Annotated in this window: 215 protein-coding genes, 3 tRNA genes and 2 rRNA genes (2 of these 220 only partly in view); 122 read left to right on the forward strand and 98 right to left on the reverse strand. The window is 44.6% G+C overall.

Translation table 11 applies throughout. The features are described 5' to 3' along the window. Together ACLWBD_RS06845 and ACLWBD_RS06850 are read left to right on the forward strand one after the other, a co-directional pair. Window positions 1–329, forward strand: the final stretch of a protein-coding gene (locus ACLWBD_RS06845) for a RelA/SpoT family protein (protein WP_413570212.1). It extends 1,888 nt beyond the left edge of the window; only the last 329 of its 2,217 coding nucleotides appear in the window; its start codon lies off the left edge, out of view; its stop codon occupies window positions 327–329. Further along, window positions 316–2,916, forward strand: coding sequence for an ATP-binding protein (locus ACLWBD_RS06850; protein WP_413570215.1), 2,601 nt, complete (start codon window positions 316–318; stop codon window positions 2,914–2,916). The genes ACLWBD_RS06845 and ACLWBD_RS06850 overlap by 14 nt, the downstream gene beginning before the upstream one ends. Here ACLWBD_RS06850 and ACLWBD_RS06855 read toward each other — a convergent pair. The 15 genes from ACLWBD_RS06855 to gspC form a co-directional block, all read right to left on the reverse strand. Then, complete coding sequence (locus ACLWBD_RS06855) at window positions 2,913–3,818, reverse strand: hypothetical protein (protein WP_063208277.1); 906 nt, start codon at window positions 3,816–3,818, stop codon at window positions 2,913–2,915. The two genes, ACLWBD_RS06850 and ACLWBD_RS06855, sit on opposite strands and share 4 nt — an antisense overlap. 9 nt (window positions 3,819–3,827) lie before the next feature. After that, window positions 3,828–4,220, reverse strand: a complete 393-nt coding sequence (locus ACLWBD_RS06860; protein ID WP_063208276.1) for a hypothetical protein — start codon at window positions 4,218–4,220, stop codon at window positions 3,828–3,830. A 196-nt stretch (window positions 4,221–4,416) separates the two neighbouring features. Next, entirely contained in the window at window positions 4,417–4,860 is a 444-nt protein-coding gene (locus ACLWBD_RS06865; protein ID WP_063208275.1) for a single-stranded DNA-binding protein, read from the reverse strand. Between the two features lie 158 nt (window positions 4,861–5,018). Continuing rightward, on the reverse strand, window positions 5,019–5,984 hold the full coding sequence (gene gspN / locus ACLWBD_RS06870; RefSeq protein ID WP_063208274.1) for a type II secretion system protein GspN: 966 nt from the start codon (window positions 5,982–5,984) through the stop codon (window positions 5,019–5,021). 2 nt (window positions 5,985–5,986) lie between these two features. After that, complete coding sequence (locus ACLWBD_RS06875) at window positions 5,987–6,673, reverse strand: hypothetical protein (RefSeq protein WP_413570218.1); 687 nt, start codon at window positions 6,671–6,673, stop codon at window positions 5,987–5,989. Further along, window positions 6,670–8,340 carry a pilus assembly protein PilM gene (gene pilM, locus ACLWBD_RS06880; RefSeq protein WP_413570220.1) on the reverse strand — a complete coding sequence of 557 codons (1,671 nt, stop codon included), beginning with the start codon at window positions 8,338–8,340 and terminating at the stop codon, window positions 6,670–6,672. The genes ACLWBD_RS06875 and pilM overlap by 4 nt, the downstream gene beginning before the upstream one ends. 277 nt (window positions 8,341–8,617) lie before the next feature. After that, on the reverse strand, window positions 8,618–9,883 hold the full coding sequence (locus tag ACLWBD_RS06885; protein ID WP_413570222.1) for a general secretion pathway protein GspK: 1,266 nt from the start codon (window positions 9,881–9,883) through the stop codon (window positions 8,618–8,620). Continuing rightward, window positions 9,831–10,685, reverse strand: a complete 855-nt coding sequence (locus ACLWBD_RS06890) for a type II secretion system protein GspJ (RefSeq protein ID WP_413570224.1) — start codon at window positions 10,683–10,685, stop codon at window positions 9,831–9,833. The genes ACLWBD_RS06885 and ACLWBD_RS06890 overlap by 53 nt, the downstream gene beginning before the upstream one ends. Window positions 10,686–10,687: 2 nt before the next feature. Continuing rightward, window positions 10,688–11,197, reverse strand: coding sequence for a prepilin-type N-terminal cleavage/methylation domain-containing protein (locus ACLWBD_RS06895; RefSeq protein ID WP_253721049.1), 510 nt, complete (start codon window positions 11,195–11,197; stop codon window positions 10,688–10,690). Next, entirely contained in the window at window positions 11,194–11,784 is a 591-nt protein-coding gene (locus ACLWBD_RS06900) for a Tfp pilus assembly protein FimT/FimU (RefSeq protein WP_063208464.1), read from the reverse strand. The genes ACLWBD_RS06895 and ACLWBD_RS06900 overlap by 4 nt, the downstream gene beginning before the upstream one ends. Window positions 11,785–11,788: 4 nt before the next feature. Continuing rightward, window positions 11,789–12,199, reverse strand: a complete 411-nt coding sequence (gspG, locus tag ACLWBD_RS06905; protein WP_063208268.1) for a type II secretion system major pseudopilin GspG — start codon at window positions 12,197–12,199, stop codon at window positions 11,789–11,791. 164 nt (window positions 12,200–12,363) lie between these two features. Then, window positions 12,364–13,581: a type II secretion system inner membrane protein GspF gene (gene gspF, locus ACLWBD_RS06910; RefSeq protein ID WP_063208266.1), complete on the reverse strand. Its 1,218-nt coding sequence runs from the start codon at window positions 13,579–13,581 to the stop codon at window positions 12,364–12,366. Between the two features lie 118 nt (window positions 13,582–13,699). After that, window positions 13,700–15,322 carry a type II secretion system ATPase GspE gene (gene gspE / locus ACLWBD_RS06915; protein WP_413570229.1) on the reverse strand — a complete coding sequence of 541 codons (1,623 nt, stop codon included), beginning with the start codon at window positions 15,320–15,322 and terminating at the stop codon, window positions 13,700–13,702. A 75-nt stretch (window positions 15,323–15,397) separates the two neighbouring features. After that, window positions 15,398–17,731, reverse strand: coding sequence for a type II secretion system secretin GspD (gene gspD / locus ACLWBD_RS06920; RefSeq protein ID WP_413570230.1), 2,334 nt, complete (start codon window positions 17,729–17,731; stop codon window positions 15,398–15,400). A gap of 55 nt (window positions 17,732–17,786) precedes the next feature. Further along, the gene (gspC, locus tag ACLWBD_RS06925) at window positions 17,787–18,701 is read right to left on the reverse strand and encodes a type II secretion system protein GspC (RefSeq protein ID WP_063208258.1); all 915 of its coding nucleotides are present in this window, start codon (window positions 18,699–18,701) and stop codon (window positions 17,787–17,789) included. A 173-nt stretch (window positions 18,702–18,874) separates the two neighbouring features. On the opposite strand from gspC, the gene ACLWBD_RS06930 reads away from it, so the two are divergent. Beyond that, complete coding sequence (locus tag ACLWBD_RS06930) at window positions 18,875–19,444, forward strand: hypothetical protein (RefSeq protein WP_413570232.1); 570 nt, start codon at window positions 18,875–18,877, stop codon at window positions 19,442–19,444. 84 nt (window positions 19,445–19,528) lie between these two features. Next, a complete protein-coding gene (locus ACLWBD_RS06935; protein WP_413570234.1) occupies window positions 19,529–21,007 on the forward strand; it encodes a methyl-accepting chemotaxis protein in 1,479 nt (492 codons plus the stop codon). Here the strand turns inward: ACLWBD_RS06935 and ACLWBD_RS06940 are convergent. Continuing rightward, the gene (locus ACLWBD_RS06940; RefSeq protein WP_413570235.1) at window positions 21,004–22,515 is read right to left on the reverse strand and encodes a hypothetical protein; all 1,512 of its coding nucleotides are present in this window, start codon (window positions 22,513–22,515) and stop codon (window positions 21,004–21,006) included. The two genes, ACLWBD_RS06935 and ACLWBD_RS06940, sit on opposite strands and share 4 nt — an antisense overlap. Before the next feature lie 163 nt (window positions 22,516–22,678). On the opposite strand from ACLWBD_RS06940, the gene ACLWBD_RS06945 reads away from it, so the two are divergent. Next, window positions 22,679–23,248: a hypothetical protein gene (locus tag ACLWBD_RS06945; protein ID WP_413570237.1), complete on the forward strand. Its 570-nt coding sequence runs from the start codon at window positions 22,679–22,681 to the stop codon at window positions 23,246–23,248. Here the strand turns inward: ACLWBD_RS06945 and ACLWBD_RS06950 are convergent. After that, window positions 23,245–24,372, reverse strand: a complete 1,128-nt coding sequence (locus tag ACLWBD_RS06950; protein WP_413570239.1) for a hypothetical protein — start codon at window positions 24,370–24,372, stop codon at window positions 23,245–23,247. The two genes, ACLWBD_RS06945 and ACLWBD_RS06950, sit on opposite strands and share 4 nt — an antisense overlap. Beyond that, the gene (locus ACLWBD_RS06955; protein WP_413570241.1) at window positions 24,372–24,947 is read right to left on the reverse strand and encodes a cob(I)yrinic acid a,c-diamide adenosyltransferase; all 576 of its coding nucleotides are present in this window, start codon (window positions 24,945–24,947) and stop codon (window positions 24,372–24,374) included. Before ACLWBD_RS06955 ends, ACLWBD_RS06950 begins: the two co-directional genes overlap by 1 nt. A gap of 67 nt (window positions 24,948–25,014) precedes the next feature. Between ACLWBD_RS06955 and ACLWBD_RS06960 the strand changes: the two genes are divergently transcribed. The 9 genes from ACLWBD_RS06960 to ACLWBD_RS07000 all read left to right on the forward strand — a co-directional run bounded on the left by ACLWBD_RS06960 (window position 25,015) and on the right by ACLWBD_RS07000 (window position 36,517). Further along, entirely contained in the window at window positions 25,015–25,827 is an 813-nt protein-coding gene (locus ACLWBD_RS06960) for an N-formylglutamate amidohydrolase (RefSeq protein WP_373999432.1), read from the forward strand. Between the two features lie 94 nt (window positions 25,828–25,921). Then, complete coding sequence (locus ACLWBD_RS06965) at window positions 25,922–27,343, forward strand: cytochrome c biogenesis protein ResB (protein ID WP_413570243.1); 1,422 nt, start codon at window positions 25,922–25,924, stop codon at window positions 27,341–27,343. Next, the gene (locus tag ACLWBD_RS06970) at window positions 27,340–28,977 is read left to right on the forward strand and encodes a cytochrome c biogenesis protein (protein ID WP_413570246.1); all 1,638 of its coding nucleotides are present in this window, start codon (window positions 27,340–27,342) and stop codon (window positions 28,975–28,977) included. Before ACLWBD_RS06965 ends, ACLWBD_RS06970 begins: the two co-directional genes overlap by 4 nt. A 184-nt stretch (window positions 28,978–29,161) precedes the next feature. Further along, window positions 29,162–29,692, forward strand: a complete 531-nt coding sequence (locus tag ACLWBD_RS06975) for a cytochrome c3 family protein (protein ID WP_063208232.1) — start codon at window positions 29,162–29,164, stop codon at window positions 29,690–29,692. A 16-nt stretch (window positions 29,693–29,708) separates the two neighbouring features. Beyond that, complete coding sequence (locus tag ACLWBD_RS06980) at window positions 29,709–32,846, forward strand: TAT-variant-translocated molybdopterin oxidoreductase (RefSeq protein WP_413570248.1); 3,138 nt, start codon at window positions 29,709–29,711, stop codon at window positions 32,844–32,846. Next, window positions 32,843–34,204 (forward strand): NrfD/PsrC family molybdoenzyme membrane anchor subunit, encoded by a 1,362-nt coding sequence (gene nrfD, locus ACLWBD_RS06985; protein WP_063208227.1) that lies wholly within the window; start codon window positions 32,843–32,845, stop codon window positions 34,202–34,204. Before ACLWBD_RS06980 ends, nrfD begins: the two co-directional genes overlap by 4 nt. Beyond that, window positions 34,204–34,728: a DUF3341 domain-containing protein gene (locus tag ACLWBD_RS06990; RefSeq protein WP_063208224.1), complete on the forward strand. Its 525-nt coding sequence runs from the start codon at window positions 34,204–34,206 to the stop codon at window positions 34,726–34,728. Before nrfD ends, ACLWBD_RS06990 begins: the two co-directional genes overlap by 1 nt. 2 nt (window positions 34,729–34,730) lie before the next feature. Continuing rightward, entirely contained in the window at window positions 34,731–35,309 is a 579-nt protein-coding gene (locus ACLWBD_RS06995; RefSeq protein WP_413570252.1) for a c-type cytochrome, read from the forward strand. Between the two features lie 8 nt (window positions 35,310–35,317). Continuing rightward, on the forward strand, window positions 35,318–36,517 hold the full coding sequence (locus ACLWBD_RS07000) for a molybdopterin oxidoreductase (protein ID WP_413570254.1): 1,200 nt from the start codon (window positions 35,318–35,320) through the stop codon (window positions 36,515–36,517). Window positions 36,518–36,580: 63 nt separating this feature from the next. Here the strand turns inward: ACLWBD_RS07000 and ACLWBD_RS07005 are convergent, their stop codons facing one another. Next, on the reverse strand, window positions 36,581–36,862 hold the full coding sequence (locus tag ACLWBD_RS07005; protein ID WP_413570256.1) for a hypothetical protein: 282 nt from the start codon (window positions 36,860–36,862) through the stop codon (window positions 36,581–36,583). A gap of 1,039 nt (window positions 36,863–37,901) precedes the next feature. Here ACLWBD_RS07005 and ACLWBD_RS07010 point away from each other — a divergent pair. The 3 genes from ACLWBD_RS07010 (at window position 37,902) to ACLWBD_RS07020 (ending at window position 39,878) form a co-directional block, all read left to right on the forward strand. Continuing rightward, window positions 37,902–38,459, forward strand: a complete 558-nt coding sequence (locus ACLWBD_RS07010; RefSeq protein ID WP_413570258.1) for a hypothetical protein — start codon at window positions 37,902–37,904, stop codon at window positions 38,457–38,459. Window positions 38,460–38,645: 186 nt separating this feature from the next. Beyond that, window positions 38,646–39,188 (forward strand): hypothetical protein, encoded by a 543-nt coding sequence (locus tag ACLWBD_RS07015; RefSeq protein WP_413570259.1) that lies wholly within the window; start codon window positions 38,646–38,648, stop codon window positions 39,186–39,188. A gap of 147 nt (window positions 39,189–39,335) precedes the next feature. After that, window positions 39,336–39,878, forward strand: coding sequence for a hypothetical protein (locus ACLWBD_RS07020; protein WP_081112232.1), 543 nt, complete (start codon window positions 39,336–39,338; stop codon window positions 39,876–39,878). A 43-nt stretch (window positions 39,879–39,921) separates the two neighbouring features. Here the strand turns inward: ACLWBD_RS07020 and ACLWBD_RS07025 are convergent, their stop codons facing one another. After that, window positions 39,922–40,218: a hypothetical protein gene (locus ACLWBD_RS07025; protein WP_063208209.1), complete on the reverse strand. Its 297-nt coding sequence runs from the start codon at window positions 40,216–40,218 to the stop codon at window positions 39,922–39,924. A gap of 161 nt (window positions 40,219–40,379) precedes the next feature. Between ACLWBD_RS07025 and ACLWBD_RS07030 the strand changes: the two genes are divergently transcribed. The 3 genes from ACLWBD_RS07030 to infC all read left to right on the forward strand — a co-directional run bounded on the left by ACLWBD_RS07030 (window position 40,380) and on the right by infC (window position 43,859). Beyond that, window positions 40,380–41,093 (forward strand): PilZ domain-containing protein, encoded by a 714-nt coding sequence (locus ACLWBD_RS07030; RefSeq protein ID WP_413570261.1) that lies wholly within the window; start codon window positions 40,380–40,382, stop codon window positions 41,091–41,093. Between the two features lie 103 nt (window positions 41,094–41,196). Beyond that, entirely contained in the window at window positions 41,197–43,173 is a 1,977-nt protein-coding gene (thrS, locus tag ACLWBD_RS07035; RefSeq protein WP_063208204.1) for a threonine--tRNA ligase, read from the forward strand. A gap of 14 nt (window positions 43,174–43,187) precedes the next feature. Further along, window positions 43,188–43,859, forward strand: a complete 672-nt coding sequence (gene infC, locus ACLWBD_RS07040; protein ID WP_301335620.1) for a translation initiation factor IF-3 — start codon at window positions 43,188–43,190, stop codon at window positions 43,857–43,859. On the opposite strand, the gene ACLWBD_RS07045 is transcribed toward infC, so the two are convergent. Next, a complete protein-coding gene (locus ACLWBD_RS07045) occupies window positions 43,856–44,191 on the reverse strand; it encodes a hypothetical protein (protein WP_413570262.1) in 336 nt (111 codons plus the stop codon). The genes infC and ACLWBD_RS07045 overlap by 4 nt on opposite strands. Window position 44,192: 1 nt before the next feature. On the opposite strand from ACLWBD_RS07045, the gene ACLWBD_RS07050 reads away from it, so the two are divergent. From ACLWBD_RS07050 to dtd, 3 genes are all read left to right on the forward strand, one after another. After that, window positions 44,193–44,609, forward strand: a complete 417-nt coding sequence (locus tag ACLWBD_RS07050) for a hypothetical protein (RefSeq protein ID WP_413570263.1) — start codon at window positions 44,193–44,195, stop codon at window positions 44,607–44,609. A 91-nt stretch (window positions 44,610–44,700) separates the two neighbouring features. Then, window positions 44,701–45,060: an ArsC/Spx/MgsR family protein gene (locus tag ACLWBD_RS07055; RefSeq protein WP_413570264.1), complete on the forward strand. Its 360-nt coding sequence runs from the start codon at window positions 44,701–44,703 to the stop codon at window positions 45,058–45,060. Then, complete coding sequence (dtd, locus tag ACLWBD_RS07060; protein WP_413570266.1) at window positions 45,060–45,497, forward strand: D-aminoacyl-tRNA deacylase; 438 nt, start codon at window positions 45,060–45,062, stop codon at window positions 45,495–45,497. Before ACLWBD_RS07055 ends, dtd begins: the two co-directional genes overlap by 1 nt. A 91-nt stretch (window positions 45,498–45,588) precedes the next feature. Here dtd and ACLWBD_RS07065 read toward each other — a convergent pair whose 3' ends face one another. From ACLWBD_RS07065 to ACLWBD_RS07140, 16 genes are all read right to left on the reverse strand, one after another. Beyond that, on the reverse strand, window positions 45,589–46,836 hold the full coding sequence (locus tag ACLWBD_RS07065; protein WP_413570267.1) for a hypothetical protein: 1,248 nt from the start codon (window positions 46,834–46,836) through the stop codon (window positions 45,589–45,591). Then, complete coding sequence (locus tag ACLWBD_RS07070; RefSeq protein ID WP_413570270.1) at window positions 46,833–47,870, reverse strand: hypothetical protein; 1,038 nt, start codon at window positions 47,868–47,870, stop codon at window positions 46,833–46,835. The genes ACLWBD_RS07065 and ACLWBD_RS07070 overlap by 4 nt, the downstream gene beginning before the upstream one ends. Beyond that, entirely contained in the window at window positions 47,867–48,610 is a 744-nt protein-coding gene (locus ACLWBD_RS07075) for an outer membrane beta-barrel domain-containing protein (protein ID WP_063245200.1), read from the reverse strand. The genes ACLWBD_RS07070 and ACLWBD_RS07075 overlap by 4 nt, the downstream gene beginning before the upstream one ends. Then, on the reverse strand, window positions 48,607–49,974 hold the full coding sequence (locus ACLWBD_RS07080; protein WP_413570272.1) for a hypothetical protein: 1,368 nt from the start codon (window positions 49,972–49,974) through the stop codon (window positions 48,607–48,609). Before ACLWBD_RS07080 ends, ACLWBD_RS07075 begins: the two co-directional genes overlap by 4 nt. Before the next feature lie 12 nt (window positions 49,975–49,986). After that, on the reverse strand, window positions 49,987–51,213 hold the full coding sequence (locus ACLWBD_RS07085; RefSeq protein WP_063208177.1) for an AgmX/PglI C-terminal domain-containing protein: 1,227 nt from the start codon (window positions 51,211–51,213) through the stop codon (window positions 49,987–49,989). A 15-nt stretch (window positions 51,214–51,228) separates the two neighbouring features. Next, complete coding sequence (locus tag ACLWBD_RS07090; protein WP_063208174.1) at window positions 51,229–51,504, reverse strand: hypothetical protein; 276 nt, start codon at window positions 51,502–51,504, stop codon at window positions 51,229–51,231. Then, on the reverse strand, window positions 51,501–54,461 hold the full coding sequence (locus ACLWBD_RS07095; protein WP_413570274.1) for a tetratricopeptide repeat protein: 2,961 nt from the start codon (window positions 54,459–54,461) through the stop codon (window positions 51,501–51,503). The genes ACLWBD_RS07090 and ACLWBD_RS07095 overlap by 4 nt, the downstream gene beginning before the upstream one ends. Continuing rightward, the gene (locus tag ACLWBD_RS07100; RefSeq protein WP_063208168.1) at window positions 54,458–54,952 is read right to left on the reverse strand and encodes an ExbD/TolR family protein; all 495 of its coding nucleotides are present in this window, start codon (window positions 54,950–54,952) and stop codon (window positions 54,458–54,460) included. Before ACLWBD_RS07100 ends, ACLWBD_RS07095 begins: the two co-directional genes overlap by 4 nt. 5 nt (window positions 54,953–54,957) lie before the next feature. Continuing rightward, window positions 54,958–55,425, reverse strand: a complete 468-nt coding sequence (locus ACLWBD_RS07105) for an ExbD/TolR family protein (RefSeq protein ID WP_253696815.1) — start codon at window positions 55,423–55,425, stop codon at window positions 54,958–54,960. A 2-nt stretch (window positions 55,426–55,427) separates the two neighbouring features. Then, a complete protein-coding gene (locus ACLWBD_RS07110; RefSeq protein WP_063245204.1) occupies window positions 55,428–56,117 on the reverse strand; it encodes a MotA/TolQ/ExbB proton channel family protein in 690 nt (229 codons plus the stop codon). 272 nt (window positions 56,118–56,389) lie between these two features. Beyond that, window positions 56,390–57,211: a hypothetical protein gene (locus tag ACLWBD_RS07115; RefSeq protein ID WP_413570276.1), complete on the reverse strand. Its 822-nt coding sequence runs from the start codon at window positions 57,209–57,211 to the stop codon at window positions 56,390–56,392. Between the two features lie 260 nt (window positions 57,212–57,471). Next, a complete protein-coding gene (locus ACLWBD_RS07120) occupies window positions 57,472–58,485 on the reverse strand; it encodes a cytochrome d ubiquinol oxidase subunit II (protein WP_413570278.1) in 1,014 nt (337 codons plus the stop codon). Beyond that, window positions 58,482–59,783 (reverse strand): cytochrome ubiquinol oxidase subunit I, encoded by a 1,302-nt coding sequence (locus ACLWBD_RS07125; protein WP_063208156.1) that lies wholly within the window; start codon window positions 59,781–59,783, stop codon window positions 58,482–58,484. The genes ACLWBD_RS07120 and ACLWBD_RS07125 overlap by 4 nt, the downstream gene beginning before the upstream one ends. Before the next feature lie 78 nt (window positions 59,784–59,861). After that, entirely contained in the window at window positions 59,862–60,902 is a 1,041-nt protein-coding gene (locus tag ACLWBD_RS07130) for a DUF4421 family protein (protein WP_063208153.1), read from the reverse strand. After that, the gene (locus ACLWBD_RS07135; RefSeq protein WP_413570281.1) at window positions 60,902–61,933 is read right to left on the reverse strand and encodes an alpha/beta hydrolase; all 1,032 of its coding nucleotides are present in this window, start codon (window positions 61,931–61,933) and stop codon (window positions 60,902–60,904) included. The genes ACLWBD_RS07130 and ACLWBD_RS07135 overlap by 1 nt, the downstream gene beginning before the upstream one ends. Before the next feature lie 31 nt (window positions 61,934–61,964). Then, on the reverse strand, window positions 61,965–62,519 hold the full coding sequence (locus ACLWBD_RS07140) for a hypothetical protein (RefSeq protein ID WP_413570283.1): 555 nt from the start codon (window positions 62,517–62,519) through the stop codon (window positions 61,965–61,967). A gap of 305 nt (window positions 62,520–62,824) precedes the next feature. Between ACLWBD_RS07140 and rpmI the strand changes: the two genes are divergently transcribed. The 9 genes from rpmI (at window position 62,825) to ACLWBD_RS07185 (ending at window position 70,349) form a co-directional block, all read left to right on the forward strand. Further along, a complete protein-coding gene (rpmI, locus tag ACLWBD_RS07145) occupies window positions 62,825–63,016 on the forward strand; it encodes a 50S ribosomal protein L35 (protein WP_011164102.1) in 192 nt (63 codons plus the stop codon). 83 nt (window positions 63,017–63,099) lie between these two features. After that, the gene (rplT, locus tag ACLWBD_RS07150; protein ID WP_063208145.1) at window positions 63,100–63,447 is read left to right on the forward strand and encodes a 50S ribosomal protein L20; all 348 of its coding nucleotides are present in this window, start codon (window positions 63,100–63,102) and stop codon (window positions 63,445–63,447) included. Between the two features lie 17 nt (window positions 63,448–63,464). After that, the gene (gene fni / locus ACLWBD_RS07155; RefSeq protein WP_413570286.1) at window positions 63,465–64,520 is read left to right on the forward strand and encodes a type 2 isopentenyl-diphosphate Delta-isomerase; all 1,056 of its coding nucleotides are present in this window, start codon (window positions 63,465–63,467) and stop codon (window positions 64,518–64,520) included. Next, entirely contained in the window at window positions 64,517–65,833 is a 1,317-nt protein-coding gene (locus ACLWBD_RS07160; protein WP_413570288.1) for a hydroxymethylglutaryl-CoA reductase, degradative, read from the forward strand. Before fni ends, ACLWBD_RS07160 begins: the two co-directional genes overlap by 4 nt. 8 nt (window positions 65,834–65,841) lie before the next feature. Continuing rightward, entirely contained in the window at window positions 65,842–66,741 is a 900-nt protein-coding gene (locus tag ACLWBD_RS07165; RefSeq protein ID WP_413570290.1) for a hypothetical protein, read from the forward strand. Beyond that, the gene (gene mvaD, locus ACLWBD_RS07170; protein WP_413570292.1) at window positions 66,738–67,718 is read left to right on the forward strand and encodes a diphosphomevalonate decarboxylase; all 981 of its coding nucleotides are present in this window, start codon (window positions 66,738–66,740) and stop codon (window positions 67,716–67,718) included. Before ACLWBD_RS07165 ends, mvaD begins: the two co-directional genes overlap by 4 nt. After that, window positions 67,708–68,595 (forward strand): mevalonate kinase, encoded by an 888-nt coding sequence (locus ACLWBD_RS07175; RefSeq protein ID WP_413570293.1) that lies wholly within the window; start codon window positions 67,708–67,710, stop codon window positions 68,593–68,595. Before mvaD ends, ACLWBD_RS07175 begins: the two co-directional genes overlap by 11 nt. 120 nt (window positions 68,596–68,715) lie before the next feature. Beyond that, complete coding sequence (locus ACLWBD_RS07180; RefSeq protein ID WP_413570294.1) at window positions 68,716–69,420, forward strand: DNA alkylation repair protein; 705 nt, start codon at window positions 68,716–68,718, stop codon at window positions 69,418–69,420. A gap of 92 nt (window positions 69,421–69,512) precedes the next feature. Then, window positions 69,513–70,349, forward strand: coding sequence for a trypsin-like serine protease (locus ACLWBD_RS07185; RefSeq protein WP_413570296.1), 837 nt, complete (start codon window positions 69,513–69,515; stop codon window positions 70,347–70,349). 18 nt (window positions 70,350–70,367) lie between these two features. On the opposite strand, the gene ACLWBD_RS07190 is transcribed toward ACLWBD_RS07185, so the two are convergent. The 4 genes from ACLWBD_RS07190 to rsmG form a co-directional block, all read right to left on the reverse strand. Continuing rightward, a complete protein-coding gene (locus tag ACLWBD_RS07190) occupies window positions 70,368–71,123 on the reverse strand; it encodes a TrmH family RNA methyltransferase (protein WP_063208122.1) in 756 nt (251 codons plus the stop codon). 11 nt (window positions 71,124–71,134) lie between these two features. Next, on the reverse strand, window positions 71,135–71,551 hold the full coding sequence (locus ACLWBD_RS07195) for a hypothetical protein (protein ID WP_063208119.1): 417 nt from the start codon (window positions 71,549–71,551) through the stop codon (window positions 71,135–71,137). Further along, entirely contained in the window at window positions 71,548–72,672 is a 1,125-nt protein-coding gene (locus ACLWBD_RS07200; protein WP_413570298.1) for a winged helix-turn-helix domain-containing protein, read from the reverse strand. The genes ACLWBD_RS07195 and ACLWBD_RS07200 overlap by 4 nt, the downstream gene beginning before the upstream one ends. A 75-nt stretch (window positions 72,673–72,747) precedes the next feature. Continuing rightward, a complete protein-coding gene (gene rsmG, locus ACLWBD_RS07205) occupies window positions 72,748–73,599 on the reverse strand; it encodes a 16S rRNA (guanine(527)-N(7))-methyltransferase RsmG (RefSeq protein ID WP_413570299.1) in 852 nt (283 codons plus the stop codon). Window positions 73,600–73,710: 111 nt separating this feature from the next. Between rsmG and pheS the strand changes: the two genes are divergently transcribed. The 4 genes from pheS to ACLWBD_RS07225 all read left to right on the forward strand — a co-directional run bounded on the left by pheS (window position 73,711) and on the right by ACLWBD_RS07225 (window position 78,153). Beyond that, window positions 73,711–74,736 (forward strand): phenylalanine--tRNA ligase subunit alpha, encoded by a 1,026-nt coding sequence (gene pheS, locus ACLWBD_RS07210; RefSeq protein ID WP_063208111.1) that lies wholly within the window; start codon window positions 73,711–73,713, stop codon window positions 74,734–74,736. After that, window positions 74,733–77,177 carry a phenylalanine--tRNA ligase subunit beta gene (gene pheT, locus ACLWBD_RS07215; RefSeq protein WP_413570301.1) on the forward strand — a complete coding sequence of 815 codons (2,445 nt, stop codon included), beginning with the start codon at window positions 74,733–74,735 and terminating at the stop codon, window positions 77,175–77,177. The genes pheS and pheT overlap by 4 nt, the downstream gene beginning before the upstream one ends. Window positions 77,178–77,303: 126 nt before the next feature. Further along, a complete protein-coding gene (locus ACLWBD_RS07220; RefSeq protein ID WP_063208455.1) occupies window positions 77,304–77,642 on the forward strand; it encodes an integration host factor subunit alpha in 339 nt (112 codons plus the stop codon). After that, window positions 77,599–78,153: a MerR family transcriptional regulator gene (locus ACLWBD_RS07225; protein WP_253696814.1), complete on the forward strand. Its 555-nt coding sequence runs from the start codon at window positions 77,599–77,601 to the stop codon at window positions 78,151–78,153. Before ACLWBD_RS07220 ends, ACLWBD_RS07225 begins: the two co-directional genes overlap by 44 nt. Window positions 78,154–78,182: 29 nt before the next feature. Here ACLWBD_RS07225 and ACLWBD_RS07230 read toward each other — a convergent pair whose 3' ends face one another. After that, window positions 78,183–78,914 (reverse strand): substrate-binding periplasmic protein, encoded by a 732-nt coding sequence (locus ACLWBD_RS07230; protein WP_413570304.1) that lies wholly within the window; start codon window positions 78,912–78,914, stop codon window positions 78,183–78,185. A 168-nt stretch (window positions 78,915–79,082) separates the two neighbouring features. On the opposite strand from ACLWBD_RS07230, the gene ACLWBD_RS07235 reads away from it, so the two are divergent. Continuing rightward, entirely contained in the window at window positions 79,083–81,137 is a 2,055-nt protein-coding gene (locus tag ACLWBD_RS07235; protein WP_413570305.1) for a S9 family peptidase, read from the forward strand. Window positions 81,138–81,175: 38 nt separating this feature from the next. On the opposite strand, the gene ACLWBD_RS07240 is transcribed toward ACLWBD_RS07235, so the two are convergent. Next, window positions 81,176–81,409, reverse strand: a complete 234-nt coding sequence (locus ACLWBD_RS07240; protein ID WP_413570307.1) for a hypothetical protein — start codon at window positions 81,407–81,409, stop codon at window positions 81,176–81,178. Window positions 81,410–81,622: 213 nt separating this feature from the next. On the opposite strand from ACLWBD_RS07240, the gene ACLWBD_RS07245 reads away from it, so the two are divergent. From ACLWBD_RS07245 to ACLWBD_RS07255, 3 genes are all read left to right on the forward strand, one after another. After that, a complete protein-coding gene (locus tag ACLWBD_RS07245; protein WP_413570308.1) occupies window positions 81,623–82,090 on the forward strand; it encodes a hypothetical protein in 468 nt (155 codons plus the stop codon). 3 nt (window positions 82,091–82,093) lie between these two features. Further along, window positions 82,094–82,321, forward strand: a complete 228-nt coding sequence (locus ACLWBD_RS07250; RefSeq protein ID WP_413570310.1) for a hypothetical protein — start codon at window positions 82,094–82,096, stop codon at window positions 82,319–82,321. 236 nt (window positions 82,322–82,557) lie between these two features. Next, window positions 82,558–82,634: transfer RNA gene (locus ACLWBD_RS07255), tRNA-Pro, on the forward strand. Between the two features lie 27 nt (window positions 82,635–82,661). On the opposite strand, the gene ACLWBD_RS07260 is transcribed toward ACLWBD_RS07255, so the two are convergent. After that, complete coding sequence (locus ACLWBD_RS07260) at window positions 82,662–83,558, reverse strand: LysR family transcriptional regulator (protein ID WP_413570312.1); 897 nt, start codon at window positions 83,556–83,558, stop codon at window positions 82,662–82,664. A 96-nt stretch (window positions 83,559–83,654) separates the two neighbouring features. Between ACLWBD_RS07260 and ACLWBD_RS07265 the strand changes: the two genes are divergently transcribed. The 5 genes from ACLWBD_RS07265 (at window position 83,655) to ACLWBD_RS07285 (ending at window position 87,119) form a co-directional block, all read left to right on the forward strand. After that, a complete protein-coding gene (locus tag ACLWBD_RS07265) occupies window positions 83,655–83,942 on the forward strand; it encodes a hypothetical protein (RefSeq protein ID WP_413570314.1) in 288 nt (95 codons plus the stop codon). A 260-nt stretch (window positions 83,943–84,202) separates the two neighbouring features. After that, window positions 84,203–84,715: a mobile mystery protein A gene (locus tag ACLWBD_RS07270; protein WP_413570316.1), complete on the forward strand. Its 513-nt coding sequence runs from the start codon at window positions 84,203–84,205 to the stop codon at window positions 84,713–84,715. Further along, a complete protein-coding gene (locus ACLWBD_RS07275) occupies window positions 84,672–85,259 on the forward strand; it encodes a mobile mystery protein B (RefSeq protein ID WP_413570318.1) in 588 nt (195 codons plus the stop codon). Before ACLWBD_RS07270 ends, ACLWBD_RS07275 begins: the two co-directional genes overlap by 44 nt. 56 nt (window positions 85,260–85,315) lie before the next feature. Beyond that, window positions 85,316–86,065 (forward strand): tyrosine-protein phosphatase, encoded by a 750-nt coding sequence (locus ACLWBD_RS07280; RefSeq protein WP_413570320.1) that lies wholly within the window; start codon window positions 85,316–85,318, stop codon window positions 86,063–86,065. 64 nt (window positions 86,066–86,129) lie between these two features. Beyond that, a complete protein-coding gene (locus tag ACLWBD_RS07285) occupies window positions 86,130–87,119 on the forward strand; it encodes an HD-GYP domain-containing protein (RefSeq protein ID WP_063245232.1) in 990 nt (329 codons plus the stop codon). Here ACLWBD_RS07285 and ACLWBD_RS07290 read toward each other — a convergent pair. Next, window positions 87,116–87,634 (reverse strand): hypothetical protein, encoded by a 519-nt coding sequence (locus ACLWBD_RS07290; RefSeq protein ID WP_063245233.1) that lies wholly within the window; start codon window positions 87,632–87,634, stop codon window positions 87,116–87,118. The genes ACLWBD_RS07285 and ACLWBD_RS07290 overlap by 4 nt on opposite strands. Before the next feature lie 100 nt (window positions 87,635–87,734). On the opposite strand from ACLWBD_RS07290, the gene ACLWBD_RS07295 reads away from it, so the two are divergent. Continuing rightward, a complete protein-coding gene (locus ACLWBD_RS07295; protein ID WP_413570323.1) occupies window positions 87,735–90,065 on the forward strand; it encodes a fatty acid cis/trans isomerase in 2,331 nt (776 codons plus the stop codon). On the opposite strand, the gene ACLWBD_RS07300 is transcribed toward ACLWBD_RS07295, so the two are convergent. After that, on the reverse strand, window positions 90,050–90,643 hold the full coding sequence (locus tag ACLWBD_RS07300; protein ID WP_413570326.1) for a histidine phosphatase family protein: 594 nt from the start codon (window positions 90,641–90,643) through the stop codon (window positions 90,050–90,052). The two genes, ACLWBD_RS07295 and ACLWBD_RS07300, sit on opposite strands and share 16 nt — an antisense overlap. Before the next feature lie 54 nt (window positions 90,644–90,697). Between ACLWBD_RS07300 and ACLWBD_RS07305 the strand changes: the two genes are divergently transcribed. Both ACLWBD_RS07305 and ACLWBD_RS07310 read left to right on the forward strand, forming a co-directional pair. Then, on the forward strand, window positions 90,698–91,423 hold the full coding sequence (locus tag ACLWBD_RS07305) for an EI24 domain-containing protein (protein ID WP_413570327.1): 726 nt from the start codon (window positions 90,698–90,700) through the stop codon (window positions 91,421–91,423). Window positions 91,424–91,458: 35 nt separating this feature from the next. Beyond that, entirely contained in the window at window positions 91,459–91,908 is a 450-nt protein-coding gene (locus ACLWBD_RS07310) for a Fur family transcriptional regulator (protein WP_063245236.1), read from the forward strand. Here the strand turns inward: ACLWBD_RS07310 and ACLWBD_RS07315 are convergent, their stop codons facing one another. Further along, window positions 91,909–93,417 (reverse strand): PAS domain-containing protein, encoded by a 1,509-nt coding sequence (locus ACLWBD_RS07315; RefSeq protein WP_413570330.1) that lies wholly within the window; start codon window positions 93,415–93,417, stop codon window positions 91,909–91,911. Window positions 93,418–93,532: 115 nt separating this feature from the next. On the opposite strand from ACLWBD_RS07315, the gene ACLWBD_RS07320 reads away from it, so the two are divergent. The 4 genes from ACLWBD_RS07320 (at window position 93,533) to pstB (ending at window position 97,169) form a co-directional block, all read left to right on the forward strand. After that, entirely contained in the window at window positions 93,533–94,531 is a 999-nt protein-coding gene (locus ACLWBD_RS07320) for a PstS family phosphate ABC transporter substrate-binding protein (protein ID WP_063208059.1), read from the forward strand. A 72-nt stretch (window positions 94,532–94,603) separates the two neighbouring features. Further along, a complete protein-coding gene (gene pstC / locus ACLWBD_RS07325) occupies window positions 94,604–95,479 on the forward strand; it encodes a phosphate ABC transporter permease subunit PstC (RefSeq protein WP_413570332.1) in 876 nt (291 codons plus the stop codon). After that, window positions 95,479–96,396 carry a phosphate ABC transporter permease PstA gene (gene pstA / locus ACLWBD_RS07330; protein ID WP_063208053.1) on the forward strand — a complete coding sequence of 306 codons (918 nt, stop codon included), beginning with the start codon at window positions 95,479–95,481 and terminating at the stop codon, window positions 96,394–96,396. Before pstC ends, pstA begins: the two co-directional genes overlap by 1 nt. Window positions 96,397–96,401: 5 nt before the next feature. Continuing rightward, window positions 96,402–97,169: a phosphate ABC transporter ATP-binding protein PstB gene (gene pstB, locus ACLWBD_RS07335; RefSeq protein WP_063208451.1), complete on the forward strand. Its 768-nt coding sequence runs from the start codon at window positions 96,402–96,404 to the stop codon at window positions 97,167–97,169. Window positions 97,170–97,225: 56 nt separating this feature from the next. On the opposite strand, the gene ACLWBD_RS07340 is transcribed toward pstB, so the two are convergent. Both ACLWBD_RS07340 and ACLWBD_RS07345 read right to left on the reverse strand, forming a co-directional pair. After that, entirely contained in the window at window positions 97,226–98,173 is a 948-nt protein-coding gene (locus ACLWBD_RS07340) for a hypothetical protein (RefSeq protein ID WP_413570334.1), read from the reverse strand. Between the two features lie 30 nt (window positions 98,174–98,203). Next, window positions 98,204–98,587: a hypothetical protein gene (locus ACLWBD_RS07345; RefSeq protein WP_413570336.1), complete on the reverse strand. Its 384-nt coding sequence runs from the start codon at window positions 98,585–98,587 to the stop codon at window positions 98,204–98,206. A gap of 337 nt (window positions 98,588–98,924) precedes the next feature. Here ACLWBD_RS07345 and ACLWBD_RS07350 point away from each other — a divergent pair, with 337 nt between their 5' ends. Both ACLWBD_RS07350 and ACLWBD_RS07355 read left to right on the forward strand, forming a co-directional pair. After that, entirely contained in the window at window positions 98,925–99,236 is a 312-nt protein-coding gene (locus ACLWBD_RS07350; RefSeq protein ID WP_413570338.1) for a hypothetical protein, read from the forward strand. Beyond that, window positions 99,237–100,310 carry an NAD-dependent epimerase/dehydratase family protein gene (locus tag ACLWBD_RS07355; RefSeq protein ID WP_413570340.1) on the forward strand — a complete coding sequence of 358 codons (1,074 nt, stop codon included), beginning with the start codon at window positions 99,237–99,239 and terminating at the stop codon, window positions 100,308–100,310. It abuts the gene before it with no gap. Window positions 100,311–100,341: 31 nt separating this feature from the next. Here the strand turns inward: ACLWBD_RS07355 and ACLWBD_RS07360 are convergent, their stop codons facing one another. Then, complete coding sequence (locus tag ACLWBD_RS07360; protein WP_413570341.1) at window positions 100,342–101,142, reverse strand: phage tail protein; 801 nt, start codon at window positions 101,140–101,142, stop codon at window positions 100,342–100,344. Between the two features lie 257 nt (window positions 101,143–101,399). Here ACLWBD_RS07360 and ACLWBD_RS07365 point away from each other — a divergent pair, with 257 nt between their 5' ends. The 5 genes from ACLWBD_RS07365 (at window position 101,400) to ACLWBD_RS07385 (ending at window position 108,404) form a co-directional block, all read left to right on the forward strand. After that, on the forward strand, window positions 101,400–103,067 hold the full coding sequence (locus ACLWBD_RS07365; protein ID WP_413570343.1) for an LTA synthase family protein: 1,668 nt from the start codon (window positions 101,400–101,402) through the stop codon (window positions 103,065–103,067). Between the two features lie 364 nt (window positions 103,068–103,431). Next, window positions 103,432–104,598, forward strand: coding sequence for an MBOAT family O-acyltransferase (locus tag ACLWBD_RS07370; RefSeq protein WP_413570345.1), 1,167 nt, complete (start codon window positions 103,432–103,434; stop codon window positions 104,596–104,598). Between the two features lie 7 nt (window positions 104,599–104,605). After that, a complete protein-coding gene (locus ACLWBD_RS07375) occupies window positions 104,606–105,610 on the forward strand; it encodes a hypothetical protein (RefSeq protein WP_413570348.1) in 1,005 nt (334 codons plus the stop codon). A 74-nt stretch (window positions 105,611–105,684) separates the two neighbouring features. Beyond that, window positions 105,685–106,854, forward strand: coding sequence for a glycosyltransferase 87 family protein (locus ACLWBD_RS07380; RefSeq protein ID WP_413570350.1), 1,170 nt, complete (start codon window positions 105,685–105,687; stop codon window positions 106,852–106,854). Window positions 106,855–106,859: 5 nt separating this feature from the next. Next, window positions 106,860–108,404 (forward strand): glycosyltransferase family 39 protein, encoded by a 1,545-nt coding sequence (locus ACLWBD_RS07385; protein WP_413570352.1) that lies wholly within the window; start codon window positions 106,860–106,862, stop codon window positions 108,402–108,404. Here the strand turns inward: ACLWBD_RS07385 and ACLWBD_RS07390 are convergent. The 4 genes from ACLWBD_RS07390 to ACLWBD_RS07405 all read right to left on the reverse strand — a co-directional run bounded on the left by ACLWBD_RS07390 (window position 108,401) and on the right by ACLWBD_RS07405 (window position 113,245). Next, the gene (locus ACLWBD_RS07390) at window positions 108,401–109,138 is read right to left on the reverse strand and encodes an SDR family oxidoreductase (protein ID WP_413570354.1); all 738 of its coding nucleotides are present in this window, start codon (window positions 109,136–109,138) and stop codon (window positions 108,401–108,403) included. The genes ACLWBD_RS07385 and ACLWBD_RS07390 overlap by 4 nt on opposite strands. After that, the gene (locus ACLWBD_RS07395; RefSeq protein WP_413570357.1) at window positions 109,135–110,487 is read right to left on the reverse strand and encodes an FAD-binding oxidoreductase; all 1,353 of its coding nucleotides are present in this window, start codon (window positions 110,485–110,487) and stop codon (window positions 109,135–109,137) included. The genes ACLWBD_RS07390 and ACLWBD_RS07395 overlap by 4 nt, the downstream gene beginning before the upstream one ends. After that, the gene (locus tag ACLWBD_RS07400) at window positions 110,439–111,854 is read right to left on the reverse strand and encodes a UbiA family prenyltransferase (protein WP_413570358.1); all 1,416 of its coding nucleotides are present in this window, start codon (window positions 111,852–111,854) and stop codon (window positions 110,439–110,441) included. The genes ACLWBD_RS07395 and ACLWBD_RS07400 overlap by 49 nt, the downstream gene beginning before the upstream one ends. 113 nt (window positions 111,855–111,967) lie before the next feature. Continuing rightward, complete coding sequence (locus ACLWBD_RS07405) at window positions 111,968–113,245, reverse strand: O-antigen ligase family protein (RefSeq protein WP_413570360.1); 1,278 nt, start codon at window positions 113,243–113,245, stop codon at window positions 111,968–111,970. Window positions 113,246–113,689: 444 nt separating this feature from the next. On the opposite strand from ACLWBD_RS07405, the gene wecB reads away from it, so the two are divergent. From wecB to ACLWBD_RS07490, 17 genes are all read left to right on the forward strand, one after another. After that, complete coding sequence (wecB, locus tag ACLWBD_RS07410) at window positions 113,690–114,814, forward strand: non-hydrolyzing UDP-N-acetylglucosamine 2-epimerase (RefSeq protein ID WP_413570725.1); 1,125 nt, start codon at window positions 113,690–113,692, stop codon at window positions 114,812–114,814. Beyond that, entirely contained in the window at window positions 114,798–116,045 is a 1,248-nt protein-coding gene (wecC, locus tag ACLWBD_RS07415) for a UDP-N-acetyl-D-mannosamine dehydrogenase (protein WP_413570361.1), read from the forward strand. Before wecB ends, wecC begins: the two co-directional genes overlap by 17 nt. Next, window positions 116,042–118,180 carry a bi-domain-containing oxidoreductase gene (locus tag ACLWBD_RS07420; RefSeq protein ID WP_413570363.1) on the forward strand — a complete coding sequence of 713 codons (2,139 nt, stop codon included), beginning with the start codon at window positions 116,042–116,044 and terminating at the stop codon, window positions 118,178–118,180. Before wecC ends, ACLWBD_RS07420 begins: the two co-directional genes overlap by 4 nt. Before the next feature lie 2 nt (window positions 118,181–118,182). After that, window positions 118,183–120,087, forward strand: a complete 1,905-nt coding sequence (gene asnB / locus ACLWBD_RS07425; protein WP_413570365.1) for an asparagine synthase (glutamine-hydrolyzing) — start codon at window positions 118,183–118,185, stop codon at window positions 120,085–120,087. Between the two features lie 4 nt (window positions 120,088–120,091). Next, entirely contained in the window at window positions 120,092–121,744 is a 1,653-nt protein-coding gene (locus ACLWBD_RS07430; protein WP_413570367.1) for a glycosyltransferase, read from the forward strand. Then, window positions 121,734–123,017, forward strand: coding sequence for an oligosaccharide flippase family protein (locus tag ACLWBD_RS07435; protein WP_413570369.1), 1,284 nt, complete (start codon window positions 121,734–121,736; stop codon window positions 123,015–123,017). Before ACLWBD_RS07430 ends, ACLWBD_RS07435 begins: the two co-directional genes overlap by 11 nt. Window positions 123,018–123,031: 14 nt before the next feature. Next, window positions 123,032–124,432 (forward strand): hypothetical protein, encoded by a 1,401-nt coding sequence (locus ACLWBD_RS07440; protein ID WP_413570371.1) that lies wholly within the window; start codon window positions 123,032–123,034, stop codon window positions 124,430–124,432. 154 nt (window positions 124,433–124,586) lie between these two features. Next, entirely contained in the window at window positions 124,587–125,807 is a 1,221-nt protein-coding gene (locus ACLWBD_RS07445; RefSeq protein ID WP_413570373.1) for a hypothetical protein, read from the forward strand. After that, the gene (locus ACLWBD_RS07450; protein WP_413570375.1) at window positions 125,800–127,041 is read left to right on the forward strand and encodes an oligosaccharide flippase family protein; all 1,242 of its coding nucleotides are present in this window, start codon (window positions 125,800–125,802) and stop codon (window positions 127,039–127,041) included. The genes ACLWBD_RS07445 and ACLWBD_RS07450 overlap by 8 nt, the downstream gene beginning before the upstream one ends. Before the next feature lie 47 nt (window positions 127,042–127,088). Then, on the forward strand, window positions 127,089–127,598 hold the full coding sequence (locus tag ACLWBD_RS07455) for an acyltransferase (RefSeq protein WP_413570377.1): 510 nt from the start codon (window positions 127,089–127,091) through the stop codon (window positions 127,596–127,598). Between the two features lie 16 nt (window positions 127,599–127,614). Beyond that, window positions 127,615–128,574, forward strand: a complete 960-nt coding sequence (locus ACLWBD_RS07460) for a GDP-mannose 4,6-dehydratase (protein WP_413570379.1) — start codon at window positions 127,615–127,617, stop codon at window positions 128,572–128,574. Beyond that, window positions 128,571–129,650, forward strand: a complete 1,080-nt coding sequence (locus tag ACLWBD_RS07465) for a DegT/DnrJ/EryC1/StrS family aminotransferase (RefSeq protein WP_413570380.1) — start codon at window positions 128,571–128,573, stop codon at window positions 129,648–129,650. Before ACLWBD_RS07460 ends, ACLWBD_RS07465 begins: the two co-directional genes overlap by 4 nt. Continuing rightward, window positions 129,647–130,618, forward strand: coding sequence for a methionyl-tRNA formyltransferase (locus ACLWBD_RS07470; protein ID WP_413570381.1), 972 nt, complete (start codon window positions 129,647–129,649; stop codon window positions 130,616–130,618). Before ACLWBD_RS07465 ends, ACLWBD_RS07470 begins: the two co-directional genes overlap by 4 nt. Continuing rightward, window positions 130,611–131,756, forward strand: a complete 1,146-nt coding sequence (locus ACLWBD_RS07475; protein ID WP_413570726.1) for an N-acetyl sugar amidotransferase — start codon at window positions 130,611–130,613, stop codon at window positions 131,754–131,756. The genes ACLWBD_RS07470 and ACLWBD_RS07475 overlap by 8 nt, the downstream gene beginning before the upstream one ends. Further along, window positions 131,756–132,376 carry an imidazole glycerol phosphate synthase subunit HisH gene (gene hisH, locus ACLWBD_RS07480; RefSeq protein WP_413570727.1) on the forward strand — a complete coding sequence of 207 codons (621 nt, stop codon included), beginning with the start codon at window positions 131,756–131,758 and terminating at the stop codon, window positions 132,374–132,376. Before ACLWBD_RS07475 ends, hisH begins: the two co-directional genes overlap by 1 nt. Continuing rightward, window positions 132,377–133,153, forward strand: a complete 777-nt coding sequence (locus tag ACLWBD_RS07485) for an AglZ/HisF2 family acetamidino modification protein (RefSeq protein ID WP_413570383.1) — start codon at window positions 132,377–132,379, stop codon at window positions 133,151–133,153. Then, entirely contained in the window at window positions 133,146–134,201 is a 1,056-nt protein-coding gene (locus ACLWBD_RS07490; protein ID WP_413570384.1) for a glycosyltransferase, read from the forward strand. The genes ACLWBD_RS07485 and ACLWBD_RS07490 overlap by 8 nt, the downstream gene beginning before the upstream one ends. 6 nt (window positions 134,202–134,207) lie before the next feature. Here the strand turns inward: ACLWBD_RS07490 and ACLWBD_RS07495 are convergent, their stop codons facing one another. Then, entirely contained in the window at window positions 134,208–136,292 is a 2,085-nt protein-coding gene (locus ACLWBD_RS07495; RefSeq protein WP_413570386.1) for a heparinase II/III family protein, read from the reverse strand. A 47-nt stretch (window positions 136,293–136,339) separates the two neighbouring features. Between ACLWBD_RS07495 and ACLWBD_RS07500 the strand changes: the two genes are divergently transcribed. Together ACLWBD_RS07500 and ACLWBD_RS07505 are read left to right on the forward strand one after the other, a co-directional pair. Then, entirely contained in the window at window positions 136,340–138,445 is a 2,106-nt protein-coding gene (locus ACLWBD_RS07500) for a bi-domain-containing oxidoreductase (protein ID WP_413570388.1), read from the forward strand. Window positions 138,446–138,447: 2 nt separating this feature from the next. Continuing rightward, on the forward strand, window positions 138,448–139,692 hold the full coding sequence (locus ACLWBD_RS07505; protein WP_413570390.1) for a glycosyltransferase family 4 protein: 1,245 nt from the start codon (window positions 138,448–138,450) through the stop codon (window positions 139,690–139,692). Here the strand turns inward: ACLWBD_RS07505 and ACLWBD_RS07510 are convergent. The 3 genes from ACLWBD_RS07510 to ACLWBD_RS07520 are packed head-to-tail and all read right to left on the reverse strand — an operon-like array spanning window position 139,685 to window position 141,723. Continuing rightward, complete coding sequence (locus ACLWBD_RS07510) at window positions 139,685–140,551, reverse strand: NAD-dependent epimerase/dehydratase family protein (RefSeq protein WP_413570392.1); 867 nt, start codon at window positions 140,549–140,551, stop codon at window positions 139,685–139,687. The genes ACLWBD_RS07505 and ACLWBD_RS07510 overlap by 8 nt on opposite strands. A 7-nt stretch (window positions 140,552–140,558) precedes the next feature. Beyond that, window positions 140,559–141,122 (reverse strand): sugar transferase, encoded by a 564-nt coding sequence (locus ACLWBD_RS07515; protein ID WP_413570393.1) that lies wholly within the window; start codon window positions 141,120–141,122, stop codon window positions 140,559–140,561. A 22-nt stretch (window positions 141,123–141,144) separates the two neighbouring features. Then, complete coding sequence (locus ACLWBD_RS07520) at window positions 141,145–141,723, reverse strand: hypothetical protein (RefSeq protein ID WP_413570395.1); 579 nt, start codon at window positions 141,721–141,723, stop codon at window positions 141,145–141,147. A 127-nt stretch (window positions 141,724–141,850) separates the two neighbouring features. Here ACLWBD_RS07520 and ACLWBD_RS07525 point away from each other — a divergent pair, with 127 nt between their 5' ends. Next, entirely contained in the window at window positions 141,851–143,722 is a 1,872-nt protein-coding gene (locus ACLWBD_RS07525; protein ID WP_413570396.1) for a polysaccharide biosynthesis protein, read from the forward strand. Here ACLWBD_RS07525 and ACLWBD_RS07530 read toward each other — a convergent pair. From ACLWBD_RS07530 to nrfH, 5 genes are all read right to left on the reverse strand, one after another. Next, entirely contained in the window at window positions 143,719–144,180 is a 462-nt protein-coding gene (locus tag ACLWBD_RS07530; protein WP_413570398.1) for a hypothetical protein, read from the reverse strand. The genes ACLWBD_RS07525 and ACLWBD_RS07530 overlap by 4 nt on opposite strands. 147 nt (window positions 144,181–144,327) lie before the next feature. Then, on the reverse strand, window positions 144,328–149,121 hold the full coding sequence (locus ACLWBD_RS07535) for a hypothetical protein (RefSeq protein ID WP_413570400.1): 4,794 nt from the start codon (window positions 149,119–149,121) through the stop codon (window positions 144,328–144,330). A gap of 73 nt (window positions 149,122–149,194) precedes the next feature. Continuing rightward, window positions 149,195–150,526, reverse strand: coding sequence for a cytochrome c biogenesis protein ResB (locus ACLWBD_RS07540; protein WP_413570401.1), 1,332 nt, complete (start codon window positions 150,524–150,526; stop codon window positions 149,195–149,197). A gap of 38 nt (window positions 150,527–150,564) precedes the next feature. Then, entirely contained in the window at window positions 150,565–151,953 is a 1,389-nt protein-coding gene (locus tag ACLWBD_RS07545; protein WP_063209678.1) for an ammonia-forming cytochrome c nitrite reductase subunit c552, read from the reverse strand. A gap of 9 nt (window positions 151,954–151,962) precedes the next feature. Beyond that, window positions 151,963–152,409 (reverse strand): cytochrome c nitrite reductase small subunit, encoded by a 447-nt coding sequence (gene nrfH / locus ACLWBD_RS07550; protein WP_253696981.1) that lies wholly within the window; start codon window positions 152,407–152,409, stop codon window positions 151,963–151,965. 226 nt (window positions 152,410–152,635) lie between these two features. Between nrfH and cysK the strand changes: the two genes are divergently transcribed. Next, window positions 152,636–153,625: a cysteine synthase A gene (gene cysK, locus ACLWBD_RS07555; protein ID WP_413570404.1), complete on the forward strand. Its 990-nt coding sequence runs from the start codon at window positions 152,636–152,638 to the stop codon at window positions 153,623–153,625. A 3-nt stretch (window positions 153,626–153,628) separates the two neighbouring features. After that, window positions 153,629–154,420, forward strand: a complete 792-nt coding sequence (locus tag ACLWBD_RS07560; protein WP_413570406.1) for an endonuclease/exonuclease/phosphatase family protein — start codon at window positions 153,629–153,631, stop codon at window positions 154,418–154,420. 1 nt (window position 154,421) lies between these two features. Here the strand turns inward: ACLWBD_RS07560 and ACLWBD_RS07565 are convergent, their stop codons facing one another. From ACLWBD_RS07565 to ACLWBD_RS07575, 3 genes are read right to left on the reverse strand one after another with little or no spacing between them, the layout of a single operon-like run. Beyond that, the gene (locus ACLWBD_RS07565) at window positions 154,422–154,913 is read right to left on the reverse strand and encodes a hypothetical protein (RefSeq protein WP_413570407.1); all 492 of its coding nucleotides are present in this window, start codon (window positions 154,911–154,913) and stop codon (window positions 154,422–154,424) included. Between the two features lie 31 nt (window positions 154,914–154,944). Next, window positions 154,945–155,478 carry a hypothetical protein gene (locus tag ACLWBD_RS07570; protein ID WP_413570409.1) on the reverse strand — a complete coding sequence of 178 codons (534 nt, stop codon included), beginning with the start codon at window positions 155,476–155,478 and terminating at the stop codon, window positions 154,945–154,947. Window positions 155,479–155,487: 9 nt separating this feature from the next. Continuing rightward, window positions 155,488–156,021 (reverse strand): RNA polymerase sigma factor, encoded by a 534-nt coding sequence (locus tag ACLWBD_RS07575; RefSeq protein WP_253696982.1) that lies wholly within the window; start codon window positions 156,019–156,021, stop codon window positions 155,488–155,490. Window positions 156,022–156,091: 70 nt separating this feature from the next. On the opposite strand from ACLWBD_RS07575, the gene ACLWBD_RS07580 reads away from it, so the two are divergent. The 5 genes from ACLWBD_RS07580 to ACLWBD_RS07600 all read left to right on the forward strand — a co-directional run bounded on the left by ACLWBD_RS07580 (window position 156,092) and on the right by ACLWBD_RS07600 (window position 160,271). Then, window positions 156,092–156,721: a hypothetical protein gene (locus tag ACLWBD_RS07580; RefSeq protein ID WP_413570411.1), complete on the forward strand. Its 630-nt coding sequence runs from the start codon at window positions 156,092–156,094 to the stop codon at window positions 156,719–156,721. A gap of 48 nt (window positions 156,722–156,769) precedes the next feature. After that, window positions 156,770–157,039, forward strand: coding sequence for a heavy-metal-associated domain-containing protein (locus tag ACLWBD_RS07585; protein WP_063209692.1), 270 nt, complete (start codon window positions 156,770–156,772; stop codon window positions 157,037–157,039). Further along, on the forward strand, window positions 157,017–157,394 hold the full coding sequence (locus ACLWBD_RS07590) for a hypothetical protein (RefSeq protein WP_063209693.1): 378 nt from the start codon (window positions 157,017–157,019) through the stop codon (window positions 157,392–157,394). The genes ACLWBD_RS07585 and ACLWBD_RS07590 overlap by 23 nt, the downstream gene beginning before the upstream one ends. 113 nt (window positions 157,395–157,507) lie before the next feature. After that, a complete protein-coding gene (locus ACLWBD_RS07595) occupies window positions 157,508–159,574 on the forward strand; it encodes a sodium-translocating pyrophosphatase (protein WP_413570413.1) in 2,067 nt (688 codons plus the stop codon). Window positions 159,575–159,749: 175 nt separating this feature from the next. Then, window positions 159,750–160,271 carry a hypothetical protein gene (locus tag ACLWBD_RS07600; protein WP_413570415.1) on the forward strand — a complete coding sequence of 174 codons (522 nt, stop codon included), beginning with the start codon at window positions 159,750–159,752 and terminating at the stop codon, window positions 160,269–160,271. Between the two features lie 5 nt (window positions 160,272–160,276). On the opposite strand, the gene ACLWBD_RS07605 is transcribed toward ACLWBD_RS07600, so the two are convergent. Continuing rightward, the gene (locus ACLWBD_RS07605) at window positions 160,277–160,603 is read right to left on the reverse strand and encodes a TMEM165/GDT1 family protein (RefSeq protein ID WP_413570416.1); all 327 of its coding nucleotides are present in this window, start codon (window positions 160,601–160,603) and stop codon (window positions 160,277–160,279) included. Between the two features lie 32 nt (window positions 160,604–160,635). Here ACLWBD_RS07605 and ACLWBD_RS07610 point away from each other — a divergent pair, with 32 nt between their 5' ends. The 3 genes from ACLWBD_RS07610 to ACLWBD_RS07620 all read left to right on the forward strand — a co-directional run bounded on the left by ACLWBD_RS07610 (window position 160,636) and on the right by ACLWBD_RS07620 (window position 162,988). After that, the gene (locus ACLWBD_RS07610; protein ID WP_253696984.1) at window positions 160,636–161,229 is read left to right on the forward strand and encodes an exopolysaccharide biosynthesis protein; all 594 of its coding nucleotides are present in this window, start codon (window positions 160,636–160,638) and stop codon (window positions 161,227–161,229) included. Between the two features lie 106 nt (window positions 161,230–161,335). Then, on the forward strand, window positions 161,336–161,713 hold the full coding sequence (locus ACLWBD_RS07615; RefSeq protein ID WP_413570418.1) for a cysteine rich repeat-containing protein: 378 nt from the start codon (window positions 161,336–161,338) through the stop codon (window positions 161,711–161,713). Window positions 161,714–161,731: 18 nt separating this feature from the next. Continuing rightward, window positions 161,732–162,988, forward strand: a complete 1,257-nt coding sequence (locus ACLWBD_RS07620) for an MFS transporter (RefSeq protein WP_063209701.1) — start codon at window positions 161,732–161,734, stop codon at window positions 162,986–162,988. Here ACLWBD_RS07620 and tsaA read toward each other — a convergent pair. Genes tsaA through ACLWBD_RS07640 form a run of 4 tightly spaced genes read right to left on the reverse strand, consistent with a single transcriptional unit; the run spans window position 162,957 to window position 167,342 of the window. Further along, window positions 162,957–163,736, reverse strand: coding sequence for a tRNA (N6-threonylcarbamoyladenosine(37)-N6)-methyltransferase TrmO (gene tsaA / locus ACLWBD_RS07625; protein ID WP_413570419.1), 780 nt, complete (start codon window positions 163,734–163,736; stop codon window positions 162,957–162,959). The genes ACLWBD_RS07620 and tsaA overlap by 32 nt on opposite strands. Further along, a complete protein-coding gene (locus ACLWBD_RS07630) occupies window positions 163,721–164,500 on the reverse strand; it encodes an RNA methyltransferase (RefSeq protein ID WP_413570420.1) in 780 nt (259 codons plus the stop codon). The genes tsaA and ACLWBD_RS07630 overlap by 16 nt, the downstream gene beginning before the upstream one ends. Then, on the reverse strand, window positions 164,500–166,578 hold the full coding sequence (gene metG, locus ACLWBD_RS07635; RefSeq protein ID WP_413570728.1) for a methionine--tRNA ligase: 2,079 nt from the start codon (window positions 166,576–166,578) through the stop codon (window positions 164,500–164,502). The genes ACLWBD_RS07630 and metG overlap by 1 nt, the downstream gene beginning before the upstream one ends. After that, window positions 166,578–167,342, reverse strand: coding sequence for a carbonic anhydrase (locus tag ACLWBD_RS07640; RefSeq protein WP_413570422.1), 765 nt, complete (start codon window positions 167,340–167,342; stop codon window positions 166,578–166,580). Before ACLWBD_RS07640 ends, metG begins: the two co-directional genes overlap by 1 nt. A 120-nt stretch (window positions 167,343–167,462) precedes the next feature. Between ACLWBD_RS07640 and ACLWBD_RS07645 the strand changes: the two genes are divergently transcribed. After that, the gene (locus ACLWBD_RS07645; protein WP_413570424.1) at window positions 167,463–168,437 is read left to right on the forward strand and encodes an aminotransferase class IV; all 975 of its coding nucleotides are present in this window, start codon (window positions 167,463–167,465) and stop codon (window positions 168,435–168,437) included. Here ACLWBD_RS07645 and ACLWBD_RS07650 read toward each other — a convergent pair. Beyond that, a complete protein-coding gene (locus tag ACLWBD_RS07650) occupies window positions 168,434–169,477 on the reverse strand; it encodes a rod shape-determining protein (RefSeq protein WP_063209710.1) in 1,044 nt (347 codons plus the stop codon). The two genes, ACLWBD_RS07645 and ACLWBD_RS07650, sit on opposite strands and share 4 nt — an antisense overlap. A 2-nt stretch (window positions 169,478–169,479) precedes the next feature. Next, complete coding sequence (locus ACLWBD_RS07655; protein WP_253720933.1) at window positions 169,480–170,139, reverse strand: hypothetical protein; 660 nt, start codon at window positions 170,137–170,139, stop codon at window positions 169,480–169,482. A 46-nt stretch (window positions 170,140–170,185) separates the two neighbouring features. Here ACLWBD_RS07655 and ACLWBD_RS07660 point away from each other — a divergent pair, with 46 nt between their 5' ends. The 11 genes from ACLWBD_RS07660 (at window position 170,186) to ACLWBD_RS07710 (ending at window position 178,694) form a co-directional block, all read left to right on the forward strand. Beyond that, window positions 170,186–170,953: a glycosyltransferase family 2 protein gene (locus ACLWBD_RS07660; RefSeq protein WP_413570426.1), complete on the forward strand. Its 768-nt coding sequence runs from the start codon at window positions 170,186–170,188 to the stop codon at window positions 170,951–170,953. Next, window positions 170,928–171,899: a hypothetical protein gene (locus tag ACLWBD_RS07665; protein WP_413570428.1), complete on the forward strand. Its 972-nt coding sequence runs from the start codon at window positions 170,928–170,930 to the stop codon at window positions 171,897–171,899. Before ACLWBD_RS07660 ends, ACLWBD_RS07665 begins: the two co-directional genes overlap by 26 nt. 83 nt (window positions 171,900–171,982) lie before the next feature. Beyond that, window positions 171,983–172,058 (forward strand) — tRNA-His (locus ACLWBD_RS07670). Between the two features lie 335 nt (window positions 172,059–172,393). Further along, window positions 172,394–172,690 (forward strand): helix-turn-helix domain-containing protein, encoded by a 297-nt coding sequence (locus ACLWBD_RS07675; protein WP_413570429.1) that lies wholly within the window; start codon window positions 172,394–172,396, stop codon window positions 172,688–172,690. Further along, window positions 172,687–173,583 carry a hypothetical protein gene (locus ACLWBD_RS07680; protein WP_413570431.1) on the forward strand — a complete coding sequence of 299 codons (897 nt, stop codon included), beginning with the start codon at window positions 172,687–172,689 and terminating at the stop codon, window positions 173,581–173,583. Before ACLWBD_RS07675 ends, ACLWBD_RS07680 begins: the two co-directional genes overlap by 4 nt. Window positions 173,584–173,636: 53 nt before the next feature. Then, window positions 173,637–174,533 (forward strand): ion channel, encoded by an 897-nt coding sequence (locus tag ACLWBD_RS07685; RefSeq protein ID WP_413570432.1) that lies wholly within the window; start codon window positions 173,637–173,639, stop codon window positions 174,531–174,533. 158 nt (window positions 174,534–174,691) lie between these two features. Then, on the forward strand, window positions 174,692–175,384 hold the full coding sequence (locus ACLWBD_RS07690) for a hypothetical protein (protein ID WP_413570434.1): 693 nt from the start codon (window positions 174,692–174,694) through the stop codon (window positions 175,382–175,384). Between the two features lie 116 nt (window positions 175,385–175,500). Further along, entirely contained in the window at window positions 175,501–175,686 is a 186-nt protein-coding gene (locus ACLWBD_RS07695) for a helix-turn-helix transcriptional regulator (RefSeq protein ID WP_413570435.1), read from the forward strand. A 129-nt stretch (window positions 175,687–175,815) separates the two neighbouring features. Next, window positions 175,816–176,490, forward strand: coding sequence for a DUF559 domain-containing protein (locus tag ACLWBD_RS07700; protein WP_413570437.1), 675 nt, complete (start codon window positions 175,816–175,818; stop codon window positions 176,488–176,490). Further along, window positions 176,487–177,812 carry a tyrosine-type recombinase/integrase gene (locus tag ACLWBD_RS07705; RefSeq protein WP_413570438.1) on the forward strand — a complete coding sequence of 442 codons (1,326 nt, stop codon included), beginning with the start codon at window positions 176,487–176,489 and terminating at the stop codon, window positions 177,810–177,812. Before ACLWBD_RS07700 ends, ACLWBD_RS07705 begins: the two co-directional genes overlap by 4 nt. Before the next feature lie 60 nt (window positions 177,813–177,872). After that, window positions 177,873–178,694: a hypothetical protein gene (locus ACLWBD_RS07710; RefSeq protein ID WP_413570439.1), complete on the forward strand. Its 822-nt coding sequence runs from the start codon at window positions 177,873–177,875 to the stop codon at window positions 178,692–178,694. Window positions 178,695–178,736: 42 nt separating this feature from the next. On the opposite strand, the gene ACLWBD_RS07715 is transcribed toward ACLWBD_RS07710, so the two are convergent. Continuing rightward, a complete protein-coding gene (locus ACLWBD_RS07715) occupies window positions 178,737–179,438 on the reverse strand; it encodes a hypothetical protein (RefSeq protein WP_413570441.1) in 702 nt (233 codons plus the stop codon). Continuing rightward, complete coding sequence (locus ACLWBD_RS07720; protein WP_413570443.1) at window positions 179,416–180,759, reverse strand: hypothetical protein; 1,344 nt, start codon at window positions 180,757–180,759, stop codon at window positions 179,416–179,418. Before ACLWBD_RS07720 ends, ACLWBD_RS07715 begins: the two co-directional genes overlap by 23 nt. Window positions 180,760–181,048: 289 nt before the next feature. Here ACLWBD_RS07720 and ACLWBD_RS07725 point away from each other — a divergent pair, with 289 nt between their 5' ends. Both ACLWBD_RS07725 and ACLWBD_RS07730 read left to right on the forward strand, forming a co-directional pair. Continuing rightward, window positions 181,049–182,137: a tyrosine-type recombinase/integrase gene (locus ACLWBD_RS07725; RefSeq protein ID WP_413570444.1), complete on the forward strand. Its 1,089-nt coding sequence runs from the start codon at window positions 181,049–181,051 to the stop codon at window positions 182,135–182,137. 53 nt (window positions 182,138–182,190) lie between these two features. Continuing rightward, a complete protein-coding gene (locus tag ACLWBD_RS07730) occupies window positions 182,191–182,952 on the forward strand; it encodes an SWIB/MDM2 domain-containing protein (protein WP_413570446.1) in 762 nt (253 codons plus the stop codon). 149 nt (window positions 182,953–183,101) lie between these two features. On the opposite strand, the gene ACLWBD_RS07735 is transcribed toward ACLWBD_RS07730, so the two are convergent. Together ACLWBD_RS07735 and ACLWBD_RS07740 are read right to left on the reverse strand one after the other, a co-directional pair. Next, window positions 183,102–183,731, reverse strand: coding sequence for a hypothetical protein (locus ACLWBD_RS07735; RefSeq protein ID WP_413570447.1), 630 nt, complete (start codon window positions 183,729–183,731; stop codon window positions 183,102–183,104). Between the two features lie 8 nt (window positions 183,732–183,739). Continuing rightward, a complete protein-coding gene (locus ACLWBD_RS07740) occupies window positions 183,740–184,363 on the reverse strand; it encodes a hypothetical protein (RefSeq protein WP_413570449.1) in 624 nt (207 codons plus the stop codon). Window positions 184,364–184,497: 134 nt separating this feature from the next. Between ACLWBD_RS07740 and ACLWBD_RS07745 the strand changes: the two genes are divergently transcribed. Next, window positions 184,498–187,479, forward strand: a complete 2,982-nt coding sequence (locus ACLWBD_RS07745; protein WP_413570450.1) for a fibrinogen-like YCDxxxxGGGW domain-containing protein — start codon at window positions 184,498–184,500, stop codon at window positions 187,477–187,479. A gap of 34 nt (window positions 187,480–187,513) precedes the next feature. Here the strand turns inward: ACLWBD_RS07745 and ACLWBD_RS07750 are convergent, their stop codons facing one another. The 4 genes from ACLWBD_RS07750 to ACLWBD_RS07765 all read right to left on the reverse strand — a co-directional run bounded on the left by ACLWBD_RS07750 (window position 187,514) and on the right by ACLWBD_RS07765 (window position 193,513). Continuing rightward, complete coding sequence (locus ACLWBD_RS07750) at window positions 187,514–187,960, reverse strand: hypothetical protein (protein WP_413570451.1); 447 nt, start codon at window positions 187,958–187,960, stop codon at window positions 187,514–187,516. Continuing rightward, complete coding sequence (gene pgaC, locus ACLWBD_RS07755; protein ID WP_413570453.1) at window positions 187,944–189,173, reverse strand: poly-beta-1,6-N-acetyl-D-glucosamine synthase; 1,230 nt, start codon at window positions 189,171–189,173, stop codon at window positions 187,944–187,946. The genes ACLWBD_RS07750 and pgaC overlap by 17 nt, the downstream gene beginning before the upstream one ends. Continuing rightward, window positions 189,170–190,816, reverse strand: coding sequence for a poly-beta-1,6-N-acetyl-D-glucosamine N-deacetylase PgaB (pgaB, locus tag ACLWBD_RS07760; protein WP_413570455.1), 1,647 nt, complete (start codon window positions 190,814–190,816; stop codon window positions 189,170–189,172). The genes pgaC and pgaB overlap by 4 nt, the downstream gene beginning before the upstream one ends. A 297-nt stretch (window positions 190,817–191,113) precedes the next feature. Further along, window positions 191,114–193,513, reverse strand: coding sequence for a tail fiber domain-containing protein (locus ACLWBD_RS07765; RefSeq protein ID WP_413570456.1), 2,400 nt, complete (start codon window positions 193,511–193,513; stop codon window positions 191,114–191,116). Window positions 193,514–193,720: 207 nt separating this feature from the next. Between ACLWBD_RS07765 and ACLWBD_RS07770 the strand changes: the two genes are divergently transcribed. From ACLWBD_RS07770 to ACLWBD_RS07785, 4 genes are all read left to right on the forward strand, one after another. Next, window positions 193,721–194,533 carry a DUF4423 domain-containing protein gene (locus ACLWBD_RS07770; RefSeq protein WP_413570458.1) on the forward strand — a complete coding sequence of 271 codons (813 nt, stop codon included), beginning with the start codon at window positions 193,721–193,723 and terminating at the stop codon, window positions 194,531–194,533. Beyond that, entirely contained in the window at window positions 194,530–195,585 is a 1,056-nt protein-coding gene (locus ACLWBD_RS07775) for a hypothetical protein (RefSeq protein WP_413570460.1), read from the forward strand. The genes ACLWBD_RS07770 and ACLWBD_RS07775 overlap by 4 nt, the downstream gene beginning before the upstream one ends. A gap of 188 nt (window positions 195,586–195,773) precedes the next feature. Further along, window positions 195,774–196,640, forward strand: coding sequence for a hypothetical protein (locus ACLWBD_RS07780; protein WP_413570462.1), 867 nt, complete (start codon window positions 195,774–195,776; stop codon window positions 196,638–196,640). Further along, complete coding sequence (locus ACLWBD_RS07785; protein ID WP_413570463.1) at window positions 196,640–197,074, forward strand: hypothetical protein; 435 nt, start codon at window positions 196,640–196,642, stop codon at window positions 197,072–197,074. The genes ACLWBD_RS07780 and ACLWBD_RS07785 overlap by 1 nt, the downstream gene beginning before the upstream one ends. 20 nt (window positions 197,075–197,094) lie before the next feature. On the opposite strand, the gene ACLWBD_RS07790 is transcribed toward ACLWBD_RS07785, so the two are convergent. The 8 genes from ACLWBD_RS07790 to ACLWBD_RS07825 are packed head-to-tail and all read right to left on the reverse strand — an operon-like array spanning window position 197,095 to window position 206,038. Next, on the reverse strand, window positions 197,095–197,499 hold the full coding sequence (locus tag ACLWBD_RS07790; protein WP_413570465.1) for a hypothetical protein: 405 nt from the start codon (window positions 197,497–197,499) through the stop codon (window positions 197,095–197,097). Continuing rightward, the gene (locus ACLWBD_RS07795) at window positions 197,490–198,644 is read right to left on the reverse strand and encodes a hypothetical protein (RefSeq protein WP_413570466.1); all 1,155 of its coding nucleotides are present in this window, start codon (window positions 198,642–198,644) and stop codon (window positions 197,490–197,492) included. Before ACLWBD_RS07795 ends, ACLWBD_RS07790 begins: the two co-directional genes overlap by 10 nt. A gap of 51 nt (window positions 198,645–198,695) precedes the next feature. Continuing rightward, the gene (locus tag ACLWBD_RS07800; RefSeq protein WP_413570468.1) at window positions 198,696–199,454 is read right to left on the reverse strand and encodes a hypothetical protein; all 759 of its coding nucleotides are present in this window, start codon (window positions 199,452–199,454) and stop codon (window positions 198,696–198,698) included. After that, window positions 199,454–201,028, reverse strand: a complete 1,575-nt coding sequence (locus ACLWBD_RS07805) for a hypothetical protein (RefSeq protein ID WP_063209759.1) — start codon at window positions 201,026–201,028, stop codon at window positions 199,454–199,456. Before ACLWBD_RS07805 ends, ACLWBD_RS07800 begins: the two co-directional genes overlap by 1 nt. Window positions 201,029–201,085: 57 nt before the next feature. Then, window positions 201,086–202,102 (reverse strand): protease, encoded by a 1,017-nt coding sequence (locus ACLWBD_RS07810; RefSeq protein ID WP_413570470.1) that lies wholly within the window; start codon window positions 202,100–202,102, stop codon window positions 201,086–201,088. A 28-nt stretch (window positions 202,103–202,130) separates the two neighbouring features. Next, complete coding sequence (locus tag ACLWBD_RS07815) at window positions 202,131–202,715, reverse strand: cation-transporting ATPase (protein ID WP_413570472.1); 585 nt, start codon at window positions 202,713–202,715, stop codon at window positions 202,131–202,133. Further along, the gene (locus ACLWBD_RS07820) at window positions 202,712–205,444 is read right to left on the reverse strand and encodes a hypothetical protein (RefSeq protein ID WP_413570473.1); all 2,733 of its coding nucleotides are present in this window, start codon (window positions 205,442–205,444) and stop codon (window positions 202,712–202,714) included. The genes ACLWBD_RS07815 and ACLWBD_RS07820 overlap by 4 nt, the downstream gene beginning before the upstream one ends. 60 nt (window positions 205,445–205,504) lie before the next feature. Then, the gene (locus ACLWBD_RS07825) at window positions 205,505–206,038 is read right to left on the reverse strand and encodes a protease (protein WP_413570474.1); all 534 of its coding nucleotides are present in this window, start codon (window positions 206,036–206,038) and stop codon (window positions 205,505–205,507) included. An 818-nt stretch (window positions 206,039–206,856) separates the two neighbouring features. Between ACLWBD_RS07825 and ACLWBD_RS07830 the strand changes: the two genes are divergently transcribed. Genes ACLWBD_RS07830 through ACLWBD_RS07840 form a run of 3 tightly spaced genes read left to right on the forward strand, consistent with a single transcriptional unit; the run spans window position 206,857 to window position 210,991 of the window. After that, window positions 206,857–209,424 carry a hypothetical protein gene (locus tag ACLWBD_RS07830; RefSeq protein WP_413570475.1) on the forward strand — a complete coding sequence of 856 codons (2,568 nt, stop codon included), beginning with the start codon at window positions 206,857–206,859 and terminating at the stop codon, window positions 209,422–209,424. Then, the gene (locus ACLWBD_RS07835; protein ID WP_413570476.1) at window positions 209,421–209,912 is read left to right on the forward strand and encodes a type II secretion system protein; all 492 of its coding nucleotides are present in this window, start codon (window positions 209,421–209,423) and stop codon (window positions 209,910–209,912) included. Before ACLWBD_RS07830 ends, ACLWBD_RS07835 begins: the two co-directional genes overlap by 4 nt. Further along, window positions 209,909–210,991, forward strand: a complete 1,083-nt coding sequence (locus ACLWBD_RS07840) for a type II secretion system protein J (RefSeq protein WP_413570477.1) — start codon at window positions 209,909–209,911, stop codon at window positions 210,989–210,991. The genes ACLWBD_RS07835 and ACLWBD_RS07840 overlap by 4 nt, the downstream gene beginning before the upstream one ends. On the opposite strand, the gene ACLWBD_RS07845 is transcribed toward ACLWBD_RS07840, so the two are convergent. From ACLWBD_RS07845 to mbhE, 6 genes are read right to left on the reverse strand one after another with little or no spacing between them, the layout of a single operon-like run. Further along, on the reverse strand, window positions 210,951–211,310 hold the full coding sequence (locus tag ACLWBD_RS07845; protein WP_413570478.1) for a cation:proton antiporter: 360 nt from the start codon (window positions 211,308–211,310) through the stop codon (window positions 210,951–210,953). The two genes, ACLWBD_RS07840 and ACLWBD_RS07845, sit on opposite strands and share 41 nt — an antisense overlap. Then, the gene (locus ACLWBD_RS07850; RefSeq protein WP_413570479.1) at window positions 211,310–211,564 is read right to left on the reverse strand and encodes a monovalent cation/H+ antiporter complex subunit F; all 255 of its coding nucleotides are present in this window, start codon (window positions 211,562–211,564) and stop codon (window positions 211,310–211,312) included. The genes ACLWBD_RS07845 and ACLWBD_RS07850 overlap by 1 nt, the downstream gene beginning before the upstream one ends. Beyond that, a complete protein-coding gene (locus tag ACLWBD_RS07855) occupies window positions 211,561–211,905 on the reverse strand; it encodes a Na+/H+ antiporter subunit E (protein WP_063209776.1) in 345 nt (114 codons plus the stop codon). Before ACLWBD_RS07855 ends, ACLWBD_RS07850 begins: the two co-directional genes overlap by 4 nt. Beyond that, window positions 211,902–213,359: a complex I subunit 5 family protein gene (locus ACLWBD_RS07860; RefSeq protein WP_413570481.1), complete on the reverse strand. Its 1,458-nt coding sequence runs from the start codon at window positions 213,357–213,359 to the stop codon at window positions 211,902–211,904. The genes ACLWBD_RS07855 and ACLWBD_RS07860 overlap by 4 nt, the downstream gene beginning before the upstream one ends. Then, window positions 213,356–213,625 (reverse strand): sodium:proton antiporter, encoded by a 270-nt coding sequence (locus ACLWBD_RS07865; RefSeq protein WP_063209779.1) that lies wholly within the window; start codon window positions 213,623–213,625, stop codon window positions 213,356–213,358. The genes ACLWBD_RS07860 and ACLWBD_RS07865 overlap by 4 nt, the downstream gene beginning before the upstream one ends. Further along, window positions 213,622–216,195 (reverse strand): hydrogen gas-evolving membrane-bound hydrogenase subunit E, encoded by a 2,574-nt coding sequence (gene mbhE, locus ACLWBD_RS07870; protein WP_413570483.1) that lies wholly within the window; start codon window positions 216,193–216,195, stop codon window positions 213,622–213,624. The genes ACLWBD_RS07865 and mbhE overlap by 4 nt, the downstream gene beginning before the upstream one ends. 178 nt (window positions 216,196–216,373) lie before the next feature. On the opposite strand from mbhE, the gene ACLWBD_RS07875 reads away from it, so the two are divergent. Further along, complete coding sequence (locus ACLWBD_RS07875) at window positions 216,374–217,264, forward strand: universal stress protein (RefSeq protein ID WP_413570484.1); 891 nt, start codon at window positions 216,374–216,376, stop codon at window positions 217,262–217,264. Here the strand turns inward: ACLWBD_RS07875 and ACLWBD_RS07880 are convergent. Then, the gene (locus ACLWBD_RS07880; protein WP_413570485.1) at window positions 217,244–217,813 is read right to left on the reverse strand and encodes an NADAR family protein; all 570 of its coding nucleotides are present in this window, start codon (window positions 217,811–217,813) and stop codon (window positions 217,244–217,246) included. The genes ACLWBD_RS07875 and ACLWBD_RS07880 overlap by 21 nt on opposite strands. An 89-nt stretch (window positions 217,814–217,902) precedes the next feature. Here ACLWBD_RS07880 and ACLWBD_RS07885 point away from each other — a divergent pair, with 89 nt between their 5' ends. From ACLWBD_RS07885 to ACLWBD_RS07900, 4 genes are all read left to right on the forward strand, one after another. After that, window positions 217,903–218,289: a hypothetical protein gene (locus ACLWBD_RS07885; protein ID WP_063209785.1), complete on the forward strand. Its 387-nt coding sequence runs from the start codon at window positions 217,903–217,905 to the stop codon at window positions 218,287–218,289. A 63-nt stretch (window positions 218,290–218,352) separates the two neighbouring features. Beyond that, entirely contained in the window at window positions 218,353–221,478 is a 3,126-nt protein-coding gene (locus ACLWBD_RS07890; RefSeq protein ID WP_413570486.1) for an efflux RND transporter permease subunit, read from the forward strand. 15 nt (window positions 221,479–221,493) lie between these two features. Beyond that, window positions 221,494–221,898: a hypothetical protein gene (locus ACLWBD_RS07895; RefSeq protein WP_413570487.1), complete on the forward strand. Its 405-nt coding sequence runs from the start codon at window positions 221,494–221,496 to the stop codon at window positions 221,896–221,898. Window positions 221,899–221,907: 9 nt separating this feature from the next. Then, on the forward strand, window positions 221,908–223,161 hold the full coding sequence (locus ACLWBD_RS07900) for a TolC family protein (RefSeq protein WP_413570488.1): 1,254 nt from the start codon (window positions 221,908–221,910) through the stop codon (window positions 223,159–223,161). A gap of 34 nt (window positions 223,162–223,195) precedes the next feature. Here the strand turns inward: ACLWBD_RS07900 and ACLWBD_RS07905 are convergent, their stop codons facing one another. Next, window positions 223,196–224,158 (reverse strand): quinone oxidoreductase family protein, encoded by a 963-nt coding sequence (locus ACLWBD_RS07905; protein WP_216635275.1) that lies wholly within the window; start codon window positions 224,156–224,158, stop codon window positions 223,196–223,198. A 38-nt stretch (window positions 224,159–224,196) separates the two neighbouring features. Beyond that, the gene (locus ACLWBD_RS07910; RefSeq protein ID WP_063209792.1) at window positions 224,197–224,535 is read right to left on the reverse strand and encodes an FKBP-type peptidyl-prolyl cis-trans isomerase; all 339 of its coding nucleotides are present in this window, start codon (window positions 224,533–224,535) and stop codon (window positions 224,197–224,199) included. A gap of 116 nt (window positions 224,536–224,651) precedes the next feature. Between ACLWBD_RS07910 and ACLWBD_RS07915 the strand changes: the two genes are divergently transcribed. From ACLWBD_RS07915 to ACLWBD_RS07940, 6 genes are all read left to right on the forward strand, one after another. Beyond that, window positions 224,652–225,329 (forward strand): hypothetical protein, encoded by a 678-nt coding sequence (locus ACLWBD_RS07915; protein WP_413570489.1) that lies wholly within the window; start codon window positions 224,652–224,654, stop codon window positions 225,327–225,329. Between the two features lie 319 nt (window positions 225,330–225,648). Further along, on the forward strand, window positions 225,649–225,993 hold the full coding sequence (locus tag ACLWBD_RS07920) for an Hpt domain-containing protein (RefSeq protein ID WP_413570490.1): 345 nt from the start codon (window positions 225,649–225,651) through the stop codon (window positions 225,991–225,993). Between the two features lie 239 nt (window positions 225,994–226,232). Then, entirely contained in the window at window positions 226,233–227,762 is a 1,530-nt protein-coding gene (locus ACLWBD_RS07925; RefSeq protein ID WP_413570492.1) for a methyl-accepting chemotaxis protein, read from the forward strand. Window positions 227,763–228,349: 587 nt separating this feature from the next. Further along, window positions 228,350–229,863: ribosomal RNA gene (locus tag ACLWBD_RS07930) — 16S ribosomal RNA — on the forward strand. Between the two features lie 162 nt (window positions 229,864–230,025). After that, window positions 230,026–230,102, forward strand: a tRNA-Ile gene (locus ACLWBD_RS07935). A 110-nt stretch (window positions 230,103–230,212) separates the two neighbouring features. Beyond that, window positions 230,213–230,686 (forward strand): 23S ribosomal RNA (locus ACLWBD_RS07940); it runs 2,467 nt beyond the window's last position. The 16S and 23S rRNA genes sit together here with 1 tRNA gene alongside, the layout of an rRNA operon.

The raw sequence follows: 230,686 nt of genomic DNA on the forward strand, positions 1-230,686 counted from the left end.
ACCGTAGTGACTGTCGTAAGGCTTTTGAGTTCGATCAACTTCGCAAGGTCGATGTCACTTGGAATGTGAAACAAGCCGGTGACGGCCAAGAGCGCATTGTCCGCTTGAAAATTATTTCTCAAGATACGCCAGGTCTTTTAAAGCTGATGTCAGAAGCTTTTGCGCAACAGGGAATCAATATCCAGTCCGCGCAAATCCGTACGACTAAGGATAAAAAAGCCGTCTGTCATTTCGAAGTCAGTGTGAAAGACGCAAGTCAGGTCAACCAAGCTATCTACGAGATCCAAAAGATCAAAGGTATTATTGGTGTCACTCGTGTCATCCAATAAAATTTCAAACCGCCTGCACCTAATATTTGCTTTCGTAACCTTGGCTTTAGGACTCATGGTCATGACGGGATGGTGGATAAAGAATCTAACCATCGTGCAAATTCATGCCGACTTCGCGCCGATGGTTTTTAATACGGCTTTTTGTTTTGCCGTAATTTCTTTAGGTTTTCTTTTTTCAGACCGTAAAGATCAAACTATTTCCAAGACCTGTTCCGCAATAGTATTTCTTGTATCAGGCTTGACGCTGGTGCAGTACCTAACAGGTGTCAGCTTAGGAATAGATAAACTTTTTGTAGATCCTTTCGTGAGCGTGGGCTCTGTGATCTCCGGGCGCATGGCGATCAGCACGGCGATTTGTTTCATCATGATTTCGCTATCGCGTTTTTTTAAAAAACGTGATTTTTCGTCTCACATCATTATCGTGACGGTTTCTTCATTGGTTATCGGATTTTCCCTGATCGGAATTTTTGGTTACGCATTTGGCTTTAATTCTGAATACGGCTGGGGAAGTTTTTCTCGTATGGCGGTTCATACTTCCATCGGGCAAGTGCTTCTTGCGCTTGCAATGCTTTGGCAGCTTCGCGTGGAAAACCGCCAGTTACCCGAGGCCCGCCGTCGTACTTCGGTGCCATCCTATGTTCTTATCGTGGGAATTTTGACATCCATTTTGATTTGGCATCTTTTAATTCTGCGCGATCAAGACAGAAATCGCCGTGTGGTGCAGATTCAAGCAGAAAGCATTAAAGCTAATATCACAAATATTTTTGCACCTCTAGAAAAAGCCTTGCAGCACATGGCTCGTCGATTTGCTGCGGGTGCATACGAGAATGAAAAAATGTGGTACGCGGATGCAGAAAGTTACTTCACCGAGTTTGAAGGATTGCGTCGTCTTCTGTGGGCAGATGAAAAACACATCGTCCAGTGGGTGTATCCGTTAGATCGGGGAGGAAGCAAGCTTATTAAAGCCAATGTTTCGACAGATGCGGCGGTGAAAGAACGCATGGCGATTGCTGAAAGTGAACACCGCGCTTATCTTTCTAAGTTCATGGAACTTAGAACGGGCGGCAAAGGCTTTGTGATGTTTGCCCCGATCTACAACAAGGATAAATATCTTGGGACCATTCGTGGAGCTTTCTTAGCAAAACCTGTATTTGAAAAAATCATCGACCTCAGTGGTTATCACGTGACGATTTATGAAGATGGTCACGAAGTTTTTTCCACTGGTACGGCTGACGCGGTTTTCGCGCGCGACTGGAAAACAAAATCCCGCTATCACTATATGGGAGCGGAATGGGAGATTCTATTAATCCCATCCCCTGAAGTCATTCGTGAAAACACGTCTTCATTACCCAACCTTGTTCTTTTCTTTGGGGTGAGTATTTCTGTTCTTTTGGGAATCGCTTTGAGCTTTTTCACGCGCGCTCGTGATTCAGAAAAAGCAGCTAAAGAGGCCTTCGAGTGGAAGCAAGCCGGGATGAACAGTGTACCGCTTTTGATGATCTCTTTAGATGAAAATACGTTCATTCGTGAAATGAACTCGGCGGCGGAACGAATTCTTGAATACTCGACAGATGAAGTGAAAGGGAAAGAAACTCCAGCTATTTTTCACGACCTCAATGAAGTCGTCGCTTTCCGCGATAAAATGGCCTTGCAGGTCGGAAAGAACATCGAACTAGGGCCTGAATACTTCGAATACTTTTTTAAGCTTGGCTACAATCGTGCTTCCGAGTGGACGATTATTTCGAAAACGGGCCGAAGATATTCAATGGTGCTTTCGTTAAGTAAAATTCTGGATGAGCAAGGGCGTATCACTGGTTATTTAGGTATTCTTGAAGACGTCACACAGCTGCGTGAAAAAGAAAAGCTGTTGAAAGAACAAGAGCTGAAAATTCTGGCGTCGTCTCGTTTGGCTTCACTCGGTGAGATGGCCGCAGGTATCGCCCACGAAATCAATAATCCTTTGGCTATTATCAATGGTCACGTCAGTGTTCTTCGTCGCGTCCTAACTCAAAAAGGGGTGGCGCAAGATGGAGATGTGACGAAAAAATTGGATGCGATTGAATCGGTGATTCAACGGATTGCTAAGATCATTCGCGGAATGCGCAGCTATGCTCACGAAACGGATCTGACAAATGAAGAAGTGATTGCCGTGGAGTCCTTGTTTGATGACACTTTGGCATTCTGTCACGAGAAATTTAAATCTGAAGGCGTTGAGCTGGCCGCGCAAATTCAGCCGGACTTAAAAATCCGTGGTCGTCCTTATCAGATTTCTCAAGTTCTTTTAAATTTATTGAATAATGCCATGGATGCCGTGGCGGTAAGTCCGGTAAAAAAGGTCTCTTTAGAGGCGTCCCTGCGTAACGGTGGTGTTGAAATCACTGTTTCCGACACCGGCCCGGGTGTACCTTATCATCTGCGATCTAAAATCATGGAACCTTTTTTCACAACGAAAGAAGTCGGTAAGGGCGTAGGTTTGGGATTGAGCATCTCGCAAGGAATTGTGCAGTCTCATGGGGGTAAATTCTATCTTGACGATAATTCGACCAAGACACGTTTTGTGATCTGGTTGCCTCAAGAAAAGGCCTAGAGATTCCAGGCCCATCCTGCTTTAAGTAAAATCTGACTGGCTTTCACAGTGCTCGAAGCAGGAAACATATTGTATTCAAGACTGACAGGGATATAAGTTTTGCGATCCATTTGGATATCAGTTCCAAAGGCCGCTGTAATTACCGAGTTGGTCGAAATCTGAGACTGATTTAAGGCTGTGCTGGATTTTGAAACTGCCAACAAATAACCCATTCCGCCGCCGATCCAAGGACGGTACTTCCCGATGTAGGGATACCATTTCGCAAGGCCGTACACAGAGAGATAGTTGATCTTAGCATCACAGTTTGTTGAACCAGAGCAGGCCGCAGAAGAAGCCGTGCCCGCAACATTGAACTGTTCAATGGCGGCGTATCCTCTTCCCACAAAAGAAGGGCTGAAAACATAGTCATAAAATCCACCAACGCCAAAACCGGAACCACTCATTTTGACGGCGGCTTTTTGTGTGATGCCAAAGCCATCTTTATAACTGACGTCTGCATCCATAGAGTTCATTAAATAGCCACCGAGAATGCCGTAAGAGTCTTTTAATACACGAGAAATATTTGTAGTCGGACGAGGAGTGTTCTCTTCGCTCTCTTCGGTGGGCGTGACGTCGGCACTCATTTTCGAAGCCGCTTTGGCTTGCAGAGTGTATCCGCTAGCAGCACGTCCTTTTAAGATTTCGCCCAGGGCTTTATTGCCTTTAACTTGTTTGACGCGAATGATGGCCGTGCGTTTTGTCGTGCCCGGGTTTACCAGAAAGAACTCATCGCCTTCCATGACGGATTCACCGTCCAGAGTAATTAGAACTTTTTGTCCTTTGACGGCGGAAACCGAAGCGGCGAACGCGGAAGAACATCCTAATAAAAATACAAGTGCAGCAAAGAACTTTCTTCCAAACATCAGCGCTTCCTATTCAAGAGTCATCACGTTGTCTTCAAGCTCGCGGATAAAAGAATCTTTATAAAGGTTCCAGACGATGTCATTCGCGAATTCATAAATACAAGAATGAACAGAGGTTTCTGATTTTTGAATGGCTTTGATTTCAACTTTAGAACCACGGTGCGTGCGCCAGATTTCCAGATCATTTTCCATCACGACCATTTCGTAATTGGATGACGGAAACTCTTCATGAAACCAAGTTTCAATGCGGCTTTCTTTTTTGCAGCTTTTAAGTTCGAAGTTGGAAGAGGTAGAAACTTTACCGGGAGCTTCAGATTCAAATTGCTTACGACCTTCCGAACGGTAGATCGTACAACCACTTAAAGTAAGAACCATGAATGCAGTAAATAAAGCACACTTCATAGATCTATAATTATAGGGGAGACTGGACTAAATAAAAAGCCCCGATATCTCTTCGGGGCTTTTGACTGGTAACCTTTGCGCCGCCAGACAAGCTTTCTCTGCGTTGCTGCGTCGGCGCTGTACGGTGTGCAGCTTTCTCCTTGCGCCTTGATAAAACTTATCTGACAGCGCAAAGGAGTATTGCGTTTTATTAAAATTAGAACGGAATTTCGTCGTTCGAATCAAAACTTGGTTCTGGTCCGAAATCTTGGAAATTGTAATCATCACCGCCACCAGAAGATGAAGAAGAACGGCCAGAGCCAGCTTCCGCACCTGCAGAGCCCAAGAATTGAACTGTGCTAGCAACGATCTCCGTCGTGTAGCGTTTTTGACCTTGTTGATCTTCCCACTGACGAGTTTGCAATTTACCTTCAACGTAAACTTGGCGACCTTTTGAAAGATGCTTACCGCAGATTTCTGCAAGTTTGCCCCATACCGTTACACGGTGCCACTCTGTACGTTCTTGTCTTTGACCGTCTTTCACCCATGATTCGCTTGTTGCGATGTTAAGGCGAGCGACAGTGCTCCCACTTCCGATTGCTTTCACTTCTGGATCAGCACCTAAACGACCTACAAGAATAACTTTATTTACTCCAGACATTTTCCCTCCAATAACCACTTGGTTTTTTGTCAGATTAAGAGTGAAGTCAATAAGGACTTCAGCTCTCTATTATTTGCTGTGGAGTGTGAGCAATTCTTAGGCAGACCCCTTGCTCAGTTTAAATATAGCAGGGGTCACTTGAAGGGAACGGATCTCGACTAACGCGCGGCGCCGAAGCTGGGCGGCATCATGGGATTTGTCGCTGAAATCTTGAATTTATACTGAGCGCCTTCTGGCGTTGGCGTTTTATAGCCATCAATGAAGCCTAAGAATAAAGCGGCGCGATCTTGAAAGCTGCGCTTTGCTCTTAAATCGATTTCAAAATTATAAGCACCAATTTGCTGACCGAAAGAACCTCCGCGGTTCACGATATTAAGACCAATATTGCCTTTAATCGTGCCGTAAAGCTCATCGCCCGGCTTCCCAATAGTTCCCGTCTCGATCACGAAGCGACCCGCCGCCAAGCGACCTTTAAGCTCCACAGAAGTCAGTTTTAAATCCGGCAACGTCAAAGGACCCATCGGTGTATTCACATTCGACGGAGGAAGCTCAAACTTACTGATCGTCATGTCGATCTCGACATCCGGTTGTTCTTGAAAAGAAAGATCGGCAAGGGCTGTCGTCTCTAAGTTCAACTGACCTTTTAAAAGAATGGGAAGGTTTGCAAGCTCACGCAAATCATGCAAAGAGACTTTTTGCGCTTTCACTTCAATCTTCTGTCTTTCAATGCCGTTGTCAGACTTCGCACCTTTACCCACGACCAAGTCAACATCGCCTTTTAAAAGGCCCTTGGCAGAAACATGACCGTAAGGTTTTTGCGCGATCAATCCCGAAACTGACGGAGTGATCACAAGTTCTTGTGCAGAAAGAGCAGGGGTGCGAAGAGATTCAATATAGACTTGATCCATTTGCACACCCGGTTGCGGAAAGACACTCATCTTCAAGCGTTCAAAAGTCAAATACACAGAGTTATTTGTCAGACGAGATACTTGCGAAGAAATAAGATCACTTAAGTCATCAAACGGAAACAACATGAAAAGGAAAACAAACGCTGAAACCACCATGACGGCGATCTTGCCTTTGCTTTCGCGAATCAGTTTCAGAAGCTGACGGAACTGTTCCATGATTACTCCTCGTCCGCCGGTGGGGCGTTACGATTGCGAGAACCTGAACGAGTCGGCGCTTCAGCGGGAGGTTCTGGTGGAGCAGGGACCGCTAAAGCAATCAATTTGTAAGTCACATCGAAATAGCGAGGATCTTCGGCGTTCGCCGTCATCGCCATGTCTTTTAGTTTCACGCTTGCATTGATGCTTTGAAACTGATGTCCCAAATCCAAAGCTTGGCGGATATTCAATTTCGTCAGGCTGACCTGAAGCATGCCTTCTGTCAGGTTTTGCGGAACGATTTTAGAATCATTCGTCAAAACTTCGGTGCCTTTCATTTGCTCAGGCAACAGATTTGCGGCAGTGAGCTGGTTTTGGATATTATTACGAATCATATCCATGCTAGGGGCTTGCGGGATTTGTGGAACATCGGCAGATTCGCGACTGACTTTTAAAAGTTCACGAATCGTCATGCGTTTGCTTTCAAATTCTTCCACATAAGTTTGGGACTGATTGAAGGCGCCATAGGGAATGCTAAGAATCATAAATGCGATTAAAGCGACAACGCCAACGACTGTTAGTTTTTGCGTAACAGGCGTCATGTTTTCATAACGGTCGCGCAACTGGTTGTAAGCCGCGCTATCTTGGACTCGTTCCCAAGTTTGACGGGCATCACTGATAAATCTGTCCTTTAAATCGTCTAAATTCATCTTGTCACCTTTTGGATTCCGCGATCGACATTAAAGCTGAATGAAAAAGCTGTACGTCCGCTCATGGGTTTTAAGGTAGAGCGTTGAGTTCGTACTTGGCCATCGGAAGTGATGTTCGTCAAAGACTGCTGAAGTAAAGACGCCTCTTGCGGTGTATTTACATAACCTTGCATTTGCACTAAAGCATCTGTCACCGAAAGCTGCTGCACATCTAAAGTCACTGCGGTCTTTGCTGGAGTCGCATCATTCACCTTTTTAATCACATCCAAAGCAGAGTTCATATTAGCCACGCTGGCCAATGTTTTTAAATCTGCGGCACGTTTTTTATTGTCACGAATGTACTTGCGGATGCCATTTTCAGAGGCGTTTCTTCCACGAAGTCCGGCAACCGTCTTTGCTTGATCTTTTAAAACTTCTTGAGTGCGGTCCGCCAAACTGACAGAGAAACTTTCACGCAAGGACGTGTAGACAAAAAGAACTAGAACGGCGGCAGTTAGAACTTTTGCAGTGTGACCCCATTTTTCCCAGAACATTTTCATCTGGTGATTTTCTTTCGCGAACTCGCCGCGAAGGAAATTCACCGGAGGGTTTCTTGGCTTTTTAAAGCCTTCAATAGCTAAGCCCAAAGCCACGCCAGCCTTAGCGCCGTTGTAAGCCGAGCGTTCAAAGAGGACGTTGGGAATAAGATCTAAAGTGGAAGTACGATTCACCGGAACTTCCAAAATTTGAGTTAAAAATGGTCCGATGTTCTGGATTTGCGAAACGCCCCCAGTTAATCCGATAGAGCCGATCTGAGCATTAAACTCACTCTTCAATTCCAGGATAGAAAGCTGAAGATCGCGGGCTAGCTCACGAACACTTTTAGCAATCGTATCTGAGAACGTGACTTGATCAAAAGTCGCACCTTGTTTGTTTGTTAAGATGAAAGCTTTTGTCTGCAATTCTTTGATGGATTCTAAGAAAGGGATTTCGTATTTTTTTGAAATCGCTTCCGCAATATTTTTACCACCCCAAAGAACCGAGCGCACCGCGATCAGAGAGTTTCCTTCAAACGCACTGACCAAAGTGCGCGAGTGACCGATATTTAAAATCAATTGCACATGACGAACGGGACGGTTGTCTTCGTCATTCAAGGCGATTGTCGGAGGAAGAAGAGCTGGAGGAGCTTCATTCCATTTTTCAAAAACGTTCGCAAGTGCTGTGCCTTCTGCCGAAACAATCGCAGGATCAATGCCGGCATCTTGGCCACGTTGAATGCAATTTTGTACGTGAACTTTCGGAGCCGCACACGCCAGAACTTCAGCGCCGCCACCGACGGTGCGAACGATCTTCGCATCAAACACGGCGTTTTCAGAAGAGAAAGGAAGATCTTCTTCCAACTCAAAAGCCAAGCTTTTGGAAATTTTAATTCGATCATTGAACGGGAAGAACTTATTGCGAATCGCCACACGATCTTGACGAAGCGCTAAAACAAACTTCGTTTGATTCGGATCGTAAGTCGCCGTGAAGTTTCTTAAAAACTCGATGACCTCAAGCTCTTGGTCTGCGCCTGGAGCGATATTCAAGGCATGTTCAATGAATTGAGTGACCTGAAAGCCTTTGGACGAGCTGGTCATCTCGACAATTTTGATACTGCTAGAGCCTATGTCTATGCCTACTGACTTCACCGTGAATTCCTCCATGAATCCTTGGACTTAAGTTTATGCGAGGTTCGGCCTGCTGTATAGCTTTTTAAGTTGTCGGCGCGCCTTCCGGGCTCGGTCGGTGCCGAAGCTTCGCTTCGGTTCGCGCCATCGTGGCGCCACCGAAGGCCGCTAATTTAAAATGCTATACACCAAGCCTAATCGATAAACTAAGAGTCGCGTCCTCGGTGTTTTTTGGGCGCCTTGGCGGCGCCGTGGGAGGAGGATTTTTCAGAGGAGAAATGGACGTTGGTCTAGGTGATTAGCGTTCTTGCCAGAAGACTATTCTTGGGGGGCCTTTTTGGACTTGATTGGTGTTGGCGTTGTTATTGCCGCCCGTCGGAGTTTTTGGTTTGTTAGGGTCCTCGGGCGGGGCATTGGGATCCTGTTTTTCTTTGTCTACGAAGGATTTGATTTTCGTAGCGGCGCGGTTCAAGTCCATCACTATTGCTGTGATTTCTCTTGTGGCTCCGGCGAATTCGCCTGTGCTTCTGATTTTGAAATTCATGACGGTGTCGCAGGTCATGGGGATGTCTTCAGGATTTCCCATGATGCGGATGCCTTTTTGTTGTACGAAGCTCCAGAAGTCTTGGCTGCCGCCGTTTTGGTCGCACTTAAAGGGGCCGCCTTCTTCTTCGGTTTCGCGGCGTTTGATAATTTCGGCTACGACTTCGTCGGTCATTGCGGGGTCTAAAGATTTTAAAACTTCTTTGGTTGCTAAATTTGGATTGATGCCCTTCATTCCGTAGATGGTGATTCTGGGTTGAAGTAGATCAAAAAAAGTATCATTCATTCCCGGAACCATGTGCAGTTCAGCAATCGTGCGGAACGCGCGGTTCGGTGGGTAGTAGTCGGTTTGGGACAGTTGATTGAGTTCGGCGTAGTTGGCTCTTTTGTCGCCGCCATTTAAGGATTGAGATTTGGGGCTCATCCAGTCGGCGATGTTGTTGATCAACTCTTCGAAGCGGACGTTGCTGTATTCGCGAGCGAATTCTTCGTCTTCTTGTTTCTTTTGTTCAAAGATGTTTAAGAGCTGCTTCTTAGTCATGTCCTGCAAGGTCTTTGAAGGAGAGTTCAAATCATTCAAATCGATTTTTGAGCCTTCATCTTCAATCGTGACGATGTAGCTGGAGTCCATCGCAGATTCTTTAAAGATTTTTTTGAAATTATCTTTGTCGACGGCGCTCAACTCATCAGGGATGGGCATCGGCCAGGCGAAAGGAAATTTCCAGATTTGATCTAGCATGGGGCTATTGCCTAATTGCGCGCCGAATTTGCTTTGTGCTTGCTGATAGATTTTGATGCGCAGAAGGCTTAACTGCATTCCGGATTTTGCCGCGTAATAGGCTTTTACTCGATTCAAGCTTTGCGAGTTCACTAAATATTCCACGTTAGAGTCGTAAGAGACTTCCATCGCGAAATACATGATCAGCATAATACAAGCGACGGCCACCATCATGGCCACGCCCCTTTGATTACTGAGTGGCGCCGCCAGATTGCGGCCAAGAACCTTGATTTCCTTGCGCATTTGCTGCCTCCTCAGGATTGTTAGGGAAGTGGATCGGGACTATCGCTTGCATAGAGTATTTTTTAGATTTGCCTTTTTCTTTTTTCTCAACCGTTAAAGAAACTTCCACGGCCTGCGGGAACTTTCCTTTGGTTGCGCCGTCACCTTGGGCATCGGTGCGCCAATCGCTGACCCAGTCTTGCTTGCCTTTACCCATGTAGCGAAGTTTGAATTCAGAGACGTTTTCAAGAAGAACAACTTCGTCGCCACCTTTAGTGACATCAAGATCCACATAGGGCGTACTTCGTCTCCACAAACATTTTGATGACGTGGAATCATTGCGCAAGTTTTTGCAGTCTTTCACGGAATAACCGACTTCAAGAAAATCGGCTTGAGCAGTGTTGCGAGTGGTGCGCGCATTGTTCATCGTCACCAGATTTAAACTTTCGCCGTTGCCGACAAAGTGAGTTGCGGGATCGCGGCGAGGGACTTCACGGCGGTTGTTGGGATCTTGGTTAGGATCGGGAATGACAGAAGGGTCCATCCCTCCGGTGCCACCACCATTACCATTCGTGGAGTTTTTCTTCTTTAAGATCTGCTCCATCTCTTTTTCAAGATCGCGATAATGATAAGCTAAATTGATATCTCTTTCCACCAAGCGCATAGCATCGCGCATGCGGGACACATCGTCGATTTGATCTTGCAGCTTACCTTTGGCTTTGATGGCCTGAGTGATCGACTGCGCCGTTAAGACGGTGAGGGTTGCAAGAATTGCAACCGTGATCATCAGCTCAATCATGGTGAAACCTTTATTGTTTCTCATGATTAGCCTCCCGCACCTGGGATGGAAGGAAGTGGCAGTTGTTTATCGTAGTCGACGAAGTATTGAGTGGCAGAAAATTCTAAAGGTTTCTTCGCGCCTTTGTAGATCACGGTGACTTTGACTTCCTTGATAGATTTTCCTAAGTGCTCGGCCAAAGTTTTCATGATCGTCAAGGTCAGTTCGTCCGCACCGCCCGCTTGGGCTGTCAGCGTTGCTGAAAAATCCGGAACTTCAAATTCTTTTGAAGTCATGCGCCAAGAGTACTGAGGATATTCGGAACCAAAATCGTCTTCTTTTTCTTCCGGGATGGAGTCTAAGGGCTTACCTTGATATTCCATTTCAACTTCAACCATTTTGCGTTCAAGGAGGGCTGAAACTTCCGTGGAAAGCTGGGTTTTACGAACACGCATGAAACTGCCGCTCCAAGAATTTGCTAGCAAAAGCAAACCTGAAGACAGGATGACCAGCGCCATCACCGTTTCAATAAGTGTAAAACCTCTTTTATTTCTCACCGTTGGACATCCTTTAACGAAGAAGCTTTTTCTATAATATCAGCTTGACCCGTTAAAGGATTAAAAACAAGAGTCCAAGTTAAATTATTTCCGTTCGTGATTTGCACGGCGGCGGCTTCCACAAAGCCTTCAGGGAAGAAGTGAATATACGCGAGACCCGAAGTAATCGGAGACTTCATATTGATAGTTTCCACAGAGCCAAACCTCAGGCCGCTGGGAAGTTTTTTTTCTGATTTTGTGAGGGATTTATCCATCTGAAAAAGGGGCGGTGGGGCGTCCTCTTTCTTTTCGGAATCTTTCTTTAAAGCCTCTTCGTACATCTTAGGATCGACAGGTTGAGGACCATTGGCTCTTTCGACCCAATAAGCTTCATCTTGCGTGTCCATATTGATAACTAAGCGATACGTGGAATTTGTAAGGCGGGCTTTGTTGCGGATTTCCTTGCTCAGAACAATGAAGCTCCGAGCAACGGCTTTGATATTTCCATCTCTTTTGACGAAACGGGGGGCTACCAACGCTACGACCGCGCCAAGAATTGCCAGCACGATCATGATTTCAATTAGCGTGAAGCCCTTTTGCGAACGCATGAAATTACTGAACATCCTCTAGAGTGATGTCTTTGTCATTACCAGAACCACCTTCACGGCGGTCTTTACCCAAAGATTTCAAGGTGTATTCAGAACCTTCGCGCTCATAAACCAGTTCATTTCCAAATGGATCTTTAAGATCTTTTTTGTAGTAAGGCTCAGGACCCCAGTTTGAACAATCTGGATCGGCCTTCGCCAAACCTTCCAAAGATTGAGGGTAGTGACCACAATCTGTGTAGTACATAGAAAGAGCATTCACAACTTGAGTCAGCTGAATTTTAGCTTCTTTCACTTTGGACTTATCAAGCTGTCCTGTGATGTTAGGAAGAAGAAGAGCTGCGATACTACCGATGATCGCAAGGACGATCATGATTTCGATCAACGTCATACCCTTGCGGTTTTTGAGAAGAGACATTACTTACTCCTTATGTTTAACAGATGTTGAGGATAGCAGAGGTCCTATCCCAGGTAAAGCACACATGCGGCTTTACCCAGAATGAGATCTGACAGGGACCCAAAATATTTTGGACCCGACTTAAGAAGAGATACAGACTTTAGTTGATGTTGTACTTTAACTATTTAGCCAGCGATGTTGGCCATTTCAAACATAGGCACCATCACAGCGACTACGATCATACCGATAGCAAAACCCATCATAACGATGACAACGGGGCCCATCAGACTTGTTAAGCCTTCCAGTTTTGTTTTCACTTGGAAGTCATAGGCGTCGGATACTTGTGACAACATGTTTTCTAGTTCACCGGTCTTTTCACCAATGTTCACCATGTGAATTACAATCGGTGGAAATTGACCCGATTTTTTCAAAGGACCCGCGATGGATTCCCCCTCAGAGATGTTAGAGCGGGCTTCGTCAATCGCCTGCGCCAATACGTGGTTATTCACAACGTTACGTACGATGTCTAAAGCTGCTAGCATTGGAACGCCACCGGTTAAAAGTGTCGCCAAAGTTCTCGTAAAACGAGAAACAGCCACCATGCGAACAGTGGGGCCTACAATCGGAAGCTTCAACGAGATCGCATCCCATTGATTGCGTCCTGCTGGCGTGTTTTTCCAGTTTTTGAATAGAAGATACAAAATCAAGGCACTTCCGACGAGGAGGTACCAATAGTTTACAACAAACTGACTGGCATCAATCAAAGTGACCGTGTACCAAGGAAGTTGCAGATTCGGCGCGGATTCAAAGACAGTCACCATTTTTGGAATCAAGAATACGAAAAGGAAGCCTAATAGACCCAAAGTCACGACCATCATGATGATCGGGTAGGTCATGGCACTGCTGACTTTCGCACGCAAATCAGCTTGCGCTTCGGTGAATTCCGCAAGGCGCATTAAGATAACATCCAAACTTCCTGACATTTCGCCGGCTTCAACCATTGAAATATAAATATTTGTGAAGATGTTGGGATATTTTGCCAAGGCTTTATGAAACGGGGAACCCTCATTCACCATGTTTTTACAATCTGCAATGGCTTCAGAAAGAGCCGCATTTTCAACTTGCTCGGAAACGGCAGTTAAAGCATCGACAAGAGGGATGTTGGCTTTGATTAAAGTCGCTAACTGACGAGTCATAAGCGCCAGTTCTTTTACGCCCACTTTCGCGCTGGATCTAGCACCCGATTTCTTTTTAGGATCGACTTTCTTTTTGTCACGGATATCGACGACGTAAATATTGTCTTTTTTAAGCTTCGTGCGAGCCGCGCGCAGGTTTTCTGCGTCGACAACACCTTTTACGTTTTTTCCGTCTCGAGAGAGACCCTTGTATTCAAAAATCGGCATTTGCTTATCCTAAAAAATGCTGCTTCAGTTTCGCGCCTCTGGCGCTGCGCTCTGCGACCTCGCGGCCCTGCTTCAGCCTGCGCGCCCGAAGGCGCTTCGGCTCTGACGGCTTCCGCCGTTAAATATCCAATTGCGTATTGGAAGCAAGTTCTTCAATAGTCGTAATTCCCGCAAGGACCTTTTGGACCCCGTGATCGCGGAAGGTTTTCATACCGTTGGCGACAGCTTGCTTCTTAATTGAGTTACCGTCTTTACGCTGCATGATCAAAGAGCGAACGTCGTCAGTGACAATCAAAAGCTCACTGATCGTCGTACGGCCTGAGTAACCTTTTTGACCACAGTGATTGCAACCCATCGCGCGGCAGATGTGCGAATTTTTAGCTTCTTCACGGGTGACGCCGATAGTTTGCAATTCAAAGTCAGAAGGTTCATAAGGTGCTTTACAATGCGGGCAAAGAACACGCACCAGACGTTGAGCGACAACACCTTGAATCGATGTTGCGATCAAGAAAGGCTCCACGCCGAAGTCAATCAAGCGGGGGAAGGCACCGGCAGAGTCATTCGTGTGCAGAGTAGATAAAACCAAGTGACCTGTTAATGACGCTTGGATCGCAAGTTCGGCTGTTTCCAAGTCACGAATCTCACCGACCATGATGATGTCAGGGTCTTGACGAAGGAAAGATCTTAATCCCGCAGCGAATGTTAATCCGATTTTAGAGTTCACTTGCACCTGACCAATCCCATGGATACGTTGCTCCACCGGATCTTCGACGGTCAGAATGTTTACGTCAGGTTTATTTAATTTTGAAAGAGCTCCATACAAAGTCGTCGACTTACCGGAACCCGTAGGACCCGTGACCAGAAAGATCCCGTAAGAGCGCGCTAAAAGATCATCCAAACGATCTAAGTTCTCTGTCGAAAAACCGAGTTGTTGAAGTTCTAGAACGATGCTCGATCTATCTTGAATACGCATCACCAGACGCTCACCGTGAGCCGTCGGCACCGTTGAAAGACGGATATCGATATCTTTACCGCCGACTTTCAAAGGAATACGACCGTCTTGCGGCAGACGTTTCTCCGCGATGTTTAAGTTCGCCATAACTTTGATACGGGACGTGATCGCGTTTTGAAGTTTCTTAGGTGGTTTAAAGACGTCGAACAAAATACCGTCCATGCGAAAGCGCACGACCATGTCTTTTTCATAAGGTTCGATATGGATATCAGAAGCTTTTTCTTTCACGGCACGGAACAGAAGACTGTTCACCATCTTGATCACCGGCGCATCATCTTCGCCGGCTTCAAGAAGATCGACGATAGGGTCGTCGAGGTCGTAATCTTCTTCTTCAATTTCATCTAGGCCCGAAAGATTCGCTGTGCTTTTTTCGTAAACTTTATTGATCGCATCTTGAATACGACTTGTCGTTGTCACTAGGGGACGAACGCGCTTACCGAAAAGAACTTTCAAATCATCAAGCGCTTTCAGATTCACCGGATTGCTGGTTAAAGCAATCAGTGTCTCGGATTCTTCCTTGTAAGGCAGAACATTGTGTTGTTTTGCGTAGTTGATAGGAAGATCACGGATCAAGTCGACGGCGATATCACTGACAGGAATGTCGCGGATAAAATCCAAGCCCAATTCCTTACACAAATCGGCGACCACTTCATCCGCCGTGGAAAATTCTTTCGCTGCCAAGGCCTCACCCACGGTGACGGGTCTCACCACCGAGGGATTGTTAAGCACAGAACGGATTTGGTCCTGTGACAGGGAGGTCGCTTTTGACAGTATCGTTTGAATATCCACGGAGGCCATGTTTTCTTATTCCTCTTCAATTACAGGTTGGGATGTTTCAGGAGGGACGGCGTTGTTATTGCCATTCAGGCCCGCACGCGCCTTCTGATGAATCGCATCCATCTTTTTACCATAAGGATCGACTCCGCCCTGAGCTTTGATGAAATCAATACGTTCATCCAGCGTTCTATTTGTAATAGCATTCGTATCTGCAGAGTTTTTCACGATTTTCGGAGTCAAGAACACAACCATATTCGTTTTATCTTTCGAAATCGTGCGGGACTTGAACAACCAACCCAAAATAGGGATGTCGCCGAGAAGAGGAACCTTGCTGATAGATTCAATGTCTTGTTCTTTCATCAAACCACCCAGAATCGCTGTGTCGCCGTTATTCACGTTGATCACAGTTTTGATCGAGCGCTTCGCCAAAGGCTGAGTTGAATCTTGGAACGCCTTCGGAGTACTTGCCGTAGAAAGCTGTGACACTTGCTGTTTGATTTCCATGCGGATTTGATTTGTCGCTGGGCTGATATAAGGCTTCAGCGTCAATTTGATCGTCGCATCTTCAAACGTTGGCGTCGTGATCGGAGAGCCATTTGTTGGTGTCGTTGTTGTTGAGCCTGTCACGACTTTATCACCGACTTCTAGTTCGCCCTCTTGATTGTCCAAAGTCATCAATGTTGGAGTCGAAAGGATGTTGGCTTTTTTAGTTGTTTTCAAGAAGTTGATGAAACCAACTAAGTTCGGAATCTTGATCGTTGATTTAGAAACAGGATCCGTCACTTCAACCACATCACCTTGACCGAAGCCGATCACGGCACCCGCACCACCTGTTGGGCTTAGCAAGCTGTTGATATCCAGACCGCCGTTGAAGCCGACTTTACCATAACCTGTATCACCGTACTTATAGTAACCCACGCCCCAAGTATTACCGTCGTTCGCGCTCATCTCCATGATGATAGCTTCAACGAAAACTTGGTCACGAGGAGTATCGATTTTGTTTAAAAGACTTAGAACCACTTCGTAGTCTTGTTTACTAGCTGTGATAATAAGGCTGTTTGTTGTTTTATCGCCGACGATTTTAACATCGCCACCGAAGATCTCTTGCGGAGCCTGCATTTGACCGCCAGCGCCGATAGGAGATAACAAGCTGCCACCTGTTTGAGGTTTTGGAGCTGCATCCTTCGTCACACCTTGAAGAGTTTGCGCCAATTTTTCCGCATCACCGTTTTTCACGTGGTATACGTAAACGCCGCCAGATTCTTCAGGACGGATTTTGAAATCAAGCTGAGAGATCAATTTTTTAATACGAACGATGCCGGATTTATTGCCGACAACGATGATCGAGTTTGTGCGATCATCTGGAATCGCCATAAAGAAACTTGCACCTTGTTGGCTAGAAGCTCCCGCGGAACGAGAGAATCTTGGAACGCCCGCGGAGAATGTCCCTGGAGCTGAACCTTGAGTTTTATTCCCTTTATTGACGATCTTATCTACCAGGTCTGCCAAGTCTTTCGCTTTTGCGTACTTAATAGGAATAACTTCAAGTTGTTCTTCAAATCCCGGAACGTCCAACTGACTGATGATTTTCATCACGCGATCAATGTTAGAACCGTAGTCCGAAATGATGATCGAGTTTGTCGGCTCGTAAATATTCATCTCACCATCTTTAGAAGGAAGGATGCGAAGGTCTCTATTTACTTGAGCGGCTGAAATATGTTTCAAGTGGATGATACGAGTGATCATCTGATCGCTGTTCGGATAGTAAGCGCCCGAGAACGTCTCGATATTATCACGTTGCGCATTTCTTGCTGATTTTACTTTTAAGAAGCTGCCCGAAGGAACCACCGTAAAACCATTGATTGCAAGTGCTGACAAGAAAGCCTTATAAGCTTCCGCCACTGTGATCTTACTTGGAGCTGTGATCGTGATCTTTCCGCGCACGCCCGGATCAATGATAAAGTTCTTACCCGTCAATTCACCGATAGCTTTGATCAGATCTGTGATTTCCACATTCGGGAAATCGAAGGACTCAATCGTCTCAGGAAAATTTTGACTGTTGATATCTTCAATAGGAGCTTTCGCAAATTTATCGCGGGCATTCTTGCTAAGCACATCCATGCCACCCGCGGCATTTCCACCGCCACGAGAACCGCCCGCACTCGGGCCATTGCTTGGAAGTGAAGGGGCAGAAAAAGCATCATTATTAGCTGGTGGAGGAGGAAAGCCTGAATCGTCACTAAAATCCGAAGACGGTGGTGGCGGTGGAGGCGGGAAGTCCTCAAACTGCGCATTCGCGGCAGGGCCGACGAGCTGTGCGGTCATCAGTGAAGCAAGTCCTATGCTGACAGTCTTTTTCATATATCCTCTCCTTGAGGAGTTGTAAAATCCAGTTGCTATATCTTTCGCGGAGATCTTATTGAATATTGTAAGTCATCGTCTCCGTTTTACCGTTGCGCTCAATTTGCAAAGACACTTTCGGTGAATTTTTCAATGTATTATAAAGTTCCATGGCTTTCGCCGGACTGTCGACAGGAGTTCCGTCAACAGACTTAATCACGTCCATACGCTGCAAACCCAGTTGCTCGTAAATACTGCCGGGTTGCATGTCTAAAAGACGGAAGCCATTAATCGCGCCGGTTCCAGGTTCACGATTAGGAACCGCGCGCGCTTGCATCAAGATGCTGGAAAGATCATTTGTGTATTTCAATAAATCAGCACGTTTGATGACGAAATTGTTGTTGCCGACAGATTGAACTTCTTTGCCTCCAGCGGCCGCCGGGCGACCCGCGCCGAAAGCCACTTTGCCAGCGTCTTTTTTCATCTCAATATATTCCAAACGATTGGAATTGAGATTGCGGAAAATAACTTTTTGGCGCTCTACACGAATAATAGAAGCCATGCCTTCAATTTCTTTTCCGGGACTGTAAGAGACAACTTGGTTTTTTCCGCGCACATCAATAGCGGCCAAGGATTTATCAGGGTTTGAATGCACCAAGGTGCCAATCAAAGTCAGAGGCAATTGTGATGGAACCGGATCGGCTTCTTTCTGCGCTTCGGCACCTTTGGACTTATCCACCAAGGGCTCAGGAATTTGTCCGTTGGAGGCAAACATATTGCGTGTCGTAATGGTGTTGTAAGCGCCGCGACTGACAGACATGTCAGCTGCCGGCGGTTTGGGGCGAGCCGCAGGGGCGGATTGAGGCAACATGCGGTCGCGATAAGCCAGAATGGCGAGGTCTGCGATGCAATAACCGACAAACGCAAAAAGAATATAGGAATATAATCTTTCAAAAGGGGGGCGTTGATTCTTCGGGTTACGTGAAATCACAGTTGCACAATCCTTTGTTTTATACCGGCATAATTTGCCGAGACCTAGTCCTTGGGCCTCGATCCATCCTATCAAAAAGGCGGGGGGTCTGCACGAAAAAATACAAGCTGGACCATGGTCTTGAATGCTTAAAAACCTACACACATTTCGAAAAGATAGGTCATGATAAGGATATGAGAATTCTCTACTTCACGGATGGAGCAGGAATTGATCTTCAGGGTATTCGCGAATCGGTTTTACGAATTCCTGAAGTCCTCACCTCTCTTCGTCGCGGCCAGGAACAGGCTCGCTACGTAGATTTGATGCAGGTGATGGGATTACCGGACGAAGATTTTCGTCAGGTGTCTTCGGTATTGCGCAACTTCCTGATTAATTTAGTACAAAGAGGTCTGCATCAACGATGGATCAACCGTGATCATCGCGCCGATCTTATTCTTCGCCGAATCAATCATCGTAATTTTTCTGATATCAAAAACGAGGTCTTAAACTTCATCCGCGCGAAGTCCGCGGGTCAGGATGTGGCGACCCAGGACCTTCATCTGCTTCATTTTTTAAGTCATGTAGAAATCACGATCATCGGCCCAGGTTACGACGAAATTGAAATCTGGCTGCGCCGAGAAATCTCAAACCGAAGCGATATCAAAGTCCTGATTAAGGATGTTATTGCGTCGGATCCACAGCTTGACTGGTTCTGGCCGCAAGTGCGCGAAGCCGTGACTAGCAACGAAATGCCTCTTATCTAACGTGAGTAAACAAAAACACCTGCTTTAGAGAAAAATTTGGGATCCGAAGAGCTTCCCAAATAATTCTCACAAGAGGTTCTCACAATGAATGTTTTCGCCAAGGTACGTTTTTTCAACTTCCTGTCCTTCGGATTGGTGATCGCACTTTATATCTGTATCGGAAGCGCTTATTACTACCAAAAAGAGCTCGACGCCGCTCATGCATCGAAATTCGTGTCTATTCAGTTAGCGCAACAGATGCGCGATGACTCTGCGAATTTAACTAGGACAGCTCGTACCTTTGTGGTTACCGGCGATGAAAAGTACGAAAAAGAATATTTCGACATCATTGCAGTTCGTAATGGCGAGATGGCGCGTCCTGATGGCAGAAAAGTTTCATCGACGCAGCTTATGAAAGAAGCGGGCTTTACAGACAAAGAATTTGCTTTGCTGGCAGAGGCGCAAAAGCGTTCCAACGATCTGGTGGTGACTGAAACTATCGCCATGAACGCGGCGAAAGGCCTTTTTCAAGATGCTTCCGGTAAATTCACTGTTCATAAAGAGCCTGATTTAGAGTTGGCGCGTAAACTCATGCATGATGAAGCTTATCATAAATTCTTAGTGACGATTGGCGAGCCCATCAATCAATTTGAGAAAGAATTGCAGGTCCGCACAGACGGAGCGGTTGAAAAAGCGTTGCGTTTTGCTCAAATAGGTATGGCCAGTGTCGCGCTGATGATTATCGGTCTTTCCTTTTCGATGTTCATGTCGTCACATGCTTTAAAGCAAGGTATTCGTCTGCAGACAGAGGCTTTATCTAAAGCTTATGGAAAGATTCGTGACCTCGTTTCAAACTTATCTTCTTCAAGTTCGGATTTGTCTGCGGCTTCAACTGAATCAGCAGCTTCATTAGAAGAAACCGTGGCTTCCTTGGAAGAGTTATCCAGCATGATTAAACTGAATGCTGATAACGCGAAGTCAGCTTCAGAATTATCACAGACATCTAAGATTTCGGCAGAAGAGGGTTCACGAGAAATCGCATCGTTGATGAACTCGATGAATGAAATCGCGTCGTCATCAAAGAAAATCGAAGATATTATCAACGTGATTGATGATATTGCCTTTCAGACCAACTTATTAGCGCTGAATGCGGCAGTTGAAGCAGCTCGTGCGGGTGAGCAAGGAAAGGGCTTTGCCGTTGTTGCGGACGCGGTTCGAGCCTTGGCACAAAGAAGTGCGACTTCGGCGAAAGAGATTTCCGATCTTATTTCTGAAAGCGTTGCTCAAGTGGAAAATGGTCAGAAGGTCGCAGATTCCAGTCACGAAGTTTTAAAGCGCATCGTGGATTCTGTTAATAAAGTGGCGGCATTGAATGATGAAATCGCGACAGCGAGTGTTGAGCAAAGCACGGGTGTAGGACAGATCACTCAAGCCATGAATCAACTTGATCAAGCGACTCAAACTAACGCGGCTTCTTCAGAGACGATTTCTCAGGCGGCGTCCAGCTTGAATGAATCAACCGAAGGTCTGACAGAGACGATTGTGCATTTAGAAACTTTGACGGGCCTTAAAAAGTCCGCTTAGTCGCAGAAGTTTTGAAAAGAAGATTTTCCTTGAGGCAGGGGTTGGCAAACGCCCGCGGCGAATTGCGCTCCTGCTAAGTGCTGAGAAACCGTCCAGTCAAAATCCACTTCCCAAGTACGCAAAGTGTTTAAAGCTTTGCGACAGCTTTCTAAAGACAGTCCTTTTCCGCAGATATTTAAGGGCAAATGGCCTTGTCCCACGAGCCATTTCATAAATGGATGAGGGCCAAAGAGTTGGTCGCGCGTGCAAGGAATGCTGATGCCCGCGACTTTTCCAGTGATATTCCAAGAAGTGTAGACTCCACTGGGGATCATCATATCCAGATACTTATTGAGCTGTTCTTCGGCGCGGGCCGCCGCACGAGGCGACGTTAAGTCAAATCCCGATCCCACTTTATAGAGCAGTTCACACAAAGGATCTGTTTCGACCTTTTTCATCGTGCATTCTTTATTTGTACCGCGATCTAAAGCCTTGCGGATCACGGCTTGTTCAAAGGTGTAGGAGTGAGGACGACGTAGTAATTCCGGCATTTTTTGAAGTTTCCAGAAGAGGCTTGCCGGAGCTTCAATGTTTTGACACAAGCGGATTCCGCGATACAGATTCGCGGCCGTGGTTTCTACTTGAATAGCCAGATAGGGATTTAAGCCTGCTTCAATCATCTGACACGTCATAAAGGCAGCACCCAGAACGTGATAGTTTTTAGAGGCGATTTGTTCTGCTTTTTTGCCGGGATATTGAACGTCTAAAATACGACGTTTTAAACTGTCACTAATATCGGATTTTTTCGATAAAGAGCGCGCGATATAAAAATCGGACTCACGGGGAGGACAAAAAGTTTCTTCTTCGCCCGTCGTATCGGGATCTAAATAGAGATCCTCCCATTTATAGCCTTGCGCCAAAAGTTTGTCTTCGGCCTCTTGATTGAAGGCCGTTCCTTGAGCAATATCATCGTGCCCACAAATCCCGATCAAGCTTAAAGCGGCGTTCGGGTTTCCTTTTGTAAAAGTCAGAGCTTTTTGGAAGAGCCATCCTGCAGGTAGGTCTTTGCGTGTTCCGCCAGCCGTATCACCTAAAGAAGTTCGACTGTGGCGTTGCATTTGCGGATCTGGTCTTTGGGTGTTTTTCGTGTTGGATCTTATATCGTGATAAAAGCGCAAGGTCTTTTCAGCAAAGCAAGCATTGCCTTTGAATTGACGAGCGAAGTACAGACTTAAACCGGAATTACTGAAGGCCACTTCGGCATCAGCCTCATAGGCGCTGGGGTTGATGATTTCATAGTAGCGTTGCAGGCCTTTTTTTACGCCGGATTCAGGTAAAGAATTAATAAGAATGTTAGCGATGCGATCCGCAGAAGAAAGCTTTTGATTTCCCGGATCAATCTGGACAGCCTCTTGAGCGAACGTAGCTCCCGAAAAGAGGAGAATTGCGAGGAGCAAAGCTCTCGCAGAACGTTTCAAAATGAGACAGTCTGAAAACATTGAAAACATATCATCGAAAAGAGCAAACATGAGGCCGACCTCATTGCGCTTAAGATCTCTATGACAGCGGAAACTTTAGTCAGGGTGCCAAAAATTAGCCAGGGCTTCTGAAGATTGCATAATCGAAACACTACTTAGCTTTCTTTACTCCTATGATGGGATGATGTTTTTTAGAGGGGCTTAAGTCAGTTTTATGTATTTCACTTCAGCTAAAGAAAAAGAAAATTCCGTTAAAGCCACGGCTATGGCCGCGCAAAACAGGATTGGTTTTTACTTTTCACTTGTTCAGTGGATTGTATCGACGATGTTTTGCTCTTATTACCTGACGATGGGAATTGATTTGTGGGCGGTTGTCCTCGCTGTCGTAGTGTGCTCTGCAGGTCAATTAGGTTCGGCTTACCTTTTCCTGAAACAGAAAAACTATCTCGCGGTTATCGTGTTATGCGTGCTGACTCAGATTTGCAGTGCGCAGGTCTTTTTCTTTCCCGAGATCGGAAAAGAGATCAATATCTTCCTGGCACTGGTGGTTCTATTTCCGCTGTTCTTATTGGAAGAGATTGATCACACCGTGGTCTTTTCAAATTTCGCAGGCTGTATGGTGCTCTTAGTCTGTAGTGAGCTTTTAAATTACCAAGACGTTTCTGTTTCCAAACAGATATTTTCATTCCTTGTGAAATTCACGCTGATTATCTTCAATTTTGGTCAGGTGTATTTTCTTCGGACTTATCTCGAGCAAAAACGCGCCAGCGCTCTTGAGGATTAAAGAGCAAAGAACGGTTCCATTTCGATGGATTTTTCGTTCGTCGGATGCAGGAATTCAGGCGGTTCCTGATCCGGCATCAAAAGTACGTAAACCCCAAAAGGCATCTTCGCTGAAATCCAGTTGCGTGGGCGGCGATAGATGAATTCTGAGCGGCTTTGGTTGTAAACGATAAATTCGTTTTCATGGGCTTCATCGTAAGCTCGCCATAAAAGACTTTCAAAAATATCGCCATTATCAGCGAAAAGAAAATTCAGATATTTGAAATTCAATCCCGCTTCGACTTTCAGACGCGAATAAGGCTTCGTCAGAGTCCGTGTCCAACCCAGGGTTTTCCCGAACTTCAAAAATTGACGAAAATTATGAGCACGCAGGGAGTAGGACATCGGAATAAATTCCTGCATTCCTCCTGCCGACCAAGGTGCCGCGCAGCCAACGATATTGTCGTCTTTATCGAATGCAATCAGGAAGTCTTCAAGCTTTAAGCCTTTCCAACGTTCCAATTTATCGTGGAAGCTTTGTGCATCCCACACCGTCGCTAAATCTCTTTGTCGAGATTTTTGAATGATATAGTAAATCAAGGCATCGACATTGGCAGCACTGCCACGACGAATGCGCAAATGCGGCAAAGGAACAGAAGCCCACGGAAGTTTTCCGTGCACCGAAACCATATTAAAGCGACGATAGAGATAGTAATGCGGTAGCGGACGCTTCATCGTGCGTGGTCGCACGAAGGCATTCAAAGCTTGCGCATCGCTCAGACTTAAAACCGAAATTAGATGCTTACATCCGAAAGTATGAAAGACTTCTTCCATCACCGGTAAAAAGTGTTGGGACCATTCCAGAATGGCGCGGCGGTTGGAAGAAATACGTAAATCCCGACCGAAAGCCACAGGGCGAACTTTGTTATTCAAAAGAACATCCCGTACCACGAAGCTGGCAATACCTTCGATTTTTTCTTCTTCCTTCAGTTGATACGTCAAATATTGATCGGATTGAACCGCGTAAGGCGCAAAAAAATCCTGACCACGATCGGTTTTCATTTCAAGCAGGCCGCGTGTCGGAAAGGTTTTATAGAATTCAGCCAGAGCGGCTGCATCTTCGGGCTTGGCAATCTCTAACTTCATTAAGTCTTCTTCCAAAGGACATCGTGATGGCCCGTTTTTAGGTTCACCCATCGGGCAGCGACAAAAAGATAATCGCTCAAACGATTTAGATACTGCAAGGCTGAAGCGTAACGCTCGTCTTTCACTGCAATTTCAGCGGAACGTCTTTCGCTGCGACGGCAACTCGTGCGCGCCACGTGAAGGTGAGAGGCGACGATATGGCCGGCCGGCAAAATAAAGTTACGCAGTTCGGGAAGTTCTACGGTCAAAGCGTCAATTTGTTTTTCTAAATGGCGAATCTGTTCTTCTGTGATTGGCGGAAGCATTTTAAACACTTCATCTTTTTCCGTCGCCAGAAGGCTTCCTATGTTGAAAAGCTCGTTTTGGATTTTTTCTAAGGTGTGATCCAAAGATTGCACTTCGGGTACTGAAGCCATGGCAGAGCGCACGACTCCGATGAAACTATTCAGCTCATCCACCGTTCCGTAAGCTTCAACACGAGGATTGAACTTTTCGACGCAGGAGCCATCGACAAGCCTTGTCGTTCCTTTGTCACCAGTTCGTGTATAAATCTTTGCTTTCGGAGCGTCCGTCATAATAACCTCTATTAAAGTTTTGCCTATGCCTGTAAAGAGGTCAAGGTGGAAGCACAAGGAGTAAAGCATGGCTGAAAATGAAGTTCCTTTGATCGTGACAATTCCGCATTCGGGCGAAAAGGTGCCGCCGCAGACGCCATGGTTGAATTCATTGCCGGAAGAAATTTTGATGTGCGATGTGGATCGTTATGTCGATTTTCTGTATGAGCCCGCTTTACACAAACTGCACATCCCTTTGGTGAAAACAGAATGGCATCGTTATGCGGCAGATTTAAACCGCATCCCTGACGACGTGGACGCATCATCGGTGGTGGGGCACGCCAATGCTGCGGGAATGCACAATCGAGGCTTTCACTGGGTTATTACGACTTATAAGCACGCATTGATGAAAGAGCCGATGAGTGTTGAAACTCATAACGAACTGGTAAAGCTCGTTTACGAACCCTTCCATGCCGGCGTTCGTCAACTTTACCAAGATCTTCACGCCAAGGGTTTTAAAAAAACCTTTCACATTGATGCGCACAGCATGCCCTCTGTAGGGACGAGTGAACATCGCGATCCAGGGGAACACCGCGCCGACATCGTCGTCAGTGATAGCAAAGGAAAAAGCTGTGATCCGCGATTCAAAGACTTGGTCATAGCCGCTTATGTGACGGCTGGATTCAAAGTCGGCTACAATTGGCCGTATTTTGGTGGGCGTGTCACAGAGCAGTATGGTGATCCTCGTCGCGATCAGCATACGCTGCAGGTGGAGATGAACCGCGCTCTTTACATGGATGAAAAAACCAAAAAGCTGAAACCCGAAGAAGCGAAGAAAGTTCAGGAGAAAGTTCTGTTTGCTTTGAGCTACATCCGCAACAATCTGATGCACATAATGTAGGGCGTCGAACGGAAAAAGGCGTAGTCACCAAAGCCGACTTAAATTATTGATAGCAGTGAAGAAATACTACTGGCTTTCAATAAGGATTTTCTCTTTGAAAAAAGCGGACTCATCACTGCTGTCGACAATAAAAAAGTACAACCGTCCGTTGGCTTCTTTGAAGCTGGCCGTTTTCATCATTCTTTCAATTGCTGTGATCACGGCGGTCGGAACTTTTGTTGAAGCCAAATACGATGCGTATGCGGCCCGCAAGCTTGTGTACGACACCTGGTTTATGTACACGATCATGGGCCTTTTGGTGATCAACCTGATTGCGGTCATGCTCGATCGTTTTCCGTGGAGAAAACGTCACGCGGCTTTTGTGCTTGCTCACATCGGTATCATCATTCTTTTGGCGGGTGCTTATCTGACGATGGAGTTTGGCCTTGATGGATCAATGCGCGTGGGGATTGGTGAAACCAACAACTTCGTGCAAACTTCCGAGACCGATTTAGTCGTTTACACATCCTTTGATGGGGATCGCTACTCAAAAACTCTCGAACAAGAAGTGGATTTTTTCAGAAATCCTCCTTCTGAAAAAAAGCCTTACGTGATTCCGGCTTACGAAGGTGAAATTCGTATCGTCGACTACAAAAAATATGTGATTCCTTCAAAAAAAGTTTTGCCAGGCGATGAAGGAAAAAACGGAGCGGGTTTGCGCTTCCAACTGCAAAATCCCAACGTGAATGTGATCGAGTGGTTGGTGCAAAAAAAACCAAACAATCTGACGTCACATAATTTCGGTCCCGCGCAAATTCACTTAGGTCCCGCGCCTGAAAAACCGCGTGGTGCCAACGAAATCTTTTTAACTCCTGAAAAAGACGGTCTTCGTTATGTGGTTTTCCAGAAAGACTCTGACAAGCCTTTGAAAAAAGGTTTTGTGAAAGAAGGGGACGTCTTTGATCCGGGCTTTAAAATGGCCTTGTCGTTCCGAGTTCTGCGCTATCTTCCAACGGCGAAAGAGGATTGGGATATTCAAACCCTGGAAAGACCCACGCCAATGACGACGGCGGCAATTAAAATCATCTTTGACGGTAAAGAGAACTGGGTTCTTCTGAACGATATGGTGAAACTTTTCACCACGAACTCCGTCTATCTTTTGACGTATGGAAACCGTCGCATTGATATCGGTTTCCCTCTGAAACTAAATAAGTTTCAAGTGAGCCACTATCAAGGCACCATGCGTGCGATGGCGTACGAAAGTTTAGTGCAAGTTCCAGATATCGGCGAGCATGTGATTTCAATGAACGAACCATTGAAGTACAAAGGCCTTACGATTTATCAAGCCAGCTTCCAAGAGGACAATGGTCAACCGGTGGCCTCTGTGTTTTCTGTCAATCATGATCCTGGTCGTTTCTTAAAGTACCTAGGGTCTTTGATTTTGAGTTTGGGAACTATTTTACTTATGTGGTTTAAGCATCTGGATTTTAAAATTGCGCGCAAATCCCAAAAGAATGACGACGGGGTGAATTCATGAAGAAGATCTTATTAGTGGCCATGACTTTATTCATGGCGGTTTCGGCTTTCGCCAAAGATGGCGATGCTTTGAAATATCTGCCGGTTCAGGATGGTGGACGTATTAAACCTTATGACAGCTTCTCTCGCGAGATGTTGGAAATCGTTTACGGAAAAACGAAGTATGAAGGTCGGGCGGCGACGGAAATCGTCATGACGTGGATGCTTTCTCCGCAAGCGTGGCAAGATAAGAAGATTTTCGAAGTTCGTAATCACCAAGTTTTAACTTCGATGAATCTGCCAAAAGATCAACGCTATTTTTCTGGTGAAGAGCTTTTTGCTGGAGATCGTTTCAATCTTCTTCGTCAAGAGTTGCAAGCAAAACGTGACACGAAAGAAAAACTAAATCCTTACTTCCAAGCTTTGCAACGCCTGGAAAATCAGTACTTCGTGTTTCAAGAAATTGCGGCAGGCCGCATGTTGAGGATCGTTCCTCCGAAAGAAGGCGATGCTTGGATTTCTGTCGCCGATATGGATGCGACGATGCAAGAACAGTTCATGGACTTCACAAAAGCCTTTGTGAATCACATTGGTGCTGTGGCTGCGGCCTCTGATACCAGTGCGACAGGTAAAGAATTAGATGCGAAAGTCGCGGCCTTTGAAGAAGCGGCGAAAGCAAATAATCCTGCGCTTTACGATCACGCGACAAAGATTAAAGCGGAAGTTCACTACAACAGTTTTCATCCTTTCCGTTGGGCCTACATCTTTTACTTCTTAGCATTCATCGTTCTTCTTTTAGTCTGGACGCTAAAAAAAGAATCCATGATGAAAGCGGCGTGGGTCTTTATCGGTTTGGGTTTCATTCTAAACACTTACGGATTCGTTCTGCGCATGTACATCATGGATCGTGCGCCGGTGACGAACATGTATGAGACGGTCGTGTGGGTCGCATGGGGAACCGTGCTGTTTGCCGCGATATTGGAAATCATTTACAAGTTCCGTTTGATTCTTGTCGCGGGAACTTTGGTCGGGACTTTTGGATTGGTGATTGCGGATTTTGCTCCGGCGGTTCTTGATCCAACGCTTCAACCACTTGAACCTGTTTTGCGCAGCAACTATTGGCTGACGATCCACGTGATGACTATCACTATCAGTTACGCCGCGTTTTTCTTAGCGTTTGGTTTAGCCGACATCGGTCTTATCTATTACTTGCGTGGCGAAGAAAAATTCCAAAAGGAAATTCGCGCGATTGTTTCAGGAATCTATCGTTCGATGCAAATCGGGGTGGCGTTCTTGGCTCCAGGAATTATCTTGGGTGGTATCTGGGCCGACTATTCTTGGGGACGTTTTTGGGGTTGGGACCCTAAAGAGACGTGGGCGTTGATTGCCTTGCTAGGTTATCTAGCGGTCCTGCATGCTCGCTATGCGGGATTCATCAAAAATTTCGGTATGGTTGTTACGGCGGTGATCACGTTCTCGCTTGTTATAATGGCTTGGTACGGAGTGAACTTTGTCCTTGGCGCAGGGCTTCATTCGTACGGCTTTGGTGCAGGTGGAGTCGAATATGTCTCGGCATTCGTAGCAGCACACATACTTCTCGTCATCTATGTAGGCATAGTACGTCGGGGAAAACAGACAACACAAACAACAAACTAAGTTGGTGACCGCTGAAACTTCGGTTGAGGCGGGTGCTTAAGGATTGAGCGGAAAAGTTCGAAGTCTCCCTCTTTTTCAATATGCTTGCAAAAAGAATATGGACAACTGGACTTTTCCACCATTAAATAAGAGCAAACTAAAATTAGGACAGCATTCGTTTGTCTTTGGCAACAAGAAGCGAAGGATGATTATGCATCGAGGTTTCAATATAGTCGCGTTGTTAAGCGCGCTCATGATTTCAACACTTCTCACGGGTTGTAAATTCCAGCCTGGGTTTGGTTACAATAAAGGATATGCTCCAGAACAGCCGATTCCTTTCGATCACTCTCTGCACGTGGGAACTCACAAAATTCAATGTCAGTATTGCCACAACCAAGTGGAAAGAACGAAGCATTCGAATATTCCGGCTCTTTCAACTTGTATGAATTGCCATCTTCAAGTTGCAACTGACAAACCAAGCATTCAAAAACTTCGTGAAGCTTATGATAGCGGCGGCTCTGTAGAGTGGGTTCGCGTTCACATGCTTCCTGACTTTGTTCACTTCAATCACAACGCGCACATTGCTAAAGGTGTGAACTGCCAAACATGTCACGGTCCTATCGAGACAATGAAAAAGGTAGAGCAGTTTTCAGACCTTTCAATGGGATGGTGTGTGAACTGCCACCGTCAGCCTGAAAACAAAGCGCCGATCAACTGTTCAACTTGTCACTACTAAGGTTTCGGAAGGTACCATGTCTGAAATGCATCATGACCATGATAATGAATTAGAAATGAAAAAAGCGCTTCGTCCTAAAATCGAGCGCGACAACAAGTATTGGCAAAGTCTTGAACAATGGAGCAATGATCCTGAGTTCAATAAAGCTGCTGAAACTGAGTTTATGTCTTCACCTCTTCGTGAAAAAGACGGGGAAGATGGCTGGGCACGCCGTGAATTCTTGAAATTGATGGGTGCTTCTATTGCGATGGCGTCAGCGGGTTGTATCCGTCGTCCTGTGCAAAAAATCGTTCCTTACAACAAACAACCTGAAGAAGTAACTTTGGGTATTGCGAACTACTACTCATCAGCTTACTTCGACGGTAACGATGCTTTGGGTATGTTGGTAAAAACTCGTGAAGGCCGTCCTATCAAGATTGAGCCGAACGAAGGTCACCCTTTCAGCCAAAGTGGTTTGAGCATTCGTTCTCAAGCTTCTGTTTTGCACCTTTACGATCCAGAAAGATTGAAGGGTCCGCAACGCAATCTTTTCAATGAAAAGAAATCCAACAGCCAAGTTATCGACGTAAAATGGGAAGAGTTGGATAAAAAAGTTGTTGAGCAACTTCAAAAAGGTGGCGTGACTGTTTTGACGGCGCCTATCGCTTCTCCGGCAACTCGCGCGGTGATTGGTGATTTTGCTCAAGGTTTCAAAGCCAACCACGTAGTATGGGATGCATTCTCAAACGAAGACGTGCGTGAAGGCCAAAAAGCTTCTTACGGAGATGACGTCGTTCCAGCTTTCCGTTTTGATAAAGCGAAGATGATCGTGTCTATTGACGCGGACTTCTTGGGCACTTGGATTTCTCCAACAGCATTCACGAACCAGTTCGTGAATGGCCGTAAAGATATCAAAAACATGAATCGTATGGTGTCTTTTGACTCCAACTATTCATTGACGGGTGCAAATGCGGATATTCGTTTCAGAATCAAACCTTCGCAACAACTTGATGTTGTGATGGGTCTTCTTCACGAAATCATCGTGAAAAAAGGTGCCACTGGTTACGCAGGCAATGCGTCTGTAAAGTCAGCTTTGGCTCCATTTGCAGATACAGCGAAAAAATTGGGTTTTGATCCAGAAGCTTTCGCAAAAGTAGCTGCAGATCTATTGGCAAACCAAGGCGAGTCTTTGGTTGTTGCTGGTGGTATCCAAACTTGGACTGAAAAATCTCGTGAACTTCAAATTGCAGTGAACTTCTTGAACACTGTCTTGGGTAACGAAGGTAAGACCGTTGAAGCGCGCGGTGGAAATCCGGCATTAAAAGGTTCTTACGCTGATTTGTCCGCTCTTATTAAAGACATGAAAGATGGCAAAGTTAAGACTTTGATCATCCACGGTGTGAACCCTGGATTTGTATTGCCTGCGGAAATGGGCTTTGCAGATGCCGTCAAAAAAGTGGAAATGGTTATCTATACAGGTGACCGTATCGACGAAACAGGTGTTTTTGCGGATTACATCACTCCAGACAACCACGCATTGGAATCTTGGAATGACATGGAATTGACAGCGGGAGTTTACTCTATCTGTCAACCAGCGATCCGTCCTATGTATGACACTCGTTCTTTCCAATTGTCATTGATGACTTGGGCGTACCTCGCGAACCAAGGTCCATCACGTCTTCGTGATTACGAGACGTTCTATGACTACCTCAGAGTTTTCTGGAAATCAGACATCATGCCTAAAGTAGGCAAGGGTGACTTCGAAGATTTCTGGCAACAAACTTTGCAAAAAGGTTACGCGGGTCAATTGAATTCGGGTTCATCGGCTCGTTCTTTCAAAACAGATGCTTTCACGGCTATTAAGCCAGCGAACGCACAATCTGGTTTTGAATTAGTTCTATACTCAACCCCACAAATGGGCGACGGCTCTTTGAACAACGTTTCTTGGTTGCACGAGCTTCCAGATCCTGTAACGAAAATCGTTTGGGATAACTACGTGATGGTTTCTTTGGCTGCGGCTGAGAAACACGGTTTGAAACAAGCTTCTGTCGTTGAATTGACAGTGGGTGGAAAGAAACTGGAACTTCCGGTTCACATCCAGCCAGGGTTGCATGACGAAGTTCTTGCAGTAGCCGTGGGTTTCGGACGTACACGCGTAGGTAAAGTTGGTAACGGTATCGGTAAGAATGCATTTGAGTTGGCAACAACAAAAGCCGGCCAAATGATCTTTGCTGGTCAAACAGCGACTTTCACAAAAACAAATAAAAAATATGAACTTGCTTGCACGCAAGGTCACCACTCTATGGAAGGCCGTAACATCGTTGCGGAAGCAACGAACAAAGACTATGCGAAGAGCAAGTCGGCGGGCATCCACAGACATCACACCTGGTCTATCTGGTCAGGTCACGAATACAGCGGCCACAAATGGGGTATGGCTGTAGACCTTCACACTTGCACGGGCTGTTCTTCTTGCGTGATTGCATGTCAATCCGAGAACAACGTTCCTGTAGTAGGTAAAAAGTACGTTCTAGAAGGTCGTGAAATGCACTGGATCCGTATTGACCGTTATTACACGGGCAATCCTGCGGAAGCTGAAGCGGTTTTCCAACCAGTTATGTGTCAACACTGTGACAATGCTCCGTGCGAAACGGTGTGTCCGGTTCTTGCGACTGTTCACTCTGATGAAGGTCTCAATGACATGGTTTACAACCGTTGCGTTGGAACTCGTTACTGCGCGAATAACTGTCCTTATAAAGTTCGTCGTTTCAACTGGTTCAACTATGCGAAACACATCGAAAAGCCACTTCACATGGCTTTGAACCCTTCAGTGGGCGTTCGTACTCGCGGGGTTATGGAAAAATGTACGTTCTGCGTGCAAAGAATCCAAGACGCGAAGACAGTGGCTCGCAATGAAAAACGTCAGTTGAAAGACGGAGATGTTAAAGTAGCTTGCCAAACTGCATGTCCTGCAGGTGGTATCGTATTCGGTGACTTGAATGATCCGAATTCACAAGTGGCGAAGATCTTTAAATCAGAAGAACGTGCTTACGCTCTTCTTGAAGAATGGCATGCGGCACCTGCTGTGCGCTACCTTTCTAAGATCCGTAACAATGATAAAGAATCAACTGGTGGCCACAAAGGTCACGGTACTGCAAAACAAGGTGAGCACTCATGATGAAGCGTAGCCCATTAGTCCTTGGCAATAAGACTTTAAAAGACGTTACAGACGACATCTGTGCACCGGTGGAAAGATTCCCATCCAAAGGTTGGGTGGGAATGTTCCTGGGCGCGAAGACGTTGTTATTATTCTACATCGCGATCTTGGCGAGCGTTGTGGGTGTCGGTATCGGTTTGCTGGGTGTTAACAGCCCGGTATTCTGGGGTACGATGATCGTTACTTTCGTATTCTGGATCGGTATCGGTCACGCCGGCACTCTGATTTCTGCGGTTCTTTTCTTGTTCCGTCAAAAATGGAGAACGTCAGTTGCGCGTACTGCGGAAGCGATGACGGTCTTCGCCGTTATGACGGCGGGTCTTTTCCCGTTGCTTCACACAGGTCGTCCTTGGCTTGATTACTGGTTGTTCCCATATCCGAACCAACGTGGTCCATTGTGGGTGAATTTCCGCTCGCCACTTCTTTGGGACGTTTTCGCCGTATCTACATACGCGACGGTGTCGATGGTGTTCTGGTACATCGGTTTGGTTCCTGACTTTGCAACTATCAAAGACCGTGCGAAGAACAAACTTCGTCGTACCGTTTACGGCGCGCTTTCTTTGGGATGGCGTGGAACTGCGAAGAACTGGTCACACTATGAAATGGTGTACTTGATCCTTGCAGGTCTTTCGACTCCGCTAGTTCTTTCTGTACATACGATCGTATCCTTCGACTTCGCGGTTTCTAACTTGCCAGGTTGGCATACAACGATCTTCCCTCCATACTTCGTTGCCGGAGCGATCTTCTCTGGTTTCGCGATGGTTGTGACTTTGATGACTCTGGTGCGTATCGGATTCCCTGAATTCAAAAACTACGTCACTCTAGATCATATGGAAGTCATGAATAAAATCATCATGACGACAGGTATGCTAGTTGGTTACGCGTACGCTTCTGAGTTCTTCATTGCTTGGTACTCTGGTAACCAATACGAGCGTTTCGTATTCGTCAACCGTGCCTTCGGTCCTTACGGTTGGTCTTACTGGGTGATGGTATCATGTAACGTTTTGATCCCTCAGTTGTTCTGGTTTAAATCAATGCGTCGTTCAATCCCAGTGATGTTCGTTGTTTCTATCTTCGTAAACATCGGTATGTGGTTTGAGCGTTTCGTAATCACGGTGACTTCTTTGCACCGCGATTTCTTGCCTTCAAGCTGGGGCATGTACGCATGGTCTTGGTTCGACACGGGCGTCCTCGTGGGCTCGTTCGGTATGTTCCTGACCTTGTTCTTGTTGTATCTACGTTTGTTCCCTGCGGTTTCTATCGCGGAAGTGAAGCCTGTACTCCATGTTGGTTACGATGAAAAAGGAGGGCACCACTAATGGCTAATAATTATACAAAAGGTATCGCTGGTATCTGGGAAGAAGAACATTTGATCTTGAAGGCCGCTCGCAAAACTCGCGAAGCGGGCTTCACAAAGTTCGAAGCCATCTCTGCTTATCCTGTTCACGGTATGGAAGAAGCTTGTGGAATCAAAAGATCTTGGATTCCTTATGTGACTTTCACCGCAGGTTGCGTGGGTCTTTTGGCAGGTCTTGCATTGACGTATTGGACGTCAGCAGTGGACTGGGCAGTGAACGTGGGCGGTAAGCCGTTCTTCTCATTGCCAGCCTTCATTCCTATCATGTTCGAATTAACAATCTTGTTTGCAGCTCTTTGTTCAGTGGGCGCTTTGTTCTATGCGTGCAAAATCCCACGCATCGATCCACCAAGCATTGACCCTGATTTGAGCTCTCATAAATTTGCGATTTTCATCCCGCACAATGACATTGGCTACGATGAAACGAAGATCGAGAGAATGTTCAAAGAATTGGGCGCAACTGAAGTTAAGAAGACGGAGTACTAATAATGAGAAGCCTCGTGAATTTATCAGTAGGAATTGCGGCAGCAGGCTTGGCAGCATTGGCCTTGTCTAGTTGTGGTCCTCGTGGCAACAAAGCCAACGTAGAACTGATCCAAGATATGATGGAATCTCCGGCAATCAAAGCTCAGGAGTACGACGAAACATCTCCTCATCACAGCGGTATGCGCGTTCCTCCTGAAGGAACTGCTCCGGTAGGTTTTGAACCGTACCGTTACGCGACCGATGTTGAAGGTGCATCTAAGAATTTGAAGAACCCACTTGCGGGCCAAATGGATGAGACGACTTTGCTTGTAGGACAAAAATACTACGAGACGAACTGTGCGATCTGCCACGGCTTTAAAGGTGAAGGCGGCGTTGCTGCGAAATCTTCAGTTTCTGAAAAAATGGCTTTGAAACCACCAGCGGTTGTCAGTGATAAAGTGAAAGCATGGCCAGATGGACATCTTTACCACGTCATCACGATGGGCCAAGGTGTGATGGGTCCTTACGCGGCTCACATCCCGCAAAAATACCGTTGGCAAGTTGTTAACTACATTCGCTTCCTAGAGAAGCAATCTAAGTAGGGTTGAAGATGGGCGAACATAATCACGTAAACCTTCATGTATCTAAATTCGAAGCTCCCGCGAAATTGAAAACGTTGAGCTTCGCGCTGATCGCGATCGGTCTTTTGACTTTCGTTGTTGGCTTGATGAAAAACCAAGAAAGACTTTGGACTTCGTACCTAGTGGCTTTCTTCTTCTTCGCATCTATGGCGGTGAGTGGACTTTTCTGGGTGGCTATCAATAACGTAGCTAAAGCCGGTTGGTCAGTCACTATCCGTCGTTTTGCTGAAGCAACAACTTCGTTCATTCCAGCGATCTTGATCGGTGGATTGGTGTTGTTGGTGGGTTTCAAAACTCTTTATCCTTGGGCGAACCAAGAAGTGCTTGATGCAAGCCCGGTAGTAGCTGCAAAAACGGCTTACCTAAACACCGGCTTCTTCGTAGTACGTCTTTTCATCTTCGCTTTGGGTTGCATGCTTTTCCGCTACATCATCGTTGGAAATTCATTGAAGCAAGACCAAACAGGTGACGAAAGCCTAACGACGAAGAACGTTTCTCCAGCAGTGGCATTCATCGTGTTCTTCGCTTTAGCGTTCTCTTTCTTCAGCGTGGATCTATTGATGTCGTTGTTGCCTACTTGGTACTCAACGATCTTCGGTATCTACACGTTCTCTGGTATGTTCCAAGCGGGAATGGCTTTCTTGGCGATCGTGATTGTTCTTATGAGACGTCATGGTTTTGTTAAAGGCTATGTCACTGATGAGCACCAGCACGACGTTGTGAAGTATCTTAAAGGCTTCTCAATCTTCTGGGCCTACATTGCGTTCTCTCAATTCATGTTGATTTGGTACGCGAACTTGCCGGAAGAAACTGAATACTACATCATGCGCTCTCAAGGCGGATGGATGGGTGTTTCTTTGGCCCTTTTGATCTTCCGTTTCGTAGTTCCGTTCTTGGCGTTGCTTCCTCGCGGAGCTAAACGCAATGGCAACCACGTGATCCTGGTATCTACGATTGTTCTTATCATGCAATACGTAGACATTTACTGGATGGTGTATCCGAACTTCTTCGACGGTCATGTGACTTTCGGTTTCTGGGAGATCGGTATCTTTGCTGGATTCGCAGGCTTGTTTATTCTGACTGTTATGTCTTTCTGGAGTAAGCATAGTTTGGTTCCTTTGAAGGATCCTAGAATTCATGAGGCGATCAACCACCACGTCGCGTACTAAGCGACTCGGGACGGGCTTGGGCAGAGGCTTTCTGCTTTGAAGTCCTTCGGACACATCCTCGCGCTAAGGGAGCTCTTTGTAGCTCCCTTTTCTTTTTTCTTTTGTTTTCTGATTGCTAGTTTGGATTTTCGGGCGCTGCGGAACTTGGGCTTCAAAGCAGAAAGCCTCTGCCCAAGCCTGTTCCCGGTGCTTTTGCGTTGTTTTTTCTTCGAGGGGTTTTAGCGGGCTTTTCGGAGGGTAGAGGCTTCGTGCAGATGCGCTTTCGCGCGTATGTGGGTTCGGCGGGTAAAGGTACCTGTTTCCTTTTGTTTTGAAAGGGTGCTGGTAATCTTTTTTTACTTCCACCGTGGAAGTAAACTTTCTAAAAAAGTTGCTTCCCTTTGTGCTCGTTCGAAGGGTGTCACAGTCTCTTTCTAGAGATGAAACCGGCTTTTTTTGCGTGCTAACGGTACTCAGTTCTTTTCAATTAAAAGATAAGTGCTTTCCTATTGTTTGAAGATGGTAGATTGATTTTTTTACTTCCATCATGGAAGTAACTTTCTGCGTTTCTTTCTGGATTTCCCATTTGTATTTGCCAATGTCTAATGGCGGAACGGCTTGAGTGTATGGCGCTTAAAAGCACTTCTATCCTTGACGCATGTGCTTACTGCCACGATGGCAGTAAGTTTCTTCTCTGGAGAGACCCGCTTCGTATCGTCAGCGGTTGGAGCGAGTACGGTACTCAAAGGTACCTGCTTCCCTTAGTAATGAAAATGTACCAGGTTCCTTTTTCTTTAGAAGGTGCTTGTTTTCTTTGAAGATAACTCTGCTATCGCTCTGACTTGCACGATGGAAGTAAGCTATCGCTTCTTGTCTCGAAAGGGCGTGTTTTTGATTCGTATTTAATAGGCACTTACCTGAACAAATCGCGCTCGGCTCTTCAATTTAGCATCAAGAAGGTCTTCTCAATCCGTCTTAACGCATTTGCTTGCCGCCACGGTGGCGGTAACTGTCTCTCTTAAAAAACTGGTCGTATCGTCATAGTTGGACCGAGTCGATATTCGTTCCTCACTTGAATCGTGGTGGTTACTAATTTCTCCTCATCGGAGATGAATGCGCTTTCGGATATACAAAAGTACCGACTCTTCTCATCGGAAAGTGCCGAGTTCAATAGCTATTACGTCCCTTTTGTAAGTTAACTTCCCCTCGTTCGCTCAGAGACGGCTGGCGCTTTTTCGTAGGTGTCTAAATTGTTTTCGGTTGAGGGTTTGGGGGCGAAGTCCCAGATAGCTTCTATTGATTGTGAGGTTTATTTTTTCCGGTTTCGTTGTGGCCTCTTTATTGCTCCTTGGGGTTCCGGATTATTTTTTTAGGTCGTTAACCAATTCTTTACTAGGGAGCGTTTATGATTACTGGTTTTAGGAAAGCCGTCGTTTTGGTGCTAGGTTGTTGTCTTCTACTTGGAGTGTCTGCGCAGGCGCAGAACCGTGGTGATCGTGAGTCCGAGCGTGTTCGTATTCTTGAGTCGAAGGTTCAACAGCTTGAAAGCCTGATTTACAATTTGAATCAGCGTGTTTCTAATCTTGAGTATCGTGGGACACCGACTTTGCCTCCTCCGCCGGTGCCGGTTTCCGAAGTGGCTTGTATGATTACGGATAGTGGTTATGGCAAGGTGTTCTTGGGGAAGGGTCGCACGAAGCTTGAGGCGGAAGCTAAAGCAAAAGAAGTGTGCGGAGCTAACGTGCATGCTACTTACTGCAACAATACTTTGAAGTGCAGTGATCCGGTACAAGATCGCGTTATCCAAGGCGCTATCTGTGTTGTTACCGATTCTGGTTACGGTAAGACGTTCAAAGGTGAAGCTAAGAGCGTTCTTGAAGCTGAGTACAATGCTCGTAAGGCTTGTAACAACGCGGTTCACGCCACGTACTGCAACACGAATGCCCGTTGCGATACATTCTAATTTTCGTCGAAATTCTCTTCTTCAAAAGCCTCACCGAATCGAACGGTGGGGCTTTTTTATTTCCCACATGAACTGGTAAATGCCGGTGTATTTTTGACTCTTTCGTACTTGGCTTTGTTATTGCTTTAAGGGATTTTGTCTTACTTCTTGGTGAAGTTTGGTAACCACTGTCCTTGGGGGATCTCAATGTCTGTACTTAGAAAATCACTGGTTTTGGTTTTAGGTTGTTGTCTTTTGCTGGGTGTCTCTGCTCAAGCGCAAAGTCGCGAAGCCGAGCGTATTCGCATTCTTGAGACGAAGGTGAGTCAGCTCGAAGGACTGATCTATAATTTGAACCAACGTGTTTCTAATTTGGAATATCAAAATCCTCCCATGCCGCCGCCTCCGCCTCCGATTGTGGAAGTGGCTTGTATGACGACGGATACGGGTTACAACAAAGTCTTCTTAGGAAAAGGTCGCACGAAGCTTGAAGCTGAAGCGAAGGCGAAAGAGTCTTGCGGCAATTCGGTAAATGCCGTGTATTGCAATGGCGCGGTGAAGTGCAGTGATCCGGCTCAGGATCGCCTGACTCAAGGGGCTCTTTGTGTTCTTACAGATACGGGATATAACAAAATCTTCCGTGGAGAAGGGCGTTCTTCAGTGGAAGCAGAGTACAATGCGCGCAAGGCTTGCGGAAACTCTGTGAACCCCGTGTACTGCATGGCCTCTGTTCGCTGCGAAACATTCTAATAATGATGCTTTATTCATTTTTCCAAAAGCCTCCTTCACGGGGGCTTTTGTCGTTCTTCGCCTAGACTGCTGTATTTTTCCCTAAGAAATCCCTGACTCTTGAAACCGCCCGTCGTCATCAACGACCATGAAAGAGCAGGGGGGATCATGCGTATAGCGTTGTCTGTTTTCTTTATTTTATCAGTCTTACTGACTATTGAAAGTGTGGCCGCGACATCTCAGAAAACTCAACAGCTTGTCGATCAATATCATTCTGAAAAGGCTCTTTGGGCAGTGATGTTAAACGCGCCACGACCGCGTCCACTTCCTGATGAGCCTTCTCAACCTGCTCCGCCGACAAAGCCCAATCCTCCGCCAAATCGGCCACCGAATTGTCCTCCTCCCGGGGGCTTTCCTAGTGACTGTATTGAGGCCGTTTGCAATCAGATGAGTCGCTTTGAGTGTGATGACCGTCAAGATATGCTCGAGGTCGCGCGGGCCTGCCATAACGTAAACGGAGATTGCATTCGCACGGTCTGCGGAAAGGTCAGTCGTTTTGCTTGTGATGAGAAGTTAGAGCTCTTTGAAGTCACATCAATGTGCCGAGGACTTTATGATTCATCTTGTATTGAGTATGTCTGCTCACGTGTTTCTCGCTTTGATTGCGACGAGCTTTCAGAGATTCGCGAAATAGCGCAACAATGTCGTTAAGGGAAAGTACGAAAAGCCGAAGGCCTTTCGTACTTTGATCCAGCTATTCAGAAACTTTGTCTTTCGTGTTCTTTACGCCATCGCCGACAGCGTCAGCGCCTTCCTCAACACGATTGCCTGCTTTTTTAGCAGCGCACTTCACATCGCCTTCCATGCACACCGCTTCTTCAACGCGGTTGCCGGCTTTCTTCGCGGAAGACTTCACTTTGCGGCCCGCTTTTTTTGTGGTGTCTTTCGTCGACTCCGCAGCGTTGTCCATTTTCTGGCCCACAGTTTCTTCCGCATGAACCACAGAGCCTGTCATAAAGACTGCGACCAAAACGGCAAAAATAGTTTTCATGTTTTCTCCTTTGGTTGTTTACATGTTTTATCGTGTGGGGACTTTTTGTTTTGGTAAATCAGTAATTTAACAATGTTGTTTAAAGCTTTCTTTTCACCTGTCCACAGCGTAGACGGTGAAAGACGGATCATTTTGATCTGAGCTTGGGCTTCAAGATTGCAATGCATTCATCCATGCAGAAAAAGCCCGTGAAAGACCTGATCTATCTCAGTTCGAGTCAAAGTACTGTTCCCGGATTGGCGTCAATTCCGGCTTATCTGCAAGGGATTCAAGGCGTGCGCTGGCACTTGGCTCCGCCGCCTGAACTCTTAAAGGATTTCTTAAAGTCGCAACCTGGGGAGCTATTCGTGATTGTTCACTCAAAGTCATTATCCACCAAAGTCGCCGAAGCCTTCTTAGCTTGGACGAAAACAAAAGTTAAAGTGAGCTTTATCTTTATCGCGCAAACTATTGAAAAGGCGGCATTTCAGTTGTCGCACACCTTTCCCCAAGCTCTCTTTCTTTACGAATCAGAGGGCCTGCGTATTAGTGAGATTGTGACTCGTCGCCTCCAGGGAAAGCCCGTGAAAAGCCGTAAGCAAGAGCGCATGCGCGTGCAGTCCGAAGTGATGCTCAAGAAGTCAGTGACAGCCGAAGCCTCGCCAACGGGGGCGTCTGTGCAGTTCCTGAAAGAGGGTCACATGCAGGACTTCTCCCAAGGAGGAGCCCAAATCACCGTGGAAGAGGGCGAGATCAGCGTGAAGGACTTTATCAGCCTGATGTACAAGAACCGCCACGGCCGTTGGGTCTCTGTGGAGTCCCAAGTTCGCTGGGTTGTGTCGACCGCACCGGGGGAGCAAATTATAGGTGTGCAATTTCTCGCTGTGAGTGCTTGACCCTTCGTGGCTAGGGGATTACTAATGATGTGATGCAAATGCATATTTCTTCATCACATTCTCTAACAATCTCAGGTCGTTTCGCGACGACCACTCTATCGTAATGTCACAAACTACTATTATTCTGCCGGATAACTCGACGAAGGTTTTTGACCACGAACCGACAGCGCTGGAAGTGGCGCAGTCCATCGGTCCTCGTTTGGCTAAAGAAACCCTTGGTGTACAACTCAATGGTTCTAAAGAGATCTCGGATCTTAGAACCCCACTTAAAGATCAAACTAAAATCGCCCTGATCACCACGAAAAGCCCAGAAGCGGTGGAAGTGATTCGTCACTCTTGCGCGCATATCATGGCTCAAGCGGTTCAAGATATTTGGCCGGAAGTGAAAGTAACCATCGGTCCGGTGATCGAGAATGGTTTCTATTACGACTTCGATTCTCCGTTTGCCTTCACCGAAGAGCATTTCGAGAAAATCGAAAAGAAGATGACCGAGATCGTGAATAAAGATCTTCCTATCACTCGTGAAAACTGGCCGATTGCTAAAGCTATTGAAACTTTCAAAGGCATGGGCGAGCGCTTCAAAGTCGAGTTGATCGAAGACCTGGCGAAAAAAGGCGAAACTGTTGTCGGTATCTACCATAATGGCGATGCTTGGTTTGACCTGTGCCGTGGTCCGCACATTCAAAGCACTGGACAAATCAAAGCCTTCAAACTTCTTTCCGTAGCGGGAGCTTACTGGAGAGGCGATGAAAAGAATGCCATGCTTCAGCGTGTGTACGCGACAGCGTTTGGCGATAAAAAAGAGCTGGATCAATATCTTCACAATATCGAAGAAGCGAAAAAGCGCGACCATCGTAAGTTGGGTAAAGAGTTAGGTCTTTTCCATTTCCACGAATGGGCTCCAGGTTCTCCGTTCTTTACAGGAAAGGGTGCGGTTGTTTACACAGAACTGCAAACTTACTTGCGCGAACTTTATTTTGAAACGGGTTACCAAGAAGTTATCACTCCACAAATTTTTGACGTGAACCTGTTCCATACATCAGGTCACTATCAAAACTATAAAGAGAACATGTTCTTCACGAAAGTGGATGAGCGCGATTTTGCTTCAAAACCAATGAACTGTCCTTCGCACTGTTTGCTTTTCAACTCTGAAAAGTATTCTTACCGTGATCTGCCAATCAAAATGGCGGACTTTGGACGTTTGCACCGCTTTGAAAAATCGGGCGCTATGCACGGTTTGACTCGTGTTCGTACATTCTGTCAGGACGACGCACACATCTTCTGCCGCATGGATCAGTTGCAAGACGAGATCGCGAAGTTCATGCACTTGCTGAATCGTGTTTACGATAAGCTGGGAATGAACAACTACAAGATCTATCTTTCCACTCGTCCCGACAATCGCATGGGCAGTGAAGAGTACTGGGATATGGCCGAAGGTGCTTTGGCTGAAGCCCTTAAAACTTTGAATTTGCCATTCACGATCAATCCCGGTGACGGCGCCTTCTACGGTCCGAAACTGGATATCATGTTCGTTGATGCTTTGAACCGCCCTTGGCAGTTGGGGACACTTCAAGTGGACCCGAATCTTCCCGAGGCTTTCAATTTGAAATACACGGGCGAAGACAACAAAGAACACCGTCCGATCATGCTTCACCGTGCGATCTTGGGTTCTTTAGAGCGCTTTATCGGTGTTTATATCGAGCACACGGCCGGACATTTGCCTCCATGGTTGTGCCCGACTCAAGTGGCGATTTTAAACGTTACAGACCGTGTGAATACGTTCTGTGAAGATTTAATGAAACTTCTTAAAGAGCATAAAGTTCGTGTTGAATTTGACCGCCGTAATGAGAAGCTTAATTACAAGATCCGCGAAGCTCAGATGCAGAAAGTTCCATACATGGTTATTGTCGGGGATAAAGAAGCCGAGACTAAGACCGTGTCTTTGCGTTTAAGAGATGGCTCTGAACACAAAGGTTTGACTGTGGATCAGTTAATGAAAACAATTTTAGACGATATTAGTACAAGAAAGTTGCAATCTTCACTTGCGAAGGCTGCGACTGTAACTGAAAGTCAGCCATAGGCTGGGAGGTTCCCATTAGCAAGTTCGAAGGTAATTTTAGAGGTGGCGGTGGTCGTTTTGATCGCAACAAGAAAGACTCTAAAGACTCTTTAAGAGTAAACCGTGAGATTCGCGCTCAACAAATTCGTGTTATCGACGACGAAGGTAACATGTTGGGTGTGATGACTGTTCCTGAGGCGTTACGTATTGCGGAAGATAGAGGCCTCGATCTTCTAGAGATTGCTCCAACGGCGTCTCCTCCTACTTGTAAAATCATGGATTACGGCAAGTGGAAGTACGAAAATAAAAAGAAGGCCACGGCCGCTCGTAAAAAACAAACTGTCGTGACAATCAAAGAGATCCAAATGCGTCCACGCACGGATCAACATGACTTTGAAACTAAGATGAACCACGCTCGTCGTTTCCTTTTGGACGGCGACAAAGTGAAAGTTTCATTGCGTTTCATGGGTCGTGAGATGGCCCATCAAGAGTTGGGTATGGAAGTGATGCAGAAATGTATCGCCTTCGTAAACGATCTTGCGATGGTAGAGTCTCAACCGAAAATGGAAGGTAAGAACATGTTCTTAATGTTGGGCCCAGACCCACTTAAGATCAAAGAATACCAAAAACTTCACCCTAATAAGTCGAAGCAAGACACCAAAGAACTTGCCGATCTAGAAGAAGTCGAAGAAGAAGACGAAGACTAAAAAAAAAGGAGCCCACAAGGCTCCTTTTTTTTTAGGTGCCTGCTTCTTTTCTGTAATCCACCGCATAATTTCGATTTTTTCCAAAAAAATGCCAGGAGATATTCCAACCGTCGCGCGTTCAACGCCATTTGGTTGAAAATATCCCTGGCATCTTTCGTTTTTACCTCTGCCGGATTTTCAGCAGCGGGTGAGTTGGCGGCAGTGGAGACTGTCGAATCCTCGTCAGGTCTAGGTTCAGCTGTTGTTTTATTCGATTTGGCCCTTATTTCCGACGGCACAGCCGGTGCAATCTTCTTTTGGTGTGAGTTCAACAAAACAACAAAAGGGGACATTATGAAAATCAAATCTAAAATTTTAACTCTGGCACTTCTTGGAATCCTTGGCGCAGTGACTTTCGCAGCGAAGCCGGCAAAAGCAGACATTCTGCCTTTGCCGACCGCGAACCTTTCTAACAGATCTGTTTGGATCACTGTTTACAGTCTGGTGACGCACCAGCAGCTCGACTGGGGTTGTCTGCCAGCGCAAAGTCAGCGTACTTGGTGGAGTGGAAACTACGTGGTCCTTGTCCCTTACTATGTTCGTGGTGAAGTGAAAGAAAACGCGGATTGCAGTGGCAGAACAATTGGTGACAACGGCACGCAAATTCAACTTCCAAGCTACGCGTGGATTGATCAGAGCTTCAATTGGCATACAACGCCGACTCCTCCGATGTCTCACGATGCCGATCCTCAATACATGGACGCAGAATAGTTAAGAAAAGCCCAAAGGTGCCAGGGATTTTTGGTTGAATTTCGGCAAAAATCTTCTAGCACCTTATGGGGTTCCGTCTTATTTATGAGGGATGGAAAAATGGATTCTTTATCACAACCCGAAGTGCAGTAAAAGTCGTGAGGCTTTAACTCTTTTGCAATCTCAATCGGCGGCGTTTGAAGTCGTTGAGTATCTTAAAAATCCTCCTAGCGAAAAAGATCTGCGTGCGATCGTCGCAAAACTTCAAGGTCCTCTTTCGGCGCTTGTTCGTACGAAAGAAGAAGAGTTTCAATCGGCTCCTTTTGATGTCCAGTCTGAAGAAGTCGTGATTCAAAAGATCTTGCAACAGCCAAAATTGCTGGAGCGTCCTTTGTTGTTAACTCCCAGTGCGGCTGTCATCGGTCGTCCGCTTGAAAATATCGAAGCCGAAATTAAAAGAGCGGGCAAATAATGAAAGCAGTCGTGCAAAGAGTTTTGAATGCATCAGTCACGGTGGATGGAAAGTTGATTTCTTCCGTCGACAAAGGCTTTCTAACATTGTTAGGTGTGGCAAAAGGCGATACCGAAGAGCAACTGCAAAAGCTCATCAACAAAATCATCGCACTACGTGTGTTCCCAGATGAAAACGGCAAAATGAATTTGTCATTAAAAGACGTCGGCGGGCAGCATCTGATCGTTTCGCAATTCACCTTGTTAGGTGATGCCTCAAAAGGGAATCGTCCCAGCTTTATCAATGCGGAGGCGCCTGAAATCGCAAATGCTCTGTATGAAAAAGCTCTTGAACTCAGTCGAGCGCAAGGAGTGCCCACTCACGGCGGCGTCTTTGGTGGCGATATGAAAGTTAGTTTGGTCAATGATGGTCCGGTGACTTTGCTTCTTGAAGTTTAAGAAGGCAAAACTAAGACGACGTGATGGAAAGTCCCCATAATGAAAAAAGCCGCTTGATAGCGGCTCTTTTATTTCGATATATGCGAAGAAACTAATTTTTTAAAGTCAAAGGAACAAGGTCGACAGAGAATCTGGCGCCTTCAACGTATTGATAGTCGATATCACCGGAAAGAACGATCGAGTTGTCTTCGGGATTGTACAACCAGCCACCCTTTGCCTTTTGCGGAATGACTTGTTTACCGTAACGAACGCGCACCATCAACTGGCCATTCTTATCTGCGCGAGGACGTTGGCTTAAGAAGATCTCCTTCGACAAAGTCTTGACCGTGATGTCGGAACCGATCTGAGCCAACTCGTCACCAAACTTAGGGCTGACGATGCTCATGATGTGTTTTGCGCGAATTTGTTCTGGCGTGCCTTCGTTCGGATTAGCTGCGACAATCAACTGCTCTAAACGTGCAGGACCGAAACCAGTACACTTGCCGTTGTTCTTTGGAGTTTTCTGATTCATATCGAAGCACTCAGGGTGGTACTTCGGATGAATACGCAAATCCCAGTCTTTGTATGTGTCAGGATCTTGCGGGCGTACAAGCACACCGTACACAGCGACTTTTTCAGTGCGGCCGCCTTTAAAGTCGATCAGTTTTTGCGCCATTTCTTCCGGGTTTAGGTTTTTAGAAGAGTCGTCAGCATCTGTCAAAAGAACCACAACAAGTTGCGCGTCCTTACGGAAGAACCCTTCGTTAGAAGCACCGCGACCTGTTTTTTCCAAAGCCGCCGCCAAAGGCGAGAACAACTCTTCAAACTCAGGTCCGCCTTGAGCATACGGAGTCACACCGATATTCAAAGTAGAAGCGATCAATTTGCTGTTATTGTCAGATTTAGCCACGAAACGTCGGCTTTGTGATGTCTGACCTTGAGTGTTCTTAATGTAACGAAGGTCACCAATTTGGTAGATATCCTTCTTAGTCTGCGCATAACGATCTGAACTATCCCATACAGAGATTACGCCGATGTGGTAGTCGATCATTTTATTTTTCAAAATACCCGCAGTAAAACGATCAATATTGCGCAACAGATTGTCTTGCGCGGTTTTCATACTGTCGGAGTTGTCCGTCACAAAAAGAATGTCCACTTCAGGATTGAAGTCAAATTGGCTTTGACCGCCATCTTCAGTGATCCACTCAAAAGTTTGAGCAGGGATTTGCTCGTACTGAGGGATTTGAACTTGCTCTTCAGCCAAAGGTCTTTCAACTTTTAAAGTCGCGGACTCTGGGCTGCACGCAGAGACCAACATAAATGCTGTAAAATAAATTGCTACGATAACGAGGTTTCTCACATTTTCCTCCTGATCCCTTTGGCGCAAGTTTTTGCCGCCACTTCGAACTTATCTAGTTCGTCGATCCAAGGTCTGCCGTCATCCATAAAAACCAGCTTGTCGTCGCCAACTTTTTCAAAGTTGTTTTTCTTGTACATGCTGTCAGCCAGTTCCATATCCGTGTGAACACGTTGGATGGCTTCCACCTCAACAAGGTTGAGCTTTTGAATGACGTTGAAGTTTTCATTCGTTTCTTCTTGAGCCAATTCTTGAACACGTTTTTTCAGTGCAAGGAAACTTTGAGTATTGGCTTTTTCCAATTGATCCTTAGCACGAACAGAATCTGCCAAAGCAATGGCTCTTTCCGAAGCTTTAAAACGCAAAGCCTGCTTCTGGAATTCCACGTCTTTATAAATTAATAAAGGCAGGCGTTGGACCGCATCGCCCATATCGTCCAAAGTGAGTGGAAACTTATCAGCTTTTTTCAAAACTTGTGTCAAAGCTTCATTCCAACCAGTTTTAGCCAACTGCTGAACTTCCATGATACGGTTCTTCTGTTTCTCTTTGAAAATCTGGTGAGTTTCAAAAACGCCTTTGTAATCGCAGATCTTCAATTGAGTTAAAGACTGAAGTAAGAAGGCCTCTGAATTGGAAATCTCAGCGAACTGGGGAGCCAACAAAGTCTTAGTTTGCGCCAAAGTCTTTTCATAATCTTCCTGACGGAAGTATGCCCAACCTTTTTCCTCCACCGCTGACAACCAGTAAGTATTTCCGCGAGGAATTTCATTGTAAGTGCGAATGGCTTGTTCAAATTGGCCTTTTGTGAAAAGCTTACGGCCTTCACTCAGCGATTTTTTGTTTTCGCAATCACTGCAAGTGCCTAAAGCTTTTTTCTCGAGGTCCGAGGTGCTAAACGCGATATTCTTTTTAGCAGCTTTGTCGGACCAGGACTGAGCCCAGTCTTTAACCGACACGCGATCCTGAGCAAGAGCTTGCGTCGACAAGCTCAGGCTTAGAAAAGCCATTGTGCTAAGAGCGACGAAAGACTTCATCATAAGATCCATCCAAGGCCAAGTGAACCAGTCACAACATCCAACTTGCGAGCTCCAGTTGCAATTTGATCTTCATAAGTTTGGTAACGAATTTCCGCACGAGCAGAAACGTGTTTTGTGATCCAAGCACCTAAACCCAAACCACCAGTCATAACCGATGTCGAACCGCTAGAAAGAGTGATCGAACCGCCACCTGCTAAAAGGTAAAGGTCAAACTGAGTCACACCCATATCATAGAAGCTTGTCTTACCGTAAACAGGATACCAGTTCACAACCGCAATAGTAGAGTTCAACGGGTAGTCGATATCCACAGGAAGAGCACGACCGCCAGCTTGTTCTGCTGCTTTAGCATCGTCATAAATACGTTGACCTTCTGACGTCAAACTGTTACCGAAATCGTAATAACGAACACCCAAAGACCAGCGAGGAGTGATGTGGTAATCCACTTGAGCACCCAAAGCTTGAGTTTTAACGTAAGCATCACCACCGAAAACAGAACCGTAAGAAAGACCGAACTCTAAAGTGTTGCGGCGATCTACGATACGCTCTTGAACGATACGAGAACGGCTCGTGGATTTAACTTTTTCAGCCATCTCCATCAATTCTCTGTTGCCACCTAAAGTATCGATGTCCTCATTGGCATTGATTTGTTTTGCTGAAGACTTCGTAGAAGCTGCGAAAGTTGAAGTCGCCGTCAAAGAAATCGCAAGGAAAGCGATTGTTAGTAAATTCATAGTTTTCATTGTGCAGCCTCCGTAGCGCAAAGTTTTTTGTCTTCAGTCGAAGCCACTACTTTAAGCTTATATGGGGTAACATCCGAATTTCTGCCGTTGATAACGGCTTGAGCATTCATTGTGATCTCGCCGTTCAATTGCTCAGACTTAGCGTCACACGGAACATTCCACGTTAAAGAGCATTCCTGTTTAGCCGCCGTCGTAGCTGAATTCTTACATTCAACCGCCGGAGAACCAGGCAAAGTTGAGGCTGCAGATTCTACCTTCACCAAAGCTTGGCCATCAGCAGAAGACACCGCAAATTTCAGATTCACAGATTGACCTGGGCTAACCACCAAACCTTGTTGTCCCAAACCTGAAAGGTCAAAGCGGGGAGCTTGGATAGCTTTTGTGTAGCGAACTTTAACCTGAGTCAAAGATTCAGGTGTCGAAAGACCGTAGGGGCTATAAACTTTAAAGCTCAAACGAACACGCGTTCCATCGGCAGAAGCCATGATAGCGCCATCTTTAGCAAGCTGAGGTTGAACAGAGATATTTTTAGTATCAAAGATCAAAGTGAACTTCCAATTAGAGTCACCAAGATATTCAGCGTCTTTTTTATTCAAGTCAGCTACGACATAACGAGCCCCATCCAGTTCAAGGAAACTGTTACCAGCCGTGTAGCTTACGCCGTCATAGCTCACAACCAAACGTGGTTTTTGAGCCGCCTTGTTATCGATGCCTGGAATTTTAACTGTTACAGTAAAAGGAACTAAAGTTCCTTCATTCACTTCTGAATTCAAACCCGTCACAGTCAAACCTGATGGAGCTTCCTGATTGCGGAACAAGAAGATGTTAAATTCTTTTTCGCGAACTAAGCCTTTGAGTTTGTCGGCCTCGGCTTGAGAGTTGGCTTTTGAAACTTCCGCGACAACTTTCGCAGTGTAGCTTTTCATAGCCGCATTTGCAGGAACTGTGTAAAGAGCCGGATTCCAAGTTAAGATATAAAGATCTTTTTCTTGAGTGGATTTCTCTAAACGTGCGCCTTCAGGCAGGCCTTGCGCAGTTAGTTTAATCTCGATACCTGGCACAAGGACACGTGCGCGGATTTTAAATTGAGCTTGTTGACCTTCATTGAAAGTCATTTGCGCGTCAGGAGTAATAACGATGAATTTTTCGTCGATTGTGGATTCTTCTTTAACAACCAATACTGGTTTTTCAACCACAACTGTTTTTGTGATCTCACGAGGTTTGTCTGGACCTTGCTGAGTTTGAACTTTTGCGTTCTCGCGCATAGCCGCAAGACCTGGAGCCGGGTCTTTTTGATATTCGCCACAAGCGGCTGTGAAAAGACTTAGTGCGATAACGGGGATTAGGGTAGGCATGTGTTTCATTGTCATCTCCTCTTATCGAGCGCTCACGCGAGTCAATTCAAATGGGTAAAGCACGTCGACGTTAACTTGTCCTACAGGACGAGGGAATTGCCATGTTTTCATTCTTTGCAGCATGCAGCTTTCAACCATGCGCGAACCTAAAGAAGATTCCGCTACTTTAGCTGTTGTGATGCGACCGGAAGCGCCGATTACGAAACTCACCGCCACGCGACCACCGATAGAGGGTTGAGCTTGCAAGCCTTTTTCGTAGCAATAAGTAATTTGACCTTTGTTACGGTTGATAACGGCGATGATTTGGTCTTGATCCAAACCGCCTTCAACAGAAACTTCTTCGTCTAGCGGCAAGCTGACAGCAGAAGTCCCGCCAACCAAGGAAATCTTTCCGTAACCAGCACGACCGCCACCAGATCCACGAGTTCCGTAACCGCCCGCACCTTGAGCGCGAGCGCCTTCACCTGCAGAGCCCGCGATAAGACCGTTACCAGTCATATATCCACGAGCACCACCACGGCCGGCGTTACCGATACCGCCGCCGCCAGCACCTGTGCCAGCAGCGCGGATGTTTTTAAGAGATTGCATATCCAAGCCTTCAGCACCTTTGTGGCCGGTTTTTAGACCACCCAAGGCAGCTAAGGCGCCAACACGGCGAACGTCACGTGCTTTAGCCGTGTTGACTTTGTAGGGCTTTGTTTTCAATTTTTGAGCAACCGGGCGATAGATCTTGTTGCTCTTTTGAATTTTCGTTTTAGAAACCTTCACTGTCGGACGAGCTTTTGGCTCTGGTTTCACGATTTCTTCTTTTGGAAGCATGATTGTCACAAGAGGTGGTTCTTGAGTTTTCATGAAGTAGTTTGTGTAGATCCAAGATCCAACAAGTAACAAGAAGATGGCGGCTAAATGGCCTGCCGTCGTTTTTTGAAGAATAGTCTTAAGCTGTTCTTCGTCTTTTTCTTCAGGAAGTGTGTGCGTCGGGCTGTTTTTAACTGCCGCATTCGGGAACGCTCTTAAGCGACCCAAACCTTGCAACTCGAAACCTTCTTCAGAAAGCTCCGAGATATCAATTTGTTTTAAAAGAGTGTAAGCGATCTTGTTGTCATCAAGAGCTTGAAGGTCGGCAAACGCTTCGATACGGCGACTTTCTTTCAGGTACACAAGATTCATCGTAGTCGCTTGTACCGCGAAAGTGCGAACCTTTTGCCCCATTGTGTTTTCAAGAATCAGAAGTTTCGCTGCGCTCATATGTCTTTCTGCCTTCTAGTTACGTTCAGTTTCTTTTGCCTGACGATCGTTAAAGTGCGTTCGTCCTTTCAAAAGATCTTCTAACAGTTTATCGTTTTCGACCGTAGCTGCCGTACCCATTGAACTTTGGTACTTACCTCTCAGAGTAGAACCGTTAAATCTAAACGAGGTTCCTAGCTGAGATTTTTTAGCTGCGGGCTTCACAGATTTTCCATCTTTTCCCGCTGCCACGGACACTTCGGTCGTTAACAGAGATAGCAAAACCAGGGCCAAAGAAATTACTGATTTCATAAGCTTTTTCCCTTCTGAAGATGGCTTATACGCGCTTCCAAGTAAGAAGGCATAAGGGGATGGCCAATTTTCGTCTCGATCAGTTTCAAATTTTCAATTTCACGGATGTTTGCAGGGTCATCTGCAACAGATTTGCGGGCAGACACTAAATCACGTGACGAAAATGGTCTCTCGTCCATAGCGTCTTCTAAAGCCGACTTCATAGCGCCTTTACCCGGGATCTGGTTGAGTAATGTCAATTCACGCGCTAGCAAAGGACGAAGTTCAGCACGAGCCGTTCTGTAGTCCTTGATAGTTTGCGCCAAAGCCGAGGATTTATTCCAGATTTCCTGTTGTTTTTGCTGAGCCACGCGCGCCTTATACAAGAACGGCTTAGACTGAGCTTTCAACAAAGAAATATACTGATTTTGCTCTTGCGGAGTCAGATTCGCAGGGAGTGGTAGTCCCGCTAAATCACGAACCATGCGCTCATTTTCAGAAGACACAAGGTTCAAAGACATCATCTGTGCTGTTACATCTTTCAATGTCAAACTTTCAGCCAATAACTTATCTGCCTTTTTAAGCAATGACACGCGCTCCGCGATGGTCTTTTGTAAGAGACGGTCTTTGCTCGAATTCAACTGGTGCGATGAAATAGAAGCCTTTGCTTGCAGAACCTTTTCGTAAAAATCTTGTTTCTTCACGAAAACAGGTGCTGATTGTTTACGAAGCTCTTTCATTTCAAGAACCGACTTCATCGCAGAAGCGTTTTCTGTTTTGGCGTAAACCAATAAAGCCGTTTCATTTAAAAGAGCCGGTCTTTGCTTAAGCTCAGGCGCTTGAGCTTTTAATTCTTTAACCGGGTTTTCAGAAGTCAGTACCAAACGCGAACGAATGATCAATGATCTTTCACCACGCAGACCCGCATCCAAAGATTGGCGGTAGTGTTTAGAGGCGTTTAAACCAGCCAAGTCCGCCAATGTTCCAAGACGGAATTCTTTTTCTTTTTCAGAAATCTTAGATTGCTCCATACGAAGTGCCGTCGCATAGGCATTTCTGAAGTCCAATTTCTTCTCGTAGTAGCCTGTCAATTGCTCTAAAGCAGATTCACGTTGGGCGGCTGTTAAACCCGGAACGGCCATCAACGAAGAAAGTGCGCTAACATAAGTTTTTTCTTCATCTAGTTTTTTGGCTAAAACAGCCTGGTTATTAAAGAACAGGATCTTTTCCTGGTTGCTCGCATTTTTAACTTTATCTGTATCAAGGCTGTTTAAAGCCTTCTTCAAATCAGAAGAGCTGGATTTAGGGTCGTTTGCGACACGCGCTACGCGATTCATCAAAGACTTACGCGCAATTCCTTCAAACTCCACGCGATTAGACGGGAAGATCTCGGAATAATCCCAAGCAAGGTCTTCAAGAACTTTTTCGTTTTTAAGCTGCGCCAAGGCATCTAAAGAAAGATCCGCAGATTTCTTGCGAAGGTCAGCAGTTCCCGATTTGTCCTTAGCCAATTCTTCAAAAGACTCTGCTGCATCCGCGAATTTCTTTTGCGTGTAACTTAAGTAAGCCAATTGATATTTCACCTCAAAAGACTTCGCATCGCGAGGGGCGTACTTCAAATAGTGCAGATAAGCTTCGCGCTGCAACTGTGGATTTTTAGATTTTTCCGCAGCAGAAACTTCATTTAAAAGAGCCTCGTTGCGCTCTTTTTGAGAAAACTGACGACTTTCACTTACGGTACGGTAAAGAGCTACAGCAATAGGGAAGTTGTTAAGCTCCATTGCCACGGAAGCCCCACGTTGAGTCATCTCCATATCAGACGGGAAGGTTCTGTTATAGGTGATGTAAGCGTTCATCAAATCTTGGTCAGGCTTTAATTTTTTTGAACGATGAAGTTCTGTTACATAACGTTTCATCGACTTTTGGAGTTCCTCACACTTATCACCCGAGCAGCCGGATTTTTGTAAAGCCAAAGCTGCCTTGGAAAACTCCGCCACAGACTCTGTTGTTTGGCCACGATCATAGTTGATTTGCGCCAACTGAATCGAAGCTTCGATACGCTCTTCTTTAGATAGCGCACTGTGAGCCAAATAACGGCTCATGATTTCTTGAGCGGCTTTCTTCTGACCGATACGATCTGTTTCTTTTGCGAAGTGCAAAAGAAGATCTTTACGTTTTTCTTCGGGAGTTAACGATTCAAATTTAGCGATTTCACGAGAAGTGACATCTTGCTTAGTATAGAACATCGCCAGATCACGTAGAACGTCAGTGTGGAAAGGGGCGTCGTACTTGGAACCCTCTTCCGTTTGACGTGTGATTGCCGAAGGGTCTTTCAAAAGATCCTCAAGAGTCGCAATCGCTGATTTCAAATTATCTGTGTTAAAGTCACACCAAGCGACATTGTAGATCGTTAAATAACGGTTTTCCAGATTCTTATCTTTAAGAGCGATTTGATAATTTTGTTTGGCTTCAACAAAACGACCTTTCTGGAAAAGAAGGTCGCCTAAGCCCACGTGGGAACGAACCACGATGTCTTGATTGATATTTTTCTTTTTTGCGTCTTTGATGATGTTTTCATAAAGAGCAATGGCTTTATCAACTTGGCCAGCCATCTCATAAAGATGGGCCAGTTGGAAAAGAATAGGCCCGTGTTCATTCAGTTTTACTTCTTGCAGAAGCATTTCATAAATACGAATGGCTTTCTGGCGATCGTCTTTAGAACCTTTGCAGCCTTCACAGTTGGCTTCCACTTCCAGCATAAAGCGAGTGCGGGCGCGCTCAGAAAGAAGATCCGCCAGACGCTGCTGGCTTGCAAGCCATGCCGGATCAGACTTATCTAAAGCCGATAAGACACGCTCCATTTTTTTGATAACGAGATCCTGAGTACCTGCCGCCATTTTTTCGGCAAATGCCGGAGGAGTACTCAAAATACCGCCTAAAAATGCTCCAAGAACTAGGATATCGTTAAGTGTTTTCATCGTGCTGGTACCACCGCAAATTTCATTTTCTCAAAACCCGATTCGGAACTTGCTCTTAACAAAGGATCCAAATCTTCGTACTTCATCTCTTGGTCTGCCTGAACTAAAAGTTCAACCAACTTTTCCTCTGATTTCGCTTTAAGCTCCGTCAGCTTCTGACCTAAAGCGCGCACTGGAACGACTTCGTCATTCAGGCGGTAAACACCTTTTTGAATTGTCAAAATAGGTGTTTCCTTGTCGATACCGACACTGTGCTCTGCCATCGGCAAGGACATCTTCGCTGGAACTGTCGACTCAATACCGCTGTTTTGAGTTCCGATCAGAAGATAGATCACGATGATTGAAAAAGCGTCGATCAAAGAAGTTAAGGGAAGTGCCAAAGCTAGATTGCTTGCTGCACCTTTCTTTTTCTTCATTCCCGGCTTTAGGTTTTGTAAGTCACCTAAAGGAGATCTTTTTTTACCAACGTTAGCAAAGGACGATGTTTTCATAAGTCCTACCCAAGTGGGGATAAACCCACACCTTCAAATTGATTCTGTTTCAGTTTGTCCATAATACGAATCACATCACCATAAGAGGCTTGTGCTTCGGGACGCACTACGCCTGTTTTTAGATCAGGCCATTTTGCACGAAGCGCTTGAAGTTTTTGTTCAAGCACGGCCCAGTTCACACTGCGACCTGAAGCCTGAATTTGCTCTTCGTGAGTTTTAGCATTGGGCAAATCGCGCAAGGACAGTTGAACTGCACCCTGTGTGTTTACCGTGATCCAAAGGGATGGAGGATTCTTTGCTCCAGCCACAGAGTTATCACCGATCGCTTGGCGCGTATCGATTGTTCCAATCTGAATCCAAACCGCTGTTAGAAGAAGGAAGCAGATAAGAACCGATAAAATGTCCAAGATCGGTAAAATATTAAGTTCAAAGTTCAAATCTTTGTCGTCGCCCGATCCGCCCATCATGCTCATAACTATCTCCCAGAGTTAGCAGGAACTTCTTTAGTAGTAGAAACCGGCTCGTAGTGGAAACCTAACTGAATGAAAAGGTTCAAAGCGCCTTTATTCAAATCATCCGTCAAACGAGACGCACGGTTTTGCAAGACCGCATACATGATCAAAGCAGGAACTGCCACGATCAAACCGTAAGCTGTCGTATTCATCGCTAAAGAAATACCTTGAGAAAGGATTGTCGCTTTTTCCGCTGGGTTTGCATTTGAAATACCCGCGAAAGAGTGGATCAAACCTGTGATTGTACCTAATAGACCTAATAGAGTTGCTACGTTGGCAAACATCGCCAAGAAACCAATGCGTTTTTCTACGCGAGAGTTTTCTTCAAGAAGAACTTCATCCATTTTAAGTTGGATTTCTTCTTTTCCGCCCATATCCATTGCTGCTTGGATACCCGCTGCGGCAACAACACCCAATGGTTCTTTTGTACCCATTTGAAGTGAGCGGCGCAGAGCTTTTTCTAAGTTTCCAGAGCGAATATCTTCCGCCAAAACCTTGGAAAGTTCTTTTTGATTTGTTTTACGAGCACCGAAAAGGGCAAAAGCTCTTTCCGCGATGATCGCGATAGAAACGATTTGTGCTGCCAAGATAGTCCACATCCAGATTGCATCTGCTGATGTAAAGCCACGACCTAATGATAATAAGAATTCCATAATAATTTATCCTCCACGGTAAATTCTGAAGCCTTAAGAGCAACTAGGGTGCCAGAAGTGGCGTCGAAGTTTTTGACACTTCTAAAAAGTGACAAAATAAGGCTCATGGAACAGCGGGAAGCATTAGTTTTGAGATCACACAAAAAAGAGGGGGGAGGAATTTCCTAAATCATTCCTTAATGATTTTGCTAGCAGGAATTCAGGTTTCCAGACGGGGAAAGAAATTATACTTAGTTCACACCAGAGCCGCAAATTGGCGCAAGCTGAGGTGCTTAAGGAGTTTTAAACCAGCAGGCAGGCCGTGCTGAAACACCGAGGGCGCACGATTTAAGAAGCATGTCTTTTCGTGCATAATCCAAGGGCAAAACATCTTTGCAAAGAGCTCCGGCAAGAAGAGTGTCCAGTCGACATTGTCGGGAAGGGTAGCTGTCAGCGATAGTAGTATCGACCACACTATTATCGGGAGTGTTAAAAGAAATAGGAAAATCCATCACCATCGTCAGGAAACTAAATCCGGCCAAAGCCGCTCTTTGACAGAGATAGGAGTCCGAAGTGCGTGAACCCCAGACCGAGTCACACAGAGTGGTTACGCGCTGAGGGATTTCTTTTCCGCTGAGCGCGGATCGATGGTCTTCGCCTTCAACCATTTTCCTAAAGCAGGTCGCTGTCGAATAGTAATCAGCCTGTCCTTCAGAAGTTAAAAGACTTTTGCCGGTTTCGTCAGAAGGGCCTTCCCATTCTGCGGGAAGGCTTCTTAAGGGTCGACCTCCAAAAAGATGTCCCGCTTCATGACAAAGCGTTAAGGCAAGTGCATCTTCGTTTACGCGCGAAGAGGTCAGCATTCCGACATCGACCCCAATTCCATACTTTTTCAGTTCGTTGCGCACGGCTTGTGCGGAAACTGTGTTCCGATCCCAATGGATTTCTAAGAAGAACTCTTCTCCTCGAGCTTTCGCGATGGGCTCAAACAGACTTTTCGTTTTTGTGAACAGAGCCTGAGCTTTTTCAGGAGAGACTGAGGTCTGTGCATTGGCCTGCGCACTTAAAAGAAATATCACCAGAATGAAAAACGAACCTAAGAGTCTCAAAAGCATACATCTCTTATCGGAAGATTGTGCTTATCAGATCACTGGACTTAGTGCCGTAAAGCATGTCTATGCAGCTACTTCATGTTCTTTATCCTGAACACAGAAAATTTGATTGAGGCTTCGCGCGAATTTTTCAATCCTATTTGTGGGCAGCTCTAAAGAGTTTCGCCCGTTTCACTTCGAGGGAAGATTGTTGGATAAGCAATCAGTCACCGACGGTGAGCCTTGGGGGAGGCAAATTGACCATGGACGGTCAATCCTTGCCGTTACATTTCCTCTGTCGTTCCGGTCTTAAAGACTTTCATCAAATAGAACAAACTTGGAAAGATAAAAAGGCTCCCCACTAAAAGTGCTATCACTAACTGCCACAGTGTTGCTAAAGGAGCTGCTGCTTCGTAAAAACTGATCGGTCCTTGCACTGTCAAAAGGGCATTCGGTGCATTGAGCACATACCATCCAGCCAAGATCAAAGTGATTTGTCCGGCTGCCACCGTGCGAGTTAACAGAGTTTGTCTTTTCCGAATAAAAAACCAAAGCGCGATGAACAGGATCGTTGCCGCAAGCATAATTGCCATAGTGATCTTGCTTTCAAAGAAATCAGCAAACAAAGGCGTGCGCTCATCAGCGGAAGCCGCGAAAACAAAGGCGCCCGAAAGGACGACTAAGTAATTAAGAATAAAAGCGCGCTTAATGAACATCTTTTTAAGATCCAGATTTTCAGTTTCGCCGATCAAATAGACGCTGGCTAAAAAGGCAAAGATGCAAACTACAAAAATTCCCATGCAGAAAGGATAAATTCCCCACCAGGGAGCTATATAGGCTTCGTGAAAGTCGGTGCTTAAAGGATCAATCAAGCCTCGGTTCAAACTTCCGGCAATGATACCAAGCCACATCGCCGTCCAAAGGCTCGAAGTGCCAAATAGAACAGTGTACACGTTTTGTGATTGCGGTGCTTGAACGGCATCGTAATGCCTAAAAGTGAAAGCACACCCACGAACAACAATGCCGAAAAGCAGAGCCACCATCGGAATATGTAGCGAGGTCATAAGAAGCGTGAAGATCGCAGGAAATCCCATGAAAAGTATCACGACAACTAAGATCAGCCACATGTGATTGGCCTCCCACACGGGCCCCATCGCATCGTTGATAACTTTTTTCTGTGAATCTCGTAAACTGTCTGCAGGGAGAAGCTCTAAAATACCGGCTCCGTAATCGGCGCCACCAAATAGAACGTAAAGTAAAAGCGAAGCTCCAATAAAGAAAAGAAGAATTTCAATCATCGAACCTCAAACTTTCTTTGTGCCGCAACAACTTGTCGTTTCAGCAGCCAGACAGTGACGAAGCTTAAGAAGAGATACAATGCTAAGAATAAAAAGAAATGATATTTCATTCCGGGCACGGGTGTGACTGCATCGCGTGTTTTTAAAATCCCGTAAATGATCCAAGGTTGTCGCCCCACTTCAGTGACGATCCATCCAGCTTCCATCGCCACAAATCCCAAAGGCGAAAAGGCGATGATGGTTTTTAAAAGCCAAGATGGGAAAAAATTTTTCCGTTGATAGACGAAAAATAGCACGGCAATCAGAGCCATCGCGGTCCCAATGGCCACCATGATCTGAAAACTGATATGAGTGATCACCAGTGGAGGCCACAGCTCCCGAGGGACTTGATCTAAACCCATCACCTCGGCATCAAAATCGTTAAACGCCAAGAAGCTGAGCATGCCGGGAAGGGGGATGCTATAGTCCATGGTTTGGGTTTCGGCATTGGGAATGCCCCCGATGTGCAACGGCGCTTGTCGCTCGGTTTTAAAGTGACCTTCCATCGCGGCGAGTTTCACGGGTTGCAAAACGGCGACACGCTGAGCAGCGAAGTGTCCAATGAAAGGTTGGGCAATAGAAGCGGCGGCACCAAAACACATCGCAATCTTAAAAGCCTTCAGATGAAGTTCCTGTGCACGACCGCGAAGATATAAAAACGCATGAATACCTGCGACGGCGAAGCCCACGGCTTGCAAAGCCGCAAACTGCATGTGCAAGGTTTGATGAAGCCAGGCCTTATTAAACATCGCGGCTACAGGATCAATATTCATCGCTTCGCCATTCACCCAATCAAAACCTGCAGGTGAATTCATCCAACCATTCGCCGCGACGACGAAAACGCCCGAAGCAAAGCCGCTAATACCCACCATTAAACCCGTGCCCCAGTGAACCCACGGTCGCATCTTCTTCCATCCATAAAGAAAAAGACCAATAGCAATGGCTTCTAAAAAGAAAGCGGTGCCTTCCCAGGAAAAAGGCATTCCTATGATGGGGCCGGCGTATTTCATAAAGCCGGGCCACAAGAGTCCTAACTCGAACGACAAAACTGTTCCCGAGACAGCGCCGACAGCGAATAAAATCGCGACACCTTTCATCCACATTTTAGTGAGCTCGAGATATTCAGGATTTTTCTTCTTCAAAAAAAGATAGTGAGCGGCCGACATAAAAAAAGGCATCGTCATGCCAACCGCAGCAAAGATTATGTGAAACCCTAAAGAAAAAGCCATCGTTGAGCGGGCGGCCATCAGGTCTGTCATGGCTTCACTTTATTCAATTCAAAATCTTAGGTCAAAGTGAACCTAAGGCCGCAACTCTGTGTTGCTCTACACAAGGAGCTAATCAAACCAGCTTGAAACTTCGTTGGCAGGAGGAATGTTGATGCCTTCAAAACGATAGGAATAAAACACCATAAGCTCGATATTGCTGGATTCGATATTGCCATCTTCAATCGTCGTACTGACAGCATCGGAGATGACCTGGAATCCAGCAGAATGTCTTTGTCCATTGTATCCAAGGCCCAAGCGCCCCGTACTAAAGCTGCCAAGGGATTCGCTGGTCTCATCATCCTTCACCACGTATTCCAAATTCACCCTTTGATAGCCTAAGCCCAAGCCCACAAAAGCGGTGGCGTAAAAATTTTGATAAACAGCAATGCCTCCGATGGCAATGCCAGGCCCCGCGGTATCTCTTTGCATTCCATCAAGGTCACTTAAAGATCCAAATTGTGAAGCTGAGGCTGCAGGGATAAAAGCTTCTTTAGCGGCAATGGAATTTCGACTTGCATGAAAATAAGCGGACAGGCCCCAGTCACTTTCTTTTTGAAAACCCGCTTGGTCAAAAGCCATGGCTTGCGAAAAGTTTTCTTCATCGAGATTCCAATAGAAGTTAAAACCAAAATTGCGTGTCTTAATATCATCGCGAAAGATTTTCTTTGATGAGTTCGCAAAAGAGGGATCTAGTTCCGCTGAATTCTCAATGTAGTAACCATCATAAGCTTGCAGAAAGAATTCATAGGTGCGCTTTCCAAAAAAACGCAGTTGAAAATCCACTGCCGAGGAAGAACCGTATTTTTCCTTATCTTCCGTTTCAACCGGGTTTTGTACCGAAGCCGTAAAGCCCAAATTGCGGTAAGAAAAGCCAAGACTGGATTTCGACGGCGAGTTCGGTAAGAACTTCGCATCCGTAAGACCCGACGGAGCTAGTATCGTGAAATTGTAGCGAGGAACAGCCACTCCGAATTTCACTTTCAAAGTGTCCTTCGATTGCGGTGTCCAACTCCAATCTTCAAACTCCTGGTTCGTCAATTCTTCAGAAGGAGTTTGAGCGACAGCGAAGGAGGAAGTTAAAAGGATGACTAGGGGAAGAAGGCACTTCATCACGCTCTCCATAGAGAGGAAAGCCATTTCCATACTTCGACTCTGCGTTCTCCGATATCGAAATGATTTCCGTCGAACTCCACATACTCGTGAGCAATGCCACTTTCACTCAGGAACTTTGATATTTGTCGGCTTCCGTACTGGAGATGGAAGTTGTCTTTGCTTCCGACATCCAGATAAATTCCAGACAGTTTTTTTAAGTGAGAAAGCCGTTTGGGCAAAAAATGGACAGGGTCGTGTTTGAGCCATTGCTCCCAGAGAGCCGGAATTTTTTCGGCCGTGCGAATATCCAAAGGCCAATTAAATTCTACGCCAACGCCTTTCGCCGAATAGCAGGAGGCCATTCCAAAAGCATTGACGACAGAATGCCAGTTCTTAGCCTTCATCAATTTCTTATTTCTTAGTTCTTCAAGGGCTCGAGTGGCAGACTCTTTATATTTTTCCCAAAAAGGATGGGCCTGATAAAGTTCCGGTAAGAGGCTGGCTTCAAAAAAACAATCCGGTGCAATCGCCGCGACATAACTGAAGATCTCTGGATACTTTGATCCTAAATGAAGGGCGCCATAGCCTCCGCTAGATCCTCCCATCACGCACCAGTCTTGGGCGTTATGGGAGACAGGGAAGTGTTCTTTTAATGCGGGGATGATTTCTTTTACAATATAATCTTCGTAGTTTCCTGTGGCCGCAGAATTTATAAACTGAGAACCACCCCAAGAAGTCAAAGCGTCGATAAACACATACAAAGCTTCAGGGGCCTCACCACGCTCGACGGCCTGATCAATCACCTGTACGGCATTTTGTTCATTAAACTTAGGATTGAAATAAAAAGGGGAGTTACCAGTAAATCCACCTAAAACCATGATGACCGGCCAAGGGCCTTCATGGCGGGGGAGAAGAAGAGGATTAAAGCGTGTCGCTGGATCTTTGAGAGGATTGCTTTTAAGCGCAGCACTTTCAATTTTAAGAGTTTCAACTTGAAAGTGCTGTACTTCGTAAGCGCGATAATTTTTTAAAACTTCAGAGGTGATCATGAAAAAAGTCTGTCACCTTCCGAAACCTCAATCAATGCTTATCGTGGTGTGAAAGGGGCAGGCGTTCGGCTTTTTCCAAACGCAGGTCTTTCGTGATAAATCCTGTGTAATTCATGTCACTGTCGACGACGGCTTCGGCCGATTCGCTTAAGACCACCATGTGTGTAGATTCAAAAAAGCGACCCGTGCCATCAAAGCGAAAGCCGACAAACAAAGTGTAAGCCGCGCCCGCCGACATCCAGCCACCGCGACCAAAAGATGTTTGTACTAAGTCTGTCCATTCGACAGCCCCACACTGAGGGATGTAACCGTCGGGGGTGGTGCTAGTTTCTTGGCAGTTTTCCATCTCAAGCTCGTGTTTAATCTTGCTCAGTTCGGAAGTGGGATCGTTCAGCATGATCTGGATGAATTCAGGCATTTCAGAGGCATCAATGTAGGCGGCGACCTGAGTTCCTTCTTTTTCTTCTGTTTCGATGCGTACGGTGGCGCTATTAGCGCTGGTCTTTAAGATTTTCTTAGGTTCGATCGCGTGAGCGGATAAAGAAAGGGAAACGAGCAATACGACAGCTGAAACAAGTTGGTTCATACAAAGATCCTCTTTGAGTAAGTGGGTTTATCGCCTTATTTTTAAGCAAAAATCTTGTATCAAAGAATGCTTTGGAACTCTTTAAAATTTTCTAAAATCTGTCTTAAATTATTGAAATTATGGGGAAAATTAAATAACTTGGCTTTTCCGCAAGCCGGCCTTTAATTCCAGCTAACCCCTCAAAAAAGCTTGCTTTTACCCGACATGCGACATAAAACCATGAGTCCATAATTATGACTGTCTAAGGCAATGGTTAAGAGCTGTCCCCAACGGGAGAGACGCCTTATCGGTGGAAGGTAAACATTATGAAAATGCGCACTCACTCAGGCGCTAAAAAACGTTTGAAAGTTCTTTCAAGCGGTAAAGTTAAGAAAAAAAGCACTCGCATGCGTCACTTGAACTCACACATGAGCTCAAAAACGAAAAGACAACTAGGTAAGACATCATACGTAGAAGACGCGAACATGTTACAAGTTCGTCGTTGCTTGGTGTTCTAGGAATTAATCTAAAAATTTTAAATGTCTTTTCCGTACGTAACTTCGACGAAGTTCGAAGATGTACAGTAAATTTGAGGTAGAAAATGGCTCGTGTAAAAAGTGGTAAAACAAATCGTGCTCGTCACAAAAAGGTTCTTAAAAGAGCAAAAGGTTACTATTCAGCTGGTTCTCGCGCGTACATCCACGCGGTAGAGAAAAATGACCGTGGTATGGCGTATGCTTACCGCGACCGTAAAGCTAAAAAACGTAACTTCCGCACATTGTGGAATCAACGTATCAATGCAGCAGCTCGTTTGAACGGAACTACATATTCTCGTTTGATCGGTGGCTTGATTAAAGCTGGCATCCAAGTGGACCGTAAGATCTTGGCTGACCTTGCTATCAACGATGCAGCAGCATTCACTGCTCTTTGCAAACACGCTTTGGCGTAGGTCTGCAATAGCAACCCATGGAAGAGTCTAATAGCCAATTTGAACAAAGAAAGCGCGATCACATAAAAATCGCGCTGGATCCAAGGTCACAGACTGAGGGACAAAATGGTTTAGACTCGATCGAATTAATTCATGAGGCTTTGCCTAATTTGGATTTTAAAGAGGTCGATATTTCGACCTCTTTCTTTTTAAAAGATCCTGTCACTAAAGATTCTATTTCTCTTTCTTCTCCTATTTTTATTTCTTCGATGACTGCCGGCCATGAGCAAGGACGTGAAATCAACGAGGCTTTGGCTCGTTTGAGTGACCGTCGCCAGATTCTTATGGGCGTAGGTTCGCAAAGAAGAGAGTTGGAAGATTCTAATGCCGCTGAAGAGTGGAACCGCGTGCGTCGTCAGGCACCGAAGGCTCTGCTTTTGGGAAATATTGGAATCGCTCAACTGATCAAAAGTCCGATCGATAAAGTCCAACGTCTGATTGAGTCCACAGAGGCTATTGCGCTTTTCGTGCATGTGAATCCTCTTCAGGAAGCTCTTCAGCCAGAGGGCACTCGTGATTTTCGACATGGAATAGAAGCTCTAGAAAATCTGGTGAAAATTGCAGGGGTTCCCATAGTAGTGAAAGAAGTGGGCTGTGGGTTTTCCGTTGAAACCCTCAAACGCCTCGAAAATATAGGAATTTACGCCGTCGACGTTGCGGGTAAAGGTGGAACTCATTGGGGTCGGGTCGAAGGATACCGTTCGCAAGAGAATGATTTACTGTATAAAGTCGCGCAAACTTTCGCAAATTGGGGTATTAGTACAGTACAATCTGTTTTGAATGCCAAAGAGGCCCGTGTGAGTTATGAAATCTGGGCTTCGGGTGGCGTCAGAAACGGACTTGAAGTCGCAAAACTTTGCGCTTTAGGTGCTAACAAAGTAGGGCTCGCAAAACCCTTTTTGGAAGCGGCTCTGAAAGGCGATGAGGCCTTGGAAGAGCTTATAAATAAATTAGAAACTGAACTTAAGATTGCTTTGTTCTGTACAGGTTCAAAAAATCTTAAAGACCTTCAAACAAAGAGGGTGATTCGATGAAAAAGCAGCTTCTAGACATCTTTAAAGGTTTCTCAAAACTTTCTCGCGAGGAAAGATTGAAAGCGTTGATGGACGTTGGCGTTCTTCATGATTCCGACGTTGAGTATCTGTCTAAGGGCGGATTGCGCGACACTTCTTTGGGCGAAAAGTTTATCGAAAACGTCATCGGCTATTTCCAGCTTCCTTTGGGGGTAGCAACTAACTTCAATATCGATGGCAAAGACTACGTGATCCCGATGGCGGTGGAAGAAACTTCTATCGTCGCGGCGGTCTGTAAGTCCGCAAAATGGATTCGTGAAACAGGTTCCATCACAACGGAAGTTGTGGGGAACGATATCATCGGTCAAATCCAATGCGCAAAGATTCAAGATTTTGCGAAATTTGAAAAACAAATCCTGTCTCAGAAAAACTTCTTAATTGAAATCTCAAACCGTGAAGTGGCGTTCGGTCTTGTTCGTCGTGGCGGTGGTGTCCGTGATATCCAAGTTCGCCGCGTGCCTCGTGGTGATGGAACGGACATGGCCGTTGTTCATGTGTTGATGGATCCATGCGATGCCATGGGTGCCAACATCATGAACCAAGTTTGTGAGTTCCTTAAAGAACCGATCGAACAGTTTACTGGTGAAAAAGTGACGATGTGTATTCTTTCGAATCTTGTCGATTCGAAAGTCACTCGCGCGATTGTTCACATCAAAGACATCGACCCTGAACTTGCTGAAAAAATTGAAGAAGCTTCTTTGTTTGCTCAGCAAGATCCTTATCGTGCAGCGACGAACAATAAAGGCGTTCTTAACGGGATTGACCCGGTTCTTATCGCGACGGGAAATGACTGGCGCGCGGTAGAGGCGGGTATCCATGCCTATGCTTCACGTGATGGACAATACCGTTCGATCACTCGTTGGTTCCGTGATGGAGAGGGTGGACTTAAAGGTATCTTTGAAGCTCCTTTGATCGTGGGCACCGTCGGTGGCGTAACAACTCTTCATCCGACAGCGATGATGTGTATGAAGATGTTGGGAACGACTTCGGCAAACGAACTTTCGCGCGTTATTGCCGCAGTTGGATTGGTGCAAAACCTAGGGGCTTTAAAAGCCCTAACTACTGTCGGTATCATCGAAGGTCATATGAAACTTCACACGAAGAATTTGGCTTTGGGTGCGGGTGCGGAAGAAAAAGAAATTCCTCTTGTACAAAAGAAGCTTGAAGAAATCTTAGCAGTTCGTAAACGCATCTCTTTAAGCAATGCGATTGACGTGCTTAAAGAACTTCGTTCTTCGCAAAGAGCGACGACGACAACACACACTCACAGCTAGGAGAGGCCATGTCCCTGGTCTTCTCCGTTCCCGGCAAAACTTTTATCGCGGGTGAATACCTCGCATTGCAAGAAGGACCGACCCTGGTCCTTTTGTCGCAGCCTTGTTTTGAGCTTGAAGCCCATAAGGGAAGCGGCAACCTGGGCTCGATTCATCCCGAGTCTCCAGCCGGTCTTTTTATTCGTAAGCATCAAGACTATTTCTCTCAATTTGATCTTGGTTTTAAAGATCCTTACGCGGGTAAGGGCGGCTTTGGTGCTTCTACGGCGCAGTTTTTAGGTGTCTATGCTTTGTGGCTTTATAAAGAGGCCCCTCAACAGGACATGGAAAAGCTTCTGGATTTTAAACATCTTTTAGAAGCCTATTACGAAGTCGCATGGAATGGTGAAGGACAGCGTCCTAGTGGTGCTGATCTTGTGGGACAGCTCAAAGGCGCTTTAACTTTCTTTGAAAAGCGCAAAGGTCTGATTTCGGTCAAGAGCTGGCCGTTTGAAGATTTGGAACTGCATCTTCTGCACACCGGAAATAAAGTCGCCACCCACGAGCATCTGAAGAATTTAAAATCCTTTGATGCCAGCTCTTTAGAAAAAAGTTTCGCGATGATTCGCGAGTCTTTTGATACTCAAGACAGTTCTATTTTTGTTTCAGGTATAAATGCCTATGCGGATTCTTTAAAGTCCTTGGGCTTTACCTGCAATGAAACTTTATCTTTGTTAAATGATATCAAGCAAATTTCTGGCGTCGTGGCGGCCAAGGGCTGTGGAGCTTTAGGTGCCGACGTGGTCCTGGTTGTGACTCGTAAAAACGAGTCCGAAGAGCTAAAACAGTTCTGCCAACAACGCCAATTATCCTTAATGGCTTCTTCGCAAAAGATCGCCAATGGTTTGCAAGTTCGAGGAACTCTATGAATCAAGTTTTAGTGTCTGCGCCTTCTAATATCGCTCTGATCAAGTACATGGGTAAAATCGAAGGTTCCGGTAATAAGCCAACGAATGGCTCCTTATCTTACACTCTGGAGAATTTAAGAACCTTTGTTCGCCTGACAGAGATTGAGGGTGGTAAGGATCAATGGAAGCTCTTGGTTCGAGAAGATCTAGAAAAAATGGATCTTTCTGAAAAAGGGCAGCAGCGCTTTTTAAAGCACCTGCAAAATTTAAAAGACAAGTGGGGAGTTACGAAAAACTTCCTCGTGGAGTCAGCAAATAATTTTCCTTCCGATTGCGGTCTTGCTAGCTCCGCTTCAAGTTTTGCTGCGTTGACTTTGGCTGCTGCGCAGATGTTTCAAAAGATCCATCCGCAACCGTGGGGCGAGGATAAGAAAGTCTTGTCCGAGCTGTCTCGTCAGGGATCGGGATCGTCCTGTCGTTCTCTATTTTCTCCGTGGGCAATTTGGTTGCATGAGTATGCAGAACCAATGAATCTTCCGATAAAGGATATGCATCACATCGTGGTGGTGGTGGAAGACTCAAAGAAGGAAGTTTCTAGTTCGGAAGCTCATAAGCTTGTAACAACAAGCCCCCGTTTTGAAGGTCGTGTTGAACGTGCCGAGATTCGCTTGAAAGATCTTTCTCAAGCTTTGCAATTTGATGACTGGCATATGGCTCGTCAGATTGTCTGGGATGAATTCATCGATATGCACCGTTTGTTTGAAACAAGCACGCCTTCTTTTAGTTACATGACGGACGCTTCTAAAAAAGTTCTGGAAGAGTGCCAAAAGCTTTGGAATAAGTGGCAGGATGGTCCTTTGGTGACAATGGACGCCGGGGCGAATGTGCATATGCTTTTTAGAAATGATCAGAAGAAATCTTTCGAAACTTACCGTGAACTTTTTAAAAATGAATTCAAAGTTTTGGCGTTTGAAGGTGTGAAATCTGATGTCCATTGATTTTACTTGTAAATCTTTTGGAAAATGGATCCTTGCGGGCGAACACGCGGTACTTCGCGGTGTTCCTGCGTTGGTTTTTCCTATTCAGTCGCGCAACTTAGAACTAAGTTACACGCGCACGGAATCCGCTTTAGAACTTCGTCTGGTGGGAGACCATGGTAAAGACCTGCAGCTTCTGGTTTGGGGAGTTCTGGAAAAAGCTTGTGAGCTTAAAAAAATCTCTCGCCAAGAACTCAAAGGTATTCTGCTTTTGGAATCTTCTATCCCAGTGGGCGCAGGTATGGGGGCGTCGGCGGCTCTTTGTGTCGCGCTCACGCGGTGGTTGGGCTATTTGGGATACGTTGAGGAAAGCGAATATTACGAATTTGCTCGCGATTTAGAAAATCTCTTCCACGGCGAAAGCAGTGGGGTTGATATCGCCGTTGCCTTGTCGGGCGAAGGTTTGTATTTCGTTCGAAATGGCGAGCGTAAGCCATTATCAGCGTCGTGGAAACCGCACTGGTATATTTCCTATTCGGGCAAGCGTGGCGTAACGGTGGATGCTGTGAACAAAGTTAAAGATCTTCTTTTGCAGAATCCCGAAGTCGGTGAAAAAATCGACAAACAAATGGCCGAAGCCGTGGCCACAGCCGAAAAAGCATTAAAGCTCGATATGTCAGAGGGGCTTCCACTTTTAGCTAAAGCCATAGAAGAGGGTGGAGACTGTTTTGAACAATGGGGCTTGAATGAAGGGGCGCCAGGAAAACATATCCAATGGTTGAAAGAAAATGGCGCTATAGCCGTGAAACCAACGGGGTCCGGTGGTGGGGGTTACGTCCTGTCATTGTGGAATAAAGTTCCATCCGAGGACGTCCTTGAAAAATTGATTCCTTGCTAAAAGAGCACAGACTTCTAAGAAACAGAAGTCTGTGCCTTTGGAAATATTCTTTCGAGCTAAAAGATAAACGAGAAATACTAGAGTGTTGCGCTGACAAGGCTTCTCTCGTACCCTCAAGAAATGTTAGCGATCCAAAAAGACATTCTTAAGAAAAGAAAACCTGCCCGCGCTAAGACTCTGCAACGTTTCTTTAAGACGGGGCCTGGCGACTATGCGGAAGGGGATATCTTCTTAGGTTTGACTGTGCCGGAAAGCCGTTTGATAGCTAAGAAGTACAAGGATCTGCCACTGAAAGAAGTCAGCCTTCTGGTTAAATCCCCGCATCATGAAGAGCGCCTGATTGGTCTTTTAATCTTAGTAAGCCAATTCCCGAAAAGTTCTGAAGTAGAGCAAGAAAAGATCTATAAGTTTTATCTAAAACACACGAAATATATCAACAATTGGGACCTCGTTGATTCTTCGGCAGAATACATCGTCGGTGCTTTTTTGTACAATCGCGACCGCAAGATTTTGCAGAAGTTAGCAAAATCAAAAAGTCTCTGGGAGCGTCGGATCGCCATGCTATCCACATTTCACTTCATCAAAAAAAAGGAAGTGAAAGACGTATTTAAAATCGCAAAAATTCTAATGAATGACAGTCATGATTTGATTCATAAGGCCAGTGGTTGGATGTTGCGAGAAGCAGGTAAAAGAGTCAGCGAAAAAGATCTTCGTCATTTTCTTGATCTTCACGCTGCAAAAATGCCTCGAACCATGCTTCGTTATGCGATTGAAAGACTTCCTAAAGAGGATCGTCTTTACTATTTATCGCTCAAATCTAATTAATGAACATTGGCGGTGATCACGGGTGTCATCGCCGCCTTTTTTGGTGACCTGGCTTGAGAGCTGAAATAGCTCCTTCTTTCAGAGGGGGCTCTATGAAGATTTTCTTATTCACCATGCTGCTAGCGACACAATCTTGGGCTTTAACTAATGCCGTTCCTGCGGAAACGCCAGAGCTTGAATCCGTCGTTTTCTTCAGCGCCTTAGGATATGACCCCGACAGCAAAGACACTGTTTCCGGCATGTGTAATGGAAATCTTTTGTCGGACCGAGTGATGGTGACCGCGGCCCACTGTGTTTATCAATCCGAAGTTTTGAAGTCCTGGGAAATCGACATCCAAGTCGGTGAATACATCTATCGTAAAGCGCCGACAGGCGAAACTCGCCGCATCGGCTATATGACAAAATACCGTGAGACTGTGAAAGCGAGATTTATATATTCCGCGGATCTTAAACGTCGTTTGGATGTGCAAGGCTTGCGTTTGCGAATTGGTCCTGCGGAGGATATCGCGATTGTTATTTTTGAAAAGCCATTGGCGCTGAAAGCAGAATTTCAGTTTACTCAAGTGATCTCGCAGAAGGAGCTTCCTTCCATTCACAGTCAACTTCTCAAGTATTGGCCCACAGTTGTTACGATCAATCCCATCGAAGAAATCGCAACGACGGACACAAAAAGAATGGCACGCTTAGATCGTATTACAAAAAGCTCTAGCACTTACGAATCTAAATCCACATCGCGGGTACAACCCGGCGATAGTGGGGCACCACTATTTGCCCGCGTTGGCACTCAGTGGAAGCAGATCGGTGTGACCAAGGGCCGCGCCGAAACTTTATTTTCGAATTGGGACGTCTATGGAGTCTTAGACCAAAAGATCTGTCAGATGGCCCAACAGATCCCTGAAGCTGAAATCAAAAGTTTACTGTGTAAATAAGCTGCCTTCAAACGCCGCTTATTTCTGAGAAACAGAATAGCTGAAAAGAGCAATGCTTGCCGCCACGGTCGCATTCAAAGATTCCACACTTTGAGTCGCGACTGACAAGCGTTTTAACCCCTTAAGGCCGCTGAACCCCGGACCTTCTTCGCCAATTGCCAAGCGGATGTTCTTGGGCCATTTGAAAGTCGCCACATTTTCGCCCTTCATATCCAAAGCATAAACATCTTCATTGCCAGCAACAAAGTCGGTGAATTTACCAACGCGATAAAGCGGCAATTTTAAAAGAGCTCCCGCCGAAGATTTAATCGCTTTCGGGTGAAATGGATTGCAACTTTCTTCAGTCAGAATCATTTTGCTCGCACCAAATGCCAAAGCCGAGCGAGCTAAAGCGCCCAGATTCGATGGGTCTCCTAAAGGGGAAAGCACTTCCAAACCTTGCGTTTTCTCTGCCGACAAAGCGGGGATTTCTTTCGGCTCTAGAACCAAAAGATTATAGTGTGTGCCAATCACATCGACTTCGTTAAAAAGAGCTTTGGGAAGTTTGAAAACCGGAATGCGCTGACCTTTTAAAGAGGCCGCCGTCATCGTCAAAGACTTCAGATCTTCATGAACCAGTTCTGCCTTCACTTTGAAATTTGGGTTTTCTAAAAACTCACCAATCAGTTTTTCTCCCATCAGGATAAACTCGTGGTGTTTTTTGATTCCGCGGGCAGAAGATAAATCCACCCAGCGGCGAAAGTGGTCGTTGCTTTTCGAACTGATCTCAATCACGGCGCAAATCCTTATTTCTGACGATACAGCTTCACGTCAACGTAGCGGTTGTGACCTTTGGCAATACGGAGTTTCGTGCCTTCATAGTCTTTGTAAAGAACGATGGCCGCCGAGTGATTGGCATCCATAACCAGCTTACCCCAGAAGACGTTGTCTCCACGGTAAAGGGAGCCGACAGCTTTGTGTGTGAAAACAGCACCAGAAGAAATCGCGATGGAAGCGCGTCCGATTTCTAAAGGGTCTTTTTGAATATTGATATACCAAACGGCATTGTGTTCGTAAGCGACCCAATCACCATAGATGGTCGTTTCATTTAAGGCTTCGCGCACCACGCTGGTTGGCCAAGGAACGATAGGTCCATCGCCAGGTCCGGCAAAGCTGAAAGAGGTCATGATGAAGACGGCCATAAAAGAGCTTAGGAGTTTCATAGTGGAGCTTCCTCTAAATTCTTAAAATGAACATGGGTTTGTGAGTTGAAGTAATAACCTTTGCGATCACGCAGGATGTAGCGCGGACTTTCTAAGTCCGGCTCTAGCAAAGTGCGCAGACGTTTGATCGAAACATAGATCAAATTGTCATGCAGATCGGGGTCGTAAACTTGCGACCAGATTTTTTCCGCTAAATCTTCCTTCGAATAGCGTTGGCCTGGATGTTTGATGAACATCAAAGCCATATCAAAAAGAATATGCTGATTCTTAAAATCAATCGGGCCTTTAGTTCTTTCGCGCACAAATCGATTTTTTTCGTCGATCTCAAAGTCATAGTGAGCTTTATGATTGCGCTCGCTTTCCGGATAGACTTTGAGGATGCGTTTATAAAGGCGTGGCGTCTTTTGCGGATTTAAACCTTTTAAGGCCAGCTCGGCATAAAGGCGGTAGTGCTCGTGCTGTTGTTGTGCGCGGGCTACGAGTGCCAGCTCTCCTAAAACAGAGGAAATCGACGTTTGGTAACCATGACGTTTTGCCGTCTCATAATTTTTCCAAAGCGTGTTTAAGGCTGCTTCGTACTGTTGAGATTCAATATAAATATAACCGCGAACATTGTTTGCAATCAGGGAAAGCTCGGGATTTTCTATTTCCGCCAGCAGAGTTTCGATCTTGCTTAAAAGCTGAAGGGCTTGCGTGAAAGTTTTTTGATTGAATGACAGTTGGAATGCATTGATTAAAAGCGCTCTTGCTAGAACTTCAAGATCGCGACTGTGGGTTGCTTTGTTGATCGCCGAATCCAGATAGGCTTGTGATTCAGCCGCTTTTCCCTGAGCTAAAAACCAAGAGGCAATCAAAGTCTGCACAGAGGCTTGAAGAGACTCAGAAAGTTTGCCCGAAGCCAAAAGCTCCAAAGCTTCGAGCATGACTATTTCTGCCGTGGCAACTTCTTCAAGTTCAATGCAAGATTGAAGGTAAACTCGCGCGCTTTCAATCCAGAAGGAATGTTGTTCCGTCTTCGCAAATGTATGCAAAGCTTCCGCCGCCGTTTCACGAGCCTCTGGCATATCCCCATTACGGCACTGCAGTTTGGCTAGTTGTAAAAGGTGGGGAAGATTTGTCATCGTTCGGGTTTCTATTTCTATGGGGAAAGAGAGTCAATTCTTAAAATTTCTTACTTGCCGCGAGGGAGGCGTGGGTTAAGTGTATTTGGCCCAGCGTCTTTTCTCGTCTCCGGAAAGTTCGTCAAATAAAAGCTCTTCGCCTTCATCCTCTTCAGGCAGAGGCTTGTTTTTGATCTTTTCGTAAACAACCAAGCGACGCTCATGCGGAGTTTGGGGAAGAGTGTAGGCGACGTCTTCAACAAGTTTGTAATACTCAGACCACTCAGTTTCTTTAAAGGCTTTGATTTCTGGATCAACTCCAGGGCCTTTCATGAAATAAACGCGACCGCCCGTTTGAAGGCAACTGATCACGTTCCCCAAAGTATTGCCGATATCTTCCACCGCGCGAGTAATTGCTCCATTCACAGGATACATGCAGTGTTGGTTGATGTTACGGCCCAAGATATCCAGATTTTGCAGCTTCATTTCAGAGCGAACGTGTTTTAAGAATTCCACCCGGCGCTGAACGCCTTCCCCTAAAAGAATCTTTTCTTCCGGAAGCATGATTTTTAATGGAATTCCCGGGAAGCCTGGGCCCGTGCCTACGTCTAAAAGCGGAAACTGGAGTTTCGTGTATTTCAGGATGATGATGCTATCGATGAAATGTTTAATAGCGACGTCGCGCAGTTTCAGCAGGCGAGTGAAATTCTCTTTTTCCTGATTTAACATCAAAAGACGGTAAAAATGTGCCAATTGCATGCGCTGCTCGTGGTTCACCATATCGAAACCGTGATTGCGGAAGACATCGGCCAGGCGGTCGTTGGCCTCATTGAGCTCATAAATCAGCTCAGGCTTCTTATGACGACCCATGTTCGAAGGGGAGAAATTGCCGCGGGCTTCTTGACGAGCTTTATAGGGACTGTAGTTCGATTTATTTTTATGCGCCATAAGGGTCCTGGGAAGATAGGGTGAAAGCCCTGAAACCTCAAGGATTTTCTGCGCTGTGTGTAAAAGCTAAATGCTTGAAAATACGGGCCTCTGAGGTGATTATGAGACCCTATGTCCACGACCAAACTTGATTCCATCAAAGATACAGCCCTGGCGGCTTTTAAAGCTGCTCCAACATCTAAAGACCTCTACGACCTCAAGGTTCAATACCTGGGGAAAAGCGGTTCACTTACAGAGATCATGAAAGAAATGGCCTCTTTGCCGAAAGAGGAAAAGCCTCTGTTTGGTAAAAAAGTGAACGAGGTGAAGCAGCTTCTTGAGGCGGCTTACACGGAAGCGGAAGACACTCTGAAGAAAAAAGAGATTTCGGCAAAAATGGCGGCCGAAGAAATCGATCTGACTTTGCCTGCGGCTTCGCAAGCAAAAGGTTCGGCTCACCCAGTGAATATCGTCGTGGAAGAAATCTTTACGGTGATGGCGCGTTTGGGTTACAGCGTGCGCACCGGTCCACTTATCGAAAAAGATTATTATAACTTCGAGGCTTTGAATATTCCTGCCGATCACCCTGCGCGTGATATGCAAGATACTTTCTTTATCGATAAAAGCCATGTTCTTCGCACGCACACATCTCCGATTCAAATCCACTCTTTGGAAACCGAACAGTTGCCATTGCGTGTGATTGGTACGGGCCCTGTGTTCCGTTGTGACAGCGATATTTCACATCTTCCAAACTTCCATCAAATTGAAGCTTTGTGTGTGGATGAGAAAGTTTCAATGGCCGATCTTAAAGGCACGATCAGTTTCTTCGTTCGTGAGTTCTTCGGTCCTGGTTTGAAAACAAGATTCCGTCCTAGTTTCTTCCCTTTCACCGAACCTTCGGCAGAGGTGGATTGTTCATGCCCCATCTGTAAGGGCAAGGGCTGCAGTCTTTGTAAACAATCGGGCTGGATTGAAATCGGCGGTTGCGGTCTTGTGAATCCGAAAGTATTCCAAGCGGCGAAAATCGAATATCCAAAATGGCAAGGTTTTGCGTTCGGCTTCGGTGTTGAGCGTATGGCGATTATTAAATACGGCATCGAAGACATTCGTTTGTTCCCTGAAAATGATGTGCGTTTCTTAAGGCAGTTTGTAAAATGAAGATCAGTTTAAAATGGCTCCAAGATTATGTTGATGTGACTGAGTTCTTTCAAAAACCGGAAGAGTTGGGTGAAGCTTTAACTCGCGCCGGTCTAGAGGTGGAAGAAATCACCAATCGCGCGAAAGACTTTAACCATGTGGTTGTGGGTCACATCTTAGAAAAAGATAAACATCCCAATGCGGATAAACTTTCTTTGTGTCGCGTTTCTACAGGCGAGGGTGTGGTTCACCAGATCGTGTGTGGAGCGCAAAACCACAAAGCAGGTGACCGTGTGATCGTGGCTTTGCCGGGAGCTGTATTGCCAGGTAACTTTGCGATTAAAAAGTCGGCGGTTCGTGGTGTGGATTCGGCGGGAATGCTTTGTTCTTTGAAAGAACTCGGCTTAGCGAAAGAATCTGAAGGTATCGCGATTCTTCCCGCAGATGCTCCGGTCGGAAAACCTTACGCAGAATACGCGGGTTATGACGACATCACTTTCGAATTAAAAGTGACTCCCAATAGAGCGGACTGCTTAAGCCATTACGGTTTGGCGCGTGAAGTGGCTTGCCTGTATGGTAAAGAGTTGAAAGTTCCAAAGGCCGAACCAAAAGTAAATTCGCAATCGACTAAGAGTGAAATCTCTTTGGATGTGAAGGCTTTTGATTTATGTCCTCGCTATACGGGTCGTTACCTAAAAGGCTTGAAAGTCGGTCCATCCCCAGAGTGGTTGGTAAAGCGTCTTGAAAGTGTGGGTATGAACTCTATTAATAACATCGTCGACGTGACAAACTATGTGATGATGGAATTAGGTCAGCCTCTTCATGCTTTTGATGCCGCTTTCATTGCCGGTAAAAAAGTGATCGTGGATCGCGCGACAAAAGGTGAAAAGTTCATCACTCTTGATGGCTCTGAAATTACTTTGACGGGTGAGGAACTCACAATTCGTGATACGACTCATCCCGCATGTCTTGCCGGTGTGGTTGGTGGAAAGAACTCGGGCGTCACGGATTCTACGACGGAAGTTTTCTTGGAATCTGCTTACTTCCTACCGATGAGTGCACGTAAAACATCTCGTACACATGGTATTGATACGGATTCAGCTTACAGATTTTCTCGCGGTGTGGATCCAGATGGTGCACTTCGTGGGTTGAATCGTGCGACGGCTTTGATTTTAGAAGTTGCGGGTGGTGAAGCTTTCGGTGATCACCATGACTTCTATCCAAATCCAGTGAAAAAAGCTCCGGTGACGATCTCTGTACAAACGGTGACGGATCGATTGGGCTACCAGGCGGAAGAACACAAATTTGTGGATTTCATGAAGCGTTTGGGGTGCCAGCTTGAACAGGTAGGAACGGGTTCTTATAAAATTCTTCCTCCGACATTCCGCTTTGACCTTGAGCAAGACATGGATTTGGTTGAAGAGTACGCTCGGTTGAATGGTTATGAGCACATCCCGGAGTCTTTGCCGGTGTTTAAGACCATGCCGTCTCATCACGACAAAGCATTTATGCTGAATCGCACGACGAGCGAGTTGATGCGTGCCGAAGGTTTCCAGCAGGCCGTGAACTTTGCGTTCGTGGGCTCTAAAGCTGAAAAAGCTTTCTTAGGTTCTGTGGAAACTTTGAAAGCAGCAGGCTTGTCTGTTTCCGAAAAAGAAATCCGCATCATGAATCCATTGAATGAAGAAATGGATGTGATGAGAACTTCTTTGAGCTTCGGGCTATTCAAAAATCTGAATACGAACTTCCACGCAGGCAATATGCAGGGTCGTTTGTTTGAGATCGGAAACTCGTTCTTTATGAAAGAGGACGGTGGATACGGCGAAACAAGCCGTTTGGCTTTAGCTCTTTGGGGACGTGCTTCCAATCTTTGGAATAAATCTTTGGATTATCCTGTGGTGTTCGAACTTAAAGCAGCCGTTGAAGTGTTGCTGAAGTCTTTGAATATTTCTGCTTACACGTGGGTGACACCAGCAAACAAAGCAGAAGTGCCAGCTTTCTTGCATCAAGGACAATATGCTCAACTTTTAGTTGAAGGTAAAAAGGTGGGTTTCATCGGAACTCTTCATCCGGTTCTTTTGGATGATAATAAGATCCGTGTACCTGCGGCCTTGGCAGAGCTTGATTTAGATCTGCTTTACAAAGGCCAACCTCGTCCTTACCGCATCCAAAGTATTTCAAAGTTCCCGGTGGTCGAGCGCGACTTTGCGTTTGTGATGCCGAAAACTTTGAAAGTCGGCGATGTGCTTAAGGATATTCGTAAGGCTGCGGGTTCATTGCTAGTGAATGTGGACGTCTTTGACTTGTACGAAGGCGAAAAGATGGAGGCGGGTAAGAAATCCGTCGCGATCCGCCTCTGGCTGCAAGATAAAAATGCCACACTGCAAGAAGCGCAAATCGCAGAGACGACAAACAAGGTGCTTGAGAGCTTGAAAAAGAATTTTGATCTTTCTGTGAGATAAATTCTTGATTGTTTTCAGTTACTTGTTACCCTTTGTAATAGAAATGGTTAATCCCGCCAAAGCACGGAGTGCGAAGGCGGAAATGGAGTATAAATCATGGCTGGCCAGAACTTAGGTAAATCAACGGTGACTAAGGCCGATATCGTCGAGAACGTGTATCAAAAGATCGGTTTCTCGAAAAAAGAAGCTTCCGAGCTTGTTGAGCTTTGCTTCGATACTTTGAAAGACGTTTTACAAAACGGCGACAAAGTAAAAATCTCTGGTTTTGGTAACTTCGTTGTTCGCGGCAAAAACGAACGTATTGGTCGCAACCCTCAAACAGGGGAGCAGATCAAGATTTCCGCTCGCCGTGTTCTTACGTTCCGTCCTTCGCAAGTTTTAAAAGCGATGTTGAACGGTGAAGAGTACGCTCACTTAAAAGATGAGGACGATGATGATGACGACGACTATGATGACAACGAATAGTGAGCCAGAACAACTCGAAATGGATAGTTCCGAGTTGTCTCTTGGTGATAGCCACGTTGATTTCATTGAAGAGTCCGCAGCTGCTCCGGTGACTGCGACGGCTCCGATCTCGATTCCGGCAATGCTTTGTGATGACAAGCTTTTGGAAGAGATCAATGCCATCCCGGATAAAATGGGATTTAAAATCGGCGATGTTGCTGAAATCTTGGGTATCAAACAGTATGTTCTTCGTTACTGGGAAACAGAGTTTGAGATCCTCCGCCCTAAAAAAGCCTCTAACAACCAACGTATGTACACTCGTAAAGATGTCGAAAATGCGTTGTTGATCCGTAAGCTTTTGCACCGCGATCGTTTTTCAATCGAGGGCGCAAGAAATGCGATGAAAGAACTTAAAGCTCATGTTCGCAAAGAAAAAGATATGAGCCAGGTGATTCATAAGCTAGAAAACTTCAACGAGACGGTTGAAGAGTTGATTATGGATATTCGCCGCGTAAGACAAATGTTTAAATAGAAAGAGGCCTCGTAAGAGGCCTTTTGTTTTTAAGGATCTTTATTCAAGTTGTCGGAGATCTGTGGATACTGACGAAGGTCGCCGCGCAGATGTTTGACCAAGGCTCTTTCGATTTTTGGCATGTCTTTGCCGTGTTTTTTGTGGAAGGTGAGATAAAGAGGGACTTCTTTAAATACCTTTTCGCTGAAAACGATTTTGTTTTTCGCCTCGGGGTGTGAGTTCACTGCGCTTTTTCCCACTTCCTCAATCGCGATAAAGTAATCTGCTTTACCTTCTAAAACCGCAGTTACGCTCTGCAGAGGGCTATTCGAGTTTATAAAGTTGAGTTTTTGGCGAAGAGCTTCTTCTTCGATAATCTTATTGGCGGAAGAAACACAGCCTTTCAGAGTCGCCAAGTAGCTACTCGAAAAATTCTTATCTTTGAATTTTGGATTTTCTTTTAGGTAAAAGAAACGGCTTCGCGTGTTTATTAAGGGAAACGAAGTGCTCACGGTTTTTTTGCGCTCTTTTTTAATATGAAGGTCGTCGTAAAGAATGCCGTCGATTTCTTCAGAAAGCATTTCTTCATAGGGGACCTTACCGGAAGTGACCTTAATGCGGGCCTCAAAGCCCGCGTCCTTCAAAGCCTTTTGCACGAAGTTTTGATACTCTATGATCGAGGTCACTCTTTTTACATGATACGGAATTCCCAAAGTCAGTGATTTTTCCTGAGCATAGGCCGTGACGTTCCAGAGTAAGAAAATAAAAAATAATGTCCTCACAAAAGTTAGTTTACACGGAAGTAGGCGCGGATTCAATTTGTCTTCTATAAAAGAAGAGGAAGTTTTTCTCCGGCTCCCATTGGTTTTTTTAATCGAGCATAGTAATTTACACTGAGATGTTTTTTGATTCTCATTGAGTGTCCAATTTCTTGTGTATAGAGTAGCAACATGAAAAATAAAATTTCCATTCCTAAGGCACCTCAAAAGTTAAAAAATCTTGAACTGCACGGAGATATTCGTGTGGATCCGTTCTTCTGGTTGCGCGAAAAAGAAAATCCCGAGACGTTGAAATATCTGAACGCCGAAAATGCTTATTATGAGGCCCATATGAAACCTTTGGCTTCACTGAAAGATAAGCTTTTTAAAGAGATGAAAGCGCGAATCAAAGAGGATGATTCTTCTGTTCCGGCACCATACGGCGAGTATCTTTACTACACTCGTTATAAAAAAGGGAAACAGTACTCTTATGAATGCCGTAAGTTGAAAGCCGGTGGCAAAGAGCAGATCCTTCTGGATAAAAATGTGCTGGCGAAAGGGAAGAAGTACTGTGATGTCACTTCAGTGAAAGTGAGTCCAGAGCATGATCTTCTTTCTTACTGTGCGGACTTCGACGGCTCGGAACGCTACACGGTTTATTTTAAAGATCTAACCACTAATAAACTTCTTAAAGACACTATTCCAAACTGCAATGGGGCCGTGGCTTTTGCAGAAGACAATGAAACTGTTTTCTACGTGCGTTTGGATGAAAATCTTCGTCCTTATCAAGTGTATCGTCACAAACTGGGAAATCCGGTTGAACAGGACGAACTCGTTTATCATGAAAAGGACGCTAAGCAGTTTTTGGGTCTTAGTAAGTCCGCGTCTCACAACTTTATCTTTATCGGTAGTTACGGAAAGATCACGTCAGAAGTTTGGTACTTGGATGCTCATAATCCAAGCCTGCCAGCTCGTTGCATTCAGCCTCGTATCGAAGGTCTTGAATACGACGTCGATCATGCAGGAGATAAATTCTGGATTCGTACGAATCTAGAGGCGCAAAATTTTAAGATTATGACAACCAGTCTTTTGGCGACAGAAAAAGATCATTGGAAAGACTTTGTTCCGCATAAGCCAGAAATTTTTGTGGGTGAGTTTCATCTGTTTAAAAACTTCCTGGTGCTTGGCGAGCGTGAAAACGGTCTTCCTCAAGTTAGAATTTTTGATCTGCAAAAGAAAAAAGATCATACCATCAAGTTTAAGGATGCGGCTTTCAACGTCAGCATCACTCCTGACAATTATGAATATAAGACTGAAAACTTACGCTTGAACTATTCGTCCCCCATCACGGTGCCGACAATTCTTGAATACAATATGCGTACTAAGGCGACAAAGACCCTTAAGACAAAACAAGTGAAAGGTCATAAGTCGACAAATTACGTGTGCGAGCGCGTATGGGTGACAGGTCATGACGGAACTCAAATTCCCATGGTACTTACTTACAAAAAAGGTCTTAAGAAGAATAAAACCAACCCGACTTATCTTTATGGATACGGCTCTTACGGCGCGATCATTCCCGACTCCTTCCCAGAAAGACGCGACATCTTCCGTTTGGTAGATCGAGGTTGTGTCTTTGCTATGGCTCATATCCGCGGTGGTGGAGAAATGGGTCGTCAATGGTATGAAGACGCTAAGTTCTTGAAGAAAACAAACACTTTTAAAGACTTTATCTCTTGTGCGGAATACCTCAAGTATAAGGGCTATTCTCATCCACAGAAATTGGCGATTGCCGGCGGCAGCGCGGGTGGAATGTTAATGGGTGCTTGTATGAACATGCGTCCTGATCTTTTTGACGTTGTCGTGGCGCACGTTCCCTTCGTGGACGTCGTGAATACAATGCTAGATAAAGATCTGCCTTTAACTCAAACCGAGTACAAGGAATGGGGCAATCCCGAGGATCGCGAGTACTACTTCTACATGAAGTCTTATTCTCCGTATGACAATATCGAAGAAAAGAATTATCCGACTTTGTATGTGACTTGCGGCCTCAATGATCCGCGTGTGACTTATTGGGAACCAGCAAAGTGGGTTGCGAAACTTCGCGATAAAAAGACGGACGATAATCTGATTATTTTTAAAACGAATATGGGGGCGGGACACTTCGGAAGTTCAGGTCGCTTTGACCATCTTTATGAAAACGCGGAAGAATACGCTTTTGTTTTAAATCACTTCGGAATTAAGAAGTAAAAACGAAAAAAGGTCTCTGGAAGCAGAGACCTTTTTCTTTATAGAACCATTGTCAGTGAATGAACCAAAGAAGCTGAAAATAATAAAACCAGAGTTACGTGGCCGATTTTATTTTTTAAGGACTTCTGTTTAGTTTCCTCCCATGGCGGCAAATACGCCAAAGCTAGTATCATCATCGCAATTTGTAAGCCTTCTTGAGCGTCGCCTTTCACAAAAATAGAAAGGGCGAAAAGCGCGTAGTAGGGGGCGTATTTTAGAATTCTTTCTTTCATAACGGACTCCTTTAGTTCTTACGAAAGGTGTAAAGCGACAACCGTGCCCCCGCATCGGGTGTTCATCTCGTATAGATTTTATTTGGCGCTGAATGAGTCTGAATTTCCGGATGACTTTCCAGATTCCGCCACATGACTTTTGCTAGTGAGCCCGAGGAGTTCTTGCGGGTCTTGGAAAAGATTCCCATTCTGGATTGAGAAAAGGGAGTTTTTATGTTCTCTAAGATTTGCGTTTTCGCATTTTCGATTTTCTTTTTGTCTTTGTCTGTACAAGCCGACTGCGGAGACGAAGTCACTCGCGAATTTTCCGGGGATGAAGCCGTGACCATGGCCTATCTTCTGAAAAACACCAGTTTCGCGAAGAAGACAAACGAAGGATACGTCGCGACTTGGACATTGCCAGACCTTCAGTGTGTGCAAACAATTCGCGGCGTGAACCCGGATGTACTTCCTACTTTCACTTGCACAAAACCAGCGAAAGTCGGGCTGATTGCCGCCAAAGATTTTTTCGATGCCTTGGCCGAGTTAGGTGTTATGCCCGAGGGTGGAATGAGTCATGTAAATATCAAAGCCAAGAATATCATTTGCAAAGTTCATCGCAAAGGGGAGGGCGGATATGCCGTGAATCCTCGATGCTCCGTCACCGCCAAATGGGGTGATGAGTGTGGGTATGAGAGGTAGCTGATGCCTCGATATAAAAATCAAAGTGGGAACTCCGGTGTGATCGCCTATGAAATTAGAAAAGATTCGATCCTTGTGACTTTCGCGGGCGGTGATGTATATGAATACTCCTACCAGTCGACCGGAAAAGAAAATGTGGAGGCCATGAAGGCCTTGGCACTGGAGGGAAGAGGCCTTAGTACTTTTATCAGCACTCGAGTCCGTGAGAAGTATGCTAGGAAAATCGCTTAAAAACTTCTGAAGTTTCCGGCACGAGGACGGATTATCACCAACCGCAGATTGGTATTTTCTGAGGCAAAACAACAGTGCCGTATCCACAGTTATGAATATAGATGTTTGACGCTAATGCTTAATGCCACCGTGGCAGTAAAATGAGCTCTGTTAAGTTCGCTTGCGCAACCAATGACGACCGGCGCGAAAACTTGTGCGCTGATTTTTCCTTTAGTAAAGTTTTACACAGCAATCGTCTGCGTGTGGCTCAGCTTGGTAGAGCACTTGCTTGGGGTGCAAGAGGTCGCTGGTTCAAATCCAGTCACGCAGACCATTCTCTTACAACAGTATAGATACATTTCTAAAGTTGATCCCATAGCTTGTTCAGCCATCCTAGTGCGGACGGATCTTTAGTGATTAGTCGGACATTTTGATGGCAAGAGTACGGATAACCAGGCACTTTCAGCACTTCTAAATCAGCACTTTTAACAAAGTAATCAGGCAAGTAGGCAAGAGCCGCACCCGTGCCGACTAAGTTCTCCATCAGCTTAAGACCGCACACCTTGTAGCGAATTTTTCTTGGAAATTTGTCGTCTCTCCAGCCGTCAATCGAATCCGATTTTGTTATTTTTCCTAAAACCGCAGAGTCTGGTGAAACGAATGAGTGCTGAAGCAGCTCTTCGGGGGGGATGGCTTTTTGAGATCCGTACTTTTTGTAGAGTGGATGCACTTTCGACGCCGTCGTTTTGAACTCGACTTTTGCGATGAGTTTTGAAGAAAGCTCTATAGGACTTTCTGAAGTGATGAGAGCTAAATGGGCTTCGCCATTTTTGACCTGCTCAATAGCGCTTTCGTCAGAGCGGATTAAAAACTGGATTTTTGCTTGGGGATAAATTTTCGAGATTTTTTGAACGATCTCAATACCGAAGTAACTTTGTAGGATTTCTTCAGAAGAAATAAAAACATTGAGACTGCCGGACTCTTTGCCACGCAACTCAAGCTTTGCATCTTCCTCCAATTGAAGTATTTGCGCGGCTTTTTTCTTCAATACAAGACCTTCTGGTGTGAGCTTAATTCCTCTGCCAGTTTTGAAGAATAGAGGCGTTTGCAGCTCGTCCTCAAGTCTTGAGATAGCTTTACTCAGAGAGCCAGCTGAAACGTTGATAGCTTCGGCCGCACGGTTGACGTTTTCGGTTTGAGCGACGGCAATAAAATAGCGAAGTTCGAATATTTCCATAATCGAAATGAATATTTCCATTTCATTTCTTTTTCAATGAGATCATTTTGGCTATAAGAAAAAACCTCGATACCGAGAATTAAATACTTGGAAATAAACTAAAACAAAGGAGATAAGATGAAAACATTCGCTATTCTTTTAACGATTCTCTCAGGCAGCATCAGCTTCGCAGGAGGAGTCACTTGTACACAATGTCCAGCCGAAAGCACAATGTGCGCCCCAAGAGCCGATTGTGCCGAAGATACGCACACAACTTTCCACTGCCGATTCGAGGATTCAAATGGACAATTTCAACTTTTATTAACGAGTGGAGCGGGTCGTGACCTACGTGTGGATACCCTGAAGGGCCGCTATGTTTCCGAAAGAAACTCCTATGCAACCTTCAGATGCCTTGAAGTTCGATAAGCGTCAAACATCCTTTTGCGGTCTCAGCCGGGGCCGCAGACCTAGACCTTTCATTTTAATTACACATAATTTACATATTCGTTTGACACTTGTTTTTGCGGTGATTACCGTAAAGAAGTGCTCAGTAAGAGCTAATTACATCTCAAACCCACACATTTCGTCTATATATATGTAGATATATTTATCTAAAGGTCTACCTATATGTAGACGATAATGTATAATATGTCTATATATAGGTAGACTATAGAAGCGAGGACCGCGTGGGTGCAAAAACAGCAAAACTTCGTCGACATCAGTTGGATCGTTTTTTCCGACAAAGCACGGCCGTGCTCTCCGTACCGGCTCCCAAGTACGGGTGGGTGAAGGAGATCCGCGAAGCTTTAGGAATGACGATGCAGGATTTAGGTGAACGCTTAGGTGTAATCAAGCAACGTATCGAGCGTATAGAAAAAGACGAAGTGGCTGGCAAAGTGACGCTGCAAACTCTCAGCGACGCGGCGGAAGCGCTTGATTGCGAGCTTGTGTATTTCTTTGTCCCGAAAGGTCAGGGCTTGCAAAAAAACTTAGAGGCTCAAGCTTTGAAAGCCGCACGTGAAATTGTCAAGAGCACCGAGCACACCATGAGTCTCGAGGCTCAAGACACTTCTAAACAAGCGCAACAGCACTTGCTTGAAAGTGTCGCGCAAGAACTTTTGTTGAAAGAAGATCGCAGAATATGGAGAACGAAGCGTGAAAATTCAAAGTCCTCCAGGGGCCACACCTCTCGACGATGAAACTTTGCAAGGATTGATTCCAGGACTGACAACTCATCGAGAGCTGGATGAGTTTGAAGCTGCCGGGATCGCCCGCGCTCTTCTTTGGGCTTTTAACAGTCGCACTCTGAAAAAAGATCTGCTTTCCGCTTCGGGTCTTTGTCTTTTGCATCGAAGAATGTTTCAAGACACCTGGGAGTGGGCGGGGACTTTCCGTCGACGCGAAACAAATATCGGCGTTTCTCCAGAAAATATCCAAAACGAATTAGGTCAGCTGCTGGGAGATGTAAAGTACTGGCTTACTCATAGCACATTTTCAACAGAAGAAATCGTTGCGCGCTTTCATCACCGCCTCGTATGGATTCATCCTTTCCCGAATGGAAATGGACGTTTTTCTCGACTGGCGGCGGATCTTTTGATGGAGCACATTGGATTGTCTAGACCCACGTGGGGGCAAGTGAACCTTGGACAGAGGGGACAGAAGCGAGCGCAGTACATTCAAGTGCTTCAGATTGCAGATCGCTCTGAAAACTACGCACCGCTCATTGAGTTTATGAAAAGTTAGAATAGTGAGTCCCACCCACATCTTGTCGTGATATGATTTTCTTTTAAGGAGAATTCATGAGACTTGAAGGTGGAATTAATTTTAGAGACATGGGTGGATATGAAACCTTGGATGGACGTAAAGTCAAAAAGGGTTTCTTTTTTCGCTCGGGTTCTTTGTCTCGCTTAACGCCCCAAGACTGTGAATACCTCAAAGCCTTTTCGATCGAACACATTATCGATTATCGTGATCAACACGAATCGGCGAAGGACAAAGACATTTTGTGGGAAGGCGTGCAGTACGAATGCTGTCCGGCAAATCCCGCAAGCCACGCAACGAATGCAGATCACGGTGATTTTTTTAGCTCTGAAAGCTTAGAAGCTTTGCCTTCTGATTTCATGGAGACATTATATCGCCAACTTCCCTTTGGGAATTCCGCTTATAAAAAACTTTTTCATAAAGTGGACTCTTTAAATCAAGGAGCGCTCGTGCAGCACTGTGCGGTGGGTAAAGATCGCACGGGTGTCGGTTCTGCCTTATTGCTTTTGTCTTTAGGCGTTCCGCAAGAAACAGTAGTTCAAGATTACCTCGTTACCGAACAAACTCTGTTGCCCTTTAAGCTAAAAATCTTAACGACTATTGAGCCGCGTTTAACTGCGAAAGCCAAAGAGCGCTTCGAGTATATGATGTCAGCCAATGAGAATTTCTTGCATACGGCATTGCGAGAAATCACTTCTCGTTATGGCAGCTATGAAAGCTTTTTTGAGCAAGAATACGCCCTAACAGCTCTTAAACGCGATCAGTGGAAAAAGCGTTTTTTAGAGTAAAAAAGAATGTTCTAAATTGAGACAAATCCTCTAGGAAGCTTCATCTAGTGCCGATAAGTTTCCTATGGATGCGAATATCAATCAGGAAGATTACGTTGCAGTATCAAGGGACGAGTTCGTAGCTGGCATGCAAGTGCCGGTGGATATTTTTCTTAAACTCTCTGAAACAAACTATGTGATGATTTTAAAGGAAGGCGCGAAGGTTCACTTCGAGCAAATGCACTTTCCTGAAAAAGCAGAATGGCTTTATGTTCGTCGCAGCGATTATCACAAATGCGTGGGACAAAATCTCAGCATCGCAGGGATCGTCTTAGAAAGTGATAAGATCAGCTTTGAAAAGAAGACGATCTTTCTTTCAAAAGCTGCAGATTCTATTTTTAAAGAGATTGAGCATTTAGGCTTTGATCATCAGGCGCTAGAACATTCAAAAATCGTCAGTCGTTCTATTCAGACTCTGGTCGACAATAAGCCAGATATTTCTGCCGTTATTAATATGATGTCGAATCTTAACGACGAGTTGATTCGCCATGCGATGATGGTCTCTGCGATTTCGGTGATCATCGCGAAGAATATGAAATGGACGCTCGCGCAGAATTTAGAAAAGTTAGCCTTAGGGGCTCTTCTGCACGACGTCGGCATGAAAGAGCTTCCGGATGAGATCCTGGAAACTCCTAGGCATGCTATGACCCGCGACCAGACGGCAGCTTATGAGTCCCATGTCTACCGTGGAGTGGAAATCTTAAGAAGCATGCCTTCCATCTCAGACGACATTATAGCCATCGTCTTAGAGCATCATGAAAATGCTCCCGGCCAAGGGTATCCTCGAAGATTAAGGGATATTAAAATGAATCCATTTGCAAGAGTGGTGGCGCTAGCTGATTGCTTTGCAGATGTGGTGATGGAGTCGGTGAATAATCCCCATCCTAAAACGCCAGCGCAGGCCGTGGCGTACATTGAAATCACTTTGGGACAGCCTTTTCATAAGCCGGCATTCCAGGCTTTGAAGCAGGCCCTGCAAGGACCTGCTCCGATCGCCGTCAAAAAAGTGATTTAGTGACGAACTAACTCAGGGGCTTTTTCGTTAGCAAGCTCATGCAAGCAATCTACAAAGAATTTGCAGATGATGAACAAGTGAACTTGTTCATTTGCGGCAAGACTTGGTTCCAGCTCTGGAGACATGAAAAGCTCTTCAATGATGTAGTTCAAAATCTCGGGTTGGCCTTCGGCCGCTGATTTTGTTTGAAGATCCGCAATCATATCGTCATTCAAAGCCAAGTATTTTTCAAACTCAGCTTCGTTCTTTTCAAAGCGAGAGATCACTTCGTCTTCCGTCATCGCGCGAAGATCTTTATACTGATCTTCAAAAGAGCGATTCAAGATCAACGCCATCATGAAGCCCAAGTCTTGAGCGCCTTCGCTCATGTCTTCGATGAACTCCATAAAGAAACCTGCAAGATCGGGTTGCACGTCAAAAAGATGCTGCGACGCTTTTTCAAGATCACTTTCTTCCGTGATGCCGCAGATATCATCAATTGAATTTTGCACTGTTTGAAACGGAATTCTATCCATCGTCGACCTCTTTTATTTGCGCGTTTTTCTAGCTATTAAACTCTTTCCATTAAACAAGAAAGAGCTTTATAGTTGCAGAATACACGGGGAGTAAGGTTGTATGCAATTTATTAACATGCTTGTGCTTTGTTTTATTTCAGTTGTGATGACAAGCGTCTCAAAAGCAGATGAACCAAATTTCGACCTGTATACTCGCAAAGTGCAAGCTATTTTCGACAATCGCTGCGTGGCCTGCCATAGCTGCTTTAATGCTCCCTGCCAGTTGAATTTGCAGAACTTTGAGGGCTTCCAGAGGGGTGCCAGCAAGCTGAATGTATACGATGGGACTCGTATTAAAAGCGTTGCCCCGTCACGCCTTTGGATTGATGCTCACGGCGCTAAAGCGTGGCAGGAAAAAGGCTTTTTTGATTTGAATAACACTCGAAAATCAGAGGGAAATCTGTTTTTGAGTTTTCTCAATTTACGCGCGGAAAAGCAAAACGTCGAAATTGAAAAACAGGTGGCGCAGACGCAGATCTGTGCTTCACCGACAGAAGATTTTAAAAAATTGCAAAAGCAGGCTCCCTATTTAGGGATGCCTTATGGTCTGCCACCTTTAAGTGCCATGGAAATAGACACGATCCAAACCTGGCTTGAAGGGGGAGCGCCGGGACCCAACTCTGAAGCTCAGAAAGAACTTGCTCGGGTGCATGTAGAAATACAGAAACAAATTCAAGTTTGGCAGAAATTTCTGAATCAAACGGACCCAACGCATAAATTAGTCAGTCGTTATTTGTACGAGCACTTATTCTTAGCGCATCTTCATTTCCCTGAAAGCAAAGACACGTTCTTTCGCTTGGTGCGCTCGCGAACAAGTTGCCAGGAAGGTGTTCAGGAGATTGCAACTCGCAGGCCCAATGACGATCCGGGAGTTAAAAAATTCTATTACTGTTTTGCCAAATTTCCGGGCGCGATCGTGATGAAAACCCATATTCCCTATGCTTTAAGTCCCGCAAAGTTAGAGAGAATTAAGAAGCTATTCTGGGGAGAGTCTTGGAAGGTCCGCGTGATGCCGACCTATGAGCCGGGGGTTGCAGAGAATCCCTTCATTGCATTTAAAGATATTCCAGTGAAAGCCCGCTATCAGTTTTTGTTAGATGACGCTCAATACCATGTAAGCACTTTTATTAAGGGGCCGGTCTGCAACGGCAGTATGGCGGTGAACTCGATTCAAGAGCAGTTCTATGTGTTTTTCATGACTCCTCAGTCCGACAATATGGTTCTTTCAAAAGAGTATGTGGGAAAAGTAGAAGGTCTTTTGATGCTGCCGGGGGTTTTTGGAAGTGACGTGGATATTAAAGAGACACCTGTCTTCTATAAGAAACTTATTGATCACCGAGAGAACTATCGAAAAGCACGGACTGATGAACTAAAGAAACTAAAACCCCAAGGTTATGCCCTGTCTGATATTTGGAATGGCGACGGAGTAAACCCCAACGCCGTGTTAACAGTGTTTCGTCACGACGATAATGCAGTTGTTTTAAAAGGTGCTGTCGGGGATCTTTCAAAAACGGTGTTTGTTTTGGATTATCCTTTGTTTGAGCGTTTGGTTTATAACTTGGTTGTGAACTTCGACGTTTTTGGAAACGTCAGCCATCAGCTCTTGACCCGCGTCTACATGGACATGATTCGAATGGAGGCCGAAGAGTTATTCCTGATGTTCCTGCCGCCAGAGCAACGCCTTCTATACCGTCGCGAATGGTATAAGGGGCTTTTGACTCAAGTTAAAATGACTTATGTCTTTCCGACGATAGGTTCATCAGAGCCGACGTCAGTTCGCTTCACTGATGAAGGAAACACGAAAAAGCAAATGGTCGAAAAAATTCTTTTCTTTCACTTGAACGAAAAAGCGCGGGGGAGTTTTGATACCGTGAACTGGAAAGCTCTGCAAGTTCCTGAAAGCATGCAGTCGCAATTTCGAGTCGAGGGTTTACCAGCCGAGTTAAGAAAAATCGCTGCAGTGAAGGCGGAAGCAAAAACACCTTTTGCGCGATTTTTTCCCGACGTGGCTTATCTTAAAGTCGTTATGAACTCGGGCGATCTGAAAGTCTATTCCTTGATTCATAATAAAGAGCACGAAAGTGTTTCTTGGATTTTAGCTGAGTCTTTAAGAATGGCGCCGAAAGAAGATTCTCTGACTATTTATGAAGGGTATTGGGGGCCTTATCCCAATATGATTTTCGATGTGAAAGAACAGGATCTTTCTACGTTTGTAACCGCTGTGCAAAAGATGAAGTCTGAAAAAGACTATCAAAAACTTGTGACGACTTTTGGAATTCGACGCTCCAATCAAGGATTCTGGACACATTACGATGAATTGACAGCGCATTACCGACGGACGGATCCCACGAACTTTGGGTATTTGGACCTGACTCGCTACGAATTGAAATAGAATAAATCTTTTTCAGAATCCCATTCCACTTTGTAAACCACACAGTTGGGGATGGGTAAAAGCTCTTGAAGCTCCGGCCGAAGGCTGTGCAGAAACCGCCGCATAACTAACCCGTGTGTGCAGAGGCCGGCGCTATTAAACTCATGCCGCATGCAAAAATCTTTCAGAGCTTGAGTGAAACGTTCAACAGACTTTCTTGCAGACTCCGCTTTAGGAAAGCAGAAATCTGAATGGACGGGATCTACCGAGACCCATTTTTGCCATGACTCCATACCAAATCTGTCATGGGCTTCTTGTAAAGTCAGACCTTCCAGTTCTCCTAAGTTCACTTCACGAAATGCGGGTGACACATGCAAGGGCTTTGCTAAAAGTGAATTGGCAATACGAGCCGTCTCATGTGCGCGCACAAGGTCGCTTGTCATAAATAAATCGACTGAATTTTCTTGAAAATAGGATTGTAAACTGAGGGCTTGGTTTTGGCCTTCTGAATTCAAAGGAATATCAGTATGCCCTTGAATACGACGAATCGCATTCCAGTCAGTTTGTCCATGACGAAAAAGATGGATGGTTTTCAACATAGTGTCCTTATTGAATCACTTGCATGTCTTCGCATAAAGAGAAAAGATTTGAATATGAGCAGCATTTTGACTTCTTTGCAGCAATCTCTTCGGGCGTTGGCAAGACCGCGTATGGCTTTATTGATATTTCTGCCTCCGGTATTGTCGTTTGTATTTTTATTTGCCCTCTTCGTCAGCTTTTGGGCGGGCTGGATTTCCGGGCTGACGGGATTCTTTTCATCGTTGACCGCCGTGAATTGGATGACGACATTAACGGGACTTACGGACTTTGCCTATTGGTGCAGTGTCGTATTTTTGATTCTGTTATTTATTCCGATGGTGTTCCTGTTTGCCGTCTTAATGACGTCACTTTTTGTGATGCCCATAGTTCTAAAGTGGGTGGGCGAGGTCGACTTTCGCGGATTGCAGAAGAAAAAGGGCGGTTCACTTTTAGGAAGTATTTGGAATACTTTATCGGCGACCGTGATTTTTGTGATCCTTTTTTTAGTGACCTTGCCGCTTTGGTTTTTGCCGGGCTTGCAGATTGTCGTGCCACTGATTTTGGCCTCGTGGCTGAATAAAAAAGTATTTCTGTACGATGTTCTTCAAGATTATGCGAGCAAGGAAGAGCGCCATCTGATTGAGCAAAAAAGCTCTAAGGACCTTTATGGGTTGGGGCTTTTATTAGGGCTCCTTTCATATATTCCTTTGGCATTCTTCTTTGTGCCGGTTCTATTAGCTCTTTCTTACACGTATTACTGTCTAAATGCTTTACAGTCCCTGCGAAAGGGCGAATCCTAGTGGATTTCCGGGGGTAAGTGGTGTATTTATCCCCCATGTCTAAGTGTGGCAGTGAACGCAAAAATATCGATATCGACTCTTTAAACGAAAGAGTTCGTAAAGCTGGGATGAAGCTCACCCAGCAGCGTACACAAATGCTAAAAATTCTCTTAGCCCATCCAGATCCCATTTCTGCCGACGAAATCTTTAAAAAATTCGATGATAAGTCCGACGGAATGGATCTTGTGACGATCTATCGTATTCTGAAGAAATTTGAAGAGGCCGGCATCGTGTCTCGTCTTGAGTTCGGTGATGGTGTGGCGCGCTTTGAGCTCGCTCTTGAATCAGGACATCACCACCACCATGTCATCTGTCGCCAGTGCCAGCGCGTGGAGCCTATTCATATCTGTGATTTAGATCCGCATATTAAGATGGTCGAGACGATGGGTTATAAACAGGTTTCCCACCGCCTGGATTTCTTTGGTGTGTGCTCTCGCTGCCAGTAATCAGTCTTGAAATTTAGGAAGTGTGAACACGAAGGTCGTGTTTGTCGCATCCTTATTGAAGTTTAAATGACCTTTGTGATTCTTAATAATCCCTGCCGAAATTGAAAGCCCTAAGCCAGTTCCTTTGCCGACATCTTTGGTGGTGAAAAAGGGAAGCATGATTTGTTCGGCAATTTCATCGGGTATACCGGTTCCGGAATCAATCACGTGAAATTCCACGGAGTCTTCGGTCTCTTTGATCTGGATGCGAATCCATTTTTCATCAAGCTGAGAAATGGCATCAAAAGAATTGTTCAGAAGATTTAAAAGAACCTGCTCGATTTGAATAATACGACATTCAATTTCGAGTTCCGGGTCCACATCGGGAACCTCCACCTCAACGCCGTGATTGTAAAAGCGTGTTCGGCAGAATTCTAAAGTTTCTTCGACGATCTTTTTAACCGGGACGATTTCAAAAGGATCTAGTGAGCCTTCGCGCGCAAAAGAGCGCAGTGATTTAATAATACGTGCGATTTTATCAGCTGTACGACTGATGCTTTCTGCGGCTTGTTTGATCTTTTCAGGTTCTAATTTGTTGCTTTCAACCATTTGCGTAAGTTGAAAGGCGCGGGCCTGAATGACGGTCAGGGGATTATTGATCTCGTGAGCGATACCGCCGGACATTTCACCGAGCGCTGCCATTTTTGTAGCAGAGATAAGCTTTGCCTTGGCCTCAGCGATCTGTTGCTCGGTCAAAACTTCTTCTGTCGAATCCCAAGCGACACCATACATTCGAGAGTCATCATCTGTCATAAATTTTCCGTAACAGCGGATGTGATGCACTTCTTTGTTTTCCCAAGTGATGCGATAGGTGACATAAAAGTCTTGATGTTTTTCAGCGGCTTCGCGCACGCGCAAGTTGACCACTTCCATATCCGTGCGGTGAGAGCGCTTCCACACCTCTTCCAAAGGGGCCAGATCAGGATTGTAGGGGATGCCGTGAATGCGATACATTTGCGAATCCCAAAGAAGCACATTTTTTTCTAAATCCCACTCCCAGGTTCCCATATTGGCGGCGGAAAGAGAGAGGTTCAGTTTTTGAATCGTCTTCTTAAGTGTTTCTTCGTAAGCTTTTCGCGCGTCGACGTCAGTGGCGACTCCGAGCAATGTGGCGACTTCACCTTTGTCGTTCCGAGAAAAAACGGTGATGCGATCACTCAGCCAGTGATAGTTGCCGCTATGGTCTTTGAAGCGGTATTCGACGTTGAGGACTTCGCCGTCTTTGAGGTCTTTGGATTTTTTAACGCTTTGGCGAAGTGAGTCGAGATCTTCAGGATGCATGGTGCGGGAATAGTACTCTGGCCCCATCTTGCGAATTTCATCCAGAGTGTACCCATAGCGAGCCACGCCACGCTCGTTGATCCATACTAGGTTCTCTTCATTCACGTCGAAAATGTAAACGCTGTCAGACATCGTTCTGTGAATCTGTTCCAGAAGACTTGCTTGTTCTTTAGGCGATTTTGTATCCATACTGATTGGAGTTTACTCTAGCATTAGGTAACGCGAAACGGCTAAATCTAAATAAAACCTTAACAATACAGGGCAGCAATCTAGTGCTAGACCAATATCTTATACAGGAGTGTGTATGATTAAGAATGCAATTCTATCATTGTGTGTGGTTCTCGGTGCGTCCGCAGCTCACGCGCAAGTTCCAGTTATTAAAATCGATGGATCGAGCACTGTGTTTCCAATCACAGAGGCGATGGCTGAAGAATTCCAAACGGCCCAAAAAGGGAAGGTTCGCGTTACTGTGGGTATTTCCGGTACAGGTGGCGGCTTCAAAAAATTCTGCCGTGGCGAAATTGATATCCAAGATGCGTCTCGTCCGATTCAATCTTCTGAACTTGAAGCTTGCCGTAAAGCGGGAATCAAATTCCTAGAGCTAGCCGTTGCTTATGACGCAACAGCTGTGGTTGTGAACCCAAAAAACAAATGGTTGAACTCGATTTCTGTGGCCGACCTAAAAAAAATGTGGGAGCCCGCAGCTCAAGGTAAAATCCAAAAATGGAGTGATATCAACCCAGCTTGGCCTAAAGAAAACTTGAAACTTTACGGAGCGGGTTCTGACTCTGGGACCTTCGATTACTTCACGGAAGCTATCGTCGGTAAATCGAAGTCTTCTCGTGGTGATTACACTGCCAGCGAAGATGACAACACGCTTGTAACGGGTGTTTCAAACGACCTTCACGCTTTGGGTTACGTTCCTCTTGCTTATTATGAAGAGAATAAAGCTAAGCTTAAAGTCGTTGGTATCATCGGCGGCGATAAAGCTCCTAAAAAAGAAGCGGTGACGCCCTCTCGTCAAACAGTAGAGGCGGGTACTTACTTCCCACTTTCTCGCCCGATCTTCATTTATGTGAATGAAGCTTCTATGAAGAAAACGGAAGTTAAAGACTTCGTGAACTTCTATTTAAGCAACGCAGCTTCCATCGTTCCTGAAGTAAAATACGTTCCACTTCCGGCAAAAGCCTACGAATTAGGCAAAGAACACGTGAAAAAGAACAAACTGGGAACAGTTTTCGGTGGGCACTCTGAAGTAGGTCTTAAAATTGAAGAGTTGCTGAAACGTGAAGGTTCGTTGTAGTTTACGTCTGTGAATAAGAATCAACTCAAAAAACTAAATGAGTTTACATCCGCCGACCACCCGGTACGGCGGATGCGTCGTTTAAGAGAACGCGCTATCGAAACAGTTTTGTTTTTGGCGGCGGCGTCTTCTGTTTTGGTAACTATCGGTATCGTCGGTATCCTGGTTACGGAAAGTCTTCCATTTTTTAAAACTGTGTCGATCGCTGAATTTTTAACGGACACGCAGTGGACTCCGCTTTTTGAAAATCCTCGTTATGGCATTTTGCCTTTGCTTTGCGGAACCTTTCTTTCAACGATCATTGCTTTGTTAGTAGCCATTCCACTGGGAACAGTGGCGGCAGCATTTTTAAGTGAATATGTTCGTCCTTCATTCCGTGAGATTTTAAAACCGATTCTGGAGCTTTTGGCGGCGGTGCCAACGGTTGTTTACGGATACTTTGCTTTGCTTTTTGTAACACCTCTTTTGCAAAAACTGATTCCTTCTTTAGGCGGATTTAACGTCCTTAGTGCGGGACTTGTTATTGGGGTGATGATTGTTCCTTATGTCAGTTCTTTAAGTGAAGATGCCATGCGCTCGGTGCCCGGGCATTTGCGAGAGGCTTCTTTCGCCGTGGGTGCTTCACGCATGCAAACGGCTTTCCGCGTGGTGATTCCGGCAGCCTTTTCGGGAATTACTTCTGCTTATATTTTAGGTATCTCGCGGGCGTTGGGTGAAACCATGGTTGTAGCAATTGCTGCCGGCATGCAACCTAATCTAACGATGAATCCGACAGAACCAGCGGCAACGATCACCGCATTCATCGTGCAAGTGAGCTTAGGAGATCTTCCTCACGGCTCTATCGGTTATCAGTCTATTTATGTTGCTGGTTTAAGTCTTTTGGTTCTGACTTTGTGCTTTAATATTATCGGACTTTATCTTCGTAAGAAGTTTCAGGAGAAGGAATAATGGAAGTCCAACAAGATATTTTGGCGAATATCAAACGCCGTCAGATGTGGGACTTTGTTTTTGCTTTGTGCGGGCTGATGTCTTTATTGTTCGCACTTATTACGCTTCTGACTTTGATCGTGGATCTTTCGATGACGGGTGTAGCGCGTATTAACTATGACTTCTTTACGAACTTTCCGTCTCGTTTCGCTGATCGCGCGGGGATTTTATCTGCGTGGGTAGGATCTTTCTGTATCATGTTGACGACGGCGTTTTGCGCGATTCCATTAGGGGTCGCGGCTGGAGTTTACCTTGAAGAGTACTCTAAGAAAAATTGGATTTCCCAAATCATTGAACTGAATATCATCAATCTGGCGGGCATTCCTTCGATCACTTATGGTCTAATGGCCTTAGGTCTTTTCGTATATAAATTGAAGTTAGGGCAGAGTATTTTGACGGCAGGCCTGACTTTGGGTCTTCTCGTATTGCCCATCATTATCGTGACCACACGTGAAGCGATTCGCGCGATTCCTAATACCATTCGTGAGGCAAGTTACGCGATGGGCGCTTCTAAGTGGCAGACCATTCGCTACCATATCTTGCCTTATTCTTCTGGCGGTATTTTAACGGGTGTTATTATTTCTTTATCTCGTGCCATCGGTGAAACAGCCCCTTTGATTACGATTGGTGCTTTGACGTTTATTGCTTTCTTGCCTACGCCTCCGATTGAGGGGCATTTTCCTTTTGTGAACTTTAAGTGGCTCATGGATCCGTTTACTGTGATGCCGATTCAAATGTTTAACTGGTTGTCGCGTCCTCAGCCGGAATTCCACGTGAATGCAGCGGCGACAGGGGTTGTGCTTTTAGTGATGACCCTGATTATGAATGGCGGAGCGATTTATTTACGTTCTCGTTTCCGTAAAAAGATGAAATGGTAATAGATATGGAACTACAGCTTCGCGCCGAAGTTAAAAATTTGCTTTTCTCTTACGGGGATAAAAAAGTCCTTAACGGAGTCACTTTACCTATCTACGAAAACCGTGTGACGGCTTTGATCGGTCCTTCGGGTTGCGGTAAGACGACTTTGCTTCGTTGCTTTAATCGTATGCACGACCTTTATGCCAATGCGAACTATCAAGGCGAGATCCTTCTGCACCCGGATAAAAGAAATATTTTGGGTAAAGAGATCGACCCGATGGAAGTGCGCATGCGTATCGGGATGGTTTTTCAAAAACCAAATCCATTTCCAAAAAGCATTTATGAAAACGTTGCTTACGGATTGAAAGTTCGTGGCGTGAAAAAGAAGAGCTTTATTGAAGAACGTGTTGAGCGTTCTTTACAACAAGCCGGTCTTTGGAATGAAGTGAAGGATCGGTTGTCTTCTTCGGCGACAGCTTTGTCGGGTGGTCAGCAGCAGCGTCTTTGCATCGCTCGTGCTTTGGCGACAGAGCCTGAAATCTTGTTATTGGATGAGCCCACGTCGGCGTTGGACCCTATTTCCACTCGTCATATCGAAGAGCTTATCGGGGAGCTTCGTCGTGACGTGACGATTGCGATTGTTACGCACAGTCTGCATCAAGCGGCGCGCGTTTCTGATTATACGGCGTTTATGTACTTAGGGGACTTGATTGAATTTGGGGCGAGTGATCAGATCTTCACGAATCCAAAAGATCAACGTACCGAGAATTACATTACGGGTCGTTTCGGGTAAATCTTCTCGAGTCACTCTGAAATTGCGAACCAGCCGGGTGACGGCTGGTTTTCTGTCTAAAGAATAAATCTTAAAGAAAGCTTAAAGTAGTAGGCGTTTCCAATCGACACCGCGTTGTCTGGATCTGGAACATAGTTTTCATCGATGAAGAAGCGGCGATCAAAAGAATGTCCTGCTTCAAGGTCGGCGAAGATTTGTTTTGTGATCGGGGATTTGATTCCTACGAAAAGTTTTTTGTCATCGTAGAAAAGACGATCTTCTTTATTTTGTCTGCCGTAAAGATAGTAAGTGATTTGAGAAAAATCGACTCCGGCATAGAGTTTCGCAAAGTCCGTAACTTTATAGTATACAGAAGTTTTGACGATCCAAGGAACAAGGGTAAAGAAATCCCAACCGTACTTTTCAGCAAATTGCCAGTTAAATGTGGCAAACGGAATTCCCAAGACAGACCGAAACTCTTTTGAAGGATTGTAGAAGTAAGCAAAGCCCGGAAGTGGAATGTTATTTAAGATCGGGCGATTGTTTGAATAGTCGACAAGCAAAAGCCAGCGACTGGATTCATCATCGGGGTAAGAATAAAATGCGGTGACTCCCAAAGTGGTGACGTCGGCGCTTTCAAAAGGTCTGTCACTTGCGGAACCGTAGCGTGCATTGACGGACCATAGGCGCTTATCATCAATCACGCGCGTATATCCTAAGCCAAATTTAATATCGTAAAGGCCGTAGATTTCATTTTGCGCGGGATCAACGAGATATTGAGAGCCGCTTAAGTTCAAAGAGACCGACTGCAAGTCAGTTTTATAAACGGGCGTGGTAAAGTCGAACGATTGATAAGATGTCGATGCACGCTCTTGCGGGAACTCCGCTTTATCAAAAAACAAACCTGTATACGAAAGAATAGTTCGTTGTTGGCCGGGGGGAGTAAGTCCCTCCATCATTCCTTGAGAGTAAGCTTGGGATGTGAAGAGTAACAAATAAACTAAAATGCCAAAAGCGTGTTTCATGCTTTGTCAGCATAGAAGTTTTTTGCGTACTTACACAACAGATTTTTCCATTCTGACTACGCGAGCACAATTCTGGCAGATCTCTGAAATCGGCCACTGAAGCTCCGCCGGCTTCACTTGGACTTCGTGTAAACAGTGAGGGCATGGAACCGCGCCACTTAAAACTTTTCCTTCACTCTTGTAGCTTCGGAGGGCGAAGAAAATTCCAAGGCCAAAGAATAAGGGCACACTTACAAAGTGAAAGACGGGGATTAAAACAGAGACCAAGGCGACTCCCCAAAAGAGTGCGAGCTTTTTTAAAGCTTGAGACATCTTTTCAGGTGGCGCGAACCACTTGATGTAAACGACTCCATTTTGAATTCTTTCGTCACCGACGTTGGCGGTGACTTGGATTTTTTCTCCGGTAGTTTCCATGACGTCCTCCGTGATGAACACTTCAAGATTATGGGACGATTGACAAAATGTATTGGTCCCAAAGAGTAGTCCTCACTGCTGACCTTTGGCAACCGTCAACATCCTTACAGGAACTTAAGTACTCTTTTCGGATCGGATCCCGTACCGTAGTTAAGTATTTCTTGGAGTCCGCGCGACACAGCCACGGAAGTCGAAGCTATTTGCGAAGACTTAAATGTTTCGCCTTGTCGGGTTGTCGTCGTAAGCTCCAGGAAAGTCACCTGGCGGTGGTCCTGCTGCGATGTTTCCTACCGAAAAAGATACCTCCCATACATTTCCCTCGATAACCTAAATATCTATGAAGTCACTGCACTCTGATAAATATTTTATTCGCGAATCGCTTTACAACTTGGTCGAGCTTTCTTTGTTGGCTCGTCTTTATGAAGAGCACTGCATTCCGGCGGCAAGTACCGGAAGTCTTAATCAAGAATCTCTTGCGCAGACTTTGCTTAAAATGAAGGCAACTGAAGGTAAGGGCGAGCTTCGCGTGGCTATCTTTGATACAGATCCGATTGGATTTTACTGGGAGTTTCAGGGGCAGGTGCTTGCGCACTGGGTGCATCCGGAACATCGTAATCAAGGTGTCGAACAGGGACTTTTAGGTTCTTAGATGAATTCTTCAACGTCCGCGGCTTTTTGGAAAGGCAAACGGGTTTTTTTAACTTACCCGAACTCTTTTTTAGGAGCGTGGACGGCTTTATCTCTTCAGCACCTCGGAGCACAAGTTTTTGGTTTTGGTGAATCTTTAGAATCTTCGCCAAATCTTTTTGATCTTACAAACCTTGGACAGACCATTGCTATGACGTACGGAGATCTTCGCAACGAAGAATCTTTGCGTCAGGCTTTGCAATTTGCGCAAGCCGATGTCGTTCTTCACCTTGGTGAGACGGGATTTTTAAAAGACGGGGAACAACGGCCATTAGAGTTGATCTCTAAATCTGTGTTGGGAACAGCGCAGTTGATGGAGCTTCTTCGTGAGACGGCGTCGGTTCGATCCGTTGTCGTGTTGGGTACAGATAAAGCTTATGTCCGTGCTAACGATAATGCAGCGGTGAATGAATCATCTGCGGTGGGCCCTTCGGGAATTTTTGCGACGTCGAAACTTTGTTCTGAGTTTATTGCGCTTTCGTATCGTGATTCGTTTTTCTCTCCAGAGAAATATAATAAACATAAAGTGGCTATCGCGACAGCGCGGATTTCTTCGGCCATAGGTGGCGGGGATTTTTCTTCTGAAGGTTTGATTTTTCAAGCGGTGCAAAGTTTTTTGGGAAAGAAAACTTTTGAAGTTCGCAATCCTCAATCCGTCCGACCTTGGATCCATGTTTTGGATCAGGTTTCGGGGATTTTGTCTGTGGCTCAGGGGCTTTTTGAAAAAGGCCCTAAGCTTTCGTCGGCGACCTATAATTTGGGCGCCTCCGAATATGAGTCGGTTGGCGAAGTGATGAAAGAGTTTAGTGAGGCGTGGGGGAAGACTTGGTCTTCGGTCTCTGTCGCGGATTCCCCGAAATCTCTTTCGATTCATGGTCAGTTGAATAGTGAGCAGGCTTTGACGGATCTTGGTTGGAAACCGCAGTGGGATTTGTCTCACGCGCTGGTTGAGACGGCGAAATGGTATCAGGGTTATTATGCGGGGCACTCGTCGGTGGAGGAGTTGACGGGCGTTTTGCGGGGGTATTTTAGTTAGGGAGTTGCGAATACAACTCCCCTCGTAGACACTAGCGTTTAATAATGTAGTTCACGTATACATTTTTAGGGCGAGTTTCTGAAGAAGTTCGCGCCACTCTTGACGCATCAAATCTCAAAGCCGATGTCGTAGATGCTCCTGAAAGCTGTGCGGTGTTTCCGCCTGCAGTTGGATTATTTCCCTGAAAAAATGCTCCATCCAGTGAGCCTGCTGACCGATCAACACCGAATCCGCCAGTGATATTTTGTAGAGCATCCGTCTGAACAGAGCCAACTCTGTTATCTTCGAATCCTCCTACATTTGATGCGACACGATCATTTATGGCGGGATCGCGCGGAGCTGTTAAAGAAGGAAGTTCGGTAGCACTCCCGTTGACACCTCGGAGAAAACGACCTCTTAAGTCGGGAAGATTGAATGCATCACCTGCAGCATATGAAGATAGAGTTCCATCAGCATTTCTGGTTCCATTTCCGAAGGCTTCTTTAATGGCATCGTACAATGCTTCGTTACCAGCTATAGGCAGAGCTCTTCCATCTGCAAAGTAAAACCCCGGAGGTTCTGATTCACCGCCATAAGGTAAAATAATTCCCGGCGGCAAGATGGATTCGCCAGCGGAAAGTGGTACCCAGCCGACATCAGTCTTTCCATAGAATCGGCGGTCATTCCCTGCAGCCTCGTAGATGATTTCTCCCTCTTCAGGTTGAAATACACTATTTCTGTCCATAATTGTCGGTGCGACAAATTTTAAACCCATCGCAGTAAGGTCTTCTTTGTACTTAAAACCCAATGCTGGAACAGCGAATAACAACATGATCAATAATTTTTTGTTCATCAGAACTCCTTTTCTGTGTGTTGGAAGTTTAATTACAGACCGAATATAAATCAAATTAATGTTTGTTTTATAAATAGAGAATGGTTTTCTTGCTTCTTTCGTCGTGATTTTTCTCGCGGACTACTTGGACTCGGTGCGAAACACCTAGACTAGCGTCGTAAGAAGGTTCACGAAATTTGAATAGATATTTCGATGTGATTTTTTTGACTTCTTTGATTTTGCATCAAATTTCTGTAAGATTTTCTTCTAGGTGAAAAATGCACATTAAACTTTTTGATAAAGGGCAAATCTTTTGGGGACTTCTATTATTGAGTTTCTCGAGTCTTTTTATTCAGTGGTTTGTATTTGATTATATCTTGCCCACGAAATTGCTTTTGCCGTTGTTGGTATATGCGTCTCTGCTGCTTGTACTCCGGCCTTATTTTGCCGCCGCGTTCGTTCTACTGCTAGAGGCTTTGTTATTACGAATTCACATAATGAAACTTTCATACACGAATACTGCATTGGAAGCTTCGGATATTTTTGGTTGGAAACAAGCGCTTTTTTTAAAGAGCTATACAGATTTTTTGATTCCTCTTTTATTGGTTGGAATGCTTTGGTGTCTTTTCAAAGGCTTTACGATAAAAAAACGTCAGTTCGTTTTCCTTCCAGTTTTGTTGTTAGTTACGACTTCATGTATGCAAGAGCGAAGACCGACAGATTCATCGGTGAATTTGGTCAGTTATTTGTTTCGTGTCGCGAAAGTTCATTACGTTGATTGGAACTTTGCCACGAATATCAAAGAGAATGGTGTTTTAAATCATCTGTTTTTAACGCTACCTATGGGGCAAATTCCCGCTAAGGGGAAGATTCGTCTAGGTGAGCGAAAGGTTGCAACGGTTCATAACGCCAAAGATATGCCAGATGTTTTTCTGGTTCTTTGCGAGTCTTGTTACACAAGCACCTCTGCAAAATTTGTAACGCCGATGGCTGATCTTGAGAAAGCGGGATTCGCGCGATCCACCATGATTTCTCCGGTCTATGGGGGTATGACTGCAGAGGCAGAGTTTGAAGTTTTAACTGGATTGCCAAGCCAAAGATATAAAGGGATTGATTTCCAGTACTTCGCAGAAAGTTATTCGGAACACGCAATGGCGCTGCCAAGAGTTTTCTCAGAAAACGGTTATGCTACTTTTTCTTCGCATAACAATCGCGCCTTTTTTTGGCGCAGGGATGTTGTGCATCCTAAATTTGGTTTTGAGAAATCTATCTTTCTTGAGCAAATGAATTGGCCAGACATGTCTATAGTGCCGAAGGATGATATCCTTTTTAGAAATGCACTGGCACAATACAAGGCTAACTTAGATGGAAATAAAAAGACTTTTTCTTTCTTAATCACCATTCATACCCATGGCCCCTATAAAGATGTGAATGGTGATGGGGGAGAAGCGGATTATAAAGCCAAATTACAAGAGTCTCTAAGCGAATTTTTGAGTTTTCAGGCGCAAGTTCATGAGTTAGCTCAAAAGAATAAGCGTCCTGTTTTGTTTTTGATTTTTGGTGACCATAAACCTGCTATGACAGTTTCATTCTATAAAAAACATGTCTTCAGTGATGATTTCTTCACTGAAAAAGGCGAAAAGAGCGAGGGTTTTCGGTTTTCATCTTTGAACGATTCGCAGCGTTTAACCTATGGAAGAGTCCCACTTTTTGTTAGCGCATTTAACACTAAAGGCTCTGGTCTAGCGGAATCTATTGCACGTGAAATTCATGACAAACCAATCTACTGTCTTCCGGGAGTTCTTTCTGAATCAATTCCCATTTATCATGAGTTTTACGGCTACCTTAAAGATGTCTGCAAACGTAGTTCAGAAGAACTTGTTGATAAGAGTGTGATAGATACCGTATTTCCAGAAGAGATATACGGGAATCTACTATTCGACTGATAGCTATTAGTGCCAAATATGCCCATATTTAAGTCATTTTTATCGGTGAAGCCTTGCAGCAAATGTCAAATTGGTTTGTTGCTTTGCAAGGCCGCCGCTTTTCTATTATTCATGCGTAATGCTTTTTAATTCGTATATTTTCTTATTCTTGTTTTTGCCGTTAACGCTTTTGGGTTATTACGTAATCAAGAAAAAGAAGATTCAGTTATGGTTTCTGTTTTTATCCAGCGTGTTTTTCTATTGCTACTGGAGTGCGACGTACGTTTTTTTGCTGCTGTTCACGGTCGTGCTGGATTTTTATATCGCGAAGGCTATTTATTATGCGCAAACTCAGAGGCACAGAAAAATACTTCTAATAACCTCCATGTCCGCCAATTTGGCGATTTTAGGTTTTTTTAAGTACTACAATTTTTTTGCTGATACATTGAATAGCTCAGTAACCGCATTCGGCGGCGCCTCCGTGCTGCCGGCTTTACAGCTCGTGTTGCCTATTGGAATTTCGTTCTACACTTTTCAATCAATGTCGTACGTAATTGATGTTTATCGAAGGACATCAGATGCTCATGCGCATTTACTTGAATTTGCAGGGTATGTGACTCTATTCCCACATCAGATATCCGGACCGCTGGTTCGTCATAACCAGATCGTACCCCAGCTTGAAAGTTCCTCTACCTATGTTTTCCATGCTGAGAACTTTTGGAAAGGTTGTTATTTCTTTATTTTTGGCCTCTCTAAAAAGATGATGATCGCCGACAGAATAGCTGCAGTTGTTGATCCGTTAGTAGGGAATATGGCCTCTGCATCAAATGCAGAGGCCTGGCTCGCGATGATAGGGTACACGATGCAGCTCTACTTTGATTTCAGTGGATATTCCGATATGGCGGTAGGCTTAGGCCTTATGATGAATATTCAGTTCCCAGCTAACTTCCAGTCACCTTATAAGTCTAAATCTATAACTGAGTTCTGGCAGCGATGGCATATTTCATTATCTTCCTGGTTGAGAGACTATCTTTACATCTCTTTGGGTGGAAATAGGGAAGGTAAACTTAAGACCTATAGGAACCTACTTTTAACCATGGCAATTGGCGGTCTGTGGCACGGAGCAAGTTGGACATATGTAGTTTGGGGCGTATTACATGGTGGTGTCCTTGCTATGGAACGTTTCTTTAAAGATAAAGGCTGGGATCTATTAAGGTTCAAATCTTTAAAATGGTCTCTAACTTTTCTTTTTGTATGCGTGGCGTGGGTGTTTTTCCGAGCGCCAAATTTTCATGAAGCGAGTCTTTGGCTGCAGAAGGTGTTTTTCTTAAATACGGATATCTCTTGGGATATCATTCTTATCCCTGTGCGACATAAAGACCGATTTATAGCGGCGCTGGTAGTAGCATGTGGTGCTGCGTTTTTTATGCGCAACACTTGGGAGATCCAGTTTAAGCCTAAGCTTCGGAACGCTCTTCTTTTGGCTGTGTTATTTGTGATTTGCCTTTCGTACATGGGTGAGGAGTCACCATTTCTGTACTTCCAGTTTTAGGAGCCACATGAGTTCAAAGAATTCCATAGTTGTGTTTGGATTAATGTCAATTTTGCTGCTCATGTTGGTCGGTGCGATTAATTATTGGGTAGATCCGCAATGTTACTACCGATGCGAAACTGTCGATTCCTCAAAGAAGACCTTAAATACCTATTATCAAGCAGCGCAAAGAATAATGGCATTTCCGGAAACAGAGCTGGTTATTTTGGGTTCGTCTCGAGGTGAAACTACGTCACCATTATGGATAGAACAAGAAACGGGTTTGAAAACTCTGAACCTATCCGTTTCCGGTGCCGAGCTTATAACCAAATTAACTCTTTTAAAGATTGCTGAACAAAATGCGAAATTAAAGAAGGTCATTTGGCTCGCGGACTATTTTGATTTAATTGGAGAAACCACAGATTCGAAAATTAAGAATACGCCAGCGCTCAGAAAGTATTTTTTGAGTAAATCAAATGACGAAGGGGCCTTTCAAAAACTGAAGTATCTGCAAAGTCTGGTCGATCACAATACCTTAGAAGCTTCGTTACACTTTATTAGTAACAAAGAAGCAACCAAGATCACTAAAGGCGCCGGCAGTGAACTCAATTTGTCCGATTGTGAGTCCGAAAATTTTGCTGGAAAAGAAACACCGGAGAGTCTTCGTAAAGAAGTAGCTTTATTGTATCAAAATTATTCGCAAGGTGTCTTGAGACCATCACAAAATCCTGATTCGATGAGGACGTTCGCCAACGAGATGAAACGTCTTAAGCATCAGGGAATAGATGTGATTATACTTATCACGCCATATCATCCAGAGTTTCTAAATCGACTTAAGACGGAACACGTCGACATTTTTGAAAGGCACCAAGAGTGGATTAGGGAACTAAAAACTCTTGAAGTTGATGGAATTAAAATAAAGGACGCTTTTCAAGGGATGAGAGCGGACGACGGATCCCCGAAGTATTGGAATGATGGAGTTCACTTTACATGTCATTATTCTATTATGATGCTCAAGGCATTGCTTAGGTAAGGTTTAGATTGCGGGGCGGCATTGTTGTTCCTTGCATACCGAAGCAAATACGTGTTGGTTATAAATCAGAGTCAATGATGGTGAATTCACGATTTTTTAGTCTTTTTAAGTATCTCATATTTGGAGTAATTGCTCTTGCGGTTCTTCAGACACCCCTGAAAGTTTATTTTTCCAACAAGGGTGGATGGGATCATCATATATACTGCGAAGCCATTAAAGTTTCCGATAAGGGACTAGACCCATACATTACCGCGAATCTTGGCTCTGAATTATCTTTTACTTACCCTGCTATCTTCCTTGAAGCATATAGACCGTTCTGCGTTGGCGGGCCTAAAGCATATTTAATTTTTCATTTTGCTATTCTTTTATTTATCAGTTTCGTTTTGATTCGAAAGCTAAAGTGGGACCCTTATTTGACCATCACGTGGCTATTCTTAGGCTATAATGCTGCTTTTTCAAATTATAACACGGGTAATATTGGGATCTTTGAAGCCCTTTTCTTCGTATTATTTCTTTGGTGTTTTAAGGCAAGAAATTATCAAGGGGGTATATTATGGCTTTCACCCTCGGCTTTCGTTAAAGTCGTACCTTCACTAATGGCAATTCCTGCAATTTTATTGGCAGGGGACACCGTTAAGCAGAAAGTAAAAGCCTTTTTCGTTTTTGTTACAGGCGTATTGAGCTTAGTCGTTATAAACTTCTTTTACTCTCAGGAACTGTTTTATAGTTTTTTTAGACAGATACTCGGAAAATATTCCAATCAGCACAGCCCTATCAATGAAATTGAGTCGAACGCATCTAATATTACGATTCTACTTTTCTTTAAAAATCTCAGTGAAAAGTTATTGAATGATTTCTGGATCGCGGGCGCACTGTTCTTTTTAATCTTACTCGCGTACTTGTCTTATTTTGTGTGGAAAAGTGTGATTAAAACTGAGCGAGATAAAATCGTTCAGCTATGTTGGAGCTATCTGTTGTTAATGCTTTGGCTTCCACGTTTAAAACCGTATTCGTTGCTTATTGTATGTATCGTAATGATTCCAATACTAAAAAAGCTAGGACGTCGTACGGCGACTTTACTGCTGCTTACTACAATATTTCATCGAAGCTTAAATGGAGATAAGTCAGACCCTTGGATAGATTTCTTTATGAATAACTCCGCTGTGTATGCATATATCGGGATATTGATTTATCTTGTTATCCGATTAAGAAATCGCACTGATCACGTGAATGGTAAGGAGTGAGGTCGGTGCCTATTTCTTCGCTTCTAATTAATTTTTTATTGCTGCTGGTTCTTTCTTACTGGATTCGTGAAAACGCGAAAGCTCAGAAATTCATGTCGTTTGCTGCTAGGGCGATACTGATAGTGGCATTTATTTGGTTATCATCAAGTGCGCTGGCATATCTTATTACACCGTTGTTCTTCGATCATGCTGAGGCGAATATCGCTTCTGTAGCTGCTTTATGGAGGAAGGGATATCCTATTTACAGCGAGTTAGATTCAGAAAGCCGATACTCGCTACTTTATGGCCCTTGGCCTTATTTAGTTAACGCGTTTTTTCAGTCCAGTGGATTGCCCGTTATTTTTGCTTCGAAGCTTGCGGGTTTGGCTAATTTGGCATTTTTGCTATTAGGTACAGTCTTGTTGGGCCGCGATCTAAAGCTAACCAAAAAGGATCAGTTTTATTCGGTAGCTATGATTTCAGTGGTTCTCCTGGGATTTTACAATTTCAGCTACTGGAATAGACCGGATTCGTTCCTAATGACGTATGTGTTTTGGTCGTTGTTGCTGGTTACTAATAGAAATGTAGCAGGAACTTGGGTGATGTATTTAGGGCTAGGGATCTTGGGTGGTATTGCCGTCAACAGCAAGCTTCACAGCTTGTTGTATTTTGCGCCAATCGTTGCTTTGTATTGCGACGAAAAGAGACACCAAATTTCAGCTAGGAAGATAGTGGTAGGGGTTTTGGTATTCTTGTTGGTGGCGATGGCACCGTTTCTTTTGCCCGAAGTAAGTAAAGATTCTTACCTCGTTTGGCTAAAAATGGCTTCTAGACACGGATTAGTACTAATGGACTCAATAAAGAACGCCACCTTTATTGCTTGTTTTCTTCTTTTGTTAGTACTTATTAAATTTTCCCAAAGATATAAAATTACCTTCATTGTTCTTTGTCTGTCATCGCTACTTATCGCTATTGCTGCCAGTAAGCCGGGAGCTGGGCCACATCATTTTTTGCCGTTGATTCCTGTAATATTATGGCTGGCCATTAAAGAATATTTTGGCAAACCAACCGAAGAACGACCGGTATATAATTATATTTTTGCAGCTTTCTTATTAACAGTTTCCTTAAATGCCGTTAACCGACAAAAGCGTGTTGTGGAACTCCTATCTGAAACCACAAAACGAATTGAAGAATATAGTGATCTTAAAGCGTTATTACAAAGGCTACCTGCTGGTCGTATAGAGTTTGGGTTCACTGACAATAAAAATTATGAGTCTACATTTTATAAAGCATATCTAGTTAACGAAAATCGAAGCCTACTTATTGACGGAGCCGCTTTGATGGATATGAGAGCCTCTATGATAGATCTGCCTGAATCAACTTTAGAAGCACTGAAGAATTGTAAGGTTTCCTACATCGTGTTTCCTAAGAGCGGAGAGCCTTGGAGTATTCTGAGCTTTTATAAAGATATCCCTCTATTTTCAGAGGAATTTAAGGATCTCTTCAACGAGAAATTTCAGCTATTATACTCCACTGATCATTTTACTATCTATAAATGCCGGTCGCACTAAAGCCTAAGACGCTTGAATACAGTCTCTGGAATGCATTTAATAATGATCATAATTAATCGCCAGACGGTAGGTAAATAGACTGTATTCTTCTTTTTCTCGATGGCCACAATAATACCTTCTGCAACCTTCGGCGCTTTGCCAAACAAAGCCGTTTTTTTGTGATCTTTGGTCATCGGGGTGTCTACGGGGCCTAACTTTAGGTTCAGTACATGGACGCCGGTAGAAAATAATCGATTTCTTAGTCCGTCAGTATATGCAGTTACGCCAGCTTTTGCTGATCCATAAACGTAGTTTGATTGTTTTCCTCTGTCGCCAGCGACAGAGGAAATCACAGCAATTGTCCCATAGCCCTGACGCTGCATTTTTTGAGAGATATAGGTAAGTAACGAAGCGTAAGAAACAAAATTACTGTTTAGAATATGCAGCATTTCCCCTTGATCTACTTCAGCTTTTCTTGGATCTCCAAGGACACCGTGGGCGAGTAATACTATGTCAATTTTGGAATGTTTTTCCCAAATCTCATTAACTTTTGATTCATGTATCTTTAGGTCATTCAAATCGTGACTAATTATTGAAATCTTCGGACTTCCGCGGACTGAAAGATCTTGTGAGATAATATCGAGCATCTCGGTATTGCGCCCCCAAAGGATCATTTCTTCTTTAGATTGAGCATACAATTTTGCGACCTCTTGTGCTATCGCTGAAGTGGCGCCGATGACTAAGATTTTTTTCATTTTACACGTCTCCAGAAGCTAGAGGAAAAATTCGGATCAATATACTTTTCAAATTCATTCATTCGGGGATAGAACTCAGCAAAACTTTCTTTGCTCATACGAGCGTCTTTCGCTGGATATACAGCACCTTTCACGGAGCGAACGATCTGATCACACTGTTCGAGCGTTCTGTAAAGCGTTTCTCCATGATTTGGAAAATCAAGTGCAAGTGTCACGCCTTCTTTCGGGAAAGAGAGCAATCCTTCCGACGGAATGGAGCCAAATGTTTTTAAAACCGCTAAGAATGACCCCATTTGGCTTCTTTTAAGTAGATTAAAAATTTCTTTGAGAGCCGCACCCGCATCTTGTTTATATGGAATGACGAATTGGTATTGCAAGAAGCCCCTTTTTCCGTAAATTTTGTTCCAGTTATGGATAGAATCTAACGGATAAAAAAACGGTTCGTAGTGAACAATACTCCTTTTGTGGGAAGTAAGATTTTTTCGATAATAAAGTTCGTTGAATGCACGTATCGAAAAGCTATTTAAGACCCAATTAGGAAAAAACAAGGGAACGCTTTTGAATGTTTCTGTTTTGTGCACCGAAAGATTATTGGATTCTGCGGAGTCAGAATGATTTCCGCGAATAAAAATCCCACGCACGTCTTTGCTATCGGTTACACAGTCCACCCAAGATACAGTGAACTCAAACTCTTTCTCTGATTGCTCCGACAGCGCAAAAAAATCACTCAAGGAATCGAATTGGATTTGTTCCTGCGTGATTGAAGAAGAGTGGATTTTCGTGAGTCGAAATTCAACCCAGGTTATTAATCCAGTTAATCCCAATCCGCCAATCGTAGCGAAAAAGAAATCACTATGATTGTCACGTGAGCAAATTATTCTTTCGCCTGTGGAACGAATCAGTTCAAACGATAAAACATGATGTCCAAAGTTCCCTGCGCGATGATGGTTCTTTCCATGAACATCGTTAGCTATTGCTCCGCCAACAGTCACAAACTTTGTGCCAGGAGTGACGGGGAGAAACCATCCCCGAGGGACTGCAAACTGAAGAATTTCATCGAAACTTACTCCGGCCTCACAGCGAAGTAGGCCGGTGTTATCATCGAACGAGATGAAGTGGTTTAATTGACTGGATAACAGTAAAGTACCATCTTCATTTAGACATGAATCTCCGTAAGAGCGTCCTAGCCCTCGAGGCAGGTAGGAAGAACTCAAAGAAGGAATCTGTGCATTTCTGCTTGGCACAGAATAAACACTTTGATTTTTTATGAAGGGATAAAAACCCCAGCTTGGGTAATCCATTACAAAGCTGTCCCGAATACAAGACCCAATATTGCCAAACAAATCCAACTGATTTTGTCCTTCACTGCGAAGACAACGGGGTCATCATGAATCTCATCGCGATTGGTCAATATCCAGATGCGAGAGATCCAGAATAACAGTACCGGAGTGGCGAACCAAAGATTTTGGGGAGTGTTATAAAGAGATCTAACATCGCTGCTCTGGAGGTAGAGCAAGACGATCAAAACGGATAAGAGCCCGGACCCCACTCCCAAACCTTGAACCATGGGATAGTCAATTTGCCGGTAGCCTCGTCCATCCAAAGTGATCTTGTTTTTGCTGCGTATAATCTCCGTATATCGTTTTACACAGGCGAGGCTGAAGAAAAACAAGGTGGAAAAGCTTAGTAGCCACTCAGAGACGGGAACACTTGTCGCGGCTGAACCTGCAAAAATGCGCAACGTGTACATCATAGATAGAATTAAGATATCTACAACGACACTTTGTTTGAGATAAAATGAGTAAGCGAGATTTAGTGTTAGATAAGTTATTATCCAACCGGAGTACTGAATTGGCAAATACGATGAAATTAAAGCAACTCCGAATAAAAGCGACGATAAGAGTATAACACCCCATTTTATCTTTAGGTCCCCGGAAGCGAAGGGACGATGCTTCTTGGTGTGGTGATTTCTATCAGATTTTAGGTCAAGAAGGTCGTTCAATACGTAAACGAACGAAGCCGCCAGGCTAAATCCCGCGAATGCCAACAAGCCCAGAAGTACAGTTTGATAATTCAGGAATTTGTGTCCCGCCAAGGCGGGTAAAAAAACCAAGATATTTTTTATCCACTGATGCGGTCGAATTTGCTTGGCTAGCAACTTCCAAGTGGGTTTCGTTTCGTCTTTGAGAATGGTTGTTGGCTTATTTAACTTTGCAATCTGATGCTGTAGAGCCTTTGAAGGATTTACGGCAACGACTTCCGTAGACTCGCGCCAGATAGCTAGATCCGCAAATGCATCGCCCACGTACGAAAACGGTGTTGAGCCTATGGAGCTTTTAATCGCATTCAACTTCTGTAAGCCTTTTAGGTTTGTGTTTGCGTCGCTTCCAATAACATGGCTAAAAAGGTCTAGCCGTTGAGAGATCTCGTTTACCCAAACATAGGGACTAGCTGAAGCGAGTATCAAGTCACATTTATTTAGATCGCGTTGCTCCTTCAAATAAGTGACAACATCATTTCGAAGAGGAACGAGGTGTGGAGTTTGAGGAACGTGTTGTGCGAGTTTCGCCTTAAAATGGGCCTTACCGTAAAAGAGCCAGAACGGGCTTGCCAAAAATACCAGAGGCTTTGATTTAAGCAGTACAAGCCATTGTTCGTATAGCAAGTCCGTTTTTAAGAGGCAGTCGTCCAGATCACACACAATGAAATGTTTCATTTAGTGAATTTAGATATTAGAGCGAGTTTGAGCAAGGTAAAATCACTCATGAAAAACAATGCTGCGGCATTCAATGGCCCCGAGATGAAAGGGCAAACTTGATGTTATTTTTCTTATTTAGAAGTAGGTCCGTTTATTTTGTTTATCTTTATTGAGACTTCTTTTTCGGATGCAAGCCAAATTAATATCGCCCAGGAAATTACGAGCCAATTGCGTGCTGCATGAATCTCGAAATTATTGTCGGCTAAACCCGCAATCAAAAATGCAGGTTGTATAACGATAGCGCCTAGAAGTAATCCTCTTTTTACTGCCTCCTTTTTAGGGGTGAGGTTGAGAGTTTTTACTCCAAGTAAAAAGAACAGAACAAAGAGGCCTAAGTAAAGCAGAGTCCCGACGATTCCCGTTCCGGCCAAGAACGATAGAATTTCGTTATGTGAATGCGTGTCGAACTCGGTTGTGATGTTTGTTTCGCCGTATTTCTTCAAATACATCAAAATATCGCGTTTGTTGTTCATGTAGCCAACGCCTACAACGGGGTTGTCGAGAAAAATTTTAAAGGACGTCTGCCATAATGTAAGTCTTATCGTGTCTCCAGGATTAGTTGTGAGGGTGTTGGTGATTCTGTCTCTTGCCCCTCCAATGTCAGAAATAAATATTGCGCCAAAGAGAAGGCACAAAGACAAAAATACTCGGAGTGCCATTTTTCTGTTGGCGAAAAAAAACAGTATCGGAATTGAAAGAATGATTGAAAACCAAATGGTACGAGTGAATGTCAAAAGTAATGCAATGAAGACTGTTATAACAGTAACGGCGAGAAGTGAAGCGAGACCTTTTTCATTATTTTGAAGATGTGCAACGAAAAGCCCTAGAGCGAGCAGGAAAACCAGAAAATAGGAATGAGCCAAAAAGTTGATGTTTGAGAACGTTCCCTGAAGTCGATTCGGATAACCAAAGTACTCTGAGTTTGCAGGCATCAGAAAGTAATGGGCGATAATGCATATCATTGACAGAGATGTCAGAATTGCAAAAGCCGGCGCAAAGTATCGGTCAAGACGAGATAAGGAAAAGATTCGAGAGAAAATAGGAAGGGCGGGAATCCACAGAAATTCCGGTAGATAACTGAAGCTTTGGAGTTGTATAGGCGGATTCAAGAGTAGGGTCACTAGTATCCAGAAATAGAATAAATACAGCCAATTATAGAAACCAATATCGTAGTATAGTTTCTTCCAACTCCAAGGGGCTTGTTTTCGAAATGTCACAAAAAGAACAAAAAGGATTACAATATCAAAAGAGTATTCCCCCAAATTTCTTGAGAATAAACTGACGAAGAAACAGACTATAACAAGTATCGTCGCAGTACTCGATACCCATACGTTTTTTGAGTTAGACATATTTGTAATTCAGTAAAAAAAATTTAGTGCGAATGAATTTAAGTTTTTTTAATGCAGATAGCACTGGAATTGCGCGTTGCTGCGGTGAGTTGTTTTGTAATGCAGTGTGTGATTTTAAGAGTTTCAACTGTCCTTCGTGATTTGAAATGATGGAAGGCTTTAAAGCGGCCTATGTTTAAGAACATTTTCTTGTTTAAAGGGGCACTCCGGAGACCTTCTTCGATGGAGCAAAAATAATCAGCACTGATGCGATAATTATAGCGAGAAATTCCCTAAACACATGTCTCTGAAATTCGCGTCCAAGTTTGAATCGGCATCGCCCTCAGGTCTTATTACTCTTAGTCTGACGCGTAAGTTAAAACTTAATATTAATTGAGAATCCAGTTGTAACTTAGTTAAATACGAATCTTTAGAAATCTATGAGTGAAAGTGAACTGAGTGAAAATTAAGTTGTTAGTTGTCTTTGGAACAAGGCCTGAGGCCATAAAAATGGCTCCCTTGATTTTGAAAGCTCGTGAGTCTTTACATTTCGACATCAAGGTCTGTGTTACTGGGCAGCATCGTCAGATGCTGGATCAAGTTTTAAAACTTTTCAATATCGTTCCAGATTTCGACTTGAACATAATGCATCCTAAGCAAACTCTGAATGATATCACGAAGAATGTTATCGAAGGCTTAGATAAAATACTCAAAGAGAATATTTTTCATTGCGTTCTCGTTCATGGAGATACGACGACGACGATGGCTGCGAGTCTAGCAGCATTTCATAACAAGGTTTTTGTTGGTCATATAGAAGCTGGGTTGAGAACTCATAATATCTATTCTCCTTGGCCAGAGGAAATGAATCGGCGAGTTGCTGGATTGCTTGCTCGTTGGCATTTCTCGCCGACTGTATCCAGTCAAGCAAACTTGTTATCCGAGAAAGTTCCTGCGGAAAATGTTTTCGTAACTGGAAACACCGTAATTGATGCGCTTCAACTGGTTGTTCAAAAAATAGAAACTGAGGCGGCTCTTAGGCAGACGTTGGAAGCGAATTTTTCGTTTCTGGATTCTCGTAAAAGGATGATTCTTGTTACTGGGCATAGACGCGAAAATTTTGGTGCTCAGTTTGAAGATCTTTGCTTGGGCCTTAAACGCATCGCTGTTAATCATGATGTACAGATTGTTTATCCCGTGCATCTAAATCCCAATGTTCAGGAGCCGGTGAATCGAATTTTGGGTGATCTTGAGAATGTTCATCTGTTGGACCCTCAAGAATACGTGCCATTTGTTTTTTTGATGAAAAAAGCCCATTTAATTGTAACCGATTCCGGCGGGGTTCAAGAAGAGGCTCCCTCTTTAGGTAAGCCTGTTCTTGTGATGCGAGAAACAACGGAAAGGCCCGAGGCGGTAACTGCGGGAACCGTTAAATTGGTTGGGCCTGTAGGAGATAGAATCTATCAGGAGACCTCACTTCTTTTGAGTGACGAAAATGAGTATTTAAAAATGAAGATGTCGATCAATCCTTACGGTGATGGACACGCATGTGAGAGAATTTTGGAGATACTGAAAAATGAAGTTAGAATTTAACACAGTCTGTGTCGTGGGCTTAGGATACATTGGACTTCCTACTGCTGCAATTTTAGCAAGCCGTGGTGTTGACGTCATTGGATTGGAAGTCAATCCCCATGTGATTGAAACGATCAACAAGGGTGATATTCATATTGTTGAGCCAGGTTTGGACGTCGTAGTTAGAACAGCGGTAGCTTCTAAAAAATTACGCGCAACAAAGACGCCTGAAACTGCAGATGCTTATCTCATTGCAGTTCCAACTCCATTTAAAGGCGATCATGTGCCAGACATTTCTTACGTGGAGTCAGCGGCGAAGGCCTTGGCCCCCGTTCTAAAAAAAGGCGACCTGATTGTTCTTGAGTCAACGTCGCCAGTAGGCACAACAGATGCTATGGCTGGATGGTTGAAGGAAGCGCGCCCGGATCTAACTTTTGCGTGTGAGGGAGAGGAATCCTGTGACGTGTTCCTAGCATACTGTCCGGAGAGAGTCCTGCCAGGGCATGTTCTTCGTGAGCTGATTGAGAATGACCGCGTAATCGGTGGAATCAATGCTCAAAGTGCTGATAAAGCGCAAAAACTTTATAAGACCTTCGTTGAAGGCGATTGTATCATTACGAATGCAAGAACTGCAGAGATGGTTAAACTGACAGAAAATTCCTTCCGTGATGTGAATATTGCTTTTGCGAACGAGCTATCTTTCCTCTGTGATAAATTCGATATCAATGTTTGGGAGTTGATCCAACTTGCAAACAGACATCCACGTGTAAAAATTCTTCAACCCGGTCCTGGTGTTGGTGGACATTGTATCTCTGTAGATCCTTGGTTTTTAGTGCACCAGGCTCCTGAACAAGCTCGTCTAATTCATACGGCGAGAAAAGTGAATGATAGTAAACCTCATTTCGTTTTAGAAAAAGTGCATGCGGTCGCTGAAAAATTTAAAAATCCTGTAGTGGCCTTCTTTGGTTTAGCATTTAAAGCAAATATTGATGATCTTCGTGAGAGTCCGGCTTTGGATATTGTCGAGCACTACAGTGCAAAAAAAGTCGGGACTGTTTTGGCTGTTGAACCCTACGTTGAATCATTACCAAAAAAACTTATTGATTCCGGTGTTCAGCTGACCGATGTCGAAGCGGCAATTCAAAAAGCTGATATTTTAGTTCTTCTTGTAGATCATGATCAGTTTAAAAAAGTGGATAAGAAAAAGTTCGAAGGTAAAGCTGTCATCGACACTCGAGGAATTTGGCGATGAAACAAGTTGTAATTCGGGCCGGTAATGCGGTCATTGATAATGTTCCTGCACCTTTGGTGGAGCCTGGAACTGTCTTAGTTGAAGTTGTGTCATCGTGTATTTCAATCGGTACGGAGATGAGTGGGGTTAAAACTTCGGCTCTTCCACTCTGGAAAAGAGCGATGCAGCAGCCCGAGAACGTTAAAAAAGTCATGGAGTCTGTGGCGGCACAAGGTGTATCTCGCACGATGAGTCTTGTGCAGGGAAAGCTGTCAGCGGGGAATCCAACGGGTTACTCAGCGGCCGGCGTAGTTGTTGCCGTAGGCGAGGGTGTTGAAGGGTACATGGTTGGTGATCGTGTTGCATGTGCAGGCGCACAGTGTGCACATCATGCCGAGATCATTCGCGTACCACAAAATTTATGCGTAAAAATTCCGGACGCTTTAGGCTTCGATATTGGATCGACCGTCACATTAGGTGCCATTGCGATGCAGGGCGTACGTCGTGCTCAGCCAACATTGGGTGAAACATTCGTTGTTTTAGGCCTTGGAATCCTAGGGCAAATCGCTGTTCAACTTTTGAAAGCAAACGGCTGTAAAGTCATCGGAATCGATCTTGATCCGACACGCGTTGAAACGGCTCGTAAATTTGGTTGTGATTTCGGAGTTTATAAGGATTTCGGCTCGCAAATAGACCAGGTTCATCGAATGACCGACGGATATGGCGCGGATGGTGTTATCATCACGGCGGCGACTTCTTCGGATGAAGTGATGAGTCAGTCATTTAAGATGTGTCGAAAAAAAGGACGAGTTGTTTTGGTGGGTGACGTGGGATTGGATTTAAATCGTGCGGATTTCTACTCTAAAGAAATCGACTTCTTTATTTCCTGCTCCTATGGTCCTGGCCGTTACGACAACAATTACGAAGAAAAGGGCATGGAGTATCCATTGCCGTATGTGCGTTGGACGGAAAATAGAAACATGTCCAGCTATCTGGATTTGTGCGCACAAGGACGGGTGCAAATTGCTCCACTGATCTCAAAGACTTTTTCAATTGATCAGGCTGCAGAAGCCTATTCGGAGTTGAAGGGTGAAGGTTCAAAAGCCTTGATGGTTCTTCTATCTTATCCCACGTCTGGAAACTGGAAAGAAAAAGCAGAAACAAAGTTTGCGAATCCAATTTTAAAGATCAAAAAGAACGAAGGTAAGATTGGTCTAGCTGTAGTAGGAGCAGGTGGATTTGCAAAAGGTATGCACCTTCCTAACTTAACTAAACTTGATGACGTATTCTCATTAAAGGCCATCGTCAGCAGAACGGGTCATAATGCTATGGCCACGGCAAAGCAGTTTAATGCCGAATATTCAAGTTCCGACACTCAAGATGTACTTAAAGATCCAGGCGTGCATGCTGTTATTATTTCTACTCGACACGATTTGCATGCAAAAATGGCAATTGAAGCCCTGAAGGCCGGTAAGCATGTACTTCTGGAAAAGCCGCTGGCGATTTCAAGAGCGGATTTTCAACTTGTTAAAAATTATTTTAACGAGGTTCAAGATAGTCCCGTCTTGTTAACTGGATTTAATCGTCGTTTTTCACCTTACTTACAAAAAGTAAAACAGCTTGTCGAGAAGCGTTCGAACCCCATGATTATTAATTACAAAATGAACGCGGGCTATCTTCCTAAAGATCATTGGACTTTAGGACCTGAAGGTGGCGGAAGAAATATTGGGGAAGCTTGCCACATCTATGACGTCTTCACTTTTTTAACAGGTGAAAAGGTTATCGACTGTTCAGTTCAAAGTATCAGCCCGAAAACGGGCCACTACTCGAACAGAGATAACTTCGTTGCGACTTTTAAGTTCAGTGACGGCTCAATTGCGACATTGACCTACACGTCTATTGGCAGCAAGGAGTTCTCAAAAGAGACAATGGAAGTTTTCTGCGACGGACTTGTTGTGCAGATGGATGACTTCAAGGATCTTAAGGTGACTGGTGGTAAAATTTCCCACAAGTCGAATTCCCCTGAAAAAGGGCAAATGGAAGAACTTCAAATCTTTGCTGACGCAGTTTCGGGAAAACAAGACTGGCCGATCCCGTTATGGCAGCAGTTTCAAGTAACTGATATGACTTTCATGGTCGAAGATAAATTGGTGTAAATATGTGCGGAATCAACGGCGCGATTTCTTTTAACAGTTCGAAATTTGAGATCACGGAACCATATATCTCTGGTATGCGAGACACGATGGAGCATCGGGGACCAGACGGTGCCGGAGTGTGGGTTTCTGAGAACAAAAAAGTAGGGTTCGGACACAGACGTCTTGCGATCATAGACTTGTCGACTTCTGCGATCCAGCCTATGAGCAACGAAGATGGCAGCATCTGGGTCACGTTTAACGGAGAGATTTATAATCACGCTGACATCCGCAAAGAACTCGAAGCCCTAGGGAAGTACAAATGGAAAACCAATCACTCTGATACGGAAGTCATTGTTCATGCCTTCGCAGAGTGGGGTATTGATTGTATCCATAAATTTCGAGGCATGTTTGCTATCGGTATTTGGGATGATAAGAAAAAAGAAATGTGGCTGGTTCGTGATCGTATCGGGATTAAACCACTTTATTACTCAATTCATGACGGACGCTTGGTATTCGCATCAGAAATTAAGGCACTCTTAAAAGATCCAGATCAAAAAAGAGCTGTCCATGAGGAAGCTTTCTATCACTATTTGTCGTTCTTGACGACTCCTGCACCTCAGACTCTTTTTGACGGTATTCTGAAGTTGCCTGCGGGCACCTGGTTGAAAGTAACCTTGGACGGAAAAGTTGAAGAGAAAAAGTACTGGGATGTTTGGGATTACACCAAACCAATGACAAATAAGTCAGAAGAAGAAATCACTCAAACAATCATTTCAGAACTTCGTGAGTCGGTAAAACTTCGCAAAGTCAGCGACGTTCCAGTGGGTATTTTTCTCTCTGGGGGCATTGATTCGAGCACGAATGTGGCGTTGTTTAGCGAGGGCGAAACCTCCAACGTTAAGACATTCTCTATTGGGTATGATAGGGATTATGGAACTTATAAAAACGAGCTTCACTTTGCCAAAAGTGTCGCGGATAAGTTCAATGCGCAGTACTTCGAGCAACGATTGACCGTCGATGACTTGTTGGGCTTTTTGCCTAATATGATTCACTTGCAGGATGAACCAATTGCAGATCCCGTCTGTGTACCGGTCTATTTTGTCTCAAAACTTGCAAGAGATAATGGTGTTATAGTTTGTCAGGTTGGTGAAGGCAGTGACGAACTGTTTTGGGGTTATCCGACGTGGAAATTGAAACTTCGCTTGCAACAAGCCAATGCATGGCCAGTTCCTAAAGTCTTTAAGAAAGCGGGACTATCCGTCCTGCGCATGATGGGGAAAAAAGACAGTTGGCCCTATGCCGCTTTACAAAGAGTGGTAGAGGATAAGCCTGTCTTTTGGGGAGGCGCCGAATCTTTTACGGAAGAGCAAAAAAAGCGTCTATTGTCTCCACGTTTAAAAAAGAAATTTGCTAATTACTCTTCTTTTGAAGGCATTCGTCCTATTTGGGATCGATTCCATGCCAAGGCTTGGGAAAAGTCTGATTTAAATTGGATGACGTATTTAGATTTAAATCTACGTCTTCCAGAGCTACTGCTTATGCGAGTTGATAAAATGAGCATGGGGGTCAGCTTGGAGGGGCGCGTACCCTTTCTTGATTATAAATTCGTAGAAATGGCAATGAGCATCCCAAGCAAAGTTAAAACCAAAAACGGTGACTTGAAATATATCTTAAAGAAGGCTGTTCGTGGTCTCATTCCTGACGAAATCATTGATAGACCGAAACAAGGATTTGGAGTTCCAGTATACGAGTGGCTATTCGACAAATTGGGTGATGAAATTCGTACTGAGCTACGAAGTTTTGCTCGCCGTACGGATTTTTTTGAGCCGGACGTGATCGAAGAGCATATATCTAAATCTTCGGGTGCACAGCTATGGTACTTATATAATTTTGCGCTTTGGCATAAAACTTATATCGAGATGAAGTAGCCCTATGAAAGATACAATCGTTTTATCACTTTATGGTGTAACCGAACACGATAAAAAATCTATTCGAGATGCGGCGGGGAAATCGCTCGACTTTGTTTCGGCGGGAAGTCTGCGTTCGTCGAATCCCCTTGGGATTCTTCGAAATCTGCGCAGTCTTAAAGCACGCCAGCTTATTATTTTATTTGACCCAAAAAACTCTGTGGGAGTTTTGCAGATTTTAAAGCTGTTAGGTATTCTGACGCCATCGACCGAGCTTTATGTTTGGATAGGTGAAAAAAAGATTCCTTTTAAGCGCAACGAAATTTTAGCAATTATGGCTTCCTTCGTTGTTCAAAACCTGAAGGCTTGGGCGTCGTTGTTTTATAACTGGCTGGATGTTCTAAAATTGGAAAAGGCAAAGCCTCTGAGCTTTGTGGTTTCAAAAAAGGATCAGAAAGTTTTCTATTTAAAAACAAATTATTGGGTCGGCGTTAAAGCGGGTGGTTCCGTAGGACATATTGCTGGAGTCATTAAAGGATTCTTGGAAAACAAGTTTTCTGTTAATTATTACGGTGCCGACAAACCGCTTTTAGTGGACGATCTTATTCCCTATCGAGTGTCCAGTCCAAGTATCAGCTTGAGTTATCCGGAAGAACTCAATCATTATTCGTACGATCGTCAACTTTTTGCTGAGCTCAAAAATGACGATATCTTAAAGAGTTCTGATTTTATCTATCAACGACTATCAATAGCAAATTTTACGGGAGTTCGACTTTCTCGGGCTTTGAACAAACCGTTGATTTTAGAGTACAACGGCTCGGAATCGTGGATTGCAAAAAACTGGGGCGTGCCGCTTCGATTTAATTCGCTGGCGGACCGTATTGAGAAAGTTTGTTTCAAGCACTCTCACTTAATAGTCACTGTTTCAAATGTTCTTCGTGATGATCTCATTGAGCGTGGAGCCGATCCGAAAAAAATTGTAGTCTATCCGAACTGTATCGATCCCGACGTCTTTAACCCTTCTCTTTACAGTAAAGAAAATACCGAGACATTGAGAAAGAGATGGGGAATTGAAGCCGGCGACAAAGTTTTCACTTTTGTTGGAACTTTTGGCCAATGGCACGGGGTCCGAGTTTTAGCAGAGGCTATCGAAGGACTTTATGAGAGGAATGCGGGTTTGCTTGATCAGAATAAAGTAAAGTTCTGGATGATTGGCGATGGCCCGGAAGCAAAAATCTTTTCTGATAAACTAGCATCTCATATCGCGCGCGGAAGGATTGTAATGACTGGATTGGTTCCCCAAAAGGAAGCGCCAGTTTATCTAGCAGGGTCGGATGTCCTGCTAAGTCCTCATGTTAACAATCCGGATGGAGGTCGTTTTTTTGGTTCTCCGACTAAGTTATTTGAATACATGGCCATGGGTAAACCTGTTATAGCATCAAACCTTGAGCAAATTGGTGAAGCACTTTGCGACGGGGCGATCTGGCCGACTTTACCGCAACAAAAAAATGACTCTATATTGGTTGCTCCGGGAAATTCCTCTCAGTTGGCAGAAGCTATTCTTTGGATGATTTCAAATTCAGAGGCGGTCCAACATTTAGGATTCAATGCGCGTCGTAAGGCTTTAAAGCAGTACACTTGGAAACGACACGTTCAAGAGATCATTGATGGGGTTTAAGAAGTTACAAAGTTATATCGAAAGACTCTTAAATCAACCTGTAGTTAAGACTATTATTGAGTCAACTGTCGTCAGGGGGATCGGCTTGAGTGTCGCATTCTTTGGGCAAGTTTATCTTGCGAGACGACTCGGTCCCGAAATTCGGGGGACGTACTCAGCCATCGTCGCTTTGGTCGCCATCGGGGCTCAGGTATTAAGTTTTGGGCTTCAGAACACTAATACCTATGTCATTGCGAAAGACCTTTCTAAATTCAACAGACTGTTCTCATTAAATATTGGATTTTTATTAGTTCTGACCCTAGGTGGAACGGTTATAGCCTATCCTCTTTGGAGATATCTTTCTTTTCCTGTTGAAAATGCAGGCTTCTCAACATCTATTTATACTCTCTTGTTAATTATAGCGACCATTGCCTTCTGGCTTATGGGACAACTGCTCTTAGGTTTGAGTCAGTTTCGCGATTTTAATCTTTTTGAGCTTATCTCAAAATTTGTCACTGTCATCGCTGTTTGTTTTTTGGGGTTTTCGGGGCTTCTTAGTCTGAATTCGGCCCTGCTATCTTCATTACTCGGGCTCGCTATTGGCGGTGTGTTTTTCGCTTATTCCGCTTTGAAAAGGATGCCAACTAAGTTTGAGTTCCATTTTGATCTGAGCTTTATCTTCGATCAAATCGGATATTCCGGGCGTGTTTATCTTTCAATGATCGCAACTTTATTATTGGTTAAAATTGACATACTTATTATTGAGAGAATGTTGGGAGGATTCAGTGCCGGAATCTATTCAGTCGCATCCTCTCTGTGCGATTTGTTGCTTGTTTTACCTTCTTTAATAGCCGCGATTCTTTTTCCGAAAATTAGGGATTCTAAGACTACTGAGGAAGCGTTTCAAAAAGTGATCAAAGCTTTAAGATATTACCTTGTACCGCTCCTTCTAGGAATCACAGTCTTCTTTTTTATATCTGGTGAAATAGTCCGCATGCTTTATGGCGAAGACTATGCCGCAGCCGCAGCACCAATGCGTATTTTAACTTGGGCTGCATTTTTCATGAGCATCAATAATTATTTCTCCGTCTATCTCTCTTGCGTGGGCAGCCCATGGAGTTATGTTTTCACTGGGTTTGCTATCAGCTTACTCAATTTAATTTTAAATATTTATGTGGCAGAGCGATGGGGAATTGTCGGTGTCGCTTTTGTATCCTTAGTTACGTATTTTATGGCAACAGCTATTAACTTTTTCAATTCCTATAGAATTTCATTAAAAAAAGCAGCTTTGTGAGGCTTTAGACGGATATGGCAGGAATGGTTTTGACCCGATTTTTTAATACAAAAAATTTGCTACCGCTTTTCTTTTATTTAATGTGTTTTTTGTTCTTTAACGCCGTGGGGGTTTACCTGGCCGTTTGGGGCCCCGCATTTTATCGGCAATTATACATATTGAATTCGGGAGTTTCTTTTTTGGCTCTTGATGAAAATCAGAAAACGCTGTTACTTCAGTTGATGGTTTGGCCGGTCGTTGGATTCGTTGGCGGATATCTTTTGATTCTGTTTTTCTTGGAGAAAGTCAGAGATAGAGTCGAGATTTTCCTGCAAAAAACCTCAAAATCAAGGAACTTTTCCGAAGCTGAGATCACAACGCTTCTGTTGTCTTTGATTTTGGCGGGGATTTCCGTCGCTCGTGCTGGCTCGTTTAGTATGATGTCGACTTGGTTTTCGAATTACACTCAGTGGATTGCGGCGCGATATCATCTGTTTGAAAAGCTTTCCTCGCCGGAGTTTATAAATTTATACGTTATTGTTCCGTCGGTTTGCTCTATTGTGGCGATACGATTCTTGAAGCTTAACAAGAGTAAATTGTTGGCGGCGGCTTTGGTGTCTATAGCGGTCACTCTTTCCGCTATGCTGTTTCAAAAACGCCCGATCTTGATCTGCTTTCAAATTGTGTTTATCGCCTATCTTTTGGAATATCTAAATGCTTCAGTTATTAAAAAGATTATTATTGCTGGGGTCGCCTCAATTTTACTCTATTGGCTATTGATATTTTTACCGACCTTGGCAATTTCCGAAACCAATATTCAATCAGCCGTCAAATATAAACAAAAATCCTCCGTGGCGAATGAATTTGAAAAAAAATGGAATTTAACAGAAGAGCAGATTGCTGTTGAGGTGGAGGCTATGGAAGCGGCGAAGAGCCTGCCAGATTCAAAGAAACGTCTTTTAGCTCCTGTCAGCGCGCTGATTTTCCGTGTATCGTATCCTTCTGTATTCTACGTTGCGGCCTATCCGGACGTGTATCCCCACTACGGGTTGGATCTTGTATTCAACAAAGTAAAATGGACCGATAACACGGATGTTTGGAAGCTGATGTGGCCTCATATTGAAAACGGTTCCGTGGCAGCTCCCATGCAATTCGTGTTTTATGCACAGGCGGGGGTGTGGGCCGCTGTTGGGATGTCGATCCTGACCGGAATTATTCTCGCCTTTTTATGGTGGTGGTCATCTATTGGGGGGTTCGCAAATCCTCTCAGGGCTGTTCAAGGCAGCCTGGTGCTTCTTCTAGCGGTATTTATATCAATGGATTCTTTGAGAAATTCACTTCTGGCGACGTACGGCATCGTTTGGGGTGTGCTTTTGCTGGAACTCCTGGTTTGGATAAAGCTTTTGGTTGAGCGAATGAATAAAAAAGCGGTATAAGATTTGATACCTCATGAAACTTGTTAACGTAAAAAACAGTATTAAGAAATATGTGCTTCTGGAAGGATTTTTCAGGAGGTTAATTTCGTTTATTCCGTATAAATACAGAAAATTAGATAAAGATTTCTGGAGCTTTTACCAATTCCTTTTTGAAATGGAAAGAAAGTCAAAGCGAGAAGTAGAGGAATACCAGTTTCGTCAATTGCATCGCATCGTAAAATTGGCCTATGACCATTCGAGTTTCTATAGAAAAAAGTATGACGAAGCTGGTTTTTCTCCTGACCAGCTTAAGAGCCTTAAGGATATAAACAAGATACCTGTCTTAACGAAGGGAGAGGTTCGTAACTTCTCTGATTCGATGGTGTTAGATTTATATAGTCGAGACAGTCTATTCATCGGAAATACAAGCGGAACCACCGGAAAAGCTTTGAAGCTATATTTTGATCAAAAGACAGACTCCAGAGAATGGGCAAGTATTTGCTATCAGTGGGCGCGCGTAGGTTATAAACCGGGTGATGGGCGGGTCGAGTTCCGCGGGTTTATTGATAAGGATTTAGATTATTTGCATCTACCTGATGTGAATGTTCTGAGGATCAATATCGTTAAGCTTTCGGAAGACAACCTATCAAAGGTGATCGAAAAAATAAATTCAGTTGGATATAAGTTCTTGCACGGATATCCCTCGGCGTTGTGGAAATTCGCAACCCTCGTAAAAAGACAGGGAGTTAAGTATCAACCCCAAGCTATCATGATGGCTTCGGAAATTCTTTACGATTGGCAGATGCAAGTTATCGACGAAGTGTTTTCGTGTAAAAAAACGATTCACTATGGGCAGGCCGAAAAGGTGGCTTTGGCTTCCTGGCTCAGCGATAGGAAATATTATTTTGTTCCAGCCTATGGAATCTTAGAGTCTAACAATAGCGGACAAGAATTGATCGCAACAAGTCTGATAAATGAAGTTATGCCTTTCATCCGCTACAAGTTGACTGATTGCATGACGAATGTTCGATATGACAATGCGGATGGAGGAACATTCTACCCGATTGCGGACTCCATTTTGGGAAGAGAAGAAGACAATACTTATGATCAAAACGGGAACATGGTCCCGCCAGCAATCGTCACGTTTCCATTTAAACAACTGAAATACATTGATAGCGCCAAGATCGTTCAGGTAGCCATTGGTGAATTCAAACTCATACTAGAGACGAAGCACGATCTGAATTTTCTTCCTTTAAAAACTGAGATTGATGAGGTTGTTAAGAATCTGACTAAGATTTACGGCACAAAGACTCACATCGATATTTCTCTAACAGATACGATCCCGGTGGACCCCAGTGGCAAGTTTCGTTGGATCGAGTGTAAGATAAATGCTTAGAGTTTTTTTTAGAGACAGCTTTTTTTACACGCTTGGAACGATATTAACACGTGGAATCGGCTTTCTCATGCTTCCTATATATGCACGGTTTTTTTCTTCTGAAAAATTCGGTGTCATAGATCTTTTATCGGTCACGGGAACGATTCTCGCAATCGTTATTGGGCTTGAGATTCATCAAGCTGTCGCACGTTTTTTTCCCGAAACAATGGATACTGAGAGTCGGCGTAAAATCGTTTCAACCGCATTTTGGCTCATTCTAGGATTGTATCTTGTTTTCTTGGTCCCCGGGTACCTATCAGCAAAAGCGGTTTCGGAAGTTCTCTTTGGTAAGAGTGATTATACAGGTTTAGTGAAAATCGCGTTTTTTTCGTACGGTTTCAACTTTCTTTATTACTATTCTAGTAGTCAATTGAGATGGCAGCTAAAATCAAAGCAGAATCTGCTTGTGAGTGTTCTTTATAGCTTCCTGTCCGCGGCAGGTGCCTTTGTATTGCTAGAGTATTTTACGTTCGGAATGGAAGCTGTTTTTTATGCTCAGATTTTTGCTGCTTTTATATCAATCTTGATTTCAGTTTATTGGTCACGCGAATATTATTCCCTTACTTTCGATCAGGCTCGTCTAAAGCAGATGATGGCATTCTCGGTACCATTGGTTTTTTCAAGTTTGATGGTCTATGCCATGCTTTACGTGGATCGTTTTATTATCACGTACTTGCTAAGTACTTCGGAGCTAGGTCTTTACAGTTTTGCTTACCGTATTGCATCAGTTGTAGGTCTTCTCGTTGCAGGAAGTCAGGCGGCCTTAACCCCTCTCATTTATAATAAATATCGCGAGGCCGGCACGGCAGAGGCCATCGCAAAGCTCTTTAGATATTTTGGATTGGCTTCAACAGTCTTGATACTGTTGCTATTCCTTTTGTCACAGCCCGTCGTAACCATTATCGGGGGCGCTGAGTTTCAAAATTCGGCCCATCTGGTTCCCTGGATAGCTATATCGATTTTATTCACTGGTGTCGCAAGTTTTACACCTGGTATTTTCATCGAAAAGAAAACGAAGTGGGTGCTAGCGATCAATGGGCTGACTTTTCTGATCAATCTGGTTTTATGTTATGGATTGGTGAAAATGTTCGGTCTACGTGGAGCTGTGTACGCGACAGCCATTTCAAGTTTTATTTATTTTTTAATGTATTATATTGTTGGGCAAAAATATTATCATATTCCAGTTTTCAGATAATTGCAGACGGCAGATTTGTTAATTCTGGGCATCTAAAGAGGTAGAAATTGTCGAAGACTTTTATTCATGAGTCCGCTCATGTTTCAGAAAGTGCGAAGGTAGGCGAAGGAACTAAAGTATGGATTAATGTCCAAATTCGCGAGGAAACCACTGTTGGCGCGAATTGCATCCTTGGAAAGGATGTTTACGTCGCTGAGTTCGTTAAAATTGGTAACGGTTGCAAAATTCAAAATGGTGTTTCGGTGTTTACGGGTGTGACAATTGAAGATGACGTCTTTGTTGGTCCCGATGCAACATTTACGAATGATATAGTGCCTCGCGCTTTTATCAGCGACTGGAAAATAGTACCGACGATTGTAAAAAAAGGGGCGAGTATCGGGGCTAATGCGACGATCGTGTGCGGAGTTACTATTGGCGAATATGCCATGGTCGCCGCCGGAAGTGTTGTGACCAAAGATGTCGAGCCCTACAGTCTGGTGATGGGAAATCCCGCAAGACATTATCGTTTCATCGATAAGATGGGTAACAAGATAGAACACAAGATTACGGATATCTAAAAGTAGGGAGTGGGACGTGAGACCAAATATTAAAGACAGCACAATTTTGGTGACTGGTGGAGCCGGCTTTATTGGAAGCCATCTAGTCGATCGTCTTATTTCGGAAGGTGCCAAGCAAGTTGTAGTGATTGATAATATGTTCGTAGGTAGCGAGGAAAATCTAGCCGCCGCATTGTCACTCGGCGCAGTTTTGTATAAAGACGACATCGAAATCACATCTTCTTTAGATTATGTGTTTTCAAAATACAACTTCGACATTGTTTTTAACTGCGCAACTAAGGCTTTGAACTATTCATTTGTGAATCCGAAGAACGCATTTGATACGAATGTCACGGGAGTCTTAAATCTTCTTGAACACCAACGTCGCGGAAGCTTTAAAACTTTAGTGCATTTTTCTACGTCAGAGGTTTACGGAACTGCCGTATATGAACCTATGGATGAAAATCATCCTATCAATCCGACGACGACATATGCAGCAGGCAAGGCCGCCGCAGACCTTGCGGTGAAAAGTTATGTGAATATGTTCGATTTGGACTGTTTCATTGTAAGACCCTTCAACAATTATGGTCCAAGACAGAACTACAAAGGCTATCTTGCAGGAGTTATTCCAATTACAGCCTACAAAATTCTTAAAGGTCAAAAACCAGAGATTCACGGGACGGGTGCACAAAGCCGCGACTTTATTTTTGTTCAAGACACAGTGGATGCCATTATCAAGCTTTATCCCGTGATGAAGAAAGCAGATAGTGTGAACATTTCTACGGACGGTCAAATTTCTATTAAAGATCTGATCCACCAAATTTCCACGTTGATGGGATACCAAGGGGAAATTTTGCAGAAATCTGCACGCGGCGCTGACGTTGAGACCCATAATGCCAGCAATCAGAAAGTGAAAGAAATGATTGATTACCAGTTGACGCCTTTTGAGGTGGGTCTTCGTAAAACACTGGAATGGTACAAGGAAAATATCAAATGATTAAGCTGATCAAGCCTTACATTAGTTTTGACGAAGTGGAAAAAGAATTTCGTGAAGTATTCGATAGTGGGTGGTTCACGAAGGGAAAATTCGTAGAAGAGTTCCGTGAGGAGATAAGAAAATATACGGGTGCCAAGCATGCGTACCTGGCTACATCTGCAACAACAGCATTAACAATGTGTTTAAAACTTTTGAATATTGGACCAGGAGATGAAGTCATAGTTTCGGATTTCTCCTTTCCGGCTACTGCCAACGTTGTGGAAGATGTGGGTGCAACTCCCATTTTTGCCGATGTGGATCCCACGACATTCAATATGTTGCCTGAAGACTTAGAAAAGAAAATCAATCCTAAAACTAAGGCTGTTATTTTTGTTGATGCGCTTGGAAATCCCAGTGGCATTCACAAGATCAAGGATATCTGTAGTAAGCACAAAGTGACTCTGATTGAGGATGCGGCTTGCGCGATCGGCAGTAGTGAAAATTCTGTGCGTTGTGGAAATATAGCGGATCTGACTTGCTTCAGTTTTCATCCCCGTAAACTATTAACAACAGGAGAGGGTGGAGCTATTACCACCAATAATTCTGCGTATGCGAGCCAGTTGGACGTAAAACTGAATCATGGCTCTGTTGTTACGGATGGTAAGTTTGATTTCGTTGACTACGGATACAATTACAGACTTCCGGAGCTGCAGGCAATCATGGGCCTTAAACAGCTTAGAAAGTTAGATGCGATCGTTGCGGAAAGAAACTCGATTCGCTCAAAGTACCAAGACTTTCTAGAGCCTCTTGGTTTTTCCGTTCAAAAAGTATCAGAAAACGTGATCTACAACGTTCAGTCACTTGTCTTTGTGGTCCCTAAAGAAATCGACCGAAATCAATTAATTAGTAAGTTGAAAGAGCTTGGCGTAGAGACCACTCTGGGAACCTACTGCATGAGTGGTGGTACTTACTTCAGGAATAAGTACAATGATGTCCAAAAGAATTCTGAATTCTTAGGGAATAATACAATTACCTTCCCGTGTTATGCGGGATTGGACTTCGAATTTGTGAAGTCGGCGATTCAGCGCAGTTTATGAAAGTAATATTTCTTGGCGCGACAAAATTCAGTGAGGAAATGCTTGGCGAACTTCTGAGAAATAATATCTCGGTCGATGCCGTATTTTCAATTCCACAAGAATTTGAACTGAAAAAACGAGGTCAGGAAGCTGCGGAAAAGTATAAGAATTCAAATTACGCCGATGTCGCAGGGCTGGCTCAGAAGCACGGTATTTCATGTTATTTTGTATCGGGAGGCGAGCAATCGCTGACAAGTTACAGGGATATTATCGCCAAGATTGATCCGGATATCATTCTTGTTTTGGGCTGGTATTTCATAGTTCCTAAATCCGTACGTAGTTTGGCTAAAATTGGCACGTTCGGTATCCATGCCTCTTTACTACCGGACTATGCCGGAGGTTCTCCGTTGGTATGGGCGCTGATCAATGGAGAACAGAAAACCGGCGTTACGATGTTCAAGATTGAAGATGGCATCGATGACGGTGACATCCTTTCGCAAAAAGAGATCTCTATTGATGTGGAAGACACTATTGCGACTCTTTATGACAAAGTTATTAAAACTTCTAAAGAGGTGTTAGTATCTGAAATGCGGAAGCTGGCGAATGGCGATGTTTCTTACAAGGTTCAAGATAAAAGTAAAATCAAACCTTTGCCCATTCGTACAGAAAAAGACGGGTTGATTGATTGGGGTAAAAAAGCCAATGAGATTTACAACTTTATAAGGGCGCAAACCAAGCCCTATCCGTGCGCCTTTTCATTTATTGATAAGCAGAAAGTTAAATTTGTGCGTGCCAAAGTTGCGGAAGTTCCAGATGATTTTAAAGGCGCACAAGCGGGAACTGTCTTTCGATATGGCGGACGTTTTTTTATTAAGACCTCACACGAAGCAATAGATCCATTAGAAATCGAGGTAGAGGGTGTATCACTATCTCCATTCGATTTTTTTGCTTCAAAGACTAAAAAAGAAATGATTTTTGAAAATGAATGAAATCCAAATTTGTTCAAGATGTATATATGACAGTAGAGTTCCTTTGATCCACTTTAATGAGCAAGGAGTCTGCAATTATTGTCTCCAGACGGATCAACTAGCTAAAGATTATGGAATTCTTGATGGCTCCGGCGAGGCTAAACTTCAGGAAATCTTGAGGCAAATTAAAAGAGACGGAAAAGGTCGACAATACGACTGTGTCGTCGGGGTCAGCGGCGGTGTTGATTCCTCTTTCATGCTTCATAAGGCTATTGAATGGGGATTGCGTCCTTTAGCCGTTCACTATGACAATACCTGGAATAGTGCCATTGCGACTGAAAACATCAAAAAAATGCTGGGTCCCTTGAACGTGGATTTGTATACCTATGTTGTTGATAACAAAGAGGTCGACGACATTTTTAGTGCGTTTTTCAGATCCGGAGTGCCAGAGCTGGATGCCTCCACTGATCTTGCATTGGCCGAAGTTCTATATAGAGCAGCCGATAAATACAAAGTTAAATATATTCTTGAAGGCCATTCCTTTATGACGGAAGGAATTGCTCCACTTGGCAGTTTCTATTTTGATGGAAAGTACATCAAATCAATCCACAAAAAATTTGGAAAAATGCGATTAAAAACATACCCGCTGATGGATTTCATATCCTTTATGAAGTGGGTGTTAGTAAAAAGGATTAAGAAAATTCGACCGTATTGGTATATTAATTATTCGAAAGAAGATGCGCGCGCTTTTCTAGAAAATAAATACGGTTGGCAATATTATGGCGGCCATCATTTGGAAAACCGCTTGGTGGCCTTTAATCATAGCTATTATTTGCCTAAGAAATTCGGAGTGGATTTACGAAATCTTTCCCTTGCTGCAGCCGCTCGTACGGGGAAAATTTCCCGCGCAGAAGCTCTGCGACTCTATGCAGAGCCTCCTCACTTGGAGGAAGGCCTTGTGGAATACTTCAAAAACAGACTTCATATTAACGAAGACGAATTTAATTCTATCATGAGCGGCGAAAAGAAAACGTTTAAAGACTATCCAACCTACAAACCACTCTTTGAACTTTTACGACCGTTGTTTTACGTGCTAGCTAAGGCAAATCTTGTCCCTATGAGCTTTTACATTAAGTACACTTCGAAAACAGGCATGTGATGGTTTCAATTGTTAACTATGGAATGGGTAATATCGGCTCCGTTGTTAATATGTTTAAACGTATTAGCGTTAAAACAGAAATTATTTCTACTGCAGAAGAAATAAGGAAAGCGCATAAAATTCTTTTACCGGGCGTAGGGGCGTTTGATGCCGCGATGTCTAGGATTAATGAATTGCAAATTAAAGAAGCTTTGGACGAAAAAGCGCTTAAAGAGAAGGTCCCCGTTTTGGGAATTTGTCTGGGCATGCAATTGTTGACTCAGGGAAGTGAAGAAGGCGTGTTGCCTGGCCTTGCATGGTTTGAGGCACAAACTTTAAGCTTCAGAAAAGTGGTTGATACGAAAGTACTTAAAGTGCCACATATGGGATGGAGTCAGGCTCATCTGGCTAATGCAAGTCCTTTGGTGGCGGGTTTCGAAAACTTTGAAGAGATTCGTTTTTATTTTGTTCATTCCTATTTTGTTAAGTGTGTGAACCCCAATGAATCTATTCTGAAAACGCACTATGGTGTCGAATTTGATTCGGCGATTCAAAAAGATAATATTTTTGGTGCTCAATTCCATCCCGAGAAAAGCCATAAGTTCGGAATGAAATTGCTCGAGAACTTTGCGAGGCTCTAGATGAATTCATCGCGTACTCGAATCATCCCGGTCCTACTTCTAAAAGGCGAGAGTCTTGTTAAGACCGTAAAATTTGACAAGTATAATTATATCGGCGATCCCATCAATACCGTACGGATATTCAATGAACTTGAGGTGGATGAGCTTGCTTTTCTGGATATTGAAGCTTCCAAGAAAAACTCAAAGCCTAACTTCAAGCTGCTAGAGCTGATCGCTTCGGAATGTTTTATGCCTTTAGCCTATGGTGGCGGGATTAAGACATTTGATGATGTTAAAAGAATTTTCAGTATTGGTTTTGAAAAGGTGATACTTAACTCCATTTGTTTTGAGGATCCGAACCTCATTACTAAAGTGTCTGAAATTTATGGTTCGCAGGCCGTTATTGGATCCGTTGACTACAAACACTCGTTTTGGGGGAAGGCAGCTGTCTACTCTCATGATGGGACCAGGAAGCAAAATGTTGATCCCAAATCCTGGGCGCTTGAGCTTGAAAGCAAAGGTGTCGGAGAAATTCTGCTAACGTCTATGGATAACGATGGTACGTGGAATGGTTTCGACGTCAAAGTCGCAAGGGAAGTATCAGACAGCTTGTCTGTTCCTCTTATCGCATCGGGTGGAGCCGGTTCGATAAAAGATATTGCAGATATAGTGAAAAGCGGTGGTGCTTCGGCCGTGGGGGTTGGAAGTATGGTCGTGTATCAAAAAAAGGATATGGGAGTTCTTATCAATTTCCCGGATAAGAAAAAACTTAAGGAAGCGTTGGAATTTAATGTCTAAAGTCATTTACCAGTTTGGTTCTCTTGCGGGGTGGCCCTATGTTCTTGCAAAGGGTCTGCGCGAAAAGGGTGTTCCAAGTATTAATATTATTTCTGATAGTCTGGATAAAGGGGGAGCGACAAACTCCATAGGGAAGTCCAATAGAAAGTTGCACTATGACGAGTGTCTTCACGACGCAAGTCACGGTTGGCTTCGTCGCCTTTTCAATAGGTTTTGGCTGGTTCTTCGAATTCTACGCACGGGGAGAGTTGTTCACTATCATGGTGGAACCATTCTGCCATACAATTTGGATGTATGGATTTTCAAAAAATTTGGAATTCCTACCATTATAACTTGGGGTGGAGGCGATGCGCGCATCATTGAAGTTGCATCCTCAATCAATCCTTACTTTTTCCGTTATCAAGAGCCCGAGAAAGACAAGAATATAAGAAGAATGCTTTCACGGCTTTCTAAATTCGGTGTAAAAGTTGCGACGGATCCCGAAATGACATTGTATATGAAGGGCTATTTTGACGAAGTCCACGCATTTAGGCCGCCCATTTTTATGGATGAGCTTCATTGCGTATATCCGCGAGAGGATAGAAAACCTATCTTCTTGCACATTCCCACTCATCCTTTCGTTAAAGGTACTGTTCACATAAAGAAGGCATTTGAAAAACTTCAGAAAGAAGGCCTGGAGTTCGAACCGGTTCTCCTAGAGTCGAACATGACACAGAAAGAAGTTCGTAAAAGGATTTCTGAATGTGACGTGTATGTCGATGAATTAAGATGTGGATCTTATGGATATACCGCAATCGAAGCTGCGGGAAGCGGTAAGCCGACACTGACATATATTATCGATGAAATTATCCCCAAATTTCCCGAGGATTTACCATTTGTAAATACCAATGCAGACAACCTTTATGAGAATTTGAAATGGCTTATTCAAGACTCTGAGGCACGGAAACAGATTGGGGAAAAGAGCCGCCGATATGTAGAAAAGTACCACGCGGCTGAAGTCGTTGTTCAAGATATGATTGATCTTTATGAACGGGTGTCTAGAAATTAAAGGGATTTAAAACCACCCGTAACCTTTGGAGTAGGGAACCACTGTTCTTTCCGAAGAGAACTTCCAGGATTTTTCAAGACAGATATCGTAAATTTCAACGGCGTTTGATTTTTTAAATACAAAACGCACCGTCTTTAATCGCGGATTAAATCCAGCGAGTGTGGTGTCATTTGCAATTAAAATGTAGCTTCTTTGGTTGCCCGCTAAAGAAAAGAGTCCCTGATCCAAGGGCGCTGGTTCTACAATCTTTCCTTTTGTGTCTGTCACCAGAGGGGCAAAATGCGACTTCACGCTACGATAGCTGTTTCTAACATGGGGGAGTGGGGTGTAAATCGCTGTTCCCGGATCTTCGATAATGGGGTTGCCGTCAGCATACACTTCGAGTGACAACTGATCATTGTGATCGTGACCTCCACGGTTTTTCTGGCCAACGGGCCCGCATCTAAAACCCAAATAAAAACTGTCTGATTTCCATCCAAGCAAGCCGAAATCTTCGTATAGAAATAAACTTGTCGAAAGAATATTCTCACGGACTTTGAGCACGGTCGTTTGAACAGGGTAAGCGAGGTTGGCGAATGAAATTTCCATTCCATTTTTAATTTGTGCAACTAAGTTCGTGATGTCCAAAGGTAACAATGCTGAGTTGCCAAAGTTAGCTAGTGTTTTGTCGTTATCTTTGACGTCATGAACGCTCGCTTCAGTCTGCAATGACGATATCCAAGAACCTTCGAGATATTTCGACATCGTTGGTGTTTTAAAGAACGAATCTATTGCTTCCGTAAGGCAGCTGAAATCCAAGTGAGTCTCTATCAATCCTTGATGAGGCTCAAAGAGGGGCTGTAGTTTGAAAAATCGGCCGCTGTCACAGTCTCCAACTTGCGAAATTTTGCCGTCAGGGCGGGTCACAGTTTTGGTAAACTTGCTCATTGAGAAAAGTTTCCTCATGTATTTGTCTGAAAATTGAACGGGGAGGTTGAATTTACGGAGACGGTTCTTTTGATGCAAAAATAGCAAGGTCGTATATAGCATCATTTCTGAGGACAGGCGATGATAGGCCGTAGATCCTTCAAAATTGGCACCGTCATCGAAGAATTGGTAATCCATTTCCGTTTCTAAGGCTTTATGGGCAAATTGAAACCAAAGATTTGTCTCTTGTGTCTCTGGAAGCAAAGACGAGATAAAAGCAAGGCCGCAGACATCCGCTAAATAGTGGTTTCCTCTAAATCCGTCTTTTCCGATTTCTAAATTGTTGTAGACGTAGCTGCCGTGATCGTACAGGGAGTTAAGAAAAATGCGGTTGAAGCTCACATCAAACTTCCAGCCATAGCTCTTGAAAAAGTCATAAGATAGCGCCCAGTTTGCTGCGCGAATAGCGACGTCCATAGCGCATCGCCAGTTAACTCCATACTTCGGGGGATTTGAGGCAATAAAATCGAGAATTTGATTTTGAAACTCTAAGGCGTAAGCAGATTTTTGTTCAGTGGCGTAGCCGAAGGAGAGCCAAGGCAAATGTTGTGCTCTCGAAATTTCCCAGGGCACTTTGATATCCACGCCCGGCTTATGACCATAAGGGATTCGGAACCACCAAACATTTTCTTTCCATCGATATCCCGACTTGAAATCAAGATGCCAGTCTATCGGCGCATATTCTTGAGAGATCAAACTCCAAACGTTAGAAGCATGTTTTTGATTTGAGGAATTAATTGCTTTTTTAATCCAATCCGTTTTTTTTGGTTCCGGATGAAATGAAGGATTATGCGAGTAACTATGATTTGCTAGCCCCTTGGCTTTCATTCCATGATGAACTTGAGTCCATCCCGAACCTAAGAGTTCAAATTCATGATTCATCGTTTTTGAAAGCAAATGTGCCAATTCGGGAAAAAACTTTAATATATCAGAAGCCGCCGGGGCCGTGGGGAAGAGCCTGAGAGGCTTCTCATTTGTAAAAGATTGGGAATAAGTCGGTAAAATCTTATCCTTAAACTGTAAAAAGAGTGCCTTTGCTCGAAAAGTAAGCAGCTGTGTTACCTTGAGGAATACGACATGTGGCGGAAGGGAAATAGCTCTCTTGAAATACTGTTTGAAGCTCATTTAAATCTCTGAGATGAATAGTTTTTACTAGTGAAAGTTATATACGCATGAAGCAGATTTTCCAAAACTTAAAAACAGGCTCCGTCACTATTGAACAATTGCCGCTTCCAGGAGTCGGAGCAGGGCAAGTTCTTATCCAGACAACTCGCTCTCTGATCTCTCTAGGCACCGAAAGAATGCTGGTTGAGTTTGGAAAAGCAAGCTGGATTGACAAGGCTCGTCAGCAACCTGAGAAGGTGCAACAGGTATTAACGAAGATAAAAACAGATGGTCTGATGCCAACGGTACAGGCCGTTATGTCGAAGTTGGATCAACCATTGCCTTTGGGATATTGCAATGTCGGTGTTGTTAAAGCTGTTGGCGCTGGCATCCACGATTTAAAAGTGGGTGATCGAGTTGTCTCAAACGGTCCGCATGCTGAGGCGGTTACAGTTTCTCGCAATCTTGTTGCAAAAATTCCCGATAACGTCAGTGATGACGAAGCCGCTTTTACGGTTTTGGGATCCATTGGTCTGCAGGGAATACGTCTCATCAATCCCACCCTTGGTGAAACGGTGGTCGTGGTTGGCTTAGGTTTGATTGGGCTTTTAACTGTTCAGCTTTTGAAAGCAAACGGTTGCGAAGTTATTGGCTTTGATTTTGATCCTGACAAGGTTCGTAGAGCCAATGAAATGGGAGCTAAGGCTTATCTAGTGACAGAAGCGGTAGATCCTGTTTCGACAGTGCTTGAAATTACGAACAACATCGGAGCTGATGCCGTTGTTATTACGGCTTCGACGAAAAGCGATGATGTTATTTCCCAGTCAGCGCAAATGTGCCGCCAGCGAGGGAGAGTTGTCCTTGTTGGGGTTGTGGGATTGGATATCAAACGTTCTGACTTCTACGAGAAGGAAATTTCCTTCCAAGTGTCCTGTTCGTACGGGCCGGGCCGTTACGACGTAAACTACGAACAAAAAGGCTTGGATTTTCCAATTGGTTTTGTTCGCTGGACTGAACAAAGAAACTTCGAAGCCCTTCTTGGTTTGTTGTCGCAAAAGCGTTTAAATGTAAACGAACTTATCAGCAAAAGTATTGTTCTGGATGATGCTCCCTCTGTGTACTCACAGATCGGCGAAGACAAAACAGTGCTTGGTATTTTGATCCGATATGCTGCCGATAGTACTTTCGCACTGACATCGGTGCCTGTAGTGTCAGGACAAACGGCGAAAACCAGCGAACCTGGCTTGGCGATCCTTGGAGCTGGCCAGTTTGCTACGGCCGTGTTATTGCCAGCCCTGAAAGAGGCCGGTTTTCGTTTTACAACGTTGGCGTCTCGTAGCGGAAGTTTAGGCGCGCATGTAGCCCGAAAGTTTGGGTTCAACAAAATTTCGAGTGACTATGATGAGGTGCTGGCCGACTCCAATATCTCAACTGTGGTTATCTCTACTCGCCATAACTCCCACGGCAGCTTAGTTTTAAAATCTTTGGCAGCGGGAAAGAATGTTTTTGTTGAGAAGCCATTAGCTTTATCGGAATCCGAAATTGATAAAATAGAAGAATTCTATCGTGGAAAATCTTCTGCACCTTTACTGATGGTGGGCTTTAATCGGCGCTTTGCTCCTCTTACTGTGGACCTAAAAAGAACTTTAGATCGAATGGCTACAAAGAAAGCCATGATTATGACCGTAAATGCGGGCGCTATCCCAGCCAAACATTGGACACAAGATCCTGAAGTTGGGGGCGGACGCCTTGTAGGTGAGGGATGTCATTTTATCGATTTATTGCGTTACCTGGCGGGCTCTGAAATTTCTGCTTCTGAAGTCATGGCTAACGATGGCGGTTGTCTTGACACCTTCACAATCCAGTTAAAGTTTAAGAATGGGGATATCGGTACGATTCATTATTTCGCCAATGGCTCTAAGGCGTTTCCAAAAGAACGTTTAGAAGTATTTTGTGGTGGCAAAATATTTATTCTCGATAATTTTAAAAAACTGAGTGGATTGGGCTTGAAAGGAATGAAGTACATTCTGGGTAAACAAGACAAAGGGCATCGCGCAGAAGCCGTCGAGTTTATAAAGTCTCTCAATCAAGGCACTCAGCCCATACCCCTTGCGGAAATACTCGAAGTGTCACGTGTCGCGATCCAGCTGCAAGAGAAAGTTTTTAAGGGATAGTTTTGAAGAAGTTCAGTATTTTCTTTTTATCTGACAACTTTCCACCTGAAAGAAATGCGGCAGCCACGCGAGTGTCTGAACGAGGAGTCTATTGGGTTGAAGCGGGGCATGATTTATCAGTACTAACTTCAGTGCCGAACATGCCCGAAGGTAAAATATATGCTGGATACAAGAACAGATGGTTTCAGCGCGACCAGTTTTTGGGTATCAAAGTTTTTCGTGTAAAAACCTTTATCGCCGCGAATGAAGGTTTTGCTCTTCGTATTTTGGACTTTCTATCCTATATGGTGACGTCTTTTTTCGCGGGGCTTTTCCTGGTCAATAGAAAGCATGATTTCATCGTCGCTACGTCGCCACAATTTTTCACCGCTGTGTCCGCTTGGGCTTTGGCGAAAGTAAAAGGCAAACCGTTTATTTTCGAACTAGGTGATTTATGGCCCGAAAGTATTCGTGCGGTGGGTGCCATGAAGGCCTCCTGGGTGTTGGATCAAATAGAGAAGGTCGAACTTTTCTTGTATCGGCAATCTGCAGCCGTGATTGCATTAACTGACGATTTTAAAGCGAATCTGATTCGTCGCGGAATTCCTGCCGAAAAGATTTTCGTCGTAAAAAATGGTGTCGACCTTCGAAGGCATAGTCCTCAGCCTAAGGATGAAGCTCTTTTAAAAGAACTTGGTTTGGAAGACAAATTTGTCGTGTCCTATATAGGCACTATGGGTTCCGCTCACGATCTTCTTCGAGTCTTGCAGGCGGCTAAAGCTCTTCAAAATAGTGGAGAACTGAAAGTCGTATTTCTTTTTGTGGGTGCCGGAGCTGAGTTGCAGATGCTTAAGTCATTTGCAGAGGCGCAGGCTCTTCGAAATGTCGTCTTTGTGGCACCTCAAGGGAAAGAGCGGATTGGCCTTTATTGGAATTTGAGCGACATTGCGCTCGTGCACCTTAAGAATAGTGATACTTTCCGATCTGTGATTCCTTCGAAAATGTTTGAGGCGATGGGTTACGCGAAGCCCGTCCTTTTGGTCGCCCCGCAGGGAGAAGCTTCCCAGATTTTGATGGATGCAAAAGCAGGATGGCATTTGGCTGATTACCAAGAGTCGACTTTCTTGCAAACTTTAAAGCGTCTTTCAAGTCAGCCCGAGGAAGTTCGCCGTGTGGCCCAAACAAGCTTGGAAGCCAGCAAACAGTTCACGAGAGAAAGACAGGCAAACGAGTTTATTGCGGCCCTATCTTCGTTGGGAACTAAGTAAACATTATCTTAATACCATCATCTGTGGAAAATTTTGTAGTTTCGCCCAAACGTTTTTTCGTCAGCGTATTATCTAATGCGAGTGTTCCGAAAAGGCGTGTTGAAATTTTAGGCGCGAGCTTAAATAGTACTGCATAACCAATAGGAGTAAGTGGAAAAAGATAAATTTTTTTTCCTAAAGCTTTGGCTATAGCTCGAACTAAGTCTGCGGTTGAAACAAGGCGTGGGTCCTGGGGTAAATAAATTCCGCTGGCTTCTAAGTTAACAATTAAAGAAATGACATGGCAAAGGTTGCCTACGTAGACAATGCTTCGCTTGTTTTTGAAGAATTTCAAGGGAAGCAGGGGAAGGTGTTGAATGAGTTTTGCAAGCGTAACAATATTTCCTTTGGCCCCTTTGCCATAAACCATAGGGGGGCGGATGATGGCCACTTTAAATTCAGCGTCTTCAATGGATAATAAGAATTTTTCGGCTGCCAGTTTGCTTTTGCCGTAAGAATCTTTGGGATCACACGGCGAGTTTTCCGTGAGCCGTTCGTCGTGGTTGTAGAGATCGCCAGATGTGCCGTAGACATGGGAAGTGCTTAAAAAAATAAATTGTTTAACTCCTGAAGCCTTAGCTGCCAGTGCGAGTGCCTTCGTCAACTCGTAGTTAATCTTGAAATATTCATTTTCTGGAGCACCACTCATTTGGTGGACGAGGGCGGCGCAGTGGACTACGCTGTCAACGCCAGCAAACGATATATCCTCTATCTTGGTTTGACGTAAACTTAACGGCTGAATGTCATACACAGACTTGTATTCGTGATAAAAATGGCCTCCGACAAAACCTGTAGCACCAGTTAAAAGAATTTTCTTCATGACCATCCTAGTGGCTAACGCCATCCCGTTTCAGAACTTTTAAAACAGTGAGAAAAAGAATTTTAATGTCTAAAGCGAGAGAGTGATTCTCAAGGTAATATTTATCAAACTCAACTTTCACAGGGATGGGTAATTCATCGCGCCCGTTCACTTGGGCCCACCCCGTAATTCCGGGTTTGAGCTTTTCGACTCCGTATTGTGTACGAAGTTCGCGCAGATCGTCCTGATTGAAGAGCGCAGGGCGAGGGCCGACAAAACTCATATCTCCTTTTAAAACTGACAGTAACTGCGGAAGCTCATCCAAACTCGTTTTGCGAATAAAGCCGCCGATAGGAGTTAGATACTGCGCGGGATCGGCAAGAAGATGAGTGGCTACTTGCGGAGTATCTACACGCATAGATCTAAATTTAGGCATCAAAAAAATCTCGTTGTTCTGTCCGATTCTTTTTGACCAGTGTAGAGCCGGACCCTTCGAAGTTAATCTCACGGCCATAAATACGAGAATTAAAGGAATTCCTAAAAGTGTGAAAGCAATCACGCATAATACTAAATCGAAAAAACGTTTTTCCATGATCTGTTGATTCTGTCCTAATCTACTGAATGGGTTTAATAGAGAAATTGGATTGAAGGGACTTGGAGTCGGGTATCTGAGTCATTTTTTCTAGCACGCACCCAGGTCCCACTAGCACCTCAGATCCCACATGCACGCCTCCGCACGTAATAGCCCCTTGGCCAATATGCGAAAAGTTTCCTACTTCACAATCATGATCGATAATAGCTCCCGTATTTATAATAACGCCGCATCCTATTGCGGAGTAGGGTCCGATGGAGGACTTGGCGCCTATTAAAGATCCAGCCCCGACGGTTGCCGTCGGGGAAACGTAGGCGGTTGGATGAGCAATCCAGGGAATGCTGTGGTTGCTGCTTTCAAGATTTTTGTACCACAACTTTCGTTTTCCATTATCGCCAATGGCTACGAACGCCGATTTAACAGATGGAAACTTAGCGGAAAGGGCCGCTAACGAATTAAATACCGGTTGTCCCAGAAAAACACCGCTCTTTGGGTGCTCGTCGATATAACCAACGATGTCCCATTTTTGCATTGCCACTAGGACTTCGGTGACGACCTTAGAATGTCCTCCACAACCGATAATAAAAATTTGCGTCTTCATCTTGATGCCTCAGGTTGAGAAGACTACATGCTACTTAGAGTCTGCGTCAATATGGGAACTGCTCTTGTTGAAGTGCCCCTTCCGCTATGTCATGATGGCGTATTCCTAGTACAAAGGTTTAATTACGATGTTTGTTAAGATAGCGGCGCTTCCCAGAAGAACTAAAATTCTGATCATGCTCTTGTGTGACGTGCTGCTGCTTCCATTAGCACTTTATTCGGCAATTGCTCTCAGATTTGGGACGTTTTATCCCGTAGTCTCTTCCTACTACTGGCTGTTCTTTTTACTTCCATTTTTAACCGTACCTATTTTTATCCGTGTTGGACTGTATCGTGCCGTGATCCGCTACATGGATGATAAAATCATCGCCACGGTCTTTTACGGCGTGACCTTGTCCGTATTTATGTTAACGGCCGCGGTCGTTATGGGGCGCGTGGAGGGGCTACCGCGCTCGTCTATCGTAATTTATTGGATCATTGCGATCGCTTATATTGCCGCCAGTCGTTTTATGGCTCGCGGAGTTTTGCGTTCACTCGAAAGACGAACGGACCGACGCCAGAAAGTGGCGATTTACGGGGCGGGAAGATCTGGTCTTCAGACAGCACTGGCTTTGATGTCGAGCCCGGAATTTTCTCCTGTCGCTTTTTTCGATGATAATGAAGATTTGCACGGAACTAATGTCGCCGGGATTCGTGTCTTCAACCCCGCCGATGCACTTAAAATTATGGCCGAGAGGGACTGCTTTCAGTTGCTTATTGCCATGCCCTCTGCAACTCGTTCACGACGACGTGAGGTGATCCAGAAATTTGAGGGAAAAGATATTCAACTAAAGACGCTTCCAGGTATGGGTGAATTGGTAGATGGTCGCGTTCGCATCGAAGATATTAGGGAAGTGGGTGTTGAGGACTTACTGGGAAGAGATCCAGTGCCGCCGTATTCGGATCTGCTGTCGGCTTGTATCAAAGAAAGAGTTGTCTTAGTCACCGGCGCTGGAGGATCCATTGGTTCTGAGCTTTGCAGACAGATTGCTATAAACTCTCCGTTGTCGTTGGTGCTTTTCGAACAAAGTGAGTTTGCCCTTTATAAGATGGAGCAGGAGCTGCACAGGCATCATCCATTTTTAAAAGTTTACTCTGTTCTAGGTGACGTGCTGAATCGTGAGCACTTAGACAGAGTGATGAAAAAGTATAAGGTTAACACTGTTTATCATGCTGCTGCCTATAAGCATGTCCCTCTTGTTGAAAGTAATATCATCGCCGGTGTCCTGAATAATGCCTTTGGTACTTGGAACGCTGTCTCGGCCGCTATTAGTTCACATGTTGAAAATTTTGTTCTAATTTCAACAGACAAAGCGGTCCGCCCGACAAACGTGATGGGAGCGACAAAGAGGCTGGCCGAGTTGATTCTTCAAGCAATTTCAGAAAGCGGTTCCTCGAAAACTCGAGTAACGATGGTCCGCTTCGGTAACGTCTTGGGTTCTTCCGGTTCTGTTGTTCCTCTTTTCAAAGAACAAATTCGCGCCGGCGGTCCCGTAACCGTAACTCATCCAGATGTGACGAGATATTTCATGACCATCCCTGAAGCCGCCCAGCTTGTTTTGCAAGCCGGAGCCATGGGGAAGGGTGGGGATGTCTTTGTCCTTGATATGGGCGAACCTGTAAAAATCGCTGATCTCGCACGAAAAATGATCGAACTCAGTGGTCTTGAGGTCCGAGATCCCGCAACAGGCCAGGGTGATATCTCCATCGAGTACGTGGGAATGAGACCTGGCGAAAAGCTTTACGAAGAGCTTTTAATTGGTGAGAACGTCGAGGGCACACATCACCCTCGCATCATGCGTGCAGTGGAAGGCATGATAGAATCCGTGATCCTATTTCCTAAGCTTGAAAAAATGAAACAAGCTTGCACTGCCGGAGACGTAGAGACTGTCAAAGCGTTACTGATAGAACTAGTTCAAGAATATCAGCCGATGATCGAAACGGGTGAAAAGGTTCATTAGAATCTTACCCGCACCCCAATGCCGACGTCCAAATCGACATCCGTTTTGGGCGCTAGATCCAGGGCTGCAGAAACCTCACCAAATACTTCTAAATTTGGATTGTTGAAATTATACAGAAGACCCAAGGGGGCTCGTGGCCCGATCGCGATGTCACCGTCATATTTGCCGTCTTGGATGGTGATGATTCGTACTCCCAATCCGTAATACATTTCCAAGGGGCCTTCGGAAGTGCTAAAAGTCCGAGCCCGATCCCACAAATAGGTTCCGTGAATATGCAATCCTTCATAATGACTTGAAGAGAAGGCAAGCGCTCCTTCAAGAGAATGGCTGTTGTCTAAGCCGACGCGTCCTGAAACTCCCGTCGGGTCGCCTATTACGATGCCAATCCCTGCATCGGCGTAAGCTCTATAGGTTAGAAACGTCGTTAGTAGCACAAGTAGAACAAAGAACTTCATCATGATGTTCGCCTCCACATCTTTATTATGCCAGAGATAGTGGGCAGGGTCACAGTGTGCGCATAAAACGTTTCATTTTAATGGTCGTGTTCAGATGTTTGACAAAAAAAGAAGAATTTGAATGAACTTTTTGTATGAAAGCAACAGGCGTTAGGGAGTGTAATTTTCAGGATCCAAAAATTCTGATATGCCATAAATTCCGTTTTGTCTGATCGGGAATACCAGTCTGTCTGGTTCTGTACCAGCGCCATTCTTAAAAATAATTTTGTTTCCAGCACATGTGCTGCCATGAGGTAGAGTGAGTTCTACTTCCGTATATGGTGAAGAGAAGTTTTTTCGATAAAGTTTTGGCGAATCATTTTCAGGAACTGAGCAAAAGTAAAGATAAGGTGATTTATAAAAGATAGATTGAGCTTTCACAGAGAGCGAAAACATTTTCGTGATATTGCCTGCGCCGACGCGAATTACGTCTTTTTGACTGTTGGTCAAAAAGAGCCAATAGTTATTACCAGCTATGTTGGTCTGATGGATTGGACTTGCGGGGCCTGCGCCGAAAGAGAAATAATAGTGCTCAGGAATACACGAGCTTGACGAACCATTGTTGCATCCGCCTGATGATACATAGTTGCCATTTCCCAATGTGAATCGCGAATATCCGTTAGTTAGATCAAATTCACGCCAAACTCGTCTGTAGTGTTCGGTGCCCCCCCAAGAATCGAGACCGACCAGAAGTGAGTTGTTGTAAAAGGCAAGAGGTGCAAGAGGGTATGTTGGAATATCTAGATCCCAATAAAAATATCCTGAAGTTGTTTCGTAAGGAATCGTTCCACCCAATGTGAACACATTTTGCCATACGTTGCTCGCGCGATTGAGTCGACAAATACTATAAGATCCTCCACAGTACCAGTAAACATCTCCATTTGCGGGGTTGGTAACAAATCGGCCAGGGGTAGACCACCCCATGCCGATAGGGTTTACGTTGGCTGCTACGCCCAACGGTGTAGTTGAGTCAGAAGAGTCAGAGCCATTTCCGGCTATGGTCGATATGCCCGGGGTGCCTTTAAAGTTCACTTCCCTGAATCGCCCACCTTGAGTGTCGAGTAAGATGACTTTGTCATTTGTACCGTGATCTATGGAGGCCACGTCATTTAAGCGGGCCTCCATTGAGGGGCCCCCATCGCCGCTACTTAAATTGTATCCGTACAGAGTATAAACCCTACTGTCGCTTCCAACGATGCGGATTTGTCCGTCATCCTTGAAATAGACCTGTCCTGTTTGTGAAACAAAAACGTCATTGGGAATAATTGCACAGGACGTTGCTGGGGTGCCATCGGGGCAGTTGCTGCGCAGGCCAGAGCCTACGACGACATTCCAGCCTGCGCTACCATCATACTTAACTACCTGAAAGTTCCATGGATTTCGATTATTCAAAGAGTAGATTTGTCCGTTCATGCCTTGGATCATGTAAGCATAGGAGCAAGTTGAAAATGTCATTGGCGGATGCCCGCCGCCTAAAGATTGAAGCGTAGTCGGAGCAACTCTTGCGAAGTTAAAATTGTTGCAACCGTATATAGGATGATTCAATGTAACCAACGCCTGGGATATTATGTAAGAAAAAGGATCATAAACAAAACTTAGTGATCCGAAAGGCCATGCTCCAATATCCGTGCTGGCGTCAGAATAGTCGCCAGCTCCGCCAAGGCGAAGGGTGTCGACATAGGGTTCAACGGCGCTCCCACGATACACTCTTACTCTGGAACCATTGGCTCGTGTAGACATCAAATTATCGGTCTGAAAATATATATCCCCATTCGGCAGAGCTAAAAAATTTAAATAGGGCGATCCCAAACCGAACATCTTAGTTGTGGGATGAAGTTTGATTTTTACATCGTGAGGATCAGCAACATAGTCACTTGTATTTTCGCCGACACGCCCATCATTAAAAGCTCCAATGATGGATTCGATCGTCATTGGCGAGATACGAGTGTCAATGCGACGAATGCGATCAGGTTCAAACACTAAAACTCGGTCTTCAAAGTCTAAAGCTATTTTCAGGATGCCTTGTGATGTAGCGGATTCCAAGGCGCCACCATCGCCTGAGCTTGTCTCCGTTAACTTGAGCCCAATTTTTTGGACGCCGGTATTAGGGTCAACCAGCAATAAACCTCGCGCAACATCCCTAAAAAATAGCAAACCATTTCTAGTCACAACGAAAGAACCGCTGTCAGGAGTGAGTCCTCGGAAAGCGGCCTTCTTTGCAGAGCCGTTGGTGCCTGGATCGGTATTTCCCGCGATCGGGCGGAAGTTGGGATTGCTGATGTAAACGGTGTTCTTCGTGGTGGTTTGTCCAATTCCGTCAGTGACACGAACTTGGATCATGTAAGTAGTATTAACGGGAACTGGAGAACTCCAGCTATATGTACAGTCATCCACAGCACCGGCAGCGCTGCAAGAAAGAACACTGCCGTTTTCCGCGTGATCTTCAATCAAAGTAAAATCGGTGCCATTGATTGTGTACCAAAGACTGACCGCAGCGCTTCCATGATAAACTTTTTGTTTCCACTTTAAGTACAGCAGCGTTCCCGGAGTCGTAACTAAGTCCCATGGATCTGGTTGAACAGTGGCAGAAGAATTTTTAGCAACAATCAGATCGGTCAACGTGGGATCGGGAATAGGAGAATACGTCACCGCGATTCGGTCTGTGCCATTATTTACTGGGCCTACGTTATTTGAAATATTTCCGGCTTGATCACGAATCCACAAATGGACTGTATAAATACCTTGTCGCCAATCAACCAAGTGATCGTAATCAGTCAGTGTGACGTTAAGATCGACGGGTACGCCCACTCCTGGGGCGTCAATCGCAATCCAGCAAGTGTCACTTAAAGCAGGGGCGGTCGAACTATTCTTTAAGCAGAATTGCGTTACCGGAGTTTGGTTGTCCGTTGCTGAAAAGCTGACTTTAACAAAGGGATTGTAAGTTGTAACCGGTCCCTCAGAACCTGCAATTAAAAATGAATGAGCTGTAATTTCAGGCGGAGTGATATCATATAATAAAATAGAAGATTGACTGCCATATCCTGTCTGCCCCGTCGCATCCGTCAATCTCACTCTAAAAATTGTCGTTCCTGGAGTCGACGGCAGATATTGTTTGAATTTATAAATCTTGCTATTCACAGCTCCAGTAATTCCAACCGGAGTTGTTGAAAGACCTGTCCAAGAGGATCCAGAATTCTGACTGTACTCTAAGGTAAAGTTTGCGCCGGCGGGAACATTTCCTTCTGTTAAAGTCCACTTAAATTCATAATAACTGTTCGTTCCTAAAAATCCCGGAATCGCCGTTAAAGAGATCGATGGAGGAAGAGTGTCGTAGTCTACAAGGACACTTGCAAACGAAGGCTGAATGTTTCCTGTTGCATCACGCACGAACACGCGAATATTTCTTGTCCCTTGAGTCCCCGCAGTACTTAAATCAAAAGAGATTCCACCCGCAGCAGTTGTGCAAGACACCCAAGCGGATTCTGATCCTGTAGGAATTGCCGAGTCTTCCTTCGCTAAGAGTTGAGCTACATCGGCGCAACTAGAAACTGTCATCGTCACAAAGTTTGCCGACGTCGGACTTGCTGAAGCTCGTGTAATACTGGGAAGGGCAGGCGGTGTCGTATCTTTGATAAGGTTTAAAGTTTGGGTTGTGACGTTGCCAGCGGCATCTGTCGCTGTGATAGTAAGACTCTTTGTGCCATCAGGGCCTGCTAATGATGGTGTCACCGAAACGACTCCACCTGTGCATGACTGCGTAATGGTGGAAGTGATATCGCCACTTGCCGAGATGGCAGCCGCGTCTTCGCAAGTTAGATCAAGGGTGAAAGAGCCTTTGAATGCGGAGTTCGCCGCAGGAGAAGCAATAGCGAGAGCCGGAGGTGTAACATCGTATATATAATCCTGCTTGTTCGCCGTAAAACATTCTGAGTTACCAAGATCATCTGTCACTTTTACGGTCAGCGCATAAGTGTCTTCGATAGTTAATGGCGTCCCTAGATTAAGATCAAATACTCCTGACGAATCAGTTGTATCGCTAGCAAGAGCAAATCCAGAACAACTGCTGGAATTAAAGAGTTCAACAGTGGAGTTTTCTTCTGTTGTACCACCAAGTGTTGGAGAGTCATTGTTTGAAGGACTTGCTGGAACCACAGCGTGAATCGCAGTAGCTGAAATCAAAGTATCCAACGTATAGGAAAGACCGGGCGAACATCTGGTGTTCCCAAGGACATCTGTTGCAAGAATAGAATAAGTAAGATTTCCGTCTACCAAAATCGAGTTTTGAATGGAAAGCGGTATAACGAAGTTACCCAATGAATCGGCCTTTAAATATTCTAAAGGCGTACCGCTACAAGATCCACCGGTATATAAAGCTAAATTCGTGTCCTTTTCGGCGACTCCTGCAAATTGGGGGCGACGTTCCGTGAATCGAGCTGCAGGCAAGACATGAAGTCCTGAGAACGCCTGAACGGATCTTTTAATAATGATCTCTGTAAGCTTTGACCAGGTAGTACCCGCAGGATTTTCTACGTACATACAGATAACATGGCGGCCTTCAGGCAGTGTGCTTAGATCAATGCTAAAATCAATCCCACGAGCATCACCACGACCGATAACATCGCTGTCTTGAGGTTCGAGCTGACAAGTAGGATCTGCTGCCGAAGTATAAATTTTAACTTTGGAGTTCGGTTTGGTGACACCGATAATTTTAATCGCTGTGTCTTTCGTGAGAAGAGAGGAATCGCCGACAGGAACTTTCTTTTCAACCCCGCCATCAATGATCGTCAGCTCAGCTGGAATCAAAGACATATTATTGAACATGCTCGTATCAATACACGACGCGAGCCCTAGTGATAGGGCGCAGAAGAAACTTGTACCAAAAACGAACCGAATAAGCTTTTCCACGAATAACTTATCGGAGTTTCTGGAGATTTTTTAAGAGTATACGGGGAGCAAATTGTTTCGGAGTATCAAAATACTACGATGGTTGAGCATTCTTTCGCTTACGGAAGTAAAACAGAAGGACGATTCCTAGACACATTATTGCAGAGCCAAAATACTTCCAGACGCGGCCCGGATCATGGTTCACTGAGAGAACAGAAGCCTTCACAATCCCACTCGGCCCTTCCTCAAAACTCGCCTGATAAATATAGAACTTCTTGTACTTCAAAGGCTCATTCATCGAAATAAGCGCCTTATTTCCACCATCATAGTTAACGGCACTTTGATAAGCCATCGCGCGCATGGTGCCCGGATAGTCGGTTTTCTTAAATTCGTCGAGTGAGATTTCAAAACCTAAAGGCAATCGACGATTTTGATAGGAAACCAAATAAACGCGATTTTCAGTGAAGACTTTGACGTAATCATTTAAGAACAAATAACTTTCTTGTCCGTTGTAGCGGACGCGAAGTGAAGGGGAGCTTCCAGGGACAGGATGATCCAATCGAGTCACATCATATTTTTGCACAGCTTTAGGTAAATAGCGAAGGATGCGAAGTTGCAATCCCATCCATCCGGTTTCAACCAGATCCCCTTCTTTAGCAGTACCTTGTTTAAAAGGTTTTGTTTCATCTTTTCCATAAAGTGCATAGTTCAAAGAACCTTTTTCAGTGATATTGAAGCGAATTTCGTTAATGGCGGGGTTGCGATCCCAGAGTCCTCCCAGCGTAATTAAGACGGGACCCACTTGAGCTTCTACTTTTTCGAAAACATTTCTTTGAACTAGCCAGTCCACTTGACTGACGTTGGGATTTGCCAACTGAAATCGAACCGCCGCACCACTTTGAGGTTGAGACGAGGCTTCCACCTGAAGTTTAGGAACAGAATAGGGAATGGATTCTAGAATCTCAAAATTAAGATCGCGGCTCTTAATTAAAACCGGCTTATCCGTCGTGACAGGATTTTTTAAGAAGTTCACTTCCTCGGTATAGATCTTTTCATAGTCTGAACCGTCAGGGGAGCGATAGACCACGAGGTCTGTGTCCTGCACAGTCACTTCTTTTACGGGGCCGTCTGTCTTTGAAAGACGAACGGTGCCATCAACTCCAAAAAGCTGGGTCAGTAAAGAGCCATAAATCAAGATGATGATTCCGACGTGAGCAAAGATAAAAGAGGCGTGACGGGGCTTCCACGGCCAACGGTCGATAATCACGGCGATAAGGCTTATCGCCAAAGCGCCCATAGCAATATACATCCAGACGGAAGCATAAACTAAGTTCTTCGCCGTCCACGCATCGTACTTCGACTCAACGACAGTGCCGATCGCAATCAACACGGCGATGGAGGCAATGATTAAAACTGCAAGCTCCATCGACGCTAATTTTTTTATAACTTTACGATACCAAGGCATTACTTCGCGGTTTTCAATTCTCTTCTAAGTTCGGCGACAAGCTTCTGACCCTCGCGTACTTTTTCAATTGAAAGACCCAAGACGCGAGCGGATTCCTGCGGAGCATGGAAGCCCGAAGAGTTTTCGGCCTCCACGAAGTCAAACAAGAACTGAGCTTGCTTTTGTAAATCTCGAGCGTCAGCCAATTTCTTATTCGGAGTCTTAGTTAAATCAATATCTTTAAATTCTTTAAGATCCTTGATGTAGTCGACCAATGCATCAAACGCGATATTACGAAGCTCCATATGACGATCTTGAATAGTTTCAGCACGCGCCTTCAACTCGCCCTCAGGAACATTATGGCAAGTCTGGCAGGCTTTATTAATATTCAAAAGAGGACTTTGCACATGATGGTTTGTGATCTTCATCGCACCCACGCGCTCATAAGGCATGTGGCAATCTACGCAAGCAACACCAGCGCGAGCATGAGTGCCTTGATTGAACATTTCAAATTCAGGATGTTGTGCTTTTAAAACAGAAGCGCCAGTTTCCGCATGCACCCAATCTTTGTGGCCGTCTTTTTTATAGTACTCCAAAATCTGATCGGCTTTAAGGCCGTCCGCCCAAGGATAAGTCAGGCGTTTATCTGCCCCTTTAAAATAGTACTCAACGTGACACTGGCCGCACACGAAAGTGCGCATTTCCTGACGAGTGGCCATTTTATTCACGTCGTATTCTTTGATACCTTGAGTAGCTTTGAACGCCCGAATACCTTCGATGAAGGCGGGACGAGTCACACGCAGTGACATTGTTGAAGGGTCATGACAGTCGATGCAAGAGACGGGGTGATTGACAGAATGAACGATCTCTTTATAAGGAATCTTATTCATCTCTTCAAAACCCTTCGTGATATCGCCATCACCTAATTTTTTATAAAGCACATAAGTCGAAGCATGACAGTTCAAGCACGTGCCTGGTTGCTTCGTAACATTCTGTCTTTCCGTAAAAATTTGATCCGAAAGCATGTAAGCGTGTCCGCGTTCTTCGCGGAAGTCTTTTGAGAATGCATAGCCCGCCCACATGATTTTTAATCGCGGATCTTCATCCAGCTTTTGTTGGGATACGGTATCGCGCGGATCTAGTTCTGTAGGCACGTGAGGAAATGCCTCAGAACCACCGTACTTAGTTCTTCGCATATCGGCCGTGCGAAGGTAGGAATCATATTGATGAGGAAAGTTCTTTCCCCAAATCGCTGGATCATCCATGTCATCTGTAATTTCAACAACGCGATAGAAGACATTTTTCGCTTCCGTTTTGCGCTCAAAGATATTCACTAAAAGAGCCGTCAGTAAGACAGTGGCAATCGCAGCTCCTCCGACAGCTAGAAAAATCCCTTTTGATTTTGTCATAATGAACTCCTATTTCACGTGTCCAACGTTGCGGTGACAATGCAGGCAATTGGTCTCTTCATTGATATTTTTTCCACCATGATTCATCGCTTGAACCATGGGCTGATGACAGCTTAAGCATGAGCTTTTAACGACTTTCAGGCTGTGCTCACGAATACGAATGGGATCGGGGAAGTTTTGCAAAGTAAAGGCCGCCGAATGGTTGAAGCCGTTCAAAGCTTTCACCGCGTATTTGCCGACGATGTTGTGCGGAAGGTGGCAGTCATTGCATTTTGCGACGTGGTGATGTGTGCCCTTAATCCATGAGTCCATATTTTCATTCATAATATGGCAATTTACGCAGGCCTTGGGATCATCCGACATATAAGAATAACCCTTGGCGTAAATGAACGAGTAGCATCCCAGTCCTAGGACGACTCCAAAAAGAATCAAAAATACGACGTTCAGTTTACTCATGGGGTTCAATGCTCCTATAAACAAATTCACATCATTCTTAATAGGTTTTCAATATGAAAATGTCCTAGGACGGTCTGCAATATGACAGATGTTTGTTAGGAGTTGATTCTCAAATCTAAACACTGAGTTTATTTTCCTCGACCGACAGAAGTAAATCTTTAACATCCTCTACCTTGGGAGTATTCTTAACTAAGGCCCTTTAGAACATCCTTAGGCAGAGGCTTTCATGAAAATATACTCAGACATCACAAAGACCATCGGACAAACTCCACTGATTGAAATGCAAAGAATCGGGAAGGGGCTTCCGGGGCGACTTCTTCTTAAACTTGAATTCTTCAATCCACTGGGGTCTGTGAAAGATCGTATTGGTCTTGCGATGATCGAAGATGCTGAACGCACAGGAAAACTTAAGCCGGGGATGGAGATCTTAGAGCCCACTTCCGGTAACACCGGGATCGCCCTGGCCTTTGTCGCCGCAGCGAAAGGGTATTCCATCACGCTGGTGATGCCTGAAACAATGTCGCAAGAAAGACGAACGCTTTTGCTGTTGCTTGGTGCAAAAATCGTATTAACTCCAGGCCCTCTCGGTATGAAAGGGGCCATTGCAAAATCGATGGAACTTGCAGAAAAAAATCCCAATGCCTGGACACCTCGACAGTTTGATAATCCGGCAAATCCAGAAATTCATAAGCAAACAACGGCTAATGAAATTTGGAACGACACGGATGGAGGAGTCGACATTGTCGTGAGTGGTGTCGGAACTTCCGGAACCATTACTGGCGTTGGGCAAGTATTAAAATCAAAAAAGCCTTCAGTAAAAATGATTGCCGTAGAGCCTGTTGAAAGCCCTGTGCTTTCCGGAGGTAAGCCGGGTCCTCATAAAATCCAAGGGCTCGGCGCCGGATTTGTTCCCAGCGTGATGGATCGATCGATCATGGATGGCGTGGAACAAGTGTCGTCTGAAGAATCCATGAAAGTTGCAAGAGAAGTAATAAAAAAGGAAGGTATTCCGGTTGGAATTTCTTCAGGAGCAGCTATTGCTGCGGGACTTCGCTTGGCGCAAAAGGAAGAAAATCGCGGAAAGAACATCGTCGTGATTGTTCCTAGCTACACAGAAAGATATCTATCGACAATGCTTGCTGAACAAGAAAGACAAGAAGCGCAGTCGCTTCAAGTCACGACGGTGGATGAAAGCTATTTAAGTCGGGTGAAATAGAGAATGGTTCCATACATCATACCTACGAAAGAAAAAGTCCTTCTGAAAATCGGAGAAGCGCAAAACCTGCCAGCTCCGACTTCAGAGTTCGATATTTTCGTATGGAATGTGTATAAGGGACAAAAAGCCCATATCTTTGAAAAAGACTTTCGTAAACTAGGGGAGGGAAAAGACTTTATCCTTCTTCAAGAAGCCTTGGTCGATGATAAAATGCCGAAGATCTGGCAACAGGATTTTGCTACTTACGAGTGGCATCTTGCTCAAAGTTTTCACTACAAAAAAGACTTAAGAAGCACGGGTGTTGCTATCGGAGCAAAACTTCCACCCGCATCCGTTGATTTTATCCGAGCAAAAACCAGAGAGCTTTTCTGGCTTACACCAAAACTCACTCTATTTAACGAGTATGATTTCGGCGGCACGAAAGCTCTTTTCGTCTGCACGCACGTTCTTAACTTCGTTACCCTGAAAGCCTTCACAGCTTCCCTGTACGAAATCGCTGCGAAGATGAGTGAATTTAAAGGTCCTATCGTGCTTGCCGGTGACTTCAACACATGGAATGTAAAACGCTATCTGATCATGAAAAGTATTTTCAGAGATTTAAATTTAGAACACTTGGATCTGGAAAACGACGGACGTCTTTTAAAACTCGATCATGTGTTCGTCAGAGGCTTTGATGTTATCAAGGCGCAAGTGCATCACACAGTTATTAGTTCAGATCATTTTCCATTAGAGATTCGTTTGAAGATCGGCGATCCCAATAAGCCCACTGACCCGAATCTTATATTACAGCCTTAGACTATTGTTGTTTTGCCCAGGTATAAACTGAATCAGGCGAAAGCCCCAAAGTGCCTTCAAGGTGCCAATAGTTCTTTGGCCACACTTGCTTATTAAACTTCATAGGGTGAGTGGGGATATTTAAAAGCTTCCCGATAAGCTCCGTACAGTAAAGAGCATCGTCCGACCAAGAATACCAAAAATCAAAAGGAAGACCCATGAAGGGCTTTACTTGTGAAAGGCGAATGTCTTGCGGGATCTCGATGACTTCTGCGATCACTCCACGGTGTTCAAGGTCTTCCCAAGAAACAATGGCAACGCCTTCGCCAGGATAAGCATTCAACCATTTGTCGCCAATATCATCAAATTGGATAGCCGTGTGCGCGAATCTGCCGCCGGGTTCGTACTGCACCAAACGACCGTGACGATCGTAAAGTTCTAAAAATGCGATACGAGTTTTTGCAAACGAAGAAGAAACGGCTAGGAAAAGAAGAATGAATAGAGCAAAACGCATGCAGGGGTTTTCACTCAAAAACCCCTTAAAATCAAGCCTTATAAGACTTGCGCGCAAGCCATACTAGGGGAGATTTTACAAGGGTCACCATTTCTCCGCCTAAAGCCGCTCCAAAGAACCACAAAACACCGGATTCCCAGTTGACTTCATGACTCACGATGGAAAGTCCCCCCAGTGTCACCAGTGAAAGGGCTGCGATATTCATAGCACGTGAACGCATCACACGAATCCATTCATCGTGGTTTAAAATCAAACGCGCAAATAAAATGGAAATGGAAAGATACAAAGCTCCACAGAAGAAAAGACAGAAGGTCGGACTGATTTTCATAAAGTAATGCATCAGGCCGCCGCCATCAAAGAACAGCTGCACACCAAATTGAGAACAGCTCATCAAAGTCACAAATGTTCCTAACACATGAGCCAGGCCCATTTTAGAAACGACTTTCCAAGTTGGAGAGCGCTCGGCTTCAAGTTGCGCATGGATCTTTTGCAAAACAAAAGAAGAGCCGCTGGTTTCAGCAGTATCATTAGTAAAAGACTCGAAATCTTTTTTAATGTCTTTCATTATGACCTCCTAACTCTTCTTTCCTAATCCACGTAACAATTTTAAACTGCGACTGACAATCTGTCGGATATTGCTTTCAGACATTTTTAAGACTTCAGCAATTTCCTCATACTCTAGTTCGTCGAGGTACCTCAGTTTCATAACCTCTTGTTCACGAGGCTTCAGCTCTGCCAACAGCGTGGCCGCTTCCTCTTTCTCTTCTAGCATAGGAACCGAGCCATCCGTTTGTGACAAAGAATCGTTCCATTCAGAAAAATCCTTAATTTCTCGATTTCTGTAATCTTTAAGCTCGCTACGGGTAATGACGTAGATCCAGGCTAGGGCCTTATAGCGAGAGTCATAAAGATGCTTTTTACGATGAACCTGTAAGAAAACGATTTGCAGAAGGTCTTCCGCGCGCTCTTGAGGAAGGCCTCTTTTTAAGGCGTAAGAAAGCACGCGGCCAGAATGTCTTAAATAGAGAATATCTAAAGCTTTCGTTTCGCCTTCAGCGAGCTTTAGTAAGAGTTCTTCATCTGTACATTCTTGCAAATTTATTTTCATAGGCCTGTCACAAGTGGTTCGTCTCCATCCTAATGAAGGTTGAAAGCGCATACAAGAAGGAAGTTTTAAGATGAGTAAAATGTGGATATGGCTTCTAGGGCCTTTATTTCTGATCACTGCGACGGCGAAAGCACATCCAGTTTCATTCGCGGGTGCCTTTTCTCTTATGTCCTACAATAAGGAAAATGAGAACGAGATGCTTCTGACGTACTCGATGACCAGTCGTTTGGCAGCGGGCCTTACCTATCTTAAGACGGAAGATGCTGAATACACGGTGCCGCGATTGAATTTTCTCGCAAAGCGCTGGAACAACGACGACTCGCAAGGAAATATCTATTTAAGTGCGGGTTACGGCATGGATCGATCTTATGATGAAGTTAAAGGTGTCACTTTAGCATCTGCCGATGTGGACTGGGAAGATCGCAGATACTATACGTCTTTCCAATACACAAAGTACTTCCGCGAAGACTCTGATATTCAACGCACCGATTTTGAACAAATTAAGTTGCGCGGTGGTGTAGCTCCGTATTTGGCAGAGTTTAACGAGTTGAACACATGGCTGATTGTGCAATTTGAAAAGAAAAATGACAGCTCGATCGAGACCACTCAGTTCGTGCGCTTATTTTACAGAAATATTCTGATTGAAGTGGGTGCAACCATCGGTGGTGGCGGAGCTTTCAATTTTATGAGCCACTTCTAAAGTTTAGAAGTTAGTAAATGATAATTTTTTAAAAGTGTTGGAGAATTTATGAAAAAATTAATTTTAGCTTTTTTATTCACAAGCTCTTTTGCATTCGCCGGCGAAGTTGAAACTGTGGGTGTAAAGGGAATGGTTTGTTCTTTCTGTGCTCAAGGCATTACAAAAAAATTCAAAGAGCAACCTGAAGTCGCAGATGTGCAGGTGAGCCTAGAAAATAAATTCGTAAAGCTGACTTACAAAGACGGACAAAAGCTTTCTCATGATAAAATTTCGACTCTTTTAAAAGAGGCGGGTTATGAAGTCTCTTTCAGCAAATAAGTTTTTTACTTTCCTGACGCTTTTTGGATCAGCAGGAACGCTGATTTGTTGCGCGCTTCCGGCTCTTTTAGTGAGCTTAGGCTTGGGAGCCGTGCTTGCGGGCTTAGCCTCTGAAGTTCCCGGGCTTATTTGGGTTTCAGAAAATAAACTCGAAGTCTTTATTTTCGCTGGAGCCATGCTCGCATTGAATGGTTTCTGGATTTGGAAGAACCGCAACGCTCCGTGTCCGTTAGATCCGAAGCTTCGAGATGCCTGTATTTCAGGCAGAAAATTCTCGATCCGCGTCTATATTCTTTCTCTGGTAGTTTTTCTTACCGGATTCTTCTTCGCTTTCATCGCTCCAAATGTCTTATAATGCACCGCACTTCTTATAGAAGTACGGTGTACTCTCCATTGACTAATTGCAATGAACTCAGGTACCTCTAAGTCTTCGTAATTTAAACGAGAAATCAAACACGGAGTGCAACAATGTTTAGTGAATCTTTACTGATTTCTCCGGCTATTGCTGGGGTTGTTGGTTTGTTCGTTGCTTTGGCTCTATACCTTCGCGTGAAGGCACAGCCTGCAGGCAATGAAACTATGAATCGCATCGCGACTTACGTTCGTGAAGGCTCAATGGCTTTCTTGGTTCGTGAGTACAAAGTTCTTTTCGTCTACGCGATCGTCGTGGGCGCAGCTCTTGCTTTTGCATTGGGCGGAATCGCAGCAGGATCTTTTGTTCTTGGTGCTTTCTTGTCTTTGCTTGCAGGCTTCTTCGGTATGAAAGCTGCGACTTATGCAAACGTTCGTACTTCTCAAGCAGCAGCAGGTGGCTCTAAAGCCGCGGCTCTTCTAGTGGCACTTGATGGTGGCGCGGTGATGGGTCTTTCTGTTGCGGGTCTTGGTCTTATCGGTCTTGGTGTTCTTTACTGGATTTTCCAAGGACAAGAGACATTGGGAACAATTCTTCACTCTTTCGCGGTGGGCGCTTCTTCAATCGCTCTTTTCGCTCGTATCGGTGGTGGTATCTATACTAAAGCCGCTGACGTGGGTGCGGATATCGCAGGTAAAGTGATCGAGAACATTCCTGAAGATGATCCTCGCAACCCAGGTGTTATCGCTGATAACGTGGGTGACAACGTAGGTGACGTTGCTGGTATGGGCGCGGATATCTATGAGTCGATGGTTGCGGCTATCGTTTCTGCAATGGCGATTGCTTTGACAATCCCTGCAGACGCTTTGACGACGTTGATGCCTACGGCAGAAGCTGAAACTGTACGTATCACAGGCGTGGCTTTGCCTCTTCTTCTTTCAACTTTGGGTCTTGTGATTTCAATCATCGTGATCTTTGCAGCGCGCGCGTTCAAAAACGGCAAACCTGCTACTGTTCTTCGTAACGCCTTGATTGTTCCACCAATCCTTTTGACAATTGCTTCTTACATCTTGATGCCAATGTTCGGTATCAGCCAATCTGTGACTGTAGCTTTGGCTGCGGGTGCATTCGGTGGTGCTTTGATCGGTCTTATCACTGAGTACTACACAGCGGCTCGTCCAATCCGTCTAGTTGCTGAAGCCGCTTTGACGGGTGCGGGTACTGGTGTGATCCGTGGTCTTGCAGTAGGTATGGAATCTACAGCGATCCCAATGTTGATCGTTGTTATCGCCGCTTACGTTGCAGACCAAGCTTTGGGTCTTTATGGTATCGCTCTTTCTGCAGTAGGTATGTTGGCAGGTACAGCAGTTGTTATGACTGTGGATGCTTACGGTCCTATCGCGGATAACGCCGGTGGTATCTCTGAAATGTCAGGTCTTGGTAAAAACGTTCGCGACATCACTGACGAACTAGATGCCGTTGGTAACACAACAGCAGCTATCGGTAAGGGTTTTGCGATCGGTTCTGCGATCTTGACAGTTCTTGCTCTATTCTCTGCATTCAACATGGAAGTAAACCATGTGCGTGAAAAAGCAGGTCTTGCCAAGATGTCTTTGGATCTAACTTCTTCTGGAGTTTTGATCGGTATCTTGCTTGGTTCGATCCTTCCATTCCTAGTTGGTTCTACAACTATGACTGCGGTAGGTAAGGCTGCGCAAAAAATCGTAAAAGAAATTGCTCGTCAATTTAAAGAAATCCCAGGTCTTCGTGAAGGTAAAGCAGAACCACAACCAGCTAAGATCGTAGACATCGCGACTCAAGCCGCTTTGTTTGAAATGATCTTGCCAGGCATGATCGCAGTTCTTGCGCCAGTTCTTGTTGGTTTCATCTTGGGCCCTCAAGCTCTTGCAGGTCTTCTTGCAGGTGGTTTGGCTGTAGGTGCAACAATGTCTCTTTACATGGCAAACGCCGGCGGAGCATGGGACAACGCTAAGAAATTCATCGAAAAAGGTGGATTGCCAGGTCATCCAAAAGGTTCCGATGCTCACAAAGCAGCGGTTGTTGGTGACACTGTTGGTGACCCGTTCAAAGACACTTCTGGTCCTGGTATCGCTATCTTGATCAAAGTTATGTCTGTCGTTTCATTGTTGATCGCTCAATTGATCGCAACAATCGGCGGCTAGGCCGGTAGGCCGCAGAGTGAAGGGCGCCTTGCGCGCCCGAAACTGAAGCAGCTTCCAAAACCAAAAACCCCAAGTCACCTAGACCTGGGGTTTTTTATTTTCAATACTCCTCGACGAACCTCTAATTTCGCTCACCAAAGAATGACAAGAAATCCTCATAAAATTATAAAAAGGTATGAGCTTTCTTCGTCCGGCACTTCTCTTAATTCCGCTTGCTCTATTTTTATCTTCTTGTGGAGAATTGACGTCGTCTATTTCTTCTATCGATTCTTGGATCCCAGAAAGTTTTTACTATAAAACTCTTGGCAACTGCGAGCAGGGTGTGAGCTTTCCCGTTTTGATTGGGGCGGGAACGCAGCTATGGACAGATCCTTCGCAAGTTCGCGTAGCGCAGACGGAACTATATCTGCAAAAGAATAAAACCTATACAGCAAGGTATCGCGAATTTGATTTTCATACGCAGCTTTTCGAAAAGAAAATCGAATCCACTTACGCCTTAGATCACAGGAATAAAGAAATTCATTTCCATGGACTTGGAGTCGCGAAAATCTCATACACCGAACGCGGCAGACCGTTCATGCATTTGGTCTATTCGCAGAATTACAATTCGACTTTTTTAATGGGAAATAACGGGGACTTTTATCTCTATCGAGGATTCAAGGGTCTCAACGAATCCTCAGCAGACTATTGCCAATAGAAAAGCTATCCCTTAGCTGTCAGAACCCAGATACCGACAAGAATAAACAATGTTCCTGAAACGTATTTCATGATTTGGGGGCTTAACAATGTCCCCAGGAATTTTCCAAAGATCACACCTAAGATACCAGCCAGGCCCAAAGCAAGTACAACGGCAATGATAACCGTCATTGTGGATTTAGTCTGTGAAGAGGCAGCTAATGCCGCGAATTGCGTTTTGTCACCCATTTCGGCCAAAAAAATAGTGATAAAAGTGCTCGCAAAAATCTTCCAATCCATACCAAGTCCTTTAAGATAAACGAAGCCGCAAAGTGCGGCTAAAACTGAAAGCATATTGATAAAATTGGACGGGTGGGAAAGCAAGTTTGAAAAGCCGTTTTATTACTGCCATGGATCTTTTGCAGGCAGAAGCAGCTAAGGGTGACTTGACGTTGCGTCGAATCTTCCAGCTATTGGGGGAAGAAGGCCATGCGATGCTCATGCTTTTTTTGAGCCTTCCCTTTCTTCAGCCCATTCCCATCCCGGGTCTATCCACGCCGCTGGGCTTTCTGATCGCAGTGGTCGCCATTTTTCTTTATCGCAATAAGCCGCCCTGGTTGCCAGAGCGTTTTGAAAATCTGAAGGTCTCGGCCGATGTTCTTTTAAAAGTTTCTGAAGTCGCGGAAAAGATCTGGGGTTATGCGGTTAAGATCGTAAAGCAGCGTCTGGTCTTCTTGCACGACCATTGGTTTTTCAGATTACTCAATCTTCTGGTATTTGTGACGAACTCTTTGCTTCTGTCACTCCCGCTGCCAATTCCATTTTCAAACACCGTCCCGGTCGTCGGTATCATTCTGTGCGCTATTGGCCACATGGAAAAAGACGGTGTTTTTATCCTTTTAAGCTACTTGTGGTGTCTTATAGTTGCATCCTTCTTCGCAACTTTAACCATGGGAGCCGTTCACTTCACGATCAACTAACGAAGGTCTAGCTAGAATTCATCGTCATAACAAAGGACCATAGGACCTCAATCCCTTTGTGCGCGCGGAAAAGCTGCTGCTACAATCTGATTCTAAAGGAGTCACCATGATCAAGTATGTTGTAGCGGGAATGATGGTTCTAGGATTTGCCTCTTTTGCTCAAGCGAACGAAGGTGGCGCATGTGCAAAAGATCGAGAAACGCTTTGTGCCGGTGTTGAGGCCGGTGGCGGAAAGATCGCCAAGTGCATGAAAGAAAATCAGGATAAGCTTTCTAGTGAATGCAAAGCCCATATGGAAAAAGCCAAAGAGGCGATGAAAGATATGAAAGAAGCTTGTCACGATGATGTTGAAAAATTTTGCGGTGATGTGAAGCCTGGTAAAGGTCGCATCATGAAGTGCATGAAAGAGCATAAAGAAGAACTTTCTGCTGCCTGCAAAGAAGAAATCGCATCAGCAAAAGAAATGCGTAAAAAACGTAAATAAGGAATTTAGTAAGTCTTCATGAGAGAAAAAAGTCTTCGTCTAAGTTTGATTGATGCTTTCCTATGTTCTCTCATGGTTGGAGCCGGCGAAACCTATTTGCCGGCTTATTCATTATCTATCGGCATGGGCGAAGTCTTCGCCGGTATTCTTGCCAGTCTTCCTATTGTCAGCGGTGCGATCTTGCAACTTATTACTCCGCGTGGTTTGCAAAGAGTGCAGTCGCATAAGCACTGGGTGGTGGCATCTAGCGTGATGCAAGCTTTGACGTTTATCCCGTTGATTTATTTTTCGGCGACGCGGGCTCCAAACTTCTGGACACTTTTTATCATCCTGACACTTTACTGGGGTTCAGGTTTTTCTTCCGGTCTTGCTTGGAACTACTGGATGGGACGCTTAGTGCAAGTCGATGAAGGAAATGCCTTCTTCGCAAAACGCGCTCGCATCTCTCAGCTCGGAATCTTGTTAGGTCTAATTGGGGGAGGTTTGGCTCTGAACTACAATGTTGAGCTTGGGCCGTTCTCTTCTGTATTTACATTGTTGTTTTTATTCGCGGCGACTTGTCGCTTGATGTCTTCCGCGATTCTTTCTTCACAGTGGTTTGATCCCGAGTGGAGAAGTGAACCACGTTTAGGCTTTCGTGCCTCTTGGAATGTCTTTTGGGCTAATACACAAAAAAGGCAGTTTTTCTTTTACTTAGTTCCGTTTCAAGCGGCCGTCTTTGTTTCTTCTCCGTTTGTTACGCCTTATATGCTGGCGCAAGTAAAGATGGATTATGGTCAATACATGGTGGCCATTGCACTTTTGTTCGTTGGTAAAATCATCGCTTTAAGTGCTATCGAAAAATTCAGAGGCAAAACTTCCGGATTTAATTTATTGTTATTCGGAGCCGGCGCCATCGTGCCATTGCCGGCGATGTGGGCTCTGAGTAATGGAGCAGGGTTTATTTACTTCTTACAACTTATCAGCGGTTTTGCCTGGGCGTTTGTTGAAGTGGGTCTTTCATTGATCTTCTTTAAAGACCTCAAGCAGGAAGAAAAAGTTCCAGTTCTGACGGTTTATAATCTTTTAAACTCTGTCGCGATCATTTTGGGAACTTACATGGGCGGCAAAGTCCTTTGGTTTTTAGGTGAAAAAGTAACAAGTTATTACGCCGTCTTTATCTTAGGCTCTGTTAGCAGAGGCTTGGGTTTCTTGCCTCTTTATCTGCTTCTGAAAAATCAAGTTTTCGGTCAAACTTCTGCTGCTACTGACGAGCAGACGGAAAAAGCTTCTTAAATTCTTTGTGAATCGATTTATCGTGATAAGTATCTTCGCTCGCCGCGAGGTCACTTTCGCTATATCCCGAAAAAATTTTAAAGACTTCAACCGTATGATCTTGAAGGGTGAAAGCCGCGCGCCAAGTGCGATATGCAATCACGAAATGACCTTCAGATGCTTTCACGCGTTTTTTCTTAGAGTTTATCGGTTCAAATTCCAGTTGGTGCAGAATAAAGCCACGCAGCTGTTCGACACCGGCATTATCAAGCCACTCCAGTTGTTCTAAAGCCTCTCCCGTAAATGAAACAGTGTATTGGCTAGCATCCGCTAGCCAGGCGGGCTCAACGCCAGGAAAGGAATCTGCGTAAGCCACGTAAGGTTTGATGTCTAAGACCGGCGTGCCGTCTAAGATATCAGCAGCTTCGACGAAGATTTTTAGCTTTTCAATGCGTTTAATCCTCACGCAACTCATCCCAATTCCGTTCGGGCGGTAAGGAGAGCGAGTGGCAAAAACACCGATCTTAGTAGTTCTTCCACGCGGAGGAAGGACCATCGGATTCCAATGATTATTATGATGAAAGTGAAAAAGCACCCAAATGTGAGAACAACCTTCAAGACCGATCAAAGCCTGTTCAAAGTTTTCGCCGGAAGATAGTTCAATCACGCCTTCAGAGTGAAACTCGTCAGTCTGTCTGCCAGCTTCATAAGGCTCTTTTTGTGAACTATGAAAGACGCCAATAGGGGTGATCGTTATTTGCTCCGCCATTGCCTCATCCATTCAAAACCAGCAATAGCCGCAGTGACGCCGACATTCAGAGAGTTCTTTCTTCCGCGCAAAGGAATGATGCGAACTTCATCAATCACTTTTAAAATTTCTGGATCTAAACCAAAACGTTCGTTTCCTAAAACAAAGGCTGTCGGTTCGGCTTCGAAACTTTCAAAAAGATCAACGGCACTTGCTGCAGTCTCTAGAGCGACGATGCGATAACCTTCGTCTTTGAGCTCTTCAAGGCATTCCAAAAGTTTTGGCGATTCTTCCCAAGCTAAATACTCTTGAGTTCCCATGGCGGTTTTTTCAACCTTCCACTGCTTTGGATTCGGCGTATAGCCACAAAGATAAATCTTCTGCGCCCCTAGGCACTCGGCCGTTCTAAAAATAGAACCCACGTTAAAAGCAGAACGGATATTATCTAAAACAAAAACCAGGGGGAGAGGTTCTGATGTGCTTTCCGACTTGTCGTTTTCAAGGACTAAGAAATCATCATCTTGTAAATTCTTATGCAGCAGGCGTTCAAAAGGAATAATGTAAGAAACGAAATGCTTTAAAGTCATTTCATCCACCAGATGCTTTTGTAAATCCGCTAAGCGAGAAACATCTGGATTTTCCGAAAACTTAAGCTCCGAAATTTTATTTTTAAGTTCCGCTAAAGTCGTGGGATCAAAAGAAAAATCCCCCGAGGATTTTTCCAACGCTAGAAACAGTCGATGGATTTCTTCGAGGGATTTTTTATCTTGAGCGGAAAGTGCCATTATTTAACTCGTTGGCCGACTTGCGCGCCGTCATCAGCAGCTAGAACGAATAAATCGCTACCACCGCTTCCTGCCGCAAGCACCATGCCTTCAGACATACCGAACTTCATCTTGCGCGGTTTTAAGTTCACGCAAACCAGAATCTTGCGACCTAGAAGTTGTTCAGGTTTGTAAGCGGACTTAATACCCGCGATGATCTGACGAACCTGACCGCCACCAATGTCCACCTTCAAACGAAGAAGCTTGTCGGCTTCTTTGATTTCTTCGGCTTCGATCACTTGGCCGATACGAAGATCTACTTTTTCAAAATCAGCAAATTCGATTTCTGCAGGGCGATCGCCATTGCGATCTTCCGTCTTCGCAGCCGGAGCTGCCTTCGGAGCTGTTGAAGTCGCTTTCTTCGCTGCTTGAATCTCTTCGTTGATCTTACGACTTTCTTCCACCATGGCTTTGACTTTATCTGCTTCCACACGAGTCGCTAAGTGCTCATAGTCCGCGATAGGGCGATTCGTAAGAATCGTGTTGATGTCAGACCACTTGTAGTTCGTTTCACCCAAAAGCTTTTCCACTTTTTCCGTGTAGTACGGAAGAACCGGTTTTAGGTAAATCGCAAGAAGGCGGAACACGTTCAAAGTCGTTGTGATGACTTGTTTTGTTTCAACAGGGTTCGCATCCAAAGTTTTCCATGGAGCTTTTTCATCGAAATACTTATTCGCATCATCCGCCAAAGAACGGATTTCATTTAATGCCTTCGCAAAATCGCGCGCTTCGTAATGAGCCGCAATCGCGTCCGCCTTTTTCTGAGCATGCGCGATCAAGTTTGCACCTTCCGCATCCGGAGTGCTCATCACGCCGTCCATTTTCTTTTTCAGCATTTGACCACCGCGAGAACCCAAGTTTGTGATTTTACCCACAAGCTCTGAATTCACGCGATTGACGAACTCTTCTAGGTTCAAGTCGATATCATCCACGGAACTATTTAGTTTCGTCGAATAGTAATAACGAAGATATTCAGGGTTTAAATGATTCAAGTAAGTGCGAGCAGCAATGAAGGTGCCTTTAGATTTAGACATCTTTTCGCCATTCACCATCAAATGACCGTGAACAAAAACCTGATCCGGAGATCTAAAGCCTGCTGACTTTAAGAAAGCGGGCCAGAAGATCGTGTGGAAGCGAGCAATGTCTTTACCGATGAAGTGATACACTTCACGGCTTGGATCATCCCAGACGTCTTTTAATGACATATTGTTTTTCTTCGCCCATTGCTCGGTCGTGGACATATAGCCCATTGGAGCATCAACCCACACATAGAAGAATTTTTTATTGTCGGTGCCTGGAATCGCAAAGCCGAAGTAAGGCTCATCACGAGAAATATCTAGATCTAAAAGATCTTCATTAAACCACTCCAGCATCTTTTTAGAAATTTCTGGAGAGCAGTGTTTAGGGATCCACTCTTCAAGGTATTTTTTAAAGTCATTCAGTTTAAAGAAAATACTTTCACTGTCTTTCAGAACCGGAGTTGTTCCGCAAAGAGAGCAGTGAACCTCTTTCATATCGCTTGGAGAGTAAGTCGAACCGCACACATCACAAGAATCACCATACTGTTCTTTAGCGCCACATTTAGGACATGTGCCCTTCACGAAGCGATCGGGAAGGAACATTTTGTCGTGGTTGCAATAAAGCTGCTGGATCAATTGCTTGCGGGTATGACCGCCTTCCACCATTTTGTGATAGAAGTATTCGCACAGATTTTTATTCTCGACAGAGTTCGTTGAACCGTACAAAGAAAACTTCACTTGGAAGTCAGCGAAGTCTTTTGTGTGTTCGTCATAACTTTTTGCAATCAAAGCTTCGGGAGTGATGCCCAACTCGCGGGCCTTCACCATGATCGGAGTTCCGTGAGTATCGTCAGCGCAGATGTAAACGCACTGATTGCCGCGCATTTCTTGAAAGCGTGCCCAGAAGTCAGCTTGAAGATACTCCACCAAGTGACCAAGGTGAATGTATCCATTTGCGTAGGGAAGAGCACAAGTTATGAGGATTTTACGGTTTTGGTTCATCGAATGCCTTTCAGGAATTAGCGCCAGTCCACGATTCCAGAATCAAGGTGGTAAATGGCCTGAACAACTTTTACCTCACCCGACGCAATGCCGTCACGCAGAAGTGCAGAGCGTTCAGCAAGTTCTTGAGTCACAGTTTGTAGTCCGCTGGAAGTTCTGCCGGTACCACAGGACTCATGTCCCATCACAACAACAAGATTCGATCCTAATTCGCCCACGGCGTATTCGGTGCTCGTTACTACATCGGCGGCAGCAGAAAGGTCGACCGTGCGAATAACGAAGATCTCGCCTAATTTTTGGTCAAAAATGACTTCGGGCGGAACGCGAGAATCACTGCAAGTTAGAACTACAGCGTGCGGTTTCTGTCCCGCGACCAAACGCATGCGGTCTTTTGCCGAAGCGCCGTCAGCGCGGAATTTGCCTTTAATGAAGCGAGTGTTTCCGTTTTTAAGCCAACCTAAAGATTTTTCTGCCGCCACGGGGCCCGCAGCCCGTGCCGATGGTTCTTTACCGTGATTTGTAGAGATATGTTGAGCAGCAGCTGCTACAGCGTCTTTCATTTCTTCCGCTTGAGCTTGTGCGGCTTCCATTTCCTGATCATTCGGGCTTACTTTAGTGATCTCTTTAGGATCGCTTGAAGTGGCTTCTGCCGGAGCTTCTTTTTGTCCACCTTGCTGATCTTTAAGAACTACTTTTGGTTCTTGCTGTGGAGCTCTGCGCATCATTGAAGAGCAACCGGTCATGGTAAGTAAAATGACACCTGTAGTGAAAGCTTTTAGCATTTTGTCCTCCGTCATGCTTTCCTTATTCTCAGGACCTCCATCGAGAGACGTCAATTTAAAAACAAAAAAACTTTTACCCTTAAAAAAGGAGCTGTCAGAATGTTTGCTGAGGAGACTATCATGTCCGTTGCAGTTCTTTCCCCCTCTGAAATTCAATCCAAACTTCAAGAGCGTGCTTACGCCGCACAAAAAACTTACTTAGCCATGTACAGCACTTGGTTGGGCGGCATTACGAAAGAGCCGGGGTTGATGACGGTCCCTATCGACGATCATTTGGTGCATCGTGGGGATGGGGTGTTTGAAGCGATCAAGGTCGTTGATGGTAAAGCCTTTCTTCTGCAAGAGCACTTAGAGCGTTTAGAGCTTTCTGCGGGTAAAATCGGTTTAAAACTTCCGATGCCCCTTGATGAAATGCGTGAAGTGATCTTTAGAACCGTTCAAGTCGCGAGTACAAGAAACGCTGTCTTGCGTCTTTATATCTCGCGCGGTCCGGGCGGATTTACGACGAACCCTTATGAGTGTTTGGCGTCGCAGATGTATTTGGTTGTTACAGCTTACACTCCGTATTCTGAAGAAAGATATATCAACGGAGTGAAAGTGGGGCGCAGTCAAATTCCTCCGAAAGACCCTTGGTTTGCGACGATTAAAACTTGCAACTATTTACAAAACGTTTTGATGAAAAAAGAAAGTGTCGATCGTAAACTTGATTTTACAATCGGCGTAGATCCTCAAGGGTACCTAACGGAAAGCTCGACGGAAAATATCGTGATGATTGATAAAAATCGCACATTGGTTCGTCCAAAGCTCCGTCAAATTTTAAAAGGCACAACGATGATGCGCAGTTTTGAACTCGCAGAATCGCTTTTAGCGGCGGGCGCCTTAATAGGCATTCAGGAAAAAGATTTAACCGAGATGGATCTTTACGAAGCTCAAGAAGTGATGATGATTGGAACGACGTTAGATGTTTTGCCAGTCACAGAATACGAAGGAAAGAAAATCGGGACGGGAAAGCAAGGACCGGTTTCAGCACAGCTCTTACAGCTTTTGCGTGAGGATATGAAAAAGGGGCCGAAAGCGACCCCTGTTCCAGTTTAAACTTCCAATTGAATTTTATCTAAGAGCTCAGGGTCACTCAAGACAGCTTCGCCTCCGCGGGCGATGGCTGTCAGAGGGCTTTCAGCGATTCTTACCGGTAAACGCACTTCATTTTGAATGCGCAAATCGAAATCGCGAATCAAAGCTCCACCACCAGCTAACACAACACCTCTTTCGATAATGTCTGAGACAAGTTCTGGGGGAGTGTGTTCTAAAGCGCGGTGAATGGCATTGATAACTTCTTGAACCGAGTTATTCATTGCAAGTCCTACGTCTTCAGAGCTGACTTCCATGGTTTTATTCATTCCCGTATCAGCATCACGACCTGTGATTGTCGCCGTTTTGATATCTTTTTTCGGAACAGCTGTGCCGATAGAGACTTTCAAATACTCAGCCGTAGTTTCAGAAATAATAAGCTTTTTGTATTTACGGAAGTAATCAATGATCGAGTCATCGATTTTATGTCCACCCACGCGAGCAGCTTCACAGTAAACGATATCAGCTAGAGCAATAACGGCAACTTCCGTTGTGCCACCACCGATATCGATAATCATATTGCCTTCAGCAGACTTGATATTAAGACCTGAACCAATGGCTGCGGCCATCGGCTCATCAATCAAGAAAACTTCTTTTGCGCCAGCCGCTTTACAAGATTGAATAACGGCTTTTTTCTCTACTTCCGTCACGCCGTAAGGCAAGGACACGACAACTCTTGGACGAGAAAATGCAGATTTCACTCCCGGAGCTGAAAGAAAGTGTCTTAGCATCACTTCGGTTGTTTCAAAGTCCGCAATCACGCCATCACGAATCGGCTTTTGCGGAAAGATGCTGCCAGGGTTATTTGCCAATTTTTCTTTGGCATCTGTTCCAACCGCGATCACTCTTTTTTTGCCAGGACTTGTTTGTTGGTACGCGATCAAAGAAGGCTCATTTAAAATGATGCCTTTGCCACGGCCTGCGATCAAAGTGTTCGCAGTGCCGAGGTCGACGTACAAATCAGCGGCTGTTCCAGCTTCATCCCTAAATAACCAAGACAACATATTTATTTACCGAATCCTTTGTGGCTCTCAAATGGGAATGTAGCAAAAATCGAGATGTAAGAATAAGACTTATTCAACTCAAGACCCAACTCCGCCCCTAAAGTCACTTGATTCCAATCGACGTAATGAAATTCTGTGCCGATTGCCAAGTTGGACGCTACGTAGTTTTCTTCTTTTGTGTTAAGGAACGTGAAGGGGATAGAGAAGTAGGGAACAGACATTCCGTACTCAGTATCAAACTTTTTGCTCAGCATGGGTGCCAGTTGCAGTTGAATTAAGTTTTCGTCTTCATCTCTGGCAATACCCGCACCGAAACGAAGCCCCATCGCCGGTTGATTGTCGACGTCAGGAATCGGGATCCACTTTGCACTTGCAAACGCGTTGAAGTCCACAGCACCTGCGCCCATCGAAATACGACCGCTCATGGATTCATTGATAGCAGTGTCGAAGAAGACGTTGAAGTTTGCTCCGTTACCTTTGTTCGTTAGAAGTTGAGGTTCAACTCCCACTTGATATTTTCCTGGAGCCAGCAATTCTCCGGATTCAGCGATGCTCAAGTAGGCATGCGCTGAGGAACTTAAAAACAGACCTAAAACGAAGTATTTAGCAAATTTCATGAAATTAAAGCCTTTCAAAACATCCGATCTAAAAATGGTAGCCATTCGCGAATCGTTTGACAAGACCTTGATCCAAAGAGACCTTTAAGAAGTGACGAAACTTCCCATATCTCTAGTGATCATTACCTTAAATGAAGAGGCGCATATCGAGCGCTGCATTCGCTCCGTTCCCTTTGCCGACGATGTTGTCGTGGTTGATAGCTTTTCGACGGATCGCACGGTAGAAATCGCCGAACGCTGTGGAGCCCGCGTGTTCCAGGAAAAGTGGAAGGGTTTTGGCCCGCAAAAAGCCTTCGCGACGGCTCAAGCTAAAAACCCGTGGGTGTTGGCGTTAGATGCAGATGAAGCTTTAAGTCCCGAGCTTGCCGCAGAGATTTATGGTCGTTTTTCAGAATTAAATTCCGAAGCGGGCTATCTTTTCCCGCGCAAGTCTTACCACTTGGGGCGCTGGATTTCTCACGGTGGTTGGTATCCTGACTATCAACTTCGTCTGTTTAATAAATCCATTTCTCAGTGGGATTCCGCGGACGTACACGAAAAAGTGCAAGTAAAGTTAAAGTTAAAAATGAAGCGCGATCTGCTTCATTGGGTCTTCGATGGAATCAGTGATCAGGTTCTTACGAACGACCGCTACTCCACGTTGGGGGCGAAAGAACTTGCGGCGGCAGGAAAGAAGTTTTCTTACTTAAAGATGATCTTTAAGCCTTGGGGGAAGTTCGTAGAGACTTACTTTGTGAAAGCCGGTTTTCTAGATGGGCTCCCAGGTTTTATCATCGCTGTCGGCGCCTCTTACTCGTTGTTTTTAAAATTCGCCAAACTCTGGGAGATGGAACGTGCTCAGAAAAAGTCTTCTCAATAAATCTCTTCTTGGTCTCGTCTTTTTAGTTTTTGCGGAGGCCGCTTTGGCGGTCGCCCCGAAGTATCCCGCGATCCGTGAGGTTTACGGGCAGGTTTGGCTGACGGGGAAAGACGGCAAAAGAGCTTTGGTAAAAGGTCGTCAGGTTCTTCGAGAAAAAGCTCTTCTAGAAACCTCTTTATCTGGCCGAGTTAAAGTAGAACTTGATGAAAAGCGCAACTTCATCTTGCTGGGCTCAGGCGAAGTTTTAATGCCGGTGATTAGTTGGGAATCGGGGGAAGCTCCCGTCGTGATTCTTAAAAGCGGCGATCTTCATTGGAATCAAAAAGAAAAAGGCGCTTACAATATTGCTTTGCGTTCGGACCTTTTTGAGTTCTTGGCGATCCCGGGCGATTATGTTCTGTCCATCTATCCGCAAAAGGCCTTCACCGGTGTGAAGATGTTTGAAGGGACCATGGAGTTTTCAGCCCTCAACGGTGAAGAGTCCGTCACCGTTAAAAAAGGACAGCAAGCGGGCTTTCAAGGTGTTATTGAAAACGGCGAGATCTCTTACGACGTTCTTCTTAAAGGTAAGAAAATTCCCAAAGGTCGTCTGCTCGCTGTGACTCCCATTGATGCGGGGGAATTGAATAAAGCTGCCGCCGATGAGAAAAAACGTCTTGATGGAATCGCGAAATTAAAAGCGCAAGAACAAGCTCGGTTAGCGAAATTGAAGCGCGAAGGTGTGATCTGCAGTCAGCCTGCAGGCAAATTCAATGAGTGCGTTTGGACGTGCGTGAACAATCCTAAGAAGGAAAAAAAGAACTGCCTGGTTCAAAACGAGGGGACTTCCTGTATCCGCCGCCGTTGTAACGCCAACGGGGATTGGTCCGAAGAAACCACTTTGGATGCTGAAAAAGCCAGCATAGTTTGTAAGGCGCAACCGGTCGTAGCTACTTGTGATTATTAAGTTTTTCTGATTTTTTCAGTGGCGGGTAAATTTCCTGCTTGCCATTTCCACGACAAAATCCTATAAAGGTTCTTCCTTTTGTGGTGGGTATAGCTCAGTTGGTAGAGCATCGGATTGTGATTCCGAGTGTCGCGGGTTCAAGCCCCGTTACTCACCCCAATTTTCTTCTCTTTTTATCCCTGAATAATCTAAGTATCCGAAATCGTTAACGAGTCTCGTTGCGCGTTTAATTTCGTTTAAAAATTCGTGCAACACAAAACAACACAATGAAACACAGTGCTTGGTGCAACTAAGGTACAACTTTGGGTGTAACCAGGTGTAACTAATTTAACCCGGAAGGCTGGGGCTTAATTCATCCAACTTTTTTGAGTCGTCCCTAAACGCGGACTCGGCAGGGCTTTGGCCCTCCGTTTTCGTCATGTTTTGGGGACTTCGATCCCTGTTTAGGGATTGCTGTCAAAGAACCTCTTTTTTTATTTCAGAATGAGGTTTGGATGAAGTTAAACAAAACTCTCACATCACTTTGTAAATCAAAGGGGATGACTCTAGCCGAGTTATCTCGTCGCACGGGTATTCCCAAACAGACTTTGCATAATTGGACGATCGGACGTCGTTCGATCAATCCCGATCAACTTAAAAAAGTGTCGCAAGTGCTCGAAGTCTCCGTTCATTATTTGTTGTACGGGGAGAATGATCCGTTTGAAGCGCCTTCTGAGGTTATCTTGCGCGAGGTCTTTTCTGGTGATGTGCGTGTGACTTTGCATCGTATTGAACGAAAGGGCCGAGGATGAAGCATTGGATTTTCCCATTGGTTTTTGGATTTGCATTTACGTCTCATGCGGAACTAACGAATGATCAACGTGTTGAGAAGCTTCAGAAGGGCGTTGAGCAAGGCAATGTCGAATGGGTGCGTGAAGCCTTTGCTGGTTTGAAAGATCCTTTTAAAAAGGCTCGTGGGCTTTTTGGTGGTGATTCGGGAGTGTTTGCTGAATATAGCGGTGAATACTTTTTGGATAAGACTTTTATCGCTCGTCCTTGCAAAGACGAAATCGCGCTGATCCTTCTTCAGAATGGCGCCGTTATGCAGACTTATGAGTTGTTCAAGAAGGCGTCTGAAGGTGGTTGTCCTAAATCCATTCAATATCTCATCGACACAAAAGACTCTGCTTTGACCGCTCAAGGTGCGATGGACTTCTTCAAATTCTATGGGAAGAAAGTTGGACAAGTCATTCGTGATAAAGAACAGGGAATCGTGGGGGCTGAAGACGCTTTGGATGCGTGGGACCCGATTCAGATGTCGTTTGAGAAGTTTGTGATGGAAAAGTGTCCAGATCGCACGAAGACATCCAAAGAGTGCTTGGCGAGAGCTGCGTTCGATGAGACGGCTTCTAACGTGTCTGCGCGGGCTGAGGCTGCGAAGAAGAATATGGTGAAGCAAGAAGCTGAAGATAAGTATTTGAACTCACCTGAGGGCATTGCTGCGCAAATTTGTGAGATTGATGCACGTATTGCTGAAGCAAAAGCAGAGGTGCAAAGACAGCGTGCGGTAGGAAAGGTTGCTGGGGCTGTGAGTTTAGCAGCGCTTCATTGGGCTGGTGAGAAAATAGTGGATTTAACACAGGCTAGAAAAACCTTGGAATCTGACTTCGTGAAGAAAACAGGAAAAAGTCCAAAGTGCCGATAATTTAGTACGTTTTGAACTGGATTTGTGGGGCCTACTGCGTTAATCCAAGCGCTATGAGAACTTTTAAGATTTTAGGTTTTATGCTCATTCCAGTTGCCGTTTGTATTGGATTCGCTGGAGTTTTCTATGCTCATCGTGGGGACTTCTCACTAAGTGATGTTAATAAGCCGCAAAATTTAGATCGTTTTTTAGCGAGATACTTTAGCGAAGTGTGCTCTAAGGCTGTTCAACCAGACGGTCACTATGTTGAGACAATTCGACGGGGGTGTTCGTATCACTATGTGTTCCCGGCTTTGGTGGATAATTTTAATGTGATGGTTTTTCCCGATAATCCAGGAAATGAGTATCGCTTTTCCTTTCAGTCTTATTTTGATGGGGTTCTAAAAATTAAATATTTTGTCGGTCCTCTTTTTCCGAAAAATATGTATGACGAATATCAGGAGCATGGCCTGATTAGTATGGACCTTTCTCGTTTTGAAAAACCTGGAGATGACATTTTGATTCAGTTCACTCCCCACGTTCCGTTTAATGGCTATTTGGTAAAAGCTCTTGTAGAGCAGCCACCATTCGATGAGATGGTAAAGAAAAAAGTTAACGGATGGGGGACGATTCTAGGTCTTGGATTGCTTAGTTTAGGATCGCAAGATCCCAATAAAGGCAACCCTTCGATGACGGTTGGAAGAGAACAGGCTTACTTTATAACATCGTCTTCAAAGAGCTCTTATGAGGCTATACGCGACTATTTTGAAAAGGGATCCATGGAGTATTTTGGATTCTTCGATTTTGTTTATTTTAGTGCAGCAGTTTTGACCTCATCAGCGTTGGGAGACATGGTTCCAATGACTTTAACCATGAAAATGGCGGTATCTCTTGAAAGCTTGTTAGGGATTATGTGGCTTGGTATCGCTGCCGGGTGGGCATTTGAGCTATGGAGAGAATATAGCAAGTAGTTTGGGCGCTGCATTCTTGACCTCGATCAGACGGTTTTGTGTTTTTGGAGCGGTGCATTCTTGATGTCGATCCATGCTTTTTTTGCACTTATTCCTGATGAATAATGGCTCTGAATTCTTCTAGCTGATAAAGACTTCCCTAATTGGGAGTCTGATCTATGAAGCGACCTTATTCCGACAAAATGAATAACATTGCCGACTATTTTGATCGGTATATTCAAACGTACGCAAATAAGTACGGTTTCGACTATTCAGAAATTCAAAAGAAAATGGGTATAACGGAGAGTCTTCCTTTGGGAGTGGCTGTTGATCAATACGCCGAAGAGAATATTTTCGATTTAATACCTAAAGATATCCCGAAAGCAGAGAGGAATAAGCTCGATTTTCTTCTTGGTATTCGAGGTGGAATAGATTCTTTGCACTTCAAAACATTCGATATCCCTCAGATATTGGAAGTTACGGAACTCCTTATCGAAGCACTCGTAAGTCTTCATCATACTCCACCATCGACGAAGGCCCATCATGCTTCACCGAGATTAGGCAAAAAGAATACGGCGACACAGTTTATGCGAAACTTAGCTATTCTATATTTTAAAACTCGTCCTGACTCAGAAAATAGGGACTTATATAGAATCATGACAACCGAAAGTCTGTTTGAAGATCTTCAGCGTGAGTTTAATGAAGGTACTATCGAGCTTGAGATTGATTGGGATAAGAGTTCTTCTGAGATACTTTTCTATCGAGATTCAAAGGGATCAACAGGCGCCTTTGAAGAGCGAAACTTAAAGAACATCATCTCCAAGGCGAGAACAGATTCTGCCTGGTATAAATTCGAAGATGAAATGCCTTAGAGGTTAAACTCTGAACGCAAGGCATCTCACATAATCAAAATCGTGAGACAATAGATATTTTCTTTAATCCTCCTTTTGGCTAATAAAATGGCCACGACGTACAGAAAGGAGGATAAATGATCAAAACAGATGAAAAGCTACTAACGGAAGCTGAAGTGTCGAGAATCTTGGGTATCAAGCAACGCACTCTCCAACAATGGAGACTGACCGAGCGCGGACCTAAATTTTTGAAGTTATCGGCTCGTGTAGTTCGATATCGTTTAAGTGATGTTCAAAATTGGATTTCCGAAGCTCAGCTATAATTGAAGCTGGAAAAAGCATCGTGAGATAATTCTTTAAAATCAAAAAATAAAACCAAACAAATACCAAGGCTTAGGCGTCGCAAACCTTTTAAGCCAATGGTTTCGTATGGTCCAAACACTGGAGTTAGTATGAGTAACTTAATGATTGAAGTTAAACAAGAGGAAAGCGCGAGAGCTAGATATACGCGCCGTATGAAGCAACTAAAGTATGAGTATGGATTGATGAAGTTAAACGATTGGGAAGCTTTAGGCAGGCTCTATCGTCGTATAAAAGATCGGAAGGGACTGTCTTGGCAGTATGAGGATCTTTGTACACGACTCAATCGAAGTCGGTCAGCAGAATTCTGTCGAACTCCGGCTGAAGATAAGTTTATCGCCCGCTTTAAGGGTAATTGGAAAATTCAGCTTTATCCTCAAGCGTGGATTGGAAATTTATGCGTAGATCTCTTTACTCCTGCCTTGGGGCGCAGACCTCCGGATTACCGAAGAGGGTTTCTCGAAAAGGGCGTGGCCATTGAGATTGATGGAGCAATTCATAACTCTGAATTAAAAATGAAGAAAGATGCGCATAAAGAGAAAAGTCTTTCTGATCTGAATATTCAATTATGGCGATTTACAAATGAGCAGGTTTTTAGAAATGTTGGCTTGCCGAAAAAGCATGACCTTTCTGAAGACTTTGGGCGTCTATCCACTCAGGAAAGAAAAAGGCTATGGGGAAAGATCCAATTAATGACGCTGCTTTATCACGAGTCTCTGAATGTTATCGCGCGATACTTTCCAGGTGTTGTATTGGGGGCAGTATGAAATTCAACGGTAGGGGCTTCGATGGGCGTCTGGCTGGGCAGGGTTGGATGAAGACAGATCAAGTGGCCATCTACTTGGGCACATCGCCTAACAACATTCGTAATATGGTGTATCGGCTCAAGTTATTTCCAAAGAAGTTTATGGGGCGTTGGTACTTCAATCGTGAAGAGATCGATCAGCTTATTATGGCGGGGGGGATAGCAATGGGAGTTCGATATTCTGAAGAAGGCCAAAAGCCTGGATATTTTATAACCTGTGTTGCAAAAAGCATGATTCGTCCGGAAGTTGTCATCCGAAAGCAGCGATATTTGGGGCGCGTTTCTGAGAGGGACGCGCAGCTTGAGTATAGACAGCTGTATGGCGAGGTTAGGAGGGCTCTCCTTATGCGTGAGCGCGGGGAGGTGTCTTGGGGGCATATTCTTGAATCGTGGTGCCATGACGTTGTTATGGCGTCCCCGAGGGATACTTTCTCAAAGCAAGATACTTATCAAGCTTTGAGGCTGCATACGAAAAATTGGTTCAATGTGCCGGTCGATAAGATCACAACGCTGTCTTTTCAAATGGTGATTAATGAAATGGAAAAGGTCGGTTTATCCAGAGGTCGGATTCGCGCAGTGAAGTGCGCGGTCAACGTGGTCTTCGAGTGGGCTATTTTGAATAAACTGATTCCCCCATCAACACTTTGTCCGACAAAGGGGGCTCGTTTGCCGAAAGCAGTAAAAAAAGAAAAACCTGTGCTGAACAGTAAAGAGATCGAATATCTTCTTGCGAAAGCTTTGGAAGATAAGCATCAGTATTTTCCTATTTGGGCAGTTGCTTTTGAGACGGGGTGTAGAGCTGGTGAACTTTGGGCGCTTAGGTGGAGCGATGTGGACTTTGATCAAAGTAAAATTACGATTTCAAAGTCCCACAACTTTCGAGCGGGCATCGTTAAGCCTCCCAAAAATAATAAAACAAGAGTTGTGCCGGTAAGCAGGGAATTTAAGACATTCTTGGCATATCTTAAAGAAACTACTGGAGCATCTGGATATGTCCTACCTAGAGTTTCATCTTTGAAGAACGGAAAAGCTGCGATGATTTTGAGGCATTTCTGTCGCGAGATCGGAGTACCCGAAATTCCGTTTCACGGGACGCGCGCGTGCTTTGCTACTTTATGTTTGAATAGAGGGGTGCCGTTAACGAAGTTGATGGCTGTAGGGGGCTGGGACCGCCTTAGTAGTGTTCAGCACTATACCAGATTGGTAGGAACAGAGATTGAAGGTGTGACAGATAGCTTTAAAATTCTTCCAACGATGGGGAGTATGAAAAATGAAACTCAGTAACATAATATACAACAAATAATGTAAAGCATTTTCTGTTTTTTCCGATTAAAGCATATGCATTTGAAATTGAAAGAAACTCCGAACGGCCCAATTACACTGCAAGCGATGATCGATGTTAACTCGGCTTTTAATTCTATTTTGAAAGAGTCATACAGGCGGCTATCGAGAAAAGAAGAGGGAGCTAGAACTCCGGAATTTAAAATATATGTGAATGAGGTTAAGGAAGGTTCGATAATTGAGTTGTTATCTTTGGATATTGTTGATCTTCCTAAAATTGCTGGACAAACAGCCTTTGCATTCACTCATTTCAATCCGGAAGATGTTTTCAAAGTGGCGCAAAATAGCATACAGTTTCTAATAGATCTGGCTAAGGCTCGTAAATCTGGGAAGGAGATTAGTGTGCACGTTGAAGAGGGATCTCTGGCGTTTGTTAATATCGGAAACGGAACGATGAAAGTCGGAGATGTTGTTTTTGAAACTGCACGAAGTATTACACCCGCTGCGAAAATGCTTTCCAGGCCTGTGCGTTCTGGTCATTTGGAGTATGTTCAAATGGGTTCCGAAGATATGACGATATCGGTAAACGCTTCCAATGCTGATAGCTTCTCTGACGTTATTGAAGTCGAGGAGGTTGCTAAAGAGATAATTGGCAACATTATCGGTTTCAATAAAAATACAAGGATGGGAACTGTGAAGTTTATCGAAAACCTTACAGAACGAACTCTGAAGTTCGAATTAACTACCAAGAGTTTTCTAATCGACACTATCGAGTTTATGAAGCACAAACAGTGCAGACTTTTGTGTCATGAGGAATATATTCCAGGACCGGATGGGCAGAAAACTGTCGTAGGACTTCAAGTATTCAAAGTTAAAGAAATATAGGATCTTGTGTAGAGTTTTTTTGGCTCTACACGTATCAAGTATTTAAAGCTTGAGTGTGGCTGTGCCTGTGTAGGCGAGGTTTGACTGTATTTGCATCAACTTAAGGAAGGGTGTGCCCTTTAGAAGTTCTTGGATTAAAGTTGGGCCCCACGGAATGATTTCTGTCGGTGGTTGAGATCGAAAGTGGTCTTTAATCGCTGTGCGAAATTGAGAGGGAGCGGCTCCTACATGGTTAAAAGTAAAAATCATCCCCAGTCGAGTGCCATTTGAAGTCATTTTCCCTGCTTGAGTGTTTACCCACTCAGATTTCGGCGAAACGGCGTGACATTTTGCTTCCCCATGCAAGCGAGTGTGGGCCTGAAGCAACTCGAATAAGTTGCTGTAAGGCTGAATTAGATGAACAAAGAAATCGATTTCACATTGCGCTGTTACGACACGCGACTGTAGTGAGAATATTTGACTATCTTTGAAGATTACTTGAATTAGTTCTTCAAAAATTTTTCCTAGCAAATAGCCTCTTCTTCCATCGAATCTCTTTTTCGTGTTGTAAGTACGATAGTGTTTTGTGCTATCGAACTTCAATTTATTAATTCTTTCAACTTGCAAAAGTAGACGCGATAACTTGCTGCGGTCGATTGGATTTAAAAACTCAAGGTGATGGTCTTGTAAAGAAGCTCCTTGTCCAGACTGTCGAAGTTGGATCATGGCATCGAAAAACTGACTAAGATCCAATTGCAACCTCACGCGCTACCGATGGGTACCAAAAGCCGACTTCGATATTGTTAGGCTTTCTTCCGTCAAATGCTGAATGATCAAATAGTTGGAATTCCCTCATGAGAACGCGTAAGTCACTAACCCAGACGTTTTCGTAGTCTAAAATTTCGTGATCAGTTTTTAAGCGATAGCGAGTCTCTAAAATTCTTTGAGAAACAAGTGCAACAAGTTCTTTATCTAGAGCTTGTGCTGCGCTTGCTACGGATGCAGCAAGTTCACTTCGCGTAAAAACTCTGTTAGTTCGATTGGAGACAAAGAATTCAAAAAGCTGAGATGTCTCAGTTTCAAATTTAGATGATAAGAAGATTAAGAAATTGATCGCTGGGAGTAGAATTTCGTAAGAAGCGCGCTGCTTCATCCAAGTTATATATAGCTCCATCCCAAGTGAGTAGTAACTAAGTTTGGTTGCGATCTTCTCGTCATTCCAATACAAAATTGAAGATTTTAAATCGCAATCATTTATAGCATTGATTAAAGCTTCCTTGATTTGTTCTTCCGTTACAGTGTTCGGAAGGTGAGGCATCATCAGTGATGGCAGCAGTGTTTCGATGGAAATGTCATTGGACTTCGATTCGAAATCCATCGCGCCGTCATCATTTCTCGATTTGATTCTGATAAATTTGACTCGGCTAGATTGCCTTTTTAAAAGTGATTCTACGACCTTTTTAATCAGATAAGGGCGATAGTCGATAGTAAATTTTTCTCTAAGGTGGATTAGGATTTTCTCGACAAGGTCATTGTAATCGTATGATACGAGGGCCGTTCGATCTTGGCTGTATCCAGGATAGGTAACTAATACGGTATTATTTTGATGAAGGTGGACCACGATCGGGTGTCTAATCGTGATCGTTTCTGGAAAGCGACCTCCATCCTGCGAGTACCAGTGAGTAGACTTAGCATCGTGAGAAAAAGTAAGTGATATATATTCTTTTGTGTGCGCAACGTGTTCGCAAATAATGTTGGGGATGGAAAGAGTGTCGGCTACATCAACTGCTGTTCCAATTTGAGCAAGAGCTAATTCAGTTATATTTTTAAAGTCGCCAGTCCATCGACTTAAATACAAATGTCTAAAAGGACGCTCTGCTTCAGCTTCAAGTAGAAGTTCGGTGATATTTTCTTTGGGCACTCCGCAGATTTGTAGGAGCTTCTGAATTCCTTCAGTGGAGTTTTTGTCGGAAGGGATAACGTCAATACCTGTGGCTTTTTTGTAAACCTGACGCAGGACAGTCAGCGAAACGCTTCCTAGCATAGTTTTGAAAAGAGAATCCTCTTTTAGTCTAAAGTAGCTCAAAGTCCCATCCTCAAAAGAATTAGAGGGTTATACAGTACAAGATTCAAACTTCAATGTTTTGGTTAATTGCATTTATATAAATCGTATCGGAGCAACCATAAAATTATAAACAAATAATGGTTAATACTTGCTTTTCTGGACTTTGGTGTCCCGCCGCATAAAAAGACTTTTAAACTCAGTACGTTAAAAAAAAAGCGTGTCAAAAGCTTCAAACCCCTGGAAGAGATTTTACGGATCTTTGACATTCGAAAAGCTGGATGAACCCAGCCTTCCCGCTCAGGAGGAAGGCATGGCAATTAAAACATATCAAAAAGACGGGTATACCTGCTTTAAGATCCAATTTACTTCTCGAAGTCGCATTGCAGGGATTAATGTGCGCCTTCAGTGTGATCTCGGTGCAGTGACTTATACCGAAGCTAAGCGTGAATATGAAAAGCTTAAAAAAGAAGCAGTGATCAAACGAATCGAAAAGGAACGAAATGGACTTGTCTGGCGCGATCTATTGTCGCGTTGGTACAAAGATGTGGTCTTAAATGGCCCCTATGAAGATAGCGTAAGCAAGCGCGATAGTCACAACGCTCTTCAAATGCACACAAAACCTTGGATGTTAACGCCATTAGATCAATTGCGCCCAATGTCGATGCGATTGATCTTTAATGAAATGGAAAAGAAAGAACTATCGAAAGGTCGCATGAAGTCGGTGCGAAGTGCCGTGAATACTGTATTCGACTGGGCTCGTTTAGAACGCATTATTCCGGCTTATATTGAGAGCCCGGCGCGAGGAGTCTCGATTCCCAAGGTTGAAACAAAAATGCAGCCCATACTTAATCGTGACGAAATAAAACTCTTTTTAAGGAAAGCACGAGAAGTCGGTCACGAGTATTATTATTTATGGGCGGTGGCGGTTAGTACAGGATGCCGATCCGGAGAGTTGTGGGCGCTTAGATGGACTGATGTTTCATTGGAGACGAGAATGATTTCCATCACGAAGTCATTCTCAAGTAGGCTCGGATACGACAAGTCTACCAAAACCAAAGATTCTCGCCAGATTCCTATTAATGCAGCCCTTGAAATGCTCCTAATGGAGCTAAAACTGAAAACTTTCTCAACGGGCTATGTTCTCCCTAGGATCACGTCATGGAGACGTGGAGAGGCATCTAAAGTGTCGAGAAGTTTTTGTCAGGCATTGGGGCTTCCTGAAATCACATTTCATGCGACGCGAGCTTGTTTTGCCGTTCAATGTCTCGTTGGTGGATTGGACATAGTCACCACTATGAAACTGGGCGGATGGAAGAATGTTAAAAGCTTTCAGCATTATGTTCGCCTCGCAGGAGTTGAAATTCAAGGAGCGACTGATGTTCTTGATCTAATTCCTTAGGCTAAACTTTCTGATGTTTTCGTCCGATAGTACTGGAGAATAGTGGAGAGTTTATGTCAATCGAAGAGATGTCTACAGAAATTCGATCATACCTATATACTAGAATATCTAGTCCTTTTCTTTCACATTTTGCATTTGTGTGGGCGATTATCAATTGGCGATTTCTTGTTGCTCTTTTGGTGGGCGATCAAGCGTTTGACGTGAGATTGGAGTACATCAACAAAAATATCTCTTTGGAGATAATAAAACCAATTGGTGTGACTTTATTTTGGGTATTTTTGTGGCCCTTTCTAAATGAAAAAATTGTGCAGTTCTGGGAGTGGAGAAGATTGGTTCTCGTTAACATTAAAAAGAAGTATTCGGGCGATGAATTACTCACCGTCGAGGACGGGAACCGATTTAGAACAGAGCTAATAGCGCAAAAACGTAAATATCGGTCAATGCTGGACGAGAGGGAGCAGGAGTTGGCGGCACTCCAACAAGAGTTTAGTAAAATGGCGAGCGTGCTTTCAGAGGAGCAATTGGATGATATCGCCGAAGATGAGAGTGATGAAGAGCTCGACAATAAATCATTTATGCGACCTCTACAGCCGAGCCCTGCATTAGCGAAAATAGTTGGTCCGGAGCCGTTGCCTCGAACCGAGGTGGTGAAAAAGTTATGGGCGTATATCAAGCAAAACAATTTGCAAGATCCTAGCAATAAAAGGAATATTAACTCTGATGAGATTTTAAAAGATGTCTTTGATGGAAAAGATACGGTTAGTATGTTTGATATGACCAAACTTATCGCTAAACATCTTTCTACGCCGGAGTAAAAAAGATACAATGGTGTAACTTAGCAAGGAAAATAGTGTAACTTGTTGAAAATACTGGGATGTCGAAGTTCACCCCAATTTTCCTCCCTTTGTTTCTTGGATTTATCTAGTTTTTTTAAAGAACATATCTAAAAACCAAAAAATAATCTTCAACGATGTGCTTCGATAATGGTTTCATGATAAGGATGTTCAGCACCTTTCTTGCCGACCCAATAGTCTAAATCTTCGATGTCGTATGGTTCAAACTCCCACTGACCATTTATTTGTTCGGATTTACTCCAGCAGTCCATGCTACTGTTTATCGATATCTCTTTATCCGTAATTTTCATTGTTCCACTAGTAAGACGGGAAGCACACATAGAACGGGGCCATGCGGAGCCGCCTTTCGTATAAAAGACGATAACGCTATCGTCTTTAAACAAATCGTAAGTTTTTTCTTTAAAATCTGGCAACCAAACGGTGAGCTTCCAAAAGCCTTCATCATCAAAAGCGCTGCTTGGATCGTGGTAGAAACGAACCGCGAGTACAGTGCCACTTCCGGATTTTATGCTGTGATAACTCACTGGATATTGAGGGCGAGTCGCGGTGCCATCGCTTATTTCTTCGCGTGTCGCGAGCTCATTAAATGTCGTACTTTCGAAAGCCGCATTCTCGATTTTATAGGCTTGAGTGATTGGCTCAAATTGGTTGAAACTTCCTACTATTAGAATCAGTATTAATAGTAAAATCGCTAAAAATAGAACTCCTAAAACTTTTATTATGCCCAAAAGAATCTTCATTCCGGGATCTAGCCTGCTTTGCGTATGTCATCAGATGGATGAACCTTGGGCTTTTCCGGATTTTTCAGCGACAACCAAAACAAACGAATCAATAACGCGCGCATAATAATGCCACCTGGATTTAATATTCCTTGAAGCAAGTTCATGACAGTTTCAAATAGAAAAAAGCCGAAAGCTCCTTTTAGATAAGATCGACTTTTAGTGTCCCAACCTGCAAGAGCTAAAACTAAATATACAGAGCCAGAAAAGAAATTATAGAAACCGAACCCTACTTTAGCCATTGCCTCAACGTGACCGAACACAACAATAGATCCAATTAGAAAATTCAATCCACCAAGACATGCCATTAAGACATATCCATCTTTACTTGAGGGTTGAGATGTCGATTCAGAATCTGTAGTAGTGTGCTTGTAATAGGGCGAGAAATCCCATGGCGACCACTTTACAAAAATTTTGCTGCCGTCGGAAAGGGGAAATGTCGCACCCTTATAAAAGATTTCGTTCCATCCGCGCAAAGTTCCCAAAAGCTTTTGATCCAGAAAGACTTCGATTTTTGTTCCGAGCAAATTCCATTTCAGAGTCAGACTGCGTGTCTTACCTTCAGCGCGAATGAAGTCTTCTCTTTGTGCCATCTGCGACCGCCTTCCTGTGAGCTCTTCTTATCGGGACGTAAGATGGTAAACTAAAGAATGTTTTATTCCTGTCAAAATTCTCATTCTGAAACACCAAAATAAAGAATTCCGAGCGAAAATCCGATATTATACTCATGAATTCGGAACGTTCTGGGACCTTAGGTTATAGTTCGTTCTATAAAGCTATCATTTGTTCGATGGCTTTGGGTTCTTGTACCATCGATACTAAGATTCGCAATCCCTTCGCGGTTCAAATTAATAAGTCTTCGATCTACACCAATTCCTCAACGCATCCGTTTTCATTTTCACCGACGTGGGAAGAATCCGTCTTTAACGGCGGGACCGTGCTTCTTTACGACAACGCGTTTTGCGAGGGGACTCCCACAGAAGTTGCATTATCCGGGACAGACATACATATCGATGGTCTGCAAGACGGTAAAAGCTATTACGCTAAAGTTCGTGTGACGAATAATAGCCGTAACTACGAATCTTCCTGTGCATTCTGGGTGACGGTAGATATGCAGGCCCCGATGCCGGCGACGATCACCGCGCCCTTATCAGATTCTTACGTCTCTGCGACTCACTTTGTTGGAGCATGGAATAGCGTAGTCGATATCGGACCGGCAGGCTTAAGTGACATTCCATATAAAGTTAGACTATACGATCAGCCCTCGTGCACGGGCTCCATCATCTCTACAAAAAACTTAGCCTCGCTCACTCACGTCTTTGACAATCTTTCCGCAAATACGTTTTACTCTTTCGATATTCAATCCACAGATAAAGCCGGCAACTGGAGCACTCCCGTTTGTTCTGCTTTCATGGAAGTGGATTTATTCGCACCGGGCTTTGTCTTAACTCACACAGGCTCTGATCAAGGATACGCCGCCACGCAAACAGTTTCTATCACAGTAACAAACGACGCCTGGGCCTCTTATTGGTGTTTAACGGAAGACTTAAGTTTCACTCCTTTAAGTCCCGCAGATCCTTGCCCAGGAGGACAAGGACCCGCAAACGGTTGGCACACCTCTCGTCCAACAAACTACGATCTTTCCGCAGGCGACGGAGTAAAAACCGTGAAGCTATGGCTCTTCGATAGCGCGGGGAATGCTCTGACGAATAAAACTCCTACTTATAGCATTGTCTTAGATACCATTGCTCCGGGATCTTTCCCAGTCTTAGGAATCACCGGCGGAAGTGATCTGATCATCGATGATCGTTTATCACAACTGGTAGATCCCATCGTCAACTGGAGTCCCGCTTCAGGAGCTTTCGCATACAAAGTATCGATTCTTAACTTAGATCTTACTGTGCGCTGTGAAGAAAACGTTGGGGCCTCTATCACGCAGCAAGTTCTCACTGGTTGCGATCTCGTTCCCGAAACAGATTACATCGCCCGCGTTATCGCCCGCGATGAAGCCGGGAATCTTACACAAGGGACCGACCTAGTCTTCCGCGTGGATGTCACTCCACCGGGAAATTTCAATATTTTAGGAGTTAGGGGAGGCGTGGATACGACTTTGGATGCGTGGGCCGCACAGTGGCCAGAAGTCGTTTGGAGTTCCTCATCAGACGCCGTCATTTATCAAACGTCCATCCAGTCAATGAGCGGAATCACAGTCTGTTCTGAACAGTCGACCTCCACAACGTCCTATGATTTTTCGACAGCGGGTTGTCCTTCATTGATTCACGGAATGCAGTATCAAGTTCTAGTGCGCTCGTTAGATCAAGCAGACCTTATAACATCCGGCAGTAACAGTCCCTATATTTTCCATGCGGACACTCAAGCCCCGGCACTTAATATCACAAAAGCTCCAGCCGCTATTATCAGAGATACGGCAACAGATTTTGAATTCACCGTTTCAGACGATACAAGCGGACTGGCAAGTGTGGAATGTAATTTTAATTCCGCAGGTTACGCAAATTGCGATAGCCCCTACGAATTATCCGGACTTTCTCAAGGAAGTTACTCATTAAGTATTCGTGCAAAAGACATCGCCGGAAATGAAGTCATTTCAAATCATAACTTCGACGTCGATCTCTATCCTCCCGTAATCACAGTCACGGATTCTCCGGCGGCCTTTGTCAGTGAAACTTCAGAGCAATTTGTATTTAACGTCGTTGATTCAGGTTCCTCCGGAGTCAGCTTCATCGAATGTAAATTAGACGGCGGATCATGGGCCGCGTGTGCTTCTCCTTATTTAATTCCAGTCGTGACGGACGGGGCTCATGAATTCCGAATTCGCGCCACTGACTACCTCGGCCACGTCAGCGCCGAAACCATCATCAACTGGTTTGTGGACTCAACGCCGCCCTCGATCGTCTTCACATCAGCACCTTCAGATACAGTCGACACCGATGCGACAATAGAGTTTGAAGTTACCGAATCTGAAACAACAGTGAATATTGAATGCGACTTAGACGGGGGAGGATGGTCTTCATGCACATCTCCTCACAACCTGACAAACCTTGCATCGGGCACACACAGTTTTTCAGTCCGAGCGACAAATGCAGCAGGTCTTGTGTCGACCCAAACAGTCACTTGGAATGTCATCGCACTCACATCATGTAAAGTCATCTTAGATACCGGTGGCTCCGTCGGAGACGGAATGTATATGATCGACCCTGATGGAGCGGGCGGAAGCGCACCGATCTCCGCCTATTGTGAAATGACGACCAATGGAGGCGGGTGGACATGGATCATAGGGAACGCCAATTACGCGAGCGGAAACTTTCCAGCCGCAGTTTCTGTCAGCGGAGTTTCTATCTCTTATAGCGGAGGACAAGTATCTTCTTATCAAGGCACAGGCGCGAGTGGTTATTGCAATGTTCCCGCACCGTTTATCGGTGTGACAATCACCGTGCCCCACAAAGAAGTTTACCTTTACGGATATTCGCAAGGTTACAACGCCACACCTTCAGCGTGGATTGATATCGGAAATGACGGTTATGATTATCATTGGGCGAGCACTTGTCACAATTGCACTGCCGCGAACACTCATAACGTCACTCGTTCAGTGGCGTCAGAAGTGACGTCTTCTTATGTAAACGTCAACGGCAACTCTTGCCAATATACTGGCGGGAACCAAGCCCATATCTATGTATTAAAAGTACGTTAGGATTTCTTGTCTAAATAAGTTCACAACCCGGTTCTTAAACCGAGTGTGAAACCAAGGCCACAGCATTTTCGTCAACCGATGCCGGCACCAACTTCAAATGAACTGTCGTGTTTTCTGAATGAATAGTAGCTGCAGCTTCGTCCCGAGCAACCACATGGCACGCAAGCCCCGTACTAGGGAAGGTCAGATCAACCACTTTACCAGTTTGCGCTAAGACCAACTCTTCGGCCGTCCACTGAGCGGTGTGCTCGTTAACGACTGTCTTTTTCGCAGTTTGGAATTTTGAAAAGCGAACTGCGACAAGCATTGAAGCAAAGATGATAACGGCAAGAACCGGAGCGATAGAGATCAGCTTTAAATGCTCCCACATCATTTCGCCGGAAACGCTCTTAGAGAAAAATTCTGCGACAGCTTTGCAGCTTCCCGCAATAAAGACGGTCCACAAAAGAAGTGTGCTCAGTGTCTCAATTATTTTTCGCATACGTCACTCCGCCACGATCGGGGCTGATCCAAGAACTGAATTGGCGTTTTGGGCCAAACAGAACTTTTGGGATTGCTACGAATAGCACAAAACTATTAATCATCCAATAAGCAAAAGGGTACCAGATAGCAACAAAGCCCAGTTTCGCCGAACGCTCATATCGGCCGTGCAAAAACATCCCGACAGCGAACTGCAGAAAGCTCATCACTCCTGTAAGAAGAATCGCATAACTGAGGTTGATATCGTGAGGATTATGCCCAAACAGAGCGATCGCAATCGTCACAGGTAATAGGAAAGCCCAAGTCACAGAAAATACGTACTCCAAAAGAATCAGTCTTAAACCTGTGTCGCGGCTTTTCAAAACAGATCGCCCGTGTCTAAGAATCACTTCAAACCCACCTTGCGCCCAGCGAAGACGTTGTTTCCAAAGGCCTTTCAAAGTGTCAGGCATTAATACATCACAAGTCGCTTTGGGCTCATACTTAAGGGCCCAACCCGAAGTTTGCAGTTTCCAGCTGATTCCGACATCTTCAGTCACAGTGTAAGTGTCCCAGTAGCCGACGCTTTCGACGGCAGACTTACGGAACATCGCGAGTACCCCTGATAAAGCAAATAAGCGACCTAAAGACTGATGATAGCGTTTGATCATTCCGACTAATGCCGAAAATTCCCCGACTTGCAGTCGACCTACCAAGGTTCCGCGATTTTTGACGCGCGGATTTCCGGTCACACCCGCCACATGCGGATCGCGAAAGTGCTCCATCATAAGGCGGGGAGCATGAGGGTCTAATTCAGAGTCGGCATCGATGCACAAAATAAACTCATGACGACTAGCCATAGCACCTAAAGTCAAAGCCGCTGCTTTCCCGCGATTTTGAACTAAGTTAATAACGCGCATATTCGGACGAGACATTGCCAGTTTTTCTAAAACAGACTGAGTCTTATCCCGGCTGCCATCATTGATCGCGATGATCTCGCATTGGTCTGAAGGCAATTGGTCTAGCGAGCGAATTGTCGCTTCCGCAGTTTTTTCCTCGTTGAAGCAGGGAATTAAAATCGTATAGGGCTGGTTAGAAAACTCAGAAAGCGTCGAACGATGGCGCTCCCTTTTAAAGTAGAAAACAAAAGCCCCCATGATCCAAATCAAAGGCAGTACAAAGGGAGTAATTAAGAAGAGGGATGTGAATAGCACCGGCAGATAAGAGAAAATCATTTCGCTTCCCCTTTGATGTGTTTTGCATTGCTTTGGCGGACTGAAAACAAAGTTTTGAAATCAGGATCCGGAACGACATCTTTGAAGTTCACATCATAAAATAAATTTAAATAGCCTTCGGCCATGACGTGGCTAGCGACTATATTATAATCTTTCGGCAAGGCGATAATGTCTTGCTTCTGTTTTATCGAATTCGGCACAGCCTCGAGCTTTTCTTTTTCAAGCTGCTGTGGAGTCAGAACCAAGTAATCAAAAATCTCGGCATTTTCAGGTCTGGGACCAATAACTCCATACTGCCAGTGGGCGCGCACAGAGCGACCCGCCGCCATCACAGATTCAAAAGACAACTCTTTAGCTTTTTCTTTTGAAGAGACTTCGAAAAAAACACCGTCGATGTCCGTGTATTTAGCCAAATCTCGAATAACAGCTTTGGCTGTTTCCGTATTCTTTAAAAATGTTTGTGGTACTCGCGCATAGACATTAGGAACACGAGAGCGATGTCTCATCGTGTGCGCGGCACGATTCAGATAATCCGCGCGCACCGACATCTGTGAAGTAGGGAAGTAAGCCTCTCCAGAGTCAGAGATGGCCTGGAATAAGGCGCCGTTAGCTCCTAAAGCCAAAGTTTTTTCCAATAAGTCACCCAAGACTTGCTCAGCCTCGGCTTCGTGTTTCTTCCAAATGCTATCAAGGTCCACGCGAATCATGCGTAACGGAGACGAGTCCACAAAGGCATGCTCTAGTACATTTGCAAACTGTGGAAGATCCATATCCGCAAAGATAAGCCCGCGACCTATCTGAGAAATATCACTGGCATTATTCAGGCCCGCTCGAAGAGTCATCTGAATTTTCAGTCCCACATCCTCAGCGGCTTTGCGTGATAAACCGTTTGAAGCGCCGTAGGGCCATACGATAACAGAGTTGTCTTTCCCTAGATGTTTCTTAATAAGCTCATTGTTCTTTTTAAGATCCATCTGGACACGATTCACAAAGTCTTCTTCGGATTGATAAGATTTCGTGATCGAGTCATATCTAAAGAAGGCAGCCATTGGTGCCTGACTTCCTTGTGGATTAAACACCTGGCCTTGATGCATATCATAGGTGTGAGAAACAACATCCACCAAACCTGATTCAGACATTTCCTTTAACTGCTTCCAGGAAGCCATTTTAGGATTGGTGTCTTTAAAACCATAATCCGGTGCCACACCATCTTCAGTCCACTTACCCACGATGGCAAAGACCGCTTTAAACTTATAAGTCTTTAAAAGCGGATAAACGTTTTCATAGAAAGACGCTAAGCCATCATCCACGGTGATAAGCACAGCTTTAGGAGGAAGCACCTTTTTGCCTTGAGAAGCTTGAATGATATCTTGCAGACCCACGACATTGTAATGAGCCTTCAGATAATCGAACTGTTCGATTAGATCTTTTTTGCGAATACTAAAGGCATTACCAACGAAGCCGTTACTAACATCGTGGTAGCAAAGGGCGACGAAGGTGTTTGTCAGGGGATCTTTTTTTTCGGGAGCAGGCGAGGTCTCGGCACGAGTGAAGAAGCCAAAGAAGATAATGACAAGTGAAATGAAAAGCCGCACGGATTGAGACGTCAATTTTGAAAAGACTATGACTCTGTCGGATTTCATTTTAAACCATCAATGGGACAAGCCCAGCAAATTTCTTGCAAATGAGTAATCTAGTTCCGGCAAACCGTCAATAGCTCTGAATGGGGAGTAGAAGATGTGGAGACGGCCTCGCAACTAGAAAGGGTCAGTCATAAATAAACCGCGTTTAAGTCTTGGCGGAACGAGTGTCTGAGGTTTGTACATAGAAATTCTATAAGGTTGATCAGGCCGATCCCATGACCCGTCGTGGATGAGATACAGACGGGGCTGGCGAAGGTTGCATTGAAGGCCAATCTTCAAACCCTTAAAAGTGCTATGTTATTTGCAAAACTCTGCCGAAGGATCCTTTTGGCAAGCCCACTTTTGCAAAGACTGAACTTCGCTTTTAAGTTGAGCGTTCTCTGCCTTCAAGGCTGCATTTTCTGTGCGCCACTCTGAATAGAACTCTTTAAAAGCCTCAATCAGGGGAGCCACAAGGTTCGCGTATTGAACCGCTAAAAATCCATCATTGTCTTTTGTAACTACGTCAGGGAAAACTTCCTGAACCTCTTGAGCAATCAAGCCGATTTGCTGACCGTGATCAAAGTGACGGGCAGGGAATTCTTCCACTCTCCAGTCGTAAGTTACACCTCGAAGTTGTAAGACTTTTTCTAAGCTAGAATCAAGGGTCGCTATATTGCGTTTAAATCTTCGGTCTGAGGTGTTTGCCCACGAGATTCCACCGGCGGTCCCGCCGACATGAAGCATGTAAGAGGGATTGGTGATACCAATGCCAACATTGCCTGATCCGGGCTCGGTGATCATCGCGTATTGGGTAGTGATCGCTCCCGCCCCAATGGGGGCACGTAACATGATTCCCGTATAAGACCCGATGGTATCATAGGCCCTAGTGGCAAGACGCAGCTCAAGTCCATTGGCTTCATTGATTGTTGTGCCGCCTGTTGCCGTTCCTTCTAAGTTGATATCTGACGTGATGGCATTAATCTTTTGCGAGACAGGTAAAGAGGCTGCTCCCGGAATAAATACATTTGCCCAAAGAGCTGTTTGAAGCCCGCTGACATTGGCAGCTCCCGTATTTACTTTGACTTGACCTTGCACACCATAAGAGGTTCCGGTGAAGCCCGCTTTGTTGTCAACGATACTTAATCCTAACACCGCTCCCATGGTCCCTGATTGAGCGTAATCTCCACGGATAGAGTTATCGACGCCCATCGCCGGCATGGTGATGCCTCCGGCGGCGGTTTGAGTTTGACCGACGCTGACCATGAAACGGCCCTTTGCGGTAGAGCTCGTTGGCCCATAATAGTAAGAATCGAATGAGAATGAACCAGGAGTCGCGCTGCCCGAACCCAAACTACCCATAAAGAATGAGGACCCTTGAATGCGAAAGCGTTGTGTTCCTCCAGTAGAAAATGCGATTTGATCTGGATTGGGGTTGTACATCCCAGAGTCGGAATCAGCACTAAATGAATAAGTAGGTGCCGCCGCGGTGCCAGCACTGCCCAGAACGGGGAAGGTCACAGCAGAAACTAAATCTGTATAAGCCGAACCACTTTGCGAGACTTTAAATTTCTTCGCCGTCGAATCAAAATAAATACGTCCTTCATCAGTGCCCGCAACAGCCGGTGCAGCGATCTGCGGGAGGGCGATCGTCGAAGGAAGTCTTTCAGCAGGTATCGTTCCTGTCGTGATCACCGCGGCATCCAGTCCTGCGATATTGGAACAAGTAAAGGCATCAGTCACCGCAGACCAAGTCAAAGTTTGTGAAGCCGTACAGCTTGTTGCAAACTGCGAAGCTCCCGTAGAAGTGCGAAGATCGTCAATACCAAACCAGACGGGCTCTAAAGAAGAAGCTCCATATCGATAAACTTGTCCTGTCTGCGGAGCTGTTGTTGCGACACTGACACCTTGAACTTTTTCAACAGTGGGGTTGGGAAGTGTGCCGCTTAAATCTCCACCTAGTGCCGTCGCAGATTGAAAGGCCCCGGTGATGCGCGAATCATTTCCTTGCGCCGCTGTCCCCGCCGTGGTCCCGAAGTTCACAGCGACGGTTTTTGAAGTCGTTCCGGTTACGTTAATTCCAGTACCCGCAATTACATCGGAAACAACTCCCGAGCCCCCTGCATCCGTCACGCAAGTAAACGAAGCTCCATCAAAGAACACGACTTGCCCCGCGCTACAAGCTCCCGAAGGAAGGGCCGTCGTGCGAACAAAATCTGTCGCCGTAAAGTTTCCAAGCTTCAATGCAGAAGAGGCAAAGTGCGCGTAGGGGACAGAGCGAATTTCATTATCCGGTGTGATTTGATTCCAGCCAACCCCATCATGAAAACTGACACTGAGGCGACGAGATTGATCTGCAATAGGTCCTTTACTGCTAGCTACATTGTTATTCGCATCGGCACAGTCTAGAGTGGCGGTATTATCAAAGACCTCTTTTAAGCCCACACTTCCTGAAGTGGGAAATAATTTTGTTCCTGTTCCTAGCGGCACATCAAAGACACCTTTAGAGCCCGACATATTCACGCCATTTTTTTGTTCACGATAGTAAACGCAAAGGCCGTCTTGAGATTTTATTTCGAACAAAAAGCTCACGTTGTTATGTTCAAGTGGAGTTCCCGTCGCTGTAAGAATGCGACCTTGATATGTCAAAGTGTTCGGAGCTGAGAAAACTATCGATGTAAGTATCAAAACGCTCGAAAAAATAATGAGTCTTATCATGGGGTTCTCTTCGGAGTTAACAGCGCATCGATTAAGAGAATAACGGTCAATAAGAGGCGTGATCATATTAAAAAACACTCTCACAATAATTCGAAACTATTCGGTGATGTTCGGATTACCAGATGAGCTTGGGCATTCTGTAGAGCGTCGGTAAGTCGGCGGTGGAATGTTTGATAATGTTCGGAGTATGGAATAAATCTTCGTGCGATGACCGAACAAGTTCTTTTCTACGATGATTACCGACTTTATCTCTCTGAAGCATTTGAAACACGACGTTTGCGCAATCCCAATTATTCCATGCGAGCCTTTGCTCGGGATTTAGGTTTGGCGGTTTCGACACTGATTGAAGTGCAAAAGGGAAAGTATGGCCTTTCAGCGGCGCGCGCTCATGAAGTGGCAACCAAGCTCAATCTAAGTCAAAGACAGTGCGAGCATTTTTCTGATTTACTGACGGCCCAGTTTGCTCGTTCTACCGAACAAAGAGTCATGGCCCGAAAAGCCATCGAACACCGGATCAATAACTTCGTTCAAGAAGTGTCTCTGGATTCTTTTAAAATTATTTCTGAGTGGCATCATCTGGCGTTTTTGGAATTAATGGACTTAGAGAAAAACCATCTTGATAAAGCTCGTTACGCTAAAAAACTCGGTGTGAGTGAAAAGGTGATAGAAGATTCATTGGATCGCATGAGTCGCTTGGGGCTTATTGAGATCACCGCAAATTCGGTGAAGCCCACATCTCAATTCACTTCGGTGAATAACAACTATAATTCCGAAGCGGTTCGTGGCTTTCATAAACAAATTATCGAAAAAGCACTTTACGCCGTTGAACGCCAAGACAACGAAAAGCGGGAAGTGTCGTCCACTTTGTTCTCGATTAAAAAACAAGATTTCCCGGCAGCCCGCAAAGCCCTTATGGATTTCCGTCGTGAGTTTGCTTCTCGCTTCGGGACCACGGAAAACGCTGACGATGTTTGCAGTTTGAGTATTCAATTCTTTAGCCTTCTAGCAGAGGACACATGATGAAATTCGCTCTAGTATTGTTCACTCTATTTTTTTCTTTGCCCGTGTTTGCGGGCATTCGCGATGTCGGAAGCGGGGGTGCGGGGATTTTAAAGGAGGGAAAACTATATCTCTTAGACCTGTTTGAGATTGGCTTAGAAGAACCTGCGATTGATCTTGCAATTAAAGAAGATCAAGATGTGCTCGTCCGTGCCGCTGCAATGCCTCACTTTGGAAGCGAAGAACAAAAACTCTTTGCTAAAAAGATCACGGAAATTCGCCGTGTAGCTCCGCGCTTTGCAAATGTTCTTTTATTAGCGATGTCGAAGTATCAATGGTACTTAGTGGATACTCCTCTGGCCCTAATCAAAGAAGAAACTCCTTTGGATCTTTCCAAGTTTGAAATGGTGCAAATTGCCAATCGTCTTGAAAACCGCATCCGCATTTACAGACCCTATTGGGAAAAACTCACCCCGCTCAATCGAGTGGCGTTGGTGATTCATGAACTCGTTTATTCTATCCATCGGCCCGTTATGGTTTCTAGAGAAAAGGCTGCTTTCTCGGTGGATGCTGTACGTGTTCGTTCGATTGTAGCTTGGGCTTTGTCTTCAGAGCTGACAAGAAGCTCGTTAGAGGCAGTTGAGCAAATAACTTTGTTTTCTGCAAATGCATCCCAACTTCGAGACTCTTACTTGTTAAATCTGGATGAGGATGTGGCTATTTTAAATGGATACCTGGATATGGGGGTTAGGAGCGAGCTTGAAAGGCAACTTCTTTGCAATGAAATCGGACGCCAATTGCAGTCTGTTTCGGTGGTATCGGTACAAAGAGAGATGCGTGCATCCTGGAGTGAGCTTTACTTTTCTAACTATCAGACAATAGAAGGCAGTACGCAATTTACTTTGCGACTTTCCACGCGAGCGCTAGGCCTTGATGCTCGCACTCCTGAATTTTGGAAAGACGTGAATCTGAAACAACCTGGTTTGGAATTTACTAAAGGCAATTTCAATGACTGCATGCGAATTGTAAAAGACAGTCATACTCAGTCCATTCAAAATTTTCTTAAGCTATAGATCTTCTCAGGCGGGAATCGCCCCGCCAAAGTTTTAGTCACTGTTACATAATCACTTTTTAGTGTCCGACCTCTGTCTTAAAATGATCCGTTTTATTGAGGGAAAAAATAATCTTCGCGAGTTTTCGCGTGAGGTCATATAGACTTGAGGGACATCTAAATCATAACGGGCTTAAAAAAAGAGGAATCATGGCAAGACTTATTCTGGTATTGTCGGCTTTGCTTCTAGGTTACTCACAAACCCAAGCAGCCGCACTGTTCGGTCGTCCTTCCAAGATCATTGATAGCAACGACAGCAACTCTAGCAGCGCAGGAAGTAGTTACTACACACCTTATACATCAGGTTCGTCGTCCTACTCAGCCACTGGGGGAGGTTGCGGATCTGTACCTTCTCATGTGAAAACCGCTTTCGGTGAGGCAAAGCGATTCACGCAAACTTGTTCTTATGCGCAGTTGTCTCCCGGCAAGATGATTGCCGTGAACGACTATTCAGGCGATGGTCGCCCGACAATGTACATCTTCGACCAAGATGGAAACTGCGTAAAAGGTTTTCCAATCAGTTGGGGTGTGGGTTCTGACCGCAGTGGACGCTTAGAGGCGTGCAGCACCGAAAATTCAAGAAAGACTCCTCCTGGATTTCACTTGACCGCTGTTCACAATGGGGCACGCTATAATAGTTCGAACTCATTGGGTATGGCAGGTCTTTCGGGACAAGACAGTTTAGGGCAGCGTGGAGTTATCATCCACGGAACAAGCCCTGCTGGAACATCCAACACGTGGGGATGTACGGGTGTAAACTACGAAGACTTGTCGACGGTAATGAAAACACTGGGAGTGGGTTCGCTGGTTTACAACTACTTCGGAGGAGCAAGAGCTTCTAATTGTAGTGATAATTCCGGAATGGAACGTCCAGCACAATGTCAGCCTGAAGCAGCGGCAGTAGCGGCAGCGAGATCCAACGGTGTTTCGTCGTCGAAGTACTCTGGGAAAAGCAAGTATTCCACCAGCTCAAGCGGTTCGAAGACCACGAACTCGACAAGAAAAGGAGCAAAATAATGAAGTCCATCTTAGCAATTGCAATCACAATGATGATGTCACCCTGGGCGCTTGCGGTAGAGACAGCTCCTGCTAAAGAGACACCAGCAGCTCCGGCGAAAGCGGAAGCAACGCCAGAGAAAAAGAAAGAGGCTAAAGAGCCTCGCAAGCCTTCCCAGGCAGAGCTTGAGGCTTTAAAAATTATGAAAGGTGCCGAGATTGAGATCTCTCACTACGACGATGATACGAACACTTTTGAAGTGACGATTATTAAAGAGCCCGGTGTTGGACCGAATGTGACAACGCCCGAGGAGCTTTATCGTGCGACGGAAATGAATGTGGACTTTGCGACATTCAGCTCTAAAAAAAGAGATTACATCGGTTCAGAATTTCAATTGAAAGAAGATCTAATTCTGATTGGACCAGAGCAGATCATGAAACGCTCTAGAAAGTAATCCAAAAGGGAAGTTCTAAGTTATAGAATTTCCCAGCCTTCTACCGGTTCCCACGTTGAATCACACGTGGGATTTAGAACCACCTCAGGGCATGCGATCAAAGCGCGAAAGACGATGCCTTCTTCATCTTCAAATAAGAGAGTTCCTTTGGTGTATCCGGCAGGCCCCGTATAAAGCCCCTTTAACGCGGCCGTGCGTCCTTTACGATCTTTTGTAACGACGGCACCTGGACACGCATCCGAACTGTCTTGGATAATCTTAAAGTCCCAGTGCTCGACTTGTGAATTCTGATTTAAAGACGTTGTGCGGATGCTTCCTTCGCTGATTTGCAAAGGTTGCAGGATTTTATACAGAAGAAAGTTCTCACGTGTTTCAGCAGGACCATAAACAAGACAAGTCATTGCTAAAGCGGATATTAACGACATCGAATACCTCTTTGACTAGAGACTTCACCCCAACGTACGGACGGACTCCAAACTGCATCGGAGTTCAAGTGGCCATCAATCATTTTTAAAAAAAGCTCCCACGCATCTGTTGCAGAGACTCCTGTCATCACGCGACAGCGAAGTAAAATTTCTTTGGCATCACGAATAGAGCCGTCGGTGCCTTCTTCGTTGGGATAATTATTCTTCTTCCAATAAGTTAAATCATTCAGTTGCCCATAAGCTTCACGAATGCGTGCGTCGCGTTTATGGGTGGAATATTCGTCCATCAAACCTGCAGAGAGGCAACGACCGCCATTGCTTTGAATGTTGTTCCAGGCCATGTTCACGGATAAAATGCGGCCTTGCCATAGATTGCAGATGCTTTCGACCACGACCTCAATGCGTTCATCAACAGTGGGAACACGAAAGCGCAGGATTTTGCGAATGTTTTCGTGCCATTGATAGATTTGTTTTCGAGACGGCGAAATATTTTCTCGCCACCCTGCCATAGAGAACTGCTCCTCACTGCTGTACGGCGCAGGAGCGTCTGTTTTCCACATACGGAATCCCCCCAGGCGACTTAGAGGCCAAGAATAGGGATTGCGAGTGGTGATAAGTTCACGCACTTTCATGGGTGTCGTTGAATACAGTGTCCGGATGTATCCATTGTCTTCAAGATGAGTCACGAGTTCAGCGTGTCCTCCACGAGTCCCCACGATACTTTCTTCTTCAGGCGTCAAAACGGGATTTAGAAAAACCACACCAGGTTGAAAAATCAGGCGATCAATTTTGATCGGGTAGGTATCGTACCCTAGGGTCTTCGTACTCGTAAGATGGGAGACATGATTGATAAACTCGCGAAGGCGTTGCCTTTCCGGCAAATGATCCCAGTTCGACAGAGTGTTTGTTAAGCCCGTCTTCATGTTTTCTATATTAGTGAATCTAACAGGAAGAGCATTTTCATACGCAAAGATAATACGAACAGCATAAACAGCATCCGCACAATCTGTGGCAATACCATACCAATTGCTTGCGGGATTTGAAAAGATGTCGAATTTATAGTTTTCTTGCACCCAAGAAGAATAGCGCTTTTCCCATTCTTCATTCCAAGAGTTCATTGCGGTCCACACTTTGGCGTGGGACATGGAAGAACTCATTAGGATAAAAAGTGCTACAAGAGTTTTCAAACAAACGCCTTAGTAAATATCTACGCCCAGATTCACTTCAGTGTATTTTAAATCATTGGGGCGCAGGTCGGTGCTGCCCTCTTTAAACTGAAAAACGATTTCACAGAAGCGAGGGACATTCTTAGGACGGTTGGCATTAACAATGACCGTGGTCTCTTTATAAGAGCCATCGAAAGCTGCCCAGTTTGAAGTATAGGAATAGTCGACTTCCATAGTGCCCGAAGGCCGGGTTTGGTTATTAGGGCGAGATGCTGATTGAGAGCCCATACCGCGAAGGTCACAGCGAGTGATCGTGCGATAGTAAAGCTGCGCAAATTTCGCGTAGTCCGGCAAAGAATGGTAAACCGAGCTGACGATGTCATAAGTTTTTTCAGACTGGTCGTTACGACCCACTTCTTTTTTCGTGGGACCGACATAACAAACATGAACATTGTATCCAACGCCCATTTGCTCTGTAGAAAAAGAAAGTTTCAAGCTAGTTAAAGCGGCATTCCACTGTGCTGAAGAATCAAAAATAGCTGCAACGTCATCGCTTAAAACATAGCCGCCACTGCGAGTTCTACTAATGGAGCTTTCTGAAACCGTTAAGTCTTCCCAAATCAAAGACCCCATGATCTTGCCAATAGGGTTTTCTGTAGGAACGGCGTTTAAACTTAAATTACACGCATAAATGTCTTCAGATGTTGAGACCGCGTTGATCCCAGCCTGCTGAGCCATTGCCAGAGAGCTTGAAAAGATCCAAAGTAAACTAAGAGTCAAAAGTTTCATTAGAACGGCTCACAAGTGTAACGAGGAAGACTTTTAATTTTTTTATCCATGATCACTTTATTCGGAGACTCTTTCACCAAGCGGATGTTTTCGAGCTTGTATGTGCCCTGATCATCCAGGTCGCCCACAGTGAAGGTAGTAGTGAAGCGATTCCAGAATTTTTGTTTGCTCGCTTGGAAACACTGACCATGGCTTGGGTCGCATAAATTTCCATAGAAAGCGGGCCATAGACGAGTCGCGCCCAACTGTTTAAAGAAAGCCAAGGAAGTGGCCAAGTCGCCATTGATATCATTCGAAGTGATGTTTGGAAGACCCAATAAATTCGGTAGGTGCGGCAGTAAATGCAAAGAGTTCAACGATGGGATCGTGTCCAGACCGGCCACGCCATTGACGCCCTTAAGATCTACTAAAAGTTGTTCCGCACGATTTAAGAAAATGTAGAAATCTTCAAACGGATCTATCATTGTCACTATGACTTTATAGGCCTGACCTTTTTCAAAGCTGGCGCCATCAATGGACTGTTGTGGAAAACGCATCAAGCCCTGCCAGCTGCCTTGAGCAATTCCGCCCGTGGACCAGCCGTCGACAAATGTTTGCTTGCCAGACTGTTCAATTTTAAAAATCTCAACCTCTGCCGCTACGGGAATATTGTAGTTTGAGGGATTTACGCAAAGGCCGTTTTTACAAACCGAGTTGTGGAAGTTATCTACGGAAAGATACATGTTAAGATCCAAGCGCTGATCACCGGCGGGTGCAAATTGCAAGTCACCCATATTCAATTCCGCATTGTAAGTGTCCGGGAAGCGGGGAGCTTCAGGACCCATGTCTTCACTCAGCTTCAACATGGATTCTTGCGCTTGGAACGTGTAGCGGTAGCGAGATGAACCGATAGGGTCTACTTCGGTGCTAAGGCCCGTATCATCACCCGTAACATAAGTGTTTAAAGCCGCTTCGATATCGCCGAATTCAAGCCCTAGCTCCTTCATTGTGTCAATGTGTAAGCACTCTGGCTTCACTCCTAAAGTGACCGCCAGGTTGTAGCTCGGATTGATATTCAAGAAGCAGTAGTCGCCCTCAAGCTGCACAATGCTCGCACCTTGGTTTGTGACCTTGCAGCGCTCTTGTTCATGCTTATAACGAAGGGGACGTCCGTTCAGTTCGGCGACAGAGATGAATGTGCATTGTTTTAAGAATTTTTGTTGGCGTAGGACCAGAGATTTCTTTTGATCGAAATCTACACCTTTTGCGAAAATCGGATTTTCGATTCGGCAAAGATTGGGTGTAGGGATATCTCCATCAAGAAAAATATCTGCGACGTCGGAAACTTGCGTCGGCATGAACACGCCTTTACTCAACATCAAATACTTGCCCGCGCTTTCCGTACATTTTTCCACCATTTGCGGAAGAATTGTCGAGTTCGTGCCATCTCCATAAGGACGAATGACAGGGGCTTGTGTGAAGTCGATCACAAAGCTGTGCTTCATATCACGAGAAGTGCGGCAGGCGAAAACCTCGCCTGCCATTAACAGAAGAACTCCAAAAAGAAAGATAGATTTTGTATTTAAAATTTTCATATTCAGTCTTCCTTTGAGCAGAGAGCCGGTAAGGCTCTCTGACGGAGTCTCTAATAATTACTGCTCTACAGATTCTTCAATCTTAGTGTATGTGCAAAGTTCAGCACCGTGGCGTTGCCATTTACGCAAGTTTTTAGACAAAACTTGAGAACCTGCTGCACCGTCAGTTTCAGAGAAGATGTAACGGATACGGCAGAAGCGTGGAGCTTTTGTGCTGTTGTCGATAGTCGAGTTGATCAAGTTAGCAACAGAGTTGATTTGAACTTGATTTGACTTCGTGTAGAAGTCACCAGACGCTTGCATTGGTGAATTCCAGTTAGAGAAAGAAGCTTCGTTGTCAAGCGTGTTGTAGTAACCCGCGTTGTTACGAGACTTTTGGATTTGACCCATACCTTGAAGGTCACACACTGTGATAGCTTGAACTTTCAAACCAGCCAAAGTCGTGTATTTGATACCTGTTGGGTTCATAGTCAAACCGTCTTGAGTGTTGTCACCACCATTTACCGCATTAGCGATAAAATCAGTAGCTGTCGCTTGAGCTTGCAAAGACCAGTTCGCAGTAACGCCATCTTCGAAGTACTCAATTTGAGGGCCACGGTAGCAGATGTCTACGAAGTACTCAGCACCGTAAAGCTCTGAACCAAGGTTGAAGCTCAACTCTTTAATTCTGTTTTTGAAAGCGTCAGCGTGAGGAACAAGCGTGTTGTAAGCGCCTTGACCTGCTTGAGCTGTTGTCGAAGTCCAAGTTTGGTTCCACTCAACTTTTGATTGGTTCCAAGTGCTGTATGAACCTTTCATGTAGTCCATAAGGTACTCACCACCGTTGTCGTTAGTACAAACGCAACGAGTGTTACAAACTGTACCGTTACACTCTTGTGGAGTACACGCCGTTTTAGTGTCTTCGAAGTAGCACACTTTGTGAGCAGAAGCTTCGTGGCGAAGACCCGCGTTACACGCGTAAATGTCTGGGCCAGAGCTGAAAGTTTTGAATTTAAAACGCAAAGAGATTGCGTTCGCGTTTTGAGCAGCGGTGAAAAGCATTGCAGCTGCTGCAAGTTTCATAAAGTTAGTCATTTTTTCTCCTTTTGAGCTAACGTACCGTTTAAGGTTTGTTTAAATTTAAATTACCGTTACCAATTTCAGTCTGCGGAGCATACTCCAGGACATACATGTCCTGGTTATACTGTCCCGTGCCTTCACAAATGATATATTTGATCTGCACGGGCTCGTTGTTTGAGTTCTTGCCTAAAACGACCAGTGGTTGTGCACTGCGATTCGGGCAAAGACTTTGGAACAATGTTTGAACCTCATCCTTGTTTAAATCCATATAGAAGTTATAAATGCTGCGAGCGGCGATAAAGACGTGGTCTTTGCGAAAGACTTTCTCGATATCTTTGACTTCAATAACTTGATTTGTGTTTCTATAAAGTCTTTCTAATTCTGTAAAAACGGTGCGCAAAACATTGTTGGCCATGCCCAAGCAGTTGAAGCAGACATCTTGCTCTTTCCAGCAAGAGTTCGCATCGTTACACACGTTCTTGCAAAGAGCCTCGTCAGGGCGACAGTACAGAGTCACACTGTCTTGAAACTGGCCACTCTGACTTACTTTGACTTGAGAAGTGATGGACCAAGCGTGCGCGGACGATAGGGCTATAAAAGTGACGAAAAGAGCGAAGATCAATTTCATCGGCGATCTCCAATCACATTGCGGCAAGATTTGTGAAATCCACGAATAGAGTGAACTTTGGTGTTTTCAACTTTGCGTTCATTGCAAGTGAAGCGCACTATACTTTCGCCTTTGCACAGATCCGACTTAATCCAAGCTTCGCGCTGAGTGTTTGCTGAAATATGACTTGGATGACGATCGTCCTCACGAATATAGACAGAGTGAACTTTCGTATTAAAAGTTTCTTCAAAGACCGATGCGGCCTTTGCCGCACACGTATCGCTGAAGCATTTTAAACCTTTACCCAATTGATCTACGCAATGAGAAGGAATTTGACCGTACTTTTTATAAACTTCAGCAGCATAGGCCGCATTGACGTTCCAAGATTTAGGGATATTTACTTTATCTTTCTTGGCATGGAAGTACTTCTGGAATGTACGAACCATGTAAACCACAAACTTAGCCGGATTAAATACAGAAAGAGAAGCCGTCGATGCGCCCGCAACCGCCATAAAGTTCATCGTACATCCGCCGCAGAACGAGCGGGCATTGTCTTTTCCGGTAGCAAAATCACTTGGGTTATTTGAAATAACCTCGGTCTGTTGCTTTCCATCGCAATAGTTCAAAGTGATTCCAGAAAACGCATAGAAATTAAAAGTTCGAAGACCGTTGTTATTTAGAGAAAGAGCGCAGGGAGCACCTACTAACGGCCCAAAATCTGCGACAATCGACGTTTGAATTTTTGATTTTTCAAAACGAGGGTCAAATTTGATTGTTCCGTCCTGAACTAACTGTTTGAAAGAGGCTACGCGAGGAGCTTTGAAGTCAACATCGATATAGATCGGAAGGATATTCCACCCGAAAAGAGCGGTATTCGCAAGATCCGTCATAAACACTTTGTTCATTCGTTGTGTTTGATACCAAGGATCATACATCTTACATGTTTTCAATTCAGAGTATGGGTTGAAGAGATTTGGATCTGAAGATTTGCCTGCAAGAGGAATCAAGGCATCGGCATAGGTTGAAACCGCGTAAAGGTCGACCATGCTCTTAATCATCAAGCGAGTGCAATCGATAGAGTTGTAGCAGATGACTTGAGAAGCTGAAGAGGAACCGGCATTTGTTTTCCAAGAAAGAAGGGGAGTTCCATTGAACGCCGTGGGCGTGAATTTGGTGCCTTGTTCCTCTGTGCCTGCTGCATTGATCTGCAACATGTCTTTAGCCCAAGGAGCGAATCCCAGTTTGTTAACTGTGTACCCAGTTTTATTCCAGAAGTTCGTTTTTTCAAGCTCGTTACACACAGGTAGAACGCGCGCCGAAACTTCTTTGAAGTAGTTCACATGCTCACTCAAGGAACGTTTCTCAGAGTAAGGCATTTGCGTCATGTTTTTAAGCTGAGCAACGCGTTCAATGTCTGACTTTAAGAAGTCCAGTGTTTCATCGCCCGCAAGACGAATTTCTGTACACATGTAGTACAACTCATTCATCATTTGCTCAGTGGAGCCATGATTTTTAATATCAGCAGAAACACTTGTTGTTAAGCCTTGAATGCCTAGCTGATCTTGAAGCAGGTTCAGGTTCGTCATCGCCGACTGGTATTTATTTTTCATAATACCACGCGACTGAATCAGGTTTTTACGGAAGTTCGACAACCACTCTTCAGCTTTATCGAAAGATTGAGTCCCTAGGAAATCGTTATTAACGCCTCGAACGCCTTTTTCCAGCATCTCAGCGTCAGTTCCTGCAGGCACTGTATCGAAGAATTCGCTATTATTTCCGCCAGTGGCTTTCGCTAGCTCACGCAAACTGTTGATAGAAAGGTATTGGTTATCGCAAGACGGTGGGGTCATACTGCGGCAGCCGTTCGGTGTATAAAGAACAGCTTCTTCAAGAGCAATGGATCTAAAGAGCTTACCGAATGTCGGGCTCATCACTTCAAGTTCGTTCGTATTTCTCCAAGCCCAGGACATGTAAATCTTTAAACTGTTCCAGAAATCAAAACCTTGAATTTCTAAAGATTGTGGGTTTGTCGCCCAATCCAATTGAAGAGTGACGAAACGGTTGCTCAACGTATCGTCAGCATCAAAACAGCCTGTGATATAATCAGCTTCGTTCATGTAAGCTAGAGCGATGTCTTGAAGATTGCTTGCGGTGACTTCAGCGTTATGCAGATGTCCTTGAAGAGCAGAGAATTTTTTAACGTAATAACAGCCTAGACGGTCTTTAGAAGCATGAAGCGGGAAGTTGGCTGTCGTGAAGCGGTCAATAGAGGTAATCGCGGCACGGTTTCCAGCATTGTACCAAAGTTGGCTTAAGTAGTCTTGCAAGTCGGCGCAAGCATTTCCTTTGGATTGTTCACAGTTACGGGATACTTGAAGGTACTTTGGAAGGTTCGCAGATTTTAAGTTTGCGGGTAAAACAGGGAGGTGGCCGCGCACCATCTTGTTCATAATATTTAACGTCATATACGCGACTGAAAGACGGAACTCTTTCATCGCTTTAGCCGAATAAGCTGCTGTATCAAGCCCCGAAAGCTTTGCGACAGAATTTGCGACTTTAGCGGCGTTATATCCGTCAATCATCACGAAGATAGAAGAGGTCGGCTTTTCTGAGTCAATCGCACACTGGGCGCGGTTGGTGAACGGCAAGGGACTCAGAAGTGTCGTCTGATGAGCGGGAATTTGCTGAGCCACGCTGAAGGCCGGCGCAGAAATTCCCATCAAGACTAAAATTGCAAAAACATGCTTCATGAATCCTCAGATACGTTCAGAAAATGGTAGGAGGTACGGATAAAACCGGCCAACTAACGCTTAGTTAGTTGGTTTGCAGTTATCAACTTTGTTCAACATGGTCGTGTAGAATAAGATGACGGTTTGATCTGCGGGAGAAAAGTTACGTTTTGTTGAACCATCCGTATTTACCATGTTGTACATATATGTATTAACGAAACGGTAAACAGAAGGCGTCACACGTAAAGTCGAATTACAAACGTAATTTTTGTAAGTCACAGTGATGCCCGCATAGTAATCGCTGTTGTTGGCGTTGTTGCTGCCTTCGCCGATGTAGAAGTTGTTGCCCGTGCCATTTGGATTGTTGCCGTAACCTACTTGAAAGCTCACAGTCCAACCAGAACCCGCACTGTCGGTACCTACGATAGAGCAAAGGTTTCCTCGGCAAGCGACTGCCATCTCATTTTCAATCTTTCTTTGGATTTCTGCTTCAGAGTAGTGTGGATTTGGACGAGGATCATACTCAGGGCTGCCACCATCGAATTCGTCAGCGTGAGCGCCACTTGCTGAAAGAATAAGCGCAACTAAGGATAACTTCAAAACGTTCTTGATCATTAAAAACTCCGTGTTTAGCAGACGACAGCGGCCCTAGATTTTCCGGTGACGTACCAATTTTGTTTTTGAGATGGCGGAGTTTGTAAACGAATTCTCGATTTTTTAAAAGGTGGAATTTAAATTATGTTCGCAAAATCACAATTGTGAAAGCACTGTGGAGAAATCACATCCTCCATAAGTATGAATGCTTTATGGGCACTCTGGACATTTCACTTCTTATCAGATTTTTTCGACAGACACTAAGCTGCCGTTATCGTGCACTATTACTCGGTGTATGGGGGTGCATCTTCATAAAATCAGAAAATGCGAAAATGACTTTGATGTTTTTTAGATACGCAGTGATCTAATTACACTTTTTCGCTGATGGGTTCCCACGTTTCACTGCGATATCACTGAAACATGTTTACCTATGGGGAACGATACTTAACAGTCGGAGAAATTAGATTTGTGTTTAGCAAAACACTTTTTTTAAATGTGTTGTGGAAGTGGTTCTTCGATCTGTGATGGAGTCGAATCTGCGCATCACATGATCAATACTCAAAATATATCTCGGTTCTCAAGACTGCGTTGTGATGAAAGGAGGAAGGAGGAAAGCGCAGTTTAGATTGGAAGATTCGAATTTGAATAACGTCTTAGCTTTGCTGTTTTTCGTCGAAGAGCGCAAGATCTCTGCTGTCTCGTTTGAATGTTCCCGTAAATACCTCGTTTATATTGTAATTGCCCTTGTCAGCTCTTCGAATACAAGCTCAATCCAGAAAAACTGTTTTCGAGAGGAAATTAAAGCTACCATCATTGGGGAAATTCATTATTCTTTGTATATGAACAAAATCAGGTTTTTAGGGCAAAAGGGACAAGGAACCCTTCTTATCGTATCCGTCCTCTGTGTCGTCGGAGTGATCGTCCTTATGACGTCTTTGGATGTGTTTACTAAGGACTATAATTACAAGTCTCTTGATTTTGACCAAGTGCTACTTGATGAGGCGACAAGCTCCTCATTTGCGGTGATGGAATCCGCGTTAGCCCGCAGATTGTGGGAGCCACCGCCTGACAGTCAATGCTTGAAGGCAGAGTCCTTCAGTGTCGAAGGTGAACTCCCGAACGGTGTTTCTTGGAGAGTCGACACCGTATTTAATTTTACGACGAAAAACTTTGAAATGACGGCGACTGGAACTTACCGGAAGCTGAAATCGAAGTTTCGTAAACACGTTAAAGTTTTAGATGTCTCAGATTATCTGCTTTTTTCAGGAAGTTCTAGCAGTGTGGTTTTACAGAGGGCGTACAGTCCCAAGACTCCCTCCGCTTTAATCGCTAAAGACCGTCGTATTTACACCAAAGGACCTTTAGTCGGCTATTCCATGATCCACCGGCCGAACCCCAATACTGGATGGGCAGGCTCCGCACCGATTTGGCCAGGTGAGTGGGGCACAGTGGTCCAAGGTGATCGCATGCAGTTCACGGGAGGAATTTACTATGCTCCCTGGAGTCTTCCACGCCCGAACGCCAGTTGGGCCGGTGTGGGGAACTTACCCACGCTGTTAGCGCCTTATTCCAATGCTTGGGGCACACCTGCTGTTTCTGTTGGCTCTTCCGGTGCGGGGTCCATGGTCTTTACAAAAAGTTCGACCGTCGCCGAATCTTTGCGTGATCAAGTCGTCAACGAAACTTCCGGACCTAACACGAAATCAAGTTTGCGCGAATTAGTGTACCCGGTGGCGTTGTTCGGCGGAAATCCTCCATTACAAGCATGGAGTGCAACGGATTCGGGCAGCTATTTTAATGACGTCGATCGCTATTCTATTTTTTACTACGAATATGCTGATGCCAACAAGTTCGGGATCCGTATGAATGCAACTTGTATGTCGCGCCCGGATGCATTGACCTCGGGGAAGTATTGTTCTCACTCCGAGCACTTTCCAAAAGGGTTTAGAGAGTGGAGAAAAGATGCCGGTCTCGAAGGCTATTTATACACTTCTGATGCCGAAGTGGTGCCATCTCCGACTATGAATTGGGACAACTTAGAGGCGTTAGAGGAAGATGCCAGGGCCTGTGGTCAGGTTATCAGCTCTCCTGTGAATGCCTATGAAGACTGCGCAATCTGGGATAGCGAGTTTCAAAAACAGTATGTCGCCAACGGAGCGGGGACTGAGTGCACTCGCGTATCACGCGTGGACATGGAGTCTTTAAGCTTAAATAATTTCAACGCGGGTCAACTTTCAAATGCGAGTGTCGCCAACCGACTCTTACGCCGAGTGGTTTATGCAAAAGTCCCAACCGAAATAAGACAAAGTAATAATCAAGGTCTTATGGTCGGGGCACTGTCCGATAGTGTCGCCAGAAAGAAATTAGCCTTGTGGGTTGTCGGCGAAGACACGATCACCCTGCGTGGGGTTCAGCCTGATACCACATCGCCGTTAGATACAGATACAGGCCGCTTGCGTGAAGTATTTTTTAATATGGATGCGACCGGGGGTGCGAAGCCGGGGATCTCCATGGTGCTGCTATCACCCGAGCAAGTGCATTTAGTCAGTCCTTTTTATGTTCCTATGAGTGAAAGCTATTTGAAATCCCGCTGGCCCTCTTCAGGTGGAAAGATTCGTCCGATTCTTCATAACCTGACTGATCCACGTCACGAAGAGGATGGTTTCAAGTACGGCTATCGTCGCTATCATTTAAACAATGTCAGTCTTATTACGACAGCGACGGTGGATGCTGGAAGACCCTTCATATTGAAGGGATTGTGGAATGGACCTGATTCGTCAGCTGCACAGTTTATTGCTAATCAATGCATGGTTACGATGGCCGGTCATCCCTTGCCACCCTACATGACTTACAATATTTCTGAGATGGCCTCGATGCCGACATACACCGATCCGATTTCGGCCTTGCCTCCAGCGGGTTCACGTTATTATGACGGCGGACATTTGCCTCGACGTTACTATCCGAATGTCTTTTGGGAGCAAAATGCACATCCTTCTATCGGCGGTGCTCGACATGAATCCGATTTAATGCTTAAAGGAATTCGTATCTATGTCGATTTCGACACGACGGTCGTTCCGGGTAAAAGAGATCTCAACACGCCTCTTCATAGGCTGACTGACGGCCGCGGTGTCAGTCTGAATTATTTCGACCTTTCACATAAACATTTCACTTATAATATGAGTTCTTATTATCAGAACAGACCGTCTTTCACTCCGTGTATTTTAGAGAATGCGGCCTACCTTTCACCATCAACACCGACGGAACTTTATGACCGCTATGCTGTCGCTCCCACAGTGAATAATGGAAGTTATATTTTTGTTCATACTTCGCCAGACGACGACTTTAGGAACGTGGGTTCTATTGTGGGTGTGGATCAACCGGTTATTGAAACAAGGAATGCCAAATGATGAATTCACGCGGTATGACTTTAATTGAAGTCCTGATGGCCATTGGCATTTCTGTCATTGGTGTTTCAATCTTTCTATTCTTCGTTCTTACATCGCGCAAACACGTGACTCACGTGGATCGCGCGATTGTTTTAAAAGAACTTCTTACCGACAATGTCATTGAGCTGAAAGGTTTACAGATAGGCGATATAGTTCCGATTGGAAAATGCCTGATGCGTATTTATAAAACAGATAAAACCTTTGTGTCTGAATCTGTTGTGGATCTAAATTCCTCAGAATGTCCCGAGCCGTCTCTGGCAGCGAATCAGGTGTTTGTAGGGTGGGAGGTGTTGCCAGCTTCTTCTATCGATGCGTCTTTCAGTTCGTCGTCATTAAAGCTTCCAAAATACTCGGACACTTTACGTAAAGTGACATTGAAGGTTTGGGGTTGGAGTGATGGCGAGGGTAAAACTATTCTTACAAATCAGATTGTGATTTTTAAACGATGAAGAAATCAAGTCGCGGATTTACCATGATCGAATTGCTTTTGGCTGTATCACTAGCAACTTTAGTGATTGCAGGCACTGTGCAGGTTATTTATTACTTTTTCTCTGAAAAGAAGAATCTCGATGATTGGAGTTCGGCACAGATCGACATGTCCCTGGCGATTAAAAATGTCGAAAATGATGTGCGCAATATCGTTCGTCTAGAGCCGACAGAAGATCTCTTGTCGGCAAATGACGGTCTCTATTTTGGGTTAAGTTCATTGACTCCTCAAGAGTCCCCTGAAGTCTGCTTAGCAGACGCAACTCATTCGGTTTTTCGTTACACGACCTTAGATCGTGTGCTGAGATCAGAACGCACGATGCGTTCGTGGTCCGAAAGTGGCGACGCCGATAAAACGGCGGAGGCTAACGAGCTGCGCGTATCGGCCGATGCCACGACCTCTTCGCTGTTTCAGTCTGGCAAAGCGCCGACGGAAATTTCACTCGTCGATGCTGACCGGCGCTTTATTCGCCGCTATGAGGTCGGTGCGGTGACGATGAACTTGAATTCGGCGAGGGACCCCTATGACGGCTTACCGAAAACCGACGCAAACGGAAATCCAATTCGCTTTAATTATGCCAGTGTCCTATTGAAGATGCCGAAGAATGCGCAAGGAGCGTCTGTTCAGAAAAGGCCTTCGGTCTTCGTCACTAGCAGCGAAGTGTATGCGTCCTCGACAGTGATTGTCTGTCTTCGTAAAACAGACCTTAATCTCATTAAAATAGAGCCTCTAACAAACAAAGTGACTGTCTTGCTGCAAAATCGTCCTTCCGAGTTTAACGTCAGCTCATTTGTGGCCAAATATCTGGGCACAAAAAAAGGCGTGCGTGTCGACCCGGTCAATTTCATGAATGATACCGTCAGTGATCCAAATGGTTACTGCGTGAATTCGGTTTTTCTGGAGCTAAAGGCTATGCTGCCATTAAAGAATCAGTCGGGCGCTGGAATAAGTACTAACGTCACTAAAAACAATGTGACCCGGGCCAGAACTATTTTTGCACCTAATCTAAATGCGAAGCGTGCGGTGGCTTGTTTGCAATAAAATCTTCTTCATGGTCGTTTCTTTTTAAATAAAGAAGGTGGGGCTTTGATCCCTCTTTCACGCGGCAGCGACTTATCAAATGTGAACTGATAGGGATGCCTAATGCGAGTATCAAAGAAGAAACAATTAATATTAATGCCGTTTCCAGATGCATAAAGTGCAGCGCACCACCCAGACAAAAGCAAACAGATCCCAGTGTTGATGCCTTAGTAATGGCTGCGATTCTGGTTAATGTATCCGGAAACTTCATCGCACCTACAGCTGCCAAAAGAATTGAAATAGTTCCCAGAAATAGCAGAACGTCGACGAGGAATTTCATCAAGACCCCCTGGTCTTTTCAATATAAAAAGCAAATAACGAAGTGCCTACGAATGAAAGAACGGCAAGGACAATGACTAAGCTCATCACGTTGTGATCGTTAACGACAATGGCGATTAAAACCGTCGCCGCAATTAATACTGCGGTCAGTAAATCAAAAACGACGGCTCGATCTGCTTGGGTGGGACCTAGCAAGAGCCTTCGAGTTCCAAGGGCCAAAGCTATGATTAGCAGTGATGATAAGATCCACATCATACGTTGTCCTTTGAATGAAAAAGCTTAAACAAGCGCTGCTCAAAGCGCATTTTTAAAGTATTTATGGCTTTTTCGCTATCCGGCGCATGAAAGAAGTGGATGTACAGCACCGTTTGGTCTTTTGATAAATCCACCACCAAAGAACCAGGCGTCAGAGAGATTATCAAAGAAAAAAGCCACAACGCTTTCTTGTTCTTTAGAAGAGTCGGCATCCGCACAATCACGGGATGGAGGTCTTCATTAGGATAAAAAAGGGCGGAAGCCACTTCATAAACGGCAATAAAAAAATCGTGAATAAAAAGAACGAATATTTCGATAATCAATCGTAACTTCGTCGTCATGGCGTTTTCTCTCCGGGACGTAAATCTAAAGATATCTTTTGTACGACTTCAAAAACTTGATCCGCATAAAGTCCCATCGTCACCGTCCATAGATTAAGTAAAATTATGGGGACGACAAACCATCTCCAGCGCGTTGGCTTTGGATTATTATGATAGTGGGGAGAGGGTTTTAAGAATGCTCCTAACCAAATTTTTAGCATCGACATCATCGTGAGTAGACTGACGGCCAAGCTAAAAAGAACTCCGAGCACTTCTCTTGACTCTAACAAGGCTCTTAAAGCAAAAACCTTAGCCCAAAAACCTGAAAGTGGTGGAACACCCGCCAATGAGAGCGCCGGAATCGCAAAAAGAAGCGCTAGCAAAGGATCTCGCTCTAACAAGCCACCAATTTTTGAAATCTGATTTCGCTTCTCGTTTGATTCGATATAGGAAACCACAAAAAAAAGATTCGTCTTCACCACCATGTGATGCAAAAGATAATAGATGCAGGCGGCAAGCCCCAAGCCAGTTCCCAAGGCCAGGGCTAAGGCAATGTAACCAACCTGCGAAATAATATGAAAGGATAAGATGCTTTTCATATTGTCTTGGGAAATGGCCCCTAAAACTCCAAGGAGCATTGAAATAAGCGCTAATGCTTGAATCAAAAAGGGCAGAGAAGAATCGATGATGCTTAAGTGAGGTGCAAGAACTCGGACTAAACCATACAATCCAACCTTAGTTAACAGTCCAGAAAAAACGGCCGCCATCGGAGTCACCACGTAGGGATACGAAGCGGGAAGCCAAAAATAAAATGGGAAAAGCCCAGCTTTGATCATAAAAGCAAAACTTAAAAGTCCCAGTCCTACCGGAAATGCTGAATCCGAAACGGAAATAGAAACTCCAGAAAGTTGATTTAAGTTTAATGTGCCTGTGCCGCTATAAATTAAGGCGATCCCACCTAAAAAAATAAATGAAGAAATCACACTTAAGACGGCGTATTTAAATGATCCCTGAAGAGCATTTTTACTTTTTATCAAGGATGCTAGAAAAAACGACGACATCAGAAGAATCTCAAAGCACACGTAAAGGTTGAAAAGATCCCCGGTAGAAAAAGCGCCTAGAACGCCTAAAATCAAAAAATGAAATAACGGATAATATCCGCGCAATTCAACGCGAAGATTTAACGAAGCTATTGAGACTAAAACGCCGCTAAAATAAATGAGTGATGAAACAATTAAAAGAGCCGCGCCTAATAAGTCCACTCGAAATGTGATTCCAAATGGTGGTTGCCAGTTGCCGAATGCGAGGGTCAGAGGCCCTAACTGCCAGACTTTCCAAAAAATAAAAACACTGGACACTAAGACCGCAAACGAGCCGAAGGACGCAAGCAGGCGTTGCGCTTTTAAATGGCTGTTTAAAAGCCAGCTGCACAAGGCAGTTATAAAACATATAGCAACGGGAAGGACTGCTATCATTCGACCTCTTTCATGTCATCCAGATCGTCGATGTTCTGGGCTTGGCGGGCGAAATAAGCAAAAATTAGAAGGACCGTCTGAATTGCTAAGCCAATGACAATGGCAGTAAGTATGAGCGCTTGCGGAAGGATATCGTTTTCAGATCCACTGCTTAGTAAAAATAAATTTGTCGCGTGCCCCAGCAGTGAAAGGCCCATAATAACACGCAGCCATTCTCTTGAAAGTATCAACCAGATGCTTGCAGCAAAAATCACAGAAAGAATCATCGCAAGGTCCTTCCGTTAAATGCAAAGAACACCGTCGTCATTACGCCGACGATGACACAGTAAACACCGACATCGAAAACCACCGGAAGACCTAAGGATACAGGCCCGGGAAGCCATAGACTTGTTAAAGGAGGAAGATCCTTAAATAGAACCGGGGCGATCCCAGAGGCAAAACAAAGTCCTAAACCCGCGACCATCCAGTGGTGGGATGATCCTAACAGAATTTTTCTCGTAGAGAATTCTCCGAAGACCAAGGAATGAAAGATCAATGCAATGGCTAAGATCAAACCGCCGACGAAACCTCCGCCTGGATTGTTATGACCGCGCAATAGGAGATAGACAGATATGGAGGAAAATATTACTAAGAAAAGTTTTGTCGCGATATCTATGATAGGTGAGTGAGTGAATGGATTTTCTCTTTTTCGCAATCTTTTAAAAAGAATCGAAGCTCCTAGTGCCACGATACTAAGAACGGTGATTTCCCCCATGGTGTCAAGAGCTCGAAAGTCTACAAGGATGACGTTAACGACATTGGATCCTTTGCCGAGTGTGGGAGCGTTTTCAGCAAAGTAGGGAGAGATTAACGAAGGAACTTTGCCTTTTTCTAAAATAGGAACCAGCCAAAGCATGCTAAAAAATGAAAGGACCGTAAACACCCCGCGAAGAATCTGATAAGTTTCCGGTAGCGGCAAAGGTTTTGTTTTCAATGGCTGTAGGCACAGAATGAAAACCAACAGCGACACGGTTTCAACCGCCATCTGAGTCATCGCAAGATCGGGGGCGTCCGCTAAAATAAAGAAAAGTCCAACCCCATATCCCACGAGTCCCAGTCCCATCACCTGCAAAAGAGGACGCGAACTCTTCAGAAGCGGTACAAGGCCAGCAAGTAATAGGATGGCTGCCAAAAGCTCTGGCCCGGACGAAATATCGGGTGCTTTCAGCAACGAAAGTGATTCCTGCATGAACGCCATCCAGAAGGTCCAAATCCCAAGGGGCAAAAGCAACCAGTACAAGTAATTACTTAGTTTGCCATTCTGAAAAACTTCTGTGAACCAACTCGCTAAGACAGGTAAGACTTCGTTTTTTTCTTTGCGCTGCTGATCGAATCGCAACCAGATCTCGATATGACTTAACCGCCGTACCAGGAAATAAGAAAGAATGCCGCCCAGAAGGAATGTGCAAATACTTAGAACCAAACCCATGTTAAAACCTGTCCATGCTTGAAGCTCCAGATCTGTCCTTTTCAATAAAATGGAAGAGACGATAGGTTTTAAAAAGTATTCATTGATATCATTAAGGAAGAAGTTCGAAATCCATCCCGCCATCGCCAAAGCCAATGCGGGAGCCCACATCGAAAACCGGGCTTCCCGCAAACTACGATTCGGCCTAGCATCTTTTTTAAATATCAATTTCAAAAGGCGGTAGGCGACCACAATGGAAAGGGCTCCTGTGCAGACCAGCACGATCAGAAGAAGGGTGTTTTCGCCTTTAAGATGCAGCACCGAGGTTAGTAAGTATTCCTTTCCTAGAAAACCTAAGGTGAAAGGAAGCCCAATCATAGATCCCAGTGATAAAATCATCGCCGCCGAAGTGATGGGCATTCTTTGTGTGAGATTGTTAATGCTATAAAGACTGCGTGTCCCAATTTGCTTATCGATATTTCCCACGCATAGAAATAGGCTCGCTTTATAGCAACTATGGGCAAAGATATAGGAGACAAAAGACTTCCAGGAATACTCATGAGGAATTCCAAGAAGAATAAATATTGAACCTAGGGCGCTCACAGTGGTCCAGGCAAACATCTGTTTTAAATCTGTTTTCAACAGGGAAATAAAAAGCGCTCCCAGCGATGTGATTCCTCCCAAAGTCACAAGCAGAACAATCCAAAGAGTCGTTTCCTGAAATAGGGGAGAAAAGCGGGCCAAAAGAAACACTCCCAATTTAACCATCGTCGCTGAGTGCAAATAACAACTGGCGGGCGTAGGGGCTTTCATGGCGTTAGGCAACCAAAAATGAAAGGGAAACTGGGCGGACTTAGTGATAGCAGCAAAGACAATTAAAGAAATCAGGAGGGGACTTTCATGAATCTTAACATTCTGGCTACGAATGATTTCATCGAGAGAAGTGCTTCCGGTCATTTGATTTAAAATAAGAAACGCCGTTAGGAGTGAGAGGCCCCCTGCTGCGTTTACAATCAAGGCCTGCCGCGCGCTCTTACGGGTGTCACTGTCTTCATAATGAAAAGCGATTAATAAAAATGAACAAAGGGCCGTGGCCTCCCAGAAAGTGAAGAACATGAAAATATTGTCAACCCAAAGAACGCCCAGCATAGATCCAGTAAAAAAGAACAAGAGCGGAAAGAATCTTTTTGCATCGTCTTTTGAAAAATAAGCTCCCGCATAGATGCTGACACACATGCCGATACCCATAACGATACAAGCAAAGAAATCAGAAAGGCCGTCACGGTTTTCTGGCCACTGGCGATTCAAAAATGAACTGATCGCTTCAATGAAAGTGATTGCAAAAGGAGCCGCAAAGAGAAGTCTCCAGATCACAGTGGGAGATCGCATAATGAAACGGGATAGGAGTGCATAAACGAAGAAAGAGAGAATCCACCAAGTCATAGGTCATGATCTCTAATCTTTAGTTTTAATGTCATCTTTCAATCCTGTCATAGAGATAAGACCAGTGTTGACGAACATAAAACCCACGGCATGAATAGTCAGAAAATATGTTATGCTTCAAAGAATGAGACGAGGAATGCTTGCACTCAATCCCATGGCCGGAGAAAGTAGCTCACTTGAGACTCTTTGTGAACAAGTGCGCCATTTGAAAAAAGACGGATTTCTGGATGAACTTTGCGTTGTCTCTGTCGTTCATAAAAGTTATTTCCCGTTTTCTTCAGAAACTTACAAAGAACGCCATGATGAAATCGTGAAAGACATTGAGCATTCACTGGCTTCGGGTCTGAAGGAAAGATTAGAATATCAAGACATTCAAATTCTTGAAGCTCCCTCATCCACAGACGACGACGTCGTTCGTACTATTTCAGAATGGATTTTTAAGAAAAGAACGAATTTTCTTATTCTCGGAGTGAATGGCCATCAAAATCTAGCTCACGGATCTTTAGGTGGCATCCCCTCAACAGCATCTTTTTTATCTCCAGTTCCTTTACTTGTCGTCAACGTGGCAGATCCGGTGCATGAAGAGTTTAGCTCCGCGCCAGCGGTTCTGTTTGCTGTTGACGCCTCCGAACCTCCCAGTCTGAGGGCGTTACGTCGGTTTGCTAAGATCGTCGAACCGCTCAAGGCGCGCATACACCTTGTGCACATCTTAAGAAAAAGAAAAATTCTAGGGCAGCGTCTGCGTCCGGTGGCGAATTTTGATAAAGCTCGCAGAGTCTTACTTGAGACGGCTCAGCAACTTCAAAATTTCGGTGTGGAATGCAGCATGGAAATATTAAAAGAGCAAAGGAGTGTGGCCTATACGCTCGCAAACTACGCCGAACGCAACAAGATCTGGATCACGGCAGTGACCTCACCGGTCCGAGATATTAAACATCGATTGCTGTGGGGCTCAACCACGCATAGTCTTTTGGGACATTTAAAATGTCCACTTCTAGTTTTGCGTACCAGCTAACGAAGCTCTTAGTTCACTGCGGATTTTTTCTAGCAGCAATCCCAGCTTGTTTTTTCCGGTGCGATCGCCGCAGTCGCCCCAATAACAATCGTTTTGAGTGTGCTCGAATATTTTTGCTTCACCCGTTGAAAGTAAAAGCTCTTTTAAATCGGGATAACGATTGAATTTATCACGCACGGCCTTTTCCATGATGCTATCTTTTCTGGCTTCCCAGTCCGCGCGTTTGGGAGTGCTTTTATCGCGTCCACGCAAAGCCGCCTCCATCGGGGTCGGAGCGCTCTTCACCCAATCTATCAGCTTGGGATCTGTGTACTTGTGGGCCTGATAATAGTGTTCACTTGTAGGCCACCACTGATTGTCAACGTATACCGGAAAAAGGGCGAAGTTGGAAAACTCTCCGTAGGCTTGTTTGGTTGAGTAAAAATCAAGAACTTCACCCTGAAATGGTGTTAACGGAGTGCGAGGAAATTGCTCATAGTGGGTCGGTTTAATTGAGGAGTGTGAGCAGGATGAGAGGAGTAAGAAAACGAAGATAGAAAGAGCTTTCATAAGACGGTTATTTCAGACTGAGACTTCTGCGTCAAGACAGGCCTTGAATCTTGACGGAACCCGGTCGTAGGCATACAGTCATAAAAGATATGACGCCTTCATTATTGCGCTCATTTTTAAAGCATCTGGTAAAGCCATTTTTATTGGCTTTAGGGATGCTTTTTTCGTTTCAAGTGGTGATGTCAAATCTGTCTCTGGCACAATGTCATACAGATAAAATAGCTACCGAAGCTGGCAGCACGGCTGGCATCGCCCACGATGATCATGCGGATCATTCCGAAGGTGAATCACATAGTGGGGATCTGGGATTTTGTTTATTTGGTCACTGTCACATGCACCACTGCTCAGTCCTAGTAACTGAGTTGTCGGTGAAAGTTTCAGCTTTTATTATGCCTAACAAGCCGGGGTTTTTAAAAGAGTCCCAGTTGCACTCGATATTGCCATTGGAAAAACCATGGCAACCTCCGCGCGTTTAATCTAAGCCAACATTCTCCAGCAATTATTTTCATCATTTTCTTTAGCGAAACTGAGGTTGTCGCATGTTGAACGCTATTATTAGGTTCGCCTTGAACCATCGGCTACTCGTGGTTGCCGCCACAGCTCTTATCGTCGTTTACGGAGCCGTCACCGTGAACCATCTTCCTATTGATGTTTTTCCTGACATCAACAGGCCCACAGTCACTATCATGACCGAAGCTCACGGAATGGCTCCTGAAGAGGTCGAAACTCGGGTCACATTTCCGATAGAGTCCTACTTAAATGGCCTTCCTGGAGTCGAAAGAATTCGTTCTCAATCCGGGATTGGTCTATCTGCTATCTATGTTGAATTTGAATGGAATACGGATATCTATCGCAATCGTCAGTTGGTCCAAGAAAAACTGGCTTTAGCAAAAGAGCGCTTACCCAAAGACATTTCTCCAACTATGGGTCCCATTGCTTCCTTAATGGGGCAGATCCAGCAAATCGCTCTTTATTCGGAAGATTCTTCCATCAATCCTATGGAAGTGCGTAACATCGCCGAGTGGGTTATTCGCCCTCGCTTGATGACTATTCCCGGAGTAGCGCAGGTCATATCTATCGGGGGAGGATTAAAGCAATATCAAATTCTTCTGTCCGCGCAAAAAATAAATAAGTACCAAGTGAGTCTGGAGCAGATCGATAAGGAGCTTTCTCAGATCAGTCAGAACACCACGGGTGGTTTTTTAGAAAAAGATCGGCAAGAGTTTTTGGTGCGCAATATTGGCGTTGTAGAAACGGTGGACGATATCAAGAATACAAAGATTGGTCTGCATTTTGGCCGTCCGGTTTTTGTAAAAGATGTGGCTGAGGTGGTGGAAGCTCCGAAATTGAAACGAGGTGAAGGCAGTTTCATGGGAAAACCTTCCGTCGTTATGACTATACAGAAGCAACCGGGAGCCGACACCGTGCAAATCACGGAAGGTGTTGAAAAAGCGATTCAAGAAATCAGTCCTTCGCTCCCGAAAGGTTTAGTTATCAATACGGATGTCTTTAAACAGGCCAATTTCATTCAAACTTCAATTCAGGGAATTCAAGGAAAACTAAAATGGGGAACTATTTTGGTTTTCGTTGTCCTGTTTATTTTCCTTTCGAATCTTCGCATGTCACTGATTACGCTCACTGCCATCCCGGTTTCGTTTTTGGCGACGGCTCTGGTGTTTAAATGGTTTGGTCTTTCAGTAAACACCATGACTTTAGGGGGCTTGGCAATCGCTATTGGAGAGTTGGTAGATGACTCGATTGTTGACGTAGAAAATGTTTTCCGCAGGCTTCGCGAAAATGCGAAACTCACTCAGCCACGTTCAGCCCTGAAGGTTATCTACGATGCGTCTTCAGAAGTTCGAAACTCCATTGTTCTGGCGACAGTGATTATCGTCATGGTATTTTTGCCGCTGTTTAATTTAACCGGTTTAGAAGGAAGACTCTTCACTCCTTTAGCCGTTGCTTATCTCACCGCACTTCTTTCTTCATTGATAGTTTCACTGACTGTGACACCTGTCTTGGCTTCTTACTTTTTAGGCCATTCTCACCTTAAAGAACATCAGGACACTCGATTTGTTCAGGTATTAAAAAAATGGGATAAAAAAGTATTGGAGTGGGCCCTTCCCCGGTCAAACCTAGTGATGATATTCACAGCGGGACTCATCGTGGTTGCTCTAAGTCTTTTGCCATTTATGGGTAAAGACTTTTTACCTCAGTTCAACGAGGGGACGGCGATGGTCAGTATCAGTGCTCTGCCGGGAACAAGCTTGAAACAGTCCAATGAATACGGCAACCAAGCTGAAGCGCTAATCCTAAAATCCAAAGAAGTAAAATCAGTTTCTCGCCGCACGGGGCGCGCAGAGATGGACGAGCATGCTATGGGTGTTCATGTCAGCGAAATGGATGTGGACTTCCATGCGGGGGGACGAAGTCGGGAAGTGGTGATAAATGAGATCAGGGAAAATCTGAATCAGGGTCTTCCGGGTCTTGCCGTAAATATTGGTCAGCCGATCGGCCACCTTATTGATCACATGCTCTCGGGTGTGAACGCGGCTATCGCCATTAAAATCTTCGGCCCCGATCTGACGACTTTACGAGAAAAAGCCGCAGAAGTGAAAGAAGCCTTGGAAGGAACTCCTGGCCTAGTCGATCTTCGTATCGAAAGCCAAGGTTTGATTCCACAAGTTAAAATTCACGTTCTTCGTGAAGAGGCCGCGCAATACGGTATGAATCCCGGCGAAATCACCTCTCTTTTAGAAGGGGCTTTCAATGGAGAATCCGTGGCGCAAGTGCTCGACGGCACGAAGGTGTATGACGTTTTTTACAGATTTGATGATAGCTCAAAGCAGACTCTGGAGCAGATGCAGAAGACGGTCATCAAGACCATGCCCGACGGAAGAAAGGTGTTGCTAGAGCAGGTCGCAGATATCTATGAGACCAATGGGCCCAACGAGATCAATCGCGAAAATGGACAACGTCGCATCGTCATTTCCGCTAATGCGAACAAACGAGATCTGGGAAGTCTTATCGCGGATCTACAGAATAAAGTTTTAGCAAAAGTGAAGCTACCCGAAGGCTACTACGTGGTGTACGGCGGGCAATTTGAAAGTCAGCAAAAAGCCACTCGTAATATTTTGCTTTTTGGTTTGATTTCACTTGCTGGTATCATCCTGGTTCTTTATTCGCACTTTAAATCAAGAACCATCACCGCACAGATTATGATCACGATTCCATTTGCATTTATCGGCGGAATTATTCTGTTGTTCTTCACGGATCGCACCATCACAGTTGCAAGTCTTGTCGGATTCATCACCCTTTGCGGAGTGGCTTCGCGAAACGGCATTATGATGATTTCGCATTACCTGCATCTGATGAAATATGAAGGAGAAATTTTCTCTAAAGAAATGATCATCCGTGGATCGCAAGAGCGCCTGGTCCCTGTGATGATGACCGCCTGTGTTGCTTCATTGGCCTTATTGCCTCTGGTTTTTGCCAAAGGAGAGCCGGGGAGTGAAATTCTTCACCCCGTTGCTGTCGTCATTGTAGGTGGTCTTATCACGGCGACCTTATTGGATATTGTGCTGACGCCCACACTCTTTTACCGCTTCGGTAAAAAGTCGGCAGAAAAATACACTCAAGAAACTAATAAATCAGAAATCTTATAATAAAAGGAATACACTATGAAAAATCTTATCTTTGCACTGGTATTTTGCTTCTCAATCTCATCTCTGGCGCACGAGGGACATCATGATGCACCCGGTATGGTGCAGGCTCCAAAAGGCGGCGTTATCAAATCTTTAGAAGAGTCGCATATTGAAGTTGTGGCTAAGGGAAGTGAGGTCAAAGTTTATCTTTATTCGAAGGATTTAAAACCTGCGGATGCAAGCCGATTTAAAATCAAACTGTCTGCCGAGCTTCCCAGAGCTAAGAAGAAAGAAGCTCTAGAGTTTAAAGCAAATGGAAACGTGCTTGAGTCGAGTTTTGATGCAAAGGGCGCGCATCGCTACACGTTGATCGTCAATATCTCTGATTCCGTGAGCGGACATGATGACGTGCTGAAGTTCACTGTGGAACCTCGAAAATAGAAGGTTGTAATGCAATTCAAAAAATATTTTCTAATTCTTCTAACATTGGGATGTAAATCCACGGCTTGGGGAGCAGAAAGCATTTCTTTTGATAAAATTGAAGAGCTGATCAAAGCTAAAAACCCCGTTGTCGAAGCGATGAAAGAAAAAGCAGAAGCGAAAAAGGCGAGGGAGGGGACTTTCGGCCGCTCCTTCTTGCCCGATGTCAGTGCTGAAGTTTCTCAAGAGAATTTTAAACTTGGAAGTGAAGTGGAAGACACACAATCGTCTTGGAAGGTCGAGGCAAACCTCAATCTTTTCCGGGGTGGATCAGACTTAAAAGAAGAACAATTGCGTGAGCTCGAAACAAAAAGTGCTCTGTCTGACGAGCGAAGATCGGTTCAGGAAGAACTGCAAAGAGCTTATGAGATTTATTGGCTTTTGGTTTTCAAAATGGAAGTTAAAAGTTCTTTAGAAAACCATTTGGCCTTATCACAGAAGAATCTAAACGAAGCCAATCGTCGCATCAACTCAGGCGTTGCGACCAGCACGGATCGCTTAGAATTTCAGATGAAGATGTCTTTGATCCGACAAGAGATTTCCTTGGTTGAGAAAGACATCCGCAATCTTTCAAAAAAACTGGGGATTGCATTAGGGAAGAATGATGCGGTTGTGCCACAAGGTCCTTTCCAACATGTGCATGACTGGGAGATTAACATTCAGCCCCTGAAAGTCGCGGATTTACCCCACGTCAAGAAAGCGCGTACCGAGGTTGAAATTTCAGAAGCACGCAAAAGTCAGTTGAAGTCAGGATATTTACCAGAACTAGATCTATATGCTGGATATTCAGAGCCCAACCAACGAGAAGAGCGTGACATTCCTTCAGCTTCAGAACGCCGGGAGTCCTACTTCGGCCTGAAGGCGTCTTGGTCTTTAGGTAAAGCCGTTGATGCTGGCGTAGAGCGCGGAAGTCTGCAAAAGGAAACAGCCGCAAAGACGAAAGAGCTTGATTACTTAATTAAACAAACTCAGGCAGATCAAGAGGCCGTTATGGATGGTTTAAAGACCTTGCATTCTTTTGTGCACGACGCCGAAGAAAATATTAAAGCGTCACAGGCTTATCTGGATGCGACTTTAAAAGAATACGCACGGGGAGTTAAAAACTCACCCGATGTGATGGAGGCGACGGAAAAGTATATCGAAGCAAAAAAAAGATATGCTGAAATCAATCGCGACTTCAACACTCTTTATTCGTCTCAGTTAGCTTTGCATTCTCAACGATAAAATAAAAGCACAAGGCCTAGAACCTTGTGCTTTTTTAGTGCACCTTCAGTGCAAGTTTACCTAAATGATGCTCACTCAAGGCCTGGTGAGCATCGACGACTTTTTCGAGCGGGAAAATCTGTGACACGTGCACTTCGAATTTTCCTGACTCCGCCATCTTATGAAAGCGTTCTAAGATTTCATGTTCGACATTCCCATCGTAAGTTTTCACTAAAGGAACGGTTTCAGTTGGGAGAGTCACTCCATTGGGGGCCACGACTCTTCCCTGGGGTTTTAGGCATTTAAAAAGTTCTTTGATTTGTTTTCCGCCAGCCGTCAGAAGAATTGCATCAAGGCCGTCTGGAATTTTCTGATTGATCTGTTCAACGAGATCTTCAGAATGCCCGTCTAAAACCACGTCGGGATTTAGTTTACTAACTAGGTTCACGCCGTCTTTTCCCGATGCTACGGCCACGACACGCGCTTTTAAGCGTTTTGCAATTTGCACAGCCAAATGCCCGATGCCGCCACTGGCTCCGAAGATCAAAATGCATTCTCCGGGTTTAAGATTTAAAGTGTCTTCGATTCCGCGCAATGCGGTGATGCCGACGCCGGACATGACAGCGGCTTGTTCTAGAGAAAGATTTTTCGGAACATGAAAAACAAGATCTTCGTCAATGGCGACGTATTCTGCATAAAATCCCCCTTTGGGATTTAGAAAGCCTGAGGCGTAGACTTTGTCGCCAATTTTAAAATTCTTTACGTTTGTGCCCACGGCTTCAATAACACCTGCACCTTCAGAACCTAAAATATAGGGGAAATGCGACTTTTCAGATTTATATTGTTCAAATTCACCATGAAGTTCAGCGGGATCCCAGGGGCCAACACCTGCATATTCGACGCGGATAAGAACTTCGTTAGCATCAAGAGTGGGTAAGGGAAGGTCTTGGGGCTTCAACTCCTCAGATCCTCCGAATTTATTGATAGAGATCGTGTGCATTGTTTGCGGCGAATTCATTTCCTACCTCCCTGATATGTATATCAGTATAGGAACATCTATTCGCGCGGGCGAGCCTCCAAAAGCTCGACGTAAAAAAGCAAATTGGAGTTGGGAGGGATTTTTCCCACGCTACGCTCTCCATATCCTAAGTGTGCAGGAACAAAAAGAGTGCGCTTTCCGCCTTCACGCATACCCATGAGGCCCATGTCCCAACCTTTAATGACACGTTTAGAACCGATCACAAACTGAAAAGGTCTGCCATGATCATAAGAAGAATCAAACTTCGTACCATCTTCAAGAAACCCTTCATATTGACAGATCAAAAGAGCCCCTTTAACAGCCTCTTTACCAGTACCAACAACTGTGTCCGTAATCTTTAATTCACTAGTGTCCATAAGAAACTGATAGCGACGATCAGGGGTCTAGTCAAGAAAAGGCACGAGGAACTCAATCTGCCGTCGGACAGAGATTTCCACTTGGAAAATACCTTTGTCGAAATTAGGCTTAAAATATGAAGACTTTGATTTTTGTTCTTAGTTTCCTTTTTATTGCGACGTCCTGGGCTGAAGACACTTGCGTCATCCATGAGGCGCAAGATCTCTATAAATACCAAGATCAGATTCTGGCTTTAGCTAAAAAAGCGAAGACACCCGAAGCATTAAAAAATGAAATGCAGAGTCCTCTGCGATGTCTTGTCGAAACATTTAAAGACAGCGACGACATGTTAACTAAATACGTTGCGGGCTCTTGCCTTCAACGTTTGATGGGCGGTCCCGAAATCCAAGGATTCAAAAAAAATAGAGCGCATGACATAGTTTTCCAATCTTTGATCAACCAGCAGTTAGAACAAAGTGATCTTCTCACCAAATCCGAAATTTCGGACTTCGCTCAGGGAAAATGGCAAGAGTATATCGATTTTTGTAAGGGAAGTGTCACCGAGCTTCTTTGCAGCGAACTTTTACCAACCAACGATCGTATTAAAGTGCAAAATGAAATGCTGGGCGCGACTTCTATGTTAGTTCTAAAAAGTGCCTATCATCAGTTTTCCGGAGAAACAAAAAGAAAGATTCACCAGCAGATCACCAAACTTTATCGCGAGACTTCCAAAGAATCTCCGCTAAAAAGACGGGTGATTGAACAAATCTACCGCGAAATAAATAAACCTTCTATCGAGCTTCGGGGCTCTTAAAAGCTCACACACAGTTTCTTTAATCCGCTTTCACAGGTGTATATGGTTCTCCATAGTGACCTCAGACGCTCTTGTGACGGCCCCCCTTTGAATGTTCGATTCTGAGAATGTTCACAACATTGTTAATTTATAAACACGATCGTTGAGAGTCTGGGGCCTCCGCCGATACTTTTAACTGAGGTCGTATTAATAAACGAACTAAAAATAGTCCTGGCGCGCGCAGATCTTCTCGATTGGTCATCTCTATCGAAGCCCTGCTGCAGTTTTATGGAACGTTAAGTTTGTATTTTTCGCTCGGCCTGCTTGTAGGAGGAACCAGATGAATAAACTAGATTTTAAGGAAGTTCTCGACAGGAATTTTTTAGGAGACTGGGATCTTTTCAAAATTGTTACCGACACATTCTGCGATACGGTCCCTGGTCAACTTGGCGACTTGAAAGCCGCGATAGCTTCCCGACAAAATAAAAGAATCAAAGAAACCGCCCATAAACTTAAAGGATCTGTGGCTCACTTTCACCATCTAGATCCCATAACAACGGCCAAGAGCATCGAAGAACAGTGGCAAAATCCGAACTACCCCGAGATGGAAGCATCTTTTATACGTCTTAACGGCGAAATATTAACATTGATGGCCGATCTAAAAACGATCTGCTCCGCCAAGTAATCCTAACACATTTGTAAAAGGGAGCTTCTTAGCTCCCTTTTAAGTTTTAACGGCTGTCTCAATTCTGATTCGCGTCCTTAGGTTTTCACATCTTTCATTTAAAAGCTTCTATAATACCGCTCATAATAAATGTTTAACTTTTGATGATAATTCTAATGTTACATCAAGAACGCTTAACAACGTCCCGATCTACTTAGCAGTGCTTTGTATTAAGTTGAACGTAGATGGAAGGGATTCTTATGAAATTCGCACTCAGTTTAAAAGCGAAACTTTTATTGCTCTGTAGCTTCATGGCTTTAATTCCGGTCGCTGTGGGAGGCATCTCTTACTTCGGATCGAACAAAATCAGTAACGACTACGAGGAAGTCTCAAACCGCGTTTTGCCAAATGTGCAACTGTCGAATGAGATGTATTTGAATTTTAGAAATGTGCGTATTGGCCTACGCAGTCTTGGGCTGCCCGGATTGACGAAGGAACAAGCCAAGGAATTTGCCGAACGTGTTGAACAAAATATCAGTGATTATGAGGAGCTTCGAAAAGAGTATATCTCGGTGCCCTTTTTGCCTGGCGAAGATGCTTTATGGAGTGAGGTTGATTCCACATGGTCTTCTTTCAAGCTGATTGGCGCCCGAGTTCTCAAGCACTATCAATCAGGAACGCCTGAAGATCTCGCGGCTATGAATAAAATATTTCTTACAGAATGTCCTGATTCTGCGGCGAAATACTCGAAAGCCATTGATGCGTTAGTCGCTTTTCATAAAGCATACGGAGAAGGATCTGTCACTAAGGCGCGAACGACCGCTAAAAACATGGGCTTTTCTATCACCCTAGCCATTGTCTTCGGTGTCGCCATTGGTCTCGGGGTAGGAGCATTTTTCGCATTTAGTTTAAGTAATAGTATTAAGAAAGTTTCTGAAGAACTTGCTTCAGGTGCTCATCAAGTCGAAGATGCTGCTGGTCAGATTTCAAACTCGTCTCAGTCTCTAGCTCAGGCTTCCTCTGAGCAGGCCGCATCATTGGAAGAAACCGTGGCGACTATGGAAGAATTAACCGCCATGGTGAAGATTAACAGCGAAAATTCGAAGCAAGCGGCATCCTTGGCGCTCTCCACGCGTGAGGTTGCGGTAAAGGGTGAAAGCGAAATCCAAACTCTGATTCAAAGTATTCAGGCGATTTCGGCTGACTCTAAAAAAATTGCCGACATTACTTCTGTAATAGATGATATCGCCTTCCAAACGAATCTTCTGGCTCTTAACGCCTCAGTTGAGGCTGCTCGGGCCGGGGAGCAAGGTAAGGGCTTTGCTGTTGTCGCTGAAGCTGTTCGCAATTTAGCTCAGCGAAGTGCTGAATCTGCAAAAAGTATTACATCGTTGATCAACGAGAGCGTTGAAAGAATCGAGCAGGGAAGTTCACAGGCCAATCGCGGTGGTATTGTCCTTACGGAAATCGTGAATGCTGTTAAGAAGGTTGCTGATCTTAATAGTGAGATGGCGACGGCCAGCGAAGAGCAGTCCAATGGCATCACGCAAATCGGTAAAGCCATGAACCAATTAGATCAAACGACGCAAGAAAATGCTGCTATATCTGAAGAAGCCGCGGCTGCCGCGGAAGAACTCTCTGCTCAGTCGCAATCTCTGCTTCGCAATGTGAATGCACTAGAGTCGGTTGTCTCTGGAGAGTCCGCTGAAGAAGCTTCTTCAGCGAAGAGCGGTCGTTCTCAGGTTTTTGGATCCGCAGAAGGTGCTTTTGCTCGAAAAGTTGGCATCTAGAAGAGTTTAGAAAGAATTTTGGAAAAATATTTTTGGCGAGGTTTGAGAGTCTTCTTTTAAACTTCGCCTTATATTCGAGCAAAAAGCCCCTTTTTAGGTGATTTTTTCAGCAGAGGGGTTGATTTTGCTTAAAAATAAGGCAAGATGTGTCGTATCAATGCCCTCAATATGGGCATTAAAAAAGCTTGCAAGCGCCGGCAATACCCACTATAAACCGTGCTTCCTCGCTAAGTCGTTTCGGAATTATCCAAACAAGCTAAGTGCTAAACCATTGATTTGTATTCGATGTTTTGCATGAACGCTCTTTTAGCGAGAAACACGAATCCTTTTTCATAAAACGTTTTATTAAGTTTTTTTTGAAAAAGTGATTTTAGGGTGTTGACAAGGCCGCAAGGTTTCGATACAACCGTCTACCTCGTCGCTATGAAACATTAACGATGAGTAAGAATTTTCGCTCTTTGAAAACTGAATAGCTAGAATGATAGATTTTTGGGCTCTTAGAATATTAAGTAATTAATATTCACAATTTCAAAAATAAATTCGAACAAACACAGCGTAAGCTAGTTGTTTGGTTGAGAACAGAATTATAACTGGAGAGTTTGATTCTGGCTCAGAACAAACGCTGGCGGCGTGCCTAATACATGCAAGTCGAACGGGGAAAGTAGCAATATGAGTACTAGTGGCGCACGGGTGAGTAACGCGTGGATAATCTGCCTTGAAGAGGGGGATAACTAGTCGAAAGATTAGCTAATACCGCATAAGACCACAAGAACTGAGGTTCAAGGGGTCAAAGGTTTTTCGCTTCAAGATGAGTCCGCGTAAGATTAGCTAGTTGGTGAGGTAATGGCTCACCAAGGCAACGATCTTTAACTGGTCTGAGAGGATGATCAGTCACACTGGAACTGAGACACGGTCCAGACTCCTACGGGAGGCAGCAGTAGGGAATATTGCACAATGGAGGAAACTCTGATGCAGCGACGCCGCGTGAGTGATGAAGGCCTTCGGGTCGTAAAGCTCTGTCGCAGGGGAATAACACAATGAATGTACCCTGTAAGAAAGGATCGGCTAACTTCGTGCCAGCAGCCGCGGTAAGACGAGGGATCCTAGCGTTGTTCGGAATCATTGGGCGTAAAGCGGGTGTAGGTGGCTTTGTAAGTCAGATGTGAAAGCCCAGGGCTCAACCCTGGAAGTGCATTTGATACTGCGAAGCTTGAGTGCTAGAGAGGTTACTAGAATTCTTGGTGTAGTGGTGAAATACGTAGATATCAAGAGGAATACCGGTGGCGAAGGCGGGTAACTGGCTAGACACTGACACTCAGACCCGAAAGCGTGGGGATCAAACAGGATTAGATACCCTGGTAGTCCACGCCGTAAACGATGGATACTTGTTGTTGGAGGTATTGACCCCTTCAGTGACGAAGCTAACGCGTTAAGTATCCCGCCTGGGGAGTACGGTCGCAAGATTAAAACTCAAAGAAATTGACGGGGGCCCGCACAAGCGGTGGAGCATGTGGTTTAATTCGATGCAACGCGAAGAACCTTACCTAGGCTTGACATGTACTGGAAGACTGGCGGAAACGTCGTCGCCCGCAAGGGCCGGTACACAGGTGCTGCATGGCTGTCGTCAGCTCGTGTCGTGAGATGTTGGGTTAAGTCCCGCAACGAGCGCAACCCCTGCATTTAGTTGCCAGCATTCAGTTGGGCACTCTAAATGGACTGCCGGTGTTAAACCGGAGGAAGGTGGGGATGACGTCAAGTCCTCATGGCCCTTATGCCTAGGGCTACACACGTGCTACAATGGTGGTCACAAACTGAAGCGAAGCCGCAAGGTGGAGCAAATCGGAGAAAAGCCATCTAAGTTCAGATTGATCTCTGCAACTCGAGATCATGAAGTTGGAATCGCTAGTAATCGCGGATCAGAATGCCGCGGTGAATACGTTCCCGGGCCTTGTACACACCGCCCGTCACACCATGAAAGTCGGCTGTACCAGAAGTCGCTGCGCTAACCGCAAGGAGGCAGGCGCCCAAGGTATGGTCGATGATTGGGGTGAAGTCGTAACAAGGTAGCCGTAGGGGAACCTGCGGCTGGATCACCTCCTTTCTAAGGATTATCCGGTCAATCTTCACTCGGGACTTGTTCTCGAGTAAGTTAAAATGACCCAATCTTAGGTCAACTCACTCTTCCCGAGTGGGTGAGTCCCAAAAATCTTATCTAGCTATTTAGTTTTGAAAGAGTGAAAGCTCTTTACCTCGCATCTAACAAGGGCCAGTAGCTCAGTTGGTTAGAGCACACGCTTGATAAGCGTGGGGTCGGAAGTTCGAGTCTTCCCTGGCCCACCAACTAATTGAGTTGGACTGTTGGTGTGAGAAGAGTTTTTGCTGAACGATTTTCGTTCTTTGACAATTGAATAGATTGATTTAGTTGATTTTTAGCGAGGTTAGTTCCATTTTTTTAAGCTACAAAGGGCTTACGGTGGATGCCTTGGCACTAAGAAGCGATGAAGGACGTGGTAAGCTGCGATAAGCTTCGGGGAGTGGCACACACACTTTGATCCGGAGATGTCCGAATGAGGAAACTCACCATTTATGGTATCTTTCACTGAATACATAGGTGTAAGAAGCGAACGAGGGGAAGTGAAACATCTCAGTACCCTCAGGAAGAGAAATCAAATCCGAGATTACCCTAGTAGTGGCGAGCGAACGGGTAACAGCCTAAACCTTGTTCATTAATTTGAATAAGGGGTCGTGGGACCGCAATGTGGGACCGGAGAAGTTAGAAGAACAGTCTGGAAAGTCTGGCGAAACAGGGTGATAGCCCCGTAATTGAAAACTTCAATGGCCCTAGCGGCATCCCGAGTACCACGAGACACGTGAAATCTCGTGGGAATCCAGGAGGACCACCTCCTAAGGCTAAATATTCCTTA

The sequence above is a fragment of the Bdellovibrio sp. HCB117 genome, assembly GCF_047305915.1.
GTDB lineage: Bacteria > Bdellovibrionota > Bdellovibrionia > Bdellovibrionales > Bdellovibrionaceae > Bdellovibrio > Bdellovibrio bacteriovorus_B.

Excerpts from the sequence above, each read along its gene's own strand:
- ACLWBD_RS07320 (WP_063208059.1), top strand. The coding sequence starts at position 93,533 with ATGATTAAGAATGCAATTCTATCATTGTGTGTGGTTCTCGGTGCGTCC.
- nrfD (WP_063208227.1), top strand. The coding sequence starts at position 32,843 with ATGATGAAGCGTAGCCCATTAGTCCTTGGCAATAAGACTTTAAAAGAC.
- ACLWBD_RS07545 (WP_063209678.1), bottom strand. The coding sequence starts at position 151,953 with ATGACAAAATCAAAAGGGATTTTTCTAGCTGTCGGAGGAGCTGCGATT.
- ACLWBD_RS07620 (WP_063209701.1), top strand. The coding sequence starts at position 161,732 with ATGAGAGAAAAAAGTCTTCGTCTAAGTTTGATTGATGCTTTCCTATGT.
- ACLWBD_RS07180 (WP_413570294.1), top strand. The coding sequence starts at position 68,716 with ATGTTAGCGATCCAAAAAGACATTCTTAAGAAAAGAAAACCTGCCCGC.
- ACLWBD_RS07370 (WP_413570345.1), top strand. The coding sequence starts at position 103,432 with ATGTCCGCCAATTTGGCGATTTTAGGTTTTTTTAAGTACTACAATTTT.
- tsaA (WP_413570419.1), bottom strand. The coding sequence starts at position 163,736 with ATGGCGGAGCAAATAACGATCACCCCTATTGGCGTCTTTCATAGTTCA.
- ACLWBD_RS07405 (WP_413570360.1), bottom strand. The coding sequence starts at position 113,245 with ATGTCTAACTCAAAAAACGTATGGGTATCGAGTACTGCGACGATACTT.
- ACLWBD_RS07575 (WP_253696982.1), bottom strand. The coding sequence starts at position 156,021 with ATGAAAATAAATTTGCAAGAATGTACAGATGAAGAACTCTTACTAAAG.
- ACLWBD_RS07315 (WP_413570330.1), bottom strand. The coding sequence starts at position 93,417 with ATGGATACAAAATCGCCTAAAGAACAAGCAAGTCTTCTGGAACAGATT.
- ACLWBD_RS07695 (WP_413570435.1), top strand. The coding sequence starts at position 175,501 with ATGATCAAAACAGATGAAAAGCTACTAACGGAAGCTGAAGTGTCGAGA.
- ACLWBD_RS07000 (WP_413570254.1), top strand. The coding sequence starts at position 35,318 with ATGGGCGAACATAATCACGTAAACCTTCATGTATCTAAATTCGAAGCT.
- ACLWBD_RS07680 (WP_413570431.1), top strand. The coding sequence starts at position 172,687 with ATGAAGCATTGGATTTTCCCATTGGTTTTTGGATTTGCATTTACGTCT.
- ACLWBD_RS07340 (WP_413570334.1), bottom strand. The coding sequence starts at position 98,173 with ATGAAACACGCTTTTGGCATTTTAGTTTATTTGTTACTCTTCACATCC.
- ACLWBD_RS07515 (WP_413570393.1), bottom strand. The coding sequence starts at position 141,122 with ATGGAAAAACGTTTTTTCGATTTAGTATTATGCGTGATTGCTTTCACA.
- asnB (WP_413570365.1), top strand. The coding sequence starts at position 118,183 with ATGTGCGGAATCAACGGCGCGATTTCTTTTAACAGTTCGAAATTTGAG.
- ACLWBD_RS07245 (WP_413570308.1), top strand. The coding sequence starts at position 81,623 with ATGTTCTCTAAGATTTGCGTTTTCGCATTTTCGATTTTCTTTTTGTCT.
- ACLWBD_RS07560 (WP_413570406.1), top strand. The coding sequence starts at position 153,629 with ATGGTTCCATACATCATACCTACGAAAGAAAAAGTCCTTCTGAAAATC.
- ACLWBD_RS07235 (WP_413570305.1), top strand. The coding sequence starts at position 79,083 with ATGAAAAATAAAATTTCCATTCCTAAGGCACCTCAAAAGTTAAAAAAT.
- ACLWBD_RS07530 (WP_413570398.1), bottom strand. The coding sequence starts at position 144,180 with ATGATGAAGTTCTTTGTTCTACTTGTGCTACTAACGACGTTTCTAACC.
- ACLWBD_RS07295 (WP_413570323.1), top strand. The coding sequence starts at position 87,735 with ATGCAATTTATTAACATGCTTGTGCTTTGTTTTATTTCAGTTGTGATG.
- ACLWBD_RS07160 (WP_413570288.1), top strand. The coding sequence starts at position 64,517 with ATGAAAAAGCAGCTTCTAGACATCTTTAAAGGTTTCTCAAAACTTTCT.
- dtd (WP_413570266.1), top strand. The coding sequence starts at position 45,060 with ATGAAAGCAGTCGTGCAAAGAGTTTTGAATGCATCAGTCACGGTGGAT.
- ACLWBD_RS07345 (WP_413570336.1), bottom strand. The coding sequence starts at position 98,587 with ATGGAAACTACCGGAGAAAAAATCCAAGTCACCGCCAACGTCGGTGAC.
- ACLWBD_RS07045 (WP_413570262.1), bottom strand. The coding sequence starts at position 44,191 with ATGTCCCCTTTTGTTGTTTTGTTGAACTCACACCAAAAGAAGATTGCA.
- thrS (WP_063208204.1), top strand. The coding sequence starts at position 41,197 with ATGTCACAAACTACTATTATTCTGCCGGATAACTCGACGAAGGTTTTT.
- ACLWBD_RS07725 (WP_413570444.1), top strand. The coding sequence starts at position 181,049 with ATGGCAATTAAAACATATCAAAAAGACGGGTATACCTGCTTTAAGATC.
- nrfH (WP_253696981.1), bottom strand. The coding sequence starts at position 152,409 with ATGAGTAAACTGAACGTCGTATTTTTGATTCTTTTTGGAGTCGTCCTA.
- ACLWBD_RS07435 (WP_413570369.1), top strand. The coding sequence starts at position 121,734 with ATGGGGTTTAAGAAGTTACAAAGTTATATCGAAAGACTCTTAAATCAA.
- ACLWBD_RS07140 (WP_413570283.1), bottom strand. The coding sequence starts at position 62,519 with ATGAACCAACTTGTTTCAGCTGTCGTATTGCTCGTTTCCCTTTCTTTA.
- ACLWBD_RS07920 (WP_413570490.1), top strand. The coding sequence starts at position 225,649 with ATGAATAAACTAGATTTTAAGGAAGTTCTCGACAGGAATTTTTTAGGA.
- hisH (WP_413570727.1), top strand. The coding sequence starts at position 131,756 with ATGGTTTCAATTGTTAACTATGGAATGGGTAATATCGGCTCCGTTGTT.
- ACLWBD_RS07925 (WP_413570492.1), top strand. The coding sequence starts at position 226,233 with ATGAAATTCGCACTCAGTTTAAAAGCGAAACTTTTATTGCTCTGTAGC.
- ACLWBD_RS07815 (WP_413570472.1), bottom strand. The coding sequence starts at position 202,715 with ATGAAATTGATCTTCGCTCTTTTCGTCACTTTTATAGCCCTATCGTCC.
- ACLWBD_RS07400 (WP_413570358.1), bottom strand. The coding sequence starts at position 111,854 with ATGAAACATTTCATTGTGTGTGATCTGGACGACTGCCTCTTAAAAACG.
- ACLWBD_RS07900 (WP_413570488.1), top strand. The coding sequence starts at position 221,908 with ATGCAATTCAAAAAATATTTTCTAATTCTTCTAACATTGGGATGTAAA.
- ACLWBD_RS07300 (WP_413570326.1), bottom strand. The coding sequence starts at position 90,643 with ATGTTGAAAACCATCCATCTTTTTCGTCATGGACAAACTGACTGGAAT.
- rplT (WP_063208145.1), top strand. The coding sequence starts at position 63,100 with ATGGCTCGTGTAAAAAGTGGTAAAACAAATCGTGCTCGTCACAAAAAG.
- ACLWBD_RS06995 (WP_413570252.1), top strand. The coding sequence starts at position 34,731 with ATGAGAAGCCTCGTGAATTTATCAGTAGGAATTGCGGCAGCAGGCTTG.
- ACLWBD_RS06890 (WP_413570224.1), bottom strand. The coding sequence starts at position 10,685 with ATGAGAAACAATAAAGGTTTCACCATGATTGAGCTGATGATCACGGTT.
- ACLWBD_RS07350 (WP_413570338.1), top strand. The coding sequence starts at position 98,925 with ATGAAGTCACTGCACTCTGATAAATATTTTATTCGCGAATCGCTTTAC.
- ACLWBD_RS07540 (WP_413570401.1), bottom strand. The coding sequence starts at position 150,526 with ATGGAGCTTGCAGTTTTAATCATTGCCTCCATCGCCGTGTTGATTGCG.
- ACLWBD_RS07025 (WP_063208209.1), bottom strand. The coding sequence starts at position 40,218 with ATGAAAACTATTTTTGCCGTTTTGGTCGCAGTCTTTATGACAGGCTCT.
- ACLWBD_RS07520 (WP_413570395.1), bottom strand. The coding sequence starts at position 141,723 with ATGAAGACGCAAATTTTTATTATCGGTTGTGGAGGACATTCTAAGGTC.
- ACLWBD_RS07430 (WP_413570367.1), top strand. The coding sequence starts at position 120,092 with ATGAAAGATACAATCGTTTTATCACTTTATGGTGTAACCGAACACGAT.
- pheT (WP_413570301.1), top strand. The coding sequence starts at position 74,733 with ATGAAGATCAGTTTAAAATGGCTCCAAGATTATGTTGATGTGACTGAG.
- ACLWBD_RS07120 (WP_413570278.1), bottom strand. The coding sequence starts at position 58,485 with ATGATTGAAATTCTTCTTTTCTTTATTGGAGCTTCGCTTTTACTTTAC.
- ACLWBD_RS07240 (WP_413570307.1), bottom strand. The coding sequence starts at position 81,409 with ATGAAAGAAAGAATTCTAAAATACGCCCCCTACTACGCGCTTTTCGCC.
- ACLWBD_RS07570 (WP_413570409.1), bottom strand. The coding sequence starts at position 155,478 with ATGAAAGACATTAAAAAAGATTTCGAGTCTTTTACTAATGATACTGCT.
- ACLWBD_RS07745 (WP_413570450.1), top strand. The coding sequence starts at position 184,498 with ATGAATTCGGAACGTTCTGGGACCTTAGGTTATAGTTCGTTCTATAAA.
- ACLWBD_RS07705 (WP_413570438.1), top strand. The coding sequence starts at position 176,487 with ATGAAATTCAACGGTAGGGGCTTCGATGGGCGTCTGGCTGGGCAGGGT.
- ACLWBD_RS07860 (WP_413570481.1), bottom strand. The coding sequence starts at position 213,359 with ATGATAGCAGTCCTTCCCGTTGCTATATGTTTTATAACTGCCTTGTGC.
- ACLWBD_RS07510 (WP_413570392.1), bottom strand. The coding sequence starts at position 140,551 with ATGAAGAAAATTCTTTTAACTGGTGCTACAGGTTTTGTCGGAGGCCAT.
- ACLWBD_RS07880 (WP_413570485.1), bottom strand. The coding sequence starts at position 217,813 with ATGAAAGCTCTTTCTATCTTCGTTTTCTTACTCCTCTCATCCTGCTCA.
- ACLWBD_RS07185 (WP_413570296.1), top strand. The coding sequence starts at position 69,513 with ATGAAGATTTTCTTATTCACCATGCTGCTAGCGACACAATCTTGGGCT.
- ACLWBD_RS07355 (WP_413570340.1), top strand. The coding sequence starts at position 99,237 with ATGAATTCTTCAACGTCCGCGGCTTTTTGGAAAGGCAAACGGGTTTTT.
- ACLWBD_RS07890 (WP_413570486.1), top strand. The coding sequence starts at position 218,353 with ATGTTGAACGCTATTATTAGGTTCGCCTTGAACCATCGGCTACTCGTG.
- ACLWBD_RS07740 (WP_413570449.1), bottom strand. The coding sequence starts at position 184,363 with ATGGCACAAAGAGAAGACTTCATTCGCGCTGAAGGTAAGACACGCAGT.
- ACLWBD_RS07440 (WP_413570371.1), top strand. The coding sequence starts at position 123,032 with ATGGCAGGAATGGTTTTGACCCGATTTTTTAATACAAAAAATTTGCTA.
- ACLWBD_RS07910 (WP_063209792.1), bottom strand. The coding sequence starts at position 224,535 with ATGGACACTAGTGAATTAAAGATTACGGACACAGTTGTTGGTACTGGT.
- ACLWBD_RS07600 (WP_413570415.1), top strand. The coding sequence starts at position 159,750 with ATGAGCTTTCTTCGTCCGGCACTTCTCTTAATTCCGCTTGCTCTATTT.
- ACLWBD_RS07265 (WP_413570314.1), top strand. The coding sequence starts at position 83,655 with ATGAAAACATTCGCTATTCTTTTAACGATTCTCTCAGGCAGCATCAGC.
- ACLWBD_RS06860 (WP_063208276.1), bottom strand. The coding sequence starts at position 4,220 with ATGAAGTGTGCTTTATTTACTGCATTCATGGTTCTTACTTTAAGTGGT.
- ACLWBD_RS07135 (WP_413570281.1), bottom strand. The coding sequence starts at position 61,933 with ATGATCACCTCTGAAGTTTTAAAAAATTATCGCGCTTACGAAGTACAG.
- pstA (WP_063208053.1), top strand. The coding sequence starts at position 95,479 with ATGGAAGTCCAACAAGATATTTTGGCGAATATCAAACGCCGTCAGATG.
- ACLWBD_RS06865 (WP_063208275.1), bottom strand. The coding sequence starts at position 4,860 with ATGTCTGGAGTAAATAAAGTTATTCTTGTAGGTCGTTTAGGTGCTGAT.
- ACLWBD_RS07175 (WP_413570293.1), top strand. The coding sequence starts at position 67,708 with ATGTCCATTGATTTTACTTGTAAATCTTTTGGAAAATGGATCCTTGCG.
- ACLWBD_RS07895 (WP_413570487.1), top strand. The coding sequence starts at position 221,494 with ATGAAAAATCTTATCTTTGCACTGGTATTTTGCTTCTCAATCTCATCT.
- ACLWBD_RS07130 (WP_063208153.1), bottom strand. The coding sequence starts at position 60,902 with ATGAAGTGCCTTCTTCCCCTAGTCATCCTTTTAACTTCCTCCTTCGCT.
- ACLWBD_RS07195 (WP_063208119.1), bottom strand. The coding sequence starts at position 71,551 with ATGAAACTCCTAAGCTCTTTTATGGCCGTCTTCATCATGACCTCTTTC.
- ACLWBD_RS07200 (WP_413570298.1), bottom strand. The coding sequence starts at position 72,672 with ATGACAAATCTTCCCCACCTTTTACAACTAGCCAAACTGCAGTGCCGT.
- ACLWBD_RS07285 (WP_063245232.1), top strand. The coding sequence starts at position 86,130 with ATGGATGCGAATATCAATCAGGAAGATTACGTTGCAGTATCAAGGGAC.
- ACLWBD_RS07885 (WP_063209785.1), top strand. The coding sequence starts at position 217,903 with ATGACGCCTTCATTATTGCGCTCATTTTTAAAGCATCTGGTAAAGCCA.
- rpmI (WP_011164102.1), top strand. The coding sequence starts at position 62,825 with ATGAAAATGCGCACTCACTCAGGCGCTAAAAAACGTTTGAAAGTTCTT.
- ACLWBD_RS07380 (WP_413570350.1), top strand. The coding sequence starts at position 105,685 with ATGATGGTGAATTCACGATTTTTTAGTCTTTTTAAGTATCTCATATTT.
- ACLWBD_RS07840 (WP_413570477.1), top strand. The coding sequence starts at position 209,909 with ATGAAGAAATCAAGTCGCGGATTTACCATGATCGAATTGCTTTTGGCT.
- ACLWBD_RS07830 (WP_413570475.1), top strand. The coding sequence starts at position 206,857 with ATGAACAAAATCAGGTTTTTAGGGCAAAAGGGACAAGGAACCCTTCTT.
- ACLWBD_RS06885 (WP_413570222.1), bottom strand. The coding sequence starts at position 9,883 with ATGCGCAAGGAAATCAAGGTTCTTGGCCGCAATCTGGCGGCGCCACTC.
- pheS (WP_063208111.1), top strand. The coding sequence starts at position 73,711 with ATGTCCACGACCAAACTTGATTCCATCAAAGATACAGCCCTGGCGGCT.
- ACLWBD_RS07095 (WP_413570274.1), bottom strand. The coding sequence starts at position 54,461 with ATGAAAACACTTAACGATATCCTAGTTCTTGGAGCATTTTTAGGCGGT.
- ACLWBD_RS06970 (WP_413570246.1), top strand. The coding sequence starts at position 27,340 with ATGAAGAAGATCTTATTAGTGGCCATGACTTTATTCATGGCGGTTTCG.
- ACLWBD_RS06990 (WP_063208224.1), top strand. The coding sequence starts at position 34,204 with ATGGCTAATAATTATACAAAAGGTATCGCTGGTATCTGGGAAGAAGAA.
- ACLWBD_RS07125 (WP_063208156.1), bottom strand. The coding sequence starts at position 59,783 with ATGACAGACCTGATGGCCGCCCGCTCAACGATGGCTTTTTCTTTAGGG.
- ACLWBD_RS07055 (WP_413570264.1), top strand. The coding sequence starts at position 44,701 with ATGGAAAAATGGATTCTTTATCACAACCCGAAGTGCAGTAAAAGTCGT.
- ACLWBD_RS07700 (WP_413570437.1), top strand. The coding sequence starts at position 175,816 with ATGAGTAACTTAATGATTGAAGTTAAACAAGAGGAAAGCGCGAGAGCT.
- ACLWBD_RS07375 (WP_413570348.1), top strand. The coding sequence starts at position 104,606 with ATGAGTTCAAAGAATTCCATAGTTGTGTTTGGATTAATGTCAATTTTG.
- ACLWBD_RS07825 (WP_413570474.1), bottom strand. The coding sequence starts at position 206,038 with ATGATCAAGAACGTTTTGAAGTTATCCTTAGTTGCGCTTATTCTTTCA.
- ACLWBD_RS07835 (WP_413570476.1), top strand. The coding sequence starts at position 209,421 with ATGATGAATTCACGCGGTATGACTTTAATTGAAGTCCTGATGGCCATT.
- gspG (WP_063208268.1), bottom strand. The coding sequence starts at position 12,199 with ATGTCTCTTCTCAAAAACCGCAAGGGTATGACGTTGATCGAAATCATG.
- pstC (WP_413570332.1), top strand. The coding sequence starts at position 94,604 with ATGCGTCGTTTAAGAGAACGCGCTATCGAAACAGTTTTGTTTTTGGCG.
- ACLWBD_RS06980 (WP_413570248.1), top strand. The coding sequence starts at position 29,709 with ATGTCTGAAATGCATCATGACCATGATAATGAATTAGAAATGAAAAAA.
- fni (WP_413570286.1), top strand. The coding sequence starts at position 63,465 with ATGGAAGAGTCTAATAGCCAATTTGAACAAAGAAAGCGCGATCACATA.
- ACLWBD_RS07445 (WP_413570373.1), top strand. The coding sequence starts at position 124,587 with ATGGAAAGAAAGTCAAAGCGAGAAGTAGAGGAATACCAGTTTCGTCAA.
- pstB (WP_063208451.1), top strand. The coding sequence starts at position 96,402 with ATGGAACTACAGCTTCGCGCCGAAGTTAAAAATTTGCTTTTCTCTTAC.
- ACLWBD_RS07115 (WP_413570276.1), bottom strand. The coding sequence starts at position 57,211 with ATGCTTTTGAGACTCTTAGGTTCGTTTTTCATTCTGGTGATATTTCTT.
- ACLWBD_RS07845 (WP_413570478.1), bottom strand. The coding sequence starts at position 211,310 with ATGAAATTCCTCGTCGACGTTCTGCTATTTCTGGGAACTATTTCAATT.
- ACLWBD_RS07810 (WP_413570470.1), bottom strand. The coding sequence starts at position 202,102 with ATGACTAACTTTATGAAACTTGCAGCAGCTGCAATGCTTTTCACCGCT.
- pgaC (WP_413570453.1), bottom strand. The coding sequence starts at position 189,173 with ATGATTTTCTCTTATCTGCCGGTGCTATTCACATCCCTCTTCTTAATT.
- ACLWBD_RS07495 (WP_413570386.1), bottom strand. The coding sequence starts at position 136,292 with ATGAGCTTCAAACAGTATTTCAAGAGAGCTATTTCCCTTCCGCCACAT.
- wecC (WP_413570361.1), top strand. The coding sequence starts at position 114,798 with ATGAAGTTAGAATTTAACACAGTCTGTGTCGTGGGCTTAGGATACATT.
- ACLWBD_RS07500 (WP_413570388.1), top strand. The coding sequence starts at position 136,340 with ATGAAGCAGATTTTCCAAAACTTAAAAACAGGCTCCGTCACTATTGAA.
- ACLWBD_RS07165 (WP_413570290.1), top strand. The coding sequence starts at position 65,842 with ATGTCCCTGGTCTTCTCCGTTCCCGGCAAAACTTTTATCGCGGGTGAA.
- ACLWBD_RS07360 (WP_413570341.1), bottom strand. The coding sequence starts at position 101,142 with ATGAACAAAAAATTATTGATCATGTTGTTATTCGCTGTTCCAGCATTG.
- ACLWBD_RS07820 (WP_413570473.1), bottom strand. The coding sequence starts at position 205,444 with ATGAAGCATGTTTTTGCAATTTTAGTCTTGATGGGAATTTCTGCGCCG.
- ACLWBD_RS07105 (WP_253696815.1), bottom strand. The coding sequence starts at position 55,425 with ATGAGCATGATGGGCGGATCGGGCGACGACAAAGATTTGAACTTTGAA.
- ACLWBD_RS07450 (WP_413570375.1), top strand. The coding sequence starts at position 125,800 with ATGCTTAGAGTTTTTTTTAGAGACAGCTTTTTTTACACGCTTGGAACG.
- ACLWBD_RS07290 (WP_063245233.1), bottom strand. The coding sequence starts at position 87,634 with ATGGATAGAATTCCGTTTCAAACAGTGCAAAATTCAATTGATGATATC.
- ACLWBD_RS07905 (WP_216635275.1), bottom strand. The coding sequence starts at position 224,158 with ATGAATTCGCCGCAAACAATGCACACGATCTCTATCAATAAATTCGGA.
- ACLWBD_RS06945 (WP_413570237.1), top strand. The coding sequence starts at position 22,679 with ATGTATTTCACTTCAGCTAAAGAAAAAGAAAATTCCGTTAAAGCCACG.
- ACLWBD_RS06975 (WP_063208232.1), top strand. The coding sequence starts at position 29,162 with ATGATTATGCATCGAGGTTTCAATATAGTCGCGTTGTTAAGCGCGCTC.
- ACLWBD_RS07915 (WP_413570489.1), top strand. The coding sequence starts at position 224,652 with ATGAAGACTTTGATTTTTGTTCTTAGTTTCCTTTTTATTGCGACGTCC.
- ACLWBD_RS07310 (WP_063245236.1), top strand. The coding sequence starts at position 91,459 with ATGTCTAAGTGTGGCAGTGAACGCAAAAATATCGATATCGACTCTTTA.
- ACLWBD_RS07490 (WP_413570384.1), top strand. The coding sequence starts at position 133,146 with ATGTCTAAAGTCATTTACCAGTTTGGTTCTCTTGCGGGGTGGCCCTAT.
- ACLWBD_RS07390 (WP_413570354.1), bottom strand. The coding sequence starts at position 109,138 with ATGAAAAAAATCTTAGTCATCGGCGCCACTTCAGCGATAGCACAAGAG.
- ACLWBD_RS07085 (WP_063208177.1), bottom strand. The coding sequence starts at position 51,213 with ATGAGCGCAGCGAAACTTCTGATTCTTGAAAACACAATGGGGCAAAAG.
- ACLWBD_RS07020 (WP_081112232.1), top strand. The coding sequence starts at position 39,336 with ATGCGTATAGCGTTGTCTGTTTTCTTTATTTTATCAGTCTTACTGACT.
- ACLWBD_RS07090 (WP_063208174.1), bottom strand. The coding sequence starts at position 51,504 with ATGAAATCAGTAATTTCTTTGGCCCTGGTTTTGCTATCTCTGTTAACG.
- ACLWBD_RS07080 (WP_413570272.1), bottom strand. The coding sequence starts at position 49,974 with ATGAAACACATGCCTACCCTAATCCCCGTTATCGCACTAAGTCTTTTC.
- mvaD (WP_413570292.1), top strand. The coding sequence starts at position 66,738 with ATGAATCAAGTTTTAGTGTCTGCGCCTTCTAATATCGCTCTGATCAAG.
- ACLWBD_RS06940 (WP_413570235.1), bottom strand. The coding sequence starts at position 22,515 with ATGTTTGCTCTTTTCGATGATATGTTTTCAATGTTTTCAGACTGTCTC.
- ACLWBD_RS07805 (WP_063209759.1), bottom strand. The coding sequence starts at position 201,028 with ATGAAAATTTTAAATACAAAATCTATCTTTCTTTTTGGAGTTCTTCTG.
- ACLWBD_RS07470 (WP_413570381.1), top strand. The coding sequence starts at position 129,647 with ATGAAAGTAATATTTCTTGGCGCGACAAAATTCAGTGAGGAAATGCTT.
- ACLWBD_RS07730 (WP_413570446.1), top strand. The coding sequence starts at position 182,191 with ATGTCAATCGAAGAGATGTCTACAGAAATTCGATCATACCTATATACT.
- pgaB (WP_413570455.1), bottom strand. The coding sequence starts at position 190,816 with ATGAAATCCGACAGAGTCATAGTCTTTTCAAAATTGACGTCTCAATCC.
- ACLWBD_RS07585 (WP_063209692.1), top strand. The coding sequence starts at position 156,770 with ATGAAAAAATTAATTTTAGCTTTTTTATTCACAAGCTCTTTTGCATTC.
- ACLWBD_RS07305 (WP_413570327.1), top strand. The coding sequence starts at position 90,698 with ATGAGCAGCATTTTGACTTCTTTGCAGCAATCTCTTCGGGCGTTGGCA.
- ACLWBD_RS07650 (WP_063209710.1), bottom strand. The coding sequence starts at position 169,477 with ATGTTGTCTTGGTTATTTAGGGATGAAGCTGGAACAGCCGCTGATTTG.
- gspF (WP_063208266.1), bottom strand. The coding sequence starts at position 13,581 with ATGCCGATTTTTGAATACAAGGGTCTCTCTCGAGACGGAAAAAACGTA.
- ACLWBD_RS06955 (WP_413570241.1), bottom strand. The coding sequence starts at position 24,947 with ATGACGGACGCTCCGAAAGCAAAGATTTATACACGAACTGGTGACAAA.
- rsmG (WP_413570299.1), bottom strand. The coding sequence starts at position 73,599 with ATGGCGCATAAAAATAAATCGAACTACAGTCCCTATAAAGCTCGTCAA.
- ACLWBD_RS07050 (WP_413570263.1), top strand. The coding sequence starts at position 44,193 with ATGAAAATCAAATCTAAAATTTTAACTCTGGCACTTCTTGGAATCCTT.
- ACLWBD_RS07075 (WP_063245200.1), bottom strand. The coding sequence starts at position 48,610 with ATGAAAACTATGAATTTACTAACAATCGCTTTCCTTGCGATTTCTTTG.
- ACLWBD_RS07770 (WP_413570458.1), top strand. The coding sequence starts at position 193,721 with ATGACCGAACAAGTTCTTTTCTACGATGATTACCGACTTTATCTCTCT.
- ACLWBD_RS07675 (WP_413570429.1), top strand. The coding sequence starts at position 172,394 with ATGAAGTTAAACAAAACTCTCACATCACTTTGTAAATCAAAGGGGATG.
- ACLWBD_RS07110 (WP_063245204.1), bottom strand. The coding sequence starts at position 56,117 with ATGGAATTCTTATTATCATTAGGTCGTGGCTTTACATCAGCAGATGCA.
- ACLWBD_RS07010 (WP_413570258.1), top strand. The coding sequence starts at position 37,902 with ATGATTACTGGTTTTAGGAAAGCCGTCGTTTTGGTGCTAGGTTGTTGT.
- ACLWBD_RS07015 (WP_413570259.1), top strand. The coding sequence starts at position 38,646 with ATGTCTGTACTTAGAAAATCACTGGTTTTGGTTTTAGGTTGTTGTCTT.
- ACLWBD_RS06935 (WP_413570234.1), top strand. The coding sequence starts at position 19,529 with ATGAATGTTTTCGCCAAGGTACGTTTTTTCAACTTCCTGTCCTTCGGA.
- ACLWBD_RS07875 (WP_413570484.1), top strand. The coding sequence starts at position 216,374 with ATGAGACGAGGAATGCTTGCACTCAATCCCATGGCCGGAGAAAGTAGC.
- ACLWBD_RS07420 (WP_413570363.1), top strand. The coding sequence starts at position 116,042 with ATGAAACAAGTTGTAATTCGGGCCGGTAATGCGGTCATTGATAATGTT.
- ACLWBD_RS07260 (WP_413570312.1), bottom strand. The coding sequence starts at position 83,558 with ATGGAAATATTCATTTCGATTATGGAAATATTCGAACTTCGCTATTTT.
- ACLWBD_RS07790 (WP_413570465.1), bottom strand. The coding sequence starts at position 197,499 with ATGTCGTTAATATCCGCTTTAGCAATGACTTGTCTTGTTTATGGTCCT.
- ACLWBD_RS07250 (WP_413570310.1), top strand. The coding sequence starts at position 82,094 with ATGCCTCGATATAAAAATCAAAGTGGGAACTCCGGTGTGATCGCCTAT.
- ACLWBD_RS07865 (WP_063209779.1), bottom strand. The coding sequence starts at position 213,625 with ATGATTCTTTCTGTGATTTTTGCTGCAAGCATCTGGTTGATACTTTCA.
- ACLWBD_RS06875 (WP_413570218.1), bottom strand. The coding sequence starts at position 6,673 with ATGAATTTAGACGATTTAAAGGACAGATTTATCAGTGATGCCCGTCAA.
- ACLWBD_RS07525 (WP_413570396.1), top strand. The coding sequence starts at position 141,851 with ATGTTTGTTAAGATAGCGGCGCTTCCCAGAAGAACTAAAATTCTGATC.
- ACLWBD_RS06855 (WP_063208277.1), bottom strand. The coding sequence starts at position 3,818 with ATGTTTGGAAGAAAGTTCTTTGCTGCACTTGTATTTTTATTAGGATGT.
- ACLWBD_RS07485 (WP_413570383.1), top strand. The coding sequence starts at position 132,377 with ATGAATTCATCGCGTACTCGAATCATCCCGGTCCTACTTCTAAAAGGC.
- ACLWBD_RS07100 (WP_063208168.1), bottom strand. The coding sequence starts at position 54,952 with ATGAAAACATCGTCCTTTGCTAACGTTGGTAAAAAAAGATCTCCTTTA.
- ACLWBD_RS06950 (WP_413570239.1), bottom strand. The coding sequence starts at position 24,372 with ATGAAGTTAGAGATTGCCAAGCCCGAAGATGCAGCCGCTCTGGCTGAA.
- ACLWBD_RS07690 (WP_413570434.1), top strand. The coding sequence starts at position 174,692 with ATGAAGCGACCTTATTCCGACAAAATGAATAACATTGCCGACTATTTT.
- ACLWBD_RS07615 (WP_413570418.1), top strand. The coding sequence starts at position 161,336 with ATGATCAAGTATGTTGTAGCGGGAATGATGGTTCTAGGATTTGCCTCT.
- ACLWBD_RS07800 (WP_413570468.1), bottom strand. The coding sequence starts at position 199,454 with ATGAAACTTTTGACTCTTAGTTTACTTTGGATCTTTTCAAGCTCTCTG.
- ACLWBD_RS07605 (WP_413570416.1), bottom strand. The coding sequence starts at position 160,603 with ATGCTTTCAGTTTTAGCCGCACTTTGCGGCTTCGTTTATCTTAAAGGA.
- ACLWBD_RS07590 (WP_063209693.1), top strand. The coding sequence starts at position 157,017 with ATGAAGTCTCTTTCAGCAAATAAGTTTTTTACTTTCCTGACGCTTTTT.
- ACLWBD_RS07775 (WP_413570460.1), top strand. The coding sequence starts at position 194,530 with ATGATGAAATTCGCTCTAGTATTGTTCACTCTATTTTTTTCTTTGCCC.
- ACLWBD_RS06900 (WP_063208464.1), bottom strand. The coding sequence starts at position 11,784 with ATGCGTTCGCAAAAGGGCTTCACGCTAATTGAAATCATGATCGTGCTG.
- ACLWBD_RS07655 (WP_253720933.1), bottom strand. The coding sequence starts at position 170,139 with ATGGCTACCATTTTTAGATCGGATGTTTTGAAAGGCTTTAATTTCATG.
- ACLWBD_RS07750 (WP_413570451.1), bottom strand. The coding sequence starts at position 187,960 with ATGCGAAAAATAATTGAGACACTGAGCACACTTCTTTTGTGGACCGTC.
- ACLWBD_RS07785 (WP_413570463.1), top strand. The coding sequence starts at position 196,640 with ATGAAGTCCATCTTAGCAATTGCAATCACAATGATGATGTCACCCTGG.
- ACLWBD_RS07225 (WP_253696814.1), top strand. The coding sequence starts at position 77,599 with ATGAGGACGATGATGATGACGACGACTATGATGACAACGAATAGTGAG.
- ACLWBD_RS07030 (WP_413570261.1), top strand. The coding sequence starts at position 40,380 with ATGCATTCATCCATGCAGAAAAAGCCCGTGAAAGACCTGATCTATCTC.
- ACLWBD_RS07795 (WP_413570466.1), bottom strand. The coding sequence starts at position 198,644 with ATGTCCCACGCCAAAGTGTGGACCGCAATGAACTCTTGGAATGAAGAA.
- ACLWBD_RS07565 (WP_413570407.1), bottom strand. The coding sequence starts at position 154,913 with ATGCGTTTTGCTCTATTCATTCTTCTTTTCCTAGCCGTTTCTTCTTCG.
- ACLWBD_RS07595 (WP_413570413.1), top strand. The coding sequence starts at position 157,508 with ATGTTTAGTGAATCTTTACTGATTTCTCCGGCTATTGCTGGGGTTGTT.
- ACLWBD_RS07645 (WP_413570424.1), top strand. The coding sequence starts at position 167,463 with ATGTCCGTTGCAGTTCTTTCCCCCTCTGAAATTCAATCCAAACTTCAA.
- ACLWBD_RS07735 (WP_413570447.1), bottom strand. The coding sequence starts at position 183,731 with ATGAAGATTCTTTTGGGCATAATAAAAGTTTTAGGAGTTCTATTTTTA.
- ACLWBD_RS07070 (WP_413570270.1), bottom strand. The coding sequence starts at position 47,870 with ATGATGAAGTCTTTCGTCGCTCTTAGCACAATGGCTTTTCTAAGCCTG.
- ACLWBD_RS07580 (WP_413570411.1), top strand. The coding sequence starts at position 156,092 with ATGAGTAAAATGTGGATATGGCTTCTAGGGCCTTTATTTCTGATCACT.
- ACLWBD_RS07365 (WP_413570343.1), top strand. The coding sequence starts at position 101,400 with ATGCACATTAAACTTTTTGATAAAGGGCAAATCTTTTGGGGACTTCTA.
- ACLWBD_RS07765 (WP_413570456.1), bottom strand. The coding sequence starts at position 193,513 with ATGATAAGACTCATTATTTTTTCGAGCGTTTTGATACTTACATCGATA.
- cysK (WP_413570404.1), top strand. The coding sequence starts at position 152,636 with ATGAAAATATACTCAGACATCACAAAGACCATCGGACAAACTCCACTG.
- ACLWBD_RS07685 (WP_413570432.1), top strand. The coding sequence starts at position 173,637 with ATGAGAACTTTTAAGATTTTAGGTTTTATGCTCATTCCAGTTGCCGTT.
- ACLWBD_RS07850 (WP_413570479.1), bottom strand. The coding sequence starts at position 211,564 with ATGATGTGGATCTTATCATCACTGCTAATCATAGCTTTGGCCCTTGGA.
- ACLWBD_RS07465 (WP_413570380.1), top strand. The coding sequence starts at position 128,571 with ATGATTAAGCTGATCAAGCCTTACATTAGTTTTGACGAAGTGGAAAAA.
- ACLWBD_RS07640 (WP_413570422.1), bottom strand. The coding sequence starts at position 167,342 with ATGCTAAAAGCTTTCACTACAGGTGTCATTTTACTTACCATGACCGGT.
- ACLWBD_RS07630 (WP_413570420.1), bottom strand. The coding sequence starts at position 164,500 with ATGGCACTTTCCGCTCAAGATAAAAAATCCCTCGAAGAAATCCATCGA.
- ACLWBD_RS07475 (WP_413570726.1), top strand. The coding sequence starts at position 130,611 with ATGAATGAAATCCAAATTTGTTCAAGATGTATATATGACAGTAGAGTT.
- ACLWBD_RS07855 (WP_063209776.1), bottom strand. The coding sequence starts at position 211,905 with ATGACGACGAAGTTACGATTGATTATCGAAATATTCGTTCTTTTTATT.
- gspN (WP_063208274.1), bottom strand. The coding sequence starts at position 5,984 with ATGGAACAGTTCCGTCAGCTTCTGAAACTGATTCGCGAAAGCAAAGGC.
- ACLWBD_RS07280 (WP_413570320.1), top strand. The coding sequence starts at position 85,316 with ATGAGACTTGAAGGTGGAATTAATTTTAGAGACATGGGTGGATATGAA.
- ACLWBD_RS06960 (WP_373999432.1), top strand. The coding sequence starts at position 25,015 with ATGGCTGAAAATGAAGTTCCTTTGATCGTGACAATTCCGCATTCGGGC.
- gspD (WP_413570230.1), bottom strand. The coding sequence starts at position 17,731 with ATGAAAAAGACTGTCAGCATAGGACTTGCTTCACTGATGACCGCACAG.
- ACLWBD_RS06930 (WP_413570232.1), top strand. The coding sequence starts at position 18,875 with ATGAGAATTCTCTACTTCACGGATGGAGCAGGAATTGATCTTCAGGGT.
- mbhE (WP_413570483.1), bottom strand. The coding sequence starts at position 216,195 with ATGCGATCTCCCACTGTGATCTGGAGACTTCTCTTTGCGGCTCCTTTT.
- ACLWBD_RS07780 (WP_413570462.1), top strand. The coding sequence starts at position 195,774 with ATGGCAAGACTTATTCTGGTATTGTCGGCTTTGCTTCTAGGTTACTCA.